At 52.9% G+C, this 229,739-nt stretch carries 229 protein-coding genes, 6 tRNA genes, 3 rRNA genes, 1 other RNA gene and 8 pseudogenes (2 of these 247 cut by a window edge); 162 read left to right on the top strand and 85 right to left on the bottom strand.

Features of this window, described 5'->3' with window-relative positions; all coding sequences use genetic code 11:
* The 14 genes from topA to ARCH_RS08500 form a co-directional block, all read left to right on the top strand.
* A protein-coding gene (gene topA / locus ARCH_RS08565; protein ID WP_013170872.1) for a type I DNA topoisomerase crosses the window boundary here: on the top strand, window positions 1–1,061 show its end. It extends 1,699 nt beyond the left edge of the window; 1,061 of the gene's 2,760 nt are visible here — the last part of the coding sequence; its start codon lies off the left edge, out of view; the stop codon is at window positions 1,059–1,061.
* A gap of 3 nt (window positions 1,062–1,064) precedes the next feature.
* A complete protein-coding gene (tmk, locus tag ARCH_RS08560; protein ID WP_013170871.1) occupies window positions 1,065–1,724 on the top strand; it encodes a dTMP kinase in 660 nt (219 codons plus the stop codon).
* A complete protein-coding gene (locus ARCH_RS08555; protein ID WP_013170870.1) occupies window positions 1,721–2,923 on the top strand; it encodes a DNA polymerase III subunit delta' in 1,203 nt (400 codons plus the stop codon). Before tmk ends, ARCH_RS08555 begins: the two co-directional genes overlap by 4 nt.
* Before the next feature lie 26 nt (window positions 2,924–2,949).
* Window positions 2,950–4,512, top strand: a complete 1,563-nt coding sequence (locus ARCH_RS08550; protein WP_013170869.1) for an alpha/beta hydrolase — start codon at window positions 2,950–2,952, stop codon at window positions 4,510–4,512.
* A 270-nt stretch (window positions 4,513–4,782) separates the two neighbouring features.
* Window positions 4,783–4,855: transfer RNA gene (locus ARCH_RS08545), tRNA-Thr, on the top strand.
* 387 nt (window positions 4,856–5,242) lie between these two features.
* Window positions 5,243–5,461: a helix-turn-helix domain-containing protein gene (locus ARCH_RS08540; RefSeq protein WP_049765860.1), complete on the top strand. Its 219-nt coding sequence runs from the start codon at window positions 5,243–5,245 to the stop codon at window positions 5,459–5,461.
* A gap of 2 nt (window positions 5,462–5,463) precedes the next feature.
* A complete protein-coding gene (locus ARCH_RS08535; RefSeq protein WP_013170867.1) occupies window positions 5,464–6,438 on the top strand; it encodes a hypothetical protein in 975 nt (324 codons plus the stop codon).
* Window positions 6,438–7,244: a hypothetical protein gene (locus ARCH_RS08530; RefSeq protein WP_013170866.1), complete on the top strand. Its 807-nt coding sequence runs from the start codon at window positions 6,438–6,440 to the stop codon at window positions 7,242–7,244. The genes ARCH_RS08535 and ARCH_RS08530 overlap by 1 nt, the downstream gene beginning before the upstream one ends.
* Before the next feature lie 207 nt (window positions 7,245–7,451).
* Window positions 7,452–7,649: a hypothetical protein gene (locus ARCH_RS08525; RefSeq protein ID WP_013170865.1), complete on the top strand. Its 198-nt coding sequence runs from the start codon at window positions 7,452–7,454 to the stop codon at window positions 7,647–7,649.
* An 11-nt stretch (window positions 7,650–7,660) separates the two neighbouring features.
* Window positions 7,661–8,026, top strand: a complete 366-nt coding sequence (locus ARCH_RS08520) for a PrgI family protein (RefSeq protein WP_013170864.1) — start codon at window positions 7,661–7,663, stop codon at window positions 8,024–8,026.
* Window positions 7,974–10,376 (top strand): VirB4-like conjugal transfer ATPase, CD1110 family, encoded by a 2,403-nt coding sequence (locus ARCH_RS08515; RefSeq protein WP_013170863.1) that lies wholly within the window; start codon window positions 7,974–7,976, stop codon window positions 10,374–10,376. Before ARCH_RS08520 ends, ARCH_RS08515 begins: the two co-directional genes overlap by 53 nt.
* Before the next feature lie 54 nt (window positions 10,377–10,430).
* Window positions 10,431–12,074 carry a lytic transglycosylase domain-containing protein gene (locus ARCH_RS09485; protein WP_013170862.1) on the top strand — a complete coding sequence of 548 codons (1,644 nt, stop codon included), beginning with the start codon at window positions 10,431–10,433 and terminating at the stop codon, window positions 12,072–12,074.
* 4 nt (window positions 12,075–12,078) lie between these two features.
* Window positions 12,079–12,891, top strand: a complete 813-nt coding sequence (locus ARCH_RS08505) for a hypothetical protein (RefSeq protein ID WP_013170861.1) — start codon at window positions 12,079–12,081, stop codon at window positions 12,889–12,891.
* 187 nt (window positions 12,892–13,078) lie between these two features.
* Window positions 13,079–13,726, top strand: coding sequence for a DUF2335 domain-containing protein (locus tag ARCH_RS08500; protein ID WP_013170860.1), 648 nt, complete (start codon window positions 13,079–13,081; stop codon window positions 13,724–13,726).
* 1 nt (window position 13,727) lies between these two features.
* Here ARCH_RS08500 and ARCH_RS08495 read toward each other — a convergent pair whose 3' ends face one another.
* The 6 genes from ARCH_RS08495 to ARCH_RS08460 form a co-directional block, all read right to left on the bottom strand.
* Window positions 13,728–15,410, bottom strand: coding sequence for a VirD4-like conjugal transfer protein, CD1115 family (locus ARCH_RS08495; protein ID WP_013170859.1), 1,683 nt, complete (start codon window positions 15,408–15,410; stop codon window positions 13,728–13,730).
* 475 nt (window positions 15,411–15,885) lie between these two features.
* Window positions 15,886–16,122, bottom strand: coding sequence for a hypothetical protein (locus ARCH_RS08485; RefSeq protein WP_187286509.1), 237 nt, complete (start codon window positions 16,120–16,122; stop codon window positions 15,886–15,888).
* 8 nt (window positions 16,123–16,130) lie between these two features.
* Window positions 16,131–17,006, bottom strand: coding sequence for a MuF-C-terminal domain-containing protein (locus ARCH_RS08480; protein WP_013170856.1), 876 nt, complete (start codon window positions 17,004–17,006; stop codon window positions 16,131–16,133).
* On the bottom strand, window positions 17,003–17,551 hold the full coding sequence (locus ARCH_RS08475) for a PcfB family protein (RefSeq protein ID WP_013170855.1): 549 nt from the start codon (window positions 17,549–17,551) through the stop codon (window positions 17,003–17,005). The genes ARCH_RS08480 and ARCH_RS08475 overlap by 4 nt, the downstream gene beginning before the upstream one ends.
* Window positions 17,551–18,912 carry a relaxase/mobilization nuclease domain-containing protein gene (locus ARCH_RS09795; RefSeq protein WP_170121726.1) on the bottom strand — a complete coding sequence of 454 codons (1,362 nt, stop codon included), beginning with the start codon at window positions 18,910–18,912 and terminating at the stop codon, window positions 17,551–17,553. The genes ARCH_RS08475 and ARCH_RS09795 overlap by 1 nt, the downstream gene beginning before the upstream one ends.
* A complete protein-coding gene (locus ARCH_RS08460) occupies window positions 18,875–19,291 on the bottom strand; it encodes a plasmid mobilization protein (RefSeq protein ID WP_081440806.1) in 417 nt (138 codons plus the stop codon). Before ARCH_RS08460 ends, ARCH_RS09795 begins: the two co-directional genes overlap by 38 nt.
* A gap of 221 nt (window positions 19,292–19,512) precedes the next feature.
* On the opposite strand from ARCH_RS08460, the gene ARCH_RS08455 reads away from it, so the two are divergent.
* On the top strand, window positions 19,513–19,827 hold the full coding sequence (locus tag ARCH_RS08455; RefSeq protein WP_013170852.1) for a hypothetical protein: 315 nt from the start codon (window positions 19,513–19,515) through the stop codon (window positions 19,825–19,827).
* A gap of 214 nt (window positions 19,828–20,041) precedes the next feature.
* Here the strand turns inward: ARCH_RS08455 and ARCH_RS08450 are convergent, their stop codons facing one another.
* The 8 genes from ARCH_RS08450 to ARCH_RS08420 all read right to left on the bottom strand — a co-directional run bounded on the left by ARCH_RS08450 (window position 20,042) and on the right by ARCH_RS08420 (window position 25,499).
* Window positions 20,042–20,539, bottom strand: coding sequence for a hypothetical protein (locus ARCH_RS08450; RefSeq protein WP_145961600.1), 498 nt, complete (start codon window positions 20,537–20,539; stop codon window positions 20,042–20,044).
* A gap of 335 nt (window positions 20,540–20,874) precedes the next feature.
* Entirely contained in the window at window positions 20,875–21,264 is a 390-nt protein-coding gene (locus tag ARCH_RS08445; RefSeq protein ID WP_013170850.1) for a hypothetical protein, read from the bottom strand.
* Between the two features lie 768 nt (window positions 21,265–22,032).
* Window positions 22,033–22,374, bottom strand: a complete 342-nt coding sequence (locus ARCH_RS08440; RefSeq protein WP_013170849.1) for a hypothetical protein — start codon at window positions 22,372–22,374, stop codon at window positions 22,033–22,035.
* A gap of 28 nt (window positions 22,375–22,402) precedes the next feature.
* Window positions 22,403–23,179 carry a ParA family protein gene (locus tag ARCH_RS08435; protein ID WP_013170848.1) on the bottom strand — a complete coding sequence of 259 codons (777 nt, stop codon included), beginning with the start codon at window positions 23,177–23,179 and terminating at the stop codon, window positions 22,403–22,405.
* A 2-nt stretch (window positions 23,180–23,181) separates the two neighbouring features.
* The gene (locus ARCH_RS08430; RefSeq protein WP_049765858.1) at window positions 23,182–24,012 is read right to left on the bottom strand and encodes a tyrosine-type recombinase/integrase; all 831 of its coding nucleotides are present in this window, start codon (window positions 24,010–24,012) and stop codon (window positions 23,182–23,184) included.
* A 441-nt stretch (window positions 24,013–24,453) separates the two neighbouring features.
* Window positions 24,454–24,630 carry a thioredoxin family protein gene (locus ARCH_RS09790; RefSeq protein ID WP_231958062.1) on the bottom strand — a complete coding sequence of 59 codons (177 nt, stop codon included), beginning with the start codon at window positions 24,628–24,630 and terminating at the stop codon, window positions 24,454–24,456.
* Window positions 24,584–24,847, bottom strand: coding sequence for a hypothetical protein (locus tag ARCH_RS08425; RefSeq protein WP_041640451.1), 264 nt, complete (start codon window positions 24,845–24,847; stop codon window positions 24,584–24,586). Before ARCH_RS08425 ends, ARCH_RS09790 begins: the two co-directional genes overlap by 47 nt.
* Before the next feature lie 325 nt (window positions 24,848–25,172).
* Window positions 25,173–25,499: an ArsR/SmtB family transcription factor gene (locus ARCH_RS08420; RefSeq protein ID WP_049765856.1), complete on the bottom strand. Its 327-nt coding sequence runs from the start codon at window positions 25,497–25,499 to the stop codon at window positions 25,173–25,175.
* Between the two features lie 279 nt (window positions 25,500–25,778).
* On the opposite strand from ARCH_RS08420, the gene ARCH_RS08415 reads away from it, so the two are divergent.
* From ARCH_RS08415 to rrf, 4 genes are all read left to right on the top strand, one after another.
* Window positions 25,779–26,033, top strand: coding sequence for a hypothetical protein (locus tag ARCH_RS08415; RefSeq protein WP_013170845.1), 255 nt, complete (start codon window positions 25,779–25,781; stop codon window positions 26,031–26,033).
* A gap of 80 nt (window positions 26,034–26,113) precedes the next feature.
* A 16S ribosomal RNA gene (locus tag ARCH_RS08410) occupies window positions 26,114–27,644 on the top strand.
* 235 nt (window positions 27,645–27,879) lie between these two features.
* Window positions 27,880–30,968, top strand: a 23S ribosomal RNA gene (locus ARCH_RS08405).
* A gap of 81 nt (window positions 30,969–31,049) precedes the next feature.
* A 5S ribosomal RNA gene (rrf, locus tag ARCH_RS08400) occupies window positions 31,050–31,166 on the top strand.
* Together the 16S, 23S and 5S rRNA genes form the textbook arrangement of a ribosomal RNA operon.
* Window positions 31,167–31,469: 303 nt before the next feature.
* Here the strand turns inward: rrf and ARCH_RS08395 are convergent.
* Window positions 31,470–33,356 carry a solute carrier family 23 protein gene (locus ARCH_RS08395; protein WP_041640449.1) on the bottom strand — a complete coding sequence of 629 codons (1,887 nt, stop codon included), beginning with the start codon at window positions 33,354–33,356 and terminating at the stop codon, window positions 31,470–31,472.
* Between the two features lie 204 nt (window positions 33,357–33,560).
* Between ARCH_RS08395 and ARCH_RS08390 the strand changes: the two genes are divergently transcribed.
* Entirely contained in the window at window positions 33,561–35,057 is a 1,497-nt protein-coding gene (locus ARCH_RS08390) for a purine-cytosine permease family protein (RefSeq protein WP_013170843.1), read from the top strand.
* A 100-nt stretch (window positions 35,058–35,157) separates the two neighbouring features.
* Here the strand turns inward: ARCH_RS08390 and ARCH_RS08385 are convergent, their stop codons facing one another.
* The 3 genes from ARCH_RS08385 to ARCH_RS08375 form a co-directional block, all read right to left on the bottom strand.
* Window positions 35,158–35,412 (bottom strand): metal-sensitive transcriptional regulator, encoded by a 255-nt coding sequence (locus tag ARCH_RS08385; protein WP_013170842.1) that lies wholly within the window; start codon window positions 35,410–35,412, stop codon window positions 35,158–35,160.
* 31 nt (window positions 35,413–35,443) lie between these two features.
* The gene (locus tag ARCH_RS08380; protein ID WP_013170841.1) at window positions 35,444–37,060 is read right to left on the bottom strand and encodes an FAD-dependent oxidoreductase; all 1,617 of its coding nucleotides are present in this window, start codon (window positions 37,058–37,060) and stop codon (window positions 35,444–35,446) included.
* Between the two features lie 311 nt (window positions 37,061–37,371).
* Window positions 37,372–37,782 carry a YccF domain-containing protein gene (locus ARCH_RS08375; RefSeq protein WP_013170839.1) on the bottom strand — a complete coding sequence of 137 codons (411 nt, stop codon included), beginning with the start codon at window positions 37,780–37,782 and terminating at the stop codon, window positions 37,372–37,374.
* A gap of 186 nt (window positions 37,783–37,968) precedes the next feature.
* Here ARCH_RS08375 and ARCH_RS08370 point away from each other — a divergent pair, with 186 nt between their 5' ends.
* Window positions 37,969–38,709, top strand: coding sequence for a phosphoglyceromutase (locus ARCH_RS08370; RefSeq protein ID WP_013170838.1), 741 nt, complete (start codon window positions 37,969–37,971; stop codon window positions 38,707–38,709).
* Between the two features lie 100 nt (window positions 38,710–38,809).
* Here ARCH_RS08370 and phoU read toward each other — a convergent pair whose 3' ends face one another.
* Window positions 38,810–39,454: a phosphate signaling complex protein PhoU gene (phoU, locus tag ARCH_RS08365; protein ID WP_013170837.1), complete on the bottom strand. Its 645-nt coding sequence runs from the start codon at window positions 39,452–39,454 to the stop codon at window positions 38,810–38,812.
* A gap of 143 nt (window positions 39,455–39,597) precedes the next feature.
* Here phoU and ARCH_RS08360 point away from each other — a divergent pair, with 143 nt between their 5' ends.
* From ARCH_RS08360 to ispF, 5 genes are all read left to right on the top strand, one after another.
* Window positions 39,598–40,779, top strand: coding sequence for a sensor histidine kinase (locus ARCH_RS08360; protein ID WP_013170836.1), 1,182 nt, complete (start codon window positions 39,598–39,600; stop codon window positions 40,777–40,779).
* Window positions 40,779–41,465: a response regulator transcription factor gene (locus ARCH_RS08355; protein WP_041641087.1), complete on the top strand. Its 687-nt coding sequence runs from the start codon at window positions 40,779–40,781 to the stop codon at window positions 41,463–41,465. The genes ARCH_RS08360 and ARCH_RS08355 overlap by 1 nt, the downstream gene beginning before the upstream one ends.
* Before the next feature lie 74 nt (window positions 41,466–41,539).
* Window positions 41,540–42,085, top strand: a complete 546-nt coding sequence (locus ARCH_RS08350) for a CarD family transcriptional regulator (protein ID WP_013170834.1) — start codon at window positions 41,540–41,542, stop codon at window positions 42,083–42,085.
* A 72-nt stretch (window positions 42,086–42,157) separates the two neighbouring features.
* Complete coding sequence (gene ispD, locus ARCH_RS08345) at window positions 42,158–42,856, top strand: 2-C-methyl-D-erythritol 4-phosphate cytidylyltransferase (protein WP_013170833.1); 699 nt, start codon at window positions 42,158–42,160, stop codon at window positions 42,854–42,856.
* A gap of 3 nt (window positions 42,857–42,859) precedes the next feature.
* On the top strand, window positions 42,860–43,351 hold the full coding sequence (gene ispF, locus ARCH_RS08340; protein WP_013170832.1) for a 2-C-methyl-D-erythritol 2,4-cyclodiphosphate synthase: 492 nt from the start codon (window positions 42,860–42,862) through the stop codon (window positions 43,349–43,351).
* A gap of 25 nt (window positions 43,352–43,376) precedes the next feature.
* Here the strand turns inward: ispF and ARCH_RS08335 are convergent, their stop codons facing one another.
* On the bottom strand, window positions 43,377–44,783 hold the full coding sequence (locus ARCH_RS08335) for an MFS transporter (RefSeq protein WP_231957975.1): 1,407 nt from the start codon (window positions 44,781–44,783) through the stop codon (window positions 43,377–43,379).
* A gap of 183 nt (window positions 44,784–44,966) precedes the next feature.
* Here ARCH_RS08335 and cysS point away from each other — a divergent pair, with 183 nt between their 5' ends.
* The 5 genes from cysS (at window position 44,967) to ARCH_RS08310 (ending at window position 50,638) form a co-directional block, all read left to right on the top strand.
* Window positions 44,967–46,394, top strand: coding sequence for a cysteine--tRNA ligase (cysS, locus tag ARCH_RS08330; protein WP_013170830.1), 1,428 nt, complete (start codon window positions 44,967–44,969; stop codon window positions 46,392–46,394).
* Complete coding sequence (gene rlmB, locus ARCH_RS08325) at window positions 46,394–47,377, top strand: 23S rRNA (guanosine(2251)-2'-O)-methyltransferase RlmB (protein ID WP_013170829.1); 984 nt, start codon at window positions 46,394–46,396, stop codon at window positions 47,375–47,377. The genes cysS and rlmB overlap by 1 nt, the downstream gene beginning before the upstream one ends.
* Before the next feature lie 6 nt (window positions 47,378–47,383).
* Window positions 47,384–48,649, top strand: coding sequence for a hypothetical protein (locus ARCH_RS08320; protein ID WP_013170828.1), 1,266 nt, complete (start codon window positions 47,384–47,386; stop codon window positions 48,647–48,649).
* Window positions 48,650–48,651: 2 nt separating this feature from the next.
* The gene (locus ARCH_RS08315; protein ID WP_013170827.1) at window positions 48,652–49,173 is read left to right on the top strand and encodes an ASCH domain-containing protein; all 522 of its coding nucleotides are present in this window, start codon (window positions 48,652–48,654) and stop codon (window positions 49,171–49,173) included.
* Window positions 49,174–49,273: 100 nt separating this feature from the next.
* Window positions 49,274–50,638 carry a uracil-xanthine permease family protein gene (locus ARCH_RS08310; RefSeq protein WP_013170826.1) on the top strand — a complete coding sequence of 455 codons (1,365 nt, stop codon included), beginning with the start codon at window positions 49,274–49,276 and terminating at the stop codon, window positions 50,636–50,638.
* A gap of 4 nt (window positions 50,639–50,642) precedes the next feature.
* Here ARCH_RS08310 and ARCH_RS09480 read toward each other — a convergent pair whose 3' ends face one another.
* From ARCH_RS09480 to ARCH_RS08295, 4 genes are all read right to left on the bottom strand, one after another.
* On the bottom strand, window positions 50,643–51,215 hold the full coding sequence (locus ARCH_RS09480; protein ID WP_013170825.1) for a LytR C-terminal domain-containing protein: 573 nt from the start codon (window positions 51,213–51,215) through the stop codon (window positions 50,643–50,645).
* A gap of 101 nt (window positions 51,216–51,316) precedes the next feature.
* On the bottom strand, window positions 51,317–51,658 hold the full coding sequence (locus ARCH_RS08300; RefSeq protein ID WP_148214501.1) for a hypothetical protein: 342 nt from the start codon (window positions 51,656–51,658) through the stop codon (window positions 51,317–51,319).
* Between the two features lie 301 nt (window positions 51,659–51,959).
* A complete protein-coding gene (locus ARCH_RS10010) occupies window positions 51,960–52,178 on the bottom strand; it encodes a hypothetical protein (protein ID WP_187286507.1) in 219 nt (72 codons plus the stop codon).
* A 158-nt stretch (window positions 52,179–52,336) separates the two neighbouring features.
* Window positions 52,337–52,744 (bottom strand): hypothetical protein, encoded by a 408-nt coding sequence (locus tag ARCH_RS08295; RefSeq protein WP_013170823.1) that lies wholly within the window; start codon window positions 52,742–52,744, stop codon window positions 52,337–52,339.
* Window positions 52,745–52,879: 135 nt separating this feature from the next.
* Between ARCH_RS08295 and ARCH_RS10560 the strand changes: the two are divergent.
* From ARCH_RS10560 to ARCH_RS08280, 3 genes and pseudogenes are all read left to right on the top strand, one after another.
* Window positions 52,880–53,053 (top strand): annotated as a pseudogene (locus ARCH_RS10560) (helix-turn-helix domain-containing protein); the annotation flags it as partial.
* A gap of 102 nt (window positions 53,054–53,155) precedes the next feature.
* Window positions 53,156–54,312 (top strand): IS3 family transposase gene (locus tag ARCH_RS08285; RefSeq protein ID WP_389400668.1). Its coding sequence is split into 2 segments (ribosomal slippage): window positions 53,156–53,432 and window positions 53,432–54,312, totalling 1,158 coding nucleotides; the frame shifts between segments, so codons are not numbered across the junction.
* A 181-nt stretch (window positions 54,313–54,493) separates the two neighbouring features.
* Window positions 54,494–55,798 carry an MFS transporter gene (locus tag ARCH_RS08280; RefSeq protein WP_013170822.1) on the top strand — a complete coding sequence of 435 codons (1,305 nt, stop codon included), beginning with the start codon at window positions 54,494–54,496 and terminating at the stop codon, window positions 55,796–55,798.
* A gap of 138 nt (window positions 55,799–55,936) precedes the next feature.
* Here ARCH_RS08280 and ARCH_RS08275 read toward each other — a convergent pair.
* Window positions 55,937–56,021, bottom strand: a tRNA-Ser gene (locus ARCH_RS08275).
* 120 nt (window positions 56,022–56,141) lie between these two features.
* On the opposite strand from ARCH_RS08275, the gene ffs reads away from it, so the two are divergent.
* The 3 genes from ffs to recR all read left to right on the top strand — a co-directional run bounded on the left by ffs (window position 56,142) and on the right by recR (window position 59,872).
* Window positions 56,142–56,237, top strand: an RNA gene (gene ffs / locus ARCH_RS09780) — signal recognition particle sRNA small type.
* Between the two features lie 462 nt (window positions 56,238–56,699).
* The gene (locus ARCH_RS09475; RefSeq protein ID WP_013170821.1) at window positions 56,700–59,246 is read left to right on the top strand and encodes a DNA polymerase III subunit gamma and tau; all 2,547 of its coding nucleotides are present in this window, start codon (window positions 56,700–56,702) and stop codon (window positions 59,244–59,246) included.
* Window positions 59,246–59,872, top strand: coding sequence for a recombination mediator RecR (gene recR / locus ARCH_RS08265; RefSeq protein ID WP_013170820.1), 627 nt, complete (start codon window positions 59,246–59,248; stop codon window positions 59,870–59,872). Before ARCH_RS09475 ends, recR begins: the two co-directional genes overlap by 1 nt.
* Before the next feature lie 99 nt (window positions 59,873–59,971).
* On the opposite strand, the gene ARCH_RS08260 is transcribed toward recR, so the two are convergent.
* Complete coding sequence (locus ARCH_RS08260) at window positions 59,972–61,222, bottom strand: DUF4032 domain-containing protein (RefSeq protein WP_041640447.1); 1,251 nt, start codon at window positions 61,220–61,222, stop codon at window positions 59,972–59,974.
* Window positions 61,223–61,367: 145 nt separating this feature from the next.
* Complete coding sequence (locus tag ARCH_RS08255) at window positions 61,368–62,495, bottom strand: ABC transporter ATP-binding protein (protein WP_013170818.1); 1,128 nt, start codon at window positions 62,493–62,495, stop codon at window positions 61,368–61,370.
* A gap of 225 nt (window positions 62,496–62,720) precedes the next feature.
* Here ARCH_RS08255 and ARCH_RS09470 point away from each other — a divergent pair, with 225 nt between their 5' ends.
* The 4 genes from ARCH_RS09470 (at window position 62,721) to ARCH_RS08235 (ending at window position 67,124) form a co-directional block, all read left to right on the top strand.
* Window positions 62,721–64,352: a serine/threonine-protein kinase gene (locus tag ARCH_RS09470; protein ID WP_013170817.1), complete on the top strand. Its 1,632-nt coding sequence runs from the start codon at window positions 62,721–62,723 to the stop codon at window positions 64,350–64,352.
* Between the two features lie 78 nt (window positions 64,353–64,430).
* Window positions 64,431–65,255, top strand: coding sequence for a DsbA family protein (locus tag ARCH_RS08245; protein ID WP_170121729.1), 825 nt, complete (start codon window positions 64,431–64,433; stop codon window positions 65,253–65,255).
* 97 nt (window positions 65,256–65,352) lie between these two features.
* Window positions 65,353–65,425, top strand: a tRNA-Thr gene (locus tag ARCH_RS08240).
* A gap of 256 nt (window positions 65,426–65,681) precedes the next feature.
* The gene (locus tag ARCH_RS08235) at window positions 65,682–67,124 is read left to right on the top strand and encodes an alanine/glycine:cation symporter family protein (protein ID WP_013170815.1); all 1,443 of its coding nucleotides are present in this window, start codon (window positions 65,682–65,684) and stop codon (window positions 67,122–67,124) included.
* 192 nt (window positions 67,125–67,316) lie between these two features.
* Here ARCH_RS08235 and ARCH_RS08230 read toward each other — a convergent pair whose 3' ends face one another.
* Both ARCH_RS08230 and ARCH_RS08225 read right to left on the bottom strand, forming a co-directional pair.
* Complete coding sequence (locus ARCH_RS08230) at window positions 67,317–67,985, bottom strand: potassium channel family protein (RefSeq protein ID WP_013170814.1); 669 nt, start codon at window positions 67,983–67,985, stop codon at window positions 67,317–67,319.
* Between the two features lie 15 nt (window positions 67,986–68,000).
* The gene (locus ARCH_RS08225) at window positions 68,001–69,389 is read right to left on the bottom strand and encodes a TrkH family potassium uptake protein (protein WP_041640445.1); all 1,389 of its coding nucleotides are present in this window, start codon (window positions 69,387–69,389) and stop codon (window positions 68,001–68,003) included.
* 104 nt (window positions 69,390–69,493) lie between these two features.
* On the opposite strand from ARCH_RS08225, the gene tdh reads away from it, so the two are divergent.
* From tdh to ARCH_RS08210, 3 genes are all read left to right on the top strand, one after another.
* Window positions 69,494–70,552 carry an L-threonine 3-dehydrogenase gene (tdh, locus tag ARCH_RS08220; RefSeq protein WP_013170812.1) on the top strand — a complete coding sequence of 353 codons (1,059 nt, stop codon included), beginning with the start codon at window positions 69,494–69,496 and terminating at the stop codon, window positions 70,550–70,552.
* The gene (locus ARCH_RS08215; protein ID WP_013170811.1) at window positions 70,552–71,742 is read left to right on the top strand and encodes a glycine C-acetyltransferase; all 1,191 of its coding nucleotides are present in this window, start codon (window positions 70,552–70,554) and stop codon (window positions 71,740–71,742) included. The genes tdh and ARCH_RS08215 overlap by 1 nt, the downstream gene beginning before the upstream one ends.
* Before the next feature lie 126 nt (window positions 71,743–71,868).
* Window positions 71,869–73,140, top strand: coding sequence for a thioester domain-containing protein (locus tag ARCH_RS08210; RefSeq protein ID WP_041640444.1), 1,272 nt, complete (start codon window positions 71,869–71,871; stop codon window positions 73,138–73,140).
* A gap of 7 nt (window positions 73,141–73,147) precedes the next feature.
* Here the strand turns inward: ARCH_RS08210 and ARCH_RS08205 are convergent, their stop codons facing one another.
* A complete protein-coding gene (locus tag ARCH_RS08205; protein WP_013170809.1) occupies window positions 73,148–73,819 on the bottom strand; it encodes a uracil-DNA glycosylase in 672 nt (223 codons plus the stop codon).
* A gap of 49 nt (window positions 73,820–73,868) precedes the next feature.
* Between ARCH_RS08205 and ARCH_RS08200 the strand changes: the two genes are divergently transcribed.
* The 3 genes from ARCH_RS08200 (at window position 73,869) to groL (ending at window position 76,708) form a co-directional block, all read left to right on the top strand.
* The gene (locus ARCH_RS08200) at window positions 73,869–74,132 is read left to right on the top strand and encodes a DUF3263 domain-containing protein (RefSeq protein ID WP_013170808.1); all 264 of its coding nucleotides are present in this window, start codon (window positions 73,869–73,871) and stop codon (window positions 74,130–74,132) included.
* Window positions 74,133–74,188: 56 nt separating this feature from the next.
* Window positions 74,189–74,818: a LytR C-terminal domain-containing protein gene (locus ARCH_RS09465; protein ID WP_013170807.1), complete on the top strand. Its 630-nt coding sequence runs from the start codon at window positions 74,189–74,191 to the stop codon at window positions 74,816–74,818.
* A gap of 267 nt (window positions 74,819–75,085) precedes the next feature.
* The gene (gene groL / locus ARCH_RS08190; protein ID WP_013170806.1) at window positions 75,086–76,708 is read left to right on the top strand and encodes a chaperonin GroEL; all 1,623 of its coding nucleotides are present in this window, start codon (window positions 75,086–75,088) and stop codon (window positions 76,706–76,708) included.
* Window positions 76,709–76,965: 257 nt separating this feature from the next.
* On the opposite strand, the gene ARCH_RS09460 is transcribed toward groL, so the two are convergent.
* Window positions 76,966–78,171 carry an HD domain-containing protein gene (locus ARCH_RS09460; protein ID WP_013170805.1) on the bottom strand — a complete coding sequence of 402 codons (1,206 nt, stop codon included), beginning with the start codon at window positions 78,169–78,171 and terminating at the stop codon, window positions 76,966–76,968.
* A gap of 142 nt (window positions 78,172–78,313) precedes the next feature.
* On the opposite strand from ARCH_RS09460, the gene ARCH_RS08180 reads away from it, so the two are divergent.
* Together ARCH_RS08180 and ARCH_RS08175 are read left to right on the top strand one after the other, a co-directional pair.
* Window positions 78,314–79,111, top strand: a complete 798-nt coding sequence (locus ARCH_RS08180) for an SDR family NAD(P)-dependent oxidoreductase (RefSeq protein WP_113722923.1) — start codon at window positions 78,314–78,316, stop codon at window positions 79,109–79,111.
* Window positions 79,108–79,821 carry a lysophospholipid acyltransferase family protein gene (locus tag ARCH_RS08175; RefSeq protein ID WP_013170803.1) on the top strand — a complete coding sequence of 238 codons (714 nt, stop codon included), beginning with the start codon at window positions 79,108–79,110 and terminating at the stop codon, window positions 79,819–79,821. The genes ARCH_RS08180 and ARCH_RS08175 overlap by 4 nt, the downstream gene beginning before the upstream one ends.
* Here the strand turns inward: ARCH_RS08175 and ARCH_RS08170 are convergent.
* The 5 genes from ARCH_RS08170 to ARCH_RS08150 form a co-directional block, all read right to left on the bottom strand.
* Window positions 79,742–81,271, bottom strand: coding sequence for a sensor histidine kinase (locus tag ARCH_RS08170; RefSeq protein ID WP_013170802.1), 1,530 nt, complete (start codon window positions 81,269–81,271; stop codon window positions 79,742–79,744). The two genes, ARCH_RS08175 and ARCH_RS08170, sit on opposite strands and share 80 nt — an antisense overlap.
* A gap of 2 nt (window positions 81,272–81,273) precedes the next feature.
* Window positions 81,274–82,020, bottom strand: a complete 747-nt coding sequence (locus tag ARCH_RS08165) for a response regulator transcription factor (protein ID WP_013170801.1) — start codon at window positions 82,018–82,020, stop codon at window positions 81,274–81,276.
* A gap of 41 nt (window positions 82,021–82,061) precedes the next feature.
* Window positions 82,062–82,658 carry an NYN domain-containing protein gene (locus tag ARCH_RS08160; protein ID WP_013170800.1) on the bottom strand — a complete coding sequence of 199 codons (597 nt, stop codon included), beginning with the start codon at window positions 82,656–82,658 and terminating at the stop codon, window positions 82,062–82,064.
* Window positions 82,659–82,810: 152 nt separating this feature from the next.
* Complete coding sequence (locus ARCH_RS08155) at window positions 82,811–83,548, bottom strand: PspA/IM30 family protein (protein ID WP_013170799.1); 738 nt, start codon at window positions 83,546–83,548, stop codon at window positions 82,811–82,813.
* A gap of 81 nt (window positions 83,549–83,629) precedes the next feature.
* Entirely contained in the window at window positions 83,630–85,549 is a 1,920-nt protein-coding gene (locus ARCH_RS08150; RefSeq protein WP_013170798.1) for a TPM domain-containing protein, read from the bottom strand.
* Window positions 85,550–85,754: 205 nt separating this feature from the next.
* Here ARCH_RS08150 and ARCH_RS08145 point away from each other — a divergent pair, with 205 nt between their 5' ends.
* The 11 genes from ARCH_RS08145 (at window position 85,755) to ARCH_RS08095 (ending at window position 98,504) form a co-directional block, all read left to right on the top strand.
* Window positions 85,755–86,129: a cold-shock protein gene (locus ARCH_RS08145; protein WP_041640442.1), complete on the top strand. Its 375-nt coding sequence runs from the start codon at window positions 85,755–85,757 to the stop codon at window positions 86,127–86,129.
* Window positions 86,122–86,910 carry a DUF3027 domain-containing protein gene (locus ARCH_RS08140; RefSeq protein ID WP_041640441.1) on the top strand — a complete coding sequence of 263 codons (789 nt, stop codon included), beginning with the start codon at window positions 86,122–86,124 and terminating at the stop codon, window positions 86,908–86,910. Before ARCH_RS08145 ends, ARCH_RS08140 begins: the two co-directional genes overlap by 8 nt.
* Before the next feature lie 3 nt (window positions 86,911–86,913).
* The gene (gene manA / locus ARCH_RS08135) at window positions 86,914–88,158 is read left to right on the top strand and encodes a mannose-6-phosphate isomerase, class I (RefSeq protein ID WP_013170795.1); all 1,245 of its coding nucleotides are present in this window, start codon (window positions 86,914–86,916) and stop codon (window positions 88,156–88,158) included.
* Window positions 88,159–88,250: 92 nt separating this feature from the next.
* A complete protein-coding gene (locus ARCH_RS08130) occupies window positions 88,251–89,723 on the top strand; it encodes an NCS2 family permease (protein WP_013170794.1) in 1,473 nt (490 codons plus the stop codon).
* A 237-nt stretch (window positions 89,724–89,960) separates the two neighbouring features.
* Window positions 89,961–90,638, top strand: a complete 678-nt coding sequence (locus ARCH_RS08125) for a metal-dependent transcriptional regulator (RefSeq protein WP_013170793.1) — start codon at window positions 89,961–89,963, stop codon at window positions 90,636–90,638.
* A gap of 226 nt (window positions 90,639–90,864) precedes the next feature.
* The gene (locus tag ARCH_RS08120) at window positions 90,865–91,587 is read left to right on the top strand and encodes a C40 family peptidase (RefSeq protein WP_013170792.1); all 723 of its coding nucleotides are present in this window, start codon (window positions 90,865–90,867) and stop codon (window positions 91,585–91,587) included.
* Window positions 91,588–91,746: 159 nt separating this feature from the next.
* A complete protein-coding gene (locus ARCH_RS08115; RefSeq protein WP_013170791.1) occupies window positions 91,747–92,679 on the top strand; it encodes a universal stress protein in 933 nt (310 codons plus the stop codon).
* 95 nt (window positions 92,680–92,774) lie between these two features.
* Window positions 92,775–92,847, top strand: a tRNA-Arg gene (locus ARCH_RS08110).
* 296 nt (window positions 92,848–93,143) lie between these two features.
* Complete coding sequence (gene trhO / locus ARCH_RS08105) at window positions 93,144–94,052, top strand: oxygen-dependent tRNA uridine(34) hydroxylase TrhO (RefSeq protein WP_013170790.1); 909 nt, start codon at window positions 93,144–93,146, stop codon at window positions 94,050–94,052.
* Between the two features lie 35 nt (window positions 94,053–94,087).
* Entirely contained in the window at window positions 94,088–98,293 is a 4,206-nt protein-coding gene (locus ARCH_RS08100; RefSeq protein ID WP_013170789.1) for a DNA helicase, read from the top strand.
* The gene (locus ARCH_RS08095; protein WP_013170788.1) at window positions 98,286–98,504 is read left to right on the top strand and encodes a hypothetical protein; all 219 of its coding nucleotides are present in this window, start codon (window positions 98,286–98,288) and stop codon (window positions 98,502–98,504) included. The genes ARCH_RS08100 and ARCH_RS08095 overlap by 8 nt, the downstream gene beginning before the upstream one ends.
* A 57-nt stretch (window positions 98,505–98,561) precedes the next feature.
* On the opposite strand, the gene mscL is transcribed toward ARCH_RS08095, so the two are convergent.
* The 3 genes from mscL to ARCH_RS08080 form a co-directional block, all read right to left on the bottom strand.
* Window positions 98,562–98,936, bottom strand: a complete 375-nt coding sequence (gene mscL / locus ARCH_RS08090) for a large conductance mechanosensitive channel protein MscL (protein WP_013170787.1) — start codon at window positions 98,934–98,936, stop codon at window positions 98,562–98,564.
* Between the two features lie 47 nt (window positions 98,937–98,983).
* Window positions 98,984–99,631, bottom strand: coding sequence for an SAF domain-containing protein (locus ARCH_RS08085; protein ID WP_041640439.1), 648 nt, complete (start codon window positions 99,629–99,631; stop codon window positions 98,984–98,986).
* 94 nt (window positions 99,632–99,725) lie between these two features.
* On the bottom strand, window positions 99,726–100,343 hold the full coding sequence (locus tag ARCH_RS08080; protein WP_013170785.1) for a 5-formyltetrahydrofolate cyclo-ligase: 618 nt from the start codon (window positions 100,341–100,343) through the stop codon (window positions 99,726–99,728).
* Between the two features lie 92 nt (window positions 100,344–100,435).
* On the opposite strand from ARCH_RS08080, the gene ARCH_RS08075 reads away from it, so the two are divergent.
* The 3 genes from ARCH_RS08075 to ARCH_RS08065 all read left to right on the top strand — a co-directional run bounded on the left by ARCH_RS08075 (window position 100,436) and on the right by ARCH_RS08065 (window position 103,145).
* On the top strand, window positions 100,436–101,647 hold the full coding sequence (locus ARCH_RS08075; protein WP_013170784.1) for a molybdopterin molybdotransferase MoeA: 1,212 nt from the start codon (window positions 100,436–100,438) through the stop codon (window positions 101,645–101,647).
* Window positions 101,648–101,753: 106 nt separating this feature from the next.
* Window positions 101,754–102,677 (top strand): hypothetical protein, encoded by a 924-nt coding sequence (locus ARCH_RS08070; protein ID WP_013170783.1) that lies wholly within the window; start codon window positions 101,754–101,756, stop codon window positions 102,675–102,677.
* 3 nt (window positions 102,678–102,680) lie between these two features.
* On the top strand, window positions 102,681–103,145 hold the full coding sequence (locus ARCH_RS08065; protein ID WP_013170782.1) for a hypothetical protein: 465 nt from the start codon (window positions 102,681–102,683) through the stop codon (window positions 103,143–103,145).
* A gap of 3 nt (window positions 103,146–103,148) precedes the next feature.
* On the opposite strand, the gene ARCH_RS09455 is transcribed toward ARCH_RS08065, so the two are convergent.
* Complete coding sequence (locus tag ARCH_RS09455; protein ID WP_013170781.1) at window positions 103,149–103,526, bottom strand: DUF2314 domain-containing protein; 378 nt, start codon at window positions 103,524–103,526, stop codon at window positions 103,149–103,151.
* Window positions 103,527–103,570: 44 nt separating this feature from the next.
* On the opposite strand from ARCH_RS09455, the gene ARCH_RS08055 reads away from it, so the two are divergent.
* Window positions 103,571–104,677 carry a class I SAM-dependent methyltransferase gene (locus ARCH_RS08055; RefSeq protein ID WP_013170780.1) on the top strand — a complete coding sequence of 369 codons (1,107 nt, stop codon included), beginning with the start codon at window positions 103,571–103,573 and terminating at the stop codon, window positions 104,675–104,677.
* 9 nt (window positions 104,678–104,686) lie between these two features.
* Here the strand turns inward: ARCH_RS08055 and ARCH_RS08050 are convergent, their stop codons facing one another.
* From ARCH_RS08050 to ARCH_RS08030, 5 genes are all read right to left on the bottom strand, one after another.
* A complete protein-coding gene (locus ARCH_RS08050) occupies window positions 104,687–105,292 on the bottom strand; it encodes a response regulator transcription factor (RefSeq protein WP_013170779.1) in 606 nt (201 codons plus the stop codon).
* Entirely contained in the window at window positions 105,289–106,368 is a 1,080-nt protein-coding gene (locus ARCH_RS09450) for a sensor histidine kinase (RefSeq protein WP_013170778.1), read from the bottom strand. Before ARCH_RS09450 ends, ARCH_RS08050 begins: the two co-directional genes overlap by 4 nt.
* A 46-nt stretch (window positions 106,369–106,414) precedes the next feature.
* Entirely contained in the window at window positions 106,415–107,170 is a 756-nt protein-coding gene (locus tag ARCH_RS08040) for a hypothetical protein (protein ID WP_013170777.1), read from the bottom strand.
* Between the two features lies 1 nt (window position 107,171).
* On the bottom strand, window positions 107,172–108,089 hold the full coding sequence (locus tag ARCH_RS08035; RefSeq protein ID WP_013170776.1) for an ABC transporter ATP-binding protein: 918 nt from the start codon (window positions 108,087–108,089) through the stop codon (window positions 107,172–107,174).
* A gap of 68 nt (window positions 108,090–108,157) precedes the next feature.
* A complete protein-coding gene (locus tag ARCH_RS08030; RefSeq protein WP_013170775.1) occupies window positions 108,158–108,508 on the bottom strand; it encodes a DsrE family protein in 351 nt (116 codons plus the stop codon).
* Window positions 108,509–108,652: 144 nt separating this feature from the next.
* On the opposite strand from ARCH_RS08030, the gene ARCH_RS08025 reads away from it, so the two are divergent.
* From ARCH_RS08025 to ARCH_RS08010, 4 genes are read left to right on the top strand one after another with little or no spacing between them, the layout of a single operon-like run.
* Window positions 108,653–109,006 (top strand): metallopeptidase family protein, encoded by a 354-nt coding sequence (locus ARCH_RS08025; protein WP_013170774.1) that lies wholly within the window; start codon window positions 108,653–108,655, stop codon window positions 109,004–109,006.
* A 1-nt stretch (window position 109,007) separates the two neighbouring features.
* Window positions 109,008–109,841 carry a 16S rRNA (cytidine(1402)-2'-O)-methyltransferase gene (gene rsmI / locus ARCH_RS08020; RefSeq protein WP_013170773.1) on the top strand — a complete coding sequence of 278 codons (834 nt, stop codon included), beginning with the start codon at window positions 109,008–109,010 and terminating at the stop codon, window positions 109,839–109,841.
* 11 nt (window positions 109,842–109,852) lie between these two features.
* Window positions 109,853–112,114: an MMPL family transporter gene (locus ARCH_RS08015; protein WP_013170772.1), complete on the top strand. Its 2,262-nt coding sequence runs from the start codon at window positions 109,853–109,855 to the stop codon at window positions 112,112–112,114.
* Between the two features lie 8 nt (window positions 112,115–112,122).
* Window positions 112,123–112,527, top strand: a complete 405-nt coding sequence (locus ARCH_RS08010; RefSeq protein ID WP_013170771.1) for an iron chaperone — start codon at window positions 112,123–112,125, stop codon at window positions 112,525–112,527.
* Window positions 112,528–112,641: 114 nt separating this feature from the next.
* On the opposite strand, the gene ARCH_RS10555 is transcribed toward ARCH_RS08010, so the two are convergent.
* Window positions 112,642–113,676 (bottom strand): isochorismatase family protein, encoded by a 1,035-nt coding sequence (locus tag ARCH_RS10555; RefSeq protein ID WP_013170770.1) that lies wholly within the window; start codon window positions 113,674–113,676, stop codon window positions 112,642–112,644.
* Between the two features lie 128 nt (window positions 113,677–113,804).
* On the opposite strand from ARCH_RS10555, the gene metG reads away from it, so the two are divergent.
* The 15 genes from metG to ARCH_RS07930 all read left to right on the top strand — a co-directional run bounded on the left by metG (window position 113,805) and on the right by ARCH_RS07930 (window position 128,780).
* Window positions 113,805–115,610 carry a methionine--tRNA ligase gene (gene metG, locus ARCH_RS08000; RefSeq protein ID WP_013170769.1) on the top strand — a complete coding sequence of 602 codons (1,806 nt, stop codon included), beginning with the start codon at window positions 113,805–113,807 and terminating at the stop codon, window positions 115,608–115,610.
* Between the two features lie 10 nt (window positions 115,611–115,620).
* Complete coding sequence (locus ARCH_RS07995) at window positions 115,621–116,574, top strand: TatD family hydrolase (protein ID WP_013170768.1); 954 nt, start codon at window positions 115,621–115,623, stop codon at window positions 116,572–116,574.
* A 115-nt stretch (window positions 116,575–116,689) separates the two neighbouring features.
* Window positions 116,690–117,865: an aggregation-promoting factor C-terminal-like domain-containing protein gene (locus tag ARCH_RS10150; protein ID WP_013170767.1), complete on the top strand. Its 1,176-nt coding sequence runs from the start codon at window positions 116,690–116,692 to the stop codon at window positions 117,863–117,865.
* Entirely contained in the window at window positions 117,866–118,771 is a 906-nt protein-coding gene (rsmA, locus tag ARCH_RS07985) for a 16S rRNA (adenine(1518)-N(6)/adenine(1519)-N(6))-dimethyltransferase RsmA (protein WP_013170766.1), read from the top strand.
* Window positions 118,772–118,898: 127 nt separating this feature from the next.
* A complete protein-coding gene (locus ARCH_RS07980) occupies window positions 118,899–119,741 on the top strand; it encodes a PRD domain-containing protein (protein WP_013170765.1) in 843 nt (280 codons plus the stop codon).
* Between the two features lie 16 nt (window positions 119,742–119,757).
* Window positions 119,758–121,353, top strand: coding sequence for an N-acetylglucosamine-specific PTS transporter subunit IIBC (gene nagE, locus ARCH_RS07975; protein ID WP_013170764.1), 1,596 nt, complete (start codon window positions 119,758–119,760; stop codon window positions 121,351–121,353).
* A complete protein-coding gene (locus ARCH_RS07970; RefSeq protein ID WP_013170763.1) occupies window positions 121,353–121,838 on the top strand; it encodes a PTS sugar transporter subunit IIA in 486 nt (161 codons plus the stop codon). Before nagE ends, ARCH_RS07970 begins: the two co-directional genes overlap by 1 nt.
* A gap of 89 nt (window positions 121,839–121,927) precedes the next feature.
* On the top strand, window positions 121,928–122,878 hold the full coding sequence (gene ispE, locus ARCH_RS07965; RefSeq protein WP_013170762.1) for a 4-(cytidine 5'-diphospho)-2-C-methyl-D-erythritol kinase: 951 nt from the start codon (window positions 121,928–121,930) through the stop codon (window positions 122,876–122,878).
* A 113-nt stretch (window positions 122,879–122,991) separates the two neighbouring features.
* Entirely contained in the window at window positions 122,992–124,833 is a 1,842-nt protein-coding gene (locus tag ARCH_RS07960; protein ID WP_013170761.1) for an ABC-F family ATP-binding cassette domain-containing protein, read from the top strand.
* Between the two features lie 253 nt (window positions 124,834–125,086).
* A complete protein-coding gene (locus ARCH_RS07955; protein WP_013170760.1) occupies window positions 125,087–125,617 on the top strand; it encodes a MarR family winged helix-turn-helix transcriptional regulator in 531 nt (176 codons plus the stop codon).
* A 546-nt stretch (window positions 125,618–126,163) separates the two neighbouring features.
* The gene (locus ARCH_RS10550; protein WP_081440797.1) at window positions 126,164–126,304 is read left to right on the top strand and encodes a helix-turn-helix domain-containing protein; all 141 of its coding nucleotides are present in this window, start codon (window positions 126,164–126,166) and stop codon (window positions 126,302–126,304) included.
* Between the two features lie 37 nt (window positions 126,305–126,341).
* On the top strand, window positions 126,342–126,746 hold the full coding sequence (locus ARCH_RS07945; RefSeq protein ID WP_013170759.1) for a hypothetical protein: 405 nt from the start codon (window positions 126,342–126,344) through the stop codon (window positions 126,744–126,746).
* 343 nt (window positions 126,747–127,089) lie between these two features.
* The gene (locus ARCH_RS07940; RefSeq protein WP_013170758.1) at window positions 127,090–127,296 is read left to right on the top strand and encodes a type II toxin-antitoxin system Phd/YefM family antitoxin; all 207 of its coding nucleotides are present in this window, start codon (window positions 127,090–127,092) and stop codon (window positions 127,294–127,296) included.
* Window positions 127,286–127,981, top strand: coding sequence for a type I restriction-modification system subunit M N-terminal domain-containing protein (locus tag ARCH_RS07935; RefSeq protein WP_013170757.1), 696 nt, complete (start codon window positions 127,286–127,288; stop codon window positions 127,979–127,981). Before ARCH_RS07940 ends, ARCH_RS07935 begins: the two co-directional genes overlap by 11 nt.
* Before the next feature lie 34 nt (window positions 127,982–128,015).
* A complete protein-coding gene (locus ARCH_RS07930) occupies window positions 128,016–128,780 on the top strand; it encodes a hypothetical protein (protein ID WP_013170756.1) in 765 nt (254 codons plus the stop codon).
* On the opposite strand, the gene ARCH_RS07925 is transcribed toward ARCH_RS07930, so the two are convergent.
* Window positions 128,702–130,378, bottom strand: a complete 1,677-nt coding sequence (locus ARCH_RS07925; protein WP_013170755.1) for a recombinase family protein — start codon at window positions 130,376–130,378, stop codon at window positions 128,702–128,704. The genes ARCH_RS07930 and ARCH_RS07925 overlap by 79 nt on opposite strands.
* Window positions 130,379–131,605, bottom strand: a pseudogene (locus tag ARCH_RS07920) (recombinase family protein); the annotation flags it as partial.
* A gap of 107 nt (window positions 131,606–131,712) precedes the next feature.
* On the opposite strand from ARCH_RS07920, the gene ARCH_RS07915 reads away from it, so the two are divergent.
* From ARCH_RS07915 to ARCH_RS07895, 5 genes and pseudogenes are all read left to right on the top strand, one after another.
* Entirely contained in the window at window positions 131,713–132,306 is a 594-nt protein-coding gene (locus ARCH_RS07915; RefSeq protein WP_013170753.1) for an ECF transporter S component, read from the top strand.
* Between the two features lie 61 nt (window positions 132,307–132,367).
* Window positions 132,368–134,626, top strand: coding sequence for an ATP-binding cassette domain-containing protein (locus ARCH_RS07910; RefSeq protein WP_049765907.1), 2,259 nt, complete (start codon window positions 132,368–132,370; stop codon window positions 134,624–134,626).
* The gene (locus ARCH_RS07905; protein WP_231957978.1) at window positions 134,623–136,404 is read left to right on the top strand and encodes an ABC transporter ATP-binding protein; all 1,782 of its coding nucleotides are present in this window, start codon (window positions 134,623–134,625) and stop codon (window positions 136,402–136,404) included. The genes ARCH_RS07910 and ARCH_RS07905 overlap by 4 nt, the downstream gene beginning before the upstream one ends.
* A gap of 14 nt (window positions 136,405–136,418) precedes the next feature.
* Window positions 136,419–138,161, top strand: a complete 1,743-nt coding sequence (locus ARCH_RS07900; RefSeq protein WP_013170750.1) for an ABC transporter ATP-binding protein — start codon at window positions 136,419–136,421, stop codon at window positions 138,159–138,161.
* A 273-nt stretch (window positions 138,162–138,434) separates the two neighbouring features.
* Window positions 138,435–139,662, top strand: a pseudogene (locus ARCH_RS07895) (IS256 family transposase).
* 346 nt (window positions 139,663–140,008) lie between these two features.
* Here the strand turns inward: ARCH_RS07895 and ARCH_RS07890 are convergent.
* Window positions 140,009–141,165 (bottom strand): IS3 family transposase gene (locus ARCH_RS07890; protein ID WP_389400668.1). Its coding sequence is split into 2 segments (ribosomal slippage): window positions 140,009–140,889 and window positions 140,889–141,165, totalling 1,158 coding nucleotides; the frame shifts between segments, so codons are not numbered across the junction.
* A gap of 81 nt (window positions 141,166–141,246) precedes the next feature.
* Between ARCH_RS07890 and ARCH_RS07880 the strand changes: the two are divergent.
* The 7 genes and pseudogenes from ARCH_RS07880 to ARCH_RS07850 all read left to right on the top strand — a co-directional run.
* Window positions 141,247–142,289 (top strand): annotated as a pseudogene (locus ARCH_RS07880) (DNA modification methylase); the annotation flags it as partial.
* A gap of 145 nt (window positions 142,290–142,434) precedes the next feature.
* A complete protein-coding gene (locus tag ARCH_RS07875) occupies window positions 142,435–142,620 on the top strand; it encodes a hypothetical protein (protein WP_013170748.1) in 186 nt (61 codons plus the stop codon).
* Window positions 142,617–143,267, top strand: a complete 651-nt coding sequence (locus ARCH_RS07870) for a hypothetical protein (protein ID WP_013170747.1) — start codon at window positions 142,617–142,619, stop codon at window positions 143,265–143,267. Before ARCH_RS07875 ends, ARCH_RS07870 begins: the two co-directional genes overlap by 4 nt.
* A 2-nt stretch (window positions 143,268–143,269) precedes the next feature.
* Window positions 143,270–143,449 carry a DUF4314 domain-containing protein gene (locus tag ARCH_RS07865; RefSeq protein ID WP_013170746.1) on the top strand — a complete coding sequence of 60 codons (180 nt, stop codon included), beginning with the start codon at window positions 143,270–143,272 and terminating at the stop codon, window positions 143,447–143,449.
* A 115-nt stretch (window positions 143,450–143,564) separates the two neighbouring features.
* On the top strand, window positions 143,565–143,912 hold the full coding sequence (locus tag ARCH_RS07860) for a DUF7698 family protein (protein WP_013170745.1): 348 nt from the start codon (window positions 143,565–143,567) through the stop codon (window positions 143,910–143,912).
* A gap of 270 nt (window positions 143,913–144,182) precedes the next feature.
* Window positions 144,183–144,380, top strand: coding sequence for an Nmad4 family putative nucleotide modification protein (locus ARCH_RS07855; protein ID WP_389401097.1), 198 nt, complete (start codon window positions 144,183–144,185; stop codon window positions 144,378–144,380).
* A gap of 5 nt (window positions 144,381–144,385) precedes the next feature.
* Window positions 144,386–144,676: a hypothetical protein gene (locus ARCH_RS07850; protein ID WP_013170744.1), complete on the top strand. Its 291-nt coding sequence runs from the start codon at window positions 144,386–144,388 to the stop codon at window positions 144,674–144,676.
* 398 nt (window positions 144,677–145,074) lie between these two features.
* Here the strand turns inward: ARCH_RS07850 and ARCH_RS10145 are convergent, their stop codons facing one another.
* From ARCH_RS10145 to cmtR, 5 genes are all read right to left on the bottom strand, one after another.
* Window positions 145,075–145,566 (bottom strand): hypothetical protein, encoded by a 492-nt coding sequence (locus ARCH_RS10145; RefSeq protein ID WP_013170743.1) that lies wholly within the window; start codon window positions 145,564–145,566, stop codon window positions 145,075–145,077.
* Complete coding sequence (locus ARCH_RS10240) at window positions 145,563–146,891, bottom strand: hypothetical protein (protein ID WP_013170742.1); 1,329 nt, start codon at window positions 146,889–146,891, stop codon at window positions 145,563–145,565. Before ARCH_RS10240 ends, ARCH_RS10145 begins: the two co-directional genes overlap by 4 nt.
* Window positions 146,892–147,024: 133 nt before the next feature.
* Window positions 147,025–147,378, bottom strand: a complete 354-nt coding sequence (locus ARCH_RS07835; RefSeq protein ID WP_013170741.1) for a hypothetical protein — start codon at window positions 147,376–147,378, stop codon at window positions 147,025–147,027.
* Window positions 147,379–147,561: 183 nt separating this feature from the next.
* Window positions 147,562–148,164: a cadmium resistance transporter gene (locus tag ARCH_RS07830; protein WP_013170740.1), complete on the bottom strand. Its 603-nt coding sequence runs from the start codon at window positions 148,162–148,164 to the stop codon at window positions 147,562–147,564.
* Window positions 148,161–148,520 (bottom strand): Cd(II)/Pb(II)-sensing metalloregulatory transcriptional regulator CmtR, encoded by a 360-nt coding sequence (gene cmtR, locus ARCH_RS07825; protein ID WP_026420851.1) that lies wholly within the window; start codon window positions 148,518–148,520, stop codon window positions 148,161–148,163. The genes ARCH_RS07830 and cmtR overlap by 4 nt, the downstream gene beginning before the upstream one ends.
* 225 nt (window positions 148,521–148,745) lie before the next feature.
* Between cmtR and ARCH_RS10000 the strand changes: the two genes are divergently transcribed.
* The 3 genes from ARCH_RS10000 to ARCH_RS07810 all read left to right on the top strand — a co-directional run bounded on the left by ARCH_RS10000 (window position 148,746) and on the right by ARCH_RS07810 (window position 151,404).
* Complete coding sequence (locus ARCH_RS10000) at window positions 148,746–149,087, top strand: hypothetical protein (RefSeq protein ID WP_041640434.1); 342 nt, start codon at window positions 148,746–148,748, stop codon at window positions 149,085–149,087.
* Between the two features lie 81 nt (window positions 149,088–149,168).
* A complete protein-coding gene (locus tag ARCH_RS10545) occupies window positions 149,169–149,354 on the top strand; it encodes a Shedu anti-phage system protein SduA domain-containing protein (RefSeq protein ID WP_081440795.1) in 186 nt (61 codons plus the stop codon).
* Window positions 149,355–149,805: 451 nt separating this feature from the next.
* Window positions 149,806–151,404, top strand: a complete 1,599-nt coding sequence (locus ARCH_RS07810) for a terminase large subunit (RefSeq protein WP_013170738.1) — start codon at window positions 149,806–149,808, stop codon at window positions 151,402–151,404.
* A 5-nt stretch (window positions 151,405–151,409) separates the two neighbouring features.
* On the opposite strand, the gene ARCH_RS07805 is transcribed toward ARCH_RS07810, so the two are convergent.
* From ARCH_RS07805 to ARCH_RS07790, 4 genes are all read right to left on the bottom strand, one after another.
* Complete coding sequence (locus tag ARCH_RS07805; RefSeq protein WP_013170737.1) at window positions 151,410–151,646, bottom strand: thioredoxin family protein; 237 nt, start codon at window positions 151,644–151,646, stop codon at window positions 151,410–151,412.
* 18 nt (window positions 151,647–151,664) lie between these two features.
* Window positions 151,665–152,060, bottom strand: a complete 396-nt coding sequence (locus ARCH_RS07800) for an arsenate-mycothiol transferase ArsC (RefSeq protein WP_013170736.1) — start codon at window positions 152,058–152,060, stop codon at window positions 151,665–151,667.
* A gap of 10 nt (window positions 152,061–152,070) precedes the next feature.
* Window positions 152,071–153,159 (bottom strand): permease, encoded by a 1,089-nt coding sequence (locus ARCH_RS07795; RefSeq protein WP_197712424.1) that lies wholly within the window; start codon window positions 153,157–153,159, stop codon window positions 152,071–152,073.
* Between the two features lie 86 nt (window positions 153,160–153,245).
* Window positions 153,246–153,548 (bottom strand): ArsR/SmtB family transcription factor, encoded by a 303-nt coding sequence (locus tag ARCH_RS07790; protein WP_013170734.1) that lies wholly within the window; start codon window positions 153,546–153,548, stop codon window positions 153,246–153,248.
* A gap of 119 nt (window positions 153,549–153,667) precedes the next feature.
* Here ARCH_RS07790 and ARCH_RS07785 point away from each other — a divergent pair, with 119 nt between their 5' ends.
* Genes ARCH_RS07785 through ARCH_RS07745 form a run of 9 tightly spaced genes read left to right on the top strand, consistent with a single transcriptional unit; the run spans window position 153,668 to window position 159,359 of the window.
* Complete coding sequence (locus tag ARCH_RS07785) at window positions 153,668–154,978, top strand: phage portal protein (protein WP_013170733.1); 1,311 nt, start codon at window positions 153,668–153,670, stop codon at window positions 154,976–154,978.
* On the top strand, window positions 154,975–155,808 hold the full coding sequence (locus ARCH_RS07780) for a head maturation protease, ClpP-related (protein ID WP_013170732.1): 834 nt from the start codon (window positions 154,975–154,977) through the stop codon (window positions 155,806–155,808). Before ARCH_RS07785 ends, ARCH_RS07780 begins: the two co-directional genes overlap by 4 nt.
* 21 nt (window positions 155,809–155,829) lie before the next feature.
* On the top strand, window positions 155,830–156,855 hold the full coding sequence (locus ARCH_RS07775; RefSeq protein WP_013170731.1) for a phage major capsid protein: 1,026 nt from the start codon (window positions 155,830–155,832) through the stop codon (window positions 156,853–156,855).
* Window positions 156,856–156,897: 42 nt separating this feature from the next.
* Window positions 156,898–157,227 carry a head-tail connector protein gene (locus tag ARCH_RS07770; RefSeq protein ID WP_013170730.1) on the top strand — a complete coding sequence of 110 codons (330 nt, stop codon included), beginning with the start codon at window positions 156,898–156,900 and terminating at the stop codon, window positions 157,225–157,227.
* Window positions 157,227–157,556 (top strand): phage head completion protein, encoded by a 330-nt coding sequence (locus tag ARCH_RS07765; RefSeq protein WP_013170729.1) that lies wholly within the window; start codon window positions 157,227–157,229, stop codon window positions 157,554–157,556. Before ARCH_RS07770 ends, ARCH_RS07765 begins: the two co-directional genes overlap by 1 nt.
* A 6-nt stretch (window positions 157,557–157,562) precedes the next feature.
* On the top strand, window positions 157,563–158,000 hold the full coding sequence (locus ARCH_RS07760) for an HK97-gp10 family putative phage morphogenesis protein (protein ID WP_013170728.1): 438 nt from the start codon (window positions 157,563–157,565) through the stop codon (window positions 157,998–158,000).
* Window positions 157,997–158,341 carry a hypothetical protein gene (locus tag ARCH_RS07755; RefSeq protein WP_013170727.1) on the top strand — a complete coding sequence of 115 codons (345 nt, stop codon included), beginning with the start codon at window positions 157,997–157,999 and terminating at the stop codon, window positions 158,339–158,341. The genes ARCH_RS07760 and ARCH_RS07755 overlap by 4 nt, the downstream gene beginning before the upstream one ends.
* Before the next feature lie 19 nt (window positions 158,342–158,360).
* Window positions 158,361–158,948 (top strand): major tail protein, encoded by a 588-nt coding sequence (locus tag ARCH_RS07750; RefSeq protein WP_013170726.1) that lies wholly within the window; start codon window positions 158,361–158,363, stop codon window positions 158,946–158,948.
* A gap of 12 nt (window positions 158,949–158,960) precedes the next feature.
* A complete protein-coding gene (locus ARCH_RS07745; RefSeq protein ID WP_013170725.1) occupies window positions 158,961–159,359 on the top strand; it encodes a hypothetical protein in 399 nt (132 codons plus the stop codon).
* Between the two features lie 329 nt (window positions 159,360–159,688).
* On the opposite strand, the gene ARCH_RS10140 is transcribed toward ARCH_RS07745, so the two are convergent.
* A complete protein-coding gene (locus ARCH_RS10140) occupies window positions 159,689–159,862 on the bottom strand; it encodes a hypothetical protein (RefSeq protein WP_013170723.1) in 174 nt (57 codons plus the stop codon).
* Complete coding sequence (locus ARCH_RS09750; RefSeq protein WP_013170722.1) at window positions 159,862–160,131, bottom strand: hypothetical protein; 270 nt, start codon at window positions 160,129–160,131, stop codon at window positions 159,862–159,864. Before ARCH_RS09750 ends, ARCH_RS10140 begins: the two co-directional genes overlap by 1 nt.
* A gap of 235 nt (window positions 160,132–160,366) precedes the next feature.
* Between ARCH_RS09750 and ARCH_RS07735 the strand changes: the two are divergent.
* From ARCH_RS07735 to ARCH_RS07725, 4 genes and pseudogenes are all read left to right on the top strand, one after another.
* A pseudogene (locus ARCH_RS07735) lies at window positions 160,367–162,536 on the top strand (phage tail protein); the annotation flags it as partial.
* A 107-nt stretch (window positions 162,537–162,643) separates the two neighbouring features.
* Window positions 162,644–163,336 carry a hypothetical protein gene (locus tag ARCH_RS07730; RefSeq protein ID WP_013170721.1) on the top strand — a complete coding sequence of 231 codons (693 nt, stop codon included), beginning with the start codon at window positions 162,644–162,646 and terminating at the stop codon, window positions 163,334–163,336.
* A 146-nt stretch (window positions 163,337–163,482) separates the two neighbouring features.
* Window positions 163,483–163,629 carry an NlpC/P60 family protein gene (locus tag ARCH_RS10540; protein WP_081440793.1) on the top strand — a complete coding sequence of 49 codons (147 nt, stop codon included), beginning with the start codon at window positions 163,483–163,485 and terminating at the stop codon, window positions 163,627–163,629.
* Window positions 163,626–164,471 (top strand): hypothetical protein, encoded by an 846-nt coding sequence (locus ARCH_RS07725; RefSeq protein ID WP_013170720.1) that lies wholly within the window; start codon window positions 163,626–163,628, stop codon window positions 164,469–164,471. Before ARCH_RS10540 ends, ARCH_RS07725 begins: the two co-directional genes overlap by 4 nt.
* A gap of 149 nt (window positions 164,472–164,620) precedes the next feature.
* Here the strand turns inward: ARCH_RS07725 and ARCH_RS07720 are convergent, their stop codons facing one another.
* From ARCH_RS07720 to ARCH_RS10535, 3 genes are all read right to left on the bottom strand, one after another.
* Complete coding sequence (locus ARCH_RS07720) at window positions 164,621–165,727, bottom strand: methyltransferase (protein WP_013170719.1); 1,107 nt, start codon at window positions 165,725–165,727, stop codon at window positions 164,621–164,623.
* A complete protein-coding gene (locus tag ARCH_RS07715; protein WP_041640429.1) occupies window positions 165,714–166,595 on the bottom strand; it encodes a hypothetical protein in 882 nt (293 codons plus the stop codon). Before ARCH_RS07715 ends, ARCH_RS07720 begins: the two co-directional genes overlap by 14 nt.
* Before the next feature lie 1,017 nt (window positions 166,596–167,612).
* Complete coding sequence (locus ARCH_RS10535) at window positions 167,613–167,903, bottom strand: SdpI family protein (RefSeq protein ID WP_170121730.1); 291 nt, start codon at window positions 167,901–167,903, stop codon at window positions 167,613–167,615.
* Between the two features lie 198 nt (window positions 167,904–168,101).
* Here ARCH_RS10535 and ARCH_RS07705 point away from each other — a divergent pair, with 198 nt between their 5' ends.
* From ARCH_RS07705 to ARCH_RS07695, 4 genes and pseudogenes are all read left to right on the top strand, one after another.
* Window positions 168,102–168,431 carry a transposase gene (locus ARCH_RS07705; RefSeq protein WP_081440792.1) on the top strand — a complete coding sequence of 110 codons (330 nt, stop codon included), beginning with the start codon at window positions 168,102–168,104 and terminating at the stop codon, window positions 168,429–168,431.
* A 155-nt stretch (window positions 168,432–168,586) separates the two neighbouring features.
* Entirely contained in the window at window positions 168,587–169,048 is a 462-nt protein-coding gene (locus tag ARCH_RS09995; RefSeq protein ID WP_138975065.1) for a DDE-type integrase/transposase/recombinase, read from the top strand.
* A 6-nt stretch (window positions 169,049–169,054) separates the two neighbouring features.
* Window positions 169,055–169,282 (top strand): annotated as a pseudogene (locus ARCH_RS10530) (integrase core domain-containing protein).
* Between the two features lie 40 nt (window positions 169,283–169,322).
* Window positions 169,323–169,970 (top strand): ATP-binding cassette domain-containing protein, encoded by a 648-nt coding sequence (locus tag ARCH_RS07695; protein ID WP_013170714.1) that lies wholly within the window; start codon window positions 169,323–169,325, stop codon window positions 169,968–169,970.
* A 61-nt stretch (window positions 169,971–170,031) separates the two neighbouring features.
* Here ARCH_RS07695 and ARCH_RS10365 read toward each other — a convergent pair whose 3' ends face one another.
* From ARCH_RS10365 to ARCH_RS10355, 3 genes are read right to left on the bottom strand one after another with little or no spacing between them, the layout of a single operon-like run.
* Window positions 170,032–170,487, bottom strand: coding sequence for a type IV secretory system conjugative DNA transfer family protein (locus tag ARCH_RS10365; RefSeq protein ID WP_331837821.1), 456 nt, complete (start codon window positions 170,485–170,487; stop codon window positions 170,032–170,034).
* Window positions 170,487–171,227 carry a type IV secretory system conjugative DNA transfer family protein gene (locus ARCH_RS10360; RefSeq protein ID WP_049765848.1) on the bottom strand — a complete coding sequence of 247 codons (741 nt, stop codon included), beginning with the start codon at window positions 171,225–171,227 and terminating at the stop codon, window positions 170,487–170,489. The genes ARCH_RS10365 and ARCH_RS10360 overlap by 1 nt, the downstream gene beginning before the upstream one ends.
* Window positions 171,182–171,550, bottom strand: a complete 369-nt coding sequence (locus ARCH_RS10355) for a hypothetical protein (protein WP_223804385.1) — start codon at window positions 171,548–171,550, stop codon at window positions 171,182–171,184. Before ARCH_RS10355 ends, ARCH_RS10360 begins: the two co-directional genes overlap by 46 nt.
* Before the next feature lie 79 nt (window positions 171,551–171,629).
* Between ARCH_RS10355 and ARCH_RS07685 the strand changes: the two genes are divergently transcribed.
* On the top strand, window positions 171,630–172,505 hold the full coding sequence (locus ARCH_RS07685; RefSeq protein ID WP_197712425.1) for a hypothetical protein: 876 nt from the start codon (window positions 171,630–171,632) through the stop codon (window positions 172,503–172,505).
* 185 nt (window positions 172,506–172,690) lie between these two features.
* Here ARCH_RS07685 and ARCH_RS07680 read toward each other — a convergent pair whose 3' ends face one another.
* The 3 genes from ARCH_RS07680 to ARCH_RS07670 are packed head-to-tail and all read right to left on the bottom strand — an operon-like array spanning window position 172,691 to window position 175,543.
* Window positions 172,691–173,917: an ABC transporter permease gene (locus ARCH_RS07680; RefSeq protein WP_013170713.1), complete on the bottom strand. Its 1,227-nt coding sequence runs from the start codon at window positions 173,915–173,917 to the stop codon at window positions 172,691–172,693.
* A gap of 1 nt (window position 173,918) precedes the next feature.
* Window positions 173,919–174,890, bottom strand: coding sequence for an ABC transporter ATP-binding protein (locus tag ARCH_RS07675; RefSeq protein ID WP_013170712.1), 972 nt, complete (start codon window positions 174,888–174,890; stop codon window positions 173,919–173,921).
* 47 nt (window positions 174,891–174,937) lie between these two features.
* Window positions 174,938–175,543, bottom strand: coding sequence for a TetR/AcrR family transcriptional regulator (locus tag ARCH_RS07670; RefSeq protein ID WP_041640428.1), 606 nt, complete (start codon window positions 175,541–175,543; stop codon window positions 174,938–174,940).
* A gap of 231 nt (window positions 175,544–175,774) precedes the next feature.
* Between ARCH_RS07670 and ARCH_RS07665 the strand changes: the two genes are divergently transcribed.
* The 10 genes from ARCH_RS07665 to ARCH_RS10230 all read left to right on the top strand — a co-directional run bounded on the left by ARCH_RS07665 (window position 175,775) and on the right by ARCH_RS10230 (window position 186,977).
* Window positions 175,775–175,845: transfer RNA gene (locus ARCH_RS07665), tRNA-Gln, on the top strand.
* Window positions 175,846–175,897: 52 nt separating this feature from the next.
* Window positions 175,898–176,965 (top strand): NTP transferase domain-containing protein, encoded by a 1,068-nt coding sequence (locus ARCH_RS07660; protein ID WP_041640426.1) that lies wholly within the window; start codon window positions 175,898–175,900, stop codon window positions 176,963–176,965.
* Between the two features lie 57 nt (window positions 176,966–177,022).
* Window positions 177,023–178,003, top strand: a complete 981-nt coding sequence (locus tag ARCH_RS07655) for a ribose-phosphate diphosphokinase (RefSeq protein ID WP_041640425.1) — start codon at window positions 177,023–177,025, stop codon at window positions 178,001–178,003.
* 180 nt (window positions 178,004–178,183) lie between these two features.
* Window positions 178,184–178,765, top strand: a complete 582-nt coding sequence (locus ARCH_RS07650; protein WP_013170708.1) for a 50S ribosomal protein L25/general stress protein Ctc — start codon at window positions 178,184–178,186, stop codon at window positions 178,763–178,765.
* Between the two features lie 172 nt (window positions 178,766–178,937).
* Window positions 178,938–179,525: an aminoacyl-tRNA hydrolase gene (gene pth / locus ARCH_RS07645; RefSeq protein ID WP_013170707.1), complete on the top strand. Its 588-nt coding sequence runs from the start codon at window positions 178,938–178,940 to the stop codon at window positions 179,523–179,525.
* Window positions 179,526–179,552: 27 nt separating this feature from the next.
* Window positions 179,553–183,059 (top strand): transcription-repair coupling factor, encoded by a 3,507-nt coding sequence (gene mfd / locus ARCH_RS07640; RefSeq protein ID WP_013170706.1) that lies wholly within the window; start codon window positions 179,553–179,555, stop codon window positions 183,057–183,059.
* Window positions 183,060–183,294: 235 nt separating this feature from the next.
* Window positions 183,295–184,575 carry a phosphopyruvate hydratase gene (gene eno / locus ARCH_RS07635; RefSeq protein WP_013170705.1) on the top strand — a complete coding sequence of 427 codons (1,281 nt, stop codon included), beginning with the start codon at window positions 183,295–183,297 and terminating at the stop codon, window positions 184,573–184,575.
* A 354-nt stretch (window positions 184,576–184,929) separates the two neighbouring features.
* A complete protein-coding gene (locus tag ARCH_RS07630) occupies window positions 184,930–185,442 on the top strand; it encodes an FtsB family cell division protein (RefSeq protein ID WP_170121731.1) in 513 nt (170 codons plus the stop codon).
* Complete coding sequence (locus ARCH_RS10235) at window positions 185,439–186,002, top strand: DUF501 domain-containing protein (protein WP_013170703.1); 564 nt, start codon at window positions 185,439–185,441, stop codon at window positions 186,000–186,002. Before ARCH_RS07630 ends, ARCH_RS10235 begins: the two co-directional genes overlap by 4 nt.
* Before the next feature lie 18 nt (window positions 186,003–186,020).
* Window positions 186,021–186,977, top strand: coding sequence for a Ppx/GppA phosphatase family protein (locus ARCH_RS10230; protein WP_013170702.1), 957 nt, complete (start codon window positions 186,021–186,023; stop codon window positions 186,975–186,977).
* 69 nt (window positions 186,978–187,046) lie between these two features.
* Here the strand turns inward: ARCH_RS10230 and nhaA are convergent.
* Window positions 187,047–188,307, bottom strand: a pseudogene (gene nhaA, locus ARCH_RS07615) (Na+/H+ antiporter NhaA).
* A 162-nt stretch (window positions 188,308–188,469) separates the two neighbouring features.
* Between nhaA and ARCH_RS07610 the strand changes: the two are divergent.
* Both ARCH_RS07610 and ARCH_RS07605 read left to right on the top strand, forming a co-directional pair.
* Window positions 188,470–188,546: transfer RNA gene (locus ARCH_RS07610), tRNA-Leu, on the top strand.
* An 81-nt stretch (window positions 188,547–188,627) separates the two neighbouring features.
* Window positions 188,628–188,807, top strand: a complete 180-nt coding sequence (locus ARCH_RS07605; RefSeq protein WP_041640423.1) for a hypothetical protein — start codon at window positions 188,628–188,630, stop codon at window positions 188,805–188,807.
* A gap of 271 nt (window positions 188,808–189,078) precedes the next feature.
* Here ARCH_RS07605 and ARCH_RS10525 read toward each other — a convergent pair whose 3' ends face one another.
* Together ARCH_RS10525 and ARCH_RS07590 are read right to left on the bottom strand one after the other, a co-directional pair.
* Entirely contained in the window at window positions 189,079–189,888 is an 810-nt protein-coding gene (locus tag ARCH_RS10525; protein ID WP_013170701.1) for an ABC transporter permease subunit, read from the bottom strand.
* Window positions 189,885–190,826, bottom strand: coding sequence for an ABC transporter ATP-binding protein (locus ARCH_RS07590; protein ID WP_013170700.1), 942 nt, complete (start codon window positions 190,824–190,826; stop codon window positions 189,885–189,887). Before ARCH_RS07590 ends, ARCH_RS10525 begins: the two co-directional genes overlap by 4 nt.
* Before the next feature lie 249 nt (window positions 190,827–191,075).
* Here ARCH_RS07590 and ARCH_RS07585 point away from each other — a divergent pair, with 249 nt between their 5' ends.
* On the top strand, window positions 191,076–191,882 hold the full coding sequence (locus ARCH_RS07585) for a Bax inhibitor-1/YccA family protein (protein ID WP_013170699.1): 807 nt from the start codon (window positions 191,076–191,078) through the stop codon (window positions 191,880–191,882).
* A 63-nt stretch (window positions 191,883–191,945) separates the two neighbouring features.
* Here the strand turns inward: ARCH_RS07585 and ARCH_RS07580 are convergent, their stop codons facing one another.
* From ARCH_RS07580 to trhA, 4 genes are all read right to left on the bottom strand, one after another.
* On the bottom strand, window positions 191,946–192,380 hold the full coding sequence (locus ARCH_RS07580; RefSeq protein ID WP_013170698.1) for an FKBP-type peptidyl-prolyl cis-trans isomerase: 435 nt from the start codon (window positions 192,378–192,380) through the stop codon (window positions 191,946–191,948).
* A 55-nt stretch (window positions 192,381–192,435) separates the two neighbouring features.
* Window positions 192,436–193,104: a peptide-methionine (S)-S-oxide reductase MsrA gene (gene msrA, locus ARCH_RS07575; RefSeq protein WP_013170697.1), complete on the bottom strand. Its 669-nt coding sequence runs from the start codon at window positions 193,102–193,104 to the stop codon at window positions 192,436–192,438.
* Window positions 193,105–193,108: 4 nt separating this feature from the next.
* On the bottom strand, window positions 193,109–193,588 hold the full coding sequence (gene greA / locus ARCH_RS07570; RefSeq protein WP_013170696.1) for a transcription elongation factor GreA: 480 nt from the start codon (window positions 193,586–193,588) through the stop codon (window positions 193,109–193,111).
* 200 nt (window positions 193,589–193,788) lie between these two features.
* Window positions 193,789–194,454 (bottom strand): PAQR family membrane homeostasis protein TrhA, encoded by a 666-nt coding sequence (gene trhA, locus ARCH_RS07565; protein WP_111724877.1) that lies wholly within the window; start codon window positions 194,452–194,454, stop codon window positions 193,789–193,791.
* A gap of 144 nt (window positions 194,455–194,598) precedes the next feature.
* On the opposite strand from trhA, the gene ARCH_RS07560 reads away from it, so the two are divergent.
* A complete protein-coding gene (locus ARCH_RS07560; protein WP_013170694.1) occupies window positions 194,599–195,357 on the top strand; it encodes an isoprenyl transferase in 759 nt (252 codons plus the stop codon).
* A gap of 52 nt (window positions 195,358–195,409) precedes the next feature.
* On the opposite strand, the gene ARCH_RS07555 is transcribed toward ARCH_RS07560, so the two are convergent.
* From ARCH_RS07555 to xseA, 3 genes are read right to left on the bottom strand one after another with little or no spacing between them, the layout of a single operon-like run.
* Window positions 195,410–196,357, bottom strand: coding sequence for a PfkB family carbohydrate kinase (locus ARCH_RS07555; RefSeq protein WP_013170693.1), 948 nt, complete (start codon window positions 196,355–196,357; stop codon window positions 195,410–195,412).
* Between the two features lies 1 nt (window position 196,358).
* A complete protein-coding gene (locus ARCH_RS07550) occupies window positions 196,359–196,613 on the bottom strand; it encodes an exodeoxyribonuclease VII small subunit (RefSeq protein WP_013170692.1) in 255 nt (84 codons plus the stop codon).
* The gene (gene xseA, locus ARCH_RS07545; protein ID WP_013170691.1) at window positions 196,600–197,865 is read right to left on the bottom strand and encodes an exodeoxyribonuclease VII large subunit; all 1,266 of its coding nucleotides are present in this window, start codon (window positions 197,863–197,865) and stop codon (window positions 196,600–196,602) included. The genes ARCH_RS07550 and xseA overlap by 14 nt, the downstream gene beginning before the upstream one ends.
* 287 nt (window positions 197,866–198,152) lie before the next feature.
* Between xseA and ARCH_RS07540 the strand changes: the two genes are divergently transcribed.
* The 4 genes from ARCH_RS07540 (at window position 198,153) to ARCH_RS07525 (ending at window position 200,695) form a co-directional block, all read left to right on the top strand.
* Window positions 198,153–199,250 (top strand): 4-hydroxy-3-methylbut-2-enyl diphosphate reductase, encoded by a 1,098-nt coding sequence (locus ARCH_RS07540; protein ID WP_049765906.1) that lies wholly within the window; start codon window positions 198,153–198,155, stop codon window positions 199,248–199,250.
* A gap of 36 nt (window positions 199,251–199,286) precedes the next feature.
* The gene (locus tag ARCH_RS07535; RefSeq protein ID WP_013170689.1) at window positions 199,287–199,829 is read left to right on the top strand and encodes a hypothetical protein; all 543 of its coding nucleotides are present in this window, start codon (window positions 199,287–199,289) and stop codon (window positions 199,827–199,829) included.
* Window positions 199,830–199,890: 61 nt separating this feature from the next.
* Window positions 199,891–200,244: a helix-turn-helix domain-containing protein gene (locus tag ARCH_RS07530; protein WP_013170688.1), complete on the top strand. Its 354-nt coding sequence runs from the start codon at window positions 199,891–199,893 to the stop codon at window positions 200,242–200,244.
* 7 nt (window positions 200,245–200,251) lie between these two features.
* Window positions 200,252–200,695, top strand: a complete 444-nt coding sequence (locus ARCH_RS07525; protein WP_013170687.1) for a hypothetical protein — start codon at window positions 200,252–200,254, stop codon at window positions 200,693–200,695.
* A gap of 19 nt (window positions 200,696–200,714) precedes the next feature.
* Here the strand turns inward: ARCH_RS07525 and ARCH_RS07520 are convergent, their stop codons facing one another.
* A complete protein-coding gene (locus tag ARCH_RS07520; RefSeq protein ID WP_013170686.1) occupies window positions 200,715–201,938 on the bottom strand; it encodes a DNA recombination protein RmuC in 1,224 nt (407 codons plus the stop codon).
* Between the two features lie 130 nt (window positions 201,939–202,068).
* On the opposite strand from ARCH_RS07520, the gene ychF reads away from it, so the two are divergent.
* Genes ychF through ARCH_RS07505 form a run of 3 tightly spaced genes read left to right on the top strand, consistent with a single transcriptional unit; the run spans window position 202,069 to window position 205,130 of the window.
* Window positions 202,069–203,166, top strand: a complete 1,098-nt coding sequence (ychF, locus tag ARCH_RS07515; protein ID WP_013170685.1) for a redox-regulated ATPase YchF — start codon at window positions 202,069–202,071, stop codon at window positions 203,164–203,166.
* 60 nt (window positions 203,167–203,226) lie between these two features.
* The gene (locus tag ARCH_RS07510; RefSeq protein WP_013170684.1) at window positions 203,227–203,823 is read left to right on the top strand and encodes an SLATT domain-containing protein; all 597 of its coding nucleotides are present in this window, start codon (window positions 203,227–203,229) and stop codon (window positions 203,821–203,823) included.
* The gene (locus tag ARCH_RS07505; RefSeq protein ID WP_013170683.1) at window positions 203,823–205,130 is read left to right on the top strand and encodes a nucleotide-binding domain-containing protein; all 1,308 of its coding nucleotides are present in this window, start codon (window positions 203,823–203,825) and stop codon (window positions 205,128–205,130) included. Before ARCH_RS07510 ends, ARCH_RS07505 begins: the two co-directional genes overlap by 1 nt.
* 498 nt (window positions 205,131–205,628) lie before the next feature.
* Here the strand turns inward: ARCH_RS07505 and ARCH_RS07500 are convergent, their stop codons facing one another.
* Window positions 205,629–206,375: a sulfite exporter TauE/SafE family protein gene (locus tag ARCH_RS07500; RefSeq protein ID WP_013170682.1), complete on the bottom strand. Its 747-nt coding sequence runs from the start codon at window positions 206,373–206,375 to the stop codon at window positions 205,629–205,631.
* A 4-nt stretch (window positions 206,376–206,379) separates the two neighbouring features.
* Window positions 206,380–207,633 (bottom strand): anaerobic sulfatase maturase, encoded by a 1,254-nt coding sequence (locus ARCH_RS07495; RefSeq protein ID WP_013170681.1) that lies wholly within the window; start codon window positions 207,631–207,633, stop codon window positions 206,380–206,382.
* Between the two features lie 168 nt (window positions 207,634–207,801).
* On the opposite strand from ARCH_RS07495, the gene ARCH_RS07490 reads away from it, so the two are divergent.
* Window positions 207,802–209,166 (top strand): MFS transporter, encoded by a 1,365-nt coding sequence (locus ARCH_RS07490; protein ID WP_013170680.1) that lies wholly within the window; start codon window positions 207,802–207,804, stop codon window positions 209,164–209,166.
* On the opposite strand, the gene ARCH_RS07485 is transcribed toward ARCH_RS07490, so the two are convergent.
* A complete protein-coding gene (locus ARCH_RS07485) occupies window positions 209,163–210,176 on the bottom strand; it encodes a LacI family DNA-binding transcriptional regulator (RefSeq protein ID WP_013170679.1) in 1,014 nt (337 codons plus the stop codon). The genes ARCH_RS07490 and ARCH_RS07485 overlap by 4 nt on opposite strands.
* 76 nt (window positions 210,177–210,252) lie before the next feature.
* Here ARCH_RS07485 and ARCH_RS07480 point away from each other — a divergent pair, with 76 nt between their 5' ends.
* From ARCH_RS07480 to ARCH_RS07385, 21 genes and pseudogenes are all read left to right on the top strand, one after another.
* Entirely contained in the window at window positions 210,253–211,674 is a 1,422-nt protein-coding gene (locus ARCH_RS07480) for a sulfatase-like hydrolase/transferase (protein ID WP_013170678.1), read from the top strand.
* A gap of 239 nt (window positions 211,675–211,913) precedes the next feature.
* Window positions 211,914–212,279, top strand: a complete 366-nt coding sequence (locus tag ARCH_RS07475) for an ATP-binding cassette domain-containing protein (protein ID WP_013170677.1) — start codon at window positions 211,914–211,916, stop codon at window positions 212,277–212,279.
* Window positions 212,280–212,619: 340 nt separating this feature from the next.
* Window positions 212,620–214,179, top strand: a complete 1,560-nt coding sequence (locus ARCH_RS07470; RefSeq protein WP_013170676.1) for a sodium-dependent transporter — start codon at window positions 212,620–212,622, stop codon at window positions 214,177–214,179.
* Window positions 214,176–214,301 (top strand): methionine/alanine import family NSS transporter small subunit, encoded by a 126-nt coding sequence (locus ARCH_RS09735; protein WP_013170675.1) that lies wholly within the window; start codon window positions 214,176–214,178, stop codon window positions 214,299–214,301. The genes ARCH_RS07470 and ARCH_RS09735 overlap by 4 nt, the downstream gene beginning before the upstream one ends.
* 143 nt (window positions 214,302–214,444) lie before the next feature.
* Window positions 214,445–214,765 (top strand): PadR family transcriptional regulator, encoded by a 321-nt coding sequence (locus ARCH_RS07465; protein WP_013170674.1) that lies wholly within the window; start codon window positions 214,445–214,447, stop codon window positions 214,763–214,765.
* Window positions 214,762–215,388, top strand: a complete 627-nt coding sequence (locus ARCH_RS07460; RefSeq protein WP_013170673.1) for a DUF2812 domain-containing protein — start codon at window positions 214,762–214,764, stop codon at window positions 215,386–215,388. The genes ARCH_RS07465 and ARCH_RS07460 overlap by 4 nt, the downstream gene beginning before the upstream one ends.
* Window positions 215,388–215,918 (top strand): GNAT family N-acetyltransferase, encoded by a 531-nt coding sequence (locus ARCH_RS07455; protein ID WP_013170672.1) that lies wholly within the window; start codon window positions 215,388–215,390, stop codon window positions 215,916–215,918. The genes ARCH_RS07460 and ARCH_RS07455 overlap by 1 nt, the downstream gene beginning before the upstream one ends.
* Before the next feature lie 199 nt (window positions 215,919–216,117).
* The gene (locus ARCH_RS07450) at window positions 216,118–216,711 is read left to right on the top strand and encodes a mismatch-specific DNA-glycosylase (RefSeq protein WP_013170671.1); all 594 of its coding nucleotides are present in this window, start codon (window positions 216,118–216,120) and stop codon (window positions 216,709–216,711) included.
* Window positions 216,618–217,157: an alpha-amylase family glycosyl hydrolase gene (locus tag ARCH_RS10585; RefSeq protein ID WP_451961723.1), complete on the top strand. Its 540-nt coding sequence runs from the start codon at window positions 216,618–216,620 to the stop codon at window positions 217,155–217,157. Before ARCH_RS07450 ends, ARCH_RS10585 begins: the two co-directional genes overlap by 94 nt.
* A 39-nt stretch (window positions 217,158–217,196) precedes the next feature.
* Window positions 217,197–218,228 (top strand): LacI family DNA-binding transcriptional regulator, encoded by a 1,032-nt coding sequence (locus ARCH_RS07440; protein ID WP_013170670.1) that lies wholly within the window; start codon window positions 217,197–217,199, stop codon window positions 218,226–218,228.
* Between the two features lie 70 nt (window positions 218,229–218,298).
* Window positions 218,299–218,694, top strand: a pseudogene (locus tag ARCH_RS07435) (class II aldolase/adducin family protein); the annotation flags it as partial.
* 30 nt (window positions 218,695–218,724) lie between these two features.
* Complete coding sequence (locus tag ARCH_RS07430) at window positions 218,725–219,174, top strand: ribose-5-phosphate isomerase (RefSeq protein ID WP_013170668.1); 450 nt, start codon at window positions 218,725–218,727, stop codon at window positions 219,172–219,174.
* A gap of 164 nt (window positions 219,175–219,338) precedes the next feature.
* Window positions 219,339–219,917 carry a cytochrome c nitrite reductase small subunit gene (gene nrfH / locus ARCH_RS07425; protein WP_315971663.1) on the top strand — a complete coding sequence of 193 codons (579 nt, stop codon included), beginning with the start codon at window positions 219,339–219,341 and terminating at the stop codon, window positions 219,915–219,917.
* 5 nt (window positions 219,918–219,922) lie between these two features.
* A complete protein-coding gene (locus ARCH_RS07420) occupies window positions 219,923–221,410 on the top strand; it encodes an ammonia-forming cytochrome c nitrite reductase subunit c552 (RefSeq protein ID WP_013170666.1) in 1,488 nt (495 codons plus the stop codon).
* A gap of 106 nt (window positions 221,411–221,516) precedes the next feature.
* The gene (locus tag ARCH_RS07415) at window positions 221,517–222,269 is read left to right on the top strand and encodes a tetratricopeptide repeat protein (protein WP_170121732.1); all 753 of its coding nucleotides are present in this window, start codon (window positions 221,517–221,519) and stop codon (window positions 222,267–222,269) included.
* 2 nt (window positions 222,270–222,271) lie between these two features.
* Window positions 222,272–222,961, top strand: a complete 690-nt coding sequence (locus ARCH_RS07410) for a cytochrome c biogenesis CcdA family protein (protein ID WP_013170664.1) — start codon at window positions 222,272–222,274, stop codon at window positions 222,959–222,961.
* 18 nt (window positions 222,962–222,979) lie between these two features.
* Entirely contained in the window at window positions 222,980–224,422 is a 1,443-nt protein-coding gene (locus tag ARCH_RS07405) for a cytochrome c biogenesis protein ResB (RefSeq protein WP_013170663.1), read from the top strand.
* Window positions 224,415–225,272: a c-type cytochrome biogenesis protein CcsB gene (gene ccsB / locus ARCH_RS07400; RefSeq protein WP_013170662.1), complete on the top strand. Its 858-nt coding sequence runs from the start codon at window positions 224,415–224,417 to the stop codon at window positions 225,270–225,272. The genes ARCH_RS07405 and ccsB overlap by 8 nt, the downstream gene beginning before the upstream one ends.
* Before the next feature lie 122 nt (window positions 225,273–225,394).
* Window positions 225,395–225,994 (top strand): peroxiredoxin family protein, encoded by a 600-nt coding sequence (locus ARCH_RS07395; RefSeq protein WP_013170661.1) that lies wholly within the window; start codon window positions 225,395–225,397, stop codon window positions 225,992–225,994.
* Window positions 225,995–226,047: 53 nt separating this feature from the next.
* The gene (locus ARCH_RS07390; RefSeq protein ID WP_041640419.1) at window positions 226,048–226,788 is read left to right on the top strand and encodes a CPBP family intramembrane glutamic endopeptidase; all 741 of its coding nucleotides are present in this window, start codon (window positions 226,048–226,050) and stop codon (window positions 226,786–226,788) included.
* Between the two features lie 16 nt (window positions 226,789–226,804).
* Window positions 226,805–227,710, top strand: coding sequence for a DUF4300 family protein (locus ARCH_RS07385; RefSeq protein ID WP_013170659.1), 906 nt, complete (start codon window positions 226,805–226,807; stop codon window positions 227,708–227,710).
* Window positions 227,711–227,840: 130 nt separating this feature from the next.
* Here the strand turns inward: ARCH_RS07385 and ARCH_RS07380 are convergent, their stop codons facing one another.
* Window positions 227,841–228,302 (bottom strand): Dps family protein, encoded by a 462-nt coding sequence (locus ARCH_RS07380; protein ID WP_013170658.1) that lies wholly within the window; start codon window positions 228,300–228,302, stop codon window positions 227,841–227,843.
* Window positions 228,303–228,455: 153 nt separating this feature from the next.
* On the opposite strand from ARCH_RS07380, the gene ARCH_RS07375 reads away from it, so the two are divergent.
* Genes ARCH_RS07375 through ARCH_RS07365 form a run of 3 tightly spaced genes read left to right on the top strand, consistent with a single transcriptional unit; the run spans window position 228,456 to window position 229,519 of the window.
* Window positions 228,456–228,761, top strand: a complete 306-nt coding sequence (locus tag ARCH_RS07375) for a hypothetical protein (RefSeq protein ID WP_145961605.1) — start codon at window positions 228,456–228,458, stop codon at window positions 228,759–228,761.
* Between the two features lie 52 nt (window positions 228,762–228,813).
* Entirely contained in the window at window positions 228,814–229,050 is a 237-nt protein-coding gene (locus ARCH_RS07370) for a discoidin domain-containing protein (protein ID WP_013170656.1), read from the top strand.
* Between the two features lie 37 nt (window positions 229,051–229,087).
* A complete protein-coding gene (locus tag ARCH_RS07365) occupies window positions 229,088–229,519 on the top strand; it encodes a rhodanese-like domain-containing protein (RefSeq protein ID WP_013170655.1) in 432 nt (143 codons plus the stop codon).
* Window positions 229,520–229,595: 76 nt separating this feature from the next.
* On the opposite strand, the gene ARCH_RS07360 is transcribed toward ARCH_RS07365, so the two are convergent.
* Window positions 229,596–229,739, bottom strand: the 3' portion of a protein-coding gene (locus ARCH_RS07360; protein WP_013170654.1) for an NADPH-dependent FMN reductase. It continues 399 nt past the right edge of the window; 144 of the gene's 543 nt are visible here — the last part of the coding sequence; its start codon lies off the right edge, out of view; it ends in the stop codon at window positions 229,596–229,598.

Below are 229,739 nucleotides of genomic sequence, written 5' to 3'. Positions count from 1 at the left end.
AGATCGCTGCCGGCCAAGAAGATCCAGTGGAGTACTTGGGCGGCTTCTACCGTGGCGCGGGCGAAAAGAAGGGCTTGCGCGATCAAGTTGACGGGTTGGGCGATATTGATGCTCGCGCCGTGAACACGATCGATATTGGTGATGGGATTGCGGTTCGCGTGGGCCGTTTTGGGCCATATCTGGAAGAGACGAAGGACGACGGAACGCAGGGAAAGCGCGCCTCGGTTCCGCCGGAGGTTGCTCCAGACGAACTCACTGTTGCCAAAGCACACGAAATTCTGGATGCGGCATTGGATGAAGATCGCGTTCTTGGAAAGAATGAGAAGGGCTGGGACATCGTCGTTAAAGACGGCCGTTTCGGGCCATACGTTTCGGAAGTTGTTCCAGACGACGCCGTTCAGCTCACTCCAACCGGAAAAGTTTCTAAGGTGAAGCCGAAGCCGGCCACCGCATCGTTGTTCGCATCGATGAATCCGGAAACGGTAACTATCGACGACGCACTGAAACTTCTTTCGCTGCCGCGCGAAATTGGGAAGTCTGGCGATGATGTGATTACTGTGCAAAACGGCCGTTTTGGCCCGTACATGAAGAAGGGATCTGATTCGCGATCGCTCGAATCAGAAGAACAAATCTTCACGATCACGCTGGAAGAAGCCGAAGCGATCTTCGCTCAACCGAAGCAGCGCGGGAAGCGCCAGGCGCAACCGCCGCTGGCAGAACTGGGCACTGATCCGGTTTCTGGTGGCAAGATTTTGTTGAAAGATGGCCGATTCGGGCTATACGTGACCGACGGCGAAACGAACGCGTCGTTGCCGCGTTCGGAAGATCCAAACCAGATCACGCCAGAACGTGCGCAAGATTTGCTGGTTCAGCGCCGGTTGAAGATTGCCGAACAAGGCGGGCCGAAGAAGCGTAACGCCACCAAGAAAACGGTGAGCGGTGCGGGTAAAAAGAAAGCGGCCGCTAAGAAAACTACGGCAAAGAAGACGGCCGCTAAGAAAACTACGGCAAAGAAGACGGCCTCAAAGAAGACAACCACCAAGTCGGCAACAAAGGACTAAATCATGGGAATGTTTATCTCCTTTGAAGGTGGCGATGGCGCTGGTAAATCTACGCAAGTAGAAAAACTCGCAACGTGGTTGCGTGAGGCGGGGTACGGCGTCGTCGTTACTCGGGAACCAGGCGGAACTGAACTGGGGGCTCACATCCGCCACCTGCTCCTGCACGGTGGGGACGTGAGCCCGCGCGCGGAGGCGCTGCTGTATGCGGCGGATCGTGCACACCACATGGATACGAAAATCCGGCCGGCGCTGGAACGTGGCGAAATCGTGATTACGGATCGTTTCATGGATTCGTCTATCGCGTACCAAGGCGCGGCACGATCGCTGGGAAAGAACGAAATTCGCGATCTTTCCCTGTGGGCTGTGGAAGGAACCATGCCAGATGTAACCTTCCTGCTCGATATTCCCGTGGAAACCGGGCAAGCGCGTGTGGGGAGTGAACAGGATCGGCTGGAAGCTGCAGGGGCCGAATTCCATGCCCGTGTTCGCAACGAATTTCTGGCGCTGGCCGAAGACCACATGGATCGGTGGCGCGTGCTGGATGGAACCCAAACGATCGATTCAATCGCGCAGAGCATCCGGCACCACGTGGCTGAAGCTCTGGCGAAGAATGATAGTGTTCACCAAACTATGTCGGAGGCAGGCGGTACTCTAAACGCATGAGTATTTTTGATGGGCTGATCGGGCAAGATGCCGCTGTTAAGGAACTTCAGCGGGCTGCTGATGCTGCGCGCGCGTCAGGAAATCGGCCTACCGAAACCGCCGGAAACGATGCGGTTGCCAGCCAGGCAATGAGTCAGGCGTGGCTGTTTACCGGGCCGCCTGGATCCGGGCGTTCACTTGCTGCGTTGAGCTTGGCGGGGGCGCTCTTGTGTACAGGGCCTGTGCCAGGGTGCGGCGAATGTGCGCAATGTAAAGCCGTGCTGGAACGCAACCATCCAGATGTCACGCTTGTATCTACAGATCAAGTCACGATTAGCGCAGAAGAAGTCCGCGAATACGTGGCGCGATCATACGTGGCGCCAACCAGCGGGGCCTGGAGGATCTTCGTGATTGAAGATGCGGATCGAATGCTCACTCGCACCACAAATGTGTTACTGAAAGCGATCGAAGAACCCGGCGCACGTACCGTGTGGATGCTATGTACTGCCGCCGCGGCAGATGTATTGCCTACTATTCGTTCTCGATGCCGCAACATCAATCTGGTCACCCCACACGCATCGTTGGTAGCTGAACTCCTCATGAAACGCGATGGGATCGATTCAAAAACGGCACATATCGTTGCGCGCGCAGCCCAATCCCATATTGGGGTGGCACGGGCATTGGCACATGATTCCCAGGCGGCCGCGATTCGCACCAACACTCTTAACGTGCTGGCAACAATGAAGAGCGTTGGGGATGCGGCACTCGGCGCCCACCTCCTCTCAGATACCGTGGCCATGCGGGGCGAAACCACCACCAAAAAAGATCTTGCGGCGGAAGATAGCAAAGCGCTAGAAGAACAGCGCATGGCCGCCCTTGGGCTAGATGCGGGCGCTAAAGTACCGGCATCCGTGCGTAGCCAGATTAAGGAAAGTGCGGATGCCGCCCGTCGTCGTCAAACCCGCCAAGAACGCGACATCCTTGATCGCGAAATGGTGTATATGCTTGCGTTTTACCGCGATGTGCTGGTGAAACAAATGGGCGCAAGCGTTGAACTTATCAACGTGGATTACGAACAAGCAATCAACAGAATTGCGGCGTCATCCACAACTCACGCAACTCTAGAGAAGATTGATCGGATCGGTGAAGGCCGCACACGCCTGAAAGCAAACGTTCCGGCTCAACTTGTTATGGAAAGTATTCTTGTTGGACTCCGCTAAGCGGAAAACGGAAGGAAAATACCCCAATGAAGAAACGTATTATCGCTGCTCTCACTGGTGCACTCGTCCTTCTCTCCAGTTGCTCGGGAACTGTAGAGGTAAAAAACGGAACAGGGAAAATCCGCAAAAATGATTCCTCCCCGATCAGTGCGCACGCTATTGAAGCTCCAATGCCTGCAATCCCGGCCGGTCTGGAAAAATTCTATTCACAAAAACCCGCATGGAAAGAATGCGGGCACGGTCTGGATTGCGCCACTGTAACCGTTCCCCTCAACTATGCAGATCCCGAAGGTGCGGCAATTGAACTGAAAATTAAACGCCGAAAAGCGGAAGGCACCCGTATAGGATCTCTATTAGTAAATCCTGGTGGGCCTGGTGGCAGTGGCCAAGAAATGGCCGAAAGCGCTCCACAATTCTTCACAGATAGAATTACAGATTCGTTTGACATCATCGGATTCGATCCACGAGGCGTAGGTGAATCCACGCCAATCGATTGCGTCACCGATCGAGAACTCGATCAGGTGCTGTCCACCGTATATGCGGACACGCCAGAAGGCCAGGCACAATCGCGCGCTTCCGAAGTGGAACTAGCAAACAAGTGCGTTGAAAAATCAGGAAATCTTGTGAAATATGTTGGCACCGAAGAAGCCGCACGTGACATGGATGTGTTGCGTCATCTCATGGGAGATCCGAAGCTCTACTATGTTGGCTTCTCATACGGCACCAAACTTGGTGGAATGTATGCCGAACTTTTCCCGCACAACGTTGGGCGTCTTATCCTGGATGGTGCTGTTGACTCAGATGTTTCTGATTTCGAACAAAGCAAAGCCCAACTCAAAGGCTTCGAACTTGCAGCAAATAACTTCATTGATAAATGCTTAAAAAGCGAAACATGCCCGTTTAAAGGTACACGGGATGAAGCACGTGAAGAAATTCGGCAAATGTTTGAAAAAGCAGCCGACAAACCAATTCCAACCGCAAACCCTGAACGTCCTCTCACCCAAGCTGGGCTCATGCTTGGTTTCATCACGCCACTATATGATGATTCTTCATGGCCGCTTCTCACACAAGCAATCGATGAATATAAAACCGCTGGAACAGGAAACGCTTTCCAGGTGTTCTTCGATGCCTATACCGGACGTGATCCTCAGGGGCACTACAAGAATAATTCCATCGAATCACATATTGCGATCAACTGTGCAGACTCCACAATTGAAGGCACACCCGAAGATTGGGATCGGATGAGTAAAGAACTAGAGGAAGCCTCTCCACTCTTTGGAAAATCGCAACGCTATTCCCAGACAACATGCGCAACTATGCCAAAACCAGAACATCCTTTGGTGAAACGTTTCGTTGCGGAGGGATCAGATCCGATTGTTGTTGTAGGAACAATCGGTGATCCGGCAACTCCATACGAATGGGCTGTTGCTTTCCAAAAAGCCTTTGCTAATTCGACACTCGTTACTTGGGAAGGCGAAGGCCATACCGCGTACGGGCGTGCAGGAAAGTGCATCAAGGATGCACTCGATGCCTACCTGCTCAATGGCAAGGTCCCAGAAAAAGATCTGCGCTGCCCTGTGGAAAAGTAGGGGTGGAAAAGTAGAGCTGGTAGAGCCAGTCGGGCTGGAAGTAGAGCCAGAAAAGTAAGGTTGGGGCCACGGGACTAGTTCTCGTGGCCCCAACGGTTTTCCTCAGCTCTAACGTTCCGCACTCCGGGATCACTCCAGGAGTATTCCAAGCGTGTGATTCGTGTGATTTAGAACGGAAAGCTCACGTTCTTAGCTAATCAGTTGTGTTCTGTGCGCATCTTCAGTTACATTATTAGAGCTGTAAGAGCGCACGGCTAGATTTTTTAGCCTGCCACCTTAGCTCAGTCGGCAGAGCGATTCACTCGTAATGAATAGGTCGTGGGTTCGATTCCCACAGGTGGCTCTCAGTCGAAGCCCCCGCGAAAGCGGGGGCTTTCGTGTATCCACTGAACGGCGCAGGTAGCCAATTCCCGTTCTCATCTTTTGTGGGCATGAGGTCATTTACCGAAATTTGAAAAAGCTCAGCAGTAGCTAAAAGGTCATCGGCTGTCCAATTTGCTTTTCCGTGGAGTCGTGAAGATACCGCTTGTCCAGTAACCCCGAGTGCATGGCCAAGTTCTGCACGCGTCATTCCTCGCGCAAATAGCTGTTGAGCTACTGTCATGCCAATCGCTTGATTGGATGTACTGAATGTGTTCTGTCCGATGTTCATAAATAAAGTGTAACAAATGTAAGAAAACGCTTCAATTAAATGTTTTGTTTTTTATTGAAATGGTGTATTGTCTTTCGTGTGAAAGAAAAACTAACAGGCGAAAGTAATGCTGGCGAGCTCCTGGCGGCGCACGATGCTGCTTTGCTGCTTCCTGAAACATCTCCTGCAACTTTGTATCGTTGGGCGCGTCAAGGAAAAATTCCTGCTGTTGAGTTGCCGTCGGGGCGGAAGTTTTTCCGTCGTTCTGATATTGAGGCTCTTTTAGTGCCTGTTGTTGAGGAAGTTGACGAGGCGTAGTTATGGCTGGTGGAGATTTCTTTGTTGTGCGTCGTGGTGCTACTGCGGTGCCGAACTCGTTGGTGCACAACAAAGAACTTTCTTATGCCGCTTTAGGCTTGATCGTCCTATGCTTATCACTTCCGGCTGGAGCTAAAGTTGGTTACCGTGAGCTTGCTGGCCGTGGTTTGGGGCAAAAAGCCACACGGGCCGCGTTGAAAGAATTAGAGGGGCTGAATTATAGGTTCCGTTTCCAGCATCGACGTGATGGTCAAATTCGTGAACTCACCATTATCTCTGATGTGCCTTTAACCCCTGCGGAGGCGTTTGAGGATGCAGAACGAATGATGATCGGGCTTGGTTTTACAACCTCCGAGATTGTCTCGTGCCCGTCACATCCAGATTTTGCGATTCCTGGTAGGGAATTGAAGCAAACTGTTCTTACCTCACAGATTTCTAAGGAACGTTTACAACGTGCAAGTTCGACCCCAGCTCCCGTTAATGATTCTGAAGTTGTTGAAGTGAAGGAACCGAAGAAGGCACATCCTTCACCATCGGAAGAAGTAGCTGTTCCGGTGAAGGGAGGAAAGCTTGCCAACTGGAAGATTATTAATGCGGCTATTCCTCCAGAGCAGCGGCGAGGACTTATGGGTAAAGCGGCAATGAGAGTTTCTGATCTTTTAGATACTTTGCTTGATTCCGGATGGAAAGTTTTGCAGATCCGAGGCCGTCTCGCTGATAATCCGTTACCGTCAAATGTTGTTAATCCGCCAGGATTATTAATTTCCCGTCTGAAAGACTTGTGCGATATACCGCTAGGTTTTCCGGTGGAGGCGGATCGCTCTACTCGTAGCGATTCTCCACCGCCTCCACCGGACATTAGCCCAGAAGAACGGCAAGCTGTCGTTCAATCAATAAAGAAGTGGAAAGACACATCCGCAATTTTTAACCCTGCTAATAATCTCCAATCCAAGAACCGAAGCGAAGGGAAAGAGTGATGCATGCGAATTCTCGTAAATGGATTGCCGGTCTGACTGGCGTCGTCGTTGTTGGTGTGGCTCTAGCATGGTGGCGCACGCCAGATGCTGATGCAGAAGAGCTTGCTCGTTTGGTGCCAACCTTTAATGAGCAGGTGAAAGAGTTTGATGATCTACGTAAGCAGGCCAAGGACGTAGTGGATCGGTGTGAGATTATCACTGGCTCGCAGGTTACTTGTAATCCTGTAAGCCAAGCTTATAAGGATGCTGCAGCTTTTGATGTCAAGGTTATTGATCTTGATTCTGTCAGTGATGACAGTAAAACTTTGGTGGCGCTTAAAAATGACCGGGTGCGGATAAAAGAGATCAGCGAGGATTTGCGTGCTGGGATGGATAAGGCGCAGCATTCGATGGATATAAAATCTGGGTTCTTTAAGACTGAAGTGGCAAGGGAAGTCGAACGCGTTGAAGCCTATTTAAGTGAGGCTAAAGCAGCTGTTGCTAGGTCAACTGGCGTTGAGCCTGGGTTGATTGAGCTTACTCAAAACGAGATCGATCACATGGAGAAAGTCACTGCGCGTATCAATAAACGTGGTGATGCACTAAATGCCGCTGATGATCAAAGTCTGTTAGATGATCTTATTGCGTCAAAAGATAATCTGCGTGAAGCTACTCGCAAACTTAACAACGGTATTGCGTCATTGAGTATTAATCCAGGTGCACCACAAGCACTTGATCCAGATGATGGGCTCAAAAATGGTTCGCCTTGGGAGCCGTTCTTTCGCGGTTCGCCTTGGGAGCCGTTCTTGCGTGGGCCTCGCGCATAGATACCGTAACACTGGACTCGGCAATTAGGTCAAGCACACCTGAGTAGAAAAGAAAAATACACATCACCGTGGAGGAGTGTACCCAAAATCTTTATTTCGTTGGGCATTTTAGGAAGTTTGTTAATTATGTGCCTAATGAAATAAGAGAGTTCGTGGCGGTGTCTGCGAGCTCGGATCAGTAAACACATTTAGTGGAAGGAAAAGAAGATGCTGGCACAAGCTATTGCATTATTTACGAAGTTCGCCATTATTGGCGGTGGTTTATGGTGCGTTTGGGGTGTTATTACCCTTGCGGGGGGTTTGAAGGATCATAACGGTGCTCAGACTCAAACCGGTATGTGGCAGGCCATTGGTGGAGGCATGATTATTGCCGCTGCAGCACTGTTTTCACAGGTGCAGCTTTAAGGGGGTGCAGTGTGGCACTGGAAGTACGTGTACCGCGCGAAGTTACCGCGTATCAGCCACGAGTGCTGTTTGGCATGTCCTGGCGTCAGCTTGGCGTGGCTGCCGTGGCGGCACCGCTTATCGCCACCAGCTTCGCAGTGTGCTATCTCGCAGGGTACGAAAATCTTGGCGTTGTTATAGTGACGCTACTTTCAGTGCCCGCTGTTGCTCTTGGTTGGGTGCGCCCTATGGGCGTTCCGTTCGAAAAGTATTTCAGCTATGCGTGGGACTGGCATCAGGGCAAAAAAGTATTCGTTTTTGAGCAGGACTTAATGGAGGAAGAAAATGGTCGGCAAAAGAGTAGCCGCAAGAGCTGCCCGCCAGAAGCAGGCAACTGAAAGTAATGAAAAAAATAGTGAGCAGCGTAAAGTTGCTCGCAAGGAAAAGAAAAATGCCCAGTCTTTGATTCATTATGAGGCAATCACGGAATCGGGTATTGCGTATCTCGGTGGAAATAAGTATTCAATTACTCTGGAATTGTCTGATATTGACTACCAGCTTGCTCCTAATGAGGTGCAAGAAGGCCTGGTTGAAAAGTATGCACGCTTCCTTAACGGGCATCTCGCTGGCCATCATGTTCAAGTGTCTATTGTCAATCGCGTTCTCGACAAAGGCCGGTTGATGGAGAGTATTGAACTTTCATCTCAAGATGATAGTTTTGATTCGCAACGCGATGAGTATAACCAGCTTATTTCGCGCAGATTAGAGTCGGGCAGAAACAATACGGTCACTGAAAAATATGTGACGCTCCAAATTGAAGCTGAGTCGTTTGATGAGGCAAAAATTGTCTTGTCTCGTATGGCAGCTGAGGATATTGCAGCTTTGCGCGAAGTTGGTGGTTGCCGGGCTGAGCAGATTAGCGGTGAACAGCGCGTGAGGTTGCTACAGCAGATGTTGCGGCCGGATGCTCCCAATGATTTCAGTTACGCGGATATGGTTGGCCAGAAGACTAAGACGAAAAACTTTGTCTCTCCGTGGTCGATTGACCGGACGGATTCTGATCGGCTGGTTCTTTACTCTGGAGCTGATCGGTATTGGCAGACAATGATCTTGCGTAAGATGCCTAATTGGATGAGTGATCGCGTTCTGAAAGAGCTAGCTGAAATTCCTGCAGATCTTACTGTGTCTATTCATTTTGATCCTCTTGATCAGGCGGAAGGTTTAGATCTCGTTAAGCGTCAAATTGCCGGTATGGATATCCAGATGGCGAATGAACGCCGTAAGTTGGCCAAGCAGAATATGGATATTGATCTGGTGCCTCATGAGCTAGAAGCGTCTCATACTGAGGCTGTTGAGCTTCGTCAGCAGTTAGAGCAGTCGAATGAAAAAATGTTCACTACACGCATTATTATTGGAGTTTCTGCGGCGTCTCAAGAAGAGCTTGAAGAAGCAGTTAAACGCGTGCGCCGTGTTGCTGGAAAGCATTCATGCTCGCTTGAAAATCTCAGATATATGCAGATTGACGGGCTCAACGCTTGCTTGCCGCTGGGATTATGTAAGATTCCGATGTATCGAACGCTTACTACTGCTGTTGGTGCAGTAATGATCCCATTTACTACGCAAGAGTTACTTGAGCGCAGTGGTAATTTCTACGGAATCAATGCGCTATCGAAGAATGTAATCATGGCAGACCGTGCTAGAGGGATGAACTCCAACGGTTTCATCTTGGGTACAACTGGTTCTGGTAAATCGCAATTTGCCAAGTTTGAAATGAATCAAACATTCCTGCGTCGGCCTAATGATGAGATTTTGATTATTGATCCTGAGCGAGAATATCCAGCTCTAGCAAAAGAAATGAAAGCCACGACAGTGGTTATTTCAGCAGGTTCCCAAGATGCCATTAATCCGATGGATTTGAGTAAAGAGTTTACAAGCGTCTCTGATGGTGATCCGGTTCGCAACAAGTGCGGTTTTGTCCTTAGCTTGTGTGAAGTGTTGCTAGGCGGTGCAGACGGTCTAACCCCTGCTAAACGCTCGATTATTGATCGCGTGGTTGCAAGCCTTTATAGCACATACTGGACGAGCGATATTCCAGCACCAACGCTTAAGGATCTTTATGAGGCACTACGCCACGAACCAGAAGCAGAAGCTCAAGAAGTAGCTACTGGATTAGAGATGTATGCGCGAGGCAGTGCGCAAGGATTTGCGCGACAGACCAATGTTGATGCTTCCAATCGGGTCACTATTTATGACATTGCTGAGCTGTCGAAGGATCTTCAGACCTTTGGCATGATGGTCGTTTTGGAAGAGATCTGGGCACGGATCGTTCGGAATAAAGCCCGTGGTGTGCGTACCTGGGTTTATATCGACGAATTCCATCTGCTTTTTAATAATGACTATGCAGGTGCTTATTGCCAATCGATGTTTAAGCGAGTGCGTAAATACGGAGCTGCTGCTACTGGTATTACACAGAACATCGAAGAGCTACTGATTAATGAGCGTGCTCGGTTAATGCTGTCAAATTCAGACGGACTTTTCTTACTCAATCAACAATCAACCGATGCAGATGCGCTAGCTGGGCTGCTTCATTTATCAAACCAGCAACGTAGCTATTTCACAAATGTTGAACCGGGTAGAGGGCTGATGAAAGTCGGTAAGGCGGTTATTCCATTTGATAACACGATGGATCCAACTCAACGGATTTTCAAAGTGTTCTCTACCAGATTTGAAGAAGTATCTGGCTTTTAGAAATGCCAGCACTGCCGTACATGCTGGCATGTACGGCAGGTTAGGAGTTTAGACATGGCACGATTTAGGGAAGTTGGTTCAGTAAATCTGGTATCCCAGCATGTGCGCCGGGATACTTCCCCTTTCCGTCAGCCGGAGTATGTGTCAAAGGCATCTGCGATAAAAAAGGCTAAACGTGGTGGCAAGGCTGGGAAGGCCGTTGGTAAGACTGGAGTCTTCATTGGCGGAAAAGTCTACGGCGGGCTCAAATCAGGGGCTAAGTATTCTCACGTTCATATAAAAGACGGTCAGTCCACCACGGATGACGGTAGCGACACAATTAAGTCGATACTTTCTCAATTTGGTTCTCGTCGCGCGGCTGATGGTGTGCATCTTTCGACGTCGGCTTCAAAGTTTGTTGCTCGAACTGGTTGGAAAGGTGTGAAGAAAGCTGGCGCAAGTGCGTCTCGGGCAGCAAAGCGAAATATGCGTGTAGCTAAGCAGCAAGGTCGGCGAAACGCAGCGAAAACCGGTGTAGGGAAAACTCGTGCATCGTTTGTTAATCGTAGTGCTGAAGCTATAACTAAGGTCACGATGGCCGTGATGCAAAGGGTAGCAACGGTATTAGCGTCAGGCACTACGCCTATTATTATGGCGATTGTTTCAGTGGTTGTTGCGCTTATGGCTTTGGTTTCTATTCTTCCTTCGTGGATCACTGGAATGTATTTAGAAGAGCAAAAGAAATCTGAGCTGTCGGTTAATGTTCCGCCACAATATGCGAAGTATGTTCTGGATGCAGGATCAATTTGTCCGGAAGTCACTCCGTCGATCATTGCTGCGCAGATTGATACAGAATCGGGCTGGAATCCCAAAGCGCAGTCTCCAGTTGGTGCTCAAGGTATAAGTCAATTTATGCCAGGGACGTGGGCATCTGTTGGCCGTGACGGAAATGGTGACGGTAAAGCTGATCCGTTTGATCCAGCCGATGCGATTATTTCTCAAGGCCACTATATGTGCGGCCAAGTCGAAGCACTTAAACGCCACGGGCTGAGTGGGTCAATTGATCTAGCATTAGCTGCATATAATGCTGGTCTAGGAAACGTTTTGACGTTCCATGGAATCCCACCATTTGCTGAGACTCAAAATTATGTCAAGCGGATCAAAGAACTTGCTGCCACTAAATATGCGGTCGTTTCAGCAGGATCGGTTGGTGGTGCAGGGGATGATTACCCATGGAAAGATCTCGTGCGAGACGCAGCAGGTAATGTTACCGGCGTCTACAATACCCCTAACTACGAAACGCGTTACTACTTCGGAAACTGCACTGATTTTGTTTTCTGGCGAGTGAACCGAGATATGGGTGTGACCTATCAAGGTAAAGGGACTCAATGGCATTACACGTATCCATTTTTAACCCCAGCAGGCGGTAACGGTGGTCAATGGGGAAATCCAGAAAATATGCCTGGCTGGGGAACGGTTCGATCACCAGAGCAAGCAAAGCCCGGAGATGTTATCTCGTTCAAGCCAGGAGCCTTTGGTAGTTCCGCTCAATTTGGCCATGTGGCATATGTTTCCTCAGTGGCGCCTGACGGCACGATCACCACAGAAAACTACGGCGGTGGCGAATATTTTGTTCGTGTTCTACCTGCACAGCAATTGCGTCCAATGATGAACGCTGGACGTGTAGTTATCCGTCATAATCCAGCTTTAGGAGGCTGAGAAGATGGAAGAATACATAAAGAAAATGCTCGAAGATATCCTAGGAAATGGATTCTTCAACCATACAGATGGGCTTTACGATAGCGTTGCAGGATATAGCGCATCTGCCTATCAAGTAGCTCTCACAGTAAACTCCACAGTCGTTAAGCCCGTGGCCGCGTCAGTCGTGGCCATCATCCTCGTGTTAGAGCTAGCGCGAGTATCAACAAAATTTGAAGGCGACTCAAAGATGGGCGTGCAAGTGATCGGGACGATCATGATTAAGGCTGCACTTCTTATTGTCGCTATTCAAAACGTAGATCTAATTCTCAAAGCTATTAACGAAGCTGGCGAAACACTTATTAACGGGTTGAAAAAGCATGCAACAGTCATACAGTCTAACCCCGTCAATATAGGTGATCTTGATATGGACACTCTAGGTATGATCGGTGCAATGATCATTCTTTTCTTGCCCTGGCTGATTTCAATGATTGGTGGCGTCGTCGTAAAACTCGTTGTTCTCTTGCGATTTGCTGAGATATACATACTTTCTGCTGGGGCAACTCTACCGTTAGCATTCTTAGGTCATACCGACACAAAACAAATTTCGATCGGATATCTCAAGAAGTATGCAACGGCCATGCTTCACGGTTTCACGATCATCCTTGTCCTGATCATCTTTGCCAAATTCCAAGGAGCTGGTACAGATCTAGGAGAAAACCCAACAGTACGCGATGTCATGGCGAACTTCGTAAACCTCATAGCGGTTCCAATCGGGTTTATATTCCTTGTTCTATCCTCCGGAAAATTCGCTAAAGCGTTGGTAGGTGAAAGCTGAGGAGATAGTGTACTGAAGAGGTGCTTTAAAGTACTTACCGCAATGTAGTAGCTGGAAGAAGCTAGAGGATAGATGCTAATAGAAGAAATGAACATATTAGCGCAGAATGAAGTATTTGAAAGTAGTTTGAAGTGTGCTATTATCTCGAATAGATGCTTCTATATAGGGTTTAGTTTAAGGAGAGACTGTGCATCATGGAGATGAGCAGAGCAACACTTCGCGGAACTCGGAAAGCATACCAGATCATAGCGAATCCAGATCCCCGCAAGAACAAGAAATATCGCAGCCAGATAGTGTTCACCAATCCAGTGGCGGTGGCGTGGATGCAGACGGGTCAGTTACTCCGTTCGGCGATGGACGCGACTCAAAAAAAGAATCGCTAGATATAGCTCCGAAAGAACCGACAATTGGACAGGTTGTTCAAGCTTTAGCCCAGGGCGAAGACATTAGTAATGAACTCGTGACTCGTGTAGTTGGGCACTCCGTTCAATATAGTGGTCCGTTGCCAGCTTGTGATGATTTTGCTCGTTATGAACAAGTTTTGCCAGGAGCAGCGGACAGAATAATGGCTATGGCTGAAGAGGGATTAAGGCAAAACGGTGAGCGGATAAAGAATGAAACGATTGAAAAGAAGGCTGAAAGCCACGCACTGCAGGTCGTTTCTTCTTCACATTTTGTTGCTGTCTTAGGTGGTTTTTTTATAATCACAATGGGATTGGTGTATAACGTAAATTGGGTTGCAATTAGCGGCGTTTTGATGGCGTTGATGACCGCGTCGCCATCATTTGTGGCTGCTTGGCAAAGAGTTAAAGGTACCAGTGATAAGGAAGAGTAGCCTATTTTAGCTTTGGGGCTAGTAGCTTACTAGAAAAGAACGGTGGCAAGCCGCGTAATACATAGATGCATTTAAGGCCGTCCATGCGCCCGACTTCATCGGGGGTTATGAGGTCGCGGCCAAGGGTGCGATTTTGCAGTGTCCATGACCCGTTACGACCTTTTGACTCAGATGTGTCGGTAGATGCCAGTGTTTGTTTACCAACGAGCTTAGAAATGTATTCAGTGGTTGATTTCTCGTTACCACCGAGGAATAAAAGCGAGTCGCAGTTACCAACGATGGTTTCCCAATCGTCCTTATAAAGTGCTTTGCCTTGGGAGAAGTTCTGAATGATGATCGACGTTGAGATTCCACGGCTTCGCATAACGGCGATCTTGCGTTCAAATGATGGCATTTTTCCGATGTTGGCAAACTCGTCCATGAAGCACTGGACAAGATAGGGTAGCCGTCGTTCTGGTGTGTGGTCGGCTATATAGATGGATTTTTCAAAGAATTGCTCATAGAAGATAGATACTAGGAACGTAAATGCTGCGTGTGTGTCTGGAATGATCAGGAATAGGGCAGTCTTTTCTTGGCCAACGCGATCAAATTCTATTGTGTCTGTGGCGAGAAGTTTTCGTATTGGCGCCATGTGTAATGGCGCCATGCGTACTCCGAGGGAGATGATAACGCTTTTCTTGGTTTCTCCGGCACCTTGAGTGTAGGTGTTGTACTGTGATGCAGCGAAACGTAGGCCGTTGAGTGCGTCTACAGCTTCTTGCCCCCACTGATCTTGTTCATCATCGTTATCGTATTCATTGATTGTTTCAGTGATTGCATCGAAAATATAATCGACGTCAGATTTAAGCTCTTCGTTAGATTCAGATGCTTGCATCTTGGCCAACAGGTCAACGACGTCGATCAGAGTGCCATCCTTGCCTTTAGTGAAGTAGATGTAGGAAATGAGTGCATTGAGTAGCGCTCGTTCTGCTTTTTCCCAAAAATCTCCACCGGCATTCTTTTTGCCTGTGGTGTTGGTGATGAAGTTTTCCGTCATGATCATCACGTCTACTTCTGGCTGTGCGTCGTTGAAGTAAGCCAATGGATTGTAGGTGCACGATAGTCCAGGATCAATGAGGTTTAGGCAGCGGACTTTATAGCCTTGCTGTTCTAAGTAGGGGGTTGTTTGCGCTGCCAGCTCCCCTTTAGGATCAGTGACGACAAACGACGTATTAGCTTGATGGAGATTTGGTAAGACGAAATAGCGGGATTTACCTGAACCCGACGAGCCAATAACGAGCGCATTAAGGTTACGCTGCGTTTTACGAGAATCGAGCGATAGCGACTCGCTGGCCGTGAAGAGGATGTTGTTGGAGCGCTTCTTATCCTTGAATGGGTGTATTTGAGATGGCCGTGCCCAAGCGGCTGATCCGTGTTCTTCGCCTTGACGGCGAGTGCCTTTAGCAACACTGTTGTACGCCCATACCAGCCCAATAAGAGCGATTGTGCCCAGTCCTACGAGCAGGTCAACTTTTTCTAGTGAGAGGTGGAACGGATTGTTGAGGTCTAGCCAGAATCTATCGAGTACTTGGGCTATTTCATATCCGGCTTCTAGGTCTGTTCGTATTTGGTAGGAGATTTTATCGCCCGCCCAAAACCCTCCAAGAGCGAGAATGAAAATAAAAATGATTTGCGCGCTAGTCATGATTGGCTACTTTCGGTTTTAGGAGATAGTTCAATGCGCGGTTGGCGATTTCGTTGCTGGCAAAGTAGGTGTGTTTGATTATGGGCTTTTTGATTCTGAATAATGCGTAGCACAAGTTCTGTGCGTGTTTGTGGCCGCGATTTAACAGTTTGGGAGATAGTTGTCTTCGTTCTTGTTGCAACGACGTTAGTTCGACCATCGACCTCTATTTCTACTTCTGGATCGGAATGAAGTAGCTTGCCGGACGTTAATGCCTTGATAAATAGTTCGTCGTCTTCTTGGCATACGAGAAGTAAGTGAGGATGATCGAAAATCAGTGTAGGTTCAATCGGTAGACCGCTTCGGCGTAAATATCGTGAGCCTTCGTCTAGTCCTTCGCTTGACATAGGCGCCAGGTGGCCAAGAGATGCGTCTAAGTCTGCGCGAGTTGACGTACCCAAAATTCGGATTCGAGCATCGGTTATCATTACGCCCCCTAGATTACTGGTAGACCAACGTTGGTAGCTTCAATCACTATTGGTGTTGAAGCTTCATTGAGGGTTCCGGATATGAATACGTCTTGCCCGTCAGGGAAAATATCGGTGTTCTCGGTCAAGAATGATCCGATCTCGCCACGCGCTTCGACTATTACGCGCAAATCTTCTACACGTACGCTAAAGCGTGCGCCGTCAGGAGTTTGTGTTATGGCGCCACTGATAGGTGCGCAGATCATGATTCTATTCATCGTTTGGATCTTTCTGGAGATATTGATGGAGATGCGGGGGCTGGACTGGGATGATCTGAGATATGGCCAGAGATTCGTGCTGTTAGATCTTCCCTGGTGTGGGGTTGCGGAATAGCTGGTGGTTGCTGTATGCTCTTAGTAGAGCTTATATTTGAGCCGAGCAATTGTAGCGCGGGTATCGGTATAAGCTCTTTTAATATCTCTAGATTTACATACTTGATAGCGTTTTGTTCGACATTCCTTTGCAGGAATTGCTCAATACTATTTCGGCCGTAGACACTTAGTGCGATAGTTTCATTAACGTATTGCCCTTGGTAATATGCTCGACCGTCCGGCTGTAAAGCAACGAGTATGACTCGGCCAGCATTGTCTTTTGCGTCCAAGAGCGCAGTGTATGCATTATTTTTAGTAAGGCTATTGAACACTGCTGCTGGCCGCTCTAACAATTCTGGTAGCTGCTTTAGTGTTTCGACACTTAGACCGTGCCCTTGCGGCTCGGGTTCTACCTCTTTATGGATATGGTTTTGTGTATGGAAGATATTATTGCTGCTCCACCCCATATTTTTATAGATCAATGGGGTTCGGCAAACAAATACCGCATCATATTTCGCATATGTGTAGGACAGAACGCTATCGACGCTTTGGCCAAAAGGTAAGTAGCAAAAGCACTTTTTTGCGTATTGATAGTACTTATCAAAGTCCAAAGATTTGATTCCCTGGACGGGATTTTGTTGATCAAGATGATTATTGCTACACCATTGGGGGTGCCCTGTTACTAATGTCCACCGTTGTTCTTGTGGCCGCCTGATACTATCTTCATATCTGGCTATTATGCTCAGCACTCTCCTGACGTCTGCTACTGTCTGGTTCATCGTTTAGGTGCTTTCAACGTCTGCTTCGGAAGTGCGGTAGGAGGCGTGAGTTTCTTTTCTTGCGCCTTAGTCTGGATATGATTGGCGAGATCGGATCGTGTCTGCGGCCGCTTTGTCTGCTCAATACTGCCTTCTAGGCGTGTGCGTGCCTGAGATAATGCGTGCTTAATCGTGTCGGCATCTTTACCGATAAAGTGTATGTAAGTCTTTCCGTCTGCGCCTTTTTCTACCGCGAAATCGACCCCACGCTTTTTTAAATCTTTCTTGAAGTCTTTAACGAGTTCGCTTGATACCTCTATCGGGTGTAAATCGCCTTGGCCAACAAGTGCTTTGAACTTAGTTGAGCCATCACCGATTTTATGTGTGCCAGCTTTGACTCCCTTTACGGCCAGCTGTGCAGACTTGACGCTAGCTAGAAGAGCTCCTTTCGTTAGTGGTCTAGCTGTTGAATACGTTAAGCTAATACCTTTTGTTACTGCTCGTGCAGTCATAGAGACGAACTGTTGGCCTGTTGCCACAGCTTCGCTAGCTTCGAGTAATGCCATTATCTATTCCTTTCTTTGTGTCTTTTTTCTAGTTGCTTTCGTAAGGTAAGAAGTGCACGTTGTTGCTCTTGTATTGCCGAGATTTTCTGATCCATCCCTTCCACAGGTTGGCCTTTATCAATGAGTTTCTGACGTTGTGCAATAAACAGATTTAGCCTGCGGTGTGCCTGGCTTAGCTTGCTTTCTATTGCTAACGGAATATCTTCTGGCTGAGTATCGCGTAGTATCTCGGCAAGTAATGACGTAGTAGCTGCGTCATCCTTAATCGATTCGATCTTCGAATCGAGATATGAAAAGTAACGTTTTTGCGCCGCACTCGTACCACGTTCAACACGCACATGAGGATGTTGAGACATGATAGGAGTTGGCCTACTAAATGACTGATAGAGATCTTCAACATTAAGTGAATGGGCTATCTGCCCTTGATGGTTAAGAATCGTCAGTGAGCCACTAGCTGGTAAATAGAGTCGCATTTGCCGACCGTGATCAATAATCCGTTGATCTGAAACTACGAAGTATTGGGCGGGTTTCTTACCTGGAATACGTACCTGCCAACGCTTATCATCGACACGAGTAACGAGATTTTTCGCCACAATAAATTCACTCATTGCTTCACGGCCAAGACGTGAATGAAGAGCGTGCTCGGTATAGTTTTCACCCAGCGTTTTTCCGCGAACACCGCGCCCAACCTGTTCACAATCAAACAGGATATGTGCCCCGCGCATAGATACCGTAACACCGGACTCGGATAAAGTATCAACCATAGCTTGCCACGAATGAGAGTTTTGAACAGCATCATCAATGGCAAATCGTAAAAACTCTTTTCCATGCTGAGCATAAGCATCTGCATAGATTGACGATAACCGTGTTCCTCGCCCCTCCGGCTCAATGACTGATAATCCATACTGACACACTAACTCATCTGAGATTCTACGAATTTTTTTCAGATTAGAATTAGGGTTCCGATACCGCTTACCAGTCACTCTGTTAGCCGAGCAGAAAATAATATGATTATGTATATGCCCTCGATCAACGTGTGTAGCAACGACTAGATCGTGTTCTCCACCAGTGATAGCCTGAGCAAATTTCCAGCCAATCTCATGAGCTTTATCTGCATCAACTTCACCAGGTTTGAAGGATTGAATCACATGAAAAGCTAGAACTGAACCCGGTCTGCCGACCCCGCGTTTTACCTCAGCATCAGCTAAAGCCGAGCGCATGACAGCCGTAATATTATCAGCATCCGATGGCACAACAGCACAATTAGACGAACATAAAATGCCAGAGTTCGTCTTAGCGTCTTGCGTAATATACGCAATCGCCTTATGCAGTGTTTGACTTATCGGATGGATTTTCACCACGGCCACGCGCGCTCCCAAGTTCGGACTGAACTAACTTGCGAACCTCATCCAGCAGGTCAATAGCTGCCAAAACCTGTTCATAGGTGGCAATATTTTCAGTATTCGCCTTGCGTGCAATCTGATTAATATTATTGCCTATAGCAGCAATTTCACGGCTGATTCTTTCAGCTCCAGCACTCTTAGTGCTCGTGACAATGACTCCACTTGTGAGAGTTTGGCGGGCAAACTTGGAGAAATTTTTAAGCCCTTGGGAACGCATACGCTGCGCTATTTGATTCAATTCTTCTTCGGAAAAGTACACTATCCGTGCTCGTTTACGAGATCGGTTAGGCGTGGAATTTGATTCCACGACTCCTCCTAAAAGGTTTGGATGATACATCCATTTTAACACGTCAGGGGCAAATGTGTATATACATTTGCGTTGCTTGCTACCCGTACTACCCCGACTAACGTCCTATACGTTCGGGTGTAGTTGTATCACTGAAAGAAAGGGCGCTGCGCGCTGAATCTTTTCCGTGTACAAGAAAAATAAAATCCTCTAAACTAGGCGGTGGAGAATCGCTACGAGGATAATTTTTATATCGAAAGAAAGACATCCTCATGGCCGCATCGAAACCCAGTGTCAGTTCCGCCGCACGAAATTTTTTCGCGGATGAGCTAACCCAGATAGAAGAAAAAACACAAGCGCTCTTGGCTATCGAAGAAGCGCTTAACGACGTCGAAAAAATTTATGACCGTGTTGCTATAGCACGGCAAAAACTTGAAGCGCTTGGAGTTAAACCACGCGAAGTTGAACGCGCTTTAGATCTATCTGGCACCGCTCAAAAAATCTTCCGTCAATCCACCCCGCCTAAACCAACTTTGGGATCAGAGGAACATCAAGAAACGCATCCAGAACATTTCAACAACTGGTAATAAATGGAATGGAGTGGAGCGGCACCGACCTAAAAATTCTCATGCATAAATAAAAAGACGGGAGGCGCGCCTACGGCGCGCCTCCCGCTTTTTCTCCAATCCAAACGCTTCAAAAAATCAGCGCTTGAAGCGAATCCCGTAAAGGACTCAATCACTATTATACGCGAAATAGGGGTGTGGGAGCATTTTCAAGTGCTCCCACACCCTTATTGGTTTACTTCCATGGTGGAACAATGTCGAACATGAGAATGTTCATCATCAACACTGCCAATCGAAGAGAGCCATCAATTTCTAAGGCTTCATTAGCGAGCCGATTTGCCTCATCATTGTCACCAACCCACCAATTCAGCATTGCCGATGCGGACATAGCATGAGGATTTTTACCCATGAAACTTAAACAGCAAACGACGCGGCGTGCTAAAGCCCAATCTGGTCGCTTTGATAGCCGAATGAAATCAATTTCAGGGAATCGTCCCCAGTGCTGACGAAAATCTTCATCGATTACGAAGGTGATTATCGAGTCCCGAACAAGTACTTTATCAACGGTTTCGCGTAGAACATTTTCGTAGCCTTGAGCGCACTCAGTGAACTGCTCAATGCTCATGGAGTCACCCTCAAAACCATCTTTAACTCGATTAAGAAAATCAAACCAAATTCCCATTGCGTTAGCCGTTGGTTCTACAACGTGAGTTTCTTGCTGCACGGTCATCATCGTCTCCTTTGTGAGTGTTGTTTTGTGTCGTCCTGACACTGAAATGACAGCGTCGTTCATGGGACTGGAGTACAGCCCTCTGTGGCTGGACTGCACGTTCTGCGGTGGCCTAGCTCATGATTCAGGTGTGGGCTAGGCCAGGGAAAAGAACACGCAGGCCAGGTCGCTATGCGACTTGTATGAAAGGACGCGGCGCTACAATGTAAGATCAGGACGAACAAAAACATCCACTAAGTCCGTGCGCCAACGGCGCTCAGATCAGTAAGCGTAGCCCGGCGTAGCGATAACCAGCACCATAGGCTTGTTTTCATTTGTTAAAGATACAGAATTCACTGTTATGTATTTAGCGTTTCGCGTCGGTTAATGAATGTGGCTCCATGTAGTGCCATGCTGACTGTGAAACATACGATCGCTCCGAACCATCCCCATGTAGTGTCACCAGGAGTGAAGTGCTCAACAAGTATTTTATAAACGAAGTTGGCATACATGAGTGAGAAAGTGGTTGCCAATAAAGCAAACCCAACTTTGGTTGACTGCAAGACTAGGTTCGCAATCGCGATAAGAATTGCTACCGTCACTCCATACGCTGGGTGAAATCCTAAATCGTGCGACATATATACAGCGACTACAAAGCCGACGAGTGCGCCTTCGACAAATACGATATAGCGCAGCAAGAAAATAAAGAACATGATTTGTAAGAAAACGACAAGCAAGATTAAGGCCATGACTTCGCATCCTTTAGGAGTATTGGAGACTTCAGTTCAATGATACGAGAAGCCTCCCACATAGAAATGCCACACTAGAAAGTTATCCACAGATAAAACCTTGACCACCCTCCATGTCATGACAATTACCGCTGATTATTGCTAGGTGTCGCTAAAAGTAAGTGCCCTAATTCACCGTGAGGCAACAGCTGCCGCACGGTGAAATGGACCCTTAAAATCCCTATAAATAGCCACTTACTAAAATCGAGTAATTTATGTAATGTTAGCGCATCACTCTTCAACTACTTTAGGTGTCGCTAAGATTATGTGTGGAAATACCGTGCGGCAACAGGTGCCTCACGGTCAAAAATACACTTTTTGTTGGGAGGTCAGGGAAAAGTAGGAGTTCTACCGTGCGTCGCTCCAGTGTGCCACGGTAGAGCGATGCACAATAAATATGAATTTATTACATATTTCTCGTGTTACTCGAAATCATTCCATCCAATCCAATGGAGCGAAGTGGAGTGATAGAATAAAAGAAGTAAGGGTGGCGTTGATGGTGAAAAATTCAAAGAAATCTTCCCTAGCAAGGTGGCTATTCGTGTGCGCTATCGTTCTATAGTCTTACCTGATGAGTTAGAAGAGAATTCCGGAAAACAATGGGGCTGTACCAAAAGGCCAGTTTTCTATCATCTACCTAAGTCAAAGCGTTGACATCTCAACGTTTTACGTTCGGGAATGATGGTAGTTTCAGCCTTTTGATACAGCCCGATCCAATGATTCAGGATTCTAGTTTAATCGACCGCGTGGAATAACTCCTGTATTTACTTCACGAAGAGGTGCTCCTTGTTGCTTCTCGACGGCATTTGCCTTGCCAAGTAGTGTATGTGTCGCCCAAGCAGAGAGCGATCCTTGGAAAATTCCTGAAGAAAGGTCGTGTAGATACGCTGCACGTATTATTCCCATATCAGATTGTTTGAGTCTGATTGTAAATTTTGTGCCAGCATTGCTGGCTTTGCTGGCGTGGCTGGCAATGCTAGCGGTGCCAGCCATAGGTGCGCCCGCTACTATTGGATCGTTGACAGGTGCTTTTTGCAAGGAATTCAAAGTTTCTAAGTTAGGCGTTTTCATAGTATTTTCCTTATTTGTCATTGCCGGCTTAGCTGGCATTGCTGGCAATGGTAAATATGCTGGCAAGCTCTGTTAGTGCTTGATCTGCACGATCATCGACACCAGCTGGTATAGGTGAATGTGACGATGCTGCGCGGTTGATATATTCACGCTCTGGTAAAAACTTTTCGAGTAGATACGGTTCGTAGTAATCGCGTAGGTGTCTACGCCAGTTATCGCTATCAATTCGTTCGGGCCGGAAGGCGTTGAGGAATATGGCAGATAGAGTTAGTCGTGAATTGTAGTAGGAACGCACAGTTGCGATAGTTGACACCATTTCCGCCACACCATCAACGCTAGTCTCCCTCGCGGTAGTGACAATCAATGCTGTATCGGCTGCCACAAGGGCATTCGTTGTTAAAACGCCTAGCGATGGTGGACAGTCAATGACAATGTGTTCATAGTCGTCAGTTACTGCTGTAAGTGCGGTGCGTAGTCTGCTTTCCCTTCCTAAAGAGCCGTCGTCGTTACGTGAAGCGAGTAGGCGATCTGCGGGGAGTACATCGACGTTTCCCCAGTCTGATTGTGCGTGTGTGATCGCTTGATGGATGACGCTTGGGCTATTTCCTGCAGCTATGGCGGCCATAACGTCATTCAGAGTGAATGATTCACGAGTTACTTCAACTCCAAGGGATGTTGTTGAGTTGCCTTGTGGATCGGCGTCAATAACCAGAACTGATCCTTGTTGTGATAGCTGGTGTGCAAGATTGGTTGAGATGGTAGTTTTCCCTACCCCGCCTTTTTGGTTGCAGACGGCAATGATCATAGTTATTCCTTTCCTAAGAAAACGGGAAGTTTATTAGTTCCTTCTAGCTGTTGAGCCCTGGCTACGCGGGTGTAAAGAGCAGTTGTTTGAATGGACTCATGGCGCATAAGTAGCTGGACAATCCGGAGATCGACGTCAGCAGCAAGTAATTCGGTTGCAAAAGTGTGGCGTAACTGATGTGAAACCATATGGACTTCGTAGCGCCGAAAGGTGCGTACGATAGTATCTCCAACTGATCGTGACCGGACGTGCCCGCCGTTGCGGCAGGGGAACCACCAGCCGTGAGCTGGCATGGTGTTGAAGAATGGTTGAAGGGCGGAATTTACCGGAATAATACTGCGCTTTCCGCCTTTCCCCTCGACGGTTAATAGCCCGGCTTGCCGGTCATAGTCTTGGCCACGTACTTTACATATTTCTCCCACTCGTAGCCCGCAATTAAACGCCAGAAGAATCATGCAGCGAGTTTTACGGTAAAGTCGCTGATTGAGAACGTGCTCAATGACTTCGAGTGAGATTGGTCGTGGGTAGTACTTAGGTCGTCTGGGGGCTTTTAACCCAAGCAATGGATTATCGGTACGCCTTCTAGTTATTTCTAACCAAGTAAATAAAGCCTTGATGTGGGTAAAGTACGTCCATTTAGTAACTGCTGACGGCAGAAGTGAAACCCACTCGATAATCTGATCAGTAGTTATCGTTACTGGCGTTGCGTCAACGTATTCGCATAAGCAGTTAGAAACGCGAATGCGCTCATGAATCGTTAAATCTGAAAGGGCTTGTGCACGCATGGCTAAAGTCCAATCACTGAGGATTGTTTGTGTTGTTGTATTGTTCATGATTTACTTCATCAGAACTAATGAACAACCTGCTATTAAGACACGGTGACGGCAGTGCCGGCTTAGCTGGCTGTGCCGTATATGCTGGCAATCGAGTCAAAAAAATTAATCCCAGCGAATAGACGTAAGTGAAAACCGTTCCGATATTACGAAGATGATAGTAATGAATAGGTCGTGGGTTCGATTCCCACAGGTGGCTCAAACAGATCCCCGGTAGTTGAACTACCGGGGATTTTCTGTGTGCTGGTTTTAAAAGCTGCAAGCCGGCGCCCGATCAGCGGCTGGCCGGCGTCCGATCGGCGCCCAGCTGAACAGCAGTGTTCTATACGGCACTCCTGTTCTGTCTCCCGCTTATTTGGCTCCAACATCAGTGGAACCGGCGCCAAGAGCAACAAAACCGGTGCCAGGAAAGCAGAATTTCAGCTCCGCTCCTGCAAAATTTCAACGATGTCGTCTACTGTGTGGTACACGTCCGGCTACAACAACCTCATTGTTCACAACAAGTCCGGGTGTAGACATAATGCCGTACCCCATGATGGCCCCATAATCGGTAGCGTGTTCGGTCACAGCCTTAATGCCAGCCTTGCCGAATGCCTGCTGAACGTTTTCTAACGTGATGCAGTTTCTGCACCCAGGCCCGGCCTTGGATCGCGCGATTGCTGCCGCGATCTACGAATGGCCAGCGTTCTGCTGGCAAGCGAAAAGAATAGTAACCATGAGAATCCTTATGCATAGAAGAAATCTCTCGCATATCCCGGTTCGCGGCAACAATCCGATCAGCCACCCCAGGCCGTTCAGAATTCATGAAAATCGCTGCCACGTTCGTCGTCGTCACAAAATCTTCAACTCAACGATCCAATGAAAGCCGGCTGAAAACCCAGCTGGCCGTCAATGCCACCGCAAGCACGAGCCCCACAAAAAGATTTTTGCCCGCCAGAAAATTCCGCGCGCGATTCACGTTCAGCGACGCCCGAAAGAACCCCACCACGAACATAATCCCGCAGAGTAGGAGGAGGATTTTGGTTGTGTCATAGAGGAAGAAATGTAGCGCGCTGCCGGCCGGAGTGGTGAGTCCAGGCCTGGTCACGTTCGGCGCGAACCACGTCCGCAGCGGCGCATTGGCGCATAACTCGCAATCCAGAGTGCGATCGCGAGTCCAGTTACGAGCAGCGGCATGGTGTTCCTTTCAGTGCGGTTGCGGAAGGTAGCGTGGCATGGAGCCTTTCGAGCGCGCCGGGTGCGAGCGAATAGTCGATCCATTTCCCCCGACGTTCCCCTACCACCACTCCCGCTTCCCGCAGAATCCTGAGGTGGTAGCTGAGCAGGTTGCTAGGGATTTGAGGTTCCGTTTCGATCTTGCAGACGCACAAAGTTTCGTAACGCGTAAGCTGCGTGAGGATCTGGAGCCGAATCGGATCTGCCACCGCGCCCAGCAGTTGCGCTTTTTCTATGTAGGTGTGCGAGGGCACGGTTTCTCTTTTCTGCATTGTTCTTTTATTTCAAAATAATTTGAATTGTTCTTTTGCTTTGAGCAAACGCTTTTCTTGGTGAAAAGGGGAGCATGACGACGACGTTGTGGCTGGTTTTTCTTTAAATGCCATGTGTGGTGGGTGGTTGTCTAGTTGGGTTGGTGTGGGGTGGGTTATGGTGGGTGTTTTTGTTGCTGTGGTGGGGTTTGGGGTGGGTGTGAGGTGTGTTATGGTGTTGTGGTTTGACGGTGTGGTTGTGGGGTGGGTATTGTTTTTGTTTGTCGCCGAGGAGCGCGGATGTGTTCTGGTGGTGATATGGTTCTTCTAGTTGATGGAATTGCTTGCTGGGTTTTGTTTCTGGCAGGTGGTTGTGTTAGACTGGTGGAGTTGGCCTTCTTGATGGTTGTCTGCTTTTGTGGTGGGTGGTTGTTGGGTGTGGGTGTGTTGTTTGATATCTCAATAGTGTGTCAGCTTTTTTACGATATTTTTTTGGTGTTGGGCTGGCTGGTTTTGTTGCTGGTTGGTTTGATGCTGTTTTTTTGGATGAGCTAGTTTTGGTTTGTCTTTTTTGTTGAGCCTGTTGGGCTTTTCGGATGTATTGATTGGATGCCTTTTGTGGGTGTTTGGTTTTTTGTTTGGAGAGTTTGATCCTGGCTCAGGACGAACGCTGGCGGCGTGCTTAACACATGCAAGTCGAACGATGAAGGCTCCTGCTTGCGGGGGTTGGATTAGTGGCGAACGGGTGAGTAATACGTGAGTAACCTGCCCCTTTCTCTTGGGATAAGCCTTGGAAACGAGGTCTAATACTAGATATTCTGCTCTTGCCGCATGGTGGGGGTTGGAAAGGTTTTTTCTGGTGGGGGATGGGCTCACGGCCTATCAGCTTGTTGGTGGGGTGATGGCCTACCAAGGCGTCGACGGGTAGCCGGCCTGAGAGGGTGACCGGCCACATTGGGACTGAGATACGGCCCAGACTCCTACGGGAGGCAGCAGTGGGGAATATTGCACAATGGACGGAAGTCTGATGCAGCGACGCCGCGTGGGGGATGAAGGCTTTCGGGTTGTAAACTCCTTTTAACACTGAACAAGGCGAAAGTTGAGGGTAGGTGTTGAATAAGCGCCGGCTAACTACGTGCCAGCAGCCGCGGTAATACGTAGGGCGCGAGCGTTGTCCGGAATTATTGGGCGTAAAGAGCTCGTAGGCGGTTTGTCGCGTCTGCTGTGAAAGACCGGGGCTTAACTCCGGGGCTGCAGTGGGTACGGGCAGGCTAGAGTGCGGTAGGGGTAATTGGAATTCCTGGTGTAGCGGTGGAATGCGCAGATATCAGGAGGAACACCGATGGCGAAGGCAGGTTACTGGGCCGTTACTGACGCTGAGGAGCGAAAGCATGGGGAGCGAACAGGATTAGATACCCTGGTAGTCCATGCCGTAAACGTTGGGCACTAGGTGTGGGGCCTTTTCCATGGGTTCTGTACCGTAGCTAACGCATTAAGTGCCCCGCCTGGGGAGTACGGCCGCAAGGCTAAAACTCAAAGGAATTGACGGGGGCCCGCACAAGCGGCGGAGCATGCGGATTAATTCGATGCAACGCGAAGAACCTTACCAAGGCTTGACATACACCGGGATTATGCAGAGATGTGTGAGTCTTCGGACTGGTGTACAGGTGGTGCATGGTTGTCGTCAGCTCGTGTCGTGAGATGTTGGGTTAAGTCCCGCAACGAGCGCAACCCTTGTCTTGTGTTGCCAGCACGTTATGGTGGGGACTCACGAGAGACTGCCGGGGTTAACTCGGAGGAAGGTGGGGATGACGTCAAATCATCATGCCCCTTATGTCTTGGGCTTCACGCATGCTACAATGGCTGGTACAGAGGGTTGCGAGCTTGTGAGGGTGAGCGAATCCCTTAAAGCCAGTCTCAGTTCGGATTGGGGTCTGCAACTCGACCCCATGAAGTCGGAGTCGCTAGTAATCGCAGATCAGCAACGCTGCGGTGAATACGTTCCCGGGCCTTGTACACACCGCCCGTCACGTCACGAAAGTTGGTAACACCCGAAGCCCGTGGCCTAACTCGTTTGAGGGGGAGCGGTCGAAGGTGGGATTGGCGATTGGGACGAAGTCGTAACAAGGTAGCCGTACCGGAAGGTGCGGCTGGATCACCTCCTTTCTAAGGAGTCACGTACCACGCGTTATTGTGTTTATTGTTGTGTGGTGCCTAGCCTGGTGGTTGGGTAGTGGTTTTTAGTGGTTTATCGTATGAGGGTTGGCATGCTGTTGGGGTGTGGGATAATAGATCCTGTGCTGCCTGTGCTTGCGTGTTGCGACGGTTGTTGTAGCGTGTGGGTGTGGTGTTGGTGTGGTGGTTGAGAATTGTATAGTGGACGCGAGCATCTTTGGTTTTTTTGTAAGTGTTCAAGAGCGTTCGGTGGATGCCTTGGCATGCAGAGCCGATGAAGGACGTTGTAGCCTGCGATAAGCCTCGGGGAGTTGGCAAACGAGCTGTGATCCGGGGGTGTCCGAATGGGGGAACCTGGCCAGAGTTATTTCTGGTTACCCGCACCTGAATGTATAGGGTGTGTGGGGGTAACGCGGGGAAGTGAAACATCTTAGTACCCGCAGGAAAAGATATTCTGTGAGTAGTGGCGAGCGAAAGCGGATGAGGCCAAACCATGCGTGTGTGATAGCTGTCGGGCGTTGCGCGTGTGGTGTTGTGGGGCCATGTTTGATCCAGCCGATACTGGGTCGGGTAGTGATAAATGTATGGTGTGTAGACGAATCAGTTGGGAAGCTGGACCGTAGACGGTGAGAGTCCGGTAGTTGGAACATGCCTGCCTGCTTTATGTGGTGCCCAAGTAGCACGGGGCCCGTGAAATCCCGTGTGAATCTGCACAGACCACTGTGTAAGCCTAAATACTCTGTGTGACCGATAGTGGATAAGTACCGTGAGGGAATGGTGAAAAGTACCCCGGGAGGGGAGTGAAATAGTACCTGAAACCGGACGCTTACAATCCGTCAGAGCCTCCTTGGTAGGGGTGATGGCGTGCCTTTTGAAGAATGAGCCTGCGAGTTAGTGGCATGTAGCGAGGTTAACCCGTGTGGGGAAGCCGTAGCGAAAGCGAGTTTTAAAAAGCGTGTGAGTTGCATGTTCTAGACCCGAAGCGGGGTGATCTACCCATGGGCAGGTTGAAGCACGTGTAAGAGCGTGTGGAGGACCGAACCCACTTCAGTTGAAAATGGAGGGGATGACCTGTGGGTAGGGGTGAAAGGCCAATCAAACTCCGTGATAGCTGGTTCTCCCCGAAATGCATTTAGGTGCAGCGTCGTGTGTTTCTTACCGGAGGTAGAGCGACTGGATGGCCGATGGCCCTTATCGGGGTACTGACGTCAGCCAAACTCCGAATGCCGGTAAGTCAGAGCACGGCAGTGAGACTGCGGGGGATAAGCTTCGTAGTCGAGAGGGAAACAGCCCAGACCGCCGGTTAAGGCCCCTAAGCGTGTGCTAAGTGGGAAAGGATGTGGAGTTGCTGTGACAACCAGGAGGTTGGCTTAGAAGCAGCCACCCTTGAAAGAGTGCGTAATAGCTCACTGGTCAAGTGATTCTGCGCCGACAATGTAGCGGGGCTAAGTACACCGCCGAAACCGCGGCAATAAACACTTTGTTTGTTGGGTAGGGGAGCGTCGTACGTGAGGTGAAGCAGCACAAGTAATTGGTTGTGGATTTCGTACGAGTGAGAATGCAGGCATGAGTAGCGAATGACGGGTGAGAATCCCGTCCGCCGAATGACTAAGGGTTCCAGGGCCAGGTTCGTCCGCCCTGGGTTAGTCGGGTCCTAAGGCGAGGCCGACAGGCGTAGTCGATGGTCAACCAGTTGATATTCTGGTACCGGCGAAGAACCGTCCCTGTCGAACCAAGGGATACTAACCACCCAAACCATCCATCCACGTCTTCGGGCGTGATGGTATCGGGGAGCGTGGGACCTGATCTTGTAGTAGACAAGCGTGTTAACAGGGGTGACGCAGAGTGGTAGCTCCGCGTGGCTAATGGCTTGCCACGTTTAACAGCGCAGCCCGTTCCCCAGGCAAATCCGGGGAACATTAAGGGGTGAGGCTGGATGATGACCCACACTAGTGGGGAAGCAGAGTGATCCTGTGCTGCCAAGAAAAGCCTCGACGTGAGGTTCTAGCCGCCCGTACCCTAAACCGACACAGGTAGTCAAGTAGAGTATACTAAGGCGAGCGAGTGAATCGTGGTTAAGGAACTCGGCAAAATGCCCCCGTAACTTCGGAAGAAGGGGGGCCAAAACCCTGAAGCCCTTCACGGGCTAGGGGTAATGGCCGCAGAAACCAGGGAGAAGCGACTGTTTATCAAAAACATAGGTCCGTGCGAACACGTAAGTGGATGTATACGGACTGACGCCTGCCCGGTGCTGGAAGGTTAAGAGGAACGGTTAGAACCCTCGTGGTTCGACGCTGTGAATTTAAGCCCCAGTAAACGGCGGTGGTAACTATAACCATCCTAAGGTAGCGAAATTCCTTGTCGGGTAAGTTCCGACCTGCACGAATGGCGTAACGACTTCTCCGCTGTCTCAACCACGAACTCGGTGAAATTGCATTACGAGTAAAGATGCTCGTTACGCGCAGCAGGACGGAAAGACCCCGGGACCTTTACTATAGCTTGGTATTGGTGTTCGGTACGGCTTGTGTAGGATAGGTGGGAGACTATGAAATACCAACGCCAGTTGGTATGGAGTCATTGTTGAAATACCACTCTGGTCGTACTGGATGTCTAACCTCGGACCATAACCTGGTTCAGGAACAGTGCCTGGTGGGTAGTTTAACTGGGGCGGTTGCCTCCTAAATGGTAACGGAGGCGCTCAAAGGTTCCCTCAGCCTGGTTGGCAATCAGGTATCGAGTGTAAGTGCACAAGGGAGCTTGACTGTGAGACCGACAGGTCGAGCAGGTACGAAAGTAGGAACTAGTGATCCGGCGGTAGCTTGTGGAAGCGCCGTCGCTCAACGGATAAAAGGTACCCCGGGGATAACAGGCTGATCCTGCCCAAGAGTTCATATCGACGGCATGGTTTGGCACCTCGATGTCGGCTCGTCGCATCCTGGGGCTGGAGTAGGTCCCAAGGGTTGGGCTGTTCGCCCATTAAAGCGGCACGCGAGCTGGGTTCAGAACGTCGTGAGACAGTTCGGTCCCTATCCGCTGCGCGCGCAGGAAACTTGAAAAGGGCTGTCCCTAGTACGAGAGGACCGGGACGGACGAACCACTGGTGTGCCAGTTGTTCCGCCAGGAGCATCGCTGGTTAGCTACGTTCGGAAGGGATAACCGCTGAAAGCATCTAAGCGGGAAGCCTGCTTTAAGATAAGGTTTCCACGATCCTAACGATCGGAAGGCCCCCCTACAGACCATAGGGTTGATAGGCCAGACGTAGAAGCCCGGTAACGGGTGAAGCTGACTGGTACTAATGGCCAACCACCTACAAAAACACGTAACAAACACGCACGCGTCCACTATACAACTCCCAACCCCCACACCAACCACAGAAACTATTCATCCAACCGTTTTGACGGTGGTCACAGCGGTAGGGAAACGCCCGGACCCATCCCGAACCCGGAAGCTAAGCCTACCAGCGCCGATGGTACTGCACCCGAGAGAGTGTGGGAGAGTAGGACACCGCCGTCACCAAACATCGAGGGGCTAACCAACACACCGGTCAGCCCCTCAAACACACCCCACAACAAAAAACCCGGCCTAGACCGACAAAGAATTCCTGGAATGGCACAGGAAACGCCAAACGTTGAGTATGCCTACGCAGCTGGACTGGTGCTGGGCTAATGAATTTGCCCCACGTTCAACAAAGTTGGGGATAGCGGTTGGGGCCAGGGAAGATAAGTGATGGAATTATGGGTACCAAAATGGGGGATGGGTTTGGTACAAACCAAATCCATCCCCCATGAGGGCTAGGGCGTACCAGGTTAACAAGTATTAAGCCTGGAATTCATGCGACCTAGGATTAGCTCCACGAACAAGGATGTTCAAGCGGTCTTCGGCAATTTCAACAACTTGAGTGAGAGCATAGATGTTCTCGATTTCAGGCGTGTTTGCCAGACGGTGGTGAGCGTCAGCCAAGATCTTTTCAATAGTGGTATCGGTACCTAAGCAGGCAACATATGGCTGACCGAATTTCGCACGGTACTGATCACAGACATCCTTCAGCTCAGCAAGCTGCGCCTCAGATGCAGAACCAAGGGCCAATGAACCGATGTCACGTGACATTCCTTCGTTATCCTCAGCAGAAATCAGTTCATACATGTCTGGGTAGTCGGCGATCAAAGCAGCACGGGATTCCTCATCGGCGCGAACAACGGCAACCAAGATCGCGCTACGCAGATCGTTCACCGATTCGAACGGCCGTGAGTCCCATACCTTCTCCAGTGGCCATACGTGCGTGTTGAACAATGTACGGAATGTGGACACGAATTCGTCACGATCCATAGCATCGACGTCTGCCAAGGTTATGCCAGCTACAACATCGTCGTTAGAACGAACTGAACGGCGAGTCATGTGGAAGAACACCAGATTAAGCAAAATCGCGGTAATCGAACCAATCGACATGCCTGAAGAGAAGAAAACCTGCGCCCAATTTGGGAAAACCTGCGCAACTTCAGGGCGGAACGTGACGAGCATAGCGAGGCCCAACGACGTGGTGACGATTGTTGCGATACGGAAGTCAGCCAAGTTGGACTTCGCGATAGTCTGCAAACCAACCCACGCAACATTCGCGAACAAAGCCAGAGAAGCGCCGCCCAGCACAGGCGATGGGATCGAGGCAACAATCGCGCCAACCTTCGGAACCAAACCAACAACGATCATCAAAACGCCAGCGCCAGCAGCAACCCAACGAGACTTGATGCCAGTCAAACGAACCAAGCCAACGTTCTGAGCGAACATCGTGTAAGGGAAAGAATTGAGGATGCCGCCGAGGGTGGTGGATGCGCCATCGGCACGGATGGCGGCGGCCACGTCGGCAGATGTAATACGCTTTCCGACGATCTCGCCGGTTGCGAAAACGTCACCGGTGGTCTCAACCATCGTAATCAACATAACGATCAGCATCGAAACAATCGCAGTGAACGAAAAAACAGGCCACCCGAAGTAGAACGGGGTAGTCACGCCAATGGCAGGTGACGCCGAAATAGCCTCAATCTTCTCCGGATTAATGTGGTTCATCAGCAACGCAATCGTGGTGCCGCCAACCAAACCAATCAACACAGAAATCGTGCCCAAGAAGCCGCGGAAGAAACGCTGAACCAACACAATAGTCAACAGTGTTCCGAAACCATACGCCAAATCGCGAACTTCAGGGGTGCCGTCCGCGTAGTTCACAAAATCATTCGCAGAAACAGACAACAAAGACGTGCCCATAACAAGCAAAACAGTGCCTGTCACGTGAGCCGGGAAGAAACGCAGCAACTTCGCGAAGAACGGCGCCGCGAAGAACGTAAATAAACCAGCCACGATAATCGAACCATAAATTACGGGCAACGAAGCCTCGCCGCCAGCGCCGTCCGTAGCGGCCAAACCGATCGCGATAATTGGCGCAACCGCAGTGGTAGTCACGCCCTGAATGATCGGCAACCGAACGCCAACCTTGTTCGTCACACCCACGCTCTGAATCAACGTAGCGATACCACAGGTAAACAAATCGGCGTTAATAAGATGAATAGTAGTTGAAGCGTCTAGTTTTAACGACGACGCAATCAACAACGGCACAATCACCGCCCCCGCGTAAAACGCGAGCAAATGTTGAAGTGAAAGAAGGGCAAGTTTTGGCGCCTTTGGCACAGCGTCCACTGAATTATTTTGGTTCACATGTTTTATCGTAATCGAGGGATTTGGCAGGCTACAGGGCGCGTCTAGAATATGGAATTTCGATGTCCATGTAATGGAAAGTGTCCGTGGGAAATACCGTTCAGCAGGCGTTCAGATGGATTCAGCTTCCGCTCAGGTAGCGCACCTCATACGGCAATCGTCATAGGGGATTAACTGAGTGGAGTTTTCGGGCATACTTGAGGTATGAGTAATGAAGCTTATGTAGATTCGTCTGGTTTGGTTGCGCCGAATGAGGTGTCCGGGGCGATGCGTGCCTCGCTTATTGAAAATAATGGTATTGACGTGATTGCGGAGTCTGAGCGCACTGCGAAGCCTTCGGATCTCTTCTGGCCGTGGTTTGCTGCGAATGTGTCTGTTTTTGGGATTTCGTATGCGTCGTTTGTGTATGGGTTCGGGGTCTCGTTTGTTCAGGGCATTATTGTTGCGATTATTGGCGTGACTGTGTCGTTTGCTTTGTGTGGCGTGATTGCTATTGCGGGGAAGCGTGGTTCTGCGCCGACGATGGTTTTGTCTCGCGCCGCGTTTGGCGTGTATGGCCAGAAGATTCCGGGCGTTTTTTCGTGGCTGATTTCGATTGGGTGGGAAACATTTTTGGCGATTATGGCCACGTTGGCTACGGCTACCGTGTTCACTCAGCTTGGGTGGGGTGGCGGAACAACCACGAAGATTGTTGCGTGCGTTGTGATTGCTGCGATGATTGTTTCGGCGTCGGTTGCGGGGTATCACACGATTATGCGGATGCAATCGGTGCTGACGTGGATTACGGGCGCTGTGACGGTTGTGTATGTTGCGCTCACTATTCCGCATATTGATATGAGTGTGGTGTTAAGCCGGCCGGCTGGCGGGATGACTGCGGTTATTGGTGCACTGGTTATGGTAATGACTGGTTTTGGGCTTGGCTGGATTAATATTGCTGCTGATTGGTCGCGGTATCAGTCGCGTGATGCTTCTGCGGGCAAGATCGTTGCGTGGAATACGTTTGGTGGCGCGGTTTCGCCGTCGCTCCTGGTGATTGCGGGTTTGCTGATTATTGGTTCGCATCCGGAGTTGGATGAAGGGATTGCGGGAGATCCGATTGGTACGTTGGCAACGATTTTGCCTACTTGGGTGTTGCTTCCGTTTTTGTTCACCGCCGTTTTGGCGCTGGTTTCTGGCGCTGTGCTGGGTATTTATTCGTCTGGTTTGACTTTGTTGAGTTTGGGGTTGCGGGTTCCGCGCCCGGCCGCGGCTGGTATTGACGGCTTTATTTTGACGTTGGGAACGATTTGGGTTGTGTTTTTTGCGCACGATTTCTTGGGGCCGTTTCAGTCGTTTTTGATTACGTTGGGTGTTCCGATTGCTGCGTGGGCGGGCTTGATGATGTCCGATATCGCGTTGCGTAAGAAGGGGTACGACGACGCTGCTCTCTTTAATCCCCGTGGCGTGTACGGTGCATGGGACTGGGCTTCGTTGGGGATCATGGCAGTATCATCGTTTATCGGCTGGGGATTGGTGATCAATAACTTTGCTCAGGAAGCAGCGTGGAATAACTGGCAGGGCTACCTGCTTGGTCTTGGTTTTGGCGGCCGTGATGGTGATTGGGCGTGGGCAAACCTTGGCGTGTTGTTCGCGTTGGTGATCGCGTTCGTGGCGGGGTACGTGTTGCGTTCTCGGAAGGTTGCGCGCCAGGAGAACCGGTAGGTTCTAAGTTGAAGCAGATGGGGCCGCGCGAAATTCCCGCGGCCCTTAAGTCTGTACGAACATGTGCCGGCTTACTGGCGAATCGCTTTTGCTGGTGTGTTTAGGCTAGAGATAAGAACATTTTTTCAAGGTGTTCGCTATCAATATCGATGCCGCCGGAATAGCATTGTTTCATTCCGGTAGCGATCACAAGGTATCCTGCGCGATCAATAGCTTTGGAAACGGCAGCCAGTTGTGTGATCACATCGTGGCATTCGTTTTCGTTTTCTAGTCCGGCGATCACGGCATCGAGTTGGCCGCGTGCACGTTTGAGACGCATGATGGCTGGCTTGACATCGTCTACTGATATTTTCATATTCTTAACTTCTCCACTTCCTCTTCCTGTTTTAGGTGAGTTGCCCGTGGCTCCATGTGAGGTAACCGCCATCAAGGTTCGCGCACTCAATACCTAGATTGGTTAATAAGGTACAGGCGATGTGGCCGCGGAGGCCAACCTGGCAGTGTACCAGCACTTTCTTTCCGAAAAGTTCTGATACGCGTGAACGCAGATCGTCTACTGGAATGTTGGTTGCGCCTGGGATGTTACCGCGGCTGTATTCGCCAGCGGTACGAACATCTACTAGTGTCCATCCATCTTCTAGCATCTGATCGATTTCATGCCATTGAACATTACGTTCCCCATAGAAGAGGTTATCGGCAACGAATCCGGCCATGTTGATCGGATCTTTTGCAGAACCAAACTGTGGAGCGTAAGCGAGTTCAAGATCGGCAAGATCCGAGGCTGCCATTCCAGCACGCATTGCGGTGGCAATAACATCGATACGTTTATCAATGCCATCAGTGCCAACGGCTTGAGCGCCAAGAATCTGATCTGTTTCCGCATCGATGACCAGCTTCAGGTGAATTGTTGTTGCACCTGGATAGTAGCCGGCGTGGTGAGCTGGGTGGATGTGGAGGATACGGAGATCTTTTCCGGCCGCGCGGGCGCGGCGTTCATTCCACCCAGTGCTTGCTGCTGTGAGCCCGAAGAGCCCGATAATTGCCGTGCCGAGCACGGGGAGGCTTTCCGCATCGCGGCCTGCGATGACGTCCGCTACTAGCCGGCCGTGGCGGTTGGCCGTTTGGGCCAACGGCACGAGGATGAGTTCGCCTGTGATCGCATCGCGTTTCGTGGTGGCATCGCCAACTGCGAAGATAGCGGGATCGGAGGTGTGTTGCGCGGCATCGACGATAATTCCGCCGCGTTCGTTCACATCAAGGCCGGCATCCCGTGCAAGTTCGCTTGCTGGCTGCACGCCGAGTGCTGCCACAACGATATCTGCCGTGATGTTTTCGCCGTTTGCCGTAACGTAGCCATCGCCAATAGCAGTGACTTCCGTATTGACCTTAATGATGACGCCGTTTTCCTGCAGATGGCGGCTAACGATCGCTGCCATTTCTGCATCGAGTGGGCCCATGATGTGCGGTGCGCGTTCAATCACGGTTGTGGTGATTCCGCGCCGGGTGAGGTTTTCTGCCAGTTCCAGCCCAATGAAACCGCCGCCGATGATGGCTGCCGATTGAGCCGCCGATTTATCGATTCGTTCCATAATGCGATCAGTATCTTCAATTGTACGAAGGCTGAGCGCGGTTTCGATCCCTGGAATTGGTGGGGTGAATGGCCGAGCGCCTGGTGAAAGCACAAGATGATCATACGAAAGCGTATATTCACCTTCCGGCCCATTCAGTGTGACGGTTTTTTCTGCTCGGTTGATGGACGTTGCGGTTGTGCCGACCCGTACATCCAGGTTAAATCGCGCTTTGAGCGATTGAGGAGTTTGGAGTAAGAGGGCGGAGCGTTCCGCGATTTTCCCACCGATGTAGTAGGGGAGGCCGCAATTTGCGAAAGATACGTAGCCAGACGATTCGACGACGACGATCTCCATCGCTTCGTCATTGCGCCGCAAACGTGTGGCTGTTGACATTCCGCCTGCCACGCCGCCAATGATAACTGTTCTGCTCATTGTTTATCACCCAAAGAGAGAGCGGAAGAAGCCGCTGCCCTTAGCGGACTTCTTTTCTTCTTCGGTGCACGTGCACCACTGGCTAGCTGGAACTTGAGCTTTAACGGAGGTTATGTGCTGACCACATCCGCCCCACGTGGTTTTTCCGCAATTTTTACAGGTAACTGGGTAGCACATAGCTTTCCTTCGTTGTAGCAATTTTCATTCTGTAGTTAGTGGACATGCTACGGTATTAGCACTGGTGGTAAGAATACCCACGGGGGTATTAAAGTGCAAGAGGATTTTCAGCTCCTTGGCGATGAACCAGAGTGTTAGTTCACGCGCACAATCACGTCATATCCAGACGCTTGGGAATTTGGCACGATCATTTTGCCGAATGGGAATGCAGATACCTGAATGAGTTTGAGGTGAACGATAGCTAGAGGTATGCCGATGATGGTGATAGCTAGAGCTAACGCGCTGAGAATGTGGCCAAGTGAAAGCCACAATCCGGCAATGATAAACCAGAGAAAATTCATCAGTGCAGATCCGGAACCAGCCGATGGTTTACGTACAACAGTTCTGCCGAACGGCCACAAAATGTAGTTAGCCATCCGTAAAATAGCAACACCAACAGGGATGGTGATGATGAAGATGAGGCTAAAAAATCCGAAGACTAGATAGCCAAGGAACATGAAAAATCCGCCGAAAATCAGCCATATAAGATTGAGTAAAAGAGTCATAGAAACAATCTACAAGGAGCCTCCCACATAAAGTGGTGAACACGTGTGCGAAGGGTGAAAATATTGATGATTCATTCGTGTGTTCAGACCTCAGACCTACCCGCCATGAGCAAATGAGACGTAGACTGTAAGGAGTGCGCTTCGTGCGCATCACCGAAGTGTTACCGAACATGGAAGTTGAACACAATGACTTACAAACTCGTTCTCGTCCGTCACGGCGAAAGTGAATGGAACGCAAAGAACCTCTTCACCGGTTGGGTAGATGTCCCACTTTCCGAAAAGGGAACTGAAGAAGCTAAGCGTGCGGGTAAGATGCTCAAGGATGCCGATGTGCTTCCTGATCTGCTCTTCACCTCCCTCCTACGCCGTGCAATCATGACAGCCAACCTTTCCCTTGATGCTGCCGATCGCCACTGGATTCCAGTGAAGCGCAACTGGCGCCTCAACGAGCGCCACTACGGTGCGCTCCAGGGTAAGAACAAAAAGGAAATTCGTGACGAATACGGTGAGGACCTCTTCATGGAGTGGCGCCGTTCGTACGATGTTCCACCACCGGCAATCGAAGCAGGATCCGAATTCTCCCAAGATTCCGATCCGCGTTACGCAGGTGAACCAATCCCAGCAACTGAATGCTTGAAGGACGTGCTCGAACGCCTCCTCCCATTCTGGGAAGGCGAAATCGTTCCAGAACTCAAGTCGGGTAAGACTGTCATGATCGCCGCACACGGTAACTCCCTGCGCGCAATCGTCAAGCACCTCGATGAGATCTCTGACGATGAGATTTCCGGTTTGAACATTCCAACCGCAATCCCACTCTTCTACGAATTGGATGAAGAAACCCTTAAGCCAATCACCAAGGGCGGCACCTACCTCGATCCAGAAGCCGCAAAGGCTGCAATCGAAGCAGTTGCTAACCAGGGCAAGTGAGATTCGGTCTATGATCTGCGGTTCATAAAATAGAACCTACAGAGTGGGAGGCCTCAATAATATTGAGGCCTCCCACTCTGCTTCTATCTGACCGCCTGGTTTAATTTGGTTCTAATCCGGTGACGAGGAATCGCATACGGTTAGCAACCGAAACAGCGTGATCGCCGTAACGTTCCAAATAGCGGCTTAGCAGTACAGCATCCACGATTTCCTGCCGGCTTAGATCATGCCCAGGATCAAGGACGATCGAGAAAATTTCCCGATGCAGATCGTCTAGAACATCGTCGTCGTCAATAATCGCATCCGCTAAACGCAAATCGTGCGTTTCAATCAACTCCGCAACCTTCTTCCCAACTATTTCTGCCTGATCGGCCATGCGGGATAGAATCGCGAAAACGTCGCCTTCAACAGGAGTTTGCGGGTAGCGGCCACGCGCCACATACGCAACGTGCCGCGCCAAATCGCCCATGCGCTCCAGAATTGACGAAAGGCGCAACGCGGAGACAACCGTGCGCAGATCCGACGCCACTGGAGCCTGGCGTGCAAGCATTGAAATCCCCATGTCGTCAATATGCCGTTCCAGCAGATCAATACGGGAATCTGAATCAATCACCTGCTCTGCCACTGCAAGGTTCGCATTTTTCAACGCGGCCGCCGCGCGCTTCATTGCTTTCGCAGCCGCCTGCGCTTCAAGCGTGAGAGTCTTTGTTAAATCGTGCATTTCTTGCCGAAATTGTTCGCGCACAGTCAATCTCCTAAATGTGAAAGGAACATCCGCTTTCTAGTTAACCAAGGAGAAGTAAACGACGCCGGCCGGGAAAGTGAACATTTGGCAAACAAATCCGGTGTACACAGAAATGTGTGGGAGGCGTGCAATAGGCTTGGAGTATGCCTGAAGGTTTAACGTTTGTGATGGGTTTGATCCTGGGAGCTTTAATAGCTGTCGGGGCATCTGTTGCGTTTATTGTGAGTGAACGCCAGCATCGTGCCGAATCGCGGCGTGAAAGAGAAGGGGCGCTTGAATCTGCAACGTCTGTTTTTAACGCCCTGCCTCAAGCCCATATTGTGATTGATGCCCATGATCGGATCGTACGTGCCTCTCCTCGTGCGTATGCGTATGGGCTGATTTGGGAGGCGCAACTTCGGGCCGATGTGGCTGATCTTATTCGGGATGCCCGGGCTCGCGGGAAAATCGTTGATGCTGATCTGGTTGTTCCACGCGAAACCATGGATGAAGCCGCTGATCTGCGGCTGTGGCTGCGTGCGGCGCCTGTAGAAGGCGATCATATTCTTGTGCTACTGGAGGATATGACTGCCAAACGGCGGCTTGAAGAAACCCGACGCGATTTTGTTGCCAACGTATCGCACGAATTAAAAACTCCGGTAGGAGCAGTGCGTCTACTTGCTGAAACGATTCATTCGGTGGCTGACGAACCTGAACACGTACGCCACTTCTCTGAGAAGATGATGGCAGAATCGGAACGGTTGGGCAACCTTGTTAAGGAAATCATTCAACTTTCTCAGCTCCAAGAAGGCGATTCTCTTGCCGATTCTGATGTTGTGTCTGTGGATCAGGTGATCGAAGAAGCGCTTGATCGAGTTCGGATAGAAGCCGAAAACAGGAATGTTTCCTTGATTTCTGGAGGTAGAAGTGGACTGCGTGTGTACGGTGATCAGGCGCTACTGACAACCGCTATCCGCAACCTTTTAGATAATGCTGTTCGGTATTCGCGCCCACATTCGCGCGTCTCTATCAGCGCGATAAATCAGGACGGAGAAGTTCACGTCATCGTCCTTGATCAAGGGGAAGGGATTGAACCAGATGTGCAACCGCGGATCTTCGAACGTTTCTATCGAGGTGACAAGGCGCGATCGCGTGAAACTGGCGGTTCTGGGCTCGGGCTTGCAATCGTTAAACACGTGGTGGCAGATCATGGCGGGCGAATCAAACTGTGGAGTGAAGTCGGCAAAGGATCAACATTCACGGTTATTCTTCCGGAAGCGTATACGCCGGATATGCTCGAAGAAGCACAACGGCAAGGCCGCGGTTCAACAGTGGAAGGTGAATGATGGTTACGGTGTTGATTGTTGATGATGAAGCAACATTCCGCGATGTTTTGCGTTTTAACCTCAATCGCGATGGGTATGACGTCCTTACTGCGTCCAACGGCGTGCAAGCGCTCGATGTGTATAAGAAAGCGGACGTCATCTTGCTTGATCTCATGTTGCCCGAAATGAGTGGAGAAGATGTGTGCCGGAAGATTCGGCAACATTCGTCCGTGCCCATCATTATGGTGACAGCCAAAGAAAGTGAAATAGATAAAGTTGTTGGCTTAGAAATCGGTGCAGATGACTATGTGACAAAACCGTATTCCTACCGTGAACTAGTGGCTCGAATTCGTGCGATCTTACGGCGAACTGGAGCAGAACCTGCCACGGAAGAACCACAACCGATCACGATTGGGCGAGTAACTATCGATCCTGTAGCACACGTTGTTTACGTTGATCATCAGCCGATCAGCATGCCACTTCGTGAATATGAACTACTCGAATACTTGATGGAGAACGCAGGACGAGTAGTCACTCGCGGTCAAATCTTGGATCGAATCTGGGGAATAGGCTATGTGGGCGATTCAAAAACGCTAGACGTTCATGTGAAACGCATCAGATCTAAGATCGAAAAAGATCCGGTAAACCCCTCACTGCTGGTGACAGTACGCGGAGTTGGATACAAGATCGTCACGCCCTCAGCATAGGTTCCAGCGGGGCCTCCCAGAACTTTGGTAGAATAGGGGCATTCCATGTTCGCGGAGAATAGAGAGACTACCACATGAGCTTCAAAGTCGGAGAAACGGTCGTTTACCCTCACCATGGGGCTGCGTACATTGAAGATATTTCAGAAAAGATGATGCGTGGAGAAAAGCGCCTTTATCTCACTCTGCGTATCATTCAAGGTGATATGGTGATCCAGGTCCCAGCAGATTCAATCGAACAGGTTGGTTTGCGGGATGTATCTAACGATGAACAACTTGAACGCGTTTTTGCTGTGTTGCGTGAAGAAAATGTTGAAGAACCATCCAACTGGTCACGCCGGTACAAGGCCAATGGTGAAAAACTCACGTCAGGTGATGTCAATAAGGTTGCTGAAGTTGTCCGCGATCTTACCCGCCGCAATAGCGATCGTGGCCTTTCCGCAGGTGAAAAACGTATGCTCGCTCAAGCCCGTGGAATTCTAGGTTCAGAAGTTGCACTAGGCCGCGGAATTAGCGATGAAGAAGCAGCTGAACTACTCAACGAAATTCTTGGAGAGTTCACACCTTCTCCTGATAGCTCCGAATCTGCCGGAACACCAGAATCCGCAGAATCTGCTGAATAATAGATGTGCTCATAAGGGTCGTACCATAAAAGGTACGGCCCTTATGTTGTTCAAAAGAAACAAGGAAATGTGATGAGCTGGAGCGCTATTATCGCAGGTGCAGGATCAGGAAGCCGTCTAGGTTCCCCTATTCCTAAAGCACTCGTTCACCTTCACGGTGAAGCACTGATCGTACACGCTGTGCGCTCAATGAAAGATGCGGGCATCGAACAAATTATTGTGACCATCCCAGAAGGCTATGCGGCCCAGTTCGAATCAGAATTATCGCACGCAAACCTCACCGCCCAACTGGTTGTTGGCGGATCTACCCGTCAAGAATCAGTAGCGAACGGCTTGCGGCACGTTACTACCGACTACGTGTTAGTTCATGATGCGGCCAGATCGCTCACCCCGCAGGCGATGATTCACCGGGTTATGGAGACGATTGAAGCAGGAACACCTGCCGTGATCCCAGCTCTACCGGTAATCGACACAATAAAACAGGTGGATTGCACCGAAAAAGTAGTGGCCACCGTACAACGTGAACACTTACGTTCAGTTCAAACACCTCAAGGATTCAGCGCCGCGCTACTCCGCACAGCCCACACCTTCAGCGAACAGCTGAGCGTATCTGAAGCCAGTGCAATAACTGACGACGCCTCGCTGATCGAACTCATGGGCCAACCCGTAACTGTGGTCCGTGGTGATTCCTGCGCCCTCAAAATCACTACACCATTCGATTTAGCGGTTGCAGAACTTCTCATAACCACCCATCAAGCAGGCAAGGCATAAACGATGATCACCGATATGCGAGTTGGAACAGCGATCGATACCCACGCATTTTCCGCAGATCCACACCGTACGCTCTACCTCGCCTGCCTAGAATGGCCAGGAGAACAAGCACTCGAAGGGCATTCGGATGCAGACGTGGTAGCACACGCTGCCGCCGATGCCCTCCTGATCGCATCAGGAATTGGCGAACTTGGCACAGTATTTGGCGTAGACCGTCCAGAATGGGCAGGAGCATCAGGAACAGCGCTCCTTACTGAATCAGTACGCCTAGTCGCCAACGCAGGCTGGACCATCATGAACGTCACAGTACAGTTGCTCGGCCAAAAACCACGTTTTGCACCACGTAAGATGGAAGCGGAAAAGGCGATGACCGCCGTCGTCGGCGCACCCGTTTCAGTATCCGCAACCACAACCGACCATCTCGGATTCGTAGGCCGCAAAGAAGGACTCGCAGCGATCGCAACGGCGCTCGTCGTCAAAAAATGTGGCGGCTGAAACCGCCACACCCGAGCGTAAAATGTTAACGCTCCTTTTGAACCTTAGCGTGCCGTGCCACAGGAATAAACGCCACTAAACCAAGGAACAAAACCACAACAATTCCCATCACGCCAAAATACGCTGCCTCTTCTTGGGAAATATTAAGCAACCACGCCCCCATAGAAATCGCGGAAGCGTACAACAACGGAGCCAACGGAGAAGCTGCACGCCCAGTCGTTGCGTATAAACCAAAAATCTCCGCTTCTTCGCCAGGAGGCGCCAAACGCGCCAAATACGTGCGTGACGCCGACTGAGTTGGCCCCACAAAAACACACAACGCCAGACCAAAAGCCCAATACGCATCGTGGCCAGAGAAACCGAAAATACCATCGTGGAACACGAAAACGCACGTGCCCAACACAACCATCGAGCCAACCGAGAAAATAATAACCTTAGCGGCCCCAATACGATCGTCCAACCAGCCAAAACCAATCGTAAAAATACCAGCAACCACGTTCGCGGCAATACCAAACACGATAACTTCTGAACTCGAAAAACCGAACGCAACGCCAGCAATAATCGCACCAAACGAAAAAACGCCAGCCAAACCATCACGATAAATCGCAGAAGAAATCAAGAACCACAAAACAATGCGATCCTTATGCCACAAGTCAACGATAGAACGAAACAACTCGCGGTAAGCATGGCTAAAACCAGCAACAGCGTTGTCCTCAACACGAGCCTTATTTTTGAGAGTAAAAATCAACGGGAGCGAAAAACCAGCCAACCATGCGGCAGCGATAAGCATGGATACACGAACGTTTAAACCTTCAACACTCGTGACTCCAAACCAACCCACCTCGGGGCTAATAAAACCAATAAACAAGATCAGCAAAAGAACAATGCCACCCAAGTAGCCCAAGCCCCAGCCGAAACCAGAAATGCGGCCATAGTGCTCCTTCTTTGCCAAATCAGAAAGCAAAGAGTTGTACACAACAGAACCGGTTTCGAACAAAATATTGCCAATGCCCACCAAAACCAGGCCAAGCAACAAGTAATCTTCGCCAGGCTTCACAAAGAACAACAGTGCGATGATAGCTGCCGTGCCCAACGTGGTAACAGACAAAACGGTGGCGCGCTTGCCGGAACGATCAACAGTCTGCCCCAATGCTGGAGCAATAAGGGCGATAATGATGCCTGCGATTCCCAGAGCCCAGCCGAGGTAAGAGTTGGCGTGATCGCCGAAGAGCTTTGGGTTGGAAATATAAAAGGCGAAGATGAAAGTGGTGACGATCGCGTTGAACGCAGCCGAACCCCAATCCCACAAACCCCAATAGATCACTTTTTTGGTGAAAGGGTTCGTTTTCTTTGTAGCGGCCTCTGGTGCTGTGGTTTCCGTTGGATACGGAAAGGCGTCATTACTTGGTAGAGGCATTGTTTCTGTACTCATGTATGTAATCTATCTCCATTTAGTTACGGATGGGTAAATAAGTGAAAAATTACTTGTGTGAAAATGGACAAATGTTCGGACAATGGGCGGTGGCGGCTGTGGATAGACTGAGATTTCCACAGATTTATACGTGTGAGGATCTTGGTACGGGGTGCGGTTGTTTTTCAGTGTAAAATCGTGGGTATGGCACTACATATCTATGACTCCGCTACGCGGGCTATGCGCGAATTTACGTCTCTTGTACCTGGCAAGGTGGGCATTTATTTGTGTGGTGCAACCGTTCAGGGTTCGCCGCACATCGGGCACATGCGTTCTGCAGTGGCGTTTGACGTGTTGGTTCGGTGGCTTCGCCGGTCCGGTTACGAAACTACGATGGTACGTAACGTGACTGATATTGATGATAAGATTTTGGCGAAATCGGCGGACGCTGGGCGGGAGTTTTGGGCGCACGCCTACATTTACGAAAATGAATTCACGCAGGCGTACGATGCGTTGGGCGTGTTGCGGCCAACGTATGAACCGCGCGCTACCGGCCACGTTCCGGAAATGATTGCGTTTATCGCGCGCTTGATTGAGCGCGGGCATGCGTATCCTGGCGATTCCGGGAATGTGTATTTTGACGTGGCATCGTTGGCTGATTACGGTTCCTTGACGCGCCAAACGTTGGATGATTTTAATGACGACGCCGCGGTGGAACCTGACAAGCGCAACCCGCGTGATTTTGCGCTGTGGAAGGCCGCGAAGCCGGGCGAACCGGCCAGCGCATCATGGGATACCCCGTGGGGGCGTGGCCGGCCAGGCTGGCATTTGGAATGCTCGGCGATGGCCGGGAAATATTTGGGCGAAAGCTTTGATATCCACGGGGGCGGGATCGATTTGCGCTTCCCTCACCATGAAAACGAGCAGGCACAATCGCATGGGGCGGGCTACGGGTTTGCGCAATATTGGATGCATAATGCGTGGGTGACTATCGACGGCGAAAAGATGAGCAAATCTTTGGGAAATTCGTTGATTGTATCCCGGATTTTGGAAGAGTATCCTGCGGTTGTTGTGCGGCTGGCACTGGGGGCAGTGCATTACCGTTCTACCGTGGCGTATTCGGATCGCACTTTGGCAGAAGCGGGGGCGGTATGGGATCGTCTGGCTGGCTTTGTGCGGCGGGCAATTGATGCTGTTGGTGAGGTTCCTGCAGAAGAAGTGGCGGGTATTGGGCTTGCCGAACTCCCGGATGAGTTCGTTGATGCGATGGATGATGATGTGAATGTTTCTGCCGCGCTGGCAGTGATTCACGAACATGTGACTGCCGGAAATAATGCGATTGCGGCTGAAGAACACGTAGAGATTCGCCAGGAACAGGCACTTGTTCGTGCTATGCTCGACGTTCTTGGGCTTGATCCATGTGCTTCGCCGTGGCATGAAGAATCCTCGGCAGGATCTGATTATCACGAAGCGTTGGATTCGTTGGTCCACGCGATTTTGAATGAACGAGCTGCCGCGCGTGCGGCAAAGGACTGGGCACGAGCAGACGCCTTGCGTGATTCACTGCAGACTGCTGGTATTCAGGTAGAAGATTCGGCGGCGGGTGCTCGCTGGAAGATCGGAGAAAAATAATGGCAGGTCATTTCGGGCGTCCAGGAGCAGTACGTAAGGGGCCCAAAAAGGGTACACGTGTGGGGTCTGGCGGTCAGCGTCGCCGCGGCCTTGAAGGTAAAGGGCCAACACCTAAGGCTGAAGAACGTACATACCATCCGGCTTACAAGAAGAAAGTGGCGCGTGAAGCCGCTGCTGTGAAGGCTGCTGGGCCGAAGTTGCGCGGGCATTTGCATACGCCTGAAGGTTACGAATTGGTGAGCGGGCGCAATCCAGTTGTAGAAATTGTGGCCTCCGGTATCCCGTTCAGTCGCGTTTTTGTTGTGGGTTCGTTGGCTAACGACGAACGAGTGGCCACCGTTCTTCGGGCCGCTACCGAATCTGGTGCGGAACTTATTGAAGTGACTCGTTTTGAGCTGGACAAGATGACTGACGGTCAGGTCCACCAGGGTATCGCCTTGGAAATCCCGCCATATGAATACGTAGATGTAGAAGAACTTGTGGCGCTTGGCCACGATCACTTAGAACCAGGGCTCATTGTGGCATTGGATTCCGTGACTGATCCGCACAACCTGGGTGCGGCTATGCGTTCGGCATCTGCGTTCCGTGCAGATGGTGTATTGATTCCTGAACGCCGGAGTGCTGGTGTGAATGCTACCGTGTGGAAAGTTTCTGCAGGCGCGGCGGCGCGTGTGCCCGTTGCACGTGAAACAAACCTGGTGCGTGCGCTAGAAGATCTGAAAGCTCAAGGATACTTTGTTGTTGGGCTTGATGGTGGGGGAGATGCTACCGTTGATACGCTCGATATGGCAGATGTTCCACTGGTTATCGTGACTGGTTCGGAAGGCAAGGGCCTTTCACGCCTGGTTCGCGATACATGTGATGTTATTGCTTCCATTCCGATCGCATCGGATATGGAATCGCTCAACGCAGCCGTTGCAACCGGTATTGCGCTCTATCAGATCGATGTTAAGCGTCGTAACTTCCATCAAAAGAAGGCGTAATAGATCATGACCTCCTGGAGATCAGTTCGCGGGCATATTGATATTCTCGATGCCTACCTCACCACCCCAGAAATCATCGAAGAATTCTTTGCTGATCAGAAAATTCTTGGGCGTGGTATGCCGGTAGAGAATGGCTATGATTTCGAAGTTGCGATCAGTGGGCGCCGCCGGCGTGTGGCGATGCTAGACGATGCGGGCACGGTTATTCGTGGCTTGTCCGTCACTGATCTCCTGGTGGACATGCAAGAAAAGCTCCGCAAAGTTGCTGTGGAACTTGATGGCGAAGCAGTCCACGGTCCAATCGATCTGGGTGCGGTTGATGTAGATGACGATCTGGATATCGAACCAGAGCAGGATATCCATGATGTGGATGCCGGCGTATCGGGTGCGAAACTTCCTGATTTCGATTCCGGCTCAATGATGCTGATTACGGACATGTCCATGTCCGAAGTCCCGCCACTAGCAAATACGCAGGGTGCTCCCATCATGGTGAGTAAATTCGGAAATTTGCGTGTGCTAGTTTCCGAACAGCCACTTAATGGATACCGTAAAGTATTCCCGCGGCCAAACTACATGATGGCATTGGCTGCCAGCACAAGTGATCACGATCGTCCAATGTTGGCCGTGCGCCGCGATGGCATTCGAATGGTGTGGGACTGGAGCGGCGAGATGCCACTGTTCGCATGGATCGTGCACGGATCGCCAGCCCATGATTTTGTGATAGATGAACTCGGCGCCGGTGCTGTAGCCCGCTTGGCCATCGCCGATCTTATGAATGTCACATTCGCCCACATGCGTCGTGCACTTCTGGAAACTCCAGAACGCGCCGTCTATACTTTCTTGGCCACCCTGGGCCTCCCGCGCGAAATCGCCGATGTGCTCACAGGACGCGGATCTCTTTCTGCTGTTCCCGCAGCTCACGTAGTGTCACCAGAAGATTGGACGTTTGCAGAAACTCTGGCATGGGAGTTCGCTGGAGAAGGCGTAGTTGAACCATCAATCATGCGCGCCGTGCAAAAAATCTATCTTGATCGCCCGTGGTTAGTAGCCATGGGATCGGTAGCCCAATCAGCGATTGCAGGAGCGCTCCTGGCAACCGCATACAACCGCCACCGTCGCGGAATCGGCGGCACTGCACTGGCTGCTGTTGGGGCAGGCGTACTCATGAGTGCCTTCACACGCATCGGCACCACCACCTATATGCGAAATATTGTTGATCGGAAACAATCAACAATCGAATCATGGCGCAATATGCGCAACTGGGAAGGATAATCATGAACGTTCCAGAACCTGTGGCAGAAGAACTGGCAGCATTTTGGACCCGCGCCAAAACTCGTTCTAAGCTCGCAGAAGTTCCCGGCGTGCTCGCATACACCGATGTAGTTTCCGTGGAACCGCCATCATTCGCCTTGGGCGATGGCACGCGTGCACTCGCGGATGAACTGGCCCGCTTGGTTCTGGACGGCACCAAGTGTGCAACATCCAGCTACGCGCCGCTCTACGATCATGCAGAAGAATCCTATCCCCGTGTTGGTGATCTCTCGATCCTGCTAGATGGTAACGCCCATCCGGTTGCTCTCCTTCGCAATCGCCAGGTAGAAATCGTCCCATTTAATGAGATAACAGAGTCCATTGTGAAAGCAGAAGGCGAAGGAGACGTCTCCCAGTGGCGCGCCAAAAACGCTCACATTTTTGCAACAGAATCCGCGGAAATCGGCGTGGAATTTGACGAAAGTGCGCCCGTCGTCGTCGAATATTTTGACGTCATGTACCGTGTGGATACGGACGTAGCGTAACCACTATTCTTTACTTCACACACAGTAAAGTTGAAAAGGGGTCCTGCCAATCCGTATAGTTCTGGACGTTTGTGTACAAGACCTTGGCTAGGAGACTCGCATGTCGCAGCTTTTCACGTGGAAACTCCACGGGGACGGAACAAAAATCACTCCAGGGGAGATCGTTCCACCGAATGAACGGCTTTCATGGCCCATTACGTTTGGTGTTGGTGCTCAACACATGGTGGCCATGTTTGGAGCGACATTCCTAGTTCCACTATTGACTGGTTTCGACCCGGCAACAACTTTGTTCTTCACCGGCGTTGGAACCATTCTTTTTATCCTCATCACGTCCGGCCGCGTGCCGTCCTACTTGGGATCCTCGTTCGCGTTCCTCGCTCCGATTGGCGCCGTGACCGGGTATGTTGCGAACGGCGGCAAGCCGCTGAGCGATGAACTTGCGTCGCTGGCCCAGGGCGGAATCATCATGACCGGCGCTCTGCTGGCCCTGATCGGCGTGGCCGCCCACTTCGCCGGCACCCGCTGGATCGACGTGTTGATGCCACCAGTTGTGACCGGCGCGATCGTTTCGCTCATTGGTTTCAACTTGGCGCCGTCCGCATGGAACAACGTGAAGGCCGCTCCGGTTACCGCAGTGGTGACGATCGTGGCGATCTTGCTGGCAACGGTGCTGTTCAAGGGAATCATGGGGCGCCTCTCAATCCTGATCGGCGTGATTGTCGGATACGTGACGGCGATTATTCGTGGCGAAGTTGATTTCGGTGCGGTGGCGGCCGCGGATATCGTTGGGTTGCCACACTTCCGCGCACCATCGTTTGATCTGAGCCTGTTTGCCCTCTTCATTCCAGTAGTTTTGGTGCTGGTTGCGGAGAACGTGGGGCACGTGAAGTCTGTTTCCGCGATGACTGGTGAGAACTTGGATGCCTACACCGGCCGTGCACTTTTCGCCGACGGCATGGCAACCATAGTTGCCGGTTCCGGTGGCGGTTCTGCAACAACAACGTATGCCGAAAACATCGGCGTCATGGCCGCTACGCGCATCTACTCTACTGTTGCTTACCTGGTGGCGGCAGGGTTTGCTCTCTGCCTGTCCATGTTGCCGAAGTTCGGTGCGGCCATCGCGACGATTCCAGCTGGTGTTCTTGGCGGTGCTGCGACCGTGCTTTATGGGATGATTGGCATGCTGGGTATTCGGATTTGGGTTCAGAATAAGGTGGACTTCTCTGATCCAGTCAACCTCAACACCGCGTCCGTAGCGATGATTGTAGCAATCGCGAACTACACGTTATTCGTGGGCAACCTAGAATTCTCTGGAATCGCGTTGGGATCCTTCGGCGCGATCGTGATTTACCATGTGATGCGCGGACTGTCCCGGTGGCGTGGTACGACAATCGAGCCGGCTACTCCAGCTTCCGCACCTGCAGGTGCAGAGTTGGAACAGGGCGCGCTTGTGCGGGAACCGTGAAGTTTTAATTAACCGACGTACAGTTTTTGATCGGCTCCATTGATGAGGATTTTTCTTCATCGGTGGGGCCGATATGAGTTTCGGTGAATTTTTTGCCGATGACGACGTCGATTACGTCGGAATTAGTGTTCGCATCAAAATGAATCGTGGCACCCGGGAAGTAAGCGCGGAGTGTGTAAGCGCCGTCGATTCCCTTCTTGCCCGCGATAAGGCGAGTGGATTCTGGAAGTGGCTTGCCATTCCAATTGGTAGTTTCTGTAACCGTGACGCCGAGGGAGCTTAACGCTTGGCCGACTGCGCCGGCTTGCCCACTGACTGAGGTGGAGTTGTAGATACGTGTTGTGAGTGTAGCAAGATCCTTTGGCTTGGCGTTGTCCGATGGGCAAGGGACGGTTGCTGTTGGTTCAACTTTTGAAGAGAATCCAACATTAAATGGTGCTGGGATAATACCAACCCAAATCAGTGTTCCGAACACAAGAAGGAAGGCCATCACGGCTGAGATAGAACCGAAGATGACTGTTTGCCGTTGCTGAATTCGCTTGCGGTATTCCGCGCGTGGATCATATTGGGTGCTCACCTTATCTAATGTAGCGTACAAGTTGTGGCAGGGCGAGTGCCAATGGAAAACAGCGGGAGGTTAATCCCGCTGTTTTTGTTGTTTTCCGGACAGTAAGAATGTCAGTGCTTACGGCGGAAGGCAAGGAGGCTTGCGCCGGTTCCGGTAAGGCTCAGAGCCAAGGTGATTCCGCCGATGGAAAGACCAGTCTTTGCCAGTTCACCAGCCTTAGCTTCCGTATGCCGTGGAGATACTAGGGTGGTTGATTTCTTGCCAGACGTGGACTTTCCAGCCTGTGGCTTACCTTCTTTAGTCTCGTTATTTCCTGCTGGCGTGCTTGCGCTTGCGTCAGAAGAAACGTCATTACCTGAAGGAGTTTCAATCTTTGGTGCCGGCGTACCTGGAGCTGGAGTTGGTTCAACCTCTGGCGTCGGGGACTCTGGAGCCTTTTCAGATTCAGACATTTCTGGTTCAGCCTGCGGAAGGACTTTGATGTACGCACGGGCAATACCGTCTATCTCTCCGTCCGGCCCGTTAGAGTAGGTGACCTGAAATTTTATGTACCCCTTCATAAGCGGGCGAGTTAGGGTAGGCTGTAACTACGCCTGTTTCGTGATCGAGCTTTAGAAAATCAGGGCCGTGAATTTTTTGGAAGTACGGCTTATAGGTAGGATTGTAAACTCGTGGCGCAATAGAAACAGTCTCCTCTACCTTAACCTCGACGATAGGGTAGAAGTACTGACCATCAATAATGCCCCGTTTTCTTCATCTCCTTCTGCGGCAAACGCGGACGATGTGGTAATCATTCCGGCGCCGGTAAGGGCGAACGTATGCAATATCAGATTGAATCTGAGTTTGTTCGGCCATAATGCCTGTTTGAGTTAATTGTTCGTCATACAGTGCGGCTTGCGTTATTGCCACTTCTTGAAGCGCATTAAGCTGGCGTTGTGGCATTGCCATTGCTTCATGATGCTGACGTTCCATTTGGTGCCGAGTTATCTCATTCTGGCGGGCATATTCTGTCAAGGAAGCAAAATAGAGGCGGTCTGCTTGAGCAGCTAATCCTGATGCGTCACTAGAAGGAGATGGCACGCGGCCAATAATAGATTCTGCCCTGCGGCAATCTGACCAAGAAGTTCGTGTTAATTGCTGAGATCCTTTAAGTAGATATTTTTGCCGAAATGACGAATCGCCAGAGCTGCTCCTATTAGAACAAGAGCTAGAGCATAATGTATGACGAAAGCGTATAGTCCAATGATCAGAAGAGTTAATTCAGCTATTTTTCGTTGTCGATTTTGTTTTTTGAGAGAGCGGACTCCTTCATTGACTTCAGCGCACGTCTTTGTGTAGCCGTTATCGAAATCTTCACGTGCTTTTTTAAGTTGGGCGACGATGGATGCGAAAGTGTCGAATTGTGTTGTGGAAAGTTCGTCTTGATTGATGTTATCCAACACGTTCAGCAAGTCGTATGAGGCTTTCTCAACTCTTGATTCTTTATCGTTTGTGGCGGAATCTAACGATCTTTTGAAATCGTCTTTGAATTTATTCATGGTGAATCCAATCGAACATGAAAATAGCGCATTTAGACAGAAAGTGACTTTACATCATAAACGTATCGCTAACTGTATAAAAATAATCTAGCTAGCGAGGTGGATATAGGTAACTTGCCGTGAAAATCTTGGCTTATGCCTATTCCCCAATCTTTTATGAGCGCTGAAGACGCTGCATTGGCGCAAGCATTTCGTGCAATTCTGGGGAGAAAAATAACTCGACGTCGAAAAGACACCCGTTGGTCACAAGAAGCCCTTGCTAATGAATCAGGTTGGAGTAGACAACAGTTAAGTAGAGTAGAAAACGGAATATCGTCAATCGGAGCAGTGGCCCGGGCTGAAAAAACTAGACCATCTGGTTTGAGAGTGTCTTCCGTGACAGCCCCGGTTGGGGCAGGAAGATTGGAGAGCATGAAGAAGTTCTCGAAGCACACACCCGAACAAATCGTGGTGAAGCTCGACAAGGCCAGGTCCTTGAAGGAATCTGGCAGCACCGTGGCAGAGGTTTGCCGTGAGCTTGGCATCAGTGAGGCAACGTATCACCGGTGGCAGAGACAGTACGGCGACATGACTCGCAGTGAAGCACGGCGGTTCAAGGAGCTGCAGGAAGAAAACGAGAAGCTCAAGCGGTTGCTTGGGGAGGCTGAACTCGAAAAGTCGCTGCTTAGGGAGTTAGCAGAGGGAAAATTCTGACCCTGGCACGCAAGTACGAAGCGATTGACCATGCCCTATCGTTGGGGTACTCAGTGCGCTTGGCATGCCGCGTTGTCGGGGTTTCCCGCGGGGCGTACTACAACGCCCGACGCCACACAACCGGGCCTTCTGCCACCGACAAGCACGCCTCGTTGCGTAGCTGGTTGGTGACCTTCGCTGCATCCCATCGTCGCTGGGGCTACCGCCGCGCGTGGGTTAAGGCTCGTGAGGCCGGGTTTGACTGCGGCCGCGATGTCGTGCGCCGCATATGGCGCCAGGAGGGTCTGCGGGTGTTTCCACGCAAGGCTCCCAAGCGGCGGTGTCTGCCCCTATCCACCCCTCGGGTTGAGCCAGCTGCGTGTCCCGGTGATGTGTGGGCATTGGACTTCCAGTTCGACACTGACTACCACGGTAAGACGTTTAAGATCTGCAACGTCATCGATGAGTTCACACGTGAGCACGTGGGATTCGAGGTCGGGCGGTCTATTACCGCCGTGTCAGTCATTGAACTGTTGAGCAATCTTGCTGCCTCCAGAGGTGGCCGTCCGCGAGTGTTGCGCATGGATAACGGCCCTGAGTTCATCAGCCACGAGCTGAACAAGTGGGCAGCCAAGGAGGGCACTGTTGAGGCGTTCATACCACCAGGAAGGCCATGGCACAACGGATTCGTGGAGTCGTTTCACAACCGCCTCCGCGATGAGCTACTCGAAGACGAGATGTTCGACGACCCGGCCCACGCCAGCCACTGCCTCAGGTTGTGGTCAAAGCGCTACAATACGTGTCATCCGCACTCAAGCTTGGGCTTTGTCCCGCCAGCGCAGTACGCCAAACAATGGCACCTAACCCAGGGAGGCCCTCAAGCCGCCCGGTCCTAGATTTCAGCCCGCTCCAGCAGATCGTTTAGTCGCTCTTGCCTTAGTGCTCGAAACTGAAATTACTGAACTAATGTCAACCATGGAAGAAATTAAACGCGAAGTAGACCTTCACCGGACATAATACGGCATCAGTGGAAACCATTTTCCCTCCTCATTAGACTGAAGTGAGGAGGAAACATACGTGTCTAAAACTTTCCAATCGTTGTCATATCCAAACTATCGCCTCTGGTTTATCTCCAACTCTTTTTCCGCAACAGCCGTGTGGATGCAACGTGTCTGTCAAATCTGGGTAGTTTTAACCGTACTCACACACAACTCTGCCATTGCTGTAGGACTAGTCACCGCCTTCCAATTTCTTCCGCAGATGTTGCTCGGACCATTCGGAGGGGTACTAGCGGACTGGGCAAACCGGCGTCGTCTTATCCAATCCACCCAAATCATAGTGGCAGTAATCGGACTCATCCTCGGAATCTTGCTCGTGACCGGGTACGCGAACCTGTACCACGTGTATACTGCGGCGTTACTTTCGGGAACCGCGGACGCGCTCTCATCCGCGGTACGCAACACGTTCCTATCGGAACTTGTGCCCACAGAATCGTTACCAAACGCGATTAGCTTGAATTCGACCTCGTTCAATATCGCACGCCTCATCGGACCAGCGCTGGCAGGCGTGCTCATCGAACTTGTGGGGCCAGGCTGGGTGTTTATCCTCAACTTTGCGCTCTTTGCGGTGCCGGTGCTGGCGCTCGCGATCATGAAATCCGAACACTTCTTCCCGCACATGGCCGTGCCGCGCCACAAAGGAATGCTACGTGAAGGCTTCGCGTACGTGCGCACCCGCTCCGATATTTTAGCGATTTTGGTGCTGATTGCTGTTGTGTCTGGCCTTGGACTCAACTTCCAGATCACCCAAGCGCTCATGGCAACTGACGTGTACGGGATGGGTGCTGGATCGTATGGCCTGCTCGGATCAATGTTGGCGATCGGATCGCTGACAGGCGCGCTACTTTCTGCGCGGCGGAAAGCTCCCAGGTTTTCGAAACTGCTTGTGTACGCGGTGGCGTTCGGGGTGGTGGCTATCGCCGCTGCGTTCGCCCCGACCTACACGGTGTTTGCCCTGCTTATGATCCCAACCGGGTTCACCATGCTCACGTTCTTGATCGCCGTGAACACGTTGGTGCAAATCAGCACGCCGCCGGAACTGCGCGGGCGCGTGCTGGCGATCTATTTTGCAGTAAACCTTGGAATCACGCCGATCGGATCGCCTGTAGTGGGGTGGATTGGGGAAGTTTTCGGGCCGCGGTGGTCGATTGCTGTGGGTGGGATTGCATCGATTCTGATTGCGTTGATTATCTTTGTGTGGGCGAAAATCGCGTGGGACGTGGAATTACATCACCGGTGGAGGTGGCCGTTCGTAGATATTCACGGGCCGCGTGAACGGTATTTGGGGAATGAATTTACCACCACGGACAGCGGGGCGCGCTGACTTTTCGCTTTGTGCTTCCCGAAAAAGCGGGAGGCAGGGTGGCAGTGTCATATATGAGGCTGGCGTGCAGGCTGGCGCTTTTTGGGGAACTGGAAGAAGAGAAAATCCCCGGTAAGAAATCTTACCGGGGATCACCTGCGGAGGATGGGGGATTCGAACCCCCGAGGGCTTGCACCCAACACGCTTTCCAAGCGTGCGCCATAGGCCACTAGGCGAATCCTCCTGCATACGCCGCACTGACGTACCCGTTAATAGTATATGAAAGAGCCAGCATTATGCGAATCGATGTAGTGTTACCTGCGTAATAGATTCGCATAAATAATGTTTATCGCGTAAACTGATCTTCGACTCCTCACGTGGCGTCATCTTCGGTTAATTCCCCAGGGCAGGAATGCAGCAAGGAGACCGGGCTCTGGCGGGTGCGTGGGGAGTCCTTTTATTTTTACTATTGAAAACCTAAATCCCTCAGAGCAGCGCTACCTGTCTGGCAGGCATCACTAGATTCGCAAGATATCAACGACGATCGATCATGGTGTAAATTGTTCCCCTGGCCGGATGACTTTAGCTATCTGGCCATTGAGGTCAAGAATGAAGACGGTGCCAGCTGGAGCTGTGATTACTTGGCGTCCGTGTTCGGTCTGCGGTTATTGAGTATCCAGAATCTGCTGCGATAGCAGCATGGGGCGCGAAAATAAGGCATGCGGTTGAGATTGCCCCCGGCAAGGCTTGCTGTAGCTTTCCCGTGGTTAAAGGCTACGCTTGACAGCGTAGAACATCAAGAGTTTTTGCGATGTATGACACTCTTTGAGTGAGAGGTTTGATGAACCGCTCTTGTTGTGGATATTGTGCGTTCTCCACAGTCTGTGATGTGACGCGTCAGGTGTGGGAGGGGTCGAGTAAGATGGTGTTCGTGAGTGTAGCCATGTATCGCCGTTACCGGCCCCAGTCCTTTCAAGAAGTCATTGGCCAAGACCACGTTGTTGCGCCGCTAAAAGCGGCGCTGGCAGCGGGGCGTACAACCCATGCCTATTTATTCTCTGGCCCACGTGGATGTGGCAAAACCACATCGGCACGTATCTTGGCACGTTGCCTTAACTGTGCGAACTATCCCACAGATACTCCATGTGGCGTGTGTGAATCATGCCGTGATTTGGCCCGCGATGGTGCAGGATCTTTGGATGTTGTGGAACTGGATGCGGCATCGCACGGTGGTGTTGATGATGCTCGTGATCTGCGCGAACAAGCAGGCTTCGCTCCGGTACGCGATCGCTTCAAGATCTTCATTATCGATGAAGCCCACATGGTGTCTAACCAGGGCTTTAATGCACTCCTGAAACTGGTGGAAGAACCACCAGAACACGTGAAGTTTATCTTTGCTACCACTGAACCTGAAAAAGTGATTGGCACGATCAGATCCCGTACCCATCACTATCCGTTCCGCCTTGTTCCACCACTGGATCTGGAAAAATACCTGGCTCGGTTGTGTGCACAAGAAGGTGTGAGCGCATCTAAAGACGTGCTGTCTCTTGTTATCAGGGCTGGTACGGGTTCTGTGCGCGACACTCTGTCGGTACTCGATCAGATCATCGGTGGATCCGATTCGCATTCGTTGGATTATGAACGCGCTGTTGCTCTATTGGGGTACACCTCCGCACACCTGCTAGATGAAGCGATTAGTGCAGTGGCAGATAGAGACGGCGCAGCACTCTTTAGCGTGGTCGATTCCGTTGTGAAATCAGGCCACGATCCACGCCGATTCGTTGAAGATCTCCTACAACGCCTCCGTGACGTGGTGATTATTGCCCTCACTGGTTCGGAATCGCGGGACGTCTTTGTTACCGTTCCAGACGATCAATATGAGCGTATGGAAATCCAAGCAGAAAAGCTTGGTGCCGCGCGAGCATCGCGATGTGCAGACATCACAAACGATGCGCTCAACATGATGGTTGGTGCCACCTCTCCACGGCTTCAGCTAGAACTTCTCTGTGCACGCTTAGTTGTGGCTCAAGCAGAGATTACGCAAGCGAAGGCCCCGTCGTCGCCAGAAACACACGTTCCTGAAGGCGGGCAAGTTTCAACTCCGCCGCAAACTCTTAGCAAGTGGAAGAAGCCGTCCGCGCAAGAATCCGCAGCGCAACGGCAAACCCCGCCTCCGGCGCAACCGGAACCGCAACGTAACGTGATGCCAGAGCAGGTCGAAGAAAAACGTCCGGCGGCTCCAACGCCAGTCGCAACTCAAGCCCCGGTAGTCGCGGCGCCAATGGCTCCTCCGGCACTTGCTGCGCCACAAGAACCTGCGAAACCAGAACGAAGCTCACACGTTCCGTCTACTGACATGCCAAAGGTTCCGCCACGCAGACCAGAAAATCTGCCGGAATCGGCGTCTGCACAAGCGCGAGCGGCGGCGTCGAACCCGGCGCACGTCATCTTCGATAAAATTTCGGCGGCGTGGCCACAAATTCTGTCGAACCCACATCTTGGTGGCTTGGTGAAAAACCAGCTCAACTCGGGTGCGCGGCTCCACGATATTGCAGACAACACGTTACGCATCGCCTTCAAGATGCCTGCGGTGGCAACACGATTCAACCAACGTGGGTCAGGGCAGCATGTTGCGGAAGTTATTCGTGAAGTACTGAAAATCGATGTTGGTGTGGAAGCGATCCCGGACGATGGGCAAACACACCCAAAAGCTGAGGCCGCGCCGAAACCCGCACAAGTATCGGCACCCGCGGCCCCTCCACGGCACCAAGAAAAGCCCGTAGAACCGCCAATTCAGTATGCGGATCCAGCCGATTTCCCACCGGAACCATCCTGGGAGGAAGAAGAACCGATCCCAGATACACGCAACCCTAAGCCGGTTACGGACCCCGTAGATCCTGCGGGCATACTCGCAGATCTAGTTGAAGGGCGTGCCCAGATGAAAGGGGCAGATCACGTCTCAGAACCGGCAGTTGAAACTCCGGCAGTTGAAAGTCCGGTGAGTGAACCTACACGGGCTGAATCTGTACTAGTTGAAGGGTCGGCACCTGCCGAAACCGAACCTGTGCCATCTCAGGTACGTAAAGAAGACGACGTCCCCTTCTTCACACAACCCATGCCAGCTATACCACCAATGGAATATCCAGGGCATGGTGTGGCGGCGCAAGCGTCAGCCCAGCCGCAAACACAATCATCCCCAGTGATACCGCAGGTTTCGCGGCAAGGTGAGGCAACGGCGTCGAAGGAAGTCAAACCGCCATTCGCTGTGCCAGCGCGCGCCGAAAAACGGCCAGTGTGGGAAGTCCACCCGCCTGAAAAAGAAGAAAAACCCGCTGGAAATGACTGGGAAGAAGTCTCGGAAGACGATCCGGATATTAGCGAATCGTCGCTCGTAGGCCTGAAAGTGCTTCTCAATACATTCGATGCGCGAATCATCGAAGAAATCGACGAACGAACGGCAGGTGAATAATGGCAGGAGTCTACGACGGCGCCGTTCAAAGCCTCATCGACGAACTCGGGCGGCTACCCGGTGTGGGGCCCAAAAGCGCCCAGCGCATCGCGTTCCATCTTCTAGAAGCAGACGACGACGAAGTAAACCACCTTGTTGAAGCCCTCCAAGCAGTGAAAGCAAAAGTGCAATTCTGTACCGTGTGCGGAAATATTGCCGAAGGAGATCTGTGCCGAATCTGTGCTGACCTGCGGCGCGTAGAATCTACCATCTGCGTGGTTGAAGAAGCCAAAGACATCGTGGCTATCGAACGGTCCCGCGAATATCGCGGAAAATACCACGTTCTTGGCGGTGCCATCGATCCGATCGGCGGTGTTGGGCCAGATAATCTTCGCATCCGTGAACTTTATGCCCGATTGCAAGATGGGACAGTGGAAGAAGTCATCCTAGCCATGGATCCCAACGTAGAAGGCGAAGCCACCGCAACTTACCTGGCAATCAACCTTGCACACATGGGAGTTGTAGTATCACGGCTAGCCTCCGGGCTGCCGGTGGGTGGCGATCTTGAATACGCAGATGAAGTAACAATTTCGCGGGCGCTTGAAGGCCGGCAACGGATTCACACGCCAAGTACGCCGGCGTTGTGAGATGTTGATGTGAGGGTGCCCTGGGCGGAAAATCGTTTCCACCCAGGGCACCCTCCTTATCGCGTTTATTGTTCTAAAATATCTGGTTGTAGGTAGCAGTCACAGATAATATTCATCAAAATCATGCGGAGCTTCACGCTCCAACATGGTGGCTTCCTCGCGGTGCGATGGAAGGACGTTGTGAATATAGGACTGTACAGCGTCTGGCAATGGAACGTCATGGCCTGCATGTTCCGAAATGTACCAACGATGTTCAAGAATCTCATGGAACAACTGAGCAGGCTGGAGTTTTCCGCGCAGATCATATGGAATCGCATTCACGGCGGGTTCGTACACGTTGGCCATCCATTCGTGGGCCACGATCGAATCGGGCAGATTCCACAGCCCATTCACGGCACGGTAGCCATCGATGTCATTCATCATGCGGCGGGCTTGGGCTTCTTCTACGTCCATACCGGTAAGGCGCATAATTTTGCGTGAATAATGGCCGGCATCCACAACCTTTGGCTGGATGGAGAGCCGGGTGCCATCAATATCGGTACTCATTTCGATTTCGCCCACTTCGAAGCCGAGTTCATTGAGACGACGGATACGGGCGTCCACGCGCCAACGATCGGAGAGATCGAAAGATTCGGCGCTAGTGAGCTCCGCCCAGAGTTCCCGATAACGCCGTTCGAACCGATCGCCCACTGCGATGGCATTAAAATCTTCATCCAAAACACCACCGGCTTGGAGATCCATAAGTTCGCCAATGATGTTCGTACGAGCCACGTCAATATCATAGGAACGCTTGCGTTCTGAAAGATTATCTTCGATTTCGCCGGTTTCGGCATCAACTAGGTAGGCGGCAAATTCGCCGGCGTCGCGCCTAAACAAGGTATTCGATAGCGAAACGTCACCCCAGAAGAAACCAAGAAGGTGGAGGCGAACCATAAGTACTGTAAGGGCATCGATCAGGCGGTCAACAGTTTCCGATCGCATTGCCTGTTGGCCGAAAAGTGCACGATAAGGTAAGGAGAAGGGGAGGTGCTTTGTTACCAGAACCGCATTGAGGGCTTCGCCAGAATCAGATGTTCGCCCGGAAATCACGGCGAACGGTTCAACGCACGGAGCATCGAGGCGTTCGAGATTCCGTAACGTTTCGTATTCTTTGTACGCAACTGTTTCGCCAATCTCTTTGACGGCGATGATTTGATTTTCCAGCCGAACAAACCGCACGATGTGCCGGGAGATACCACGCGGGAGTTTGGTGACGATGTTTTCAGGCCATTCTTCAAGTGGAACGTTCCAAGGCAGATCCAAGAGAGCAGGGCTCACTGTGGCTGATGTGATTTGAAGAGTCTTAGGCATAAGAAGGGATTCTTGATAGGGGAAGTGTATGGACGGATGGCTTCTCATCCTGTGCAAGGTTGCGCTCCTGCATGAGGAGGCATAGCGCCTTGTAAAAGGTGAGGGTGTGAGAGACATATTCTCTCACACCCTCACCTAGCGTGTCTCACTCACCGATTCGGTTACCGGTTGCGGCAGAGAAGTAGTGGATGTGATCTGCGCGTGGACGCAGGTAAACAACATCGTTCGGGTTTGGAACGTTTTCTGGTGGAATACGAACAACCATGGTGTCCGAGCTATCGCCAGAACCGAAGCGTTGCGATTCACCCTTGTGGCCGACGATGGTGCCGTAAACGTAAGCATCAGAGCCGAGTCCTTCAACGAAGGTGACCTTTAGCGGTACAGAGTGATCTTCTGCCATTGGAAGAACTTCGAATGCTTCTGGACGCATACCGATGGTGATTTCGCCGTTGTCTTCTGCAGTGAGGGCATCAAGAACATGCTGTGGAAGATCAAGGCGAGCATCGCCGAACACGGCTTGGTTACCTTCGATTCTCCAGTTACCCAAGTTCATTGCTGGCGATCCGATAAAGCCTGCAACGAATGCGTTTGCTGGGCGTGCGAACATTTCTGCTGGGGATGCAACTTGCTGGAGGAGGCCATCCTTGAGAACTGCGATGCGATCGCCCATGGTCAGAGCTTCGGTCTGATCGTGGGTAACGTACACGGTGGTGACCCCGAGTTCACGCTGGAGCGAAGCGATCTGTGTACGAGTCTGAACACGGAGCTTGGCATCCAAGTTGGAGAGCGGTTCGTCCATGAGGAAGACTTGTGGCTTACGGACGATTGCACGGCCCATAGCAACACGCTGGCGCTGGCCACCGGAAAGTGCCTTTGGCTTGCGTTCGAGGTATTCGGTGAGATCGAGAATCTTTGCTGCTTCTTCTACGCGCTTACGGATTTCTGCCTTGTCCACACCGGCGATCTTGAGCGCGAAGCCCATGTTGTCAGCAACAGTCATGTGTGGGTAGAGAGCGTAGTTCTGGAACACCATTGCGATGTCACGATCTTTTGGCGAAACATCGGTGACATCACGTTCACCGATAAAGATTCTGCCTGCGTTGACATCTTCGAGGCCTGCGAGCATGCGCAACGACGTGGATTTACCACAGCCTGAAGGACCAACGAGAACGAGAAATTCGCCATCAGCGATTTCGAGGTTGAGTTTATCTACTGCAGGCTTATCTGCGCCCGGGTAAACGCGAGTAGCGTTTTGGAAAGTAACGGTAGCCATTACCTTATCCCTTCACCGGCAGGTACGTGCCGGACGATCCATTGTGAAAGGTGTCTGAGTGTCGACTCTGACACGCACTTCGCCTCGGTGCGAAGCTTCCATTATTCTGCCACATATCGGATGATTTTTTCTATTGTTAAAACGTTTTTGTGTGTGGTGGTTTTGGGGTGCCACGAAAATATGTGGGAGGCCTGAGTTAGGCTAAGAAGTGACGTGGGAGGTGCGATGCGAGAACGCGAAGATTTATCTGGTTATACGTTGATTAAACGGATTGGTTTCGGTGGTATGTCCACTGTTTATGAAGCTATGAGTCCGTCTGGTGAACGCGTTGCGTTAAAACGCATGAATCCAGGGTTGATTGGTGACGATTCTGGGCGGGCGCGGTTTTTGCGTGAGATAGCAATGCTTCAGCGGGTTTCAAATCCGCATGTTGCGCAAATTTTAGACGTAGAAATTGATGACGACCTTTTCATCGTCACTGAGCTAATCGACGGTCCCACGTTGGAACAAGACGTCATCGATAGTGGCGTTTTTACAGGTACGGATTTGGTTGAGCTAGCGCAAGAGCTTGCAGATGCGTTGCGATCCATTCATCGAGTAGGCGTGTTACATAGAGATATGAAACCATCCAACGTGATGATTGGCGAACAAGGTATCGTGCTGATCGATTTTGGTATTGCACAAGCTGAAGGAGCTACAAGGCTTACTCAAGCAGGTTCGGTTGCACATACGCCAGGTTACGTTGACCCGCGAATTATACGTGGTGAAGTTCCAGATGAGGCGGCGGATTGGTGGGCGCTCGCGGCCGTTATTGGCTTTGCGGCGTGTGGGCACCCGATTTTTCATGGTGCTCCGGCGGCGATTATGCGACAGATTCTCTGTGGAGAACCAGATTTGGATGGAATGGATCCGGCAGTTGCACGGGTTGTTTCAGCAGCGCTTGTGCCTGATGTATCAAAACGATTGAGTTTTGATGAGTTAATTGATGCGTTGCGTGATCCTTCTGGTTTCGTTACGGACGAGGAAGCCGACGTCGTTGCCCCACCTCTCCCCGAAACTTCCGATGATGCAGAAGTTACTCGAATCGACGATGCAGATGAACGCACACAAGTGATGCCATATCCTGAACCGATCGTTCCTGTAACGCAAATTCTTGACGCGGAGATGGCGGGAGGGCTACCAGATCATGCGATACCTGTGGAAAGTACAGGTATAACCGCGCACGTCACGAATGACAGTGATAGTAGACAGTTGGTAAATCCAGCACCCCCGCGTACCTCATTACCCCGATCCTCACGTGTTTTTTCACTGCTGATGATGGTTGCCCTTTCCATTCTCAGTGGCTGGAATCTCCTGTTAGTAGGATTGATTCTTGGAGGCACATTCGTCGTCTCATATATCGTTGGCGGATTCTGGGAACGGGCTGCGCGCGGAAAGAAAAACGGATTTGTTGCAGTGTGGCTTCTGCCACTGATGTTCGTGCGCGCCTTGCTCATGGCGGCAATTGGGGGTGCGGTTGCTTTGCTTGGAGGTTTCGGGAGTCTTTGGCTAATTCTCCAACTTATGGGGACTCATTACGTACTGAATGACCTACGTTGGATGATCGTTGCTTCTGTTTTTGTAGCACAACTTCTACTTTGGAATGTTGATTGGGGGAGGCAATCAAGGTTGGGATGGCAGCGAATGGTTGAAGAAATTACGCCGTCGGCATCGTATTATGTGTTTTGGTGCGCCATAGGAATTGCCTTATGTATGGCTACTTTAGGGCTAATTCTTGGGGAATCGGCTTCTAATATTCCTAGCATTATTGTCCACATTTTCCACCTTAAGCCCGGGGCTATGCAGTTTAGTTTTTAATGTAAACGTTCTATGATCTATTTCAGTCAATCAGACCCCATATAGAGGTGAATAATGGCATCTAAAAATACGCCTGGCATGTCTCAGAATAAAATGACTAAAGAGGAACGGCGCCAAGCTGCTCGCGAAAAGGCACGTGTACTTCAAGAGCTTGAATCAAAACAAGCGAAGAAACGCAAAATCGTGACCATATCTATCATCGCAGTTGCCCTTCTCCTTATATCGTTCGCTGTTTGGCAGATCGTTACATCTGACAAAGGCGGCACGAAAGAATTAGGTTCTTATACAGGCACCGCACGCGAAGTGAAAACAGACAACGTTTCTGCTGATGGTGGCGTTCTTTTCAACAAGGACGGTAGCGCAACTGCAACGGAATCTGGCAAGCCAATTATTGGGCTGTGGTCTGATTACATGTGCCCAGGCTGTGAAGCATTCGAAGCTAAGTTTGGTCCACTTCTTACCGATCACTCTTCTAAGGGCAATCTTCAGGTGAAGCTCTATCCGGTAAATACTCTTGGCACTGACTTCTCTACAAAGGGTGCTACAGCGTTCTACTATGTGGCTCAGTATGCGCCGGAAAAGGCGTGGGCATTCAATACTGCTCTGATGAATTACGGCCAAAAAGTCCACCAGCGCACAGCCAACAGAAACCCAAGTGCAAGCGAGATCGCCGATCTTGCTAAGAGTGTGGGGGTTCCGCAGGATGTGGTGAACGATCTTCCTGCATCAATCGTTGATCAAAAATGGCAGGGAGTAGTAGCTAAGACTGTCGAAAAGTTCCGTGCCAATGAATTCACTGGTACGCCAACACTCACAGTGAATGGCAAGGCGGACGATTCTTGGACTAAGGGAAATCCAGATGAACTAGTTCCTGAAATCTTAACCAAAGCTGCTGGAAAGTAAGTCGGCAAACGAAACGTGTCGAAGATTACCCGGTGGTGGCATTGGCACCACCGGGTAATTTCTGCCATTATTGTTATGCGCATCAGTTGATGCGTAAGCCTCCTTAGCTCAGTTGGTAGAGCAACGCTCTTGTAAAGCGTAGGTCGTCAGTTCGAGTCTGACAGGGGGCTCTTTCTTTTACCTCAGCATGTTAAAGAAAAATACATGCTGGGGTATTTGTTTACTTGGAAACGGGTCAATTTAGTGTGATTTTCCTGCTATTTTCTTTACTAATTAAGGCGTGTTCTTCTATTAATTGCTGATATATCAACGTTTTAATATGAAAGATCTTTTCTGCTTACATGGATGAGACGTTAAGTTTTCTTTAAGGCGCGCTAGCATATTGGCTTCGGCAACTGATCTGTTGCTATAGAAGGAGGATGTTCCATGTATACGATCTGGGACAGCGTTAATAGCACGTTGAGTTCGTTTAACGATTTCATTTATTCGTGGATGTTGATCCCTCTCCTCGTTGGGGCGGGGCTGTATTTCACATTGCGATCCAAAGGACTGCAATTTCGGCTATTTGGCACCATGTTTTCTGTTATCGGGCATAGTCGCGATGTTCAACACGGCCAAATATCGTCGTTTCAAGCATTTGCGATGGGGTTAGCGGCTCGCGTTGGTACGGGTAATATCGCTGGAGTAGCTGTTGCTATCACGCTTGGCGGACCGGGCGCTGTTTTCTGGATGTGGGTTGTTGCACTTCTAGGCATGGCAACAGCATTCATAGAAGCGACTCTAGCGCAGCTGTTTAAGATGCCGTGGCGCGATGGAACATTCCGTGGCGGCCCTGCCTACTACATTTGGAAAGGTCTAGGATCGTGGGGATGGGGAGCGGCTTTCGCAGTATCGCTTTTGTTCACGTACGGCATTGCATTTGAACTTGTGCAAGCAAACACGATCTCTAACACTCTTCACGACGCGTACGGTTGGCCAGCATGGGCCACAGGATTAGTGGTCACCTTTTTTACCGGCCTAGTCATTTTAGGTGGAATTAAGTCTGTTGCTCGCGTGACTGAATATCTCGCTCCGGCCATGGCGCTCATTTACATTGGAATTGCACTTCTTGTTATTGCCACTCACATTGGCGATGTGATCCCAGTGTTCGGTGAAATCTTCGAATCAGCATTCGGCTTGAATGAAGCATTTGCAGGAACTGCCGGTGGTTTCACTGCGGCCCTGATGAATGGTGTGAAACGAGGCTTATATTCCAACGAAGCTGGCATGGGCTCTGCTCCGAATGCCGCATCTACGGCCACTACTATCCACCCGGCTCGCCAGGGCCTGATCCAGGCGATGGGTGTTTTTGTGGATACGATTCTGGTCTGTTCCGCAACTGCGTTCATTATTTTAACTTCGGGAATTTACATTCCAGGGCAAGATGTTGAAGGCGCGACGCTAACCACCGGTGCAGCAATATCCGCATTAGGGCCTTGGGTTCAACACATTATGGTTGTTCTTATCCTCGTGTTTTGTTTCTCCAGCTTAATCGGCAACTATGCCTATGCTGAAGTGAATATGGACTACCTATTCCCAGGTAAGAAGACAGCGAATATGGTGTTGCGCCTCGCGATCATCGGCGCGACATTCGTTGGTTCTATCGCCAAACTCGGACTGGTATGGACGCTCGCGGATACGTCGATGTTCTTTATGGCAGTTATCAACTTAGTGGCCATAATATTGCTCGGTAAGTGGGCTATTGGCATCTTGAAAGACTTTGAAGCGTCCGGCGGCAAAGGAGCATTCGTTGCTGTGGATAACCCATACTTGCCGCGTCAATTGGAAGAAACCATCTGGACAAAAGAAACAGCTGGTATGGAGCACTGATCGTGCTGTAAGCCAATTACCTCATCGACTCTGATTATTTCGAGAATAGTGGCAATATTTGCCACTATTCTCGAAATGGTCAGCATTACCGAAGCGTAGGCGCGGTTTTGGGATACCTGGCGTGGTTTTGGGATACCTGGCGTGATTTGCCGGATCCCAGAAGTGTGGGACCTAGCAAACCCCCACGCAAACCTACTCCGCCACGATCGATCCGATAGTCTTGGCAGGGCCAACGGCCAGAATTTCGTCACCCGGCTTCAAAATCGTTTCAGCATAAGCATTCACCCACTGATCATTCGAACCCTTCACAGCGATAACAGAAATGCCCTTTGCTCGGCGCAATCCCAGATCAGCAAGTTGTTTGCCGGTCATGGCGTCGTTCACCGTCGTCGAAACAAGTGCGTAACCGTACCCCAACTCAACGTAATCGTTAAACGACTGTGCCACAATGTGTGCCGCGCGGCGCCCCATGTCAGTCTCAGGGTAGAAAATATGTTTCACACCCATCTGCTCTAAAATCTGCCCCTGCTGCGGGGTGGAAGCTTTCGCCCAGACGTCGGGACCATTCATCTTCAACAACGCAGACGTAGCCAAAATCGACGAAGCCAAATCGTTCCCAATCGCAACCACAACACGCGAAAAATCCTGAATGCCAAGCTCACGCAAAGTTTCCTCGTTCGTGGGATCGGCCGCAACCACATGAGGAAGCCTACTCGCCAAACTCTGCACAACCGCAGGTGACTTATCGATACCCAACACGCTGTAACCTGCATACACAAGCTCCAACGCGAGAGCAGAACCAAAACGGCCCAAACCGAACACGGCAACGTCGTGCTCTTGAACTGAACGGCGCAAACGCATACCATCCATCCTTTCTTAGCCGATCAACGGCCGATCCTTAGGAAGTTCGTACGTGAGCGGGCTGGTACGCAACGCTAACGCGGTAGCGATAGTCAACGGACCCAACCGCCCAATAATCATCAATGTAATCAACACAAGCTGGCTCGAAGCAGGCAACGATGGCGTAATCCCCGTAGACAATCCAACCGTAGCAAACGCGGACACAACCTCAAACAACGCCTGGTCCAAATTCACGGTAGTCTGAACCATAATCAGCATCGTGCCAACCATCACGGCGATAGAAGAAAGAGACATAACCGTCAGTGCCTGACGCTGCGCCGAACGCGGCAACCGCAACCCCAACACGTTCACGGCGCGCCCACCACGCATCTCAGACCACACAACAAACCCGATCACAAACACGGTTGTAATCTTCACGCCGCCCGCAGTACCACCAGGTCCGCCGCCAATAAACATCAAAATGTCGGTGAGAACGCGGGAAATGTCGGTCAAAGAAGCAACGTCAAGAGAATTGAAACCGGCAGTACGTGGCGTCACAGAAGCGAAGAACGCCATCAAAATCTTGCCGCCAGGCCCCTCAGGCCCCAACGTATTCGGATTATTCCACTCAGCCAACGCAAAGAAAACCCAGCCAAACACGAGCAGGCTGCTTGTGCCAACGGCAACTAAGCGAGTAGTCATCGGCCACCGCCACCAATGCAACCCAAACCCGTAAAAAGCCAGCAAAGCCGGATAGCCAAGCCCGCCGATAATAATCCCGGCGGAAATTGGCAAAATAATCCACGGATCTGTAGCAAACTCGATCAACGAATCGGTATAAAGCGAAAAACCGGCGTTGTTAAACGCAGAAATCGAATGGAACCATGCCTCACCCAACGCGGTAGAAAACGAATGCCCAAGATACAAAAAACGCCCCAACAAAGCGCCAGCAATACTTGTTTCTACCAGGGCAGTTAGGGCAACAACACCAAACACAACGCGGCGCACGTTCCCCATGCTCATCCCGCTCACGGATGCGGAAGCAACCTCACGGGTTCGCATGTTGAGACGCCGCGCCAAAACCATCGCAACAAGAGTCACAATGGTCATTGTGCCCATGCCTCCAAGCTGAATTAGCACGGCAATAATGCTCTGCCCAAACGTGGTGTAATACGTGGCCGTGTCAACAACGGCAAGGCCGGTTACGGCTGTGGCAGACGTGGCGGTAAAAAACGCAACGGAAAAAGGCGCACCGCCAGCAAACCGCGGCCCGTATTCGTGCGGAGGTGTGGATAAAGGATATGGCCAAGGAGGCTGCCCGGTTACAGAAATCGGGAGCATCAACAGGAAGGTACCCGCCAGGAGCGTCACCAAGAAGGCAACGATAAGGATGTAGGTGGGTCGCATCTTTCGGAGACGATTCACTTAAGCGATTCTAGAACCGAAGGTGCCGTTCTACAACACAACAGGCTATCCTGTGAGTGGAAGAAACCTTTTAAAGATTTTCGAGGAAGAAGATAAACGAAGATATGCGAGCGCTTGTTAAACCGATTGAAGGTCCGGGGTTAGAGTTACGTGAGGTTCCGGAGCCTACTCCAGGCCGCGGTGAGGTCAAGATTAAGGTGATGCGTGCCGGCTTGTGTGGTACGGATTTGCATATTCTTTCGTGGGATGATTTTGCGGCCGCGCACGTGAAGGCCGGGCAGACCATTGGGCACGAGTTTTATGGCGAGATCGTGGAGTTGGGCCCGGGCGTTGCGGAGGGCGACGCCGATGGGGAGCTTCACGTGGGGCAGCGTGTTTCGGTGGAGGGGCACGTTGTGTGTGGCCGGTGCCGGAATTGCCGTTCGGGGCGGCGCCACATGTGCCCGAACACGGTGTCTATTGGGGTAGATCGCAATGGTGCGTTTGCTGATTTTGTGGTTGTGCCGGCAACGAACGTGTGGGTGCAGCCGGACGTGATCGATCCTGAATTGGGCGCGATTTTTGATCCTCTTGGGAACGCTGTGCATACGGCTTTCCAGTTCCCGTTGACTGCCGAAGATGTGTTGGTGACTGGCGCTGGGCCGATCGGCATTATGTGTGCGGCGATTGCCCGGCATGCTGGGGCGCGTAACGTTGTGTTGACTGATATTAACGATGAGCGTTTGGAGCTTGCGAAGGCGATTGATGGCGTTGTAGGCGTGAATACGATGCGTGAGGATGTGCGTGATCGTTTCGATGCGTTGGGCATGGCTGAGGGTTTCGATGTGGGCTTGGAGATTTCCGGTTCGCCTGTGGCGATGTCTCAGATGATTGATCTGTGTACGAATGGTGCGAACATTGCGTTGTTGGGGTTGCCTGCGCGCCAGTATGCGATTGATTGGAACAAGTTGATTGCGCGGATGTTGACAGTGAGGGGCGTGTATGGCCGCGCGATGTACGATACGTGGTACCGCGCTACTTATTTGATGACTGGTTCGGAGCGTTTCCGGGAGCAGATTCGCCAGGTGATTACGCACCGGTTTGCGCCAGCGAATTGGGAAGAGGCGTTTGAGACGGCGAAGGCCGGGCATGCTGGCAAGATTATTTTGGAATGGAATGATTAATGTTTAGTATTCGTGAGGATTTGGCGCGGACTTTACAGGAGATCCGTGAGGCTGGGTTGTTTAAGAGCGAGCGTGCGATTGTTTCGCCGCAGTCTGCGCACATTCGTACCGCTGATGGCGAGTTGCTGAATTTTTGTGCGAACAATTATTTGGGTTTGGCGGATAATCCTGAGATTATTGCGGCGGCTCACGCGGGCTTGGACGAGTATGGGTATGGTACGGCGTCGGTTCGTTTTATTTGTGGTACGCAGGATATTCACCGCGATTTGGAGCGGAAGATTGCGGATTACGTGGGGATGGAGGACGCGATTTTGTTCCCATCTGCGTTTGACGCCAACGGTGGTATTTTCGAAGTTTTGTTGAGTAAAGACGACGCGGTGATTTCTGATGAGCTGAATCATGCGTCGATTATCGACGGCGTTCGGCTGAGTAAGGCTCGGCGCTTCCGTTACAAGAATTCGGACATGGGCGAGCTTCGTGAGCAGCTGGTTGCTGCGCGTGAGGGTGGCGCTGGCCGGATCTTGATCGTGACGGATGGCGTTTTTTCGATGGATGGCTACTATGCGAAGCTTCCGGAGATTTGTGACTTGGCTGAAGAGTTTGGTGCGATGGTGATGGTTGACGATTCGCACGCGACTGGCATTGTGGGTGAGCATGGTTCGGGCACGCCGTCGAAGTTTGGTGTTGCGGATCGTGTGGATATTTTGAGTGGCACCTTGGGTAAGGCGCTTGGTGGTGCGTCCGGTGGCTATATTGCTGGGCCTGCTGAGTTGGTTGCGTTGTTGAAGCAGCGCGCACGGCCATATCTGTTCTCGAATGCGGTTGCGCCTTCGTTGGTTGCGGGTTCGTTGAAGGCGTTGGACGTGGCGCGCGCGGGTGACGATTTGCGTGAGCGTGTGGCCGATAATGCTCAGTTGTTCCGTACGTTGATGGCTGAGGCTGGGTTTGAGTTGTTGCCTGGAAGTCACGCGATTATTGCGGTGATGTTCCCTGGCGACGACGGGGCTCGCCTCGCCGGCCAGATTGCCGCTAAGTTGGGTGAACTGGGAGTTTATGTAACCGCGTTCTCGTATCCGGTGGTTCCGCTGGGTAAGGCTCGTATTCGTGTTCAGTTGTCTGCGGCTCATTCGGCTGATGATGTGCGGGCTGCTGTGGCTGCGTTTGTGGCTGCCCGCGATGCCGTGATGTGAGTTGGTTCGTCCCTCTAAATTGTGGATAACTATCGGTTGTGGATAGTTATCTTTGATGATGTTTGATATTCGTTAATCTATTTTCATCATACATTTCTGAGAGATTGGTTGATGATGAAAAGATTCATGCGTTCATTGAACACACTGTTAGCTGCTGCTGCACTCTGCTTGGCGCCCACTGTGGCTCATGCAGAGAACGCAGAGCACGATATTGAAGAACAAGATCCGCACCTAACTGGTGTTAGTATGCGGTATACTCCGGCAGAAAATGCCCGCCAGCACGAAGGATTTACCACACGATCCTGGCAGGCACGACCTGTGCTATTTACGGTAAATACGGGCGATGCCGGAACATATCATGCGTATTGTTTGGAACTGACTGTACAGCCAGATCGCACCTCTCCTACGGTTACAAGTTCATGGGGTGATTTCAAAGGAGAAAACGCTTTTAAAACTGATGAATCTGTGCGGCGGAAAGTGGCGTGGATTATCCACAACTCTTACCCCACCAGTTCGTTAGAGGATGTGGCGCGTGCGGCTGGTATACGCGAACTGGCGGCTTCTCAAGCGATTACGGCAACCCAATCTGCCATCTGGCATTTAACTGACGGGGTAGATCCTGATTTTACGGCTCTCGCATCAGAAGACACCCACGGAGTAGATAGCCAAGCGATTGCTGCAGTGTATCGCTACTTAATTTCGCCGGAAAATGTAGGGATCGTACAGGAAGAACTACACACAGGTGTGGCGCTGAACGTGCCGGATCGGCGTGACTTCGCTGGGGAACGATTGGGGCCGTTTAATGTAGAAACAGGCTACCCGTTTGTGGCTGTGACTGTGCCTGCCGGATTCACGCTGGAAAATGAAGCCGGTGAAGTTATGGATGCTAGCCACGTTCCAGCACGGGAGGCCTTTTATATGAGAACGGGGGATGTGCGTGACGCCGGTGACGCAGAAATCGGCGTGAGCATCGATACTGCACGATTCCACGGATCGCTAATTACCCCTATGGCATCTCCCGAACGGCATGGGCAAACACTCGTGATGGTTCGCGAAGAAAAAATGCGGATGACTGACACTGCCACAATATCCTGGCTAGGCCACGCAGACATGTGTGTGGACAACGATGGTGTTCCAGTTCGTGATCCCAAAACTGGCCGGATAATTGAACGGAACTCAGGCGCCTGCGTGGTTACTCCCGTACCACCTGCCACCGAAGCCACGCCGATCGTCAATCCTCAACCGCCCGCTGTTCAACCCGCGCGAACCGAACCTGAAACGCCTAAGCTCGCTCAAACCGGGCCAGAACTTTATGTGTTAAGTGGTATCGCGCTCGCGATCATTGCCAGTGGAATAGGGTTCCTCATCTGGGAAAAGCGTAAGTTCCGCTCTCTCTAACTCCCTTCTAGCGGATTGTCCAATCAACAGGGGTTGCACCCTGTTGAGCGAGAAGAGTATTCGCTCGAGAAAATGGTTTCGAACCGAAAAAGCCACGATGAGCCGAAAGCGGAGACGGGTGCGGGCTCATCACCGCCGGAACATGCGGCAGAAGCCTTGCTACCGACTGTGCCTGCTTGCCCCACAAAATCGCAACAAGTGGCGATTCACGTTGCGCGAGAACACGAATCGCGTGATCGGTGATGGCCTCCCAGCCCCGGTTCGCGTGCGAACCGGGGTGCGATGGGCATACGGTGAGGACTCTGTTAAGAAGCATGATCCCTTGATGGGTCCATGAAGAGAGATCGCCATGCGGCGGTGGAGTTATGCCTAAATCATCGTGGAGTTCGCGGTAAATGTTGACCAACGATCGAGGAAGCGGGCGGACACTGCGATCGACAGAAAATGACAGCCCTACAGGATGGCCTGGAGTGGGGTATGGATCCTGGCCAACAATCAGCACGCGAATATCTGGTAATGGTTGTTGGAAGGCGCGCAAAATGTTTGCACCAGCCGGGAGGTAACCGCGGCCCTGTGCATTTTCTTCACGCAAGAAATCTCCCATCGCGTGGATGTGTGCGGCAACTGGTTCCATTGCGTGCGCCCACGTGGGATGCATAACTCCATCTAGATCACTCATGGCACTATAATACGGCGAAAGGAAGCAATATTTGAATAGACTTACACTCATGGAATCTGTGGAGAAAGACAACCCAAACCAGCTCACGTCGATAGAAGAAAAAGTCCTCACTATCGAAGAATCCTGGTGGAAACTTGCCCCCACGAAAGATCGAGCCATCACACAAGAATTAGGTATCTCTCCCATGAAGTACTACATCATCTTGTCTCGAATGCTTGAAGACAAGCGCGTGTGGAAAGCAAAACCGGTTCTTGTTGATCGATTGCGGCGGCTTCGAGACGCGAAAGCTGACGAACGTCAACTACGTCGATAGATGAACACGGTATAATGAGGAGTTCGTTGAGCGGAAGTTTAGATAGGCTAGAGAACGTGAACGCATACTTAGAAGATGAATTTGATCGTTTGGCGCAAGAGCGGCAGACTCTCGGTGCACATCGTAAGCCAACGCGCGTTAGCCCATGGCTAGTTGCGCTCGTGGCTGTTCTGCTCATTGCACCACTTGCAGGCTGGGGAGTAGGAAAATGGATCTCTAGCGATTCTTCCGCTCGAGAAACAGTAGCCTCAGTTGTCACCCCAGAAAAAGACAAGCAGGCTGAACAAGAAAAAGACAAGCAGACTGAACAAAACTCTTCTACACCCGATAAAGCTGGGCAGGCACCAGCTGAACCCAAAAAGGAAGAAGCTCCACCAGCTCCACCAGCTCCAGCAGAACCTGAAAAACCAGCACTCAACAAAAACGTTAATGTGCGAGTTCTCAACGGTAAGGGGATTTCCGGATTAGCTGCAGAAGTTCAAGGACAGCTGAAAGAAGCTGGATATGCCAACGTCACAGCCGATAACTACAAGGGCGGCAACACACCAACAACAACCACGATCTACTACAAGAATGCGGACATGAAGGCCATGGCCGAAGATATTGCTCAACATCTTGGCAGAGGCGCCGTTGCCGAAGGTGACGGCGTCTCCATGAGTGCGGACATCGTCGTCGTTCTTCGATAACACAGATAAAACATACGAGTGGACCTGGAATGCGACTTGCGCCAGGTCCACTCAACTTTTCTCTCGTAGAGTAACTGCACGTTCGTCGTCGCCTGCCATCTTGCACTCTCACCGCGAGAGTGCCAAAATCGATACTGGCACTCTCGGATGGAGAGTGATAGTACGTTGGCTAGTGAGGTGCCGCGCAACGCGAAACAGAACGCGGATGTGCGAACATCGTCCGTCGCGGGCACTGGCCGTCAACCACCCTAGTGGGAGGAAAATACAATGGTAAAGATCATTGCTTACAATGAGGAAGCGCGCCGCGGCATGGAACGCGGCCTCGATGCTCTCGCAAACACCGTCAAGGTGACGCTTGGTCCAAAGGGACGCAACGTTGTTCTTGACAAAAAGTGGGGCGCTCCTACCATCACAAATGACGGCGTTTCCATCGCAAAGGAAATCGAACTCGAAGATCCATACGAAAAGATCGGCGCCGAACTCGTCAAAGAAGTTGCAAAGAAGACTGACGACGTCGCTGGTGACGGCACCACCACCGCAACCGTTCTTGCACAGGCCCTCGTGAAGGAAGGCCTCCGCAACGTTGCCGCAGGTGCAAACCCAATCGCACTCCGCAAGGGCATTGACAAGGCTGTTGCCAAGGTTGTTGAACAGCTCCTCGCAAACGCCAAGGAAATCGAAACCAAGGAAGAAATCGCTGCAACCGCAGCCATCTCCGCAGGTGACAAGGAAATCGGCGAACTCATCGCAGAAGCACTCGATAAGGTTGGCAAGGAAGGCGTTGTGACTGTTGAAGAGTCCAACACCTTCGGCACCGAACTCGAACTCACCGAAGGTATGTCCTTCGACAAGGGCTACCTCTCCCCATACTTCGTTACTGACGTTGACCGCCAGGAAGCAGTTCTGGAAGACGCCTACGTCCTGCTCGTTGAATCCAAGATCTCCAACGTGAAGGACATGCTCCCAGTTCTCGAAAAGGTTATGCAGACGGGCAAGCCGCTCGTGATCATTGCTGAAGACATCGAAGGTGAAGCACTCGCCACCCTCGTTGTTAACAAGATCCGCGGCACCTTCAAGTCCGCTGCTGTTAAGGCTCCAGGCTTCGGCGATCGCCGTAAGGAAATGCTCCAGGATATGGCTACCCTCACCGGCGGCCAGGTCATTTCCGAAACCGTTGGCCTCAAGCTGGAAAACGCTGACATCGAACTTCTTGGCCGCGCACGCAAGGTTGTTCTCACCAAGGATTCCACCACGATCGTTGAAGGTGCAGGCTCTGCAGACGACATCGCTGCCCGCGTCTCCACCATCAAGACTCAGATTGAAAACTCCACCTCCGATTACGATCGCGAAAAGCTCCACGAACGCTTGGCCAAGTTGGCCGGCGGCGTTGCCGTGATCAAGTCCGGTGCAGCAACCGAAGTTGAACTCAAGGAACGCAAGCACCGCATTGAGGATGCCGTTCGCAACGCAAAGGCTGCTGTTGAAGAAGGCATCGTTTCCGGTGGTGGCGTTGCTCTGATCCACGCTGCTGACCAGGCACTCGAAGGCCTCGAACTCACCGGTGACGAAGCAACCGGCGCCAACATCGTTCGCGTTGCTGTTGCTGCTCCACTCAAGCAGATCGCTGTTAACGCTGGCCTCGAAGGCGGCGTTGTGGCAGAAAAGGTTCGCTCCCTCCCAGTGGGCCACGGTTTGAACGCTGCAACTGGCGAATACGTTGATCTTCTTGCGGCTGGCGTGAACGATCCAGTGAAGGTTACCCGTTCTGCACTCCAGAACGCAGCCTCCATCGCTGGCCTCTTCCTCACCACCGAAGCTGTTGTGGCTAACAAGCCAGAACCACCAGCAGCTGCTGCTCCAGCAGGTGAAGACATGGGCGGCATGTACTGAGATTAGTTTCTCCACTAAGGCCGGGAGCCTGGAATTTTCCAGGCTCCCGGCCTTTTTGTGTTTACTTGTCTGGCCATCCTGTTGCCACTCTGTTGTCCGTCGCCCTGTTGCCCGCCACTTGCCCGCCAGCTACCTGCAAAAACATTGAGGATCCGGCACGGGTTAGCGGTATATTGCAGGGCGTGCCGGATCCTCAAACAAAATGCAGGAAGTGGATGAGCGATGCAGTGCAAAATTGGGCATCCAGCAGGAAAACACTACAAAAATGAGGTTCCTAGCCCAGCCTGCCCTTCGCGTTCTTCACGTGCTTCTTGATGTTTGCGTTCGATCGTTTCGATTGTGTCTTTCGCGATCTGTTCGCGCCGAGCCGCTTCAGCTTGGGAATGATCGAGTACGCGTGGGGGAGCACCTGGAGTAAACGCTTCGTCGAGTTCTTCTAGGGAAGAACGTTTTACAACAGGAATATGAGGCTGGATCACGTCCGAAATCTCATCATCGATGCTGTCGCCTGGTGATCCTGCGCTTTCTTCAGGTTCAACCGTTTCGGAAATTCGTTCCATTTGTGCGGTCTGGAACAAGCGAACCATGGGATCAACGGTATCGCTACTTACGGACGTATCAGGAGCGGCTGTAACCGTTTCGGTAGCAGGCGTATCAGGTTTAGTGGAGGCTACCGCCTCTTGTGTTGCGTTTTCTGCGGATTCTGCTGTTTCTGCGGCGCGGCATTCTTCCAGTGCGGCCGTGCATGCGGCTTCGATTCGTTCCAGTTCTGCGGAAAGGTTCTGCCGAGCAACTGGTTCCCAATCAGCGGCAAGCGGGGTGAGAAAGATACGTTTGCGGGCTAAGAGATGTTCGACGATTCGACGACGCGCCAACAGCCATGCTTGATCGGGTACGTGAGCGTATTCTTCGCGTACCTGTGACACGTAGGTTTTGTAATGTTGCGGGGCAGTGGCCAAACTGCCGAAATGAGCATCGTAAAGGGCCAGCCTATCGACGTCGATAGAATCGAAACGTGCCGTTTCGTCGGCACGCTGCGCGGTGCCGGGAACGTCGTGGCGTTTGTGCAAACTCGAAATGAGCGATAAAATCCGATCAAGATTTTCTTCAGGAATACCGATCTTTTCGAACAATTCAACGGCTAGGGCGGCGGATGCTCGCTCATCTTCGCCGCCGTTGCGGGAGTACACGGCTTCATCGGAAATGTTAAACACAAGCCCGTGGCCCCACGTAGCTAACCGAACTAGGCACGGGCTTTGGGTTTCGGTGGCTAACGTATCTACGCGCGCCAGCATGTCGGTCAAATGCCGTGTGTTATGGAAGATTCGTTCTGGAGCCGCCCACATTTCCAACAGCTTATAGGCGGTTTCCTCAACGAGCGCACGTTCTGCTGTGGCGCCAGCATCCAGTGCACTACGCACGAATGCCTGCACTACCCAGCCGGGTACGTTCATCTCTTGCATATTTCCTCCATGTTAAACGCCCCATGATTCTATACCTGTGTGCAGAACTACCCAAACCGTACACACGCTTCCGAGTAGATAATTCCCACGAACACGGCACATAGGGGTGCCCTGCGGCGCGAAGTGATCTAACGTAGATAGTGTGAAGAAACAAGGTAGTCAAAGTAACCTCGCTGGTCGCGCTCTTATTACGGGTGGAACATCAGGCATGGGGGCTGCGTTCGCGCAGGCACTGGCCGCCCGCGGATGCGACCTTGTGCTTGTTGCCCGAAACGGGGAGCGCCTGGCCGAAAATGCCGCTGTACTCCATGACACGTTCGGAGTGAATGTGGCGGTGCTTCAAGCCGATTTGAGCACGCGCGATGGTGTGGACGCGGTGAAACAGCGCCTTTTAGATCAAACAGATCCGATCACAGTATTCGTGAACAATGCCGGTTCGGGCATGTATTCCCCGATGGCTACGGACGATGCCACACAGCTCCGCGCCGGCGCCGAACTCATGGCCCTTGTCCCGATGGAACTGGGCGGCGCCGCGGCGTTCGCTATGAAACAGCGCCACTCCGGAGTCATTATTACGACTGCCTCGGTGGCATCGCTGGCTCCGATGGGGGCCTACGCCGCCGTGAAATCGTTCGTACGCATGTGGTCCGAATCCCTCGCGATCGAAGTAGGGGATTACGGTGTGCAAGTTGTGGCATTCCTACCGGGCTGGGTACGTACAGAATTCCATCAGCGGTCGGGTGTTTCTACGTCGTCGATACCATCGTGGCTGTGGCTGGACGCCCAGCGAGTAATCGACGAAGCCTTGAATGACGTAGAACGCGGAAAAATCACCACTGTCCCATCCAAGCGCTTCAAAACCATGGCATTCTTCGCCAAGCACGCCCCGCAACGGCTTGTGCACAAGGCCGTGAAGAAGCTGAACAAGGGCCGGCGATGAACGAATTACACCCGCTAGACGATTACCATTCAGAAGGTAAACGCAAGGTTCGTTCCGCGGTACGCAAGGTATTCACGCGCCCCGCGATGAAAGCGCTCCTGGGGGCAACCGTGTGGGGTGAAGAAAATGTGGAGGGGCTCGACGGGGCCTATATCGTGGTGGGAAATCATTCGTCGCATTTGGATGCGCCGATGGTGTTTTCGCTTCTTCCAAACCACATGACTGAACGCCTCGCCACGGGCGCCGCAGCCGATTATTTTTACCGCAAGAAGGGTATTGCTAAGCTGACCTCGATTTTCTTCAACACCTACCCGATCGAACGCAAGGGGAAGAACGTGGGCGCGAACGCGGGTCGTGCCGCTGGCATGACCGGCCGCTTGCTCCGCGATGGCATCCCGATCCTCATTTTCCCGGAAGGCACCCGTTCCCGTGACGGGAAAATGGGCGTGTTTAAGCCGGGCGCTGCCGCGCTCGCGTTGAAGATCGGCGTGCCGATTGTTCCGTTGGCGATGTCTGGAGGCCACGAAGCGATGCCGGTTGGCAAAGTGTTGCCTACGTTAAATCATCCGGAGGTCAATTTGTATATTGGCACTCCGATGGTGGGAAAGCCGGGGGAAACGCCAGATGCTTTTATTGGCCGTGTGCGGCATCAGATTGAGATGATGCTTGATCAGAAGAGTGCGAACCCTGATCCGTTTCTCGGTTCGTGACGTCTAGGAGGGGGAAGCGCAAGCGTACGGTGAGTCCGCCACCTGGAGTTTCGTGGACGGATGCGGATCCGTGGTGTGCTGCCATGATGGAAGCAACGATTGCGAGCCCTAGCCCGGAGCCTTCTCCCGTAACGCGCGAACGTGACGAGTTTGCCTTGTAGAAACGCTCAAACACGTGGGCGCGATCTTTTTCGGGGATGCCTGGCCCATGGTCGCGTACTTCCACGATTGCGGTGGAGCGGGAGTCAGGATCGATTCCCACTGCGATTTCTACTGGGACATGGGGGTCCGTGTGGGTGTTGACGTTTCCGAGTAGGTTTGTGAGGAGTTGCGTGACGCCGTCTTGATTTCCCATGACGACGACGGATTCCACCTCTTCGCCCGACAGGTTGGTGACGTTTGCGGTGCGTTCGGGGCAGCGGGCCAAAAAGTCTGACATAGTGTTGAGCGCGACCGCGGCAAGATCAACAGGCTTTGGTTTGATTTCACTGCGTTCGTCCAAACGTGCGAGTTTGAGTAGATCTTCTACCAGGTTGGCCATGCGGCCGGATTCGGATTCGATCCGAGTGAAGGCTTGGGGGATTTGTTCGGCAGGCACACCGCCCATACGGTACAGTTCGGCGTAGCCGCGAACGGTAGCAAGTGGGGTACGTAGTTCGTGGGAGGCATCGGAAACGAAGCGGCGCATGCGTTGCTCAGATGCCGTTTGGGCTTCAAAGAGGGTTTCGATTTCATCGAGCATGGCGTTGACTGATTCGCCGAGTTCCCCAACTTCCGTATCTGGTTTCATTGGAGGAACGCGTGCAGAGAAGTTGCCTTGGCGAACATCGGAGCTGACGTGGCTGATTGTACGTAGGGCTCGCAGGGATCGCCGCACCAGCACAACTGAAACGAGTGCGCCGATGGCCATGATGGCAAGCACGAAGAGTGTGAGTACTTGTTTCAGGTTGGTGACGGTACGTTCTACTTGATCGAGTGGCAAGCCAATCACGACGTTTCCCACAATGCGTGATTGGTGCCCGGTGGATGTGAGCGGAACGGAAATGATCCGCCACTCGGTGCCTTTCAACGTGCCAGAAACGGTGCGTGGCTGATCGACATGAGTGGAGGCTAACGCGAGAGCATCAGCAGGTTTGCCGAATCGGCGCTCAATGGAGGGATGGACTTCTTCTACTGATGTTCCGAAATCATCCGTGATATATAAGTAGAAATCGGAGGGCAGCAGAGCATCGGATGTTCCTTGAATGAGGGCATCAACTGTTTGGGATGCAACAATCTGCCCTGAAGAGGACAGGGTTTTGTCTGTTTCCGAGGTGAGGAATGCGCGTAGCGAAATCGTGGCGAAAGCGGAAACGAGTACTAGTGCAGAACCTAGTAAAGCAAGGAATACAACTAACAGTTGCCATGATAGGCGCCCGGTGAGATGGAGCCGCGCTTGTGGTTTTGCCATTGTTACTTGCCGGTTCGCATCACATACCCGATACCGCGCTTGGTATGAATAAGTGGAACCAAAGCGGCTACTTCTTTTGGATCTGTGATTCCCAACCCGTCAGCAGAATCGATCTTTCGGCGCAGGTAGGAAATGTAGGATTCAACAATTGACGCTTCGCCGATCCAATCGTAATCCCAGACGTGATCCAAGATCTGAACCTTGGACACCACGCGTTCTGCATTAACCATGAGGTAACGCAGGAGTTTGTATTCGGTAGGGGACAATTCTACCATGTGGCCACGGCGGCGCACTTCATATGTATCTTCGTTCAATTCCAAATCGTGGTAGCGAATCAGAGCAGAATCTTCTTCTGATGGGGTTGTGCGGCGCAGAATAACCTGGATGCGGGTAACCACTTCTTCTAAGGAGAAAGGCTTGGTAACGTAATCGTCAGCACCCGCGTTGAGCCCCTGGAGCTTATCGCGAAGATCATCCTTGGCAGTCAGGAAGAGAACGGGAATATCACTGCCCTGTTCACGCATCCTGCGGAGAACTTCATAGCCATCGAAATCAGGTAGCATGACATCTAAAACCACCAGATCTGGATCAAATTCTTGATATGTTCGAATAGCATCACGCCCAGTAGCTGCCGTTTCTACACTAAACCCGGCGAAGTGGAGTGAAGCGGACAAGAGTTCGCGGATTGATGGTTCATCATCAACAACAAGGATCTTTGCGGTAATTTTCGATTCTGCCATGATTCCCATTTTCTGCTATGAAACTGAAAATATCCTGAAAATGCCAGTATTTATAGGTATGGATATGGATCGAAATCGTCAATATTGACCGGATGGGTACGGTTGAGCGGCAGGTTGAATGCCTGAACGTCTAGTTCAAGATCGTGGATAATCAGGCCGCGATCTTCTAATTCTGCCAGTGGGAGGGCTAAAAATTCGCGGAAACAAAGGATTGCTACGCGATGCCCGGCTTCCAATAGTGCTTCGATTTGTGGAAGGTAATCAACATCATGCGTGCCAAGTACAACATCGGCTTCCGGGCGCACATCCAAAATTGCTTCCAGAGTGCGTTGAATACCTTCATCTACAACCTTGCGTTCGTAATCATCCGACATCAGTTGGATTGGCTGCCAGCCGATCGCCAGAAGTGCTTGTACGAATGGGGCGGCAGTGCGCTGGGACGAGTTGAGGAAGAAAAGCCCAGTAGAGTTGTGCGTGGTTTCGGCAGGCGCAGAGGTTTCGTTTGCTTCTACTGATTTTTTGTGCGTAAACGGATCAAATTCAAGGACGCGATCCCAGCGGGGCCGCTCTTCCGCGCGCGGGGTACGCTTGAGAATGTTAACTCCAAGAGTTGCGTCAATGTTTTCACCATCAATAAGAATATACATACCTGTAGTTTATCCCACTTATGGGATAAACTACAGGGGGACAGTAGCAAAACGATGCAGGGATCGCCATGCGCGGAATCTTCCGTTTCACTGGATAAAAACATGGCAGGGGCGGTGGTTTAACCGCCCCTGCCATGGGGATCAGCGTAGGATCAGTTTTCGATTTGCTTTGGGCGTGCGTTGGCTTGGAGAGCTGCGAGGCGCGCTTCCACTTCGGAAGACGACGACGATATCTCCAGTTGAGCGAACTGTTCATCCAACGACGACGCTGCTACTTCAGCCTTGCCCTGAGCCAATGCTTCCTGGCGGCGAACAGATTCTTCAAAGCGGCCGATTTCGGTGGTTGGATCAAGAACGTTGATCGAACCAATAGCATCTTGAACCTTGTTCTGCGCTTCAGCCGACTTGGCGCGAGCAACCAGCTGATCGCGCTTCGAACGCAAATCTTCCAGCTTAGTGCGCATCACGTTGAGGCCATCCTTGAGCTTGGCAACAACATCGCGTTGAGACGCGATCATCGGTTCTGCACTGCGTGCTTCTTTTTCTGCGTTGATTTGACGTTCGATGGCAACCTTAGCCAAGTTTTCCATCTTGAGTGCGCCATCTTCATTGCCGGCGGCACGCAGTTCCTGGGCTTTTGTAACAGCAGCGGCGGCCTTGGCGCCCCATTCTTCGGCTGCCTTAACATCTTCATCGTAGTCAGCTTCAGCCAACCGAAGGTTACCAATGGTTACGGCAACAGCATCTTCTGCTTCTGCAATGGAGTTGGTGTAGTCGCGAACCATCTGATCAAGCATCTTCTGTGGATCCTCTGCGCGATCAAGAAGAGCGTTGATATTCGCCTTAGCCAACTGTGTGATGCGGCCAAGAATGGATTGCTTTTCTGCCATAGTAAGACCTCTTTTCTTATCAACTATGGAAAGTGATGTTCTAATTGTTCCAGATTTTACGAATCTGAGGGAGATTTTTTGCTAGAAGCTTTTCCCGAATCCGCCTCCGCCAGATCCGAAGCCCCCACCCGAATTAAAACCGCCACCGGAACCGAAGCTGTTGTTTCCCCAGCTGTTGTGCCGTGAAGAACCACCAGAGAACGCCCCATAAATCAGTGAACGCGCCACGCCTGTGAGAATTGCACCGGCAAGTTCGCCGCCAAGTTCAGCTTTAGAGTGCTGCCCGGCGTTGCGGTAATCCGCGATGTCAGATGAGAGAGCGCGTTCTGCGCGCGTTGCGTAGTCCATTGCTGAACTGTATCCAGCCAACTGTTCAGATGCGGGCATCGATTCCACAGATGTTAAAGCAGAATGAGCACGCTGTAAAAGCGTACGGGTTTCAGCAGAAACAAGTTCACGATAACGCGTGACGTCTTCATCCAGCCGATCCAACTTTGCAGAAATCTGCCCATGGAAACGATCGAGGTTCGCACGTACGCGAGTGGCTTGTTCATCTGCAGCCCGAACTCCAGCAAGCGCCATATCCAAATTTGATTCCGCTTCAGCTAACTGATCATTCATCAAAATCAGATCGACACTTTCACCTGCAGTTGCGCGAGCAACAACAGCCTCCGCCTCCTTCTGGCGCAACGCAATCGTAGAATCTCCGCCTCCCAAGCGTTTCGCATCCGCAATATCAGAACTCAACGATGCAATACCGCGAGCCAACTGTTCACGCGCATTCTCCAACATCTGCGGAGCCTTATCGATTCGATCCATCAGCTGTGCAGCCTGATCCAACGCGCCTTCAGCAAGCCGAGCATACTGCACGCCCTGATTCTTATCGCCACCAGCTTCCAACCTGCGAGCAGACGCCAGATGCTCCTGCGCAGCGCTCAAAAGCGATGCCACCTGCGCCGGATAGGAGCTCAACGTAGTCAGTGATTCCCGTGGGAACGCATACGCCAAATTCGCAATTTTATCCTTCGCCAACGCCAAAGAAGAACGGATTTCTTGTTCCCGCTCTGCCAAATCAGACAGCTTTGCACCCAAACGCCCAGCCAAATCACGCATCTGAGAAAACTTCTCCGCCTGCGCCCGCATTGCTTCGCGCGCGCTCGATGCCAACTGTAAAATCTCAGTATTCATCTGGCGCTGTTCTTCGGGAGTTTCCGGATCGTCATCGTCTAGCAATCTCCGCACATCAAACGCCCGCTTCACCTGGGCCTGCGCCTGCGCCAACGAGTCAGTAAATTCGCGAGTTTCACCAACACCGAATTCAGCACGAGCAAATTCGAGTTCGGTAATGCCGGAACGAACGTCGTCGTCAGCAGCTAACAGCTCCCCAGAAGCCTTCTTGGCCAACTCAGCCAAACTTTCGCCCTGCGCAACTGCCGCTTTCTTCTTCTTACGGTACGCAAACCCCGCAACCCCAGCGCCAGCCAACCCAAGAACCCCAACCACAGGAAGAACGTTCGGAGCACTTGCACCCCCAGGAGCCTGCGGAGCCGCGCCACCAGAACGCAACTGCCGCACATGCTCACCAAACAGTGCAATACCGCCATCCCAATCGCCGTCATGGAACTTATCTAACACGTCCTGCGACGTGGCGTTATTCAATAATTCCTTAATCGAACCGTCAGGAGAATAAGCGTACAACTCAGACGTGCCAACGCTAATCGCCAACAAACCATCCCCGGCGCGCAACCCAGACTTTTCAAAAGTCTTCGTTGTCCAATTATCGGGAGCAAGCCCGTCAAAATCATCAACGGTCACAACCCACAAATTTCCAGACGAAACCTCAACCATCATATTAGACAGCTTCGCAGCCTCCGACGAAACCTGCGCGTGATCCTCATAATTCCGATCCAGATCAACCGGCGCAACCGCAAACGCCACTGAAGGAAGAAACGTCACTGCGCCCACGGCCAAAGCCAGCGCGAAACGGCCTGCACTTCTCATACTAACTACCCTCCATCAAATCCTTACCCCCAAACTTACCAAGAGCCTCCCACACACGTCAGATAACAACCGCAACTAACGTAAATTTCTTTCAGCACTGAACCTGATAGAATAGTTCGTCATATAAGTGTCATAATGAGAACTAGTTATGTCTTCGTGCCACGCACCACGCGCGGCACGCCACAGAAATGAAAGCGAGTATGCCGTGCCTACTGGAAAAGTGAAGTTCTTCGATGAGCAGAAGGGCTTTGGTTTTATCGCTGGGGACGACGGCGCCCAAGTCTACGTCGCACAAAGTGCGGTACCGTTGGGGGTCAAGTTGCGTCCAGGAACCCGTGTTGAATACGGCGTTGGCGATACACGCCGAGGCCCCGCCGCGCTGTCCGTGTCCGTCATCAAGAAGGAAACCTCGCTTGCGGCGGCAAACCGCAGATCGCCAGAAGCGCTCGTTCCTCTGATCGAAGATCTGATCAAGATCCTTGATGTTTCGTCTACCCAGCTCCGCCGCGGCCGCTACCCGGATGGTGGCCCACGCATTGCGCAGGCGTTGCGTGCCCTGGCAGATGATTTCGATGCCTAACAGAATCACGCCGCGCAACAAGGCGGTCAAAGATAAGGTGCTCGGCGGCGCGATCGATCTTGCCCGCGAAGCGCTCAATGACATCACCACGCCGGAACGCGTGGGCAAACACGTGGGCATGGTGCAAGAAGCAGAACGTTTCGTTACGCACGCCTTCGAATGCCTTATGCCCGGATACCGTGGCTGGTTCTGGACCGTCTCGGTTGTTCGCGCCCCACGTTCCAAGAAAGTTACCATCGCCGAATTATCGATACTGCCTGGAGACGACGCGTTGCTGGCACCCGATTGGGTGCCCTGGTCTGATCGCCTCCAGCCGTCCGATGTGAGCCCATCTGATCGCCTCCCATACAACCCGCAAGATCCCAACCTCTCTGTGAACGTGGATCCAGGGCTGGATCAGGGGTTCGAAACCGTTGGCGTAGATGAAGATGCGATTGCATCGTGGGAACTTGGGCTGGGGCGCGCCCGCATCATGTCTGATGCCGGCCGCGCTGCTACCTTCCGCCGCTGGTATCGTTCCGATGCTGGCCCGCGTAACCAGGCCACACGGGATGCCAAGGCCGCCTGCTCCACCTGCGGTTATTTGATGCACTTAGGCGGTTCGGCGCGCCAGCTTTTTGGCGTGTGTGCCAACGAATGGTCTGCATTCGATGGTCGCGCAGTATCGCTTGATCACGGCTGCGGTTCGCATTCTGAAACGGACGTAGCCCACCGGGAACGTTTGTGGGAACAGGCTTCACCGGTGATCGATGAAACCGAAGTTGAGGTAGTAAAGCAGTAGGGCATGAAGTTTCTTCAGGGCCGTGTTCGCGACTATTCGTGGGGATCGCATCATGCGATCCCCCGTCTTTTCGGTTGCGATGCGGCGGCCCGCCCGGTTGCCGAACTCTGGTTCGGGGCACATCCGAGCGCTCCATCGTTCTTTTCCGATGATGTTCGGGTGCGTTCCTATGAAGCTAGCGGGGAGGGACGTGATCGCTTCGGTGCGATGGAGAGCCTGGATGCTCTAATCGCTGCCGATCCGGAGCGAATTTTGGGGGATGACATCATCGCCCGTTACGGCCCCCAGTTGCCGTTTTTGTTGAAGTTGATTGCGCCTGATGAGCCCCTATCATTGCAGGTTCACCCATCATTGGAGCAGGCGAAGGTGGGGTTTGCTCGCGAAGAAGAGCGTGGTTTGGCCACGAACGCTCCGCAGCGTTGTTACCCCGATCCGAATCATAAACCTGAGATGGTGTATGCGGTATCGAAGTTTGAAGCGCTGGTAGGTTTCCGCAGTCCACGCCGTATTTTAGGTGTGTTGAGTGGGCTTGATTGTGCGGTTGCGTGCCAGGTGTATTCGTTTGTGGCGGGGGAGCCGAACGCGGATGGGGTGCGGCGTGCGTTTGAGTTTTTGTTGAGTGAGGAGACGCGGCCTTCGGCGAATGATATTGCTGACGTGGTTCGTGCTTGTTCGTTGCGCCCCACGACCGATTCGCCGTCTCCGCGCGCAGATGCGCTGGTTGCGCGGCTTGGCAAGATTTATCCGGGTGATCCGGGCGTGGTTGCGTCATTGTTGATGAATCCTGTGACTTTGCATCCTGGCGAAGCTCTGTTTACTCCGGCTGGCATTGTGCATGCGTATGTGTCTGGATTGGGTGTTGAGGTGATGGCTGCGTCGGACAACGTGTTGCGTGCCGGCTTGACTCACAAACACGTGGACGTCAACGAGTTGTTGTGTATTACCGAAACGGTTGCGGCGCCCCCGATTCGCATTGCGGCCGAACGAATCACGCCCGCCCAGTCCACGTTTTACGTTCCGGTAGACGATTTTGAGTTGTCCGTGATTTCGTTACGTCACGCCGACGAACGCATCGATGTTCGCGGCTGTGGTCCACGTATCATTTTGTGCTTGAGTGGCGCTGCAGAATTGTGTGTTGATGGGAAACGTTCGTTTATAAACACAGGCCAGGCTGTATTTTTGGGGGCCAGCGACGGGGCTGTTGACGTGCGTGGAGCGGGCGAGTTAATACAGGTCGAATCCCCCTAATCTTAAAATATGGACTCTCAATATCTTGAAATATGAACTTGGCTCGTTATGTGGGGCGAGTTTATGTGAGAGTTGGGTGAGTGAAGAACACTATGGGAGCTGCCCCTGTAAAACAGCCTGTTGCTGACTCTACGTCGTCGTCCTTCCTTGACGGTTACTTCAAAATCACCGAACGCGGATCGTCCATCATGCAGGAAGTCCGTGGCGGAATCGTCACCTTCTTCTCGATGGTCTACATCCTCGTCCTGAATCCGATTATTCTTTCTGGCCCGGATTCAACCGGTGCATACCTCGGTGGGGGAACCGAACCAAACATTACAGCCATCGCAGCCGCAACCGCGCTGATAGCAGGCGTTATGAGCATCCTTATGGGTGCAGCCGCAAACTTCCCAATCGCCCTGGCTGCTGGCCTCGGTTTGAACGGCATGATTGCCGGCTTCGTTCAGATTCCAGGAATGACCTGGGCTGACGGCATGGGTATTGTGGTAATCGAAGGTATCGTGATCGTTGCCCTCGTACTCACCGGCCTCCGTGAAGCTATCTTCCGTGCAGTTCCTAAGTTCTTACGCTCCGCAATTTCCGTAGGCATCGGCCTGTTCATCGCCTTCATCGGCCTTGTGAATGCAGGCATTGTTCGCCCAGGTGTTGGCACCCCGGTATCCTTCGCGGTCAACGGTTCCATTTCTACATGGCCACTGGTTGTCTTCGTCGTCGCCCTCCTTACCATCATCATCCTTATGATTCGCAAGATTAAGGGCGCGCTCCTCTACGGCATCGTGACCGGAACCGTTCTTGCAATTATCATCGAAAATATCGCCGGACTCGGCAAAGTTGGTCCGGAAAACCCAGGCGGTTGGGGACTCACCGTTCCAGCCTTCCCAGGAAACCCAATCCAGATTCCTGACTTCTCCACCGTTGGGCAGTTCTCACTCATCGGTCCATTTCAGAAGGTCGGCATCATCGCCGTCGTCGTTCTCACCTTCTCCATCATGCTCGCCGACTTCTTCGATACTCTCGGAACCATGGTTGCCGTTGGTACCGAAGCCGGGCTTGTTGATGACAAGGGGCAGCTCCCGCGCACCCGCCAAATCCTGCTCATCGACTCCCTCGGTGTTGTTGCCGGTGGTATGGGTGGTATTTCTACCAACACGTCGTTCGTGGAATCCTCCACAGGCGTGGCGGAAGGCGCTCGCACCGGCCTAGCCTCGATCGTTACCGGCATCGCCTTCCTGTTCGCAACCTTCCTCTCCCCACTCTTCGCAATCGTCCCAACCGAAGCTGCGGCACCTGCACTCGTGGTTGTTGGCTTCCTCATCATGCAGCAGGTTGCTGAAATCCCGTGGGAAGATCTGCGAATCTCCATCCCAGCCTTCATGGCCATCGTGTTCATGCCATTCACCTACTCCATCACTGTGGGTATCGGAATTGGCTTCATCATCCACGTGATCGTTGAAATGGTGATGGGCAACGCGAAGAAGGTTCACCCGCTCATGTACCTCACCAGCGGCGTGTTCCTTATCTACTTCGCGCTTGACCCAATCACGCACGTGCTCGGAATTAAGTGACGTTTCCTCCACCCCTAGTAGGGTGCCAGGTCGGCATCATGCTGACCTGGCACCTCCTTTATATATAGGACGTGTATATATAGGGCGTGATAATCGCTGTTAGTAGTGTGAAACGTAGTGTGAAGCTTGGGCGACGTGCCGTTAAAAGAAATAAGAAACTCTTTTATTTAGTAAAATATTTAATCAGGTGTTCTATAAAGGCTCTCTGTACCATGAGAGTAGAAAAGAGGTGTGCTGATGAGCGACTTAATGGATACAACGGAAATGTATCTCAAGACTGTTTATGAGCTTGTTGAAGAAGGCGTACCACCGCTGCGCGCCCGGATCGTGGAGCGGCTGGGGCAATCTGGGCCAACAGTATCGGAAACAGTAGCGCGCCTCGAACGCGATGGCCTCTTGAAAATGGACGGCAAGCGTCAAATTGGTTTTACGCCAGAAGGATATGCGCGAGCGTCGGCTGTTCTGCGCCGGCACCGCTTGGCTGAAGTTCTCCTTCTGGACGTTGTGAAGATGCCATGGACTGATATTCATAACGAAGCTTGCCGTTGGGAACATGCGATCTCAGATGAAGCTGCTGATCGTATCTTCGAACTTCTTGGTGAACCTGAATATGATCCTTTCGGGAACCCCATGCCAAAGAAGGATCCGGATCCGGATGATATGCGTTGTGGTTGTGAAGATGGCCTTGTGTCGCTGTCTGATTCATCGGTTGTTGGCAAGGAAGTTACCGTTGCGCGTATCGCAGAAGTGATGCAATCGGATGTTGATAGCCTGGCAAACTTGCGTGAACTCGGCTTAGTGCCAGGCGCGCACCTTCTCGTTCTTAACGAACGTGGGGTGGTTGTGCAGCTTGGAGAAGCGCGAATTAGTGTTCCAGAGGAGCAGGCGCAGCACGTTTATGTATCGGTCAAATAACGAAAAATAACGATTTATAACAATCTGTAACTCGGATCACGATTCTTGAGAAGCGTTGCTGTAGCAACGGAAAGTGGCCGTGTGTAAGTGGGGAAATGAAGTGAGTGTTATAGATGTGTGTCAAATTGTTGCTCAATCGTTATAAACGTTGTAATCTCTTTCTTGTGCCTAGAGGTGTACTAGTAAATAGTTGCCTTCAGCAAGACATAAATGGAGATTATAAGTAATGGGACGTCACTCGATCACTCTGCCAGTCGATGTAAAGAGTTCTAATGCTGTACGCGGTTTGGCTATCGCAAGTGCGCTTGGAGTTCTTGCAGGCGCTGGCATCCCAGTTGCTATGGCAGCTCCACAAGCCGAAGGAAAAGTCGCCCCTGAAGGCACTGCAAACGCTTCGGTTTCACTCAACAAAGGTACGGCAAAAGTCGCTAAAGAACAGGAAGCTCAAAGCGTAGTTCTTGGAGGATCTGACGCAGAAGGCTGGGAGCTCCAGAACCTCGCTGTTGATGCATCGCTCGATAGTCCAGTTGTTGAAGCCTCTGAAGCCGTTCGAGAAGTTGCGCCACGCGCAGGCGGCTCATCTACGGTTGCTGCCGCATCTGCTGCTCCAGCAATCGCATCCGGTGATATTGCCTCCATTGCTCGCGCATACTCTGGCGTGCCGTACGTGTGGGGTGGAAGTACCCCATCTGGTTGGGATTGCTCCGGCTTTACCTCATGGGTTTACGCTCAGGTTGGTATTTCACTTCCCCACAGCTCTGAAGCTCAGCTCAGAAGGGGAACAGTTGTTTCGGCAGCTCAAGCGCAGCCAGGTGATATCGTCTACTGGCCAGGCCACGTGGGTATTTACACCGGAAATGGCATGTATGTTGCTGCTCACACTCCAGCACAGGGAACATCTGAAGCAACACTTTACGGCAATCCAACATTCGTCCGTATCGGCCGCTGAACTTAAAACGTTAACCTAATGGCACGCCATCGCAATGATGGCGTGCCATTAGGTTATGTGCATCTCAAGCTCCAGCATTCTGTTACTCGATGTAGGTAAGTGACACCTGCCACAATGATCGAAAACGTGCAATAATGAGATTAACCAAAGGAGGTTGCCATGTCACACGAGAACATCGTTGTTGTTGGAATCGACGGTTCCCCAGCTGCTCAAAGCGCCCTCACATGGGCGCATGCACAAGCCAAAGCCCGCGGAGCACGCTTACATCTAGTCTGTGCGTATGAACTCCCAAGTTACGCCCCAGAATTTCTGCCAACAAGTGGAGCGTCAATCCCTGTAGGCGATAGCGGATTCCTCTACAAAGCCGCCGAAGATATGATCCGAGCCGCCGCCGATTCGCTTGATGGGCAAGGCGTTGACGTAACGTGGTCTCTCGAATTCGGCGATCCAACCGAAGTGCTTGTAGAGATGTCTAAACGCGTAGCTCTTGTAGTTGTTGGTGGACGCGAAGCTAGCTCTAACTCTCTCGCAGATAGGCTCCTTCGCACGGTTTCTTCAGCAGTACCGTCTAACGCGTGTTGCCCAACCGTGGTTGTCCCTGCTGGAAAATCCGCCGATGATCTCCCTGTGAAGCACATCGTTGTGGGCGTAGATGGTTCCGCGCATGCGAAAACCGCGCTCCAACGCGCCGTGTGGGAAGCGGACAGGTGGGGTGCGAAACTCTCCATCGTGGCAACCGTGAATACGGCCGCTGCAACGTGGATTCCTGCTGATACGTTCCGGGATGATTTCTTGGAAGAAGTTGCGGATTCGGTGCGTGTGCAACTCGCGGAGGTTGATGAAGGGCGTGAGATTGACGTAGACATCCACGCAATTGAAGGAAACCCGGCACAAGTGCTCGTGGAATTTTCGAAGGAAGTGGACCTGCTCGTGATCGGTACGCGCGGGCGTGGAGGATTTGCGGGGCTGCTGCTCGGCTCTACCTCGCAAAGCGTGCTTGCGATTACCGAATGTCCAACCATGGTTGTGCCGCGGCGTGTGCGGCCAGGTGATGACGTTGGCCCAGAACCAAAACAAGTTGTTGATGAATAAATGAGACGAAAACAATGAGCCGCGGGGAGAGCCGCGGTTCATTGTTTTGTGCCAGATACGTTAGACTTGTCATGCTTGGAGTTTTCCAAGCTAATGCCCTCGTAGCTCAGTGGATAGAGCACGGCTCTCCTAAAGCCGGTGTCGTAGGTTCGATTCCTATCGGGGGCACTTTTTGTTGCCTTTAGCGCTGGATGCGGCGCTCGATCGGCGGCTGGCAGTGCAGCAGTGCCATATACGGCACTGCTGTGCGGCCTGCCGCCAAAACAGCATCTTATAGCTATGATGGTCCGCGCCTATGCAACAAGATTCTCTACATTTTGCACGTGCATCCGCCCAACCCTAGCATCTGGCGCGGAAGTCGGTATGAATTCCCGCCCAAAAGTGGCATAGAATAGGCGTACGTGTATGTTTCGCACGGCTTTTGCCATGCGCACACACCCAGCTGCAGTATGATGGAGGAAATCATGGCCCTTTCGCGCGTTCTCTTGTTCTACAAATTCACGCCCATTAGCGATCCGGTGGCAATGAAGCTGTGGCAGTGGGATTTGTGTGAACGGTTGAAGCTACGTGGGCGTATTTTGATTTCGAAGCATGGTATTAACGCTACGGTTGGTGGCAGTATCGATTCGTGCAAGGCCTACGTGAAGCGGATGAAGCAGTATCCAGGGTTTGAAGATATTGAGTGGAAGATTTCTGAAGGCTTTGGGCTTGATGAGCAGGGTAATTCGAAGGATTTCCCGCGCCTGTCTGTGAAGGTTCGTAAGGAAATTGTGGCGTTTGGTGCGCCGGATGAACTGGAAGTGAATGCGCAGGGTGTGATTGGCGGCGGTACGCATGTACGCCCGGAGGATGTTGAGAAGGTTATTGCGGAGAATCCGGATTTGGTGTTCTTCGATGGCCGTAACGCGATTGAGGCGGAAGTTGGCCGTTTCGATGGCGCGATTGTTCCGCCAACGAATACCACCCACGATTTCATTTCGATTCTAGAATCGGGTGCGTATGATGATTTGAAAGATAAGCCGATTTTGGCTTACTGCACGGGCGGTATCCGTTGTGAGGTGTTGACTGCGTTGATGAAGAACCGCGGTTTCGATAAGGTTATGCAACTCGACGGCGGTATTGTGCGTTACGGTGAAATGTTTGGTAACACTGGGCGTTGGAAGGGTTCGCTCACTGTTTTTGATAACCGTGAAGTCATGGACTTTACCGGTGGGGACGTGGATGTGATTGGCCGGTGCCATTCGTGTGAAGAACCAACAGGCAAGCTTCACAACTGTGATGAACCATCGTGCCGGGCACGCCTTGTTACTTGTGACGAATGCGGTACGAAGCCTGTTTACTGTGAGAAGCATGAGGTTGCGCTTACACACTGAGTGTAAGGGTACACGAAACGTCGAGGTGGGGGAACGTGAGTTTTTTCTTTAAACGCAATAAGGATGTTGCACCAGTTGAGCCGGCAGAGGACGTGGCCGAACCCGTGGCCGAACCTCAACCTGCTCCAGAACCTGAAGAACCGGACGTGACCGCACCCAAACGTACCTCCGAAATGGTGAAAACGCGCGAAGGGTTGATCCAAGATGCCTACGATTCGTGGCATACGGAGCTTGCCAGCCGCGTCATGGAAGCTGATAAACGGGATGAAGAACGGGCCCCTGGCCGTATCGATCTGACACAAATTCATCCCACAGGCTCGGTTCAATTTTATGCGTATCAGGCAACACGGTTGTCATCGCTGATTAGGGAAGAGCGTTCGCTCGCCCAAGCACGGACGCAACTGACTCGGCTCAGAAACGATCTTGACGTAACTGCGCAAAAATACGGCCACGCGCCGGCAAGCGTATCCGTTGGCGCGCTATCTTGGACTGAACTTCCAGACCCCGAACATGCAGATTTCCATGCGGCCGAATATGCAACCACCGGGGAACTCCATATTTCGCCAGAAGCGCTACTTGAATCGTACGCGTCTGACAACGAAACGATCGACGAAAACCCGTACGCACACTCAGAACCTATCAAAGAAGCCTACGTGGTGAAAGAACCGGCACTTTTCCGGCCGGTCCGGCTGTTCTTTCATTCGGATAAAGATGCGCTTGTTCAACTGGTTGATTCGGTGGAGATTAACCCGGTAGTGATCCGGGCACTGCGGAATCACGGGGCAGCTCCTGAAGAACTGGCGGCCCTGCGCCAACTGGCCACTGAAGGCGGTTCGGCGGATGTGCTCATCACTCGGATCACGGAGCTGGGCAGGATTTATCTTCCTGGTTTCGGCGTGGAACCAAAGGTTATTTTGGGATCCTTCTTCCAGCCGGAGCGCACGATGCTCACGGATCTGGAATCGATGGAACCGTATATTCGGGCGTCGGGAGTGATGCTGGCACTGGCGGGCGATCTGGAATCTCGCGATTTCCTGGCGGCCCCGCTGCCTGCCGGAAACCCGAAGGATCGCGATCCGGAAGCTGAACGTGGAATCGGGGATCAGGATGTAGCCGAACTTGACGCGGTTGAAGCCGTGGCGGCTGGGAAGTCGATCGTGGTTGATTGCCCACCGGGATCCAAGCGAGCATCGGTGATGGCGGCGATCGCGGCAGATACTGTGGCGTCGGGCCGATCTATGATGGTGGTGCCGTCGCGTTCTTCAAGTGCCAACGAACTGGTTACGGAGCTAGAAAAGCGCGGCTTGGGCGATCTGGTAGCCGATTTTTCGGATGTGGAATCGATTCCGATGCGGATTCGCACAGGCATGCGAATCGACCGCCCAGAGCTCCCAACGGAAGAAACGTTGGAGCGCCGCAACGAATTGATGCAGGTGCGCTCTACACTGGAAACGTTCATGAGCGAACTTCACGATGTGAACCCCAAGTGGGGCGTGTCCGTGTACGATTTGCTCCAAAAACTTGCGGCGGCCACAGGCGGAAATCAAGCGCCTCTTACGAAGGTTCGCTTCGATGAACAGACGTTGGAATCGTTTGCGGGCGATCAGCTGGAAAAGGTAAAGAAGCAGCTGGAGAAGGCGGGCGAACACCACGCGTTCGATTCAACCGTGGCGAATTCGGCGTGGACGGCTACACGTATTGACGATCCTGCGCTGGGAAATCAGGCGCTTGATGCGGTGCGCCGCTTGCATGATATTTCGCTTCCGGCCACGGTGAATCAATCGTCGCGGGCGGCGGGCGAAACCGGCTTGGTGCAGGCGAATACGCTTGCCGAGTGGGGCGAACAGATCGATGTTCTGGATGGTATTTCTGAATCGCTCGATATTTTCTTGCCGCAAGTGTTTGAAACGTCGGCGATGAACATGGTGATCGCTACGGCCACGCGTGAATGGCGTGATAAGAATGGCCACACGATGCGTGGTTCGGATCGGCGGCGGTATAAGAAACAGGCGCAGGATTTGATTCGGCCGGGCGCGATTGTGCGGGATTTACATGCTGAGCTGGCGCTTGTTCAGTCGCGGCGGGATACGTGGCGTCGTTACACGGCTGAGGGTGGGTGGCCGCAGTTGCCTGATGGTTTGGCGCAGATGCGTTCGACTCACGCTGAAGTTGTGGCGGATGTTGAGTTTTTGTCTGAGCAGATGGGTGGCGAAGATTTCTTCGCGCTCTCGTTTGGGGAGTTCCAGGCGCGGTTGGCCGCGTTGGCGGCAGATGCCGCGCATATGGCGATTTTGCCGGAGCGTAACGTTGCGTTGAAGGATTTGCGTGAGCGCGGTTTGGGTGCGTTTGTTGCGGATATGCATCGGCGGAACGTGAGTGCTGATCATGTTTTGGCTGAGTTTGATTTGGCGTATGCGTCGTCTGTGTTTGAACAGTTGATTGTTGGTTCGCAGCTCCTTGCGAATCTTGGCCCGCGGGATTTGGAGCGTTTGTTGGTTCAGTTCCGCGAGCTGGATGTGGAGCATTGTGATTCGCTGGCGGGCCCGGTGAAGTTGGCTGTGGTAAACAATGCGCGCGCGTTGATGATTGAGCGCAAGAATGACACGTTGAAGTTGGATAGTTTACTTTCGCGTCATGGGGTTTCGGTGTTGCGTGATGTGATTGCTACGTATCAGCGCCTTGTTCAGGTTGCGCGGCCGGTGTGGATTGTTCCTGCAACGATTGCGGCTGAGTTTATTCCGCCGATGCCTTGGGTTGATGTGGTGGTGATGGACGTTTCGGATGGGGCGTCGGTTGCGTCAGTTGTTTCGTCGTTGGTTCGTGGGCGCCAGATTGTTTTGGTGGGGGACGTGCGTAGGGCGCGTTTGGTTGAGCGTGAGAATGGCGTGTTGAAGGCGTTTAGTACGATTCTTCCAGTGTGTGAGTTGCCTACTCATCGTGCGGAACTTGACGATCTTTCGTTGCGTGCGTTGCGTTCGCATGGGTACGACGACGTTCTGCCGCGAATCCCAGCCACCGTGTCTCATAAGCATTCCCGGGTTGTGGTTGTTGATGGGCGTGGTGTTCCAAGTTCGTCTGCTGATGGAGCTATTGAATCTCCGAAGGTTGAAGTGGACGCGGTTGTTGAGGCTGTGTTGGAGCATGCGATGGAGCGGCCACATGAATCGTTGGCTGTGATTACTGTGTCTGCTACTCATGCTCATCGTGTTCGTGAAGCATTGCGGCATATTGGTACGGACTCTAGTGAACTTTCAGTGTTGTATGAGGGGCATCAAGGTGAACCTTTTGTGGTTCTGGATATGCTGTCTGCTGCTGGAGTTCGCCGTGATCATGTGATTTTGTCGGTGGGTTATGGCAAGACTGTTCATGGGCGTGTTCTTCATTCGTTTGGTAGTTTGGCTACGCCGGCTGGCTTGACTGGCTTGATTGATGCGATTGAGGCTGCGCGTGGTTCTATGACCATCGTGTCATCTATTGCTCCTGGTGAGATTTCGTTTAATCGTGTTTCTACTCCGGGGCCTCGGCTTCTTGCAGAACTGTTGCTTGAAGCCGATGGTGATGTGGAACAGAAGATTCCGGAATCTGGCGGGGAAGTGGTGCCGTTGTTGGCCGATTTGGCGCGCCGGATTGAAGCTGCGGGATATTCGACTCGTGCCAATGTTGGTGATGGCGAATGGCATATTCCGCTTGTTGTTGGGCATCCAGATATTCCTGGCGAATGGGTTGTTGCTGTTCTTTTTGACGATGATGTTTATTCGGCGCAATGTTCGCTGCGTCGCCGGGATCGGTACCGGATTCAGGTTCTCGAACAGCATGGATGGTCTGTGTATCAGACTTTCTCAACATCGCTTTTCGTTGATCCACAGGGGCAGGCGCAGCGTGTGATGGCGTGCGTGGATGCGGTTCGTGAACGCCTGCTAGAGAAGAAGGATATTGTTGTTCCTCATGTGGATGAATGGGGAGAACCGGAGGAAATCGAAGAGTCCCATCCGGAACCTGAAGCGCCACTGAAGCGGGAGCGTACGAAGCGTCCGATGGTGATTCCTGGCCTTCAGCTTGCTGGTTATACAGATAATGAGCTGGAAGAACTGGTGGAATGGATTGCCTCTGATGGGGTTGTGCGGTCTATAGATGAATACGTGGAAGAGCTGCGCAGTGAATTGGCGTTGCGCCGTGGTAGCCAGATCGATCGAGTGCTGGCAAACATTGTTCGCCGTGTAGGAGTTGCTCACAATGACTGAGAAACGTGGGCGGCGAGTTGTTCGATTATCGCGCCTTGATGCTGGGCGGCTAGAACGCGGCGATATTGCTACGCCTGAAGAAGCGCTTCACAATACGGATGCAGGGCCGGTGCTGTCCAAACCTACAGGATTCCACACACCAGCGCAGGCATACGATCCACACGAAAAAGAGTTAATCGAGAACGTTCCTCCTCATTTCGGCAAATTGTAGAGCAATGGCCGGGAATGGATGTCCATTCCCGGCCATATAGGCTTGCAAAAGCGCGTATCAGCGGCGTGCGAGCAGATCGCGGATTTCGGTTAGTAGAACAACATCTGCTGCTGGAGCTTCTGGAGCTGGCTCTTCCTTCTTTTTCTTCAGCTTGTTCATTGGGGTAACAACAAAGAAGTAGATGGCTGCTGCAACGATCAGGAAGTTAACTACTGCGGTGAGGAAGAAACCTGGCTGGATTGCGGTGGTGCCGATGTGGAATTCGCCCAACGTATCGAAGTTTGGCTGGCCGAAGATTGCCGAAATGAGCGGCATGAGGACTTTTTCTGTCAATGAAGAAATAACTGGAGCGAAAGCTGCACCAATCACAACTGCGACAGCGAGATCAATGACGTTCCCTTTGTTAATAAAATCTTTGAATCCCTTGAGCATGGCTATCCTTTTTCTATTTTGATGCGGACAATCGGAGGATTGGAAGCTTAGGCGCCGCCCGAAAGCACAGCAATCAGTGGCGTTCGTGCCTCGGTTCCTAGTATCAGCTTAATAGTTGAATCTGGTATTTCTAAAAAGAACCGAGCTGTGTCAGGAGTTTCACGTAAAAAATTCTTTTCGCCGGCAGTCTTCGCAACACCCGCTACGCGAATATGGTGAGCAATGAGCTCTGCTTCAGATGACGATCCATCCAACGATTCTTTTCCCGGTTTGAAAAGATCAACATAACTGCCCGTATGAATGAGGGATAGGCCGCCAGTATCCGCAAGAAGAACTGGCGCAATCACGTATCCAGGAGATGCTTGCTCTAGCGTTTGTGGTGAAAGAACATGATGAGTGCTAATCAGAGCACCTTTTGGAACAGACACAAGCAAGTGATGTCCACTCACATCGGTGACGTTCACAGTGGAGCCGGGAAGCTGAGTGGGTAGTGGGAGTACAGACAGATCAGAATCAGAGAGTTGATGCCCGGCTGGAAGATCAGTAGCCGCCACTACTGCGCGATAGCGTGCCGGTGCAGACGAATCGAGTGCGCTCACAAGACTTTGCGCAAAAACCGCAACAAGCGCTGCGAACCCAATCCATCGCCACCGCCACATGAAAGCACGAATACGTTGATGTTTTGAGAGAGTCATACTTCTAGTGTGCCAATAATGAGGGCAGCCGCGTCGTCGTCCCAAAAAATCTGTGGAAAACGCACCTGAAAGAAAAATGTGGAGAACTAGAAGGTCACAATGCTCCCGCAACGGACGTCTCAACCCAACCCGTAGGCAACAAACCAAACGGAACCAACACATCCAACTCGTCCTGCGGCAACTCAGAATCCACAAACTCCCACGGGAAAACCATCTGAGCAATACGCGACGTCAAACCAGGAACCTTCAACGCACGATCATACCAACCGCCACCCTGGCCCATCCGCTGCCCCTTATAAGACAACGCCAAACCAGGAATAATCATCGCGTCAACAGAACCCAAAATATCGTTCCCCAACGCCTCCCCAGACGGCTCCGGCGGACGCCCAGGGGCCAACTGCTCCAAATCATCCCGGCCCTGATAAAAACCCCACGCGCGAGTCAAACCCGGCCCAAGCTTCGGCAACAAAATCTTCTTCCCCGCAGCCTCCAACGCATCCAAAACCGCCGCAGTAGGAGGCTCAGTAGGTAACGAAACATAACACGCAACCGTATCGCACCCCTGCGTAAAATCAAGCGCCGGCGCAACCCACTCATCAGAAAACGCATGCGCCCTAGCCGCACGCCTCTCACGAATAGCCGCGCGAATAGTTTGCTTTGCTTCTTCAATATCCATCTGTGACGTATCAGGAAGTCTCAACACCGAGTTCATACCCCCATTCTTCCACGAAAATCCCCAACAGCCCTCACCCTTAAGCGCGAAGCGGATAAACTAGAAACTAGCCTCAACCTGAAGGGACAACAATGAAGTCTGTTGCAGATCACCTAGCCGATTGCCTAGCGGTCTCATCGCCTCTACCAGCCTTTACCGTCACGCTCCACGATTCCGTGGGCACGATCCTGGCAGACAACGTGCGTTCGCTTGTTGATCTGCCAGCGGCCGATCTGGCCGGGCGCGATGGCTACGCCGTGCGTGCCGCAGACATTCTGGGAGCAAGCGTGGATGCTCCCGTAACGTTGCCCGTTATCACCGAAATCCGCGCCGATTCAACAGACGCGCAAAGCATCGTGGAAGTTGCCTGCATGAAAATCTCATCCGGCGCACCCATGCCACACGGTGCCGATTGTGTTGTTCCCATCGAAGCCACCGATCAAGGGAGAGCAGAAGTTCAGATTCGCGCCACGTGTGAACCCGGTGCGAACGTGCGGATGCGCGCCGAAGATCTGAGCGCAGGATCGATTGTGCTAGAAGCTGGAGTCCGAATTGGCTCCCGCCAAGTGGCGATATTGGCATCTGCCGGGCACTCGCGCGTGATGGTGCACCCGCGCCCGCGCGTTGTGATCATGTCCGTTGGTGATGAATTGCAGGAGCCTGGCACGAATGCTCGGCGCGGTAGGGTGTTCGATGCGAATTCACACGCGTTGGCTTCTGCTGTAACTGACGCCGGCGGTGATGTGTTCCGCGTGGGTGCCGTTCCTGATGATGCCCGCGAATTGCGAGACGTGATCGAAGATCAGCTTGTTCGTGCCGATATCATCATTACTACCGGCGGGCTTTCCTACGGCGGTGGCGATACGGTGAAAGACGTCATGCACCAGTTGGGAGACGTGCGGTTCGATAACATCGCCATGTCTCCTGGGCGCCAGCTTGGCGTGGGGCGGATCGGTTCTACGGTTGTGTACTGTTTGCCGGGCAACCCGGTTTCGGTATTGACTAACTTTGAAGTGTTCATCCGGCCGTCACTTCGGAAAATGGCAGGGCATTCGCATATCCACCGGCAGTCGATTAAGGCGCGTGTGGTGCGTGGTTGGGAATCGCCGGCGGGGCAGCGTGAGTTTGTTCGGGCGCGCGTGTTGGGGAACCCGCGGGACGGGTATCAGCTGGAGCCAACTGGCGATCCGCGCCGGCCTTTGCTCACCGCTTTGTCTGCCGCAAACTGCTTGGCGATTGTTCCAGAAAGTCAGACTCGCGTTGCTGTGGGGGAAGAATTAGTGTGTGAGGTGTTGGACCGATAAGGCGGGATGGTGCTAGAGTTGCGGATGTCTGATTTTGGAGTGTGCTTCTAGCAACACACCATGGGTAAATATCCGCTTTATCGTTAGCATTTATTACGGTTGAAGCATGGGTTTTGGAGGCTTCGGTATCGCGATCGCCGCTGTCTTTCTGCTTGTTTATCTGGTGCCTCAAGCGTTGCGTTCACGCCAAGTACTTGGGGATGCTCCAATCGATGAACGGTTTGCAGAAGATTTGCGGCTTGTTACCCGACCCTCGCTCGCGCCAACCGCGTCTCAACAAGCCCACGGGAAAATCTTTTTAACGGAGCGAATCATGGAACCGACTATGACTAGTGAACAGTTGCGTAAAGCTGCTCGCGAACGGTCACGCGTGCGGGCACGTATGGCTAATCGCCGTGCGAATCAGTTGCGTGGCATGATGATCGCTGCCGTTTTGGTTCTGGTTACGTTGGCTTCTTGGGGAGCAGTTACATTCGCGTCCGTTTCGTCTATAGTTGCGATCGGCGCTACGGCGCTCACCGGCGCTTACGTTGCCGGGTTCGGTTACGTGTTGAATGTGATGGCTCAAGCTAACGACGCCGATGGGGCGCGTATCGTACGCCTCAACAAGGTGTTGCGTGGGAGAGTTGTTCCTGTGGCGAAGCCGGCTCGTCCTGTTGCTCCTGTGGAAAAGCAGGTTGCTGTGCAGGAAGTTCCAGATATTGACGTTGAACGTTCAGTAGATGCTCCTGTTGCGGAGCCTGCTGCGCCGCGGAAGATGAGCCGTGAAGAACGTGAAGCTCGCGCTGCGGCGCTTGCTATTCCAGCAAAACCATCCTACACACTGAAAACCGTTGCGCCGTTTGTCCCTAAGGCTGAAACTGGCGGAGATGCTCCATTCCGGCCAACCCGTTTGAACCAGCGTTTGGGTGACGAATCCATGCCTGCAGCACACGTTGCCCCTGAAATGACGGGCAACGAAGAACTCCGCCAAGATTTGCTCGGTAGCGGTTCTACCTTGGATGCCTTGCTATCACGGCGTCGGGCTTAAAACGTGACTACCGTTGTATTCTTGCATGCTCCTGGGAAATCGCCATTCGATTGGCAGGACGTAGCTGAACATCTCCCGCCTATGTGGGCTGTGGCAGCGCCGGCGCTCAATAATTGTGCTGATGAAGATACGGTTTTTTCGGCTATTAACCGGGACGCGTTGAGCGTGTCTGATGAACCAGTTGTACTTGTTTCTGCAGGTAGAAGTGCCATTGCGGCACGGGCTTTTCAGCGGCGTTTCCCGGCGCGTGTATCGTCAGTTATCGCGATCGAACCTCAATGGACGTGCAGTGTTTTTCATCGGGTGATTTCTCGTTCTATCCCGTATGTGAACGCACTTAGTTCCATGAATGTTACTGGTGCTGAACCTGTTGCGCGTAAGGTTCCTGTTGTTGAGTTATCTGCGGAAGAAACACAATACCCGGCACAGTGCGCAGCGGTAGTGTACCGGGTAGTTGTTGGAGAATAGAGTTTACTTTCCGCAGCTACAGTTGCAGTTGCCGCCGCATCCGCCACTGCCAGCTTCATAAGCGGCTTCATCGAAAACTTCAATAATGTGGCTGGCGTCGAATCGGACTTCATCGCCTGCTTCGATCGAGGTAATGTATTCAGGATCAGAATCGAGCGTCCCAATGTAGCCGGCGGCATCCATGCCGTCAACAATAACCCACATGCGTTCTGCGGCAATTTCGCCTTCTGGCTCTGTTAAACCGAAAACGAGTTTAACGATATCTCCAGGCTGAACAGCGGCACGTTCTTCCGGTGTTGGAATTGTGAATCCTCCAAGTTGGACTGCTAACTCTTCAGCATCCCAAAGTTCCCATTCGTGCGTGGTTTCTATGCTGGTCACGGTAGCTCCTTTACGTGGTGCACCTGTATGGAATAATTAGGTCTATGAATAACCGTACAGCCCCGGGCGCACAAATTCTCTCTCAAGCGAGTAGATTAGATCGTCTGATTCTAGCCGAATCATACTGTGACCCTGATAATCCGGGAATTACGGCCTATATTGGGGTTGATCCGTCAGGTGTTTTGTCTGAATATATGCTTCATGAAGCTGAACATGTTGTTGTGGTGTCTGACGTTCGTTCAGAAGTTGATCGGGCAGTTTCGTTGGCTGTAGAACTCCAGATGCGGGAAAAAATATGGGCAAGGGGCATCGATGGCCCGATCAATCTAGATGATTTTTTGCAAGAATACGCGAAGGGGCATGAACCGGGGTTAGGGGTTTTGGTTACTCATTTGCCAAAATCGCTTAGCCATCTGGAGTATCTTGCGCAGTGCGCGGCGCGGGCCGGCGTGGGGCGTTTTGTTGGCGCGCATAATACGAAGCACATGAATCGTAGCCAGAATCAGGCACTGGCTTCTGCGTTTGACGACGTGCGTGCCAGCCGTGGTTCTGGAAAATTCCGGGCACTTGTTGCAACGCAGCCGCGTAAGTCACTTCCCGAACCTGCCGTGCGTCATGCTGATGGCCTTTATGCGTTTGGTGCTACGTTTGCGGGAGTTGTTGCGGATCGCGGTGGGCAGTTGATGGCGCGTCATGCAATTGCTGATTGGGCTGGTGAAGAGCCTGCTACTGTTCTTGATTTCGGGTGCGGGAATGGGGCTGTGAGCCGGGCGCTGCTAGAAGCGGGAATAGGCTTTGTCTGTGCTACGGATATTTCTGCGGATGCTGTGGAGTCAACGAAACTGACGTTAGTAGAGTATAAGGATCGCGTTGATGTGTCATGGGATACGTCTGCTCAATGTATGGGTGATGAGAGTGTAGGCGCGGTGCTGTTGAATCCGCCTTTTCATGATGGTTTCGCGGTGGATGATTCGCTTGTTGATGATTTGCTTATTGCGTCTCGTAGATTGTTGATGCGGGATGGGCGTTTGTATATCGTGTTTAATTCGCATCTGCGATATCGCCCGATTGTTGAGCGGCTTTTTACACAGGTGGCACAGCTGGCCCGCGATTCGCGTTTTACGGTGTTGCGTGCACGTAAGCGTTCGTAAGGGGTGTGGTCAGAGCCAACCGCGTTCGCGTGCGATGTGTGCGGCTTGAGCGCGGGTAGATGCGTGTGTTTTGCTGATTGCTGATGAAAGATGGTTACGCACTGTTCCTTCCGATAGGAATACTCGTTGTGCGATGTCTGCGATGGGAATACCTTCCTCAGCGATTCGGAGGATATCGCGCTCGCGGTCCGTAAGCGGATTAACACCATCAAAGAGTGATTGTGTGGCTAGAGCAGGATCTACCACGCGGCCTCCATTGTGAACGGTACGAATTGCGCGTGCCAGTTCGTGTGCAGGAGTATCTTTGACCACGAAACCGCGAGCGCCTGCCGCTAATGCGCGATTGACGTATCCTGGCCGGCCGAAGGTAGTGACGATGAGTACGTGGGTTGGTAGGTCTGCAGCCTGGATCGCTTCGGCGGCATCGATTCCTGAGCATCCTGGCATTTCGATGTCTATAACGGCTACATCTGGAGAGAATTCGCGGATTGCAGGCATAATGGCATCTCCACGGCCAACTTCGGCTACAACTTCAAGATCTTCTTCCAGGTTGAGGAGTGCAGTGAGGGCACCGCGTACGAGCGCTTGATCGTCGGCTACTAATATTCGAATCACGCGTGTTCTCCATCCATGAGTGCGCTGATGCGGGTTCCGGGGTGTGTTGGTTCTATCTGGAGTTGTCCGCCTGCGTTTTCTACCCGCTCACGTAATCCTAGTAGGCCATTGCCTGGAACGTTACTAATTCCAATGCCGTTATCTTCTACGCTCACTATTCCTGAACGTAGAACGATGGTGACGTGTGATGCGCGTGCATGGCGCAGAATGTTAGTGCTTGCTTCGCGTACAACCCATGCGAATACAAATCGGAAGCGTGGATCAACGGCATCCGGTTCGCCATCAACGGTAACGGTTAATCCAGAATCGCGTATTACGCGCAGGGAGTTATCCAGTTCTTCTGTTAACAGCTGCATCCGTAATCCAGATACTGTTGCTCTCACTTCTGCAATGGCAGAGCGTGTGAGTGATGAGATGGCTTCGAGTTCAGATCGTGCCCGCTGTGGGTCTGAATCGAAGACGCGTAAGGCTAATTCGGATTTTAAAGCCAGGATAGTGAGGGAGTGGCCGAGCACGTCATGAACATCCCGTGCTAATCGATCGCGTTCGGATGCCACGGCTTCGCGGGCTGATAGGGCACGTTTTTCACGTTCAGCATGATCGAAATATCGGGTACCGGAGGTCATGGCAAAAACACCGAGTGAAACAAGCAGGAATGAATGCGCTTCTGCTAAATGGTTTTGCCACCAACCTGCCAATTCGATGATCGTGCTGAGCGTGAAAACGACGCTGATCGCGTACCGGAACTCTAGTAGCATTCCTGCTAGTGCGAATAGGTAAGGGAAGAAGGATAACCCGCTGATGTTGAAGAGTTTCAGGATGATGAATGTGATTCCAAGGAGCGGAATAGCGGTTGCTGCGAAAATCCGGAGTTCTTCCTTCTTATCGGGTTCTCGAACCATGTATGAACAGCCGATGGCATACACAATGCAAAAGATTGTGGTGAGTATGAATCCGGTAATTTTCAACGTGGTTGAATACATCCCGGTAGCGATGTAATACGTTGGAAAGGCTAGGAAGGCTAGCCAGATGAGGGACATGAAGAGTCCCACAATGTAATCGCGGCGAGTGTTCATAAGGCTTATGTTACCTATTCGCTTAGGCAGGATATGGTAGGCGTGTTTATCGTTCCTGACCGCGGCGAACACTAAGCAGTGCTGTTATGGCAAAGAAGATAAGCCAGGCGGCAACATTGATTAGGGCGTACCAGAGTGGCGTAGAAAAGAGTGTGCCATGGGAATCGTAGAAAACACCTTCAGTAATGGGATAGCGTGCGAGTTCACCTAGGCCCCACATGGGTGTGAACCGTGAGAACGTAAGGAATCCCCCTGAAAGGGGAGTGAAGAGATTGCCGGCGAATGCGAACATTACAAGCAGGCCTGCGGCGATCCCCACCGCGTTTTCTGCACGGAACACATGCGCGATCGTGATTCCATAGAGTGCGAACATTGCCACACCCAGATATGTAAGGGCAAACGTTGCTCCTAGCCGAAGTAGTGGCATATCAGCATTCATAATTTTGCCAACGCCGTGAAGCGCGATGAGGGTGATAGTGGCGATAAGAAGTGATGCGATCACGCGATTTGCGATGATTTTTCGATTAGTGAGTGGCGTGAGAGCAAGTTGGCGGCCCCACCCTTGCAAGCGTTCTACCGCCGCAGTGCCGGTGTATCCGACAGCCGCGACCGCTGCCGCGTACACGCTCATGTTGATAAGAACAACGCTGTTAATTGTGGCATGCCCGATTGGAATTGATCCATATTCTGCTGTGCCGCCGAACAGGATGTACATGATGATAGGAAGTGCGATTGTAAAGAAAATAGAATCTGGTGCGCGAAGGTAACGCAGGGTATCCATCTTGATCAACGTGAATGACATATCAGGCTTCTTTCATATCAGTATCGGCAGCCACAAGGGAAGAGAATGTATCGTCAAGCGATGGAGCGGTGATCGTGAGGTGAGTTGCTCCCGCATTCAGCAGCTGTAGTGCAACAGAATCGGATGAATTTGTTGCACACCGTAATTCAGAACCTTGGATGGTTGCGTGTTCGGACGAAACGAGGGCATCGATAACCTGGGGATCTGCGTGTTCGATAGAGGCTGTAATGTGGCGCATCCCGGCAAGTGAACGAATATGCGACGTAGAGCCATCGGCAATGATCCGGCCCCGATTCATGAGAATGATACGATCCGCAAAGTTTTCTGCTTCTTCAAGATAGTGAGTAGCAAAAATAATGGTGCGGCCACTGTGGGCTTGAACGCGCATGGTATCCCAAAAAGCACGCCGCGCGTTCACATCCATTCCTGTTGTGGGTTCATCCAAAATAAGAATCCGAGGATCAGAAAGAAGCGCTAGCGCACACTTAACGCGCTGTTGTTCTCCGCCAGAAAGTTTGCCAATCTTCCGCCCAAGAAGCGTACCAAGATCAGTCTGTTCAACAACGTGGGTCACGTGTTCTGTAGAAATATGAGGAGTGTACGTGGCTGCGATATAAGCCAGTGTTTCCTTCACGCTCATATCTTTAATGAGCCCGCCGGTTTGCAGCAGGGCAGATATGCGGCCAGCAGCGATGGCTTCGGTTGGACTGTGAGAACCGATCGTCACAGTGCCAGATGTAGGGCGCGATAAGCCAAGAATAATATCAAGGAGAGTTGTTTTTCCTGCGCCATTTGGGCCAAGAAGGCTGACGATTTGACCGGCCGGAATAGTGGTTGATACCTGATCAACTGCAATAACCCGGCCGGCCTTGGTGCGAAAATCTTTACAGACGTTCGTTAACGAAAGAGTAGTATCCATGCTTCAAGAGTCCCAAAGTAGGAGGGAACTCAACAGTCATGGATGTCAGGAGGTTTACATGACAGATGTCATGCCTTCACGTAGCCGTAACCTTCTGCTTGCAGGCGTGCGATTTCCACGATCCCAGCAGGCACGATCGTGCAAAAATCTGGAACCATCTCTTTCTTAATCTGGTGCAATTCCAAGCCGGTATTGCACACCAAAAAATTAACTCCCTTATCAACTAAGCCGTGGATACGAGACATACGGTGGGGTTCGACGTCGAGCTGAGAAAACGAACGTACCGCCGCACCGTTCGCAACGACTGTGACGTTCGAACCGTCAACTCCCGAATGTAAAAGGAAGTTATCGACTGAACGGATAGTGAACGGCCAACGGTCATTTTCGTTTACGTGGAACACAAGTTTGAGGTGGGACATGAATGCTCCTTTCACAAAAACGATCAACTTCGATCGTTATGTTTGCTATCACCCTACCGCGCTTCGTGGGAATTGTCTCGATATTAAGAGAGATTGGTGGGGTGTGAATGAAACTATGTGGGAGCCGGCAGGTAGGATGGTGGCATGATCGAGATGAGTGAAGAAGAGTTTGAAGGCCTCGTGGCCGATGCTCTAGATGAACTGCCTGAAGCTTTTGTGGAACGGCTAGATAACGTGGTTTTCCTGGTTACAGACCGTGCGGAACCGGATCAAGGCCCTGCAGATACGTTGGGTTTGTATGAAGGTTTAGCGCAAACCGATGGGGATTTTGGCCCGTTTGCAGAACCTAATCAGGTGTTCATTTTCAGGGAGCCCCTTCTTGAGATGTGCGATTCTGTGGAGGAACTGGCAGAAGAAGTCCGGATTACAGTGATCCACGAAGTCGCGCATCATTTCGGAATAGAGGATGACGAATTAGAAGAATTAGGGTGGGCATAACATGATTATTTTGGCAGGAACGCCCCTCGGGAACGACTCCGATGCCTCACCACGGTTGCGGCAGACTCTGGAGTCTGCAGATATTATTGCGGCGGAAGATACACGGCGTTTGCTCAATCTTGTTGGTCGGCTTGGGATAGAGATTCATGCGCCGGTTGTTGCTTATCACGATCATAATGAAGCACAGAAGGCGCCGGATCTGATTGCGGCTGCGCAGGCTGGGAAGAATATCGTGATGGTGTCCGATGCTGGTATGCCGTCCGTGTCTGATCCTGGCTATCGATTGGCGGCGTTAGCTGTGGAAGAAGGGGTGCCACTTACGGTTGTGCCTGGGCCGTCGGCTGTTCTTACAGCTTTGGCTATTTCCGGGTTGGCATCTGATCGATTTGCGTTTGAAGGCTTCCCGCCACGGAAATCGGGAGAGCGGCAGCAACTGTTTGGCCAGCTTAAAACTGATCCTCGCACGCTTATCTTCTTTGAATCCCCACGTAGGCTTGCTGAAACCTTGGCTGATATGGCTGCTGTTTTTGGGTCTGATCGGTTGGGCGCTGTGGCACGCGAATTAACGAAGACCTTTGAAGAAGTTCGCCGGGGAACGCTGGAAGAGTTAGCGGAATGGGGTCAAAGTGATGTGAAGGGAGAAATCTCGATCGTCGTTGAAGGCTATACGCCAACGCATGGTTCCGATGAATGCCCACCGGAAGTTTTGGCCGATGTCCGCGAACTGGTTTCTCTTGGTGTGCGGCTCAAAGATGCAGCTGGGTACGTTGCGCAACGTAGTGGACTTCGGAAGAATCTCATTTATAAGCAGGCACTTGAGAGCACGGAAAAATAAGGTAGCGGAAGATGGAACAGCAGACCACTAGAGAATCAACTCCCCGTGGGCATTTCGATTCCTTCGCTTCCTTCCTTGAATCTAAGAAGGCCATTCCGTTGCGGATTGTTATTCTTCTTCTCTGGCTGGCAGCTTTTGCGTTTGGGGGTATGGCTCAAGGCAAGATCTCCAGCGTGGCAGAATCTGATCCGTCTTTCTTCTTGCCCGCGTCAGCCGAATCTACGTTGGCTAGTGAAGAAGCAGCTAAGTTCCGGGAAGATTCAACGCTTCCTGCGCTTGTTATTATGGCATTTTCTGATTCGCGCGCATTTGAGCGGGAAGAATTAGAGAAGATCGCTGGCGTTGTTGAACAACTTCCAGATGCGGCCATTGCGAATGGTATAAAACTTTCTGACATTTCCGTAGGAAAGATACCGTTTATTCCAAACAAAGAGATGACTGCCATTCTGGTGCCAGTTACTTTTGATAAGGATGCAATATCAGAACTAAGTTCTGGCAACAAGAAATTGTTGGGCACGGCTGTTAATGCGCTTCGTAGCCATATCAGTGGAGAATTAGATGCCGTTGGCTTCGATGACCTAGCCGTGTATGTATCTGGTCCTGCTGGTTTTGCTGCGGATTTGGGGAGCGCTTTTGCAGGTATCGATGTCACCCTGCTGCTGGTGGCTCTTGCACTTGTGTTCGTCATTTTGATCGTTGTATATCGCTCCTTGCTCATACCTCTAGCTGTTCTCATAACGTCCTTGGCGGCCCTTTGCGCTGCCGTTCTTGTGGTGTACCAGCTTGCGCTCCTCGGAGTACTCGATCTCAACGGGCAAACCCAGGGAATTTTGGCGATCTTGGTTGTGGGTGCAACTACTGATTATTGTCTCTTGTTCGTAGCTCGTTACCGTGAAGAGCTCGCCACAATAGAACAACCAATAAGCGCCCTATCTGCCGCTTTGAAGGGATCATGGGAACCGATTGTTGCCTCTGGCGGAACGGTGATCGCAGGGTTGATGATTCTTCTCCTGTCCGATCTATCCTCAACCGCATCGCTTGGCCCGATTGCTTCTCTTGGCATCATCTTTTCTATGTTGGCTGGACTGACATTGCTCCCTGGAATACTCATGCTCCCCGGAAAACATGCCAGGATCATGTTCTGGCCTGCGAAGATTCCACACTATGGTTCTGAAACGGAACGATACACGGGAAGATTCTGGGGCAAGGTAGGCAAGGCTGTTTCAGGCCATTCGCGCGTGATCTGGGTAGGAACTCTTGCAGTTCTTCTTGTATTTTCTGTGTTCGCATTCGCGTTTAGAGCCTCAGGTACATCTGCTGTAGAACAGTTTGTTAAACCAACCCAGGCTGTTACTGGTTTTAAGATCTTGGAAGAAGAGTTTTCTGCAGGTTCTAGCCAGCCAACTACCGTGCTTATTGGCGAGCATCAGGCAACACTAGCAGTTGCTGCGATTAAAGAAGTGAAGGGTGTGCAATCCGTTCAGATCGTAGCGAAGAATGGGGGTGCACAGACGCGCGATGGCGACGTGAAGGATGTGCCACTGCGTGACCGTCTAGTGAAAGACGGGCGCGTGGTCATTAACGTTGCCACCACGATGCCAGCGGAAGATAAGAAAGCAGCAGACGTTGTGAAGAAGATTCGGCGTGCGCTCGTTCCACTTAACGGTGACGCGCTGGTAGGTGGCCCGGCTGCGCAAACTCTTGATACTCAACAAACAGCACACCGGGATTTCCTCATTATCTTCCCCGTAGTTCTTGTTGTTATCGCGTTGCTGTTGATGCTGCTGCTACGTTCCGTGGTAGCGCCACTGTTAATCTTGGCAGCCAACGTGATTTCGTTCGGAGCAACATTAGGGCTCTGTGCGATTCTCTTCAATAGAGGATTGGAATTTCCAGGAGCAGATGCGTCAGTTCCACTTTACGCATTCGTGTTCCTTGTTGCCCTTGGTATCGATTACACAATCTTCTTGATGTCTCGTGCACGGGAAGAATCGCTCAATGTTGGAACAACTGAAGGAATGACTCACGCGATCGGAGTAACAGGTGGCGTGATTACATCAGCCGGTATTGTTCTTGCTGCAACATTTGCTGCACTGGCTGTTGTTCCATTACTGTTCATGATCCAGCTAGCAATTATTGTTTCCCTCGGAATCATTATTGACACGTTTATTGTTCGATCGCTGCTTATTCCAGGCCTCGTCTACGATATCGGGCCACGTGTATGGTGGCCATGGACAGCCCGGCAACTTCCTGAATCCTCCCACACGCACTAGGAGAACACATGGCTGTTATGCGCAAACAACCAGACGAAAACATCACCGAATTTCTATCACCAATTCTGAACAAGATACCCAACCCGGAACACCGGGATAGTGCTAGTGACCTCTTCACCTGGATCGCATCGGAGTATCCCGAATTAGAAGTGCGTATCGCATGGAACCAGCCCATGTTCACGCATCACGGCACATTTATTATCGGTTTCTCGTTTGCTTCTAAGCATTTCTCAGTGGCTCCTGAAGCTAAAACGATGGAACACTTTAAGGAACGGTTTGCAGAAGAAGGAATCGGCGCATCAAAAATGCTCTTCCGAATCATGTGGAACCAAGAAATCCCATGCCAACTCTTAAAAGACGTCATCGATTTCAATATCGCGGATAAAGCAGACGTCACCAGTTTCTGGCGATAAGCACTGGCAGGTAACCCCTGCAGTTTTATAGCGAATGTGGCATGGGCTGCGCATATAGTGCAACCCATGCCACATTCGCACAGTTTTTGCAGGTGCATCTACCTGCCTAGCCTCTTACTTTCCCGGCCGATAATCGATATCCGAGAAATCGAAATCAGATTCGTCAACATCAGCCGAAAAATCGATTTCATCATCCAGATCCACATCAAAATCGTCCAGATCGAAATCTGACAGATCCTCATCGCCCGCGAACCTCGATTCCACAGCGTCAGCACGGTCTGAATCGTTAAACTCCGAACCGTCTTCATCAGTAAAATCGTCATACGCTGGGGCTTCGCGGATCAGCCCGCCATTGGATGCATCCGGAAGTTCGAAATCACGGTAATCGGCAGCGCCATATTCGTCATCTTCAAGATCGTCAGGGATACCGTCGCCGTCGCCGTCATTCCACGTATCGTCATCCCAATCATCGGAACCGGTATCCCAGGCGCCGTCATCGCTACGGCCGCGGGCCTCTTCCCATTCGTCGGCAATACGGGCCACGTCATCGTCGTCATCCTCATAGAAACCAAACGCCTCCGCAGAACTAATCTGTTCCACACCCGCGTTGTCCATCTCCATGCGCGCTGCAATACCCAATTCTTCGGAAACCGGCACAGTCAAATCGGAAAAGACGCGCGTGGGGAAGCCAGCCTTCAGCGCATCCAACGCGGTATCCTTCACGCAATGAGATTCAGCAATGCCAACGATATCAACGGCATCGATCTCCTGTTCACGCAACAAACGCTCCAACGGTTCCCCGTCACGATTCACGCCTTCGAAACCGGAATAAGCCGCAGAATATTCGCCCTTCTTCACAGAATCATCGATAGGCAAGGACGCAATCGCTTCGTGCAATTCGGCATCCGGATCGCCCGCCACACCATGTGCCGGCCACGTATCCACGAAGTCAGGATCAGACGAAAAATGTTCGCCCGGATCAACGTGCCAATCCTGGGTGGTGACGATAAATGCGTAATCATCTGCATGTTCGGTAACGAAATCAGCGATTTTTTCGGCAACCGCGTTTCCGCCCTCAACGCCGAGTGCACCGCCTTCGCAAAAGGTTGGCTGAACGTCCACAATAAGAAGTGCGCGCTGTGCTTCCATGACTCCCCCATAAACTGTGAGTGAATGAATGATCGGAAAAAGAATATCTTTCTCCAAGCATACGGCTTTCTACGTGAGATAGGCACATGGAGTTTCGTCTGGAGCGCTTCGGCGCGTAACCTAGAGATATGAAGATTTTGTCTGCTGTTGCTTGGCCTTACGCCAATGGTCCGCGCCATATTGGCCACGTTGCCGGTTTTGGTGTTCCTTCTGATGTTTTCTCCCGCTACATGCGTATGGCTGGGCATGATGTTTTGATGGTTTCTGGAACCGATGAACACGGCACGCCAATTCTGGTTGCCGCTGATAAAGAGGGTGTTACCCCGCAGCAGTTGGCGGATAAGAACAACCGCATTATTGCGGAAGATTTGGTGAATTTGGGCCTGTCTTACGATCTGTTTACCCGCACTACTACGCAGAATCACGTTGACGTGGTTCAGCACCTGTTTGAAGGGTGCCGCGATAACGGGTACATGATTGTAGAAGAGCAGCTTGTTGCGATTGATCCGAAAACGGGTAATACGCTTCCCGATCGTTTCATTGAGGGCACCTGCCCGATTTGTGGTGCGGCTGGTGCGCGCGGCGATCAGTGCGATGCGTGTGGTAACCAGTTGGATCCGCAGGATTTGATTGATCCAGTATCGAAGGTGTCTGGTTTGGCACCGAACTTCACGTCAACGGAACATTACTTCCTTGATTTGCCGGCTCTTGCGGACGCGCTTGGTTCGTGGCTGGATGAGGTTGAGGAAGATGGCAAGTGGCGTCCGAACGTTATTTCGTTCTCCAAGCATTTGCTCGACGACGTTCGCCCACGTGCCATGAGCCGTGACATTTCGTGGGGTATCCCGGTTCCTGGCTGGGAAGATAAGCCGAACAAGCGCCTGTATGTGTGGTTTGATGCGGTTGTAGGCTACCTATCAGCATCGATCGAATGGGCTCGCCGCCGTGCGGCCGCTGGTGAAGGATCGCCTGAAGATTGGCGTGAATGGTGGACGAACCCTGAAGCGTTGTCCTACTACTTCATGGGTAAAGACAACATTGTGTTCCATTCCCAGATTTGGCCGGCGGAATTGTTGGCATACAACGGGACTGGTTCGAAGGGCGGGCAAGCTCGCGATTTCGGCACGTTGAATTTGCCTACGCAGGTGGTGGCGTCCGAGTTCTTGACTATGGAAGGTAAGAAGTTCTCGTCGTCAAAGAACGTTGTGATTTATGTTCGTGACGTTCTTTCCCGCTACCAGGCTGATGCGTTGCGTTACTTCATTTCGATCGCAGGCCCGGAAACGTCTGATTCGGACTTCACGTGGTCTGAATTTGTGCGCCGTAACAACTCCGAATTGGTGGCTGCATGGGGCAATCTTGTGAACCGTACAGGCGCGATGATTGCGAAGAACTTCGGCGAAATTCCAACGCCAGGTGAAAGCGAACAGATCGATACTGATTTGTTGGATGCGGTTCGTGGCGGTTTCGATACGGTTGGTGGCCTTATTGGTGCTCACCAGCAACGCGCAGCATTAACCGAGATTATGCGTTTGGTAGGTGAAGCGAACACGTACGTTACCCGCACGGAACCGTTCAAGCTGAAGGCTCCAGAGCAGCGCGAACGCCTTGCTACCGTGCTCAACACGCTGGTTCAGGCTGTTTCGGATTTGAACACGATGATGAGCGTGTTCTTGCCTCATTCGTCTAACGCAATCGATCAGGTTCTTGGCGGCGCGGGTGATATCGCTCCGATGCCGCACCTGGTTGAGGTCACTGATCTCGATACCGATTACCCGTACCCGATCATCACGGGCGATTACAGCTCGGTTCGCGCATGGGAGCCTCGTGACGTAGTCCCAGGTACTCCGATCGCCAAGCCGAAGCCAGTGTTCGCTAAGCTCGACGAATCCGTGATCGCGGAGGAACTCGAACGCTTGGGTATCATCGAGTAGTTCAGGGCTTATGGGGAATTCACAAGCTAAGAAGGAAAAGCGGCGGCTGGTCCTGGATGTTCCAGACCGGCTGCCGGTTCCTATCGTTGATAATCACACGCATATTTCGCCTGATCCCGTAGTGGAGGGTGGTGCGGTTCAGAACGTGGACGATTCTGGTAATCTCCGTATGCCTGTTCTGCTGGACACCTTGCGTTCCGGCATGGCTGAGGCTGGGGTTCGTGCCGCGATCACTTCTGGTTGCGAAGTTCCGATGCTCGATTTCACGCATCGACTCGCGCAGGAGGTTCCGGAAGTGTGGGCTGCGCTCGCGATTCATCCGAACGACGCGGCGTTGCATGCGGGGGTGCGTGAGGTTGCGCCTGACGGTTTGGATCCTCACGTTGAGCCGTGGCATGAAGATTTTTCGGTTGACGACGCCGTTGCTCGCGTTGCTGAGCTGAGTTCGGATCCGTGTGTGGTTGCGGTGGGGGAAACTGGTTTGGATTATTTCCGAACTGGTGAAGCTGGTAAGCAGGCACAAAAGGATGCGTTCCGTGCCCATATTGCGTTGGCAAAAGAGCTGGGGAAGCCTTTGCAGATTCACGATCGTGATGCTCATGCGGATGTGATTGAGATTTTGCGGCGGGATGGTGCTCCAGAACGTACAGTGTTCCACTGTTTTTCTGGCGATGCTGATATGGCGCAGATATGTGCAGAAGAAGGCTGGTATGCGTCATTCGCTGGCCCGCTCACGTATTCGGTGAATACGGATCTGCAGGCCGCGTTCGATCAGATGCCAGATCATTTGATTTTAGTGGAGACCGACGCGCCTTACCTCACTCCTGTACCGTTCCGTGGGCAACCGAATGCTGCGTGGGGCGTGGGCTATACCGTGCGCTATATGGCAGAACGGCGGAATGTGGGATTAGCGGACTGGTGTTCGCTGATTGACCAAAATACTGTGACCGTTTATGGAATCTAAGAGTTGATCATTTATTCTTGTTATTCGCCGCATGAAAACAAGAATAATTGTCACGATTTGATTACAATTGATATACATCAGATAACTAGTCAGTGTTAGATGTGGAGAATAACCGATGGAAAATACCGAACTGTCTAGCGTGAATCCACCAAAACCAGGATCGCGCCGCGCACGCCGTGCAGCAGAACGTGCACGCCACGAGGCAGTCACAGGCGAAATTCCGGCAGTCGTTGTTGCTCCTGATCTTGTTGAAGCCGGCGCCCCCGTCGTCGTCCCACCGGCCGTGCCGTTCGCGGAAAAAATGAACCACGAACTCGTGCTCTCTCGTGTTGAAACGGAAGCTCCCGTTCGTAACTCACGCAAATCAACCATGATGCAAGGCGTGGGGCTTAGCTCGGCCGCGGCGCTCGTCGTCGGAATCGGACTCGGTATCGCCGTGGAAAATGTTCCACAGAACCTCGCTATGGCAACTGGTGGACCTTCCTTAACTGATATCGCAACTGCGTCCCTCACGCTCGGGGAACGCACCCCGGTGATCGAAGGCGTCACCACAAAATTTACTCTTACTGCAGATGGAAAGCAGAAACCACTCGTTTCCTCGTCTCGCGTGACACTCGCGGATGCTCTCGCGGCCGCGGGAATCAAACTCAACGAAAATGATATCGTATCGCACCCACTCGATAAGCCGATCGCGGCAAACGCACACGTCAAAATTACGCGCGTTACCAGCGAATCCGTGTCCGAACCTTACACGGTAGAACCAGAAGTCAAGCGAGAAGACGATCCAACGCTTGCTAAGGGTGAAGAAAAGAAGGTCGCAGAAGGCAAGCCGGGTCAGGGCAACCGCACGTTCACCATCACTAAACATGATGGCAAGGAAGTCTCCCGTACCGTAGCGGTTGAAGCGGTTACAACGCCTGCAGAACCAACCGTGGTGAAAGTTGGAACGAAAAAGTCCAGTCTTGTTCCTGTCAACGCGGCACCTGTAGCCCCAGGGACCTCCCGCTCGATCGCAGCGCAAATGGTTGCCGCCCGTGGCTGGTCCGAAGCGGAATTCGCGTGCCTCGATCAACTCTGGCAACGCGAATCTGGCTGGAACCATTTGGCAGCAAACCCATCCGGCGCATACGGCATCCCGCAATCGCTCCCAGGATCAAAGATGGCGTCCGCAGGTGCGGATTGGCAAACAAACCCAGCCACCCAGATCAAGTGGGGCCTCGGATACATCTCCGGCCGTTACGGAACCCCATGTGGTGCACTCAGCCACTCACACTCGGTAGGTTGGTACTAAATGAGCACTCAACCAGCCCCTCTTCTAGGGCCGGTCAAAATCCGTGAACTCGCCGCGACGTTCGGGATTCGCCCAACAAAAACACTCGGGCAAAACTTTGTGCATGACGCTGGAACCGTACGTCGAATTGTGCGCGACGCCGGCGTTCAGGCAGGCGATCATGTAGTGGAAGTCGGGCCAGGACTCGGATCCCTCACACTCGCGATCCTAGAAACGGGCGCGGTGCTCTCTGCAATCGAAATCGATCCGCCGCTCGCTGATGCGTTGCCGGGAACGATCGCTGAAGTTCAGCCAGAATCCTCCGAACGCTTCGCCGTTACAAATCGGGACGCGATGGAGATTCATTCTGTGGCAGATCTGGCTGTTCCGCGCGTGGTAGGGGAGGGCGGCGATTCGGCCGAATTCACTCCGAAGCATCTGGTAGCAAACTTGCCATATAATGTGGCTGTGCCAGTGCTCCTCACGCTACTGGAATCTTTGCCAACGCTGGAAACCGTGACCGTGATGGTGCAACTCGAAGTTGCTGATCGGTTGGCGGCCGAACCGGGATCGAAAGTGTACGGAGTGCCGTCTGTGAAAGCTAACTGGTATGCGGACGTGTGGCGGGGCGCTAAAATCTCCCGCAACGTGTTCTGGCCAGTGCCAAACGTTGATTCTGCGCTGGTTCATATGCGCAGGCATCCAGAGCCAGAAAGCGTGGATCGTGAAGCCGTGTTCGGCGTGGTGGATGCTGCGTTTGCACAACGGCGCAAAACCCTTCGGGCTGCGTTAGGAGCCTGGGCTGGAAGTCCAGCTCGGGCAGAAGAAATTTTGCGGGCGGCAGGCGTTGATCCATCGTTGCGTGGCGAGCGGCTCACCATCGAAAATTTCATCGCAATTGCACGAAATCGTGAAAACGTGGCATAGATTACGAAACTTATTGCAAATCGCCCAGAAATAGCCTATATTGGTCTATGAAAATCCCTGGGTGTTACTGCGATGCAGGCATGACCAGATCGGCACCAGTGCTCTGGTGCGCTCAATGAGGAGCTTTATGATTCAGTCTGCTGCTCGCGTGCTACGCGTGTTCAACAATAATGCGGTACTCGTCAGTATCGATGGTGTTGAAAACGTGCTGGCTGGGCGAGGAATTGGTTTTGGCAAACGGCCTGGAGATACCATTCCAGCCGGCGATGCTCAGCGCCAATTTATCGAAGCAAGCCCGGATAAAATCGATTTCCTCACTTCGGCGAACGCACTCGATCCGCAACTTGTTGCCACGGTAACGGAAGCGGTCGAACTCGCCAATCATGTGATAAAAGATCTCGATCCGTCCGTTTATGTGGTGCTTGTTGATCACATGGCGTTCGCTGTGCAACGGCACCGGGACGGGTACGTTATCCACAATAAACTCGTTGACGAAATCAAGGTTGCATTCACTGCCGAATTTACGGCGGCAGAGTTGATGGTTCATTACGTGAACCAGAAACTGGAACTGGAATTGCCCCGTGACGAAGCTGCATTTATCGCGCTTCACCTGAACGCCGCCCGTACCGGCGCCACGGTGAAACAGCCGTTATCTGAGGCGAACAAACTTGGGGTGATTGTGGATCTTATCCTGAGCGAACTGAGCATCGATGCTCACGTTCAGATGGATGAACTGTTGTTTGCCGTCAACGGTTTTATCACTCGCATTCACGCCGGTATCTGGCGAAAGAACGCCACAACATCAGTTATTGAAACGATGTTACGTGACGAATTCGCGGTTGCTCGGCGGGTTATCACTCATATTGCTGGTTCGGATGTTTCGCCAACTAAGATCGCGCGCGAAGCTGCGTATCTTGCGGTCTTCCTCCACGGATGGCGTCAAGGCACCGAATCGGATCACGCCTCATAAAAGGACACGATAAAACATGAACGGAAAAGTCATGGAGAGCCTTCAGCGGCTCGGTAAGGCGCTGATGGGCGCCGTTGCTGTTATGCCAGTGGCAGCAATTTTGATGGGTATTGGTTACTGGTTTGATCCAGAAGGCTGGGGTGCCAACAGCGTATTCGCCGCCGTGCTGATCAAGGCTGGTGCAGCGGTACTTGATAATCTTGGCTGGCTTTTTGCTATCGCGTTGGCGTTCGGCCTCTCGCGCGATAACAATGGTGCGGCTGCATTGTCAGGTTTCATTGGGTTCGCAACGATTAAGATGCTTCTGAATGAGAAGTCGGTTGCGGGTTTCCAGGGTATTGATCTTGATAAACTCGACGGCGATGCGAAACTTGACTGGGTATCCCAGGGTTGGGGCGCTATGGGCGATAAGAACGTCCTGGTAGGTATCGTTGTTGGTATTTTGGCCGCGTGGGTGTACAACCGTTTCTCTCGCACCAAGTTGCCTGCATTCTTGGCGTTCTTCTCTGGCCGCCGCCTGGTTCCGATCATCACCTCGCTATTGGCAATCGTGTTGGCTGGAATTCTCTACTTCGTGTGGCCATTCGTATACTCGGGTCTGTTCCACTTTGGCCAGTCGATCCAGGGCCTTGGCGCTGCAGGCGCAGGCGTGTACGCATTTGCTAACCGCCTCCTGATCCCAACTGGTTTGCACCACGCACTGAACTCGATTTTCTGGTTTGATGTTATTGGCATTGACGATATTGGTAACTTCCTTGGTGGCGGCAAGACCATCGCTGCTGCCGCTGCAGCTACCGATGCAGCTACCTGCCCAGGCGTGGGCGTATGGGCAGATGGCACCTGTACCGTTATTGGTGAAGTTGGCCGTTACCAGGCGGGCTTCTTCCCAGTTATGATGTTCGGCCTGCCAGCCGCTGCGCTGGCTATGTACCTCCGAGCAAACACCACATCCAAGAAGGCTGTTGGTTCGTTGATGATGGCTGGCGCACTCGCGTCGTTCTTCACGGGCGTGACTGAACCACTCGAATTCGCCTTCATGTTCGTGGCTCCAATGCTCTACGTTGTTCATGCACTGCTCACTGGCCTATCGGTATTCTTGGCCGCAACGTTCCACTGGACTGCAGGCTTCGGCTTCTCCGCAGGTTTGGTGGATATGGTTCTCTCCGCACGTAACCCAATCGCAAACCAGTGGTACATGCTTCTGGTTCAGGGCCTCGTGTTCGCAGTTCTCTACTTCGTGGTGTTCTACTTCCTCATCGGAGCCCTGGATCTCAAGACCCCAGGTCGCGCCGACGATACCGACGAAACCTCCGCCCGCCTGTCCTCCGATTCTGAATACTCGGCTGTTGCATCAACCGTGATCGCAGGCCTCGGTGGCGTATCGAACATCGAATCGATCGACTACTGCGCAACCCGCCTCCGCACCGTTGTGAAGGATTACGTGAAGGTGAACGAAAAGACGATCAAGTCTGCTGGTGTTGCCGGTGTGATTCGTCCATCGCAGCGTTCTGTCCAGGTTGTGGTTGGTCCACAGGTACAGTTTGTGTATGACGAAGTCGCAGATCAGCTGCGTGCTTCCGAAGTTACTCTGAACGGTGAGCAGGAGATCTAATGTTTGGTTTAGGCAAGAAAAAGGTTGAATTCCATCCGGTGTTTGCTGGCACAGTTGTTCCAGTAACGAAGGTTCCGGATCCGGTTTTTTCACAGGGAATGCTTGGTGAAGGGTACGCCGTGGTTCCCCCTGTGGAAGCCGATGAACTGGTGGTGTGCGCACCAACCGATGGAACAGTTGCCAAAATCTTCAAGACCTTACACGCGTTCACAATGCACGTTGATTCTGGCGTTGATCTTCTTGTCCACATCGGCTTGGACACGGTTGAATTGCGCGGCGAAGGGTTTACGGCGTTGGTTGAGAAGGGGGCACAGGTGACTGCAGGTACCCCGATCATGCGCGTGGATGCGGCGGCTCTTCGGGCAGCAGGTAAGGACTTGATCACTCCAGTGGTATTCACTGAGAAGGTTCAAGTGAAGTCTGTTGGCGTGAATGAAGGCGTTGCTGGTTTGGACGATGTTGCGGCTACAGTGACTCTTGCCTGACGAACAACTCGTGTAATGTACTGGGCGGTGCGGGAAATCCCGTACCGCCCAGCTTGGCGTTTAGCCATGGTGTGTGGGGATAATGGGGTATGAGTGATAGCACGAGTGTTCGCGTTTCTGCCCCCGGCAAAGTCAATATTGCGTTGCGTGTGGGTGCGCCGCGGCCGGATGGGTTCCATCCGCTGGACACGATTTTTGAGGCGTTGGATGTTCGTGACGACGTGGTGGCAACACTTGCGCCCGATCTTTCGATGAGCATTACGGGCTTGGGGGAGGATCTGCCGGTTGATGAATCGAATTTGGTGATTCGTGCTGGCCGGATGCTGCAGGAGCGTTTTGGGGATCGTTCCGCTTTGGGGCTTTCACCTGCGGAGTTGGGTGCTCACCTTGACGTAACCAAGCGTATCCCGGTTGCTGGAGGTATGGCAGGCGGCTCTGCGGATGCGGCGGCTACCTTGGTTGCCCTGAACGAGCTGTGGCAACTTGGCCTATCCCACGAAGAATTACACGAATGCGCCGCCGAACTAGGATCGGACGTTCCTTTTTCTCTCCTGGGCGGCGTTGCCCACGGGACGGGGAGAGGAGAACTCCTTGAACCGATCGAATGCTCGCAGGTTCATGGCTGGGTCATGCTGCTAAATCCTGTTGGGCTCTCTACCCCGCAGGTATTCCGTGAATTCGATGCGCTTGGCCTGGGAACGGCGGGAATCCCCAATACGGCAGATGTCCGCACGGTTCTCACCAGCGATTCTGCTGACTATCGGGCCAGCATGAGACACGTGATGGCAAACGATTTGGAAGACGCTGCCCGATCGTTGCGCCCGGATGTAGCTCAGATTATCAACACGATCAGGGCTCACATCAGCATCGGGGCTCTTGGCGCTCACGTCGTTATACTCTCCGGATCTGGCCCTACAGTTGCAGTGTTAGCCGATCCACAGAACTTACCATTGCTGGCCGATCAGTTGGCACGGCTTTTCCCTGATCTCACGCCGGTCATTGCCACGGGGCCAGCCCGTGGCGCGTATCGAGTAGAATAAGTCGTGCCCCCATTTTGCATTTTCGGTGTTTCCGGCCCGAATCGGCCTCATTTTCGCTCCAAAATGCAAACTTAGTGCACAGGTTATTATGTAACTTTGGAAGAAAGAACCCAATGGCTCACATTCTTGGCGTTGAAAACGTTGCAATTTCGCTAGGTTCGCGCCCAATCCTAGGAAACGTGAACGTCTCGCTAGAAGACGGCGCGAAAATCGGTGTGGTTGGCCCGAACGGCGGCGGCAAATCCACGTTACTGAAGCTGATTACGCGCGTGCTTTCTCCAGATGAAGGCCAGGTCACGATGGCGTCGGGTACTCGCTTTTCGATCCTCGCCCAAACGGATAATTTTGATCCGAACCATACGGTAATCCAGGCGATCCATGGCAACACAGACGAATACGTGTGGGCCTCAGATAGCGCGATTCGCCATTTGCATGATGGCCTGATCCCGGATGTCCCGCTGGATCGTAAAGTATCGGAACTCTCGGGCGGCCAGCGCCGCCGCGTCGCGCTCGCGGCCACGCTGGCGGCAGATGCCAACGTTGTGGTTTTGGACGAACCGACCAACCATTTGGATATCGAAGGCGTCACGTTCTTGGCCGAGTATGTGAATAAAAGGTTTGGCCGCGGCGAAGGGGCGTTGATTGTGGTTACCCACGATCGCTGGTTCTTGGACGCTGTGTGCGATCGGCTGTGGGAAGTGGTGCCGGGCCATGATGGTGCGGGCGGCCGTGATCCGCAGCCGGGCCATGTGGAAATGTATGAGGGCGGCTACGCGGCCTATATTTTGCAGCGTGCGGAGCGGGCGCGTGTGGCGCAGCAGGCTGCGGAGAAGCGTAATAATGTGTTGCGTAAGGAGTTGGCGTGGTTGCGCAGGGGTGCTCCGGCGCGTACGAGCAAGCCGAAGTTCCGTATTGATGCAGCGAATGAGTTGATTGCGAACGAGCCGCCGCCGCGCGATTCGATTGAGTTGGCGCGTATGGCAACATCCCGGTTGGGGAAAGATGTTGTTGATGTGGTGGATGTTGATTTTGGCTGGGTGACCCCTGATGGCGTGCGTCCTGTGCTTTCGGATGTGACGTTGCGTTTGGCGCCGGGTGAGCGTTTGGGTATTGTTGGTGCGAATGGCGCGGGCAAGTCGTCGTTGCTGGGTTTGCTTAGTGGCGCGTTGGAACCTACGTCTGGCCGGGTGAAGCGTGGGAAAACGGTGAAACTTGCGGTTCTTTCGCAGGAGACGAAGGAGCTGGATGAGATTGCGGATCGCCGTGTTGTTGAGGCAGTTTCCGATATCGCGACTCACGTTATGGTGGGTAAGAAGGAGATGACCGCGTCTCAATTGGTTGAGAAGCTTGGGTTTACGCGGGAGCGCGCGTGGACTGTGGTTGGGGATCTTTCTGGCGGTGAGCGGCGCCGTTTGCAGTTGTTGCGTTTGCTTGTGGGGGAGCCGAATGTGTTGCTTCTTGACGAACCGACGAACGATTTGGATACCGATACGTTGGCTGCGATTGAGGACGTGTTGGATTCGTGGCCTGGCACGTTGGTTGTGGTGTCGCACGATCGGTATTTGCTGGAGCGGATTACGGATCATCAGGTTGCGGTGTTGGATGGTCATGTTCGCGGCCTGCCGGGTGGCGTTGATGAGTATATGAGTCTTGCGGCTCAGCTGCGTGAGAAGAATGACGACGACGTTGCGGCCGTTCCTGATTCTGCGCCTAAGACGAAGGATGCTGCTAAGGAGCGTGTTGCGCGTAAGGATATGGCGCGTATTGAACGCAAGATGGAGAAGATTCGCCAGCAGATTGAACGGATTGGGCTAAAGCAGGCTGATGTGGCGGCGTCTGGTGATTTTGAGGCGCTTGCTGATCTTGGGAAAGAGGCGGCTGCGGCTCAGGATGAGTTGGATTCGTTGGAAGATGAATGGATGGTTGCTGCTGAAGAGGCGGAACGTTGGGGCTGATTTTTAGGATATAACGCCCATAGTACAGTAAGAATACGGTCAAGGTGTGAATCGAAGGTGAGCCACACGCTTTAACTTTCGCGTTTGCATCTGCAGTTGTCCTTATATCGATTCTGGCGGCTGCGCTCTGGAAGTAGGGGTACTAAGTCCGTAGATAATGTTTTGACATCAAGGTATCCTAAGAGATGTGTGCGTTGAGCAAGGGCGCTTAATGCACACACCCTTTAACCTGCCAACCCCAGGAGTAGATAGCATGAGTGAAACGAAACTTACGGGCGCAACCGAGCGTGACGACGTCGATACGATTATCGATGGCTGGGTGTCCCAGCGCCCCGATCTAGCTCCTGAACCCTTCGCTATTTTTTCGCGGCTCTTGCGGCTCACACGTCACGTGGAACGGATGCGTAAAACAGTATTTGCGCGCCATGGGTTAGAAACGTGGGAATTTGAAATGCTGGCGGCTTTGCGTAGAACGCCGGAACATACTCTGACTGCCGGCCAGCTTATGAAGGAAACTCTTGTATCGTCTGGAACTGTCACGAACCGGCTCGATCGGATGGCCGCGAAAGGCCTTCTGGAACGGAAATCGGATGACCGTGACGGCCGCGTGGTCTATGTGAAGGCGGCCGAAAAAGGCCTATTTCTAGTAGACGCGGCTGTGGAGGATCTACTCTCCACGGAAGCTCGCATTATTGAACCGTACACGTTGGCTGAGAATGCGGAAGCAGCCGCCTACATGAGACGGCTGCTTCGCTACTTTGAAACGGATGCTACTGCTGCATAGTTTAACGTGCTGGGTATCCATCGAAAATCGAAGGATGTAGAAAACCTGGAACCATATCTTCCCTAATCCCGTATGTTTGTCATGTATGCGGGAAGATTTTCTTTGCTGTATCTACCATCGCATTAATCATGGCGTAGGCAGTTTCCGTTTTGATGCCGTATTGCCATGATGCTTGGGCCAATTTTTGTAGATTGACCACTGGTAAAGCAAAGACTTCTGGTACTCGTGCGGATGTAGTACAACGTGATGTCGCAGCTGACGTAATTACTGATTCTACAGGTAGTGGTGGGGATTGTTACGATAACGCGCTAGCAGGAAACGAACGGTTCGTATAACAACGAGCTGATACATAATCGGTGTTGGAGTAATGTGCTCGAAGTTGAGATCGCGACTTTTGAATGGGTTACCTGGCCGGCTCCACGAGAAGCTCAACTATCAAACACCAGAAGAAATCGAGAGCCAATACTGGCAACAACACAAGGCATTAGTAATAATGGAAAACAAGGCAAACGCCTAGGAAGGAAACCCAGACCACTTCACACCACCATGGCTAGACTCAACAACGGAGACAACATCACCACCGACGTCCTCGCCCGTATCTGTCAAGCACTCGACTGCAACCTAGAACAAATCGCTCTAGCAACATCGCGGAGCGACCCAAGCGGCGAAAACCATGAGCGCGCATAGTCACACCCAGTCAATCTTCTAAGTAACGGAGCAATCAATGTCAGACACGATCAATCAAGTCCCAAGCACAACACCCGATTTCACGACAGAGGCGGCGAACAAGCTCGCTCAACTGTTCCCAGAAGTCGTGGCCGACGGGAAAGTTGACATCGATAAGCTCAAAATCATCCTCGGAGTCGATGTTGATGACGCCCGTGAAAGATTCGGTCTGACCTGGCCCGGCAAGGCACAAGCCATCCGAGCAGCGCAAACACCGACGACGGCAACACTGATGCCCGACAAAGAGAACTCTGTAGATTGGGACGCCACCCAAAACGTGTTCATTGAGGGCGACAACCTCGAAGTCCTCAAAGTCTTGCAGAAGCACTACTACGGGCAGATCAAGATGATCTACATCGAGCCAAAGACCTCGGATTTGATAAGACCCGCCGTTGCCGCCTAGCCCCTGTTTACCAGGGGTTTTCTTGTTTCTCGGGCGAATCGTTGCCCTCGGCGTGCAGCGTCTATGCGCTTCTATAGATCCGTTCCGCGCTGACGCGTAGCGTCGCAAACCGAGGAGGGGTGCGACTCGGCTCTTTCGTTGGCGAGTTCAGGTTGAGGGGGCGTGAGTTGAACTCGTCTTTGTAGGTCGTTCACCTACTCGACAGTCAGATCCGCAGATTCTCATCCATATTTACATGTAACTATTGGTGGTGATCTACATGTATCTTTGCCGTGTTCTTGCCTTCATGAGCTCTGCTTGTGTGGGAGACTTAAGGCGGCCCGTAAGAACGACAGGGAGACTCATGGCGACCAAGAAGCACAAGGTGCCGATGCGTCACATCAACATCGGTGATCTTTCGCGTGGTCAGGCATCGCGCCTGATCAAGGAGGTGGCCGACAAGGACGAGCCTGCTTACGTTCTGCGCTACGGAAAACCGATCGCCGTGGTGATCTCGAACGAACGCTACGAGCGACTGATGAGTGAAGGAATTGACCCGAGTGAGCACTGACAGACTTACGAGCCACGTTGCTTTGATTTGGAACATCGCAGAGATTCTGCGTGGCGACTATAAGGAACACGAGTACGGTGATGTCGTGTTGCCTTTCACTGTGCTCACCCGCCTCGATTCGGTCCTGGTCGACACCAAGCAGGCAGTCCTGGACATCAAGGTCACCTCGGTGCCACTGCAGGTCAAGGAACTGCAATACGCCAAGGCTACGGGCTACCCGTTGTGGAATACGTCGAACTTCACGCTCAAGACCTTGTTGGATGACCCGGACAATCTTGAGCAGAACCTGACCTACTACGTGCAAGCGTTCGCGCCTGCCGCGCGTGAGGTGATGGAGGCCTACAACTTCTACAACGTGTTCGAGCGCCTCGACAAAGCAGGCCTGCTGTATCAGGTACTCAGCGAGTTCACGTCCTCGAAGGTTAATCTTCACCCTGACGTAGTCAGTAACGACCAGATGGGCTACATCTTCGAAGAGCTCATCCGCCGGTTCTCCGAACTGTCGAATGAAACCGCTGGTGAACACTTCACCCCGCGCGAAGTCATTAGCTTGATGGTCAATCTTCTCTTCAACCCAGAAGAAGATATTAATCGGCTTTGCGCAGACGGTGCTATGGCGTCGCTGTATGAAACTTCCAGCACGGATTGGATACAAATTGGCGAAACCTACGCGCTGGCTGCGTAGGGGGTAGTTTTCGAACGGGAGGGGTCTTTCTAACGTGACCGAGAAAGAACACAAGGATATTGCGAATCGCTTCACCGTTGAAACGATGGCGGAATGGGCAACAAACAGTTTCAATAAGGCATTGCAGGCACAAAAGCCGATTGCTCTAAGCATGGTGGCGAGGTTACGACGCGTTCATCCTGATAAAACACCCGGGCAGCTCATCAAGTTTCTCAACAAGACATATCTAGGCACCGTGACTGCTTCTGGAACAGGTGCAGGGATGGCGGCAGTGGTTCCAAACGGCGCAGTTCAGATTCCGGTTGCAGTTGCTGACTTGGCGGCGTTCTTAGAATCTTCCGTGCTGTATGTTCTTGCTGTGGCCGAGATTCACGGCGTCAACGTTGAAGATATTGAGCGACGCAGGTTTCTTGTGATGACTGCGTTGCTCGGAGATAAAGGCACCAAGACAGTTACTCAGGCTTTGGGCAAGAAAACGATTCCATACTGGAGTAAGACAATCATCAACGCGATCCCGATGGATGCCATCAAATTAGCCAATAAGTTTCTCGGCCCCCGGTTCATCACGAAATATGGCACAAAGCAAGGTGTTCTTGTATTAGGGAAACAGCTCCCACTCGCATTGGGGGCTGCCGTAGGCGCTGGTGGCAACGCCACATTCGGTTATCTTGTCGTGCGCTCTACGAGACAATTGTTGAGCGACCCGCCCGAAAACTGGGATCATCTCGGTTTCGAGCATGATGAAATGATCGAAACCGAAGACATAGGTGACCAGCCCTCGGGTCCAGTAGTGGAGTAGTATTTCAAAACAAACTCAGCGTCCAAGGTCACCGTTCTGCCGTCCCTGAATATGAATTTGATCGTCCCGCCCTCATTGACCTCGGCGTGGTCGAGGAGTGTGTGCCAGCGGAATGGGCTGTACTGGACGTTGTGATCGTCGCCTAGTTTGGCGAGTTGCTGTTGGTAGTGCTCGTAGGCGCGGCGTCGGGTTTGCCTGTCGTTGATTTGGTCAGCGATCAGCTTGTGGTCGGCCAGCAGCCGGGCGTGTTGGTCCGCGAGCGCGTTGAAACGCGTCTGGTATTCGTCTTGGTCGAGTGGCTCGCGCGAGTTGAGCGCGATGAGATCGTCGATCGCGGTCGCAGCTGCATCGACTTGCCCGGCGAGCGCTGTCTCTTTCGCTTCGAGGTCACTGGTTTCGAAGCGTTCAAGCACGAGGGCATCAACGTCGATGCTGGTCTTGCTTCTGGCGGCGAGTTGTTGGAGCGCTTGGGTGAATGTGTCTTTGATTTGTTGATCGGTCAGGTGGGGTGTGGCGCATTTTTCGTTGCCGGAGTATTTGTGGTTGCACCGCCAAACCCGCTTTTCATATTTGGATCCGGAATGCCAGGTTTTCGATCCGTACCAGGATCCGCATTGACCGCACTTGATTTTGCCGGAGAATTCCCGTGTTCGAGAGCTGGATCGGCGTCCTTCCCGAACGTCTGCGAGTTCGGCTTGAACGAAGTCCCACACCTCTGTGGGCACGATTGGCTCGTGGTTGGCGGTGACGTAGTACTGGGGTACTTCGCCTTCGTTCTTGACTTGTTTCTTGGTTAGGAAGTCAGCCGTGTAGCTCTTTTGCAGGAGCGCGTCACCCTTGTATTTCTCGTTGGTCAAGATGTTGCGGATCCCGGTGATGGTCCAAGTCGTTCTTTCTTTCGCGGTTTTGTGGCCATGGTGTTCGAGGTGGCGTTTGATCCCGGCCATGGAGTTACCTTCAAGGAACAACTCGTAGATCAGGCGAACGGTGACGGCTTGTTTCGGGTTGATGACGAGGTTGCCGTCCTCGCCTTTGTCGTAGCCGAGGAGATTGCCGAAGGGTACGGAGACTTTGCCGTCGGCGAAGCGTTTACGGTGGCCCCAGGTGACGTTCTCGGAGATGGAGCGGGCTTCTTCTTGCGCAAGCGAGCTCATGATGGTGATGAGCAGTTCACCTTTGGCGTCGAAGGTCCAGATGTTTTCTTTCTCAAAGTAGACCTCGACTCCTGCGTCTTTGAGTTTACGGACGGTGGTCAGTGAGTCGACGGTGTTGCGAGCGAATCGGGAGACGGATTTGGTGATGATCAAGTCGATTTTTCCATCGAGTGCATCGGCGATCATGGATTGGAATCCAGCGCGTAGTTTCATCGAGGTGCCAGTGATGCCTTCGTCGGTATAGATGCCTGCGAGCCGCCATCCGGGGTGTTCGTCGATGTATCGGGTGTAGTAGTCAACTTGTGCCTGATAGGAGGTTACTTGGTCCTCGTGGTCGGTGGACACGCGGGCATACCCGGCGACCCTGCGCAGAGTCGTTTGTCCAAGTGGAGCACCAGTGTGGAGCGCTCGGGTGGCGGGGATTGCTGTGACGGTGCGGGCCATTTAGCGTTCGCCTCGCTCGGCGCGCAGGCGCTCAGCCTCTGCCTTGGCCACGGCCCGGTACTTCGCCAATGCTTCTGGTGGTGTTGGTGCTTGCCGTGGGTTGTTCAACCCGAGCCTTTTGGCTTCGGCCCAGCGGGCACGCACGAGTTCACCCCAGGCGGCTTTTCTTGCTGGGGTCCACGAGCTCTTCTTCAGGTTTGGTCGCCACGTGCGCGAGCTGCTGGTGCCATCGGTGTAATGAAACGTGTAGTGGTCTTTTCCCTGCACGTCGATGTGGTCGATACGCTCGTTGAACACCTCTTGGTCGAAGGTCTCGATATCAAGGACTTGGGCGATGAAGCCTTTGAGTGCCGTGTCAGAGATCTCGCAGGTGTCGCATCCGGTTTTGCGGCCTTTCTTGCGTTCGGTGCAGATCCAGTGCTCGGTGGAGATCGAGTTTTGGGTTTTCGGATTGTGTACGTTGCGCACGAACGAGCAGTTGCAGGACACGCATTTGATCTTCGCCGTCAACGCCACAGTTTCGATGGACCAGTTCGCCCGGGCCCCGAGTTCACGGCGGCGTGTGATCTCGGTTTGTACAGCGGTGAAGGTGTCGCGGTCGATGATTGCGGGGATCGCGTTTTCCACCAGGTATTGCGGCAACTGGCCGGTGTTGCGCACTGCTCGTCCAGGCCTGCCCTCCGGAGTGGACCATCGCCCTAACAAGAGGTCGCCGGTGTAGTGCGGGTTCTTCAGGATGTGACGGACCCATTCCCCGGGCAACTTGTTATCAGCCAGGTGCGGAACCCTACCGTCAGCGATGAGCTGTGCGGCCATCTTTTCGCACGAGGTCTTCTTCATGTACTGGGCGAAGATCCAACGCACCACGGCTGCTTCTTCTTCGATGATCTGCACGTCGGTGCCGTCAGCGGAGTCGGTGTAACCGTACAGGTGGAAGCCGTTCGCTTTGCCTTCTTCGAAGCCTCTCCAAACGCGCCACTTCACGTTTTGGCTGATTTGCTCCGATTCTGCCTGCGCGAAAGACGCCAGCAGGGTGAGCATGAGTTCACCGTCAGCGCTGGTTGAGGAGATGTTCTCCTTTTCGAATCGCACCTCCACCCCGAGGTCTTTCAGCTCGCGAACGGTTTCGAGCAGGTCGACGGTGTTGCGAGCGAAGCGCGAGATCGACTTGGTGAGGATCAGGTCGATCGCTCCTTTCCGGGCAAGGGCCAGCATTTCTTGGAACTGGGGTCGATGCGTGGGCTGCGTCTCTGCGTAGGCTCAACGTCTAGCTCAAGGGAATTGACCCCAGTCGGGAGTTATGTTAGGCTAACCTAAGTGAAAGGGGGTTTGCTGTGACAGACCGATCCGGTACAGTTCGACGCTCAGCTCGCGGAGGATTAACCGACTCAATTCTAGGTACCCGAAATCTCATGATGGTGGCCTCCCTGTCGGTGGTCGGCCTCATCATCCTCATCCCACTGAGCTACATAGCGCCGGCGGGTGCGGCTTCGCAGAGCGCAGTCTGGCTCGGGGTGTCCCTTCTCGGACTTTGGGTCATTCCCTACCTCCTTCCTCTGGCCGTTGTGCGAAGGCCGGGCGCTTCGCTGCTGGCCGCGCTGATCATCGGAGTTGTGAGCGTATTTACTACTCCCACTGGGCCTGCCGCGATTGTCGGTAACGTCATTGGTGGGCTCCTGGTTGAGTTTCCCATGGCGTTGATGCTGTACCGGAAGTGGACGTGGTGGGCGTATCTGATCTCCGCCGCATTCTTCGGGGCATTTAACAGCCTGTTGTACCTCACGCTGCTCAAGCACGCGGTGGGAATCTCGGTATCGGGACTGATCGTGCTGGTGGGAGTCACGTCGTCCGTCATTGGCGGTTTGGCCGTCGTCGGACTAACCCGTTTGCTCAACAATGCAGGCGTAGGCGTAGACCATCGTGAGTGAAACACTGGCCTCCACTTTGAGCAGCGAGCAACGGTCTGTGAGCGAGTCCGCGCGGGCGCTCCTGGCGGTTGAGGATCTTTCCGTTCACTACTTGGGTCAGGACCGGTGGGTGCTGCAACGTCCAAGCCTGGTCCACCTGAGCGGTCAGGTAACGGCCGTCATTGGGCCCTCTGGATGCGGTAAAACTACCTTCGTCCGAGCCGTGTGCGGCCTTGTGCCCCACTGTCTGCCGTCCGAATACTCCGGCAGCGTTCAAATTGCCGGCGCCGAAATCGCCGACGCCACGGTCCAGTTGATCGCTAACAATGTCGCCTACGTGGGACAAAATCCGGATGCCGCAGTCATTACCCGTACGGTGTATGACGATGTCGCGTTTGCGCTGCAGAACCTCTGCCTGCCTGTTCCTGAGATTGATCGACGGGTACGCGAGGCATTGGCTGCGGTTGGTCTGGAGACCAAGCTGTGGGAGAGCCCATGGAGATTATCGGGCGGCCAACGCCAGCGCCTAGCGATCGCGGTAGCACTGGCTATGCAGCCCCGCTTATTAGTCCTCGATGAGCCAACATCGACTATTGACACGCAAGGCACGGACGAGTTTTACAGCGTCATCCAACAGCTGGTTAGCGATGGCGTGGGCATCGTGGTGATCGACCATGACCTCGACCCGGTCCTACCCCTGTGCGATCACGTCATAGCGCTCAACGCGCAGGGCGCGGTGATCGCGCAGGGAACTCCACATGAGGTTTTTCTCAGCCATACCGCGGAACTTGAGGCGTGCGGAGTGTGGCTGCCCCGTGCGTTACGCGACGAATCCCCGCACCACGCCTTGACCTGCGAGCAGGCGGGCATTCGAGTTCCCCGCATCACGGATATCTGTGGTGATTCGGTGCAATATCAGCGGCGCACCGAAGCAGGATGGGAAACCATCGATGCGATTGACACGCTCGACGGTGGAGGCAGCGCCACGGTAGAGCTGGCAGATTTCTGTGTTCCCGGACGTTCCCCAGCTATCTCTATGCGGCTACGGGGTGGCGAGTTTATCGCGCTTATAGGGCCGAATGGCGCAGGCAAAACATCCCTGCTCGCGGCGCTGGCGGGTCTCATACCATCAAAGGCACAACGCGCTACGGTCTGCGGAGAGGTTGTGCGGCGAGGGCGGCACCAGGTCGGCTACGTGTTTCAAAACCCGGAACATCAGATGGTTTGTTCCACCGTGGCTGGCGAAATCTCCACGGGGGATGTTTCCGCGTCTAAAGCCGAGGCTATTGTGGAGCAATTCCATCTCTCCCAGTATCGAGACCAACACCCGTTGACTCTCTCAGGCGGCCAGATTCGTAGACTATCGGTGGCTACGATGGTCGCCGAGAGCCGCGATGTGATTGTCCTTGACGAGCCCACGTACGGCCAGGACTGGGCGAATACCTGCGAACTCATGGCCTTCATCGACGAACTGCGCGCTGAGGGCAGAACCGTCATCATGGCCACCCACGACCTAGAACTTGCCCTATCACGCTGCAGCCACATCATCGCGCTACCTGCTGCCGTTAGCGAAACTCGTGAAAACGCCGCATCCGCAGCACCAGCGAACCCGCCTTCGCCGTCCGTGCCCCGTGGACTCTTCTCATCGTTCAATCCTGTGACGTTGCTATTGGCGCTAATCCCGGCGATGGTCATGGTGTTCGTATGCAAGGACCCGGCCGTCAATGTTGGAGTGCTCATCGCAGCGAGCCTGGCCATGGTAGCCGCGAGAGCGAGTCGCGCTCGAACGGTCATGTCACTGCTAGCACCCTGGGTCATCGCAGCTGTGCTACTGCCGGTGTTCCGCTACAACTACACCATTGAAGAGGTCAGCCCACTCTACAATTACGGTGGCGAGCTTGCGGCAGCGAGCGGTATCGGGGCACTGTTGTCCCTCATGCTGCTTTCAGGCATCAGCACTCATCCGGAAGCGCTGCTTCGCACGTTGACGACGACGTTCAAGCTTCCCTATCGGGTCACTGCGGCGGGAGCTGCGGCTGTCGCCTTCGTCACTCGTTTCCGGCAAGATTTCCAGCTGTTGCGCACAGCGCGGGCATTGCGGGGTATTGGGGCATCATGGGGGCCGTTAGCGCCCGCAATTCGATGGGTGGGTTCCCTCGTGCCGCTGGCGATCCTCGCCGTCCAGCACGGCGAACGGGTTGCCCTGTCGATGGATTCACGTGGCTTTAGCGCCTATCCGCGGCGCACGGAACTCCAACACACACCGTGGCAGGTGCGAGATTGGTGCCTGGTGGGCCTCCTTTGGGCCGTTACTGCGTTGCTGTGGTGGTGGCGCCAATGAACGTTTCGAAAGACTCGACTCGACAGGAGCCCGATGTGAGTATTTCCGTCGCCGCACTAATCCGCCCGGCCAAGGGCGCGATGGTCCTTTCCGCAGTCCTCACAGCCTTAGGCGCTATCGTCACGCTGGTGCCGTTCGTCGCCTTACACAACATGGCCGCGATCTGGCTTGACGGGCAGGTGCGCACCGGCTGGACCGGAAAGCCGTGGGTTTGGGCCGTGATAGCGGTGCTTTCGCTGTTCGTGGGCCAATTGCTCTACCTGTTTGGATTGGGTGTCACCCACGAGGCAGAAGCCAAGCTCCGACATCGGTTGCGCGGCAATGTGGTCCAAGCGCTGGGCAGTTTGCCCTTGGGTAGGGTCTCGCAGGTGCCGCACGGGGCCATCCGCAAGATGGTGTGTGACGATACCGCAGCTATCCATACTCTCGTTGCGCATGTTCCCGGTGATGTCACCAACGCCGTGGTCTCGATGGTCGTAGGCCTCGGGTATCTCGTGTGGGTCGATTGGCGACTGGCGCTCGCGCTCTTTGGAACGTGGGCCGTAGCGATCATGATCATCGTCAGCACGACCATGCGCGGCTATAGCGATATCACCGAGCGATTCGGACATGCCCAGACCGCACTGGCCGCAGCCACCGTCGAAATGCTTGAGGGCATTAAGGAGATCAAGAATTTCCAGGCCACCGATGCGACCCGAACGCGCTTTAACGCCGCCCGCCAGCAATTTTCTGCCATCTCCTTCGACTGGGTTCGTCGCTCCGGCAGAGCGATTAGTCTGCTCGGTTCGCTACTGCGTCCAGCCACGGTCTTCGTCACGGTCGCGTTACTGGCGGCGCTATTCGTCGCGCAGGATTGGAGCACGCTGTCGGCGACGCTGCCATTCTTCCTGATCGCTCCCGGCATCCCGGAGGGGTTCACGGTGCTAGTCGGTCTGATGCAGCATATCTATGAGTCGCAGCTGGCGGCTCGCACCACGGCAGAGCTGCTTTCCGAGAAACCCATGCCCGAAGGCAGCCGCACCCAAGAAGAGGGCCCAAACCCCGGCCAAGTTGAGGTCTGTGAGGTTTCCTTCTCCTACGAGCCTGACGTGCCCGTTGTGCACGGTGTCTCCTTTACGGCTGAGCCCGGAACGGTCACGGCTCTGGTGGGCCCGTCGGGCGGAGGGAAGTCCACACTGGCCCGGCTGATTGCGCGCTTTTACGACGTCAATGATGGCGTGGTACGCATCAGCGGTGTGGATGTACGCGAGGCGAGTTTTTCGTGGCTACTTTCCCGCGTCGCGATCGTCCTACAGGACGTAACGTTGTCGAACGATTCGGTCCATACCAATATCGCGCTGTCGAAACCGTCGGCAACGCGCGCCGAGGTCGAGGCAGCAGCCCGTGCGGCATGCATCCACGATCGCATTATGCGTCTGCCCGAGGGGTATGACACCGTGCTTGGCGAGGTTGGTGGCTTCCTCTCGGGCGGTGAGCGGCAACGCATCACCCTGGCGCGAGCATACTTGCAGGATGCGCCGATCTTGATTCTCGACGAGGCCACCGCGCAAGCAGACCCCCAGTCGGAGCGTGCGATCCACGAAGCGCTCAGCACCTTGGCATCCGGGCGCACGGTGATCATCATCGCGCATCGACTCGCCACCATCCGAGACGCCGACCAGATCCTCGTGATTGAGGACGGCCACATCACTCAGCGTGGTAGGCACGAGGACTTGGTCGACCAAGCGGGGACCTATAGCGAGATGTGGCGGGCCCAAGAACTCCATTACATGGCCTAAGGAGAGACACGCTCATGTGGAAACTAATGATCAGGGTCGTCAACAGGGCCGAGTTGCGTACGTTGGTGGGCTGGTTCGCCTTCTCCGCTGTCCTACAAGGCATCACACTGGCGTTGATGATCCCCTTCCTTCGGGCATTATTCTCCCGCTCTGAAACCCTTGGCACCTGGCTCGTCGTCGTTGCCATCCTCGGCGCGATCACGGTGACGGTCGACACCTTCGCGATGTACCGCTCCTATCGGATCAGCGTCTATGAAGTATGCGATACCTTAATTGATCGCGTAGCAGATCATGTCTTGCAGCTGCCGCTTGGGTGGTTTAATGCCAAACGCGAAGCGGACGTGGCTAATGCGACATCCAAGGAGATCAACACCCTGTCGCATCTGGCATCAATGGTGATCCCGAACCTGTGCAACGCCTTCATCGTGCCGTTGGTGATGCTCGTTGCCACCGCATTCATTGAGTGGCCGTTAGCTGTGGTCATGGCAGTGTCGATCTTGCCGTTTATTCTCACGTGGCGGAAAATGTCGGCGGCAACAACCAGAGCCAATGACATGGAAGACCGTACCTCGGCCGCCGCAGCCGGCCGGTTGATTGAGTTCGCCAGGCTACAACCGGTGCTTCGAGCCACGGGTGCCGCGACGTCGTGGGACCCCGTACAAGAGACTCTGCAAGCCGACTCTGAGGCGACGTTGGCCGGGCTTCGGATCAAGGGCCGACCTGCCCAAGGATTCAACCTCATCGCTAACGTGACTTTCGCGGTGGTGCTCGCCTTGGGGCTGTCGTTCGTGACCGGAGCGCGTCTGGACCCGATTGCGTATCTGGTGATCGCGGCGGTCAGTGCGCGCATGCTGCTGCCGCTCACAAAAGCCGCGCTCTACGCATCTGAGGTCGATAACGCCGCAGTGGCGTTGCGCCAGATGGGAATAATCCTTGATGCCGCGCCACTTGCCGAACCTGATTCCGAGCAGGCACGGGAACCGCGTGGGACGTCGATTGAATTCCGAGGAGTGTCGTTTTCCTACGAGTCAGGCCGGCCTGTCCTAGACGATGTCTCGCTCACCGCCCCGCAGGGAGCAGTCACCGCACTAGTGGGGCCGTCAGGGGCCGGGAAGTCAACGATCTTGCGTCTCACCGCAAGGTTTTGGGATGTCGACGCCGGTAGCGTGACCATCGGCGGGGTGGACGTGCGCGAGATTCCAACCACGCGGATCATGGAGCTGACCTCGATGGTGTTCCAGGACACCTACCTGTTTGACACCACGATCCGGGAGAATCTGCGGATTGCCCGCCCCAATGCGACGGACGCCGAGTTGGAAGAGGCAGCTCGCAAGGCGAGACTTGATCGGGTGATTGAGGCGCTGCCTCACGGTTGGGATACCGAAGTGGGGCCTGCCGGGCAGAGCCTGTCTGGAGGTGAGCGCCAACGAGTGGCAATCGCTCGGGCATTCATCAAGGATGCTCCGATACTGCTGCTCGACGAGATTACCTCGGCGCTGGACGGCGAGAATGAATCGGCGATTAGCGACGTCATCAGTCAACTATCTGAGGGCCGCACTGTGATCGTGGTAGCGCACAGACTATCCACCATAGATAGCGCCGATCAGGTGGTCTTCCTCGAACCCTTAGCGGACGGTGCTATCGTCGCCGAAACCGGCACGCCTAAGGAATTGTCTAGTCGGCCCGGACGGTTCCACGATTTCGTGGCTGCCGCCGATGCGTCGTCTCGTTGGCAGCTGAGACACACCTCAGATTAGCGGACGCGGTCCCGGTGCCAGACGCCAAGCCCTAAACCCACAGCTCGAATCGGAGTACCTCGACACGTTTGGCACACGTGGTGCTGTCGCAAACATGGCGCTAGTGGGATCATGTGCGAACAGCATCTCGCTGATGAGCGAGGGCGCTACTAATCACCAAGGGAGTTGAGTCCCTCATAGTGGTGTAGCGGGGTGGTCGTGCTGGACAGCAGGGCGGTCACCGCGTGATCCTCGAGTTTCGTCCCCTACAACTCACTCGCGAAAGGCCACACGATGACCGCTACCCATATTGTCGACCCTGCCGGGCTGCTTAGCGAACTGCTTGCCGAGGCGTCACCTGTTGCAGACTGTGATCAACGAGTTGCTGTCTGCGGATGCTGATGCGGTTGCAGGTGCCGAGTACGGCCGCCCAGATCCTGACCGACGGGCCCAGCGCAACGGCTACCGCCACCGGCCTCTCGATACCCGTGTTGAGACCTTGGACATCGCGGTCCCGAAACTACGCCAGGGCACCTATTTCCCTGAGTGGCTGCTGGAGCGTCGCAAGCGCGCCGAGTCCGCATTGATCACTGTTGTTGCCGACTGCTATCTCGCTGGAGTCAGTACTCGCCGGATGGACAAGTTGGTCAAGACGTTGGGAATCGACCGGCTGTCGAAGTCCCAGGTCTCTCGCATGGCCGCCGAGTTGGACGAGCACGTCGCCGAGTTTCGACACCGCCCACTAGGCGATGCTGGGCCGTTCACGTTCGTGACCGCCGACGCGTTGACGATGAAAGTTCGCGAGGGAGGTCGTGTGGTCAACGCGGTCGTCATGCTCGCGACCGGGGTCAACGCCGACGGGCATCGCGAAGTCTTAGGGATGCGGGTCGCCACGAGCGAGACCGGCCCGGCCTGGAACGAGTTTTTCGCCGATCCGGTCGCCCGAGGACTGTCCGGGGTCCGGCTGGTCACCTCCGACGCCCACCAAGGCATCGTGGAAGCGATCGCGGCGAACCTGCCCGGTGCCGTCTGGCAGCGTTGCCGCACTCACTACGCCGCGAACCTGATGAGCATCACTCCCAAGAGCTTGTGGCCGGCGGTCAAGGCCATGCTCCACTCCGTCTATGACCAGCCTGACGCCGATGCTGTTCACGCCCAGTTCGACCGGCTACTGGACTACACCGCCGAGAAACTCCCCGACGTCGCAGACCACCTCGATGCCGCCCGCGCTGACATTCTCGCGTTCACCAGCTTCCCGACCGAGGTCTGGCAGCAGATCTGGTCGAACAACCCCACCGAACGGCTGAACCGCGAGATTCGGCGCCGCACCGATGCGGTTGGGATCTTCCCAAACCGGGAAGCGATTGTCCGGCTCGTCGGCGCCGTCCTGGCCGAGCAAACCGATGAATGGGCAGAAAGCCGCCGCTACCTCGGCCTGGAAGTCCTCGCCAAGAGCCGCCTCAACCTGATCACCACACCCACAACCACGACCGATGCCGACATGCCCGCACTCGCAGGCTAAAACCCCAAACGAGAGGAAAACGCCGTTACACCACTACAAGAGACTTGACCCCCAACTTGCTAAAAGCTTTGTAGTTGACTAGGAGTGCAGATGGTCGTCGGCCCACCTGCAAGAACGAATAGCAAGCGGTATCGTCTACAGGTAGAGGTGCTACCCGCATTATTTGTCGAGACCCCGCGTCTATTCTTGCGCGCGAGATCCCGACTGGTTCACCCCCTCTACGGACGCCAGCCGGGTAGTGACGTGCCAGATACTCAGCGGTACAGCAGGCTAATCTCCAAACGTCCGCGGCAGCCGGAATTCCCAGTTCATAGCCGGTAATGACGCTATTGGAGCGGGCTGAAATCTAGGACCGGGCGGCTTGAGGGCCTCCCTGGGTTAGGTGCCATTGTTTGGCGTACTGCGCTGGCGGGACAAAGCCCAAGCTTGAGTGCGGATGACACGTATTGTAGCGCTTTGACCACAACCTGAGGCAGTGGCTGGCGTGGGCCGGGTCGTCGAACATCTCGTCTTCGAGTAGCTCATCGCGGAGGCGGTTGTGAAACGACTCCACGAATCCGTTGTGCCATGGCCTTCCTGGTGGTATGAACGCCTCAACAGTGCCCTCCTTGGCTGCCCACTTGTTCAGCTCGTGGCTGATGAACTCAGGGCCGTTATCCATGCGCAACACTCGCGGACGGCCACCTCTGGAGGCAGCAAGATTGCTCAACAGTTCAATGACTGACACGGCGGTAATAGACCGCCCGACCTCGAATCCCACGTGCTCACGTGTGAACTCATCGATGACGTTGCAGATCTTAAACGTCTTACCGTGGTAGTCAGTGTCGAACTGGAAGTCCAATGCCCACACATCACCGGGACACGCAGCTGGCTCAACCCGAGGGGTGGATAGGGGCAGACACCGCCGCTTGGGAGCCTTGCGTGGAAACACCCGCAGACCCTCCTGGCGCCATATGCGGCGCACGACATCGCGGCCGCAGTCAAACCCGGCCTCACGAGCCTTAACCCACGCGCGGCGGTAGCCCCAGCGACGATGGGATGCAGCGAAGGTCACCAACCAGCTACGCAACGAGGCGTGCTTGTCGGTGGCAGAAGGCCCGGTTGTGTGGCGTCGGGCGTTGTAGTACGCCCCGCGGGAAACCCCGACAACGCGGCATGCCAAGCGCACTGAGTACCCCAACGATAGGGCATGGTCAATCGCTTCGTACTTGCGTGCCAGGGTCAGAATTTTCCCTCTGCTAACTCCCTAAGCAGCGACTTTTCGAGTTCAGCCTCCCCAAGCAACCGCTTGAGCTTCTCGTTTTCTTCCTGCAGCTCCTTGAACCGCCGTGCTTCACTGCGAGTCATGTCGCCGTACTGTCTCTGCCACCGGTGATACGTTGCCTCACTGATGCCAAGCTCACGGCAAACCTCTGCCACGGTGCTGCCAGATTCCTTCAAGGACCTGGCCTTGTCGAGCTTCACCACGATTTGTTCGGGTGTGTGCTTCGAGAACTTCTTCATGCTCTCCAATCTTCCTGCCCCAACCGGGGCTGTCACGGAAGACACTCTCAAGCCAGATGGTCTAGTTTTTTCAGCCCGGGCCAGGTCGACTGCGTGATCGTTGAACTCGATAAGACTCGCGAAAAAGCCCTCAATATTGCATTGAACAAGATCAGTGGCCAGTGGGACGAGTCCAAGCTGGCCCTGCTGATTGCTGATCTGGATGCGGCCGACTTTGATGCCGAGCTCACCGGCGTCGACGACGAAATCCAGGCGATGATTGCCTCCCTCGACGACGGCGACATCGAAGACGACGATTTTGACCTGACCGCCGCTCTCGAAGCAGCAAGTTTCGTCGAGCGTGGGGACCTGACCTGTGGACGGTTGGTCGGCATCGGCTGGTATGCGGGGACGCCACAAACTTTGACGATGTTGCGGTACTCATGGACGGCAAGAGCGCAAACCTGGTGCTGACCGACCCGCCCTACAATGTAGCGTTTGAATCCTCTGACGGCCTCAAGATCAAGAACGACGAGATGAAGGCCGAGTCGTTTTATGAGTTTCTGCTCGCGGCGTTTACCAACATGGCAGGCGTGTGTGAGAAGGGCGGGTCTGCGTATGTGTTCCACGCTGACACCGAAGGGCTGAACTTCCGCAGAGCGTTCATCGACGCCGGGTTCAAACTCTCCGGCTGCTGCATCTGGGTCAAAGACTCTCTCGTCCTGGGACGCTCACCGTACCAGTGGCAGCACGAACCGGTGCTCTACGGGTGGAAGCAGGGTGCCAAGCACAAGTGGTTCGCTGACCGGAAACAGACCACGATCTGGAACTTCGCCAAGCCGCGTAAGAACTCCGACCACCCGACCTCCAAGCCGCTGGACCTGCTGGCCTATCCGATCCGCAACTCCACCCAAGCAAACGCGATCATCCTCGACACCTTCGCTGGCAGCGGTTCGACGCTGATGGCAGCAGAGCAGACCGACCGCATCGCGTATTGCATGGAGTTGGACGAGAAGTACGCCTCGGTGATCCTGCGCCGGTATGCCGAGGCGACCGGGGACGCGGCCGGGATCACCTGCCAGCGCGACGGCACCCAGTACACGTACCTGGATCTGGTCAAACAGGTCGATCGCGACCGCGAATAAAACCCCGCAATTGCAGGGACAACAGGGGCGTGAAAATAGGCCGTTGATAAGGGAAAAACGACTGGATAAGCCGAAAAACGTATGGCTGTATGTACATGACCACAACACCCCCGCACCTGGGGGAACCGAGCGAAAAGGACTGGTCATGAGTGAATTACACATCGAAATCAGCGAGCTCATCGCAGCCGGAGTCAACGTCTACGACCCCGAGGAAACCCTGCGGGTTGCCAGAGCACGCGGCTACCAGCTGGTGGTGCGCGTGATCGAGCACGACCCGAAGCGTTTCCTCAGCATGGTGACCGCCTGGTTCGAGCAGGAGGTCGTGGCATGAGTATCCTTGCCTTCACCCCGCACAAAACGGGCAGGAAAAAGCTCGCCCAGCTTCTCGCCGATCACCTTGGCGTCAAGGCCACCTATCTGGGCACGCCCTCGTTTGCCTACCAGATAGGAGACGCCACGCTGGATCGGGAGTGGGCCCTCCACCTGCCAGATGGCATCGACCCCCAGGCCGTGCTCGAGGCCGCCCGCCAGGCAGGCTTTGCCACCACCGACCCGGGCGAGGTGGCGTTGACGGTCATGATGCCCACCACCGGGTGGAGTGAGCGCACTCGCGCCAACCTCGAAGCGCTCCTGGCAGCCAAAGGGCCACTGATCGCCAAGGCCCTGGGCATCCCGGCCACACCCATCGAGTTCAACGATGACGAGACAGTCTCGTTCCCGTGGTGTGAGTCGATTTCCCCGGAGACGGCACGCGAGGCGGTGATCCCGCTTGTGGCCAAGCTCTGCCAACGCGCCCAGGAGGCCACCCGAATCCGGGCCACGCCGCCAGCACCGGGCAATGACAAGTACAGGATGCGCTGCTTCCTGCTCTCCCTGGGCTTCATCGGCCCCGAACACAAGCAGGCACGCCGCATCCTGCTGGCAGGCCTGGAAGGGGACGCCGCTTGGCGCACCTCGACAAGCAGAAAGGAGGACTGACCATGACTCCTGGCCAGCGGGTGCGCCTGATCGCCACCAGCGACCCGTACACGCATCTGAGTCCTGGCGATAAAGGAACGATCATGTTTGTCGACGACGTAGGAACAGTGCATGTGAACTGGGATAACGGCTCCACACTCGGCCTCATCCCAGGCGAAGACCTATGGGAATACCCCGAGTGAATCACAGTGATGATGACCGCTATTTTCCTTGAAAATAAGCGGAAAATGACTGGATAAGCACACGCACTTATGGCTGTATGTACATGACCAAACAAGAACAGAAACGGAGAAGTTCATGAACACGATTGAAGCCCTAGAAACCCAGGTCGCTTGCCGAACGCAAACCTCCCACCGCGCGGTCTTAACGGCCTACATGGACACCCAAAAGGCGGATAACGAACTGTTGGATTTCTTCGGAGTCATCTTCGATGCCGACATTCCTGCCATCATCACCGAACTCAAAGAACTAGGGATCGGAGAGTTCACGATCAGCGTGGGGCAAACCGACATGGCGACCTTGTTGTGGAGCTTTGCTGAACACGGTGCCGCTGTGAACGGCCTGGTCAAGGTCAAGAGCGCATATGTCGACTGGACCACCGGAGAGCACCCGATGGTTCCCGCGTTCCACCTCACCATCACCTAGCAAACCCCGCTCATGGAAGCCACCTCCTAGGGCGGTTTCCCTCATATCGCAGAAGTGATGATGACCGCTATTTTCCTTTGAAAATAAGCGGAAAATAACTGGATAACAAGGCACACCTATGGCTGTATGTACATGACCAAACAAGAACAGAAACGGAGAAGGTCATGAACACTCAAGCGATCACGATGGAACACCTGCAGATGGCAACCGACAGCTACGGCACGGTGCTCGCCTACGGGGGACTACGTCCTTGCTTCGGCCTACCGGCACCTGGGCAGAGGCAAGATCGGAAACGACGCTCGCGTGTACAAGCTCGCCGAGCAGCCCATCCCCGGTTTCGGGCCTGAGTCGCGTAGCCGCAGCGAATGCGCCCTCGACTTGGTCGCCGAGGCTGACCAGCTTTTCGACGATGCCGGGCACGCTATCGTTTGGACCCTCGCCCAGATCCCCGCCACAACCCAGGAGTAACAAACATGGAGGCCACTGGGCACCTGATCACAAGCCACCTTCAGATCCCCGCCGACGCGGTGGCGCACGGTGACATCCAGGCTGCCGCCGAGATCCCCTTCAGCGTGCTGGAGGAGCTTGCTGAGGAGGTCGGGGCCGAGAAGATCCCGGTCCACACGCTCAGCCGTGTGGGCTGGCACTACACCAAAGCCGATCAGATCATCGCCCTGGACAGGCAGCGCGGCCTGTCCGATTGGCGCTACGGGGGTTTCGGCACTGGACAGGTGGTCTCCGACTTCCGCCACACCTACTGCTAACTCGCCTGTCGTCCCGACCACCCCCACGGGCTGGGCCTGGCCCGACGCGATCCGTTTCGCCCGTTACCTTGTTGACAGGTCCTGATTGGCGGGTGTTGATTGGGATTGTCGGCCAGCCGCCCTGGCAGCTTGACACACAACATAGGGGCACCCCCCACATGGTTGGGGCTTTTCTTATGCGGGGTTTCACGAAACTGTTCCAATCTTTTCACGAAACCCCGCGCCGCCCGAAGGAAAACGGCCGCGAACACAAAAATGACCCGCTCCGTTCGTTCGGAGGGGGTCATTTTTCTTTGTCTGAACTCCGTTTTGGACCGAATTTCGGCACTCGCCCACGACCTCTAGGCCACGGGCTTCGTCCTCGTTGTTTTGAGGACCAGCCGGTGGCCTTGGTCGGTCTATACCGCAAGCGGTGGCGCGTTGGGGAAAGCGTCGGTGTCAGTCTCGTCGCGGCCACGGGTCTTGCGACCGTCCGGAGGGGTGGTTGGAGGCGTGGGCTTCTTTGGGAAGTGCCAGCGCGACTCTGCCGACAGTAGACCAATGTTGGCCGCAACCGCGGACATGACAGCCGAAATGGCCTGTGCTGCCCAGCCACACATAAGACGCATGGTCGGGTCGCCGTAGCCCTGGTGGCGGGAAGACTTCACGCGGTCGTTGCGCGATTCAATGGTGTTGCGACGGTGGTACTGCTCCTGCCGCTCCTTGGTGCCGTAGGGCGCACCCTGGTTGAGGTACTTTGCGCCGTCTTCGGGCGTGTTCTGCGCGGTAATGGAGGTCTGCTTACAGACCGCACCGCACATGCCAGACGTCGGCACCTCGCTTTCCAGCAGAGGCTCCTTCGCGCGGTTCGGGTGCTTCTCCTGCGAGCATGCAACCAACGGGCAGGTCACCTTCGCGTTCTTCGAGCGTGCAGGGCACTGGAAACGCTGCTTGCCGTCGCCCTTGACGGGCTTGCCGAGCGCGGTGCCAACTGCAACTTCTTGCGCTCGTCCAGAAGCGCGTAATACTCGTCTTCGTCAATGCGGCCGTTCTGGAAGTCTGCGGTGGCGTTGACCAGGCGCTGACGCGCCTTCATTACCGGGCAGTAGAGCTGGCCGTCCACGACAACCGCGCCAGAGGCGAGTTCGGTCTGGAGGCCTAGCTCGTTCTTCTTGTAGTCGCCAATGAGGTCGTAGCCTGCCTTACGCAGCGGAACCTGGAGGTTCTCGGCCTTCTGTCCCAGCAGGTACAGGCGGTCGCCCAAGAAGCGCCCGCGGGGCAATTCGGGGCGGGCAAACACGTTGGTCAGCGAACGAAGCGCACGCTGCCACGGCATGGCACCCGGGCGGTGGAAGGACATGCCGAGAATAAGCGACGGCAAGCCACCCTCCTTGCCGACACCAGCGCCTTCCATGGTGGCAAAGGTGGCCTCGCCGGCCCACATGTTGTCGCCTTTGGAGGGCTTAGCGTCACCGTTGTGGTCGTCCGCGCCCTTCGAGTAGTTGCCGAGCGTGGGGGTCGAGGCGACCTTACGGTGCCCTGGAACCTTGCCCGCTAACATGTCCTGCTTGTTCGGGTTGCCGTTGGCGGAGACCTTAAACGCCGTGCCGTCCACGGCAACGTCGCCGTTCCAGGACCCAAGTTTGTCGCCGAACTTCTCGACGGTGGCCCACAGCAGGCGGTTGGAGAACTCGTCGCAGCGCGCCATGCGCTTTTCCGCGAGCAATTCTTCTTCTGTCGGCTCGTAGTTCTTCTTCGACGTCTTCTTCGAGTCGAGCCCGAATAAGTCCATGAACTCAAGCCACTCGTCAACCGTGTGCCGGCCGTGCCGAGACACGCTCGGGTACGGCTCCATAGTTGCCCGCACGCGCTCAAGGGCGCGCCAAATGCGGTGGTACCAGTCGTTGTTGTAGTCCATGCGGCCGTTACGGGTGCTCAGGTCCACGTTCTCGTTGACGAGCGAGAAGTAGTCGCGCATGTACGGCTTCATGCCGAAGGCGACGACCTCCGACATACGGGCGACCAGTTGCGGGCGCTTGGTCAGCGCCATGTGGACCCAGAGCACAATGGCGGTGCGAATGGTCACATACTGCGGGCGACCACCGCGGCCGGTCTGGAGCCCATCTTCAATACGCCAGTTCTCCACCAGTTCAACCACGCCGGATGTATCAACGAGGTCGGCAGCGTACTTGAGTTGGGAGAAGTTCTCTTGGGTCTGCGGGTACAAGTTCGCCATGTCGTTGTCACCCAGTCAGTGAACAGGTCAGTCAACTCCTCAACGTGGTCGCTCAGCGGGTCCGTGCGGTCGTAATTGGTACGCAAGTGGCGCTCGAATGGAACGACGTTGGCAACGCCAATGGCACTGACGGCTACTTCTCTTCGTACCGCAGCGCACACCGCAACGGCCCACGTCGCGCGAAGCCGGCTGGGAAGCACATGGAAGTCCCGCCCGACGTTGAGCCCCTGGTGCCACACGGGTTTTCTCCGCGGCCAAGAACGTATTCGTGCGGATCTTTTCTGGCCGCGAGTTCTTCCACCACGCCCGCGAACACCGCCGACACCGGGACAGCATGGACCATGTCGTAGCGCTTTACCCACACGGTTCCGTTGTCATCTCGGGTGACGTCCTCCGCACGGAGGTACGACGCGGTAGCGCCGCTACAGCCCGCACCGAGACAAAGGGCAAGGACACCTTCGGCGGTGCGTTGTCGCCCAACTTCCACTGCTCAATGTCGTCAGCGTCAGGCTTGCGACCACCCCGCGGAGCAGGCGGAGTCGGCTTCTGTTCGGTGCGCGGCCGCGACCAGGCAGCAGCGTCAAGCATGGCAAGGTTCACGGTCAAGTCCCATCAGCAAGCGTTACACAACACTAAGGGACGCAACCGCCGTTGGAACACTGCTGCTATGTCAGAGCCCGAAAGCTCCGCCGCTGACGAGGATCACGATGCCGAGGCCGATGAGAACGATGGGAAAGAGGATGTCCTCCCAGCGTTCGAGCACTTCCGCGATCGGGGGGCGAGTGGCGACGAACTTTGCCAGGGCCACCAGGACCGCAACGAACGCGAGGAAGATAACGCAGTAGGCGACTACTGCGAGAGGTTCCACGCTGAGGAATACAGGGGTGTAGACACCGATGTTGTCGCCGCCATTGGCAAACGTGACGCCTGCGACTGTCCAAACGCCGACCTTCTTGCCGGCAACCTTGGCCTCGTCGTCATCGTCGTCATCGTCTCCGCGCCAGGCCTGCCATGCGGCCCAGAGGCCGATGCCCAGAGGGATGAGACCAAAGTATGGAATAGCTGCCGGGGGCAGAAATGCTCCGGCGCCGATGGTCATAAGGATCGCGGCGACGAGGATGCCGGCAAATCCGAGGTACTGGCCGGCCAGAATACGAGCGGTTGTGCCTCTCTGGCCTGCCCCTCGTGCGAAGAAGAGGGAGAGCACGATGATGTCGTCGATGTTGGTAGCTGCGAACAGGCCTATCGCCTGGAAGACCGTGGTGAGGATCATGCGCCCTCCCCAGCTACGTCGCATCCGGGAAGCGAGCAGGCGGGATCGATGCACGGGGCGTCTTCGTCTACTGCCAGGGTGGCATCGACCAGTGTCGTCAGCGCCTGCGCCAGGTGCGGATCGGCGATCTCGTATCGTGTCCGACGACCCTCGGGCTCGGAGACGACGATACCGCAATCGCGCAGGCATGCCAGATGGTTGGACACATTCGAGCGTGTCAGGTCCAGAGCTCGAGCCAGTTCCGCCGGGTAAGCGGGATGGTCGAGCAAGGTCAAGATGATCCGAGATCGAGTGGGGTCGGCCAGTGCACGACCCAGGCGGTTCATCACGTCGAGACGCGAAATAATAGTCAGCATGCACTGAATTATACAGCGAGCACTGAACATGTCAAGTCCGATGTAGCGGCGTAGCAGCGTGTGCTGCTCAGAAGACAGTGGAAGTGGCAGAGATTCCGGCAAAGTTGCGAAACAGCGTCGCCAGCTCGAGATCCAAGTTGTGCGCGAGCCTGGCGTAGTTGGCGAGGTCCGTTTTCAGGCGCGAAGAAGAGACTCGAACGACCGAAACTCGATGATGTCGTCGTCTTGAACCGGGAAGGCTCAAACAAACTTATCGACCTCACCCGCAGCCTCGCCTCGATTCCCGTTACCGGCGAGAAAACCTCCAGGGTTGACGATGACGTCCTCAACCGCATCATCGCCGACCAAAGCGAACTTCAGCGGCTGTACAAGCGAGACCCCAAGGCGCTCCAGGCACTCGTAGAAACCGAGACCTCGGCCGCCGAGATCAAGGAACTGAAGAACCGTCGCGACGTCGTTAGCACTATGCAATCGTGGCTAGACGACCACGAAGCGTTTGCCGAAGCGAAAAACGTGGCGGGTGGCGCTGAGAAGGCGTGGCAGAACCTTCTCGAAGCCAACCCATAGGTCCTCGGCGTTGGTCTCGGAGGTAGGCTCTACACCACTTGGGACGAGGGAAAACTTGAGCAAACAGTTCGCGGAGCAAACCTGCACACTTCCGGGAAACGCGCCGACGCCTTCTTCGCGTCCAACGGCCTGCTGCGTTCAGTGGCGCTGGCAGAGATTAAACACCCGGACACGCCTTTGCTGACACGGGACCAATACCGCAGTGATGTTTACGGGATCAGCCGCGAGTTTTTCGGCGCAGTAGCCCAGGCCAAGAAACGGTTCTAGTCGCCAAAGAGAGCCACGCTAGCTGGATTGCCGAGAGGGACACCGAGGGAGGCAGCACTGGCGACGGTGCGAATTTGGTCGAGCCACGCTCGTTTTGGTGGTCGGCTCCATGAGCGACTTGTGTAGCTCGCAAGGAAACCGAATTGACGCGAAGTTCCGTAGCTTTGAAAGTTTCCGCTCGAACCTTAAGTCACCGGAGGTGCTTACCTTTGACGAACTTGTCGAGCGGGCGCGGTGGAATGTGGAACTTGCCGAGAGGCAAGAAGATGCGGAGTCGGAAGTTCCGGACTTTGAGTTCTAGGACGGCGCTCCTGCTCACGGCACTTAATTGACTACTGTCGTGTAACCGGAGTCGAAACCCGGTGTAACCGGGGTGTAGCCGAGGACCTCATATAACTGGTCAGGAGGTTTCGTGAAAGCCCCTATGCCCCGAGGAAGGAGCTGCTGCCCGATGACGAGCACGTATCAGCCGACCAGGTTCATGGCCGCAGGCTCTATCTACGACCAGCGCAAAGCCGACTTCGCCGTCGCGTTCATTCAGGCGCTGCGCCACACGAAAGGCCGCTGGGCAGGCACACCCTTCACGCTGCTTGGCTGGCAAGAACAGATCGTGCGCGACCTGTTCGGCACCATCAAACCCGATGACTACCGCCAGTTCACCACCGCCTATGTGGAGATCCCTAAGAAGCAGGGTAAGTCCGAGTTGGATGCCGCGATCGCGCTGCTTTTGACGTGCGGGGACGGGGAGCAAGCCGCCGAGGTCTACGGGTGCGCGGCCGACCGGCAGCAAGCCAGCATCGTCTTCGAGGTCGCCGCCGACATGATCCGCCAATCACCGGCCCTATCGAAGCGGGTGAAGATCCTGTCCTCCCAAAAGCGCATCATCTACAAGCCGACCAAAAGCTTCTACCAGGTGCTCTCGGCGGAGGCGTACTCCAAGCATGGGTTCAACATCTCCGGTGTCGTCTTCGACGAGCTCCACACCCAGCCCAACCGGGCTCTGTTCGACGTCATGACGAAAGGCTCCGGAGACGCGCGCACCCAGCCGCTGTACTTCCTCATCACCACCGCAGGTACTGACACCCACAGTATCTGCTACGAGCAGCACCAAAAAGCGCGTGACATTCTCGCGGGTAAGAAACACGATCCCACATTCTACCCGGTGATCTACGGCGCGGAGCTGGACGATGACTGGACGGATGAGGCGGTCTGGCACAAGGCCAACCCCTCCCTTGGGGTCACGGTGCCGGTGGACAAGGTGCGGGCGGCGTGCAACTCGGCTCGCCAAAACCCCGCCGAGGAGAACTCGTTTCGCCAGCTTCGCCTCAACCAGTGGGTCAAGCAGTCCGTACGGTGGATGCCTATGCACATCTGGGACGCCTGCGCAGACCCAGTGGACCTGGCCGAGCTGGAAGGCCGCCCCTGCTACGGCGGCCTGGACCTGGCCTCGACGACGGATATCACCGCATTCGTGCTGGTCTTCCCGCCCTACGGGGACGATGAGAAGTATCGGATCGCGCCGTGGTTTTGGATCCCCGAAGACAACCTGCCACTACGTGTGGCTCGTGATCACGTGCCCTACGACCTGTGGCACAGCCAAGGGTTCCTGGAGACCACGGAGGGCAACGTTGTCCACTACGCCCACATCGAACACCACATCCAGTCCCTTGGTGAACGCTTCGATATCCGCGAGATCGCTTTCGACCGGTGGGGTGCCGTCCAAATGAGCCAAAACCTCGACGATGCGGGGTTTACGGTGGTTCCGTTTGGGCAAGGCTTCAAAGACATGTCCCCACCGTCCAAAGAACTGATGAAGATCGCCCTGGAAGGCAGGCTTGCCCATGGCGGGCACCCGGTGCTGGCCTGGATGGTCGACAACATTCATGTGCGCACCGACCCGGCAGGCAACATCAAACCCGACAAGCAGAAGTCCACGGAGAAGATCGACGGCGTGGTCGCCACGATCATGGCACTCGACCGCTCCATCCGACGCGCAGGCGACCACACCAGCGGCAGCGTCTACGACGAGCGCGGGCTACTCGTGCTCTGATCTGTTTAGCGGTTCGTGAGTAGTTGGGCAATTTCGTTTGCTTTAGGGACTCGTCCGGAGACGACGACCTCGCCGTTGATGACCAGTCCTGGTGTTGACATGATGCCGTAGGACATGATGTCTGCATAGTCGGTGACGTGCTCGATATCGGCATCGAGGTTCAGATCAGCGATTGCTTTACGGGTTTGCTTCTCGAGGTTGACGCAGTTCCTGCATCCGGGGCCGAGGATTTTGATGTTCATTGTTTCACCTTTCGTTGTCTATGAATGAATGCGTTTGAGTAAATCGTCGACACGCTGCTGGATGTCATCGCGAATCCGACGCACCACGTCAAGAGGTTGACCAGAAGGGTCGTCAACTGGCCAGTCCTCATAGTGTTTTCCGGGGAAGATGGCGCAAGTTTCACCACATCCCATGGTGATCACCCAGTCAGATGCTTGCACGTCGTGAGGTTCTAGACGTTTCGGTTTCCCGTCGGGTTCTAAACCCATTTCGCTTAGAACCGTGAGTACTTCCGTATGGAGTTTGTCAGCGGGCTCTGTTCCGGCGGACAATACCGTGATGTTTGGGTCGGCCTTGGCGCGGGTGATCGCGGCTGCTAGTTGTGAGCGTCCCGCGTTTTGCCGGCAGGCGAACATTATTGTTACGGGTTTCATGAGACTTCCTTTAGGCATAGATGATGTTGAAGAGGTAGCCGACGATGATGATGCCGACAGTGACACTTCCGAAAAAGAGTGCCAGCAGCTGGGGCTTCATGACGCGACGTAGCATGATTCCCTCGGGGATAGACAGTGCGATTGCTCCCATCATGAGTGACATGACGGTACCGAGCGGCATGCCTTTCGCCCAGAGTGCCTCTCCGATGGGAACAACTCCACCGCCGTTGGCGTAGAGCGGGACTCCCAATATGGTTGCCAATGGCACGCCGAGTGGATTATCTGGTCCCACATATGTGGCGAAGAAGTCGGCGGGAATCCAGCCGTGGATCGCGGCACCGATTCCTACGCCAACGATGACCCAGATCCACACTTTGCTGAATATGTCTTTGGCTTCTCCCATAGCCGCGTTGACACGTTCTTGCAGTGTTGGGACGTGGCCGCCAGCTCGGAGCTTGGCGACTTTGGTGTCGAATACTGACTGGTTGACCCATTTATCAAGCTTGAAACGGCTCGATACCCAGCCAATGGCGATCGCGATGAGGGAGCCTGCGATGAGATAGGCAACAGCGATGTCCCATCCGAATTGAGCTCCGATAAGAATCGCAGCGGTTTCGCTCACCAGTGGTGATGCGATCAGGAAGGTCAGTGTGATGGATAGCGGAATCCCGGCTGCTACGAACCCGATGAACAGTGGAATTGAAGAGCAGGAGCAAAATGGGGTGATGACTCCTAAGGCGACAGCCATCACCAAGCCAAAGAATAGGCCCTTGCCTTCGAGGAAGTCGCGCGCCTTGTCCATATTGAAACTGGCGCGCAGCATTCCGATGACAAACATCAATCCGGTCAGCAGCAGCAGGATCTTGACCGTGTCATAGAAGAAGAAGTGCAATGATCCCGCTAGGCGCTCCTCGAGGTTCATTCCCAGGAGTGAACCGAAGAACCAGTTCCACCACGGTTCATTAGCAAAGTACAGGCCAACCCACACAAGTGCGGCAACGAGAAGCTTGCCCCACAGTAGCGCATTCGGCTGACGTCTACCCAGCGGGGTGAGAGTCGCTGCATCTTCGCGAGGCTGCTCGGAGTCTGTCGACGCCACATCTTGATTGGATGGTTGTGAACAGCGCGAGATTGCGATGTTTTTCTGCTGAGAGTTGCTCTCGCCTGCGTTGCAACATTGCTCGCTCATTTATCTTCTCCTCCTTGAGTCTGAGGGTTTGGCAGTGCCTGGTGCAGCCGCTCAATCGCGTCAGGCGTGAGCGAGTAGTCCACCCACCGGCCCCGTCGTTCACCGATGACCAACCCGCAATCACGCAGAACCTTCAAGTGGTAGCTCAACAGGTTGTCAGGGATCGGTGGCTGGGTTTGAAGATCGCAGACACACGAACTGCCCTTGTCAGCAAGTTGTTGCAGAAGGGCTAGCCGGATCGGATCAGCTGCTGCGCTGAGCAGTGCAGCAGCCTCCCCAAGTTGTTCTGCGTTGTTCACAATCTCACGCTCACTTCAGTGAATATTGAACCAATACGGTTTGAAGTGTACGCCTAGCGGGGAGCCAGTGCAAAGCAACGAACCATCCTCATCGTCGTTCACTCGCAGGAGGTGTCCCTATGGGTTTTCTTGACTGGCTACGCGGCAGCAACACCAGGCCTGTGGAGGATCATGCGATCAGCTCGGGCTATAGCTTCTTCTTCGGCGGCACCACGTCGGGCCGTCCGGTGACGGAGCGCAGCGCGATGCAGATGACGGCCGTCTACTCGTGCGTGCGGATCTTGGCGGAGGCGATCGCGGGCCTGCCCCTGCACGTCTATCGCATCGAGAAGGACGGGTCGAAGGTGAAGGCTCTCGACCATCCGCTCTACCGACTGCTGCATGACGAGCCGAACCCGGAGATGACCAGCTTCGTGTTCCGGGAAACGCTCATGACGCATCTGCTGTTGTGGGGCAACGCCTACGCGCAGGTGGTGCGCAACGGCCTTGATGAGGTCATCGGGCTCTATCCGTTGATGCCCAACCGGATGATGGTCGGCCGTGATCTGGACACCAAACAGCTCTATTACGAGTATCAAACCTCGTGGGATGAACCAGCAGGCAGGTGGGAACGCGTCCGGCTCACCCCTGGTGACGTGCTGCATATTCCGGGTCTTGGGTTTGATGGGCTGGTGGGCTATAGCCCGATTGCGATGGCGAAAAACGCTATCGGCCTCGCCCAAGCCACCGAAGATTACGGGGCGAGTTTCTTTGCTAACGGTGCCGCCCCTGGCGGGGTGTTGGAGCACCCGGGCACGATCAAAGACCCCGCCCGGGTGCGCGAGTCGTGGCAGGCGACGTTCGGTGGTGCCCGGAACGGCAACAAGATCGCTGTGTTGGAGGAGGGTATGAAGTATACGCCCATCTCCGTCTCCCCGGAGCAGGCACAGTTCTTGGAGACGAGGAAGTTTCAGATCAATGAGATAGCCCGGATCTTCCGCATCCCGCCCCACATGATCGGCGATTTGGAGAAGAGCTCGTTCTCCAATATTGAGCAGCAGTCGTTGGAGTTCGTGAAATACACGCTCGACCCGTGGGTCATCCGCTGGGAACAAGCCCTGACCAAGACGCTGCTTAGCCCGCGCGAGAAGCCGGGCGTGTTTGTGAAGTTCAACGTCGAAGGGCTCCTGCGCGGCGACTACGTCAGTCGCATGAACGGCTATGCCGTGGCCAGGCAGAACGGGTGGATGAGTGCGAACGATATCCGCGCCCTGGAAAACCTCGACTGCATCAGCCCAGAGGACGGCGGCGACTTGTATCTGGTGAACGGGAACATGCTGCCGGTATCCATGGCCGGTGCCTACGCCACCGCCCAGCAGCAACAGCAGGACGTAGCGCCTGCAAAGGATTCACCGCCGGTGGATAAACGAGTTGAAAGGAGGAGCCGGTGAGACGGTTCTGGAACTGGGAGCATCCTGCTCCTAACAATAATGACCCGGCAGGTGATGATACCCGCCGGGTTTTGCGTATTAACGGGGTGATCGCTGAGGAGTCATGGTTTGACGACGACATCACCCCGGCTCTGTTCGCCTCCGAGCTGGCGGCAGGGTCCGGTGATGTGACGGTGTGGATCAACAGCCCAGGAGGCGACGTCGTCGCGGCAGCCCAGATCTACAACATGCTCATCGACTATCCCGGACACGTGAAGGTGTGCATCGACGGGATCGCTGCCAGTGCCGCCAGCGTGATCGCCATGGCAGGTGAGGTCGTGGCGATGAGCCCGGTGTCGATGCTTATGATCCACAACCCGGCCACCCTCGCCGTTGGTGACGCCGAGGAGCTGGGGCGCGTCATCGACATGCTCGCAGCGGTCAAAGAGTCCATCATCAACGCCTACGAGCTGAAAACCGGGATGAGCCGAGCCAAGCTCGCACGGCTGATGGATCAAGAGACATGGATGGACGCACGCGCCGCGATCGCGATGGGCTTTGCCGACGACTACCTCACCGGCAGCCGCACCCCGCCAGACCCAGACGACGAGAACGAGGACGGCGAGGAGCCGGACAAGCAGGCCCCGTGGCCGCCGAAGACCGGAAACCCCGCCCCGCTCGCCGATACCGCCAGCGGGGTGTGTTTTGCCCGCAAGCCCGCCGAGCAGCGCCTTGTCGCACACCTGACCGGCACGCCACCGACGACCCCACCGCCAGCCCCAGAGCCTACGCGGCCTGCGGGGCGGCGAGTGGTGGACCTGTACGCCGCCCTGTTGGGCCACACCCACTAACCAGCAAGGAGAACCTTTCTCATGTCCACGATGACGATTTCTGACCTGCGTACCCGCCGCGCCGAGACCTGGGAGAAGGCCAAGGCCTTCCTCGACGAACGCCGCGACACCACAACCGGCTGCCTTTCCGTCGAGGACGACCAGACCTACGCCCGCATGGAAGCCGACATTGAACGACTGACCGCCGAGATTGCCCGCGCCGAGCGCGCCCAGCGCCTGGACGCTGATCTTGCCCGGGCTACGAATGCGCCGCTGACCTCGATGCCCGGCCAGACCGGCGAGGAGACCGAACCCACGACCGGCCGCGCCACCGCGTCCTACAAGCGGGCGTTTTGGGATGCGATGCGGCTCAACGCCTCTCCGATGGAGGTGCGAAACGCCCTGTCGGAAGGGGTTGATTCCGAGGGCGGCTACCTGGTTCCGGACGAGTTCGAGCACACCCTCGTGCAGTCGCTGGCTGAGCAGAACATCATGCGCGGTCTTGCCAACGTCATCCAGACCACCAGCGGGGATCGCAAGATCCCGGTCGTGTCCACCCACGGCAGCGCCGGGTGGCTCGATGAGGGCAAGCCAACCGGCATCTTTAACAAGACCGGCGGTGGCCAGCAGGCGGTAACCACAGCGAAAGCTACGGACATTACCGCCGATGAGCTCATTGACCTGCACTATGGTTTGCGTGCCCCGTACCGCAAGAACGCAGTGTGGTTGATGCATGACGCGACCGTCAAGACTGTGCGCAAGCTCAAAGACGGCAACGGGCAGTACCTGTGGCAGCCTGCACTTACAGCAGGTGCCCCAGACCTGCTGCTGGGTCGCCCGGTCCACACCTCCACCTTCGTCCCGGAGGTGAAATCTGGGGCAGCGTCGGTAGCCTTTGGAGACTTGTCCTACTACTGGATCGCTGACCGGCAGGGACGCTCGTTCAAGCGGCTGAACGAACTGTTCGCCACCAGCAGGCAGGTCGGTTTCCTCGCCTCCCAGCGCCTAGACGGCAAGATCGTCCTGCCCGAGGCCGTCAAGATCCTCACCCAGAAGGCCACCGTCTAACCACGAATCCGTTGGCCCTTGAGAGAGGAGGTGGCAGCCCTTATGTCCACACCAACACCGACTGCCGAACTAGTTGAGCTCGTGAAGGCGAATCTGATTCTCGCCCACGACGAAGACGACGCCTTGATCGGCTCGCTGGTAGGGGCTGCCACCTCCTACGCCGTCGCCTACCAGCACTTACCCGACGCCTACTACGAGGATCATCCGATGTCGGGCACCACCCGGCAGGCCGTCATTTTGCTGGCGACGCATTTCTATGAGTTGCGTGACGGGTCGACCGCCGGGTTTTGGGCGGACAAGCCGGAGGCTGCGAAAGCTGTGTGGAACGCAGTCAACAACCTGCTGCGGCTCGACCGGGAATGGAAAGTCTGATGGCTGGGATTGGTCCCATGCGCGATTCGATTGACCTTATTGCGCCGGCGACGGTGCGGGATAAGGCCGGGTTCACCGCCACCCGTGACCAGGTCGTGGCAACGGTGCGGGCGTATCAGGAAACCCGGCACGCGACGGCTGCGTGGGTGAACCGCACTGCGTATACGAACGCCACCGTCCTGTTCTGCATCCGCACCATGCCCGGCTTCGACGTGAGCGAGTCGATGGAGATCGCGACTCATGATGGCCGGTTTGTGATTGACACGGTCGAAGTGATCGGCCGCTATGTCGAAATCCTCGCCCACCAAGCCACACCCGAAGGGACGTGAACCATCATGGCTAAAGCGCAGATCACGTTACCAACCGCGTTCATTGATTCACTCGATGCTGCCTCGGCTCTGCTTGACGCAGCCGCCGACGAGGTATTCAATGCTGGTGCTGGCGTGGTCGAACCACGCATGAGAGCCAACCTCGCATCCGCGATCGGGCGGGCGACCACGCTGCCGTCTCGGTCGACCGGGCAGCTCCTCGGGGCGCTGGGTGTTACGAGCGTGAAGGTCAACTCACGAGGCGATCACAACGTCAAAGTCGGTTTCGCTGAAAACCGCCGCGACGGCAGGTCGAACGCGCTCGTCGCCAACGTGTTAGAGCACGGCAGGAGCAACCAGCCTGCCCGCCCGTTTCTGGCACCGACGCGGTCGCAGACCAGACGGGGCGCGGTGGAGGCGATGAAAGCGGTGCTTAAAGCCAAGCTCGACGGGATCACACCATGAACGCCCCGCTTTTGGAAACCCTCACCGAGATCGCTGACCGGCTTGATCTGCCGATCGCGGTGAGCCTGTTTAGCGCCTCACCTGCACCGGACACCTATCTGGTTGCCACCCCGATCGCCGACACGTTGGAGGTGTTCGCCGACAACACCCCGAGCGTCGACGTCGAAGAAGTCCGCCTCGGCTTGTTCACAGCAGGCAACTACCTGCCCTGGCGCGACCGGATCACCCACGCACTCGTTGATGAGGGGCTTGTGGTCACCGCCAGGCGCTACATCGGCTTCGAGGACGATACCGGCTACCACCACTACAGCTTCGATATCAGCTGCCACCACCCGTTTTAACGAAAGGACACTAATCCCCATGGCCACGATTGGTCTTGACAAGCTCTACTACGCCACGATCACCGAAGACCCCGCTACAGGCGAAGAAACCTATAGCAAACCCAAACAGCTTGCTAAAGCGATTTCTGCAGAACTATCCGTAGAAGTTGCCGAAGCAATCCTATATGCCGACGATGGTGCCTCGGAGATCGTTAAAGAATTCAAGTCTGGCACTCTTACCCTGAGCGTCGATGACCTCGGAACAGAGGCCGCAGCAACCCTCACGGGTGCGCAAGTCGATACCAACGGAGTGTTGATCTCCACCTCAGAAGACACCACAACACCTGTCGCGATCGGTTTTCGCGCCGCCAGATCGAACGGCAAATACCAATACTTCTGGCTTTACCGAGTCAAGTTCGCCCTACCCACCACCACCTTGGCAACCAAGGCTGACTCAATTACCTTCTCAACACCAAGTGTGGAAGGCACGATCCTGCGCCGAAACAAGCCAGATACCAAGGGCCGCCACCCGTGGAAAGCCGAAGCCACCGAAGGCGCTGTCGGGGTTAAACCAGAAACCATCACCAGTTGGTATACGGCAGTTTACGAACCAGCTCCCGGCAAGTAAGGAATCACACGGATGATTACTCAAACAAACACGTCTATCACAGCATTGGTGACGATTGGCGGAAACAACTATGAACTCATTTTGACCACCCGCGCCACCCGTGAGATCGCCGCCCGCTACGGCGGGCTAGAACATCTCGGGCAGGCACTCGAGACCAGTGAAGACTTCGCCCACACCCTCAGTGAAGTCATCTGGCTCATCACACTGTTGGCCAACCAGTCAGTTGCCATCCACAACCTCACCCACCCCAACGATCAGCGCCAAGAACTGACGGTGGAGATGGTTGAGCTTTTGACTGTGCCCGCTGACTTATCGGAATATCGAGGAGCGATCGCCGCCGCACTCCAGCACGGCACGAGGCGCACACTCACCACTGAGCCAGCCCCAAAAGACCAGGCGAAGGACACCTAGAGGCCAGTGTTGAGGCCACTTTCACCAGGCTCACCTACATCGGCTTAGCCCATCTTCACCTTCACCGCAGCGAGATAGAGCTCATGGTGTTCGGGCAGCTGCTGGATCTGGTGGACTGTTGGCTGATCGACACCGGACGCGCTCAATCTAAGCGACACTGGTTTATCGACGACATCATCCCAGCAGGAATCTAACTCACGCCATGTCGGCACACCCCGTGACTGATTCCGCATTGCAATTGCCGTCAACCTTGAGGGGTGAGACCTTGTTCTGGAGCGCGTCCATTCTTCCCCAACAGTGCGAGGCTGGGGCCCTGCTCAAGTAAGAAACTATTTCTGACTATCTTCTTTTCGGCGCAGACCGATGAGATCTGGGAGCATCAAGAATACAGTGCCAACCAAGGCTACCCACCAATAATCCCAGCTCTGTGAAATCTTCGTCGACATCATCAGCAGAACGAAGAAAATCAGAACAACATCCCGCACTAAACGTAGCCAGTTCATCACAAGAAACACCCCGCTGCCGCATCTCCGACCCGAACCCATCCGGAGGCATCAGACCTATACCAAGCCCATCCAGCTCCAACAGTGCATAGCATGAGTGCACCAGGTCCGACTTTCTTTGCGACGACTTTTCCCTTTCCTGCAACCCATTTGGTACCTGACCAGGCTTTACCACTAAGCCACTTTGCTTTCGGGCCAAGCCAGTTAGCAGCCGATCTCGAAAACAGGGCTAGTGAAATAGCCATCGCTATCGTGCGCCTTAGTTTCATTATCAACTCCTTATCAAGGTTCTAAAGGCAGAAAAATACAAATCCTAATTTTAACCAGCTACAGGCAGACCTATTTGAGGACCTTCGATGGACATTCACGCCGTTTCTTTTAGGCACTGACCTGGAATACACGCGGCATTTCCACGCTTCCTTTCTTTCTCTTAAGCCGCTGCTGCTTTCGCTCTTTTTACTTTACACGGCCGCTTTCCTTTTCGTTTTAGACAGGACTAGGTACATGGCTGACTCCAGTTTCGGGCTCAAGATCGGGTTGGAAGGTGAACGTGAGTTTAAGCGCGCGATTACTGATATTAACCGTGAGATGCGCGTACTCGGCAGCGAGATGAAGCTGGTGGCCTCCCAGTTTGATAAGAACGACAAGTCTGCCTCGGCGTTAACGGCACGTATCAAGTGTTGGCTAAAGAGATCGATGCTCAAAAGTCTAAGATCGACACCCTACGAGCAGCCTTGGATAATTCTGCTACCTCCTTTGGTGAAACCGATTCGCGTACGAAGAACTGGCAGATCCAGCTCAACAACGCCGGAGCCGAACCGAACAAGCTCGAAGGCGAACTCAAAGCCAACAACGACGCGTTGGGAGAGTTTGGTGATGAGGCTGACGGTGCCGGTGACGATGCGAAAGACGCCGCGAAAGACGCATCCCGCCTAGAGGATGCGGTCGATGATCTCGGGGCCGAGATGGATTCGGCCGGGGACAAGACCCACATCTTCGGCGATGTGCTGAAAGCCAATCTCGCTTCCGAAGCGATCGTGGCTGGCGTGAAAGGCATAGGTCACGCCATCGCGAGTATTGGCAGAGGTATGGCTGGGCGTTGAAGGAGGGGGTTGAGTACAACGCTCGAATGGAGCAATACACCACCTCCTTCACGACGATGCTGGGTGATCAGGCGCGTGCCCAGCAGCTAGTCAACGACCTGAAGGTGGAGGCCGCCAAGACCCCGTTCGGCATTGAAGACCTCGCCAGTAACATGCAGACCCTCCTCAGCTTCGGCATGTCGTTGGAGGACGCCCAAAAGCACCTGCACGAGATCGGCGACATCTCCCAAGGCGACGCCGTGAAAATGGAATCGTTGACCCTCGCGTTCGCGCAAATGTCCTCGACCGGCAAGTTGACCGGCCAGGATCTGCTGCAGATGATCAACGCCGGTTTCAACCCCCTCGAAGAGATCAGCCGCAAAACCGGCAAGTCGATTGGCGAGTTGAAGGAGGAAATGGCCCAGGGAGCGATCTCTGCGGACACGGTGGCTGACGCGTTTGCTTCTGCCACGGTGGAGGGTGGCCGGTTCCATGGGGCGATGGAAGCCCAATCCCAAACCTTCTCCGGCCAGTTGGCGACCATGCAGGACGGGATCGCGAACCTGAAAGGCCTGCTTGTCACCGGTGTCACCGATACATTGGCGGGGACGGTCATGCCGATGGTCAATGGCTGGATTGACGAACTGACCGCAGCTTTCGAAGACGGTGGAATCCCTGCGTTCATCGACACTCTCGGCACCGTCTTGCAGGAAGCATTGGCGTTCATCGCCGAACAGTTGCCCGCCGTGGTTGAAGCTGGCATGACGATCCTCACCTCGTTGTTGGAGGGAATCATTGAGGTGTTGCCGCAGCTTGCGGAGACCGCCGTCACCCTCATCATCGCGTTGGGGGAGGCGATCATCGAAGCCCTCCCGGCTCTGTTGGAGGCGGCGATCCAGATCGGCACCACCCTCGTCACCGGCATCGCCGAGGCTCTGCCGGAGTTGATTCCGGCAGCAGTCGAGATGCTGATGGCGCTGGTGCAGGGGCTGGTGGACAACCTGCCGATGCTCCTGGACGGCGCTCTCCAGTTGATTCTCGGGTTGGCTGAGGGACTGCTGGCGGCGATCCCGGTGCTGGTTGAAGCTCTCCCGGCGATCATTACTGGCATCGTCGGAGCTGTCGGTGAGGGTGTGGTGCAGATGGCGGAGGCTGGGGCGAACCTGGTACGTGGCTTGTGGCAGGGCATCCAATCGCTGGCAGGATGGTTGTGGGATCAGGTCTCCGACTGGATTGGTGGAATCTGGGACGGCATCACCGGCTTCTTCGGCATCGCCTCCCCGTCGAAAGAGATGGCGTGGGTCGGCTCCATGCTCGTTGAAGGCCTCGCTGGTTCCATCCGCACCGATGGGCGCAAAGCCACCGATGCTGCCACCAGCCTCGCCGCCAACACGTTGGACGCCTTCAGCGAACTGGTTGACGGTGTGGAGGTACCCATCGACGCCACCGCCAACCTCACCATGCCCACGGTTGCCCTCACCCCGGCCGCAGCCGTCAACGCCGCAATGTCCGCGCAAGCGGCTCGCGACCAGACGGTGGATGTGGAGGGGACCGTCGATACAACCGCGCGCAGGTTGCTCGGCTCGCTGGATATTCAGGTGGTGCTCAACGATGGCACGCTGGTGGGGATCGCCCCGGCCATGAATACCCGACTCGCCCGGTTGTCGCGCCGTGACCTCGTCTTGACGGGAGGCGCGTAATGTTCGCCTTCACGCTGAATCACACCGTCTCGTCGCGTTCGTTGGGCTTGCGGCTGGCTGCGCCGGTGGAGATCCCGGCAGCGGTGTGGGTGGCCGACGATATCGAGGTCGCAGGCAGGGCAGGAATCTTGACCAGACTGGGTGGCTGGGAAGACAACACGCTGACCCTCCAACTCGCTATCCCCACTGGCGACGGGGTCGACGGCTACAGGCACGCAGCCGCAGCGTTCATGCATGCGACGACGGTCAGCTTGTCCGGTGAGCCCGGCGTGTTCCGGCGGGTCAAGCACGCCACCGTCAGCCCGCTGAGCCGTGAGTTGGCATCGTGGGGCATGTTCGAGGTAGAACTCGTCTGCCAGCCCTTCACCTACCTTGAGACCGGGCTGATCCCGGTTACGCTGACGGGTTCGGGGACGCTCACGAATCCTGGCCTGATCGAGGTGGCCCCGGTGATCACCATCCACGGCACCGGCCAACTCACCTTGACGGTGAATGGTGCGCAGCATCGGATCAATAGTCCGTCTGGGCAGGTGACGCTCGACTCGGATCGGCTGGTCGCCCACGTCGCCGGGCGGGTGCAAACCGACGCCCTCACCGGAGGCTTCCCGACGTTTACGCCTGGGGTCAACCGGGTCACTCTCGCCACCGGCATCAGCAAAGTTGTGATCGTGCCGAATTGGCGCAGCCCCTAACCATCCCGTTCGCTCAATCGTTCCTGGCCGTCCTGTGGTGGGCGGCCTTTCTGCTGTTTGGAGGCTTCTTTGATGATCACGGTTCATGATCGCACCGCCACTGAGTTCACCGCCACCGGCTTAGGTGTTCTTGACCGGGAGATTTCGTGTTTTTCGCATCCTCACCTGGAGCATTCGTAACCCATGTGGGCATAGCGATAGGTAACGGGCAAATGATCCACGCAGCCACCCCGGCAACCGGCGTGAGAATCGCCAGCATCTATTCAAGCTTTGTCGGAGGAGGGCGGCCATGACCGATTTTATTATAGCCGTTCTAGACATGATCCTTGGCGGATCATTCACAGGCGGAATCCAAAGCCTCGGCAAAGACATCTCCATATATAACACTGCAGCATATAACTTCGCCCTCGAGATCAACAATGTGGCAGTCAAACCGGTCGCTGCCGTCATCTTAAGCATTATCCTTGTGCTTGAGTTTGCCCGGATCTCCTCAAAAGTTGATGGAGACCAAAAACTAGGTGCACAACTCGTAGGAGCAGCGATATTCAAGGCATGTCTTATTGTTGTTGCTATTCAAAATGTTGGCCTCATTTTGAAAGCGATCAATAGTGTAGGAACCACCATTATTCAATCGATGGCAAAAGTAGAAACCACGGGTGTATCTAAAGGTGTTCCAGACGATATGCGCTCCACTATCGAAAACCTTGGCACAGTAGATCTGATCGGTCTTTTCGCGCTTCTCCTCGTGCCACTGTTTGTTACCTGGCTAGCGTCGATTATTGTGCAGATCGTGATCTTTCTACGTTTCGCTGAAATCTATATTCTTTCCTCAGCAGCAACCCTGCCACTGGTTTTTATGGGGCACCCGGAAACAAAACCAATCGCCCTCGGATACCTACGTAAATACGGTGCTGCGGTGTTGCATGGTGGAATGATTATAGTGGCCATAAAAATCTATGAAACATTCCAGAAAACCTCACTGAGCATGGACGGAATCCTTGGAAACGGAGACCTATCCTTCAAAACACTAGGCGACTTCGTCACCAACACCGGACAGCTACTCATAGCACCACTGTTCTTTATTTTCCTTATCCTAGCGACAGGTCGATTTGCAAAAGCACTCGTTGGAGAATAAGCGATTGAAAAATATGGATTCAATTATTTGGTTAAATTAGTAGTTTTAATAAAATGATTTGCTACTTAATCTGTGTTGGAAACAGAGAAAAGGTATAGGTCAGTATATCCACCATCCATCAGTTTGAGCATCAAAACTAGGGAAATTGATTACTTGTGGTGAGTTACCGTCAGGGCTTCTTTCAGAGCTTCGTGTAATATCGAGAGAGTAGGTGAGTACTTCGAAACGTTGTGTTGTTGGTAGATTTCAGCAATAGCTTTTTTATCAAGATTTTTATGCCCGTAACATGTTAATGAAGTTGTAAGATAATTGAGCCAGTTAGAGTTGTTGAGTGCATCAACTTCGCTAAGAACACACAAGATTACTTGCAGTTGTGGATCTACTGATAATAAGTCTAGAAGATCTAAGATTGCAGGACCATCTTCATTGCCGCCACACATGCCAATTAATGTGCATGTACCATGGTCCGCGATCAATTTGGGCGCGAACTCGAGAATCGATTTGGTAACTTGCAATCCATCAACTCCACCATGACCAGGACGATTATATGTAAACTCGTCGGGAATAGGGACTAGCGGGGGATTGGCTACGATTCTTTGATATTTTGTGTGTTGTAATTGAGAAGAAAACGAGTGTAATGACATTTCGTGAATAGAATATCGTTGCTTCAGGTTATTCAAAGTGGCATTTAGAAGCGACACGTTTGACGCAATCGGATTAATTTCAACACTCTCAACGTAAGCGCCAGCTTTTGCTGCTAGAAGCCCTTGAATCCCTGGCCCGCCACATAAATCAAGAAATTTTGTGCCGGGGAGATATTCAACGTGACAACGGCGGGATAGAGCGAGAGAATCTAAGCCAAAATAAACGTTCATCATGGCATTGGGAATGTCTGCCACATAGATTAAACCGTCCACCACATATATGGAATATGGATACATTGTGAAAGAGTTATTATTCTCTTGGCGTATCAGGCCAGATGGTTCTAGTGTCTTTAGAAACTTCTTTAATTGTGGGTTTAGTCGACTTTGTTCGACGTCTTTTCCTAGGCAGAACAATTCAAGATCGGCCTTTAATGGATCGTTGAGATGTTCAAGAAAATGACTAATATGTTCTTGGGGATAAGTGTGGAAATCTAAAGACGTTAGAAATGCTATGAAACCATCTAAATGCAATAAGTAATTCCATTGCTGCCCTGAACTCTTGGGAAGTAGTTCGGGGCGTAGACATCCAACAAGTTCACTAATTTGTTTCATTATTCGGGATACATTTCACTAATTGATGAGAATTTGTTATTAGTTCAACTAATAATTCCCAGTTATCATTTAATGAATCAATATACTCCTGCGTGGTTGTTAGTAGTTCGCACGCTGACTGTAGTTCCAAGTCTTCAATTATGCTTGCGCGGCCCGATGCAATGCGAAGTAAAATGGCTGGTCCAATAATTTTAATTGCCTGTAGCAAAAGAAACTGGAAAGTTTCATCAGATAAGCGTGATGTGGCGTTAAAAATGGTATTTGCGTTTAGCGATAAGATTGAATTTCCCTCAGTTTTTATTCCGCAACACGCTCCGATTGTTCCGTCTGGGGCAAGAGTGACAGGGTCAAAAAGCGCTCCGCATCCATCATAAATAGAATTAGGATAACTCGAATAATCAAGCTTGCCACTCAGATACTCTTTGCGAAGTCGCCTACCGCGCCCTAAACGCGAAATGCTAGATTTCGAAATCAGATATCGTGTTCCGTCAGTGCTTGGTGGAGGTAATTCTTCAGATCCTTCATCACAACGATCGATAATTACAGCGTCTTCGTCACCAACATATGAACGAATGTATTCGGCAGTAATATTAGTTCGGGGACCTTCGCACGTGGCAATGAGTACTGTAGAAAACCCCATATGTTTCGCGGTGTACCATGCGGTTTTTAAGTTGTTCAGAGGAATCCAGACTGCATGAAACTGGTCCATTGAAAAGTTTAATTTACATAAACCAACTTCACGTAGCTTTTGGAGCATCTCTCTAGCCGCCCCCGCGTCTCCAGCCCAATGGACATTTGTAACGAGACGCGTCGGAAGTCCGTGCTCGCTACAGTACGCAATTGCATCAAGCAAAGTGTCACCGAGCATGGTAGATTCTCCGCCAGTAAAAGTGACTAGACCGAGCGGACTTTTTCTATGAAAAAGTCAATGGCACTAAGCATCTTTTCTAATGTTAATTGAGCAGTTTCTTTTGGACCCGATTTCATTAGGCAGTGGGCGCAACGCGTTTGGCACTGATCCGTTGTGACTATGGCCAATCGACGTACTTTACGCACGTGTTCCTGAGCATTGAAAAATATATTTAATTTTTCTCGAACTGGTGATGGAGAAGTCATTCTTTATGCAACCGCTTCTGCTTCCACCACAGCTAGAACAGATGAATCGGACGCTGCGGGATCAACAACGAGAGAGACACGTTTTTCACCATGTTGCGAATTGAATCTCAGAAAGCCTTCGGTTTCGATCGGTTGAGGGTCTTTGCATAGTAGATTTCGGATGGCCATTCGTTCTCTCGATGAGCCATATCCGAGCGATTTAAGATAGTGGTGAAAGGAACCCTGTAAGTATCTATCACCAAAGTCTAAACTTATGGGTTGTATTCGAGATTTGACAGGGTTGTCACCATATCCGCGTGCAAAAATCCACTTAACTGCAACGGCTCCTGCCCAGAGGAAAATACCGCCTTACTGATAAATTACGGCATTTTGAGGAGCGGCCGCATTGAAAACTGCCGCAGCATTTGCGACCACGGCAATAGCGTTAGGCTTAATTTCTGGTTCGTGCCCGGAATTAGAAATTCTATAGCTAAAAACACTCAGGAGGTAATCTAAGACCATAAGTCTTACACCTTGGGGGTCTCCTCGAAAGTAAGAAGGATACTTAGAGTTTCATCGCTGTCGCAGTTCCAGAGTTGAGGATCGAAGTGAGTTAAAGCCTTATGCGGAGATGTTTCGAACTTATCTTGAGAGTGTAAGTCGCTGAGTAAACTTTGTCTGAATGAGCTTAACGATTCATATATTCGCGCATCGGAAGCTTGAGCAGGTAATGTTGCTGGATTCTCGTCTTTTGAGTTGGTTGACATAATTTCCACCCTTCTAAGAATGTTCAATCTTTGTGAGTTATCTCGTTTTGATGACGTCTGGTTCCGCTAAAGTAAATAATCCAAAACAGGATAATTAGGAACATCTGCAAAGCAACGGTGACATATAGAAAGTCGTCGTTGTTAGTAAACTTGTAGGCGACAAAAGCTGGGATCCACAAGAACATGGAATATCCCAGCCATCTTATTGGGGCTCCCGTTAAACGTTGTACGAAGTACCAGTTTTCTTCTGATTTCATGGAAAATTCCGTTCTAGTTCCCACAATCCCGTTGGGAGGAAATTTTCCAGATTTCATCCGTGTTCCTATGACAACTAGACCTACGCCGCACGCGATTATGACTATTGCACAAAAAACTAATGCGATTGTTTCGACCATGCCACATCTCCATCAATGTGTATCACTAATTATGTTTCGCAGTATACTTTTGAAAATGTCTTAACAGATGCGTTTTGGAGATGGAGTGCTCTAGGTTTTTAGGTCCAGGTGACTTGAGTGTTGTCCATTGATGCCCTGCCTGTGGGTGGGGAGAATGGGGCAATGGTGAAGAAATTCAGCAAGCATACTCCCGAGCAGATTGTTCGTAAGCTCGATAAGGCGCGGGAATTGAAGGAATCGGGATCAACTACAGCTCAGATCCTGACCACGTTGGGGATTAGCGAAGCCACGTTGAACAGGTGGCAGGCTACCTATGGGGCGATGACCAAGAGCGAGGCGAAAGAGCTCCATCGCCTGCGCGAGGAAAACACGCGCCTCAAACGCCTCCTAGGTCAGGCAGAGCTGGAAAAGGCTGCGTGGAAAGAATTGTCGGAGGGAAACTTCTAAGCCCAGATCGCCGTCATGATGCCCTCTGGCATCTGGTCGGGCTGGGCTATTCCCAAAGACTTGCCTGCCAGATTGTTGGGCTCTCTCGCAGTGCTTACCGGCGCGCTAGGACCCACTCGCCCAAGCCGGATAAGTACGCGGACCTACGGGCATGGATGCACGACTTCGTTAAGGATCATCGCCGGTGGGGACACCGGCGCGCCTGGAGAAACGCCCTCGCCGAAGGGTACGGGATATGCCGCGAGACTTTCCGCAGGATCTGGCGTGAAGAGGGCTTGCGTGTCTTGCCTCGGAAGAAGCGCAAGCGTCTAGCTGCCGATACCCATCGTGATATTCCTGCCGGCCAGTACCCGAACGACGTGTGGGCGTTGGACTTCCAGTTCGATTCAACCTGGCACGGCAAGACAATCAAAATCTGTAACATTATCGATGAATACACCCGCGAACACCTCGCCTTCACGGTCGACAAGAACATTAACGCGGTCTCGGTGACCGAACTCCTTGACGTGGCTTGTCTGGAGCACGGCGGGCGCCCGCGGGTGATCCGGATGGATAACGGGCCCGAGTTCATCGCTCATGCGCTCCAGGAGTGGGCAGCCGAGGATGAGACAATCTAGGCGTTCATCCCACCAGGCCAGCCCTGGCATAACGGGTTCGTTGAGTCTTTCCATAACCGGATGAGAGACGAACTCTTGGAGGACAACAGTATCGAGAATCTCTAGCATGCCCGCCTACTCGTGGCCCAATGGTCATCACGTTACAATAACTTCCATCCGCATTCCTCACTCGGCTACCTCAGCCCACGGAAATACGCGGAACAATGGAAACAAGAAAACACGGTCAACACTTAAACCGACTGGGCCTAATTCTTAGGCCACTCCAGGAGAGTGTGTGGCTTTTGTTGGGCCAAATGGGTCAGGAAAAACAACGCTTATAAAGCTACTCCTTAGCTTCTATGAAATTGATTCCGGTACGATCTTGATAAATGAGCTACCAATACAAAATTATTCTAGAGAAAATCTCTATGAAAAATTCTCAGCGTTATTTCAAGACTTTGTTCGATACGACCTTACCCTTTCTGAGAATATTAGGATTGGAAGAGTCGATAATATAGGCGATGAAGACCGAATCTATTGGGCGCTTGGAGAAGTAGGCTTAAAAGAGCTCCTCAATCGGCTTCCCAAAGGAATAGACACAACTTTAGGAAGAAAATTTGACAATGGGAGAGAGTTATCGATTGGCCAATGGCAAAGAATTGCAGCAGCGAGGGCACTCTTTCGAGAACCCAAACTTTTGGTTCTTGATGAGCCGACAGCCTCGGTAGATAATATCGCTGAACAAAATATGTTTGAGAGTATTGTTGGGCAGGACCGCACAAGTGCAAAAACAACTATTGTCCTGGTAGCACACAGACCGAACACTGTAAGAATGGCTAGCCGTATATTCGTTGTTAATGAGGGAATGATCGTAGCTTCAGGTACGCATAGTGACCTCGTCAGAAACTGCGCGATTTACAATCATTTATTTCCGTCGGATTGACTTTACCTTCGTTGAGCCAGTGTGAGCACACAGATGATACTGTTTTTGATCTACCCTTGATCTATCTTTGATGGACAGTAGATGAATGAACATATTCACTTTCTAGTTTGGGTGGCGTGAGCTTACGTGCCAGGAAGGGCGGAACGCCACGTAGGGCATATATACATTGGTGTGTGGGCGGTGTGGCTATTTCGTCTGGTGTGAGTAGGTCTCGCCCTAGTCGTTTTTCTGACGTGGAATAGGATCCGTTCCACCCTTTGGTTAGGGATGTGTCGGTGGCTGCGATGGTTTGTTTTCCGAGAAGTTTAGAAACGTATTCGGTTGTTGATTTTTCGTTGCAGCCAAGGAACAGGAAGCTATCACAGTTGCCGACGATGGTTTTCCAATCGTCTTTATAGAGCGCTTTTCCTTGCGTGAAGTTTTGGATGATGATTACAGTTGAGATCCAGCGTGAGCGCATGACCACGATTTTACGTTCAAAGCTTGGCATTTTACCTATGTTAGCGAATTCGTCCATCAAGCACTGAACTTGGATAGGCAAGTGTCCATCTGGCGAGTGGTCGGCAATGTAGAGGTTTGTTTCAAAGAATTGCTCGAGAAGATCGAGATTAAGAAGGTGAACGCTGCGTGAGTGTCAGGGTTGACCATAAACAACGCAGTTTTTTCTTGGCCAACCGTATCGAGTTGGATGGTGTCTGCAGATAGTAGTTTCCGGATTTGTGCCATGTGCAATGGTGCCATCCGGATACCGAGCGAGACGATGACAGATTTTTTGGTTTCGCCAGCGCCTTGCGAGTAGCTGTTGTATTGCGCGCATGCGAACCGTAGCCCATTGATGGCTGCGATAGCTTCCTCGCCCCAGCCGTGTGGGTTGGCGTCATAGTCGGCGATTACTTCGGTGGATGCTTCGAAAGTAATATCGACGATTGATTGGGCTGTTTCGTCTTGCTCACTCGCTTGCATTTGGCCAAGCAGATCGACGACGTCGATGAGGGTGCCTTGTGCTCCTTTGGTTGAATATATGTAAGAGATGAGTGCGTTGAGCAAAGCCCGTTCTGCTTTCTCCCAAAATCCGTCACCGCTCGATGGTTTGTTTCCGGACGTGTTGGCCATGAAATTCTCGGTGAGAATCGTGCAGTCTACTTCTGCCTGGCGAGGGTTGAAATAGACGAGAGGGTTAAACAAATCGGATTGATCAAAATCGATGAGGTTTAGGCAGCGAATTTTGTAGCCTTGTTCTTTGAGCCGTGGACCCATGCTCCGGATCCTCCGATGCATAAAAGGTTGAGGTTGCGTTGAGTGATATACGAGTTAAGGTTCAAATGGTGAGCTTGGGTAACAAGCAACGCATTATTATCTTTAGCTTGGAATGGCTTGAAATCGGCTGGTTTACCCCACCTTGCCGACCCGTGTTCTTCACGGTCTCTGCGGGTCATTTTTCCGGCAAAATGATAGACCCATGTAAGCCCTATGGCTGCTGTGGTACCAAGCCCGCATAGAATATCTGTGCTGTTGAACGAAACATGCGCGGGCTGGGAGAAATCGGCAAAAGCATTATCAATCACGTCGTTGATAGCCATGCCTGAAGCATGATCTGTCCGGATCTGATACCCGAAAGTACGCGACAAACTCAAGTCCTACGACGCACAGGCCGGGGTGGTGCTCAACGCGTTCGAACGCCTACTTATCCGGGTCACCCGCCACGAACTCGAAGACCTGGCGGCCTTCAACGGTTCGGGTACCCGGTTCACACTCCACGAACCACCACACGTGGGCATCCCAGTTGGCGACTATTACTTCAAATCGGAACCCCGGAAGGGCGCGTACCAATACCGGTACACCAGCGACTTATGTGCCTGGGTCATCCGCCACGCGAAAACCCGTGCAACCCCACCAGCACGACTTTCTTTCACGATCAGTAGCTCACAGCGCGCAACCGCCATTGCAAAACGCTTACGCAACAAGCGAGGAAGGCTACGTGTTGAGGAAGTCAGCTTCGCTATGAAGGCAGGAAGCCAGCAGCTGCGCGAGTCCTACCTGCTGACCGCTGGGTTCTTTGACGATGGCACCCCGATGGATCATGAGCAGATTAGAGACCTTCTTGACCTGCACTGCACCGGCAGCACTGCTGACCACGTCGAGACCAGTGGTTTCGACGTGGTCATCGCACAGGAGCTGGAGGAACTCAGAGGTGACGTTGAAGAGCGCAACGCGCGTTTCTTCCTCGAACAAGAAGCACTCCTCGACGCGACACGGCTCGACCTCAAGGCGAAGTACGACGCGAAGATTCGCGAGTACCAAGCCAAAGAAGCCGCCGCAAACAAGGAAGCTCGCAAGGCCTCGAACGCTACCCAAGAGCTGAAGCAGGAGGCGCGTCAGTGGCGACGCAGGGCTGACGATGCTGAGGATGAATACCGCAGTGAGCGGAACCGTCTTCGTGACGAGTCTGATCAACTGCTCGACAACGCACAAGATGCTCTCCAGGCAAAGCAGTCTCGCCAGGTGCTCTTCAACATCAACTGGGAGGTCATGTGAACATGCCCGGCTACGCCACGCAGCTATGGTGGATGCTGGAGCCGCTCTGTCCAGGCAGGCCGCTGATGCGATCGTACCTTCTGAACAAAAAGCACGTTGGGCTAAATATTGAAAATGGCAGAGTGGGAATAGAGAAATAATGGCAGGGCTCCAATTGGAACCCTGCCATTATTTCTCTTGTGTGGCTACTGCTGCTTCCACGCCTGCTTGATAGAGAGGCGCTTGCCTGAGTGCAGGATCGAATTGTGGTAGATCTTGCCGGCAAACATGGCCAACAGCGGGATGCTGGCTACCGCAATCGCCAGCGCAACCACTTGCTCAAGCGGAGACGTGAGATCGAATGCTTGCCGCGTTGGCATCATGAACGAAGAAATGAGTGGAATGTAGGAGAGTACCTTCGTAACCGTGGCATCAGGAAGTGCTGGCACCAGGAACATTGCCGTGTAGACCGGGATGAACGTGAGCATAGAGAGCGTGCCGGTAATTGGTGCTAGATCTTCTTGACGTGACACCGTGGAGGCCAGTGAACCGGCCAGGAGCGAGAAGATAAAGAACCCAACAACGCCCCAAATCATTGTCCAGAGCACTGTCCAGCTCAAGGACATCATCGGAAGTGAGACGTTAGCGATCTTCAGCGAGATGATTGCCGCCGCAATGTAGGCCGCGAACTGGCCCAAAATAACAACACCAATACCCAGGATTTTGCCCAGCAGTAGAGTGCGTGGCTTCACCGAGGAGAGGATGAGTTCTACTACTCGCGATGATTTTTCTTCCACCACGCCCATCGCGATCGTAGCAAGGCCGCCCATCATGACCATTGTGAGAAGTACTAGCGATGCAAGCGAGGAGAAGTAACCGAATGGATTAGTCCCGATCAGGTTGCTTGAATCGGTCAGATCAAGCACGTTGGTGTCAATGTTATTGACGGTTTCCAGTGCTGCGTGAGCGTCGTCTGAGCTGAAGCGGGTGCCGTCGGCGCTCGCGACCCACAGTGTGAGGCCCTGGCGAACGGCGTCAGCCGCATGCGACCTCATGCTTCCACTGGTTGGGAAGTGGATAACAGGGGCAGTTGAAGCGCCACTGATAGCCAAGAAATCAGAATCGGAATCTGTTTCTTGCGCTGCGGTGTAAGCATCCGTGAGCCAGTGACTTGCTTCCCCGTCAGTCAGCGCTTCTATCGTGGCGTTAGGCGCGACTTCTTGAATGAATGGAGCGGCGGATTTGGCGGATTCTTCGATTCCGATCACGTAGCCGGATTTAGGGGCAGACGCAGATTCGTCGTCAGGCGTGTTGAAGATGTTGCCAACGATGCCCGCGCCGATGATGAGCACAAGCATAACCACGAACCCGATTTGGTTCGATCGGGTTTTGAGAAGTGCGGTGATTTCCCGCTTCATGATGAGTCCGAGCATGTTACTTCTTCTTTCCGAACAGGGCACCGAAGCCGGATTTGCGAACTGGTGTTGGTTCTTCCGTGGTTTCTTCTACGGGGGTGGACACCACGTCTTTGAAGATTTCTTGGAGGTGTGGGCGATGTGGCGCGAATTCGAGCACAGGGCCTGCTGCCAGTGCAGTGTGGAGGACGGTTTGTGGATCGATTCCGGCTCCGACTTTGACGTGGAGCGTATCGGTTCCCATACGAGAAGCAGTGATCCCTTGGGAAAGAAGTGTTGCGGTGAGCGTATCGATATCACCACCGGTACGCATCGAAATATTATTTTCTGGAGTGGTGCGCAGCGCATCGATTGTTCCTTCGGCAACGATTTTGCCTTCGGAGCAGATTCCGACGCGTTCACACATGCGTTCAACAAGGTCTAGTTGATGAGAAGAGAAGACGACGGTGGCGCCGGCGTTTGCCTTTTCGCGTAAGACATCGCTCATCACATCAACGGCAACTGGATCAAGCCCAGAGAATGGTTCATCCAGAACAAGAACGGATGGGTTGTGAATGAGCGCGGCGGCCAACTGGACTCGCTGCTGGTTACCAAGTGATAGTGCTTGAACTTCATCGTTGCGGCGGTGCGCCAAACCAAGGCGTTCAGTCCAGTGCATCATAGCGTTTGTTGCTTCATCCGTGGTTAGCCCGTGAAGCCGTGCCAGATAGATTAACTGGTCATTGACCTGCATTTTCGGGTAAAGCCCACGTTCAGCAGGCATGTAACCGAACGTTTTACGAGTATCGAAATCGAGTTCCTTACCATTGAGTGTGACTGTGCCTGAATCGGCGCTGAGCACACCAAGGATAATCCGCATCGTCGTCGTCTTACCCGCCCCATTGGAGCCAACGAAACCGTAAAGTTCGCCGGGCTGTACCGTAAATTCCATTCCAGCAAGCGCAACGGTGGAACCGAAACGTTTGTGGAGGTTGCTAATGTGTAAAATCACTAGCGCTCCTTATCTCTAAGTTTTCTCACCGTGGGGTGAGTAAAAAATTATTGTGATGCTGGCGATGTTACTAAATGTGGGTCTGATTCAAGAAAATGTAAACCATTCCACATCAAATTCACCAAATGAGCTGCCATAATATGCTTTTCCGGCTGACGTTTCACTGCCCACGATTGCCCCACGATACCCATGAGGCCGGAGAGCATGTGAGCGTAGAGGGTCATGGCGTCAGGGGAGAACTGCTCCTTCATGTAGGTGCCCAACAGTTCATCCAAATGATCGCCCATATCAGAAATAATCGTGGAGAATTCGCCGCCGGCAAGCACGTCAGGGCTCTGGTGAACCATCAAGCCGAAGCCATCAGGGTTTTCCTCAATGTAATCGAGGAGGCTTAAAACCACAGATTCGAGTGCTTCGCGGGGATTGCGCCCAGCTGACAGTGCATCGTGCAAAATTGTGTTTACCGCCGTGGTTTCCCGATCGACGATCACCTGATAGAGCCCCTCTTTACCTCCAAAATGTTCGTAAATAACCGGTTTGGAGACGTCGGCTGCGTTAGCGATTTCCTCAATTGAGACGGCGTCGTAGCCGTGTGCGGCAAACAGTTGCCGGCTGACCCCGATGAGTTGCTCGCGTCGCTGAATGCGAGTCATTCGTTGCCTCTTCGGAGTGTTTTCCATGTTCGATAAGGCTGTTTTAGAAGTATGTGCCATACACCTATTCTTACATGCCTACGTTACCGAAACCAGTGCTTGGTTTACTACCATGGAGTGAATACCGGCGCATCTTTTTTCGAAAAAGAATATCGTGGTGAAGAACATAGGTGCGTGTGCAGGGCTGTAACTGGAAACTTGAGAGCCGAACTGGCACAATGAATTGAGTGATCCGCCATGGTGTAATGGCAGCACAGCGGTCTTTGGAACCGCTTGTCTAGGTTCGAGTCCTAGTGGCGGAGCGAAACAATGCTTAGCGTTGTGTTCTTGAGTCGGTTAGCCGAGGAGGCACCAGTGAGTCAGAAACTCGCTGCAGCAATTATTCTGGCTGCAGGAAAAGGGACCCGAATCAAGTCACAGACCCCGAAAGTTCTCCTTTCCATGTGTGGTCGTAGCCTTGTAGGGCACGCACTAGATGCGGTGGAAAAGGCTGGAACTGAGCACACCGTCGTCGTCGTTCGTCACGAACGTGACCACGTTGTATCCCACCTGTCTCAGATAGCTCCGCACGTACTCATCGCAGATCAGGACGATATCAAAGGTACCGGCCGTGCAGCATGGTGCGGAATGGAAGCGCTACCGGCTGATCTTCACGGGCCAATCCTCGTGGTAGCAGGCGATTCCCCAATGTTTACGCCAGAAACTCTTGCCGAACTCACCCGTGTTCACAACGAATCTGGCGCTGCAGTAACCGTCCTGTCCACCGTTCTTAACAACTCGTTCGGTTATGGCCGCATCCTCCGCGATGCTGCCCCAGGTTCCACCGAAACTCCACACACCCCAGAAGCAACTGGCCCAGTTGTGGGAATCGTTGAAGAAAAAGACGCCACCGATCTTCAACGCACAATCAAAGAAATCGGAACCTCCACCTATATTTTCGATGCTGATTTCCTCCGTTCCACGCTCGGCGGCTTGGGCACAGATAACGCTCAAGGGGAAATGTATCTTACGGACGTCATCGCACGCGCCTCTGAACAAGGTAAAGGCGTTGCCTCCTATGTGCTCGCGGATTCGATCCAAGCAGAAGGCGTCAACGATCTTGTCCAACTCGCTACGTTGCGCGCAGAAAAAAACCGCCGCATCCTCGAATTCTGGATGCGCTCCGGTGTCTCAATTATCGATCCGGCAACCACACACATTGATGTGGGCGTTACCCTTGCGCCGGACGCCATCATTCAGCCGGGCACAATCCTTCGTGGGAACACGAACGTGTCCGGGTTCGCCGTCGTCGGTCCACACACGGAACTAACTGACGTCACCGTTGGAGAACGATCCACTGTGCCTCATGTCGTTGCCTGTGCAACGCGCATCGAAGCGGATACGCACGTTCCTCCTTTCACGGTTCTGGGTGAAAGTCACTAAGCTAAGGCGATGGCTAGCCGGTCATCGCTAAAACTGGAACACAAAGAATGGTCGGGTATGACAGGCATCCATACAAGCGGTGAAAAGCACCTCGTTGTCGCCACTGGGCGCGCACATCCGGAACTCGCACAAGCAGTTGCGAAAGAACTCGGAATCGAATTGTCGCCAACAACGTCGTACGAATTCGCAAACTCGGAAATCTATGTTCGCTTCGATGAGTCCGTCCGTGGCTCGGACGTATTCATTATTCAGTCGATTGACGTCCCTGTGAACAAGTGGATTATGGAAGCGCTCATCATGGTTGATGCCGCCAAGCGTGCATCCGCCAAACGCATTTCTGTGGTACTCCCATCGTTCCCATACGCACGCCAGGACAAGAAGCACAAAGGCCGCGAACCAATTTCGGCACGCCTGATGGCCGATTTGTTCAAAGCTGCTGGTGCAGAACGCATCATGTCCGTGGATCTCCACGCTTCCCAGACTCAGGGCTTCTTCGATGGCCCAGTGGATCACCTGTGGGCCATGCCAACATTGGTTGATTACGTGCGCACCCGTGTAGTTCCGGAAGAATCCGTGATCGTTTCCCCAGATGCCGGCCGTATCAAGGTGGCTGAACAGTGGGGCAACCGCCTCGGTGGTGTGCCGCTTGCGTTCGTTCACAAGACCCGTGATATTTCACGTCCAAACCAGGCAACCGCAAACCGCGTTGTTGGTGACGTTGCTGGCCGCACCGCAATCATCGTTGACGATCTTATCGATACCGCTGGCACAATCGCAGGCGCTGCTCGCGTTGTGTTGGAAGCTGGCGCAAAGGACGTGATCATCGCGGCTACTCACGCCCCGATGTCCGGCCCAGCCCGCGAACGTTTGATGGAATCTGGTGCGTGCGAAGTTATCGTCACGGACACCCTGCCGATCGCCGAAGAAAAGCGTTTCGATGGGCTCACCGTGCTTTCGATCGCTCCAGTTTTGGCACGCGCGATCCGCGAAGTGTTTGACGACGGTTCGGTTACCTCCATGTTTGATGGAGCATACTGATCTGATGTGACGTTGGCACATCTTGCTGGTGTTCATTATGATTCGGCCGGCTGGGCTTGTAGACTTGAACAGTTGCCTCGGCGAGGGAAGGAAACTTCCGTTATCGACGCGGTGTCTACTCCTTGTGGTGTAGCCTCCGGATCGAGGCCCGTTAAAACACAGAAATAAAAGGAGTACCTCATGAATGAAACATTGAAGGCTGATATTCGTAAGGAATTCGGTAAGGGCGCTGCTCGTCGTCTTCGCCGTGAAGAGAAGCTTCCAGGCGTTCTCTACGGTCACGAAGAAGAACCAATGCACCTTGAACTCGATTACCACACCACCTTCCTTGCAGTTCGCGGCAACGCAAACGCACTTCTTTCTATTGAAGTTGAAGGCGAAAAGCACCTGGCAATCGTCAAGGATGTTCAGCGCAACCCACTTTCCCGCTTGATCGAGCATATCGATCTTCTCCGCGTGAAGAAGGGTGAAAAGGTTGACGTCGAAGTTCCAGTTGTTGTTGAAGGTGAACCAGCAGGCGACGCCATCGCAACCGTTGAACTTCTTCAGGTTATGGCTAAGGCTCCAGCTATCGCCATCCCAGAAGCAATCACCGTTAACGTCGAAGGTCTTGAAGAAGGCACCCACGTTACCGTTGCTGATCTGAAGCTTCCAGAAGACGTCGAAGTTGAACTCGATCCAGAAACCATCGTTGTTGTGATCGCTGTTCCTTCTGTTGACGTTCCAGAAGAAGCTGAAGAATCTGAAGAAGCAGCTGAGTGATCTCAGTAAAACTTTGGTGAGGCCTGCCCGAATGGGTGGGCCTCACTGCTGTGAAGAGCATCTTTCTTTGGGGCTGTGCTCACGCCATGGGCGAAGGCAGAAAGTGTGCACCAAATTATGTCGGACTCTAGCGGTAAAGTAGCGTAGAGATCCGCTGAACGAGGAGAAAAGAATGTACACCGTAGTAGGGCTTGGAAACCCTGGACCTACATATGCCGCTACTCGGCACAATATTGGGCAGATGGTTATTGATACGCTCGCGCGCAAATTAGGCATTTCGCTGAGCATGCATAAGCAATCGCAAACCCGATCTGGTTCAACCCGAGTGGGCGTGGCTCCTGGGCAGCCAGGTGAACAGGTTGTGCTGGGTATATCTACGGGCTATATGAATACCTCTGGTGGCCCTACTAAAGCGCTCATGTCCTACTATCACGGTGATGTTGAACATCTGATCGTCATTCATGATGAATTGGATCTGCCATTCGGCACATTGCGTTTAAAGCGCGGTGGGGGCGAAGGCGGACACAACGGCCTGAAGTCAATCTCGCAATCTACCGGATCAAAGAATTACATTCGGTTGCGTTGCGGGATCGGGCGGCCACCAGGGCGCCAAGATCCGGCTGATTTCGTCCTTTCTGCGTTCTCCGCTCAGGAACGCAAGGAACTTGAGCTGATGATTGAGTGTGCGGCGGATGCCGTATGCGATGTTATTGAGCTTGGCTTGGAAAAGGCAACAATGCGGTTGCATACCGCTAACTAACACGAACGTTCGGTGCAGAAAGTCATCATGAATCTAGGATCTTTACTCAACGTTTTTACATCTAACCCGGAGTTTGCTGGCCTAGAGTCCGAAAAGGAATGCCAGATTGATGTGCCACGTGGTGCTGTTGCTCCGCTGGTTGCCGCGCTCACGGAAATCGATCAGCGCCGAACCAACGTGATAGTCACGGCTACAGGCCGTGAAGCCGATGAATTGGCCACTCTCCTTGGCTCGTATATTCCCCACGATACGATCGCGGTACTTCCCGCATGGGAAACCCTTCCGCACGAACGGTTATCTCCTCGTTCGGATACCGTTGCGCGCAGGCTTCGTACACTCCGCCGCCTTGCACATCCGGAAGAATTTCCACCGTTACTCGTGTTAATCGTTCCTGTGCGGTCTTTATTACAACCAGTTGCTCAAGGGTTGGGAGAACTCACGCCTGTTGTTATCAAGATTGGCGATACGATTGATATTGCTGATGTGCAAGAACGGTTAGTGGCGCACGCATATACCCGTGTGGATATGGTTGAAACACGTGGTGAATTCGCAGTTCGTGGCGGTATCTTAGACATCTTCCCGCCAACCGAAGCGCATCCTATGCGTATCGAACTGTTCGGTGATGAAGTAGATGATATTCGTTCCTTCGCTGTAGCTGATCAGCGATCGATCGAAAAATGTGCAGAAGTGTATGCTCCGCCGTGCCGCGAACTGATCTTTACTGATAGCGTTCGTTCCCGGGCATCCCAGGCTATGGAAACCTTCCCTGGAGCCATCGATATGCTGGAAAAGATTGCCAACGGAATCGCCGTGGAAGGCATGGAATCACTCATGCCAATCTTGGTTCCAGAAATGCATCCCGTGCTCGATTACTTCCCACAACAAACGCGGATTATTGTTGTTGAACCAGAACGTGTTACGGCACGTGCAGATTCGCTTATTGAAACTACGGATGAATTCTTAGCAGCCGCATGGAGTGCGGCTGTCTCTGGTGGCGAAGTTCCGTTGAGCGTCAATAAGGCATCATTCCAAACGGTATCGCATATTCGGAAACTGGCCCAAGAACGCGGATATGCATGGTGGAGCGCGGCGGGTTTCCCAAGCGATGAATCGTTCCATACAGATCTTGCCGAACCATCAAGCTTCGGCGGAAACATTGAAAAAGCCATTGATCATATCGAAGCTATTGTTAAGCAACGATGGTCCGTGGTTATTGTTGTTGAAGGTCCTGGTTTAGGGCGCCGCCTAGCAGAACAAATTGAAGCAGCGGACGTGCCGGCAACATTCGTGAATATTGTGCCTGCTACTTTGCAAGCAGGGATTGTTTATGTGACTGTGGCTCCTATGCCTACTGGCTTCATTCACACTGGCCGCCGCATCGCAGTTTTTGGCGCTGCTGATTTGATGAGCCGTAAACGTGCGGCTGTGCGCAGCCAATCAGCCATGCCAAAACGGCGTAAGAACGCGGTTGATCCACTGCAACTGAAACCGGGTGACTATGTTGTCCACCAGCGGCACGGCGTGGCTCAATTCGTGAAACTTGCCAAACGTGCACTCGGCGGCCGCAGCGGTTCCCAGCGTGAATATGTGGTGTTAGAGTATGCGTCGTCTAAACGCGGAAACCCACGCGATCAACTGTGGGTGCCCACTGATCAGCTCGATCAAGTCACTAAATATTCAGGTGGCGATGCGCCAAGTTTGAACAAGATGGGCGGCGCTGATTGGGCTAAAACTAAGGCGAAAGCGCGCGCTGCAATCAAGCAGATCGCGAAAGAACTGATCCGTTTGTACGCTCAGCGTAGGGCCACAAAAGGCCATGCTTTTGGCCCAGATACCCCATGGCAGCGCGAACTAGAAGATGCCTTTGCTTACATTGAAACGCCAGATCAGATCTCCACAATTGACGATGTAAAACGCGATATGGAATCGCTAGAACCGATGGATCGCCTGATCTCTGGGGATGTGGGCTACGGAAAAACAGAAATTGCTGTCCGGGCTGCATTCAAAGCGGTACAAGATGGCAAGCAGGTAGCGGTTCTTGTGCCCACCACCTTGCTTGTGCAACAGCATCTGGAAACATTCACTGAACGTTACAGCGGATTCCCAGTTACGGTTGCCGGGCTATCGCGTTTCCAAACCGCGAAAGAAGCTGAAGGGGTGCGTAAAGGTGCTCGTGAAGGAACAATCGATGTTGTGATTGGCACTCATCGGCTGATCACAGGGGATGTGCGATTCAAGGATCTTGGGCTCGTTATTATTGACGAAGAACAGCGCTTCGGCGTGGAACATAAAGAAATGCTCAAGCAACTCTATCCGGCTGTTGATGTGCTGTCGATGTCTGCAACCCCAATTCCGCGAACGTTGGAAATGGCAGTTACTGGTATCCGTCAGATGTCTACACTTGCCACTCCGCCAGAAGAACGCCATCCGATTTTGACGTACGTTGGTGGCCACGAACCGAAACAGATCTCTGCTGCTATCAAGCGTGAACTTCTGCGCGATGGCCAAGTGTTCTACATCCACAACCGCACGCAGAGTATTCACAAAGTGGCCGCTGAAATTTCCGAACTCGTGCCTGAAGCACGGGTTGGGGTGGCACATGGAAAGATGACTGAACATCAGTTAGAAGATGTTATTCAGGCGTTTTGGGATAAAGAAATTGATGTGCTTGTGTGCACCACGATTGTGGAAACTGGCCTGGATATTTCCAACGCGAACACGTTGATTGTAGAAGATGCTCATAAGCTCGGCCTTTCCCAACTCCATCAGCTTCGCGGGCGCGTTGGCCGCGGCCGGGATCGTGCCTATGCCTATTTCCTCTATCCGCGTGATAAGGCAATGACTGAAACGGCAATCGAACGCCTGCGCACTATTGCCACACACTCTGAACTGGGTGCAGGTATCCATGTAGCGATGAAAGATTTGGAAATTCGCGGTGCCGGAAATCTGTTAGGTGGCGAACAGTCTGGCCATATCGCTGGAGTTGGTTTCGATCTTTACCTGCGGATGGTCTCTGAAGCCGTAGCTCAATTGACTGGGCAAGATAAGCGCAGTGAAGCAGAACAACTGGCTGATATGCGAATCGAACTTCCAGTAGAAGCCTACGTGCCAGAAAACTGGGTAACATCGGAACGGTTGCGTCTGGAAATTTACACCAAGATCGCAGCTTCAACCAACGATGCTCAACGGCAAGATATTCGCAACGAACTGGTTGATCGATACGGTGAAATTCCAAAGGAAGTGGATCGGCTCTTTGCCCTCGCTCGCCTCCGGGAACAAGCCCGTGCAGCAGGAATCGAAGAAATCACTGCCATGGGGAAGAACATCAGATTCGCTCCAGTGGTCCTCTCTGACTCTAGGCAGGCGCGAATGCGCCGCCTGTATCCACGCGCAATTGCCAAAGCTGCGATTCGTACTGTCATGATGCCAATGCCAGAACGTGGAGGTCAAGTGTTGGGCACAGCCGAAGCGTTAGAGAATGAAGAAATCCTCGAATTCGTCAGCCGAGTGATCGATCAACTTTTCATCGGTTGAAGGAACACTATGCCAACTGCGAAAAAGAGCCTAGCGAACCCTAAAGAATAGGACTTTCAGCCGGTATTTCGGGAAGAAAAGACGCTACTTTTATGAAAATCGGCGGGCGAGTTTAAGAATACTTACGGCTATAGGTACCCAAATGTGCCTAAACGTAGGACAATAGAAGAGTACGTGCTGGGAACCTCCCGGCATGAGACTGCAAGACCAATAATGACAACTTAAAGGAGTCCTTGTGGCACTTATTGAGGCAATTGCCGCCCGCGAAATTCTTGATTCCCGTGGCAACCCAACCGTTGAGGTTGAAGTCCTTCTCGACAACGGCGTTTTCGCACGCGCAGAAGTACCATCTGGTGCATCAACCGGCGCATTCGAAGCAGTCGAGCGTCGCGATGGCGATGCTTCCCGTTACGGTGGCAAGGGCGTCGCAGATGCCGTTGCTGCAGTGACCGAAGTTATCGAACCAGAAATCGTCGGCCTGTCCGCATCTGATCAGCGTTTCCTCGATCAGGCTCTCATCGATCTCGATGGTACCCACAACAAGGGCAAGATCGGCGCAAACGCAATTCTTGGCGTTTCCCTTGCTGTTGCAAAGGCTGCTGCCGAATCTGCAGGCCTTCCACTGTACGCATACCTCGGTGGGCCAAACGCACACGTTCTTCCAGTTCCAATGATGAACATCCTCAACGGTGGATCCCACGCTGATTCCAACGTTGACATTCAGGAATTCATGATTGCTCCAATTGGCGCTTCCACCTTCAAGGAAGCCCTCCGCTGGGGTGCAGAGGTTTACCACGCTCTCAAGTCCGTTCTCAAGGAGCGCGGCCTGAACACCGGTCTTGGTGACGAAGGCGGCTTCGCTCCAAACCTCGGCTCCAACGCTGAAGCACTCGATCTCATCTGCGAAGCAATCAAGAAGGTCGGCCTTGAACCAGGCAAGGACGTCGCACTCGCACTTGACGTTGCTTCCACCGAATTCTTCAAGGATGGCAAGTACATGTTCGAAGGCGAAGAACGTGACACCGAATTCATGGTTAAGTACTACGATGAACTCGTTGCCAAGTACCCAATCGTCTCCATCGAAGATCCACTCTCTGAAGATGAGTGGGATGCATGGAAGTCCCTCACCGAACACGTTGGTAGCCGCGTCCAGCTCGTTGGTGACGATCTGTTCGTTACCAACCCAGAGCGCCTCGAAAAGGGTATCAAGCTCGGTGCGGCAAACGCTCTCCTGGTGAAGGTCAACCAGATTGGTACCCTCACCGAAACCTTCGAAGCAGTCGAAGCAGCACACCGTGCAGGCTACAAGTCGATGACTTCCCACCGTTCCGGCGAAACCGAAGACACCACCATTGCTGACTTGGCAGTTGCAACCAACTCCGGCCAGATCAAGACTGGTGCTCCAGCCCGTGGCGAACGCGTCAACAAGTACAACCAGTTGCTCCGCATCGAAGAAGAACTCGGCGATGCAGCTGTTTACGCAGGCGCATCCGCATTCCCACGTTTCAACGCCTGAGAATACATCATCGTTGATAACTACTAACCGTAGTAGTTGACGAACCGGGACCACATCCTAATCGGATGTGGTCCCACTTTTTTGCTCTCTTATCTTTACGGCGTGGGGCGGCTCACCACCTCCATCTCCCGTTTTTGCCCTTATGGCTCTAGACTTAGAGGCATGGTTCGTCGTCCACCTCAGCGCTCATCCGGTACCCCCGGACCACGTCGTGTACCCGCGCAACAACCAGTGCGCCGAACGAAACCAACAACGCCAGTGAACAAACCTGGGAGAAAAGCGCGCCCGGGGTCGTCGTCCCCTCGAAAAAACGAAACCTCGTCACGAAAACGTTTCACGCGCGAACACCACCTGGTGATCGAAAGGCAAGACAAAACTCATCGAATCTCACTACGGCTGGCTACGGTTGTACTATTTGCGCTGGTGGGGGTACTGATTGTTGCCAATCCGCTCACGCAGTACTTGGCGCAACAAGAAGACATTAGAAAAGCGAAATCGGAACTGTCGCTCATGAAAGAGCGCGTAGAATCGTTAACGGAAGAAAAAGAACTCTGGGAAGATCCGACGTACGTGCAGGCGAAAGCGCGCGAAAGGCTCGGATTTGTGATGCCAGGGCAAACGTTGTACTCAACGAAAGATCCGAAGCAAGGCGATGCAAACGATCAACTCACGGCACGTGCGGAAGAAGTCAACCGGTTGCGGCGCCAACAAACCCCATTTTTTGTGACGGGCTGGGATTCAATCGTGATCGCAGGGCAAGTTGGCGAGCGGGAAAACCCACAAAACACCCCACTTTTGAACGAAAATCTACCACATAAACCTCAGGAATCCGGTGATTCCCCAACAACGAAGGATGCAAAGAAATGACATCTTTTTCTGTCCCTCTTGACGTTCTGAAGCGTGTAGCTGTGAACGCTACGGAGATTCGTCCGGATGATCGCGCAATTCTTACGGCGCAACTCGGCCGCGATCCGCGCGGGCTGGTGGGGATCGGGGCGCGGTGTGCCTGTGGCGCGCCGGCTGTAACGATCACGTATCCACGTCTTCCGGATGGTTCGCCGTTCCCAACCGTGTTCTACTTGTCTTACCCGTGGCTGGTTCGCGAGATTTCGCGGATTGAGAGTGCGGGGGAGATGGTGTCGTACAATGAGCGCCTTGCGGCTGATCCTGAGTATGCTGCGGCGCATGCGCGTGCGCACGATTCGTATGTAGAGCGCCGCGATGTGATGGACGAGGTTCCGGAGATCGCGGGGAAGTCTGCGGGCGGTATGCCTGATCGTGTGAAGTGTTTGCATGCGTTGGCTGGGTATGCGTTGGCTGCTGGGCCGGGTGTGTGCCCGGCTGGGGATGACGTTTTGGCGCAAGTTGGCTGGGATCCTGCAGTGTGTCATTGTGGGATGGGCGACGACGCTGCCGTTACCGCCTGACGCTAAAGGAGCCCGGGAATGCGTGTAGCAGGGATAGATTGCGGGACGAATTCAATCCGCTTGTTGATTGCCGATGTTGATGATCGTGGCGTGTTGAGCGATGTTGTGCGGCGGATGGAGATTGTTCGTCTGGGGCAGGGCGTTGATAAGACGGGGCGGTTTGATACGCAGGCGTTGGAGCGTACGTTGGCTGCGGTTGATGATTATGCTGGGCAGATTGCGGAACATGGGTGTGAATCGGTGGTGTTTGCAGCCACGTCTGCTACGCGGGATGCGGAAAATCGGGACGTGTTTATTAATGGTGTGCGGGAGCGCCTTGGCGTTACACCGCAGGTGCTGAGTGGGGAAGAGGAAGCTCGCACGTCGTTTGCTGGTGCGATTTCTGCTCTTGTTTCGCCTGATGCCCCGTTGTTGGCGATTGATTTGGGTGGCGGTTCTACGGAACTGGTGTTGGGTAGTGCAGACGGTACTGTGCTGGGCGCTTATTCGATGGATGTTGGTTCGGTGCGGATGCGCGAACGCCAGATGAAGTCGGATCCGCCTACCGCTGATGAGGTTGCTGCTGCGCGCGCGGATGTTGCTGCGGCGTTGGATGATGCGGAAGCCGTTGTTGACTTGAGTCAGGCGCGTACGGTTGTTGGGTTAGCCGGCACGATCACATCGGTGGCTGCGTTATCGCTGGGGCTGGAAGAGTATGATTCTGAGCGAATCCACGGGTTGGACATGAGCCTGGGGCAGGTTGAGGAATCCACCTCGTGGTTTATTGAGGCGCCGCTGGCGCAACGTGAGGCTGTTCCGTTCTTGCATCCGAAGCGGGCTGACGTGATTGGCGCTGGTGCTTTGGTGTGGCAGGAAGTATTGCACCGGATCGTTCAACGTTGTGATGAAGCCGGGCGGCCGTTGGAATCGGTGACGATTTCAGAGCATGACATCCTGGATGGTTTGGCGTTGCGGGCAGCAGGCCAGCTGAACTGAAGTTCGTACCTTAATGTGCTGAGTGGCGGTTGGGATATCCCAACCGCCACCCGTGTATGGTGAGTCTGATTATGAACGCTTCCTGCGTATGGTTTTCTTTTCACGGCGCGTACGTGATTCGGATTGGAGGCGGCGCTTGCCGATGGCACCGCGCTGATGTTGGCTAGCACGCAGGCGCAGGAAGATTGCGCCGAGCACCAAGGCTAGGAGTGAACCGACAAGGACTGCGACGCGAGCATGCGGACCGTGCGGGTTTCCTTCAGCGAAGCTGAGGGTGGCAATGAGGAGCGAGACTGTGAAACCAATCCCGGCAACCCACGAAACAGCGAAGATATCTGGAAGATCCACACCGTGGCCGAGCTTCAAACGGAACACCTTAATCATCAAGAAAACTCCGCCGAAGATGCCAATAAACTTGCCAAGCGGCAAGCCAAGATAGATGCCAAGCGAGACTGGATCAACGAGCATCCCTCCGAATCCGCCTGAATCAACCACGTTCACGCCTGCTGCGAAGAAGGCGAAGATTGGCAAGATGAATCCGGCAGAATAGAAGTTGATCTTTTCGGAAAGTTGTTCAGTTAGCGCATGGTGTTCGCCGCGTTTCATGAGTGCCGGCACCGTCATGCCTAGCGCAACGCGCATGTACTCCAGATAAGTGCATGAAATACCAGGCAAGGATGCCGAGCGGCCAGAGAATGTACCAACGGATAATCCGGCGTTGGACAAGAAGGCCGAAGATAGCAACGATTGCGAGTGCTGTGGCAAGGAAAATGAAATCAAGTCCGTCAGAGAAGAAGATCGCGATAATGACGATGCCGAGCAGATCATCCACAACGGCTAAAGTCATAAGGAACGTGCGAACTGCAGGCGGGAAGCCTTTTCCAAAGACACCAAGGACTGCGAGCGCGAATGCGATATCGGTAGCTACCGGAACAGCCCAACCATCGTAGACGGTAGATCCTGTGACAATCTGAATGACGACGTAGACGAGCACCGGGCCTGCCATGCCGAAGACTGCGGCAAGGATTGGCACGAGTGCCTGTTTAATATCACGTAAGGATCCTGCAACGAATTCGTGCTTGAGTTCCATGCCGACGACGAAGAAGAAGATCGCAAGCAGACCATCCGCTGCCCAGTGTGCAATTGGGAGCGCGAGGTGGAGCGATTCTGGGCCAACAACAGTTTCAGAGAGTGTGGCATAAGATTCGCGTAATGGGGAGTTTGCCCAGATGAGTGCAAGCACAGCACCGAGAATCAGAACGATACCTGCAGTGGCTTCGTTATGCAGGGCTCGGCGGTATCGTGCAATAGGGTTTTGGCGATGAGGCATCAGCCAGCTCCATTCTAGTTTTCCTGTGACATCGTTATTAATCAATGTCCCTCATTCTACGCTGTTGTGTTATTTTCCTTGACGGTGGTGTGACTCAGTTGCCATTATTTGGATATTTTGCTTATCAACTATTAAGATGATGATGGTAGTTAGAGCTACTGTGCCTCCATAGCCCAATCGGCAGAGGCAGCAGACTTAAAATCTGTTCAGTGTGGGTTCGAGTCCCACTGGAGGCACCATCGGCACTAGCTTCGTGATCACGTATCACGAAGCTAGTGTTTTTCTTATTTTTTGTGAATTCTTCATTGAAGGTGATGTAAGTGGATGCTAAACAGGAATGGTTTGCGGATAATCAAGCAAACTGGGATGATCGAGCCAACACCCATATGTCTGGAAACTATTACGGTGAACTCTTGGCTGATCTATTAGTGAATGAACTCGCTCTGAAAGCTGGTGTGGATGTTGAATGGGGTCACAACAATGTTCATGACCGTTGGTGAAGAGGTTTCAGATGGACTTAAAATTGAGTACCCTTAACTTTGAACGTGAACAGCCAATGACGTGGAAAGAAGACACTAGCTATATCCAGGATCCGGATGCGCCAAAGATTACAGCAACTCGTAGCCATCAGTGGAATCATTCATTGGGTGAAATTATCAGCGCTCTGATTCGGGCGGGTCTTGTGGAGTGGCCTAATTCTTAGGCCACTCCATAACTTTCAGGGAGCATGCCGCTTCTCATTGGCTTCTCTTTTGGAGAAAAGATAGGCGTTTAGATGTCCGTTTTACGGAATCGAGCATATCCTAAAGCGATGAATCCAACCGTATAGCTTGTAAAAATGAGTAGTGCGATTGGGCAAGAGAAGTATCCCGCTTCGGCTAACGTACTGGCATCTGCCGGTGGAGCGAATATGGCCCCCAGGAGAGACATCGGATATAGGGGTGGGGCATAGGTAGCGAATAATTCAAACCGTAGAAACATTGATAAGACGAGCGGGAGAAGGAAAATAAACAACACCATGAAGCTGATGCCGCCAGCAGTAGACCGCACCAAGTAGCCGATACCGGTGGCCATGAGAGCGGTCAGTGCCGTGACGAGGATAAAGAGTGCTAAAGTTCCTAGATCCGTTCCTGTGATGCGGATACGCCCGCCGGAGAGCAAGCCTAGAGTAGCGAAACGAAGAATGATGATTCCAGCCGTTACTCCACTTGTATAGATGGCAACAGCGCTACATTTGGCCAACAGGTTTTTCAACCGTTGCGGAACGGCTAGGCATGATGTGCGCATTGTGTTTGATGCATATTCAGAAGTGACAGCGAGAGTGCCGATAATAATGCTGAATAATACGAATAGCTGCAGGCCACTGGTTATCGACGTAGCAGAAATTGGTTCTTTGATTCCTTGTTTCCACACGGTTAACAAAAAGATTATAGGAGTAACAACAAATAACACTGTGAATGTGACGGATGTTGTTGTAAGCGAACGGCGCTGCAATTTTAATAGTTCACTTTTTACAGCACGTATGAATGGGTTTGTGTGCGGACCAGATGCATACCGTGATACGTACTGTGGGGTGGTCATAGTGTGCCTCCTGCTTGTGGATGAACCCGATAATCGACGGCATCATCAGTTAATTCGATAAAGACATCTTCAAGTGACGAATGGCTTTCTGAAAGTTCGTGAACTTCCACGTTCTTCACATGGAGTATATGGCCAATCTCTGAACGCTTTTTGCCGGGAATAATAAATGATCCGGTTGGATGGAATTCGCTTGGATCCTCAAATGTAAAATCGTAACCAGTTTCGGCAAGAACCTGGCGAAGAAGTTCTGTATCAGGCCCTGCAACATGAACAAGAGTGCGGCCTGCAGTATGCGTAAATTTACTCATCGGGCCAGAATCAATGAGGCGACCTTGCCCGATAATCACCACATCATCGGCAGTAAGAGCCATCTCTGACATGAGGTGTGATGATACGAGAACGGTACGGCCTTCTTTCGCAAGGTTGCGCATCAATTCACGTGCCCATTTAACGCCGTCAGGATCCAGGCCGTTGACTGGTTCATCAAAGATAAGATATTCCGGATCACCTAGTAGAGCAGTAGCAATACCCAAGCGTTGACTCATGCCCAATGAAAAGCCGCCTACTTTTTTCTTGGCGACGGAGGAAATCCCGGTTAAATCTAAGACGTGTTCGACTCGTTCAGCTGGGATGCCGTGCGTAGCAGCAACAATTTTTAAATGGTGACGGGCACTAACTTGTGGGTTAAAGGCCTTCCCGTCCAAAAGCGCCCCAACCTTCGATAGTGGTGCCGGGTTTGACACGTATGACTTTCCGTCTATCAAGAGTGTTCCTGATGTGGGCTTATCTAATCCAAGAAGGCAACGAAGAGTCGTTGATTTTCCTGAACCATTTGGGCCTAAGAACCCCGTCACTGTTCCTTGCCTTACCGAAAAAGATAAGTCACGAACGGCCTGAACTTTGCCGTAATGCTTGGATAGATGATCAACAGTGATCATGTCACGTCCTTCGCTGTGAATTGGTTATGTGGATATATTGTACGAAATAGAGCTGATAGAAAGGCTAATCTGTGGAAAATTTCAGATTTCCACAAGGCCGATGGGGAAAAGTGAAGAATAGAGGATGCGTATTTTCGGCGTCGTTTTCGTCTCCGGGAGAAAAAGTATCCATTTTAACTTACCGATCCGTTACACTTGCGGTAGATAAGCGTGTAAATCGCACGTAGCCCTTAGCTAGGAGGTTCTTCAATGAGCAACCCAGTCATGTCCCGTAACCCATACTTTACTGGTCAGACGCAACGTCCAAACCAGTTTAATCAAGCTGCTTATGGCCAGCCAGAAATGACGTCACAGCCGTCCTATTCTACTTTTGATGCCAAGCCAGCTGATGGCCGGATGACTTACACAGATGCTATGAATAAGACTGCTCTGTTGCTCGGTGTAACAGTTGTAGCTGGTGTATTAGCAGCAATGTTGGTACCTGTGCCATCTATGTATGCTATTGCACTTATATCTTCTTTGGCGGCCCTTGGGGTAGGCTTCTTCGCTGCATTTAAACCAATGGTTTCGCCAGCACTCGCACTCGGTTATGCAGTTCTTGAAGGCGTTGCGCTCGGAACCATTACTCGTGCTTTCGATCTTCTTTACCCAGGGATTGCCTTCCAAGCAATTCTTGCAACTGCAGTGATCGTTGCCGTTACTCTTGGCCTTCACTACTCAGGAGCAGTTCGTACCACTCCACGTGGCCGCAAGATTGTCTACATCGTGGCAATCGGTTACCTCGTGTTCTCATTGATCAACATGGTATTGGTCTGGACTGGAGCCATGGCCGGTTTCGGTTTACGTTCCGGTAACCTCGGCCTCTTGATCGGTACAGCAATGATTTTCATAGCTGCCTACATGCTGATCGCTGATTTCGAACAAGTCAACGAAGCGATTGCAAACGGTGCACCAGCTCAATTCGCATGGACTACCGCGCTGGCCATTGTTATGACCATTCTGTGGATCTACATCGAAGTTCTGCGCATCCTTGCGATCCTTGCAGATAACCGATAGGTCACCCAAAACCACAAAAAGCGGGGCGAACATCAGTTCGCCCCGCTTTTCTATACTTCATATTCAGCGGCCAAAGTGGGCTGAAAAAGCAGTCTGTGTAACTCCGATGATGTCAACAACGAACACCAGCACATCATCACCCTTGATGCCTGCACGTGGATTTCCTGCTGGACCGTAACCCTTTTCTGGCGGCACAACGATGACTACACGTGAACCAACCTGCTTGCCAACAAGAGCCTGATCCCAGCCCTTAATAACCATGCCAACGCCAATCGGGAAACGAGTAGGTTCGCCACGGAAGTAAGACGAATCGAAGAGTTCGCCATTCCAAATCTGGCCATGGTAGTTAACCTCAACCTCATCGCCAGCCTGGACAACCTTGCCCTTGCCTTCTTCCAACACCACAACGCGCAGGCCCTTTGGAGCTTCCGCAGATGGGTAGGTGATTTCAGGGGTGTCACCGAATGATCCGGAAACGGAAGGGAGTTCGATGGTCATACTCTTAAACCTTTCACAGAATTAGGCAACAGCAGTTGCCACTAACAGTGCCATTCTAATCTAGATCGATGAAAGAACGAGATTTAGGCGCAACTAACGGGCCGGAACCCGGCATAGGACACGGCATTCCAGTAGCCGCATGGCACCGATACCCAAACGGATTCTTATGCAAATACTGCTGATGATCATCTTCCGCAGGATAGAACGGCCCAGCTTCACTAGCAGGGCGAACTTCCGTAACGATGTGCCCCTTGCCTGCATCCCGCAATACCTGCGTGTAAGCTGCAACAGAATCGTCAACAAGCACACGCTGATAATCCGTGGTTGTAAAAATCGCCGAACGATACTGTGTGCCAACATCATTGCCCTGGCGATTAAGCGACGTAGGATCATGCAACTCCCAGAACGTCTTAATAACATTCGCAACAGCAGAATCTTCACACACCACACGCACAGTTTCAGTATGCCCGGTCAAACCCGTGCACACCTGCCGATACGTAGGATGAGCAGTGAAGCCACCCATGAAACCAACTGCAGTGCTCACCACACCGGGCAGTTGCCACATGATTTCCTCAACACCCCAATAACATCCGGCAGCAAGGTAAATAACCTGCTGGCCTTCAGCCGGCTCTGCCAAAATATCAGAACCCAACACAGTATGAGGTTGTGGATGAGCCAACACCGGAAGTGTGTTATCTGGAAGGGCAGTATCCTTCGTCACCATCGCATCACCCCCGGAACGGTTCGATACCCAAAACCTTGACAGCAAATTCCTTGCCATTAGGCGCAGTGTAGGAGGTTTCATCGCCAACCTTCTTACCCATAATCGCAGAACCCAACGGTGCGGTTTCAGGGTAAACATCAATATCAACAAATTCAGCAGCTTCACGCGAACCGAGCAAGAACTTCTTTTCCTTACCGTTCACTTCAGCAGTAATCACCAAGCCAGGAGCAACTTCGTTGAGTTCAACAGGAGCATCGCCTACTTCAGCATGTTCTAGCAAATAGGTGAGTTCCTGGATACGGCCTTCCATCTTCGACTGTTCTTCACGAGCGGCGTGATAGCCACCGTTTTCACGAAGATCACCCTCAGACCGAGCTTCTTCGATCTTCGTAGCAATATCGGTACGGCCGGTTGTTTTCAAGTGTTCAAGCTCTGCACTCAAACGATCAAAAGTTTCCTGTGAGAGCCATGTTGTGTCAGCCATGTGCCTTCTCCTTTGTACATAACACGTGGCATCAATGCGTTACCACGATGTAGTGGATAAAAAGACATGTCCACAGCCTGTGGACATGGACGTTCATGTGCGAGAGCGTATCACTTTACGAAGATCAGAACAATAAATAGAGCCAATATTCGCGTCAAGCAGAGAACAACAAACGCCGCCTCACCGGCGTCGTCCACCCTTCACGCAAATAACGCCAACCACACCGCAACCACCTGGCACGCAAAACCACCCAACGTTCCCAAATGGAAAAACTCGTGGAATCCCCACATGCGCGGCCACGGATTCGGCCACTTAAAACCATAAAACAACGCGCCCACCGTATACGACAACCCGCCAGCAAACAACAACCACACAATCGCAGGCGAACCGTTATCCCAAAACTCAGGCAAATACCAGAGAGCAACCCAGCTCAACGCAATATACAACGGAACGTACAACCAACGCGGCGAATCAATCCACACAATATGCATCAACGAACCTGCAAAAGCGCCGCCCCACACAATCGACAACACAGTCAACTGATCCCACGGATCCAACAACATCACCGCCAATGGCGTATACGTGCCCGCAATCAACAAAAAAATATTCGCGTGGTCAATCCGCCGCAAAATCCCATTCATCCGCGGACTCCACGTCCCAATATGGTAAATCCCAGAATTCGCAAACAAAAAGAACGACGCAACCATAAACACAACGCATCCCACAACAGCCCCAGCGTCAGGCGCGAAAACAGTCAACAAAATCCCATTCGCCAACGCCAACGGGGCAGTCAACGCATGAATCCACCCCCGCAAACGCGGCTTCGGCAACGCTGCAACAATCTGCGGTTCCTGTGATCCCATCATGTCCTCCCTTGTGTTACTTGTAGGCTATACCTTCCCGCCCACGAATCCCATCCCTCAAAAGGATGATGTGTAGAACATGCGTGAGGATATTATGATGAAGAATGAGTATGCCTACTCATAAAACGCATAAATAAGGAGCGCCAGATGAACCCCGAATTTCTCTACCGTGTTTACGAACGGCGGCTGGCGCGCCAGATTAGGCAGTCGCAGATTCCGAGGCACGTGGGGATCATTCTGGACGGGAACCGGCGGTGGGCCAAGGCACTTGGCACGCCGGCCGCGCACGGGCATCGTAAAGGCGCAGATCACATCACGGAAGTGCTCGGATGGGTGCAGGAAGCTGGCGTGTCGATTGTGACCTTGTGGATGCTCAGCACCGATAACCTTCAACGATCCGCGAAGGAGATTCGCGAACTTTTAGCGATCATTGTGGGGGCCGTGGAGCAGCTTGCAGCCAACCCGCAGTGGCAGATTCGCGTGTTGGGAGATTTAGATTTGCTTCCCGACGACGCGGCAGCGGCGCTGCGGGCCGCTGCCGAACGGACATCCGCCCATGACGGCATGATCGTGAATGTGGCCATTGGATATGGCGGGCGCCAAGAGATTACGCGGGCCGTGCAGGATTATCTGCGAGAGCAGGCCCAATCGGGGGCCACGCTGGAAGAGGTGGCCAGTTCGATCACCGTTGATGCCATCACGAACCACATGTATACCAAGGGCCAGCCTGATCCAGATCTGATCATTCGTACCTCTGGCGAACAGCGCATGAGCGGCTTCATGTTGTGGCAGACCGTTCACACCGAACTCTATTTCTGCGAAACCTATTGGCCAGATTTCCGCCGCACAGATCTGCTGCGTGCCTTGCGTGATTTTTCCGTGCGGGATCGGCGCAAGGGCAAGTAGAGCAAACTTGGTTAGGGTCTGGATCAGCAAACGATCAATGATCAGCAGACGATCAGTACACCGGATCTGGCGAATACAGATCGGTGGCCTTCGCTAGTTCTTCACGAGTAGGGGAATTGGATCCAGGGCGAGCAACGGTAATTCCGGCTGCTGCGGCCGCATAGGCGCCCAACGATGCCAAGCCTTGGCGCGAAATCGATTGGAGCGCTTCGCCATCTTCGCCGCCCAGTACGCTCATGCGGGCCAGACCATCAATCAGCGAGGACATGAGCGAATCGCCAGCGCCAACCGTATCAACCACGCCCACGTTCACTGCAGGAACATGCACATCAACCATTGGAGTGACCAGGTTGAGCCCACCAGCCCCCATCGTAATCACCACAAGCTGCGCGCCTCGATCTAAGAAGAACCGTGCGCTTTTTTCTGGCGTTGTTGGGCCGAGCATCGCTTCCATATCGTCAACCGACGCCTTCACAACGTCAATAAACGGCATGAGTTCATCCACTTCGGCCAGCAACTTTTCTTGCGGCCCCATCATGGACAGTCGAACGTTCGGATCGTAAGACACAGTGGAATGGCCGCCTAAACATTCCAGCCAGGCACGCAACGCGGTGGCGCCAGGTTCCAGATGTGCTCCGAGTGAACCAATATGGACCAGCCGCGGTTTTGGCGAAATACCATCGCAGTGAGGCAGCGGATAATCCGATCGTACATCAAACGTATACGATGCATTGCCAAGTTCGTTCAGCTGAGCATACGCAATCGATGTTGGGTGTTCGTCAATCGACCCCGGATACAGCCGCACCCCAGATTCAGCCAGATAATCGGCGATGTCGGCACCAGGATCGTCGTCGCCAATACGCGTCACCAACGTGACGTTACGTTCCAACCTAGCCAGCCCAACTGCAACGTTTAGCGGGGAGCCGCCGGGGTGGGTGGTGTGGATGGAGCCGCGCTGGACGTCGTCCAGCAACGATTCGCCGATGACCATGAACGTCATGTTAGCGCTCGTTCGCATCGTCGATTGCCGCACGCGTACGTTCTTGCGCCGCAGCCAGCCGTTCGCGGGCCCCGTTCAGCCACGTTTCGCACCGGCGTGCCAACGCTTCGCCCATTTCCCACAGCTCCAGAGCCTCTTCCAGCGGAATATTGCCCTGTTCCAGCCGTGCCACCGTATCAACCAGCGCCGAACGTGCTTCTTCGTACGAATATTTCGCAACCTGGTTATCTAGTTCGTTGGGATCACAAGGTTTCATGAGCAGGTCCTTTCGCGTTGACGGTGGCAGTGAACGTGCCGTCGGCAAGTTGAGCAATAATCGTTTCACCTGGGGTTGCGTTGTGTACGGATGTGACGACGCCGGTTTGCGTACGTAACACCGCATACCCGCGTTGCAATGTGGCGAGTGGGGAGAGCGCCCGCAAGCGTGCCAGCGACGAATCGATGAGCGATGCGTGGCGTGTGATGTGGCGATCTAGGTTGTTGTGGAGCCACTGCGTAAGTTGCGTGAGATCTTGCGCACGCGCATCCAGCATCGATTCCGGGTGTGCTAGGGCTGGGCGGGATCGTTGAATGTCAAGATCGTGTTGAGTGCGGGTGAGCAGAGCATCCATGGCTAGGCGCCCACGCCGCACGGCATCGCGTAGGCCGGTTTGTTCTTCCGTGACGTCCGGAACGATCTTGCGAGCCGCGTCTGTTGGTGTGGATGCGCGCAGATCAGCCACGAGATCAAGGAGTGGATTATCGGTTTCGTGGCCGATTGCGGAGACTACCGGTGTGTGTGCTGCCGCTACCGCGCGGATGAGGCGTTCATCTGAGAATGGAAGGAGATCTTCAACCGATCCGCCGCCGCGGGCGATCACGATAACGTCCACGTTCGGCAACGCATCGAGTTCTTCGAGTGCCGGGATCATTTCTTGCACGGCAGTTGGGCCTTGAACTACCACTTCGCGCACGGCAAATTCGGCTGAGGCCCAGCGGGCACGCGCGTTCACTTGCACATCGTGAAGTGCCTTGGTGTTGCGTCCAACGATCAGGCCGATTGTGCGGGGAAGGAAGGGGAGAGGTTTCTTGCGTTGCGGTGCGAAGAGGCCTTCGTATGCGAGCTTGTTTTTGAGGGCTTCAATGCGGGCTAGGATATCGCCTAGGCCGACGGCACGTATTTCATCGACGTGGAGCGCCAGCGTCCCGTTGCCGGACCAGAAATCTGGTTTAGCACACACGATCACCCGGGATCCGGATTCAATTCCGTCGGGGAGCGCGTGGGCGAAGATTTTGCAGGTGATTGACGCTTTTTCTTCTAGATCGGAGAGTGTAAAGAATTGTACTTTGGCACCTTTTCTGCGGGTGAGTGTGATGATTTCGCCTTCTACCCACAGGCGTGACATTTTAGAGATGTATTCTGCTATTTTTGCGTTGAGCAGGCGTAATGGCCACGGGTGATCCGGGGATGTTTCCCGTGCCACTGGTGGGAGGTTAGCCGGAACGGCAACCCTTGCGTTGGCTGACATATCACGACCTATTCTCCGAAAAATTACACTTCATTACTGCACAATCGAGCCTCCTTTAATTCTAAAGGAATGAGCTGCCTGCGATTTTGGGCGAAAGTCCCACCGGCGTTGCGGGCGAACGTGCACAAAACCGTGTGTTTCCGCAGTGGCGTGAGAGCGAATACGGGGACGACGCCGGTGTGTGACCGTTTGCGTGAATCTTACGGTGCTGAGCATCGTAAGGGGTGAACTGTTAATCTTGGGGTGTGACGTTGCATGAAGATTCTGTAAAAGCTGGTGCCGTATCGTTGGCGGGCGCTTCGGCGTTTCCTGCCGAAATTCCTTCGGAGGAAAATTCTGAAGGGAAACGTATTTTGATCGCTACCCCGCGCGGGTATTGCGCGGGTGTTGATCGTGCTGTTGACACCGTAGAGAAGGCTTTGGAATTGTATGGCCCTCCGGTGTATGTGCGTAAAGAGATCGTTCATAACAAGTTTGTTGTTGAGACCTTGACGAGGCGCGGTGCGATTTTTGTGCATGATACCGACGACGTTCCGGAAGGTGCTCGTGTTGTCTTTTCTGCACATGGTGTTTCTCCGGCGGTTCATGAGGCTGCGCAGCGGCGAATGTTGCAGACGATTGATGCAACATGCCCGTTGGTGACCAAGGTTCATAAGCAGGCTGTTCGTTTTGCCGATCAGGATTATGACATTTTGTTGATTGGGCATTCTGGACATGAAGAGGTTGAGGGTACTCAAGGTGAGGCTCCTGATCATATTCAGGTTGTGAATGGTCCTGAAGATGTTGCGAATGTTGAGGTTCGTGATCCGGATAGGGTGGTGTGGATTTCGCAGACTACTCTTTCTGTTGATGAAACGATGAAAACAGTTGAGTTGTTGCGTGATCGTTTCCCGAACTTGATTAATCCGCCGAGTGATGACATCTGTTATGCCACCCAAAACCGCCAGGGTTCTGTGAAGAAGATGGCGCCGCAGTGTGACGTGGTAATCGTTGTGGGATCGGCTAATTCGTCTAATTCTGTTCGCCTGGTTGAAGTGGCGTTGGAAGGCGGAGCACAGGCGTCTTACCGTGTTGATAAGGCTGATGAACTGGAGCTTTCGTGGATTGATGGGGCAAAGACGATCGGTGTAACTTCCGGTGCTTCTGTTCCTGAAATCTTGGTGCGTGATGTTGTTGAACAGTTGAAGGAGTGGGGTTTTACCACCGTAGAACCTGTGTTCACTGTTCAAGAGGATGTGCACTTTTCCTTGCCAAAGAATTTGCGCGGTGATTTGAAAGCCACGGGGGCAGAGGTTGATCGCCCGCATAAGGCGCGTGACAAGAATGCCCCACGCCGTTCCACGGCACGCAGCACTGGAAAACTTGCCAAAGAACCTAAAATGTGACCTATGAACTAATAGTGCAGAAGGTTGTGGTGTCATATGGTTTATCAGCCGAAACAATTGCGTAGTTGTGTTCGACGTAATGAGCCACTCGGGTGGATACATCCCGGGCATCATTTCGATGGAAAGATTCATGGTAGTCATCAAGACTGGCTCGATATGCCGACCTGGTTAGGGAGCGATATTGCTGGATTACGGGAGTCGGTATTTCATGGTAATTTCCAGTACATTCAGCTCATTGGTGAAATAAACGAACTTTTACAATGTGCGAGCTATGGAGAACTTACTCAAGAGTATCCAGACGATGTAGTTCGTAGCTCTAAAGATGTTGTGCCAACGAGACGCGAACCGAATGTTATTGAATTACGTTTACCAGAACCTTTCGATGTAGAGAAGAAAAGATACAGGTCGAGAGTCTATTTTGCTGAACCTATGATCATAGACGCTCTTGTTAGTTTAGGTCATTTAATGAAAGATGTTGACTCGCAAATGTGGCGGGAAGAGCAGGATAGGAAAATTGACGATTGTGCGAGGCGTCTAGAATCTTGGGTTAAGAAGCCGACGTGCCCCTCTGCTCAATAATGAATTAAATATGGTATTTACGCCATATCCTAGTTAAGCTATTATCTGTGAGGAGGTAGCTATGGAAAGCATTTCGGAAAAAGAACTTATTCAACGAGCCACCATGCAAGCGCATGAAGATCGAGCCCTGATAGCGCAGTTAAGAAGCATACGAACCTCAAAAGAACAATCTGAAGGGTTAACTCAAAAAGTTGTTGCTGAGCGAATGGGAACAGACCAATCCAATGTTTCTCGATTAGAAAACGGGCAGTCAAATATCACCATGCGTACATTGCGGGAGTACCTTCTTAGTATTGGGGCGGGGATACGATACACCGTTGTCGATTATGGCAGAAAAATTGAACTTCCTGCTCAAGACGCATCGCGGAAAGCCTATCGCGCTCATGATAATAGTTCGTATTTTAAGGTGAGATAGTAGCGGTATGCGTACTAAATTTGTTTTGCCAACGGTTCTTGCATTAAGTATTAATCCAATCAATAAAGAGGATGAAGATCTGCAGACTTCTGCTACCATCCGTTTTATCCCAATGGTGGCTGATCGGCATCAAAATGGGCAGCTACAGGGTGTTGCTGCAATTCTAGATACCTACTTAAAAGACGATGTGTGGGGCGCGGGTGTTTTAACACAGGTTTTTATTGAATCGAATGATCCATGCCCGGTAGGTAAAGATGAAGACGAGTGGGTTGCGGAGGTCGTTCACAGCGTCTTCACCAATGTTGTTTCGTATCTTTGGTCTTATTCTGCACTTGCGCTGCGTACCACTCTTGCGAGTATGCCTGTTGTCTCTATCGAAGTTCCAGCTGAAATACATCTGGAAGATAGCGAACTGATTGTTTCCGTTGCGCAAGCAACAGCCCGCGAATAATCATGGCTAGATGCTGGGTTTATGAGGCATGATCGTCTTCCATAGAAATATTGAATTCAGGAGCCTTTGACTGACGAGTAGTACCGTCTTCAGTACTGATTGTCATCTTCTGTGTATCCAAAATATGCGCTTTTTCGCCTAGAGATTCAAACTTCCGGTAGGTAACGAGTACGCGTGATTCTAATGAGGACATGGCGCTGTTGTAGGACTTCACCGATGTGGTAAGGCTAGATCCCAACTTGTGCAAATGCTTGACAAACACACTTAACCGATCAACCAGTTCTTGGCCAGCCAACACGATATCCCGTGCTTCCTCCGATGCTTGAGCAGAACGCCAAATTGCTGCAATCGAACGCAAGAGTGCCAAGAGAGTAGCAGGGGAGGCTAAGATAATCCCATCCTGCAATGCTGATTCGAGAAGCGAAGAATCAGAATCGAGCGCTTCCGCAAGCAACGCTTCAGAAGGCAAGAACATAATCGTGAGTTGAGGAGATTGCGGGAAATCGCCAGGATAATTTCGCTTCTTCAACGCCATCACATGTTGCCGAACAGCCTTAGCGTGAGATCGCATCAGTTCAGCGCGTTCACCGGCCCTCTCAAGATCCGTAGCCGGAATATCATGAGCCGCAATATAAGAAGCCATCGGCACCTTCGAATCAATCGCCACATGAGCACCATTCGGCAAATGAACAGTAACATCTGGCCGGCCACCGCTTTGGGCATCCGCCGACACCTGGGAATTCGACAACTGTTCATCGAAATCAACCCGTTCCAACATGCCGCTAGATTCAATAATTCGCCGCAGTTGAACTTCACCCCACGAACCACGCACCGACGAATTACGCAACGCCGCATTCAACGATTCGGTCGTGCGAGTGAGCTGCATCGATACCTGAGCATCAGCCTGCAACTGCGTTGAAATAGCCGAAAAACGCTGCGCAGTTTTACTTTCCAACGCACGAACATACGCATCAACCTGCCCCAACTGTTGAGAAATCGGAGCCAACACCTGCGCAGTAGAACCCTGATCGTCAACACGATCGTGCAGATGAGCATTCTCCAACTCCAACTGATCACACCTACCCTGAAGCAACAACGCCCGTTCGCGCGCCTGAGTGAGCGCAGTTTGTAACGATCCATGATCGCTATTGTGGCGATTTACCGCCGCCAGCCAGCCAATCGCAATGCCACCAGCCATCGCGAACACCAGAAAAATAAAGAAAACACCTAAAGAAATCGTCATGTTTCAAGTGTAAAAGGAGGCTCCCACATAGTTTGGGTGACACTTGCATATGCCACCTTCGTCGTCGTCACAATCAACCCCACACAAAACTAACGTGACTGAACCGAGTAACCCGGCTAAACTGGAAAACGTGGCTTTAACAATTGGTATTGCAGGACTGCCCAACGTCGGCAAGTCAACGTTGTTCAATGCGCTCACGCGCGCAAACGTACTCGCAGCGAACTACCCGTTCGCGACGATCGAACCCAACGTGGGAATCGTTCCGCTCCCAGATCCGCGGCTCAACAAGCTCGCAGAAATCTTCGGATCGCAAAAAATCCTACCCGCAACCGTATCCTTCGTTGATATTGCGGGAATCGTGCGCGGCGCCTCAGAAGGCGAAGGACTCGGTAACCAGTTCCTCGCAAACATCCGTGAAGCAGACGCAATCTGCCAAGTCACACGCGCCTTCGCAGATCCAGACGTAACCCACGTGGACGGGCGCGTCGATCCAGCATCGGACATCGATACCATCACCACCGAACTCGTGCTGGCCGATATCCAAACCCTGGAAAAGCAACTCCCACGCCTCCAAAAAGAACTCACCAACCGCAAAATCGCCAAAGAAATCGTGGAAACAGCGCAGGCGGCGCTCGCAATCCTTGAAGAAGGCAAAACGCTCTATGCGGCCGGTGGCGATCTGGATCCAGACATCCTCAAAACCTTCCACTTAATGACCAACAAACCATTCATCTACGTGTTCAACACAGATGAAGACGGGCTCGCAGACACCGCCATGCAAGCCACATTGCGCGAACTCGTGGCGCCAGCCGAAGCAATCTTCCTCGATGCCAAGTTCGAAGCCGAACTTATCGAACTCGATGAAGAAGAAGCCCGCGAAATGCTCGAATCCACCGGCCAAGAAGAAGCAGGCCTGGACAAGCTCGCACGCGTAGGCTTCGACACCCTCGGGCTCCAGAGCTACCTCACCGCAGGGCCAAAAGAAGCCCGTGCCTGGACAATCCACAAGGGCTGGACCGCCCCACAAGCAGCCGGCGTTATCCACACCGATTTCGAACGTGGCTTCATCAAGGCACAAGTCATTTCATTCGATGACCTCGTGGAAAACGGCTCCATGGCAGAAGCCAAAGCCCACGGCAAAGTCCGTATGGAAGGCAAAGACTACGTGATGCATGACGGGGACGTCGTGGAGTTCAGGACAGGGCTTACGTCTGGTGGGAAGAAGTAGGTGACGAGATTGCGGATGCTGGGCCGAGCGTGAGCTCTGAGCATGAGTAGGAGTGACTTGATGAAAACCACCTTACATGGTCCGTTGTATGATCAAAGGCTACTTGCACAAGTCCGAGAGTCGTTTGGTCGGGTGGTCTACAGTCATAAGACGCATGAGAAGCAAGCTGACATCAGCTTCTCTAGGTATAAGTGGCAGCAGGCCACCCTTATAGCACTCACTGCATTGGGCTCAGGCACGTTTCTGACTCTCGTCTTTGGACTGTTCGGCAACTCAACGTGGTCGAGCCTCGCCACATCCTTCTGCGCGCTCCTGGTTAGTTGGATGAGCCTTGGTGCGAAGACCTTCAAATTTGACGAGAATTCAGCAGCCCATCGCGACATAGCATCCAAGCTCTGGGATATCCGAGAATCCTACATCTCGCTGATCGCCGACATGATGTCGGGCGAGGTCTCGGACTCGGATGCGCGGAAGCGGCGCGACGAACTGCAGATATTGGCGCGAGACATCTACTTCACAGCCCCGCGCACCTCAGGCAGAGCCTTCACACTTGCGAAGGATGGGCTGAAGAACAACGAGGAAATGACGTTCACAGCTCATGAAATTGACCTTTTTCTCCCCGAAGCGCTTCGTCTTGGTGTGGACGAGGAACAGTAATGAAGGCGGCAGAGATTTTCAACGGGTTACTGAGCGCTCTCAAGCTGGGCGACACGGCCTCGGTGATCGCTAGCCGACGAGATGAGATCGCCAAGGCGCTTAACAAAGATTTCCGTGGGAAGGATGGCTGTAGCGACTACAGACTCATGGTCGGTTCATTCGGTCGGCATACGGCGATTAAGGGGGTTTCTGACCTTGACATGATCTACATCCTGCCGCCAGATATCCGTGGGGACTACGCAGGCGACGGTGGACCTCGTCGCATGCTTGAGCGAGTCCGCGACGATCTGAAGGCTCGGTACCCGAACACAGATATCCGCGTCGACCAATGCGTTGTTCGCGTGCAGTTTACGGCCAACGCCTTCAAGTTCGATGTCCAGCCAGCGTTCGAGAACGCGGAAGGTAGTTTTTCCTACCCTGATACAAAGTCTGATAGTTGGAGGATCACCAAGCCCCGTGACGAGATTCGGGCCACCCGTGAGAGCACCGCACGCACGTCCACCAACATGCGTCACCTCGCGAGGATGGCTCGCGCATGGAAGAACGCTAACGGGGTGGCCATGGGAGGTCTCCTCATCGATACGCTGGTCTATCGCTTCTTCGAGCAGTCGCATGTTTTCGACGCTGTGGGTACCGGTTCATTCGATCGGATGGCACGCGACTTCTTCGAGTTCCTCAAGAACGAGCCGGAGAAGGATTATTACTTGGCCCTCGGTAGCTATCAGCGCGTCGATGTGAAGGCTAAGTTCCAACCCAAGGCCAAGAAGGCCTACAACCGCTGTGTCGAGGCCATGGAAGCCGAGGACACTTCCTCGGCCAACGCCACATGGCGCGAGGTGTTCGGCACATCCGTCCCGCTCGCGAAGAGCTCGCGCGATGCCCGCTCGTTCAAGTACACGGAGGAGTTCATCGAGGACCACTACCCGGTTGAGATATCGGACACTGTCTCAATCGACTGCGAGGTGACCCAGGATGGGTGGCGGCCGATGAAACTGCGGGAGATGTTGCGCTTGGGGACGCTGCTGAAGTCCGACAGGAAATTACGCTTCATGGTGGTTGCGTGCTCGGTCCCACAGCCGTACACGGTGAAGTGGAAGGTCCTTAACCGCGGTCCGGAGGCAGAGCGTCGCAACAACATCCGTGGTCAGATTGTTGACTCCACAGCAGCCGGTGTGCGGTCCGAGTATTCGGATTTCCGAGGTGACCACCTCGTGGAGTGCTACATAGTCAAAGATGGCATCGTCGTAGCTCGTGATCGGATCGACGTACCTATCAGTACTACTAGTGCCCATCCTCCATCTGTATAAACCGTGCATATGGAGTCTGTTGGATGGGTTGGATTTTGAGTAAGTCCGTCAGGTTAGACGATGCCCTGAGTTTTGGTTCAAAATATCTGCTTGATTGACCAATTGACTTGTGAAAATGCTCGCTAGTAACCCGATTTTGATGGCATTCATAGATCCACAGGTACAAAGTGGAGTTCATGTTCAACGTGTAGGCGTGTAGTTCGTAAAACGCGGAAAGTGCCCGGGGAATTGTTCCCCGGGCACTTTTGCATCAGGCCGGACAAGATGCACCATACTGTATTGAATCGGGAAGCGGTGGCACTGGAGCTGAATCCCGGTGGAATGTCTGGATTATTCATATTTAATGGTGGTTGCGTGTAGATTATTGGTGCCCATAGCTCGGTTGCCGGCGCCCGATCGGCGGCACAGAGCACAGGAGCGCCGTATACGGCACTCCTGTGCCGCCTGCCGCTTATGTGGCATCAGAATGAAGGCATAAGTCAGATGTGATTGATTCATTTAGCAGTTCATCACTGCGATGAACAGAGCAACGCCTATGAGGAGGCATCCAAAGATCACCGAAAGAGCCTTTGCTGGAAGTCTGTTTGATAAAGGGCCGCCAATGAATCCGCCAAACATGGAAGCGAAGCTGAAAGCAAGTGTCACTTTCCAGTCGATGATTACGCCGGTGCCGATTCGAGCGAGTAATCCGCTTGCTGCCGTCAGTACCATCACCAGTAAGGATGTGGCTGATGCAAACCGAATGGGGATACCGAGTACAAAAACGAGCGCAGGCACTACAACAAACCCGCCACCTACCCCAAAGAAACCGGTCAAGATTCCAGTTCCAAGAGCGGTGAGTGTTACCGTTATGATTGGCTTGCGGGAGATTTGGTGTATCTCTTCATTGCCGGTACCGCGTAGAACTTTTGTCAGCATTGTTATGCCAATGCACAAGAGCAGTACAGAGAAGAGGGCGAGGAGAAAGTTTCCGTCAACGAGTGGGGTTAGCCGCGAACCAATAACCGCGCCGGCGATCGCACCACCGCTGAAGATGAATCCTTCTCTGAATTGGATTGATCTCCATCGCATGAGCATCGCAATGAAGGCTGTAAGCCCAACAATCACTAATGATTCAGCTGTGGCGTTGTACGGAGTCTGCTCGAGTACGTAAATCAAGATAGGAACGGCAAGAATTCCTCCACCTGCTCCGAGCACTCCCACGATAGTTCCGATGGTAATTCCAGCCAAACTAGCTGCAATCATTGTGTTACTCCTTTGGGCGCATCTGAGCGCGTACCTGTGGGTCGCGAATGAGACTGGCTCTCTTTCCTGCCTGTAAGAGCTTTCCCATGGCGATGAGGTCTGGCAAAATATGTGTATAAAACTGTTGGTATCCTGAGCATAGATAGTTGTTCGGGCCGCCGTCGTCCTGTATGAAGCGATCCTTGGGGCATCCGCCGTTACAGAGGCGCAATACGCCACAGTTGTGGCACGTTGCTGGCAGTTTTGCACGTTTCTTTTGCGCAAATTTTTGCATCGTTTCGGTTGTGAGGAGTGATGAAAAGTTTGTTGTGCAAATGTTGCCGAGTTTCCATTCGGGTTCGACCCAATGGTCACAAGTGTAGATGTCGCCGTTGAACTCAAGTGCCAGGTTATTGCCGCATTCTGGAGCGTGCACGCAGACTGTCGCTTGATGGAAAAGTGCGGACAGCGCTGAGTCGAAGTCTTGGACAAAGACATCGCCAACGTCGTTTTTAATCCATTCGTCGAAAATTGTAGAAAGGAAAGCGCCATATTTTTTGGGGGTGACGCTTCGGGCGGTTACTGCTGTTCCATCTTGTCGATACAGGATTCCTGTCTGTGCGTTCCAACCATTTTTGACAGCGTGAATGTGTTGCTCGGGAACGCGTTCGACGATTGGGATGAATTGAATAAAACGCGCATCTAATTGGTCCCTGAAATACCGATAGATTTCTATGGGGTGATCTTGATTTGCTGCGTGTATGGTGCACAGGATGTTCGTGTCAACGCCGGCGTCTTGCAGATACTTCCATCCGCGGATTACTTGTGAATGGGAGGCGCGTCCTGCACGATTGGTGCGGTAGGTATCGTGGAGAGGGGCGGGGCCGTCGATTGAGATACCTACGAGGAAACGGTTTTCTGCGAAGAACTGTGCCCAGGTGCTGTTGATAAGGGTGCCGTTTGTTTGGATTGCGTGTGTGACGTATTGCGCTGGGCGGCGGTATTTTTCGCCTAGTTCGATTGCGCGTTTGAAGAAATCAATTCCACGTAGGGTTGGTTCTCCGCCTTGCCAGAGGAGCGTGACGGGCCCGTCTGGATTTATGGTCAGGAATTTGCGTATGAACTGTTCGAGTGTTTCATCGCTCATGCGCTGTTTTTTCTGGTTGTAGAGGAGTTCTTTTGAGAGGAAGAAACAGTAAGAGCAGTCGAGGTTGCAAGATGAACCAGTGGGTTTTGTGACGACGGAGATCGGCATTCGTTGTGCAGGCACGGCATGCATTGTTGTTGCGCCACCTCCTCATGGCTAAGCTTTTCCACAAGATTTTACTCGGTTAAATCGAGAGTCAGGACCTTGTTGTGGGAAACGTTTGGTGCATCTATTATCACGTGATAATATCTCTTTTGAGATCATAACTCACATCTACAATTCACTCAAAGGGGAGTTCGAATGAGTTCACGGAGTCTCGCATCTGAGGAGATCTCAGAGAAAGATGCACGTTTTATTAAAAGGCACTCGTCTACGCTGATCGCGTTTGGAGAGTTCATTGATGGCTACGATTTGGCTGTCATCGGTGTTGCGATGGTATTTCTATCTTCGTCATTTTCCCTCACACCAGGTGACAAAGGCTTGCTTGTTGCGATCTCCTTTCTTGGCACGGCAGTGGGGCTGATTGTCTTTGGCGATTTGTCTGACCGGATAGGTAGAAAGAAAGTTTTTGCTTTCAACCTATGGATTTTCATCATCACCGCATTACTAGCGGCGGCAATAACGCATGTGTGGATGCTTTGGGCGTTGCGGTTCCTCATCGGCGTCGCGATAGGAATGGATCTGTCTACATCTGCAGCATATCTGGCAGAGATTGCTCCGAAGGCACGCCGCGGAAGGATCACCGGCTCTTTACTGAACATAATGATGGTCCTAGGTGCGATGTTCGCAATTATTTTTGCGATGGTTTTGTACTGGGCAGTGCCAGAAAATCATCATGACTGGATTTGGCGTGGAATGTTTGCTTTCGCTGCCGTTCCTGCTGCGGTTGTTCTTTTCTTGCGCAAGCGCCTTCCAGAGTCTCCACGTTGGTTAATCCAAAATGGTCAGGTTGAAAAGGCGTGGACAATTATCCGAGCGCTCGGCCTTGAGAATGAGATGACGCAAGCTCAACCTAAACCTAAGACAAATCGCGAATATCGTAAACTTTTCAAGGGCGATGCGCGCCGCCGCGTGCTTGTGTGTACTGCATTTTTCATGCTCAATTCTACTGCCGGTCCGGTTGTCTCTTTCCTCGGCCCGGTGATTTTCGAACAGGCTGGCATGCCGGCATCGGCGAACCTTACAGTGTCGTTACTTGCTAATGTGGTCGCATTTATTGCTTTGTTTATTGGCGCGTTCTTTATTGATCGAGTCAACCGCCGAACACTCGGTATGATTACTGCGCTCGTTCTAACAGTCGCAGCAGCAACGCTTGGCTTGTTTGGATCGATGGCAAACGTTATTCTTTTTATCGCGTTCGTGGTCTGGAGTTTTACCACCTATTTCGGGCCGGGAATGCTCGCACTAGTATGGTCGGTGGAAGCATATCCGACGGAACTTCGCGGCTTTGGAGCCGGCTTTACCCAGTCGATGGCGCGCATCATGTCGGCGACGGTATCTTTCCTTGTCCCAGTGTTAGTCGCACAGTATGGATATTACGCGATCGCGCCTTTCGCGATCGTCTACCTCTTGATGTTCATCTTGGTGTGGGCAAATCCATGGCTTGCCTCCACCGCTGAGAACCTCGAAGACGTGTCAGAAGGTGATATAGCGGTAGCCAACTAGAAAGCAGGGGAGAGGTTTACGGTTGTCTCGCCTAGCCGTGCAGTTGTAGGCAAGATGCGTTGTATACCTTTTGGTAAGGGAACTCCTCCGTGTATGTGTGAAAGCAGAAGATTTGCTGCGATTGATGCAGCTTGCGGCAGTGGCCATGTGACTGTTGTGAGTTGGTTTGGTGACGTCGAATTCTGTTCGGCGTCACCGAAACCAAAGAGCTGGAAATCTGGGGTGATGTCAATCCTGTGCTCACGGAAGTACTGTAGGAGGCCATGGGCTATGTGATCGTTTGTCGCAAAAATGAGATTCGGATTTAAATCGAGTACCGCCTTGCCAGCCGCATATCCATCGCGGTAGAGCCACCCCGGGAGTTCAACCTCGGTGGCTGAAGGAAAATGGTGAAAGAACTCATCGTTTCGTCCGGAAGGCTTACCTGGCCCATGCACAATCAGTTGATTGTGTGCTCTATCTGTCCTTACCGCTGCAAGCACGTCTGAGACACCAGGTTTCTCGTCAATAACCACTGTTGTCAGATCGGGTGAAAGTGGATCCGAAAGACCAGTATTAATCCAAACTGAGGGGATATCATTCAGCTCGAGTAATGGAGCTACCTTCCGCAGTGCAAGATCATCGCGCACAATCGCACCAGCAAGATAGACTTCACGCAATGTCGATTCTATCGTCGTGTATGGGTCTTCCGTGATCGGCACTGGTAAGACGAAGTATCCTGCCGGAAGCATGTGATCAATGATAGTGGTCAGTAGTTCATTGAAAATTGGAAGTTTCAGAGAGGTGGGCACCTCAGTGGTGAACAACGCGATAACTTGGCTCTTTTGGTACCGAAAGTTACGTGCCGATGGATGCGCAATATATCCAACTTGCTTCGCCGCATTCTTTACACGCATAGCGGTATCGGATGAGAATCCGAGCTCCGCGCCGCGTCCGTTCAAGATATGGGAAACTGTGGCTACAGATACACCGGCTAGCTTGGCAACGTCTTTTCGGGTAGCTCGTGGCATCAGGATCAACCTCTCTTTCACAGGGGTGAAAACCCCGTCATTTAGATGGTAGACAAAGAAAATTCAGGATATAACAATGACAACCAACTTTGTGGTCGTAGTAACCGATGATCAGGGGCCATGGGCAACGAGCGAACATTGGCCGGAGTTGCAGACCCCAAACCTTGATGAATTATCCGCGCAATCAACGGTTTTCGAAAACTACTATTGTGCTTCTCCGGTCTGTTCACCTGCTCGCGGATCGTTACTTACTGGGCGGATGCCGTCGGCTCATGGAATCCACGACTGGCTTGTGGGAGGGCGTCACCCTGACGATCGTGAAGAAAACTTTCTTTCCGATGTTCTTACATTGCCTGAAGTGCTAAAGAAGAGCGGATATTCTTGCGCAATGGTGGGCAAATGGCATGTTGGGACATCTAAACAGCCTGCAGCTGGCTTTGATTATTGGTATGCACACCGATACGGCGGTGGACCCTACTATGAAGCCCCAATTTGGGACGATAACGGTGAGGAAGCGAGTGAGCCGGAGTATTTCACCTACGCAGTGGCGGATCGTGCCTGTGATTTCCTATCTACACGCGATGAGGCGAAGCCCTTTTTCCTCCTCGTGAACTTCACGGCGCCGCATTCGCCATGGATCGATAACCATCCACAAGATTTACTAGATTTATACAAAGATACGGATTTCCCGTCGATTCCTCGTGAAACGCCACATCCGTGGACACAGACCTACAACGATTTCGCCGACGCATTTTCTGATCCAGTTCCGAGCTTGCGAGGATATGCGGCCTCGTTGAGTGGGGTTGATCGTGCGATCGGGCAAATCAACGAGGCGCTCTCAACCCACGGACTTAGCGATGATACTGTATTCATCTACATGGCAGACAACGGATTTAGTTGTGGACACCATGGCTTGTGGGGCAAAGGCAACGGTACCTTTCCGCTCAACTTCTGGGAGAACTCTGTACGTGTGCCGTGCATGATGCACCTTCCGCAACAATCGGAACGGCGCACCGTCGTCGAACATGTCTCAGCTTGCTCGTTCTTTGAAACTGTCTGTGATCTAGCAGGAGTAGCTGCTCCAACAGATCCGTTACGTGCGGCTGGATCAGTGGCCGCGCTCGTGCGCGGGGAAGAGCGAGAAAACACAGATCCTGTCATGGTATTCGATGAATATGGCGGCGGGCGTATGATCCGGGTAGGGGACTATAAGTTTATTGATCGTTTCGATGGGCCACGTGAATTATATGATTTCCGTACCGATTCTGAAGAACGTCACAACGTGGCAGACACTCCTGAATACAGCCATATTCAAGCACAGCTTGCCACGCAACTTGACCAATGGTTTGCCGCCCATGAGACGGCGATAAATCGGGCTTTTGATCGTGACGTGCGTGGACGCGGACAAATCCATCCGCCTAGCACGGGGTATGGGGATTCGCGGTTGTATGTATTAGAGGAAGAATGCCTCGATGGAGATGATTCGTTAAGAAAGTAGGAGGCAGCAACGTTTCCAGCTTGTTACTCGGCATGCCGGCGCCCGATCGGCGGCACAGAGCACAGGAGTGCCGTATACGGCACTCCTGTGCCGCCAGCCGCTTATGTGGCACCTGCATATCTATAACGGAACGGCTACGGGCGGTTGGAGAATGAAGCGAGTACGATTTAGCTCAAATGTTGATGCGCTGCCTGTTTAAACCAGACTTTGCAACGCGAATAATGCCTGGGAGGTGCCATATGGCAGATGCAGTTGAAGCTATCAATCTGACCAAGCGATATAAAGATGACACCGCGTTGAACTCGATGAACCTTAGCATTCCTGAAGGTGTCGTCTTCGGCGTGATTGGACCGAACGGTGCAGGAAAGTCTACATTTATGCGTATTCTCTGCGATCTTGTGCGCCCAACTAGTGGAACAGTTAGAGTGCTAGGTGTAGATCCGAAAAATAGTGGCCCTCAAGTGCGCGCGAAGATCGGCTATCTTCCTGGTGAACTACATGTTCCACGTAAAACTAGTGGACGCCAGCTGCTGAAATATTGGGCTGGGCTACGCTCAGATTCAGGTGCGTCCTTGCGTAAGGCAGCTGAGCTTTCACGATATTAGTGAACCCAAGAGAGTGGTAAAACGCCAACTGCTCGGGCAAGTGCTTCATTGACTGCTGGCACGAGTGCGCGATGGTCAATCATGGTTCTAGTGTAGAAGAGTCCTTGTGAAGTTGTATTCGTGGTCACATCATCCCATGCTCAATTTGACCTTATGGAAATAGTAATGATATGGTCATAACCATGTTGCGTAAGAGTACAGAGATTATTAGCGGGTGTGCAGGCTAGAGTAGCCGCCATCCCGCAGTCCTGCGCACCCCACCCCGAGCCCTAATAGTGAGGCCGGGGTTTTTCTATATCTTCTTTAAGATTCATCCCTCTATGGTTAAAGGTGTACCATCATGTCTACTACGTCAGAAAGAGAAGTCTGGTCATCTCGTACAGTGTTCCTCGCGGCGGCGATCGGATCGGCAATTGGGTTGGGAAATATTTGGCGTTTCCCGTACATTGCGTACGAAAATGGTGGCGGAGCGTTTTTGATTCCGTATGTGATTGCGCTGGTGACGGGCGGAATTTCTATGCTTTTCTTCGATTATGCTATTGGGCATCGGTTCCGTGGCGCTCCACCGCTTGCGTTTCGTAGGCTTTCGAAGCGTGCGGAAATGCTGGGTTGGGTGCAGACTGCGATCACATTTTTCATTGCCGTCTACTATATGGCGATTTTGGCGTGGGCAGCGTTCTATACCTATTATTCGGTCACGTTGGCGTGGGGTGATGATCCAGAGGCTTTCTTTATGAAGGATTTCTTGCAAGTGGATAATTCGCATGTGTTTGGCGGTAAGTTTTTGCCGTATATGGCGGTTGTGTTGGTGTTGGCGTGGTGTGCATTGCTTTTCGTTATGTCTCATGGTGTTGAGCGTGGCGTGGGGAAGGTATCGAAGGTTGCGGTTCCGTTGTTGATTGTGTTCTTTCTGGCGATCACGGTGCGTGCGTTGTTTTTGCCGGGTGCGGCTGCTGGTTTGGAGACGTTCTTTACTCCTGATTGGTCTGCACTCGCGAAGCCTTCGGTGTGGATTGCGGGGTATGGCCAGATTTTCTATTCGATCGCGGTTGGGTTTGGGATTATGCTTACGCAGGCTTCGTATTTGAAGCGTCGTACAGATGTGACGACGACGGCGTGGACTGTCGCTTTTGCTAATTCGTCCTTCGAAGTGTTAGCGGGAATTGGTGTGTTCTCCGTGCTGGGTTACATGGCAACTGCGTCTGGTCAGCAGGTTGGAGATGTGGTGACATCTGGGATCGGCATGGCGTTTATCGCTTTCCCGAAGATCATTTCGCTGATGCCGGGTGGTCCGATCTTTGGTGTGTTCTTCTTTGGCTCGTTGTTTTTGGCTGGGTTTACGTCGATGTTTTCGATCATCGAGGTTCCGATCTCGTCGGCGATGGATAAGTTTGGGTGGGTGCGCCGTAAGGCTGTGATGGTTGTTGGCGGTTCTGCGGCTCTAATTTCGGTGGCCTTGTTCTCGCTGGTTTCTGGCCTGGCAACACTGGATATTATGGATAAGTTCATCAATGTTTTCGGTATCGCGTTGGTGGCGTTGGTGACTCTGGTGATTGTTGGGTGGGGAATGCGTATGTTCCCAACACTTTCACGGCACTTGGATGCGATCTCAACGATCCCAACTCGTGGCTGGTGGGTCATCAACGTAGGTGTTGTGACTCCGCTCGTGCTCGCAGTCACGATGGTTGGCGATAGCCGCGAATTACTTAACGAACCGTACGGTGGTTATTCGGCTACCCATCTGTTGGTCTACGGCTGGGGATTGGTTGTTCTGATCTGGGGAGCGGCGCTACTTCTCTCCTTCCTCCCATGGTCTAAGAAGACTGTTTTGCAAGCTCCTGCCGAATTCAATTTTGATCTTAACTACACCTCTGACATGGAGAAAGAAGGACAAGCATGAACACCTCAGCGATCCTTATGATGATTGTTTATTTAGGAATTGTGGGTGGAGGATTGGCGATTGGCGCCGCTGTGATGGCTACTCACCCTGATGAGACTGCGGGAAATCTAGGCGAAGAGTAGCGCGTCTTCCCTGCTCCATAATGGTGGGGTGAAGGCCAGGAGTGCTCTAGCGTTCCTGGCCTTCACCCCGCTTTAGCTCAGAAATTTAAGAACGGCTGATAAAGAAAACAACCATATACTACGTTTAGTGATATATTTGTGGTGTGAGAGATAATCGTTCAGGCAAAGCTTTAACAGAGACATCGCTCTTGATCCTGCTTGCCTTCCGGCAAGAAACCCACGGGTATGGTGCCAAAATCGTGATTGAAGAGCGGACTGGTGGGCGCGTGAAACTGGGGATGGGAACGCTTTACGGGGCTATCAACAACATGCTCGAAAAGGGGTGGATCCGCGAAGTTTCTCGGCCCTCAGGGAAAATTAATTATCGCATTACCCCTCACGGGGAAGAACAAGTTGTACGAGAACGGCATCGGCTCGTGGAACTACTACACCTTATCGGTAGCGACAATGGAGGGGCACGATGAAAAAATGGAAGTTTTTCGGAGATGTCTGTGGTGAGTTAGCGCCTTGGTTAAATTCATACGCAGAACAGGGGTTCCGGCTCACGTCAGTTTCTCTTGGCTCCTACTCTTTCGAACGGACATCGGAACCAGTGAGATACGCAGTCCAGTTTCTTGGTGCACAAGCACCTTCGTATGTAGCAAAATATTTGGCCTTCTTGGAGGAAAACAGCATCAGGTATTTCCGTGTTCCTATAAATCAGGTGAGCGTTGCATGGGGAAAAATTAGAGTTCGCCCCTACGCAGAAGGGATGGGAAAACTTGCTAATACGTTCCAACATCTCAATAAAGAAATACTCATCGTTGAATGTGATGCTGAAACGGAACCAGAACTCCTGACTGATGTCCGCGACATAGCGAAATCATACACTCATCAGCGTAATGCATACGCGCAAGGCGCAGTGATGGCGATTGTTGCTGTCAGCATCTTGCTTATATTTGCTTGTATAAAAGGTGTGGCTGTTGTTTCTAGTTTCGCAGTTATCGGATTAGGTGCCACAGCATTATGGCTAGTTTCTCTTGTTATCAAGAAAGAAAAATATCGTAAGTACTATGAGAACGAGAGTCTCTTTCGAGAGGATGGTTAATGAAGAAGATTGAACTGCGCCCATTAGGCATAGCCGATGAAGAGCAGGCTCGCATTGCAGCAGAAGAATTTGATGCCGATTTCGATTTTCTCTTAGGAGTTCACGGCCTGACGTGGGAAAACTACTTGGTGAAACTCAGCGATGAAGCGGCGGGCCGTCATCTTCCCGCAGGATATGTTCCAGCTACATTTCTTGGCGCATTCGTTGGTGATGATCTTGTTGGCCGAGTCAGCATCCGGCACTATCTCAACGATTTTCTGTTGCGGTCAGGCGGGCATATCGGCTACGGTGTTCGCCCGCGTTTCCGCAAGCGGGGGTATGCCACAGAAATTCTTGCCCGCGCACTTGAGTTCACGGATTCGTTAGGCGTGGATCGAGTACTCGTGACCTGCGATGATAGCAATATCGGATCTGCACGAGTGATTGAGGCGAACGGCGGGTTGTGCGAAAACCGGATCGAAAACAATGGCTCGATTGTTCGCCGCTACTGGATAGCGCGTGATATTAGAGCGTTAAAACCTGCTCGCTAGCATTGCCACAGTGCTGATGATTGGAACGGCAACTAATGTTCCGATGAGTACCCATGTAACAATTTTTGTGCGGGAACGTGGAAGTTTCGGCTTCGATAATGCGGGATTGCGGCTTTTCATGGTTCAAATATACTCAGGTCTGTTTGATCGGTGGCGGAACTTGGGGGATAAAATGGTGGAGAGACGACGGAGGTACAGTATGCGGATCTCTCCTTTAGGTGGAAGGCGGCCAACCCGCGCGGAACTTGGCAACTTCGTGAATGGGACACTCGATGATATTGATTGCCCGGATCCTTGGCTGCTGATTGTGGGGATTAATCCGGGATTGTGGTCGGCGGCTGTGAATGCGCCGTTTGCTGCCCCGTCGAATAGATTCTGGCCGTCGCTCTATCATGCAGGGCTCACTTCGCGGCTTGTTAATGCTACTGCTGGCCTCCTGCCTGAAGATGAAGCTGACCTCATTAGTCGCAGAATCGGTCTCACTAATTTCGTCAATCGAGCCACCGCTAAAGCCTCCGAACTAACCAAAGCCGAACTAGAAACCGGATCGAAACGTATCGTGAGTTTGGTGGAAGAGCGGCGCCCCAGCGTCGTTGCTATCCTTGGAATCACCGCCTACCGTGACGCCTTCGCGGAACCCAAAGCGCGCATGGGGCTGCAACGAAATCCGGCTCCGCGATTGCTGGGCGGCGCGGAACTGTGGGTGCTACCGCAACCGAGCGGGCTCAACGCGCACGCAACCCTGCCCGTGCTGGTGGACTGGTGGGAACGGGTCAAAGAGCGGCGGAAATAAGAGTAATTTTTCCTGTTTTTCAACCCTGGTTCCGTACAGATAAACGAGTCCGTGGCCGTGATGGTTGCCGTGTTCCGCTTCCTTGGGATAGCAACCCGCAAGATACAGGATTCGGAGAACACCCATGGTTACCACAGCCAGACTATTGGGCGGACCTATCCGTTACCCAACAAGAACTCGATAGTAGATCTCCACTCAATTTCTATCGTGAGATGATTTGGATTCGCCGTGAATATGATCTGGGTAATGGCACATTCGAGTGGGGTGAGCATCCGGACAGCAACGTCGTCGTCGTCAAAAACTCCACTGTTACTCTTGTACTCAACATGGCTGACTACTCTGCAACCGTACCAGGCGAAAAAGCGGTACTGATGGCAAGCGGGCCTGTTGACGTGACCCCTGAAGGCATCGAATTACCAGGAAATACTGTCGCATGGCTAATATAAAAAGGTAATAAAACAGCAAAGGAGCAAAGGAGGCGGCCGATGGCAACGCGAGCAGACGTAGCTAAACGAGCTGGTGTATCGCCATCGACCGTCTCCTATGTTCTCAACGGGCAACGCCCCACAACGGATGAAACGAAAGCCCGAGTTCACCAAGCAATTTCAGATCTCGGATACGTTCCCAACCAATGGGCAGGGAACCTCGCTGCCCGATCATTACGGACAATCGGCCTCCACCTCTCCGTAGAAGCGCACGGGATTGACGATGTTACCAGCGAATATATCGTTGGCATGAAAGAACGTGCTCAAGAACTTGGGATTTCGTTGATCCTTCCCGTTATTGGAGAAACTGCCCCAGAAGAATTCCGTAGATTTCTCCGTTCCAAAACTGTTGATGCCCTCATCATGATGGAAGTGGGAGACAGAGATTGGCGTGAAAATATCGTCCTTGACGAATCATTCCCTGCAGTATTCCTCGGATCGCCGGGAACAAAACAAATTCCGTTTGTTGAATCCGATTTCATTGATATTGGGAAGAAAGCCGTTGACTACATAGCACAACGTGGCCACAAAAACTCACTCCTTGTGGTGCGTGACGAAGCCAGATCAGACTTCCAACGTACCTCCGCCCTTATGATTGAGGGTGTAATAATGTCTGCATCAGAAAACGGAGTCAGCAATCGTATCCTGCGGGCCCCTTCGCATTCCATCGGAGCGCTTGACGTACTCGATCTCCTCGCCAAAACCCCCGAACATACGGTTGTTATGGGAGATAACTACGGTGTTCTCTCATCCCTGGTCTCTCTTTCGCCTCGCTTTGGAATGACTATCGGAGAAAACTATTCCGTGGTTTCTTTTGCAGGTAGTTACCCACTTGTTAACGGGCGCGAAAAAGTTATCTCTGAATCAAGCACTGATCACCATCAAATGGGACGTATGTGTGTAGATAAAGTGGTAGCACGATTCAATGGAGAAGATACCGAATCAACATTTTCCCTGCAAGTATTACAGATCGTGGGACGGTGCGTTAACAGGCGTTCGCAGTATAGGAAGACTCAAATTTCCTACTTTTAGTGTTGGGGTTGCCCGCAAATGGTGGACACGTAATGTAACTACCTGGGTGTCCACTAAACGAGGGTAGCCTCATATGCCAGATGTCGGAGGTGTAGTACACACGTATTCGCCATATGCCACCGCATTTTCTGCAGTTAGGAAGCCTATCCCGCCAATTCTCACGATGATTGGTGATGAATTCGGTGGAGAGATCCCTGTTGGGCCATTTGCTTTAATCGGCGATGAATCAATCGGGAGAGGAATTGTTGAAACTCTAAAAAGGAGCAATGCCTCGGCTGTTCTGATGGCAAATCATGGTCCGTTTGTTGTAGGAAATACGGCGGTAGAGGCAGTTAAAACTGCTGTCATGTTGGAAGAAGTTGCGAAAACATTAGCGATAGCACAATCGCTTGGAACCGCATGTGAGATTGATGCTGGTGATCTTGCATCTCTCAATAGGCGGTATAGGGAAGTTTATGGGCAATGAGGCTCATGAACGTAGTGAAAGGTATTTATTGTGGGTTTTCGAGTTGTAGTAGCATCCGATAATGCGGGTGCAGAATATCGTCATTTTATCAAGGAAGATTTACAGGCGGATCCGAGAGTTGACGAAGTGATTGACGTTGGGGTTGAATCTACGGATGGTACGTACTATCCGCACGTTTCTGCGGCTGGTGCCAAGATAATCGCTGATGGTAAAGCTGACCGAGGGGTGTTCATTTGCGGTACTGGTATGGGAATGGCTATCGCGGCGAACAAGATTCATGGTATTCGGGCTGCAGTTGCTCATGATTCATTTTCTGTAGAACGATTAGTGCTTTCCAATAATGGTCAAGTGTTGTGTTTGGGCGAACGAGTTATTGGGAAAGAGCTAGCTCGGCGATTAGTGAAGGAATTTCTTGATTATGAGTTTGATGCGTCATCAGCGTCTAAACCAAAAGTAGACGCGATCTGTTCTTATGAATAAATGAGACAGGCACGTGGGGTGTTTTTGAGCTGGAATGCTTGAAGGCACCCCACTTTAGTCTGAGCTGCAGAATGGCACGCCTGGAGACCTAAGTCCTATTTTCACTATTGTGCAATTACTATTTATCGTAAAAAGAGACACTTGGTGGGGAAACTGTTAGGTATGTGGGCTGCTCTCCTCATACAATTATATTGAGACACGTTAAGGAAGTGTTGTTATTTATCTGGAGGTGCGCAGTGGAGCGGAAACCATCGCTGATTCGCCGTTTGTGGCGTGCCATAACAGGTATTTTTTCTGGAAAACTTGGTCTTGTGGTTGCCGCGGCTCTAGGGCTAGTTATTGGCATCGGAGGGGTAACTCTCCATTACGCGGGATTTACAAAGTATTTTGGCAATGATCCTCAAACCTGTAATTCGTGCCATGCAATGAATGAACAGTATGACGGATATATGAAGGGCTCTCATGCGAACGTGGCTACATGTAATGACTGCCATGCGCCGCACGATAGCCTCGTCTCTAAATACATAAATAAAGCTGAAAACGGATTGATGCATTCGCTGAAGTTCACATTCGGCAATTATCCAGAGAATATCCAAATCCGGCCTCACAACAAAGAGGTCACAGAACACGCATGCATCTATTGCCACGGAAATTTCGTGGATCAGATCGCACATAATTCGGTCCAAAACGGTGAAACACTATCGTGCATCAAGTGCCATGATGGTGTTGGGCATAAGAGGTGAAAGATATGAGTTCGGAACACACCGACGTCGAGACTCAAACCCCTAGCTCAAACAGTGCAGCAAAGCAACCACGATCATGGTTAGCTATCGCTGTACTCGTTATCGTGGCGCTTGTAGGCGCCGCAATAACTTGGTTGTTGCTAGATATTGTGAGCCACAAACAAGAGGCTGCTCATCCGTGGAGCCCAGTGACTAAGATCGACGATACTACCTTTGATTCTGAAACCTGGGGACAAAACTTCCCACGGCAATACGAAGGATTCAAAGCAACATCGAAGCTAAATGAAGAACGCAAGATTCCAAATACGGAACCAAACGTTCCAGAAGATAAGCGTGAATTCAAGACTCGTTCGAAGCTTGAAATTGAACCACGCCTTGTCAGCATCTGGAAGGGCTACGCGTTCTCTGTGGAATATAACGAACCACGCGGCCATGAATACATGCTCGAAGATCAAAAGTTCGTTAAGCGTATGACTGACTTTAAGCAGCCAGGTGCATGCTTGAACTGCCACGCGTCGATTCCGCAGGTAGTTAATTCGATTAACCCGAATGATCCAGCTGATGGCTGGGCGCAAATGAATAAGATGCCATACGATGAGGCAGTTCAACACGCAAACGGGCCAATCGGCTGTATTGATTGCCACGATCCGAAGACCATGAAGCTACGCGTTTCGCGCCCAGCCTTCATCGAAGGTATCAAGGCCGCGAAAGCAGCTGAAGGCATCAAGGATTTTGATGTCAACAAGGATGCCACGCATCAAGAAATGCGTACGTATGTTTGTGCACAGTGCCACGTCGAATACTATTTCAAGGGCGAAGGAAAGACTCTAACCTTCCCGTGGACTAAGGGACTCACAGTCAATGACGCCATTGACTACTATGATGAAGCTGGCTTCAGCGACTTCACCCACAAGGATACGGGAGCGGAAGTTATCAAGGCTCAACACCCAGATTTCGAAACCTGGAGTCAAGGTATTCATGCGGATAATGGCGTATCCTGCGCCGATTGCCACATGCCATACAAGCGTGATGGGGCAGCAAAGATTTCAGATCACCAGGTCCGTTCGCCAATGGCCGATGATGAACAAATCAACGCAACCTGCCTCACCTGCCACCACTCTTCTGCCAAGGAAATGCGTGGCCGTGTGGAAGCCATCCAACATCGCTGGTCTGATGCAAAGGACACCGCATTCACTGCAGTCCAAAGCCTGATCGAAGATATTACGAAGGCACGCGCTGAAGGAAATGTATCTGAAGCTAACATGAAGAAGGCTCAAGAGTTCCAGCGCAAGGCTCAGTTCATAGTCGATTACTCTGTTTCTGAAAACTCGCGAGGATTCCACGCGCCACAGTATTCGGTAGCGATCTTGAACGAAGCAACAGATTATGCCCGCTCGGGTCAGCTGGCGCTTCGTGGGATCCAGGTTGAAACCAAGCGGCCTGCATCCAGCTACACGATTGCTCCAGTGGATCGCCCAGGTCCACGAAAGTAACGGATTCATGGTTGCGTAGTCACGGTGACGGCATCTTTGGATGAAAGGTGCCGTCACCGTGTTTCCAGGCTCCGCCCCACACGGAACTTTAGAAGAAAGAAAAATCATGCCAGAAACGAACGATAATAAGCCGCTAGAAGACGATGCCGTAGGCATCGAAGCGTTTGACGATTCCGAATTGTTGGATCCCGAACCGCAACAAACTCCTGCGGAACCAGCACCAAAACCAAAGAAAACTAAGCGCGGCTACACCAAACTTGAGCTTGTGCTGGTAGTTCTGTTGGCGATCGCCGTAGTGGTTATTGTTCGCCAATCTGGCATACGAAATTCTGAAACTCAACTTCCGAAAAACCATCCAGATATTTCGAGCATGCACGGTAAAGCCACAAGCAAGGCGAAAAAGCCAGGGGTCACGCTTAACGATGGAAAAGTTGGGGAACTGAAAAAGAAGATCGAAGCGAACCCTCAAGATATCGATTCCCACAAGGACCTGGGCAAAGAATACTTCGATGCTGGCTACTACCAGGATGCCAACACGTACTTTGGTCGCGCACTGGAACTTTCCCCAGACGATCTTGAAACGCTCCTTATGGCTGGTGTTTCAGAATTCAATGTGAACAATTTTGATGCGGCAGAAAAACACTGGACCCACGCAACCGAAGTTGACGCAACCAAGCCAGAACCTTGGTTCAATCTTGGTTACGTGTATTTGATGCGCGAACCGAAAGATGAGGCGGGCTTGAAACGCGCCTGGGATAAGGTGCTTGAACTTGCTCCAGATTCAGATATGGCGAAGGCTGTAAAAGAATATCGTCAAAGCGCACCGGGCCCTGTGACCGGTTCCGATTCGAAGCACTAACGATGACTATCGCTGTGGCCTTTATGGCGGGGATTGTTTCATTCGCGTCGCCGTGTTTTTTGCCGATCGTTCCCGTTTTTATTGCGCAACTGATTGGGGGCACGCCTGGGCGCGTGTCGCGCTGGTCAGCAGTGTGGAATGCGGTGGCATTTATCGTTGGTTTTTCCATGGTTTTCATTGGACTCTGGGTGTCGATTGGGCTATTTGGTCATGTGATTGGGCAATATAGCGAGATCCTGCGGGTTTCCGGTGGTTCGGTTTTGATTGTGCTGGGTTTGCATATGGCACAGTTGATCCGGATCCCGGTGCTGGATCGTCAATTTTCGGGAGATATGCGTTCGGCTACGCGGGTTCGCCCGGGAGTGGGACGGTCTGGTCTGATGGGGCTGATTTTTGGTGCGGGGTGGACTCCGTGTATTGGGCCTATTTTGGGCGGTATTTTGGCGTTGGCTTCGCAAACTGACACGGTGGTTCGCGGAATTGTTTTGATGCTTGCGTACTGTGTGGGTTTGGGTTTGCCGATTGTGTTGGTTGCTGTTGGCGCGGTTGATGTTCGTGAACGTTTCGGTTGGTTCCGGCGGCATCATGATGCGATTTCGCTGGTGAGTGGCGCTCTGCTGGTTGTGGTTGGGTTCTTGATGATCGTGAATATGTTTGAACGGCTTGTTAGCTGGTTCCCGGTTGTTGCGTGATGAGTGAGGAGAGAAGGAATGGCTGACGTGGTTGAGACTTCTGATGAGCTAGATAGCGTGAATCTTTCGTTGTCCCAGGTAGTAAATATGATTTATGCCTTTTTCTACAACAAGAAAATTGGGATGCTCCTGATTTTGCTTGTGGGCTTGCTAAGTATGATCGGCGTGATTATGCCTCAAGTTAGCAATGAGGTTCGGGATGATCCGCAGGCGTGGGGTGCGTTTTTGGAACGTGTTTCGGACGTTTACGGCGGGTGGACTGATATTTTGGGCGCGCTTGGGTTCTTTAGCATTTTTACGTCGTGGGTGTTTTTAGGATCAATGCTTTTGCTGTGCCTGAGCATTATTGGGTGTACGGTTCATCGGCTTCCAGTGCTGTATAAGGCGGCTTTTCATCCGCATGTGAAGGTTCGTGATTCGTTTTTTGAGCGGGCGCGGTTGCGTACTGAGTTTAAGACGATCGCTTCGGACGACGACGTGGTGGCTGCGTTGCGTACCCAAACGAAACGGTGGCATGGGCGTGTGTTAGTTGACGATCAGACAAACGAACAGCGTTTTTACGTGGATCGTTTCCGTTGGGCACCTTTTGGTACTGCGTTTTCTCATGCTGCTTTCGTGATTATTATTTGCGGATTCTTGGTGTCATCATTTACTGGATTCCGAGATGAATCGTTTACGTTGACTGTTGGATATGAGAAGCCTGTAGGGCATGATACTGGTCTGGTAGCGAAGGCTGAATCTTTCAAAGATACCTACTATGAAAATGGCAAACCGAAGGATTACGTGACCGATCTGGTTGTCTCTAAGAACGGGAAACGTTTGGCGCGGCAAGAAGTACGTGTGAATAGTCCTCTGACAGTTGATGGTGTGACCTTCCATCAGGCGTCATTTGGGTTGGCGAGTGTGGTGAGTATTGCCGATGCTTCAGGATCTGAAATTTTTGCGAATGGAGTCCCGTTAACAAAATCTACGGCTGATGGCCGGTACACGTATGGTGTAGTTAATCTTCCTGAACAAAAGCGTGACGTTTACGTTGTTGCTGTTGCTTCAGGACAACAGGTTGTGGATATTAAACCGGGCCAGATGCGTATTGAGGTGTATCCGGAAGGGTCGAATAAGCCTGAGAATCAGCAGGTTGTTAATCAGGGTGAACCAGTAAAAATTGGCGATCTTACGTACACCTTTATCCGTGAAGCACAATATGCAGGAATTACTGTAAAAAACGATCCAGGGACCACCGTGGTATGGATCGGGTGCGCGTTGATCGCGTTTGGGACAACAGTGACAATGCTGCTGCGGCATCATCGGCTGTGGGTGCGAGTTGTTCCTGAAGGTTCGGGAAGCCGTGTGCAGTTTGCATCTCATGATAAGGCTGAATTGGGTTTTGAACGCCAGTTCAAGGAATTTGCTGAAAAAGTTATAACGATAGCGGAAAAGAAGAAGGAGGATGCTCGTGCTTGAGTACTCCCAGATTTTACTTTTTGCAACAACCTTGCTTGTTGCGTTGGCATTTGTTGCCTATGTTCTTGTGACCTTTACTGCGTGGCGGATGCGCAACCGTAGTGTGGCAGGTAATACCGCAGTGTCTACACAGTCCAAGAAACGGGGTAGTACGTGGTATGCGGGAGCCTTCGTTATTTTGGCTTTCGTTGCGTTAACCCTGTCTATGGTGTTGCGATGGGTAGCTACCGGAAAAGTTCCATTAGCTAATCAGTACGAGTTTGCTACGTCGTTCTCCTGGGGAATGCTTCTATTCCAGGTGTATTTCGATCGTCAGTATCGTGTTCGTACTTTGGCTCTGTTCACCTTGCCAGTGATTCTAGCGATGCTGATTTACATTACGCGTCTTTCTTACGAAAATGACCCGTTGATGCCGGCCTTGCAAAATAGTCCATTACTAACCCTGCATGTGTTCACTGCTGCTCTTTCCTATGGTGCTGCCGTGGTTGGTTTTGGGGCTGCTCTTATGTATTTGTTGGCACCGAAGGTGACATGGCGTGGATGGCCGAAGCAAGAATTGCTTGATGAGATTGCCTATAAAGCAGTTGTTATTACGTTCCCGCTTCTCACTATCATGATCATCCTTGGTTCTATTTGGGCAAACATTGCCTGGGGCCGTTACTGGGCCTGGGATCCAAAGGAAACAGCGGCTCTCGTAACATGGCTGATTTACGGGGCCTACTTGCACGCTCGAGTCGTCCGTGACTGGCGTGGAACAAAAGCTGCATGGCTTCTAGTGATTGGTTTTATCGCAATCATTTTTACCTTCTTTGGTAATTACTGGTTCGGTGGTCTCCACTCATACGCGTGACATAATGCGTGCAGGTAAAGGCCGGACCAGGGTAAATCTGGTTCGGCCTTTACTATGCGTGCTGACTAAATATGTGTGGGAGGCGCGCGGTACGATGGACGTAGTGAAAGAAAGGAAGATTCATGCCTGAACAAGATTGGCGTGCAAAGGTACGCGAAAGTAGGTTCGGAACCGTCGTGGTTCTGGCAGTCACTGCTGCATGTGTCCTCTTAGGTGCGTGGTATCTGAAAGGCGTACCGTCTGATTCTGGTGCTGGAGAAAACGGCGCCGCAAGTCAACTCCAGATTGGAGGAGAAGGCCAAGCGCCAAGCGTAGGCGCACAAGCCCCTGATTTCCAACTCACAACTATTACGGGCGAAACTGTCCGCTTAAGTGAGCTCAAAGGCAAACCGGTCTGGGTAAATTTCGTTGCTACGTGGTGTCAGGGATGCCGGGCTGAAATGCCTGACATACAGAATGCCTATGCGGCCCATTCCTCTGAAGAACTCCAGGTAGTTTCCGTATTTGGTGGAGAATCAGTGAAAGATGTGGCATCTTACGCCGAAAAAGCAGGCTTAGAATTTTCGCTTGCGCCAGATGAAACAGGGGATGTTTCGCGGGCATACGGCACGATTGGCATACCCGCTCATTTCTTCATTGACAGTGATGGGATCATTAGAGATCATGCTGTGGGTGTCTTAAGTAAAAAGCATATTGAGAGCCATTTAGCGAAGATCAAATGAACAGTGCCGAATTAGCACGAGTCTGCCACGGAAGTAGTTTTCCGTGGCGGCACGTGCTGATTTTTTTAGGTGCCACACTTGTTCATTCTCTCTGGCTAATTTCGGCCCAAATCTGGTGGGATGTCAGCCTCGGTTATATTGCGTTTCCACAACTAGGCCCAGCTCTTGGCTTACTGACTTTGTGGGTGATATATCGCGAAGAACTTCGTTGTTTTCTTCCTATCAAATCATCACGGATGATGGCCTTTCGGTATCGCGGCCGGCTGGTGGTTCTTATATGTGTCATTTATGTGGGAAGTACCTGGCTGTTGGCAGAAGTGTTGAACGTTGCTCATTTCTATCCCATCTTTCAAGATTGGCACTTGATAGGTTTTCTTACGGTTCAATATTTCGGCGCATTCTTCGAAGAAATAGGATGGCGCGGGTTTCTTCAGCCAATCTTTGTAGAACGTTTTGGTCCACTTGCCGGTACGTTGATTGTTGGCACACTCTGGGCCGCATGGCATGGGGATCAGCTGTTAGATCTTAGTGATTTCCTTGTGTTTGCCAGCACCTGTATTGCCATCTCGTATGGGATAGAGATGCTTATGGGAGGATCGTGGTGGCAACGTGCACTTCTTGCCGCTGCAATCCACTGGACGGTCAATATCACACCTGTAGTTGTGATCAATTTTGATTCCGATTTGCCTTCAAATGTACCGTTAATGACCGCGATTTTAGCGCCGCAATACATCGTGGGGTGTATAGGTGCTCTGATTCTGTGGAAGCGCCGGTTACCGCAACTTGACAGATAATCTACATTTGAGTCCTATGAAGAAGATTGCCACTGCACTTGCTTGTCTTTGTGACATTTCCGGGCTAACCGGTTGTTCGGATGATGCGGAACGCGCTACCTCGTCGTCTCCTACCGTCACGAAACCCGCCGCGCGCAAGGCCTCAGATTTTTCATACCTCAAGGTTAGTAATCTGGTGGATGATGAAAGCCGTGCGGAAGTCCTGCGAATCCTAGCCGAAGCGGGAATGGCGAAAACAGATCTGCGAGAATTCGAAAACCAGGTGGTCAAATTCAACGCCACGATACCCACAGGGTCGCTGGTTAAAGTGGGGTTCCAGCCGCTAAAAGAATCCAGCGATGAAGATAAAGCAGCCATTGCTACCGCTGCCGAAGCCCACAACAAAAACCTTATTAATTGCCGGATCACGGCCTTTACAGCAGGCCGAAGTTTGCTCGGTGTTGGAAATCCTGAAGGCGCCGATGGATCGGAACTATTTAAAGACCTCGAAACTATTAAGTCTGATCCGCAAACATTTACTGTTGCGGACCGTGATGCTTTTACCGGGTTCTTCGGGCGTATCCCAACCACGGCCGAAAAGGATTCGGAAACTCACGTTGCAAACATCATGGAATATCAAAAGAAACACGCGATCACTTACAATCCTGGGAAAGCGAGCGTAGTGAACGTGTTTGTTCACGATGTTTCTGATCCAGAAGATGCATCCATGTTCGTTACGCATGCGGGGTTGTTGGCCGAAGCTGACGACGGCCGTCTCCTCTACGTTGAGAAACTCACATTCAATCAGCCGTACCGTGCATTATGGTTTGAATCGCGCGATCAGCTGGTGGCCTACTTGCGTGCAACCTATGACGATGGACCAGACACCGATTATTCGCAGCCAATCATCATGGAAAACGATCAGGTGCTCTCACTTTCCTGATCTGTACTTTACGCAAAACTCACCCAGAGCCGGTGATAGGCCTCTATAGGCGCCTATCACCGGCTCTGGGTGAGTTTTGCGTCAGAGGGCACCCGGAACCGGGTGCCCTCCAGCAGTTGTGCTCAGTTAATCAGGCCTGATCAACTGAAGAACGGATGAACCATGCTTGCTGTTCGAGCTGACGAACGTAGTCAAGAAGAATATCTGCCGAAGCGGAATCTTCAGCATCCACCTTTTCGTGAACCTGGCGCATGGTGGCCACGGTTGCGTTAATGGCGGCAACGGCAGCTTCAACAGTTTCTGGAACGGAGATGACTGCTTCTGGAGCTGCTGGCAAAGTGGTGAGTTCGGCGATGGTCTGTGGACGGCCGTCTGGAATCAAGTTCACTGCACGCATACGTTCAGCGATGTCATCAGAAGCGGTGCGAGCAATTGCAACAACTTCATCAAGATAGAGGTGGAGGCCGCGGAAGCCAACGCCTACCACGTTCCAGTGGAGCTGCTTGCCCACGAGTGATAGGGCGGTAACATCGTTGAGAGCCTTCTGGAGGCCTTCGGATAGAATTGCAGAACCGGTGAAACCGTGAGTCATTTTCTTCTCCTTCGCGTATGCAAAAAGATCTTTTATATTTCAAGTATCCCCTTGGATGCCGGATAACGGCAACCAACTTCGCCATAAGGGAACATGGTTGTTATATCTACGAAACGGAGATGCGAAGGAGTGTTGCGTAGTGAAACGTTTCCGGTGAAGAAACAGCTTGTTGCTGTGGTGGCCTCTAGTGCTCTCATAGTTACTGGCATAGTGGCAGGTGTTGCCTCTCCAGCATTGGGCGCTCCACGAAGCCCAGTCCTTCGGGATATCACAGTGGGATCAGAGAATTTTATTGGTGAATCCGCCCTTACAATTCATGAGAAAGATTCAGAACAACCCCGCGGTGAATCGAAAAACAGTGGAGGGTATGGATCAGCTATTGATGGTGATCCCAACACCTTCTGGCACACTCAATGGAAGAACGGAAGCGAAGGATTCCCTCATGTACTTGATGTGTAAGTGGCCGAAAATCCAGTGAAGTTGTGTGGGTACGTGTACACAGGGCGTGCGGGTGACGTCCCCGAATGGTCGCGTGAAAGGATACGAACTCTACGTATCGAACGATGTCCAGAACTGGGGCGAACCTGTGGTAAAGGGCGAACTGAAGGATACTGCGGAACCACAATTCATCGGACTTAATGGCGTTACTGCAGCCTATGTTCGATTGAAAGGGCTTTCTGCTCAACCATCGGCACTTGATCAGCAGGTTATGTCTGCAACGGAAATTCAGATTGTCAAAGCGCCCTAGGGTTGGCGTCAAGACAATCAGGGTAGAATGGGGTGCCATGAAGAAGATAGCAACAGTAATTGCGCTTGTGGCAGCGGCTGGTGGCTGTACCAATGCTGGTTCTGGTCAGGCAGAAACAGTGCCGGGTGATCAAACGCCTGCGAAGGAATCCGCTTTAGCCACATCCGATTCTCAACTCGATTCCAAGTCAGAGGAGAAACCCATGATTATTGACGTCCGGACCCCAGAAGAATTCGCTGGTGGACACCTAGTGGACGCCGTGAACTTTGACGTGAACGATCCGAAATTCCAAGAACAGGTGAAGGATCTTGACCGCGATGGCCACTACATCCTCTACTGCCGTTCAGGAAACCGGGCATCGGGCGCCAAAGGCTACATGGAAAGCATCGGCTTTAAAAACGTGAAGAACGTGGGATCTGTGGATCAGGCCTCTCAAGAACTTGGCGTTGACGTTGTTGCAGAACGCTGACTGATGCGAGCCGCAAGGGGTGCGGGGATCTTCGATCCCCGCACCCTCGTCGTTATCGTCGTTAAATAACGAAAACTCAGCGCGCAAACGCAGTACTGAACTTTGCAACCGCGCCCTCTAAGAATTCCTGGGTTGCGGAATTGAGCTGGCCGTGCGCGTCATAAAGCTGGTGAACGAAGCTCAGGTGGATTTCTGGTTGCTGGATGAGGTGCGCGTCAAG

The organism is Arcanobacterium haemolyticum DSM 20595 (genome assembly GCF_000092365.1).
In the GTDB taxonomy this organism is placed as follows: domain Bacteria; phylum Actinomycetota; class Actinomycetes; order Actinomycetales; family Actinomycetaceae; genus Arcanobacterium; species Arcanobacterium haemolyticum.
Note: the sequence above shows the minus strand (reverse complement) of the source record. Positions and strands in the feature narration are given on the sequence as shown.

Coding starts and splice junctions, on each gene's coding strand:
- tmk (WP_013170871.1), top strand. CDS start 1,065: ATGGGAATGTTTATCTCCTTTGAAGGTGGCGATGGCGCTGGTAAATCT.
- ARCH_RS08555 (WP_013170870.1), top strand. CDS start 1,721: ATGAGTATTTTTGATGGGCTGATCGGGCAAGATGCCGCTGTTAAGGAA.
- ARCH_RS08550 (WP_013170869.1), top strand. CDS start 2,950: ATGAAGAAACGTATTATCGCTGCTCTCACTGGTGCACTCGTCCTTCTC.
- ARCH_RS08535 (WP_013170867.1), top strand. CDS start 5,464: ATGGCTGGTGGAGATTTCTTTGTTGTGCGTCGTGGTGCTACTGCGGTG.
- ARCH_RS08530 (WP_013170866.1), top strand. CDS start 6,438: ATGCATGCGAATTCTCGTAAATGGATTGCCGGTCTGACTGGCGTCGTC.
- ARCH_RS08525 (WP_013170865.1), top strand. CDS start 7,452: ATGCTGGCACAAGCTATTGCATTATTTACGAAGTTCGCCATTATTGGC.
- ARCH_RS08515 (WP_013170863.1), top strand. CDS start 7,974: ATGGTCGGCAAAAGAGTAGCCGCAAGAGCTGCCCGCCAGAAGCAGGCA.
- ARCH_RS09485 (WP_013170862.1), top strand. CDS start 10,431: ATGGCACGATTTAGGGAAGTTGGTTCAGTAAATCTGGTATCCCAGCAT.
- ARCH_RS08505 (WP_013170861.1), top strand. CDS start 12,079: ATGGAAGAATACATAAAGAAAATGCTCGAAGATATCCTAGGAAATGGA.
- ARCH_RS08495 (WP_013170859.1), bottom strand. CDS start 15,410: ATGACTAGCGCGCAAATCATTTTTATTTTCATTCTCGCTCTTGGAGGG.
- ARCH_RS08485 (WP_187286509.1), bottom strand. CDS start 16,122: ATGATCTGCGCACCTATCAGTGGCGCCATAACACAAACTCCTGACGGC.
- ARCH_RS08480 (WP_013170856.1), bottom strand. CDS start 17,006: ATGAACCAGACAGTAGCAGACGTCAGGAGAGTGCTGAGCATAATAGCC.
- ARCH_RS08475 (WP_013170855.1), bottom strand. CDS start 17,551: ATGGCATTACTCGAAGCTAGCGAAGCTGTGGCAACAGGCCAACAGTTC.
- ARCH_RS08460 (WP_081440806.1), bottom strand. CDS start 19,291: ATGTATCATCCAAACCTTTTAGGAGGAGTCGTGGAATCAAATTCCACG.
- ARCH_RS08455 (WP_013170852.1), top strand. CDS start 19,513: ATGGCCGCATCGAAACCCAGTGTCAGTTCCGCCGCACGAAATTTTTTC.
- ARCH_RS08450 (WP_145961600.1), bottom strand. CDS start 20,539: ATGATGACCGTGCAGCAAGAAACTCACGTTGTAGAACCAACGGCTAAC.
- ARCH_RS08445 (WP_013170850.1), bottom strand. CDS start 21,264: ATGGCCTTAATCTTGCTTGTCGTTTTCTTACAAATCATGTTCTTTATT.
- ARCH_RS08440 (WP_013170849.1), bottom strand. CDS start 22,374: ATGAAAACGCCTAACTTAGAAACTTTGAATTCCTTGCAAAAAGCACCT.
- ARCH_RS08435 (WP_013170848.1), bottom strand. CDS start 23,179: ATGATCATTGCCGTCTGCAACCAAAAAGGCGGGGTAGGGAAAACTACC.
- ARCH_RS08430 (WP_049765858.1), bottom strand. CDS start 24,012: ATGAACAATACAACAACACAAACAATCCTCAGTGATTGGACTTTAGCC.
- ARCH_RS08420 (WP_049765856.1), bottom strand. CDS start 25,499: ATGCAGAAAAGAGAAACCGTGCCCTCGCACACCTACATAGAAAAAGCG.
- ARCH_RS08415 (WP_013170845.1), top strand. CDS start 25,779: ATGTGTTCTGGTGGTGATATGGTTCTTCTAGTTGATGGAATTGCTTGC.
- ARCH_RS08390 (WP_013170843.1), top strand. CDS start 33,561: ATGAGTAATGAAGCTTATGTAGATTCGTCTGGTTTGGTTGCGCCGAAT.
- ARCH_RS08385 (WP_013170842.1), bottom strand. CDS start 35,412: ATGAAAATATCAGTAGACGATGTCAAGCCAGCCATCATGCGTCTCAAA.
- ARCH_RS08380 (WP_013170841.1), bottom strand. CDS start 37,060: ATGAGCAGAACAGTTATCATTGGCGGCGTGGCAGGCGGAATGTCAACA.
- ARCH_RS08375 (WP_013170839.1), bottom strand. CDS start 37,782: ATGACTCTTTTACTCAATCTTATATGGCTGATTTTCGGCGGATTTTTC.
- ARCH_RS08370 (WP_013170838.1), top strand. CDS start 37,969: ATGACTTACAAACTCGTTCTCGTCCGTCACGGCGAAAGTGAATGGAAC.
- ARCH_RS08360 (WP_013170836.1), top strand. CDS start 39,598: ATGCCTGAAGGTTTAACGTTTGTGATGGGTTTGATCCTGGGAGCTTTA.
- ARCH_RS08355 (WP_041641087.1), top strand. CDS start 40,779: ATGGTTACGGTGTTGATTGTTGATGATGAAGCAACATTCCGCGATGTT.
- ARCH_RS08350 (WP_013170834.1), top strand. CDS start 41,540: ATGAGCTTCAAAGTCGGAGAAACGGTCGTTTACCCTCACCATGGGGCT.
- ispD (WP_013170833.1), top strand. CDS start 42,158: ATGAGCTGGAGCGCTATTATCGCAGGTGCAGGATCAGGAAGCCGTCTA.
- ispF (WP_013170832.1), top strand. CDS start 42,860: ATGATCACCGATATGCGAGTTGGAACAGCGATCGATACCCACGCATTT.
- ARCH_RS08335 (WP_231957975.1), bottom strand. CDS start 44,783: ATGAGTACAGAAACAATGCCTCTACCAAGTAATGACGCCTTTCCGTAT.
- cysS (WP_013170830.1), top strand. CDS start 44,967: ATGGCACTACATATCTATGACTCCGCTACGCGGGCTATGCGCGAATTT.
- rlmB (WP_013170829.1), top strand. CDS start 46,394: ATGGCAGGTCATTTCGGGCGTCCAGGAGCAGTACGTAAGGGGCCCAAA.
- ARCH_RS08320 (WP_013170828.1), top strand. CDS start 47,384: ATGACCTCCTGGAGATCAGTTCGCGGGCATATTGATATTCTCGATGCC.
- ARCH_RS08315 (WP_013170827.1), top strand. CDS start 48,652: ATGAACGTTCCAGAACCTGTGGCAGAAGAACTGGCAGCATTTTGGACC.
- ARCH_RS08310 (WP_013170826.1), top strand. CDS start 49,274: ATGTCGCAGCTTTTCACGTGGAAACTCCACGGGGACGGAACAAAAATC.
- ARCH_RS08300 (WP_148214501.1), bottom strand. CDS start 51,658: ATGTCTGAATCTGAAAAGGCTCCAGAGTCCCCGACGCCAGAGGTTGAA.
- ARCH_RS10010 (WP_187286507.1), bottom strand. CDS start 52,178: ATGGAACGTCAGCATCATGAAGCAATGGCAATGCCACAACGCCAGCTT.
- ARCH_RS08295 (WP_013170823.1), bottom strand. CDS start 52,744: ATGAATAAATTCAAAGACGATTTCAAAAGATCGTTAGATTCCGCCACA.
- ARCH_RS09475 (WP_013170821.1), top strand. CDS start 56,700: ATGGTGTTCGTGAGTGTAGCCATGTATCGCCGTTACCGGCCCCAGTCC.
- recR (WP_013170820.1), top strand. CDS start 59,246: ATGGCAGGAGTCTACGACGGCGCCGTTCAAAGCCTCATCGACGAACTC.
- ARCH_RS08260 (WP_041640447.1), bottom strand. CDS start 61,222: ATGCCTAAGACTCTTCAAATCACATCAGCCACAGTGAGCCCTGCTCTC.
- ARCH_RS08255 (WP_013170818.1), bottom strand. CDS start 62,495: ATGGCTACCGTTACTTTCCAAAACGCTACTCGCGTTTACCCGGGCGCA.
- ARCH_RS09470 (WP_013170817.1), top strand. CDS start 62,721: ATGCGAGAACGCGAAGATTTATCTGGTTATACGTTGATTAAACGGATT.
- ARCH_RS08245 (WP_170121729.1), top strand. CDS start 64,431: ATGTCTCAGAATAAAATGACTAAAGAGGAACGGCGCCAAGCTGCTCGC.
- ARCH_RS08235 (WP_013170815.1), top strand. CDS start 65,682: ATGTATACGATCTGGGACAGCGTTAATAGCACGTTGAGTTCGTTTAAC.
- ARCH_RS08230 (WP_013170814.1), bottom strand. CDS start 67,985: ATGCGTTTGCGCCGTTCAGTTCAAGAGCACGACGTTGCCGTGTTCGGT.
- tdh (WP_013170812.1), top strand. CDS start 69,494: ATGCGAGCGCTTGTTAAACCGATTGAAGGTCCGGGGTTAGAGTTACGT.
- ARCH_RS08215 (WP_013170811.1), top strand. CDS start 70,552: ATGTTTAGTATTCGTGAGGATTTGGCGCGGACTTTACAGGAGATCCGT.
- ARCH_RS08210 (WP_041640444.1), top strand. CDS start 71,869: ATGCGTTCATTGAACACACTGTTAGCTGCTGCTGCACTCTGCTTGGCG.
- ARCH_RS08205 (WP_013170809.1), bottom strand. CDS start 73,819: ATGAGTGATCTAGATGGAGTTATGCATCCCACGTGGGCGCACGCAATG.
- ARCH_RS08200 (WP_013170808.1), top strand. CDS start 73,869: ATGGAATCTGTGGAGAAAGACAACCCAAACCAGCTCACGTCGATAGAA.
- groL (WP_013170806.1), top strand. CDS start 75,086: ATGGTAAAGATCATTGCTTACAATGAGGAAGCGCGCCGCGGCATGGAA.
- ARCH_RS09460 (WP_013170805.1), bottom strand. CDS start 78,171: ATGCAAGAGATGAACGTACCCGGCTGGGTAGTGCAGGCATTCGTGCGT.
- ARCH_RS08175 (WP_013170803.1), top strand. CDS start 79,108: ATGAACGAATTACACCCGCTAGACGATTACCATTCAGAAGGTAAACGC.
- ARCH_RS08170 (WP_013170802.1), bottom strand. CDS start 81,271: ATGGCAAAACCACAAGCGCGGCTCCATCTCACCGGGCGCCTATCATGG.
- ARCH_RS08165 (WP_013170801.1), bottom strand. CDS start 82,020: ATGGGAATCATGGCAGAATCGAAAATTACCGCAAAGATCCTTGTTGTT.
- ARCH_RS08160 (WP_013170800.1), bottom strand. CDS start 82,658: ATGTATATTCTTATTGATGGTGAAAACATTGACGCAACTCTTGGAGTT.
- ARCH_RS08155 (WP_013170799.1), bottom strand. CDS start 83,548: ATGGCAGAAAAGCAATCCATTCTTGGCCGCATCACACAGTTGGCTAAG.
- ARCH_RS08150 (WP_013170798.1), bottom strand. CDS start 85,549: ATGAGAAGTGCAGGCCGTTTCGCGCTGGCTTTGGCCGTGGGCGCAGTG.
- ARCH_RS08140 (WP_041640441.1), top strand. CDS start 86,122: ATGCCTAACAGAATCACGCCGCGCAACAAGGCGGTCAAAGATAAGGTG.
- manA (WP_013170795.1), top strand. CDS start 86,914: ATGAAGTTTCTTCAGGGCCGTGTTCGCGACTATTCGTGGGGATCGCAT.
- ARCH_RS08130 (WP_013170794.1), top strand. CDS start 88,251: ATGGGAGCTGCCCCTGTAAAACAGCCTGTTGCTGACTCTACGTCGTCG.
- ARCH_RS08125 (WP_013170793.1), top strand. CDS start 89,961: ATGAGCGACTTAATGGATACAACGGAAATGTATCTCAAGACTGTTTAT.
- ARCH_RS08120 (WP_013170792.1), top strand. CDS start 90,865: ATGGGACGTCACTCGATCACTCTGCCAGTCGATGTAAAGAGTTCTAAT.
- ARCH_RS08115 (WP_013170791.1), top strand. CDS start 91,747: ATGTCACACGAGAACATCGTTGTTGTTGGAATCGACGGTTCCCCAGCT.
- trhO (WP_013170790.1), top strand. CDS start 93,144: ATGGCCCTTTCGCGCGTTCTCTTGTTCTACAAATTCACGCCCATTAGC.
- ARCH_RS08095 (WP_013170788.1), top strand. CDS start 98,286: ATGACTGAGAAACGTGGGCGGCGAGTTGTTCGATTATCGCGCCTTGAT.
- mscL (WP_013170787.1), bottom strand. CDS start 98,936: ATGCTCAAGGGATTCAAAGATTTTATTAACAAAGGGAACGTCATTGAT.
- ARCH_RS08085 (WP_041640439.1), bottom strand. CDS start 99,631: ATGACTCTCTCAAAACATCAACGTATTCGTGCTTTCATGTGGCGGTGG.
- ARCH_RS08080 (WP_013170785.1), bottom strand. CDS start 100,343: ATGAACTCGGTGTTGAGACTTCCTGATACGTCACAGATGGATATTGAA.
- ARCH_RS08075 (WP_013170784.1), top strand. CDS start 100,436: ATGAAGTCTGTTGCAGATCACCTAGCCGATTGCCTAGCGGTCTCATCG.
- ARCH_RS08070 (WP_013170783.1), top strand. CDS start 101,754: ATGGGTTTTGGAGGCTTCGGTATCGCGATCGCCGCTGTCTTTCTGCTT.
- ARCH_RS08055 (WP_013170780.1), top strand. CDS start 103,571: ATGAATAACCGTACAGCCCCGGGCGCACAAATTCTCTCTCAAGCGAGT.
- ARCH_RS09450 (WP_013170778.1), bottom strand. CDS start 106,368: ATGAACACTCGCCGCGATTACATTGTGGGACTCTTCATGTCCCTCATC.
- ARCH_RS08040 (WP_013170777.1), bottom strand. CDS start 107,170: ATGTCATTCACGTTGATCAAGATGGATACCCTGCGTTACCTTCGCGCA.
- ARCH_RS08035 (WP_013170776.1), bottom strand. CDS start 108,089: ATGGATACTACTCTTTCGTTAACGAACGTCTGTAAAGATTTTCGCACC.
- ARCH_RS08030 (WP_013170775.1), bottom strand. CDS start 108,508: ATGTCCCACCTCAAACTTGTGTTCCACGTAAACGAAAATGACCGTTGG.
- ARCH_RS08025 (WP_013170774.1), top strand. CDS start 108,653: ATGATCGAGATGAGTGAAGAAGAGTTTGAAGGCCTCGTGGCCGATGCT.
- rsmI (WP_013170773.1), top strand. CDS start 109,008: ATGATTATTTTGGCAGGAACGCCCCTCGGGAACGACTCCGATGCCTCA.
- ARCH_RS08015 (WP_013170772.1), top strand. CDS start 109,853: ATGGAACAGCAGACCACTAGAGAATCAACTCCCCGTGGGCATTTCGAT.
- ARCH_RS08010 (WP_013170771.1), top strand. CDS start 112,123: ATGGCTGTTATGCGCAAACAACCAGACGAAAACATCACCGAATTTCTA.
- ARCH_RS10555 (WP_013170770.1), bottom strand. CDS start 113,676: ATGGAAGCACAGCGCGCACTTCTTATTGTGGACGTTCAGCCAACCTTT.
- metG (WP_013170769.1), top strand. CDS start 113,805: ATGAAGATTTTGTCTGCTGTTGCTTGGCCTTACGCCAATGGTCCGCGC.
- ARCH_RS07995 (WP_013170768.1), top strand. CDS start 115,621: ATGGGGAATTCACAAGCTAAGAAGGAAAAGCGGCGGCTGGTCCTGGAT.
- ARCH_RS10150 (WP_013170767.1), top strand. CDS start 116,690: ATGGAAAATACCGAACTGTCTAGCGTGAATCCACCAAAACCAGGATCG.
- rsmA (WP_013170766.1), top strand. CDS start 117,866: ATGAGCACTCAACCAGCCCCTCTTCTAGGGCCGGTCAAAATCCGTGAA.
- ARCH_RS07980 (WP_013170765.1), top strand. CDS start 118,899: ATGATTCAGTCTGCTGCTCGCGTGCTACGCGTGTTCAACAATAATGCG.
- nagE (WP_013170764.1), top strand. CDS start 119,758: ATGAACGGAAAAGTCATGGAGAGCCTTCAGCGGCTCGGTAAGGCGCTG.
- ARCH_RS07970 (WP_013170763.1), top strand. CDS start 121,353: ATGTTTGGTTTAGGCAAGAAAAAGGTTGAATTCCATCCGGTGTTTGCT.
- ispE (WP_013170762.1), top strand. CDS start 121,928: ATGAGTGATAGCACGAGTGTTCGCGTTTCTGCCCCCGGCAAAGTCAAT.
- ARCH_RS07960 (WP_013170761.1), top strand. CDS start 122,992: ATGGCTCACATTCTTGGCGTTGAAAACGTTGCAATTTCGCTAGGTTCG.
- ARCH_RS07955 (WP_013170760.1), top strand. CDS start 125,087: ATGAGTGAAACGAAACTTACGGGCGCAACCGAGCGTGACGACGTCGAT.
- ARCH_RS10550 (WP_081440797.1), top strand. CDS start 126,164: ATGGCTAGACTCAACAACGGAGACAACATCACCACCGACGTCCTCGCC.
- ARCH_RS07945 (WP_013170759.1), top strand. CDS start 126,342: ATGTCAGACACGATCAATCAAGTCCCAAGCACAACACCCGATTTCACG.
- ARCH_RS07940 (WP_013170758.1), top strand. CDS start 127,090: ATGGCGACCAAGAAGCACAAGGTGCCGATGCGTCACATCAACATCGGT.
- ARCH_RS07925 (WP_013170755.1), bottom strand. CDS start 130,378: ATGGCCCGCACCGTCACAGCAATCCCCGCCACCCGAGCGCTCCACACT.
- ARCH_RS07905 (WP_231957978.1), top strand. CDS start 134,623: ATGAACGTTTCGAAAGACTCGACTCGACAGGAGCCCGATGTGAGTATT.
- ARCH_RS07900 (WP_013170750.1), top strand. CDS start 136,419: ATGTGGAAACTAATGATCAGGGTCGTCAACAGGGCCGAGTTGCGTACG.
- ARCH_RS07875 (WP_013170748.1), top strand. CDS start 142,435: ATGAGTGAATTACACATCGAAATCAGCGAGCTCATCGCAGCCGGAGTC.
- ARCH_RS07870 (WP_013170747.1), top strand. CDS start 142,617: ATGAGTATCCTTGCCTTCACCCCGCACAAAACGGGCAGGAAAAAGCTC.
- ARCH_RS07865 (WP_013170746.1), top strand. CDS start 143,270: ATGACTCCTGGCCAGCGGGTGCGCCTGATCGCCACCAGCGACCCGTAC.
- ARCH_RS07860 (WP_013170745.1), top strand. CDS start 143,565: ATGAACACGATTGAAGCCCTAGAAACCCAGGTCGCTTGCCGAACGCAA.
- ARCH_RS07850 (WP_013170744.1), top strand. CDS start 144,386: ATGGAGGCCACTGGGCACCTGATCACAAGCCACCTTCAGATCCCCGCC.
- ARCH_RS10240 (WP_013170742.1), bottom strand. CDS start 146,891: ATGGCGAACTTGTACCCGCAGACCCAAGAGAACTTCTCCCAACTCAAG.
- ARCH_RS07830 (WP_013170740.1), bottom strand. CDS start 148,164: ATGATCCTCACCACGGTCTTCCAGGCGATAGGCCTGTTCGCAGCTACC.
- cmtR (WP_026420851.1), bottom strand. CDS start 148,520: ATGCTGACTATTATTTCGCGTCTCGACGTGATGAACCGCCTGGGTCGT.
- ARCH_RS07810 (WP_013170738.1), top strand. CDS start 149,806: ATGACGAGCACGTATCAGCCGACCAGGTTCATGGCCGCAGGCTCTATC.
- ARCH_RS07805 (WP_013170737.1), bottom strand. CDS start 151,646: ATGAACATCAAAATCCTCGGCCCCGGATGCAGGAACTGCGTCAACCTC.
- ARCH_RS07800 (WP_013170736.1), bottom strand. CDS start 152,060: ATGAAACCCGTAACAATAATGTTCGCCTGCCGGCAAAACGCGGGACGC.
- ARCH_RS07785 (WP_013170733.1), top strand. CDS start 153,668: ATGGGTTTTCTTGACTGGCTACGCGGCAGCAACACCAGGCCTGTGGAG.
- ARCH_RS07775 (WP_013170731.1), top strand. CDS start 155,830: ATGTCCACGATGACGATTTCTGACCTGCGTACCCGCCGCGCCGAGACC.
- ARCH_RS07770 (WP_013170730.1), top strand. CDS start 156,898: ATGTCCACACCAACACCGACTGCCGAACTAGTTGAGCTCGTGAAGGCG.
- ARCH_RS07765 (WP_013170729.1), top strand. CDS start 157,227: ATGGCTGGGATTGGTCCCATGCGCGATTCGATTGACCTTATTGCGCCG.
- ARCH_RS07760 (WP_013170728.1), top strand. CDS start 157,563: ATGGCTAAAGCGCAGATCACGTTACCAACCGCGTTCATTGATTCACTC.
- ARCH_RS07755 (WP_013170727.1), top strand. CDS start 157,997: ATGAACGCCCCGCTTTTGGAAACCCTCACCGAGATCGCTGACCGGCTT.
- ARCH_RS07750 (WP_013170726.1), top strand. CDS start 158,361: ATGGCCACGATTGGTCTTGACAAGCTCTACTACGCCACGATCACCGAA.
- ARCH_RS07745 (WP_013170725.1), top strand. CDS start 158,961: ATGATTACTCAAACAAACACGTCTATCACAGCATTGGTGACGATTGGC.
- ARCH_RS10140 (WP_013170723.1), bottom strand. CDS start 159,862: ATGAACTGGCTACGTTTAGTGCGGGATGTTGTTCTGATTTTCTTCGTT.
- ARCH_RS09750 (WP_013170722.1), bottom strand. CDS start 160,131: ATGAAACTAAGGCGCACGATAGCGATGGCTATTTCACTAGCCCTGTTT.
- ARCH_RS07730 (WP_013170721.1), top strand. CDS start 162,644: ATGTTCGCCTTCACGCTGAATCACACCGTCTCGTCGCGTTCGTTGGGC.
- ARCH_RS07725 (WP_013170720.1), top strand. CDS start 163,626: ATGACCGATTTTATTATAGCCGTTCTAGACATGATCCTTGGCGGATCA.
- ARCH_RS07720 (WP_013170719.1), bottom strand. CDS start 165,727: ATGAAACAAATTAGTGAACTTGTTGGATGTCTACGCCCCGAACTACTT.
- ARCH_RS07715 (WP_041640429.1), bottom strand. CDS start 166,595: ATGCTCGGTGACACTTTGCTTGATGCAATTGCGTACTGTAGCGAGCAC.
- ARCH_RS10535 (WP_170121730.1), bottom strand. CDS start 167,903: ATGAAATCTGGAAAATTTCCTCCCAACGGGATTGTGGGAACTAGAACG.
- ARCH_RS09995 (WP_138975065.1), top strand. CDS start 168,587: ATGCACGACTTCGTTAAGGATCATCGCCGGTGGGGACACCGGCGCGCC.
- ARCH_RS10365 (WP_331837821.1), bottom strand. CDS start 170,487: ATGGACGAATTCGCTAACATAGGTAAAATGCCAAGCTTTGAACGTAAA.
- ARCH_RS10360 (WP_049765848.1), bottom strand. CDS start 171,227: ATGGGTCCACGGCTCAAAGAACAAGGCTACAAAATTCGCTGCCTAAAC.
- ARCH_RS10355 (WP_223804385.1), bottom strand. CDS start 171,550: ATGGCTATCAACGACGTGATTGATAATGCTTTTGCCGATTTCTCCCAG.
- ARCH_RS07680 (WP_013170713.1), bottom strand. CDS start 173,917: ATGCTCGGACTCATCATGAAGCGGGAAATCACCGCACTTCTCAAAACC.
- ARCH_RS07670 (WP_041640428.1), bottom strand. CDS start 175,543: ATGACTCGCATTCAGCGACGCGAGCAACTCATCGGGGTCAGCCGGCAA.
- ARCH_RS07655 (WP_041640425.1), top strand. CDS start 177,023: ATGACAGGCATCCATACAAGCGGTGAAAAGCACCTCGTTGTCGCCACT.
- ARCH_RS07650 (WP_013170708.1), top strand. CDS start 178,184: ATGAATGAAACATTGAAGGCTGATATTCGTAAGGAATTCGGTAAGGGC.
- pth (WP_013170707.1), top strand. CDS start 178,938: ATGTACACCGTAGTAGGGCTTGGAAACCCTGGACCTACATATGCCGCT.
- mfd (WP_013170706.1), top strand. CDS start 179,553: ATGAATCTAGGATCTTTACTCAACGTTTTTACATCTAACCCGGAGTTT.
- ARCH_RS10235 (WP_013170703.1), top strand. CDS start 185,439: ATGACATCTTTTTCTGTCCCTCTTGACGTTCTGAAGCGTGTAGCTGTG.
- ARCH_RS10230 (WP_013170702.1), top strand. CDS start 186,021: ATGCGTGTAGCAGGGATAGATTGCGGGACGAATTCAATCCGCTTGTTG.
- ARCH_RS10525 (WP_013170701.1), bottom strand. CDS start 189,888: ATGACCACCCCACAGTACGTATCACGGTATGCATCTGGTCCGCACACA.
- ARCH_RS07590 (WP_013170700.1), bottom strand. CDS start 190,826: ATGATCACTGTTGATCATCTATCCAAGCATTACGGCAAAGTTCAGGCC.
- ARCH_RS07585 (WP_013170699.1), top strand. CDS start 191,076: ATGAGCAACCCAGTCATGTCCCGTAACCCATACTTTACTGGTCAGACG.
- ARCH_RS07580 (WP_013170698.1), bottom strand. CDS start 192,380: ATGACCATCGAACTCCCTTCCGTTTCCGGATCATTCGGTGACACCCCT.
- msrA (WP_013170697.1), bottom strand. CDS start 193,104: ATGGTGACGAAGGATACTGCCCTTCCAGATAACACACTTCCGGTGTTG.
- greA (WP_013170696.1), bottom strand. CDS start 193,588: ATGGCTGACACAACATGGCTCTCACAGGAAACTTTTGATCGTTTGAGT.
- trhA (WP_111724877.1), bottom strand. CDS start 194,454: ATGATGGGATCACAGGAACCGCAGATTGTTGCAGCGTTGCCGAAGCCG.
- ARCH_RS07560 (WP_013170694.1), top strand. CDS start 194,599: ATGAACCCCGAATTTCTCTACCGTGTTTACGAACGGCGGCTGGCGCGC.
- ARCH_RS07555 (WP_013170693.1), bottom strand. CDS start 196,357: ATGACGTTCATGGTCATCGGCGAATCGTTGCTGGACGACGTCCAGCGC.
- ARCH_RS07550 (WP_013170692.1), bottom strand. CDS start 196,613: ATGAAACCTTGTGATCCCAACGAACTAGATAACCAGGTTGCGAAATAT.
- xseA (WP_013170691.1), bottom strand. CDS start 197,865: ATGTCAGCCAACGCAAGGGTTGCCGTTCCGGCTAACCTCCCACCAGTG.
- ARCH_RS07535 (WP_013170689.1), top strand. CDS start 199,287: ATGGTTTATCAGCCGAAACAATTGCGTAGTTGTGTTCGACGTAATGAG.
- ARCH_RS07530 (WP_013170688.1), top strand. CDS start 199,891: ATGGAAAGCATTTCGGAAAAAGAACTTATTCAACGAGCCACCATGCAA.
- ARCH_RS07525 (WP_013170687.1), top strand. CDS start 200,252: ATGCGTACTAAATTTGTTTTGCCAACGGTTCTTGCATTAAGTATTAAT.
- ARCH_RS07520 (WP_013170686.1), bottom strand. CDS start 201,938: ATGACGATTTCTTTAGGTGTTTTCTTTATTTTTCTGGTGTTCGCGATG.
- ARCH_RS07510 (WP_013170684.1), top strand. CDS start 203,227: ATGAAAACCACCTTACATGGTCCGTTGTATGATCAAAGGCTACTTGCA.
- ARCH_RS07505 (WP_013170683.1), top strand. CDS start 203,823: ATGAAGGCGGCAGAGATTTTCAACGGGTTACTGAGCGCTCTCAAGCTG.
- ARCH_RS07500 (WP_013170682.1), bottom strand. CDS start 206,375: ATGATTGCAGCTAGTTTGGCTGGAATTACCATCGGAACTATCGTGGGA.
- ARCH_RS07495 (WP_013170681.1), bottom strand. CDS start 207,633: ATGCATGCCGTGCCTGCACAACGAATGCCGATCTCCGTCGTCACAAAA.
- ARCH_RS07490 (WP_013170680.1), top strand. CDS start 207,802: ATGAGTTCACGGAGTCTCGCATCTGAGGAGATCTCAGAGAAAGATGCA.
- ARCH_RS07485 (WP_013170679.1), bottom strand. CDS start 210,176: ATGCCACGAGCTACCCGAAAAGACGTTGCCAAGCTAGCCGGTGTATCT.
- ARCH_RS07480 (WP_013170678.1), top strand. CDS start 210,253: ATGACAACCAACTTTGTGGTCGTAGTAACCGATGATCAGGGGCCATGG.
- ARCH_RS07475 (WP_013170677.1), top strand. CDS start 211,914: ATGGCAGATGCAGTTGAAGCTATCAATCTGACCAAGCGATATAAAGAT.
- ARCH_RS07470 (WP_013170676.1), top strand. CDS start 212,620: ATGTCTACTACGTCAGAAAGAGAAGTCTGGTCATCTCGTACAGTGTTC.
- ARCH_RS09735 (WP_013170675.1), top strand. CDS start 214,176: ATGAACACCTCAGCGATCCTTATGATGATTGTTTATTTAGGAATTGTG.
- ARCH_RS07460 (WP_013170673.1), top strand. CDS start 214,762: ATGAAAAAATGGAAGTTTTTCGGAGATGTCTGTGGTGAGTTAGCGCCT.
- ARCH_RS07455 (WP_013170672.1), top strand. CDS start 215,388: ATGAAGAAGATTGAACTGCGCCCATTAGGCATAGCCGATGAAGAGCAG.
- ARCH_RS07450 (WP_013170671.1), top strand. CDS start 216,118: ATGCGGATCTCTCCTTTAGGTGGAAGGCGGCCAACCCGCGCGGAACTT.
- ARCH_RS07440 (WP_013170670.1), top strand. CDS start 217,197: ATGGCAACGCGAGCAGACGTAGCTAAACGAGCTGGTGTATCGCCATCG.
- ARCH_RS07420 (WP_013170666.1), top strand. CDS start 219,923: ATGAGTTCGGAACACACCGACGTCGAGACTCAAACCCCTAGCTCAAAC.
- ARCH_RS07415 (WP_170121732.1), top strand. CDS start 221,517: ATGCCAGAAACGAACGATAATAAGCCGCTAGAAGACGATGCCGTAGGC.
- ARCH_RS07410 (WP_013170664.1), top strand. CDS start 222,272: ATGACTATCGCTGTGGCCTTTATGGCGGGGATTGTTTCATTCGCGTCG.
- ARCH_RS07405 (WP_013170663.1), top strand. CDS start 222,980: ATGGCTGACGTGGTTGAGACTTCTGATGAGCTAGATAGCGTGAATCTT.
- ARCH_RS07395 (WP_013170661.1), top strand. CDS start 225,395: ATGCCTGAACAAGATTGGCGTGCAAAGGTACGCGAAAGTAGGTTCGGA.
- ARCH_RS07385 (WP_013170659.1), top strand. CDS start 226,805: ATGAAGAAGATTGCCACTGCACTTGCTTGTCTTTGTGACATTTCCGGG.
- ARCH_RS07380 (WP_013170658.1), bottom strand. CDS start 228,302: ATGACTCACGGTTTCACCGGTTCTGCAATTCTATCCGAAGGCCTCCAG.
- ARCH_RS07365 (WP_013170655.1), top strand. CDS start 229,088: ATGAAGAAGATAGCAACAGTAATTGCGCTTGTGGCAGCGGCTGGTGGC.